The organism is Burkholderia plantarii (assembly GCF_001411805.1).
Taxonomy (GTDB): domain Bacteria; phylum Pseudomonadota; class Gammaproteobacteria; order Burkholderiales; family Burkholderiaceae; genus Burkholderia; species Burkholderia plantarii.
This window is the reverse complement of the sequence record NZ_CP007212.1, coordinates 2970182-3196778: the sequence shown is the minus strand read 5'-3', so window position 1 is coordinate 3196778 and position 226597 is coordinate 2970182. Positions and strand designations below refer to the sequence as shown.

199 protein-coding genes, 6 tRNA genes, 3 rRNA genes and 2 pseudogenes (2 of these 210 cut by a window edge) are annotated in these 226597 nt (G+C 67.2%); 131 read left to right on the top strand and 79 right to left on the bottom strand.

Annotated elements, in window-relative coordinates; all coding sequences use genetic code 11:
* The 26 genes from pnp to bpln_RS13520 all read left to right on the top strand — a co-directional run.
* A protein-coding gene (gene pnp, locus bpln_RS13645; RefSeq protein WP_042625604.1) for a polyribonucleotide nucleotidyltransferase crosses the window boundary here: on the top strand, nt 1–290 show its 3' end. The gene continues 1840 nt to the left of window position 1, outside the view; only the last 290 of its 2130 coding nucleotides appear in the window; its start codon lies beyond the left edge, outside the window; its stop codon occupies nt 288–290.
* A gap of 108 nt (nt 291–398) precedes the next feature.
* Complete coding sequence (locus tag bpln_RS13640; RefSeq protein WP_055139060.1) at nt 399–1418, top strand: NAD(P)H-quinone oxidoreductase; 1020 nt, start codon at nt 399–401, stop codon at nt 1416–1418.
* Between the two features lie 136 nt (nt 1419–1554).
* Entirely contained in the window at nt 1555–2310 is a 756-nt protein-coding gene (gene tpiA, locus bpln_RS13635; protein WP_055139059.1) for a triose-phosphate isomerase, read from the top strand.
* A gap of 81 nt (nt 2311–2391) precedes the next feature.
* Nucleotides 2392–2772, top strand: a complete 381-nt coding sequence (gene secG, locus bpln_RS13630) for a preprotein translocase subunit SecG (RefSeq protein ID WP_042625601.1) — start codon at nt 2392–2394, stop codon at nt 2770–2772.
* A 109-nt stretch (nt 2773–2881) separates the two neighbouring features.
* Nucleotides 2882–2966 (top strand) — tRNA-Leu (locus tag bpln_RS13625).
* Nucleotides 2967–3122: 156 nt separating this feature from the next.
* Nucleotides 3123–3482 carry an NADH-quinone oxidoreductase subunit A gene (locus tag bpln_RS13620; RefSeq protein ID WP_015876539.1) on the top strand — a complete coding sequence of 120 codons (360 nt, stop codon included), beginning with the start codon at nt 3123–3125 and terminating at the stop codon, nt 3480–3482.
* A 66-nt stretch (nt 3483–3548) separates the two neighbouring features.
* The gene (locus tag bpln_RS13615) at nt 3549–4028 is read left to right on the top strand and encodes a NuoB/complex I 20 kDa subunit family protein (RefSeq protein WP_015876538.1); all 480 of its coding nucleotides are present in this window, start codon (nt 3549–3551) and stop codon (nt 4026–4028) included.
* Nucleotides 4029–4047: 19 nt separating this feature from the next.
* The gene (locus bpln_RS13610) at nt 4048–4650 is read left to right on the top strand and encodes an NADH-quinone oxidoreductase subunit C (protein WP_042625600.1); all 603 of its coding nucleotides are present in this window, start codon (nt 4048–4050) and stop codon (nt 4648–4650) included.
* 9 nt (nt 4651–4659) lie between these two features.
* Nucleotides 4660–5913 carry an NADH-quinone oxidoreductase subunit D gene (locus bpln_RS13605; protein WP_055139058.1) on the top strand — a complete coding sequence of 418 codons (1254 nt, stop codon included), beginning with the start codon at nt 4660–4662 and terminating at the stop codon, nt 5911–5913.
* 162 nt (nt 5914–6075) lie between these two features.
* The gene (gene nuoE, locus bpln_RS13600) at nt 6076–6561 is read left to right on the top strand and encodes an NADH-quinone oxidoreductase subunit NuoE (RefSeq protein WP_042625598.1); all 486 of its coding nucleotides are present in this window, start codon (nt 6076–6078) and stop codon (nt 6559–6561) included.
* Nucleotides 6558–7874, top strand: a complete 1317-nt coding sequence (gene nuoF, locus bpln_RS13595) for an NADH-quinone oxidoreductase subunit NuoF (protein WP_042625597.1) — start codon at nt 6558–6560, stop codon at nt 7872–7874. Before nuoE ends, nuoF begins: the two co-directional genes overlap by 4 nt.
* Before the next feature lie 100 nt (nt 7875–7974).
* Nucleotides 7975–10305 carry an NADH-quinone oxidoreductase subunit NuoG gene (gene nuoG / locus bpln_RS13590; protein ID WP_042625596.1) on the top strand — a complete coding sequence of 777 codons (2331 nt, stop codon included), beginning with the start codon at nt 7975–7977 and terminating at the stop codon, nt 10303–10305.
* The gene (nuoH, locus tag bpln_RS13585; RefSeq protein WP_042625595.1) at nt 10306–11370 is read left to right on the top strand and encodes an NADH-quinone oxidoreductase subunit NuoH; all 1065 of its coding nucleotides are present in this window, start codon (nt 10306–10308) and stop codon (nt 11368–11370) included. It abuts the gene before it with no gap.
* 16 nt (nt 11371–11386) lie between these two features.
* Complete coding sequence (gene nuoI, locus bpln_RS13580; RefSeq protein WP_015876531.1) at nt 11387–11875, top strand: NADH-quinone oxidoreductase subunit NuoI; 489 nt, start codon at nt 11387–11389, stop codon at nt 11873–11875.
* A 115-nt stretch (nt 11876–11990) separates the two neighbouring features.
* Nucleotides 11991–12653, top strand: coding sequence for an NADH-quinone oxidoreductase subunit J (locus bpln_RS13575; protein WP_015876530.1), 663 nt, complete (start codon nt 11991–11993; stop codon nt 12651–12653).
* A 17-nt stretch (nt 12654–12670) separates the two neighbouring features.
* A complete protein-coding gene (gene nuoK / locus bpln_RS13570; RefSeq protein WP_013698856.1) occupies nt 12671–12982 on the top strand; it encodes an NADH-quinone oxidoreductase subunit NuoK in 312 nt (103 codons plus the stop codon).
* Between the two features lie 17 nt (nt 12983–12999).
* Nucleotides 13000–15048: an NADH-quinone oxidoreductase subunit L gene (gene nuoL, locus bpln_RS13565; protein WP_055139057.1), complete on the top strand. Its 2049-nt coding sequence runs from the start codon at nt 13000–13002 to the stop codon at nt 15046–15048.
* A 20-nt stretch (nt 15049–15068) separates the two neighbouring features.
* Nucleotides 15069–16562: an NADH-quinone oxidoreductase subunit M gene (locus bpln_RS13560; RefSeq protein WP_042625593.1), complete on the top strand. Its 1494-nt coding sequence runs from the start codon at nt 15069–15071 to the stop codon at nt 16560–16562.
* Nucleotides 16563–16601: 39 nt separating this feature from the next.
* Nucleotides 16602–18059, top strand: coding sequence for an NADH-quinone oxidoreductase subunit NuoN (nuoN, locus tag bpln_RS13555; protein ID WP_042625592.1), 1458 nt, complete (start codon nt 16602–16604; stop codon nt 18057–18059).
* Entirely contained in the window at nt 18059–18361 is a 303-nt protein-coding gene (locus bpln_RS13550) for a DUF2818 family protein (RefSeq protein ID WP_055139056.1), read from the top strand. The genes nuoN and bpln_RS13550 overlap by 1 nt, the downstream gene beginning before the upstream one ends.
* A gap of 36 nt (nt 18362–18397) precedes the next feature.
* Nucleotides 18398–18988, top strand: a complete 591-nt coding sequence (locus tag bpln_RS13545; protein ID WP_055139055.1) for an NUDIX domain-containing protein — start codon at nt 18398–18400, stop codon at nt 18986–18988.
* Nucleotides 18989–19200: 212 nt separating this feature from the next.
* Nucleotides 19201–19635 carry a DUF1178 family protein gene (locus bpln_RS13540; RefSeq protein WP_042625589.1) on the top strand — a complete coding sequence of 145 codons (435 nt, stop codon included), beginning with the start codon at nt 19201–19203 and terminating at the stop codon, nt 19633–19635.
* A gap of 64 nt (nt 19636–19699) precedes the next feature.
* A complete protein-coding gene (locus bpln_RS13535; RefSeq protein WP_055139532.1) occupies nt 19700–20896 on the top strand; it encodes an acyl-CoA dehydrogenase family protein in 1197 nt (398 codons plus the stop codon).
* Between the two features lie 10 nt (nt 20897–20906).
* The gene (locus bpln_RS13530) at nt 20907–22040 is read left to right on the top strand and encodes an acyl-CoA dehydrogenase family protein (RefSeq protein ID WP_055139054.1); all 1134 of its coding nucleotides are present in this window, start codon (nt 20907–20909) and stop codon (nt 22038–22040) included.
* A gap of 49 nt (nt 22041–22089) precedes the next feature.
* Nucleotides 22090–22548 (top strand): MaoC family dehydratase, encoded by a 459-nt coding sequence (locus bpln_RS13525; protein WP_042625587.1) that lies wholly within the window; start codon nt 22090–22092, stop codon nt 22546–22548.
* Complete coding sequence (locus bpln_RS13520; protein ID WP_055139053.1) at nt 22545–23039, top strand: MaoC family dehydratase; 495 nt, start codon at nt 22545–22547, stop codon at nt 23037–23039. Before bpln_RS13525 ends, bpln_RS13520 begins: the two co-directional genes overlap by 4 nt.
* A gap of 71 nt (nt 23040–23110) precedes the next feature.
* Here bpln_RS13520 and bpln_RS13515 read toward each other — a convergent pair whose 3' ends face one another.
* The 4 genes from bpln_RS13515 to bpln_RS13500 form a co-directional block, all read right to left on the bottom strand.
* The gene (locus tag bpln_RS13515) at nt 23111–24346 is read right to left on the bottom strand and encodes an acyl-CoA dehydrogenase family protein (protein WP_055139052.1); all 1236 of its coding nucleotides are present in this window, start codon (nt 24344–24346) and stop codon (nt 23111–23113) included.
* Nucleotides 24347–24498: 152 nt separating this feature from the next.
* The gene (locus bpln_RS13510) at nt 24499–25608 is read right to left on the bottom strand and encodes a phosphotransferase (protein WP_055139051.1); all 1110 of its coding nucleotides are present in this window, start codon (nt 25606–25608) and stop codon (nt 24499–24501) included.
* Between the two features lie 24 nt (nt 25609–25632).
* Complete coding sequence (locus tag bpln_RS13505) at nt 25633–26352, bottom strand: histidine phosphatase family protein (RefSeq protein ID WP_055139050.1); 720 nt, start codon at nt 26350–26352, stop codon at nt 25633–25635.
* 36 nt (nt 26353–26388) lie between these two features.
* Complete coding sequence (locus tag bpln_RS13500) at nt 26389–27180, bottom strand: oxepin-CoA hydrolase, alternative type (protein ID WP_042626703.1); 792 nt, start codon at nt 27178–27180, stop codon at nt 26389–26391.
* 213 nt (nt 27181–27393) lie between these two features.
* On the opposite strand from bpln_RS13500, the gene bpln_RS13495 reads away from it, so the two are divergent.
* Complete coding sequence (locus bpln_RS13495) at nt 27394–28047, top strand: glutathione S-transferase family protein (protein WP_042625582.1); 654 nt, start codon at nt 27394–27396, stop codon at nt 28045–28047.
* Nucleotides 28048–28078: 31 nt separating this feature from the next.
* Here bpln_RS13495 and bpln_RS13490 read toward each other — a convergent pair whose 3' ends face one another.
* Both bpln_RS13490 and bpln_RS13485 read right to left on the bottom strand, forming a co-directional pair.
* The gene (locus bpln_RS13490; protein ID WP_042625581.1) at nt 28079–29263 is read right to left on the bottom strand and encodes a pyridoxal phosphate-dependent aminotransferase; all 1185 of its coding nucleotides are present in this window, start codon (nt 29261–29263) and stop codon (nt 28079–28081) included.
* 61 nt (nt 29264–29324) lie between these two features.
* The gene (locus bpln_RS13485) at nt 29325–29816 is read right to left on the bottom strand and encodes a putative toxin-antitoxin system toxin component, PIN family (protein ID WP_042625580.1); all 492 of its coding nucleotides are present in this window, start codon (nt 29814–29816) and stop codon (nt 29325–29327) included.
* Between the two features lie 57 nt (nt 29817–29873).
* Here bpln_RS13485 and yaaA point away from each other — a divergent pair, with 57 nt between their 5' ends.
* Together yaaA and bpln_RS13475 are read left to right on the top strand one after the other, a co-directional pair.
* Entirely contained in the window at nt 29874–30656 is a 783-nt protein-coding gene (gene yaaA, locus bpln_RS13480) for a peroxide stress protein YaaA (protein WP_042625579.1), read from the top strand.
* 120 nt (nt 30657–30776) lie between these two features.
* Entirely contained in the window at nt 30777–31925 is a 1149-nt protein-coding gene (locus tag bpln_RS13475) for a M14 family metallopeptidase (protein WP_055139049.1), read from the top strand.
* Nucleotides 31926–32029: 104 nt separating this feature from the next.
* Here bpln_RS13475 and bpln_RS13470 read toward each other — a convergent pair whose 3' ends face one another.
* From bpln_RS13470 to bpln_RS13455, 4 genes are all read right to left on the bottom strand, one after another.
* Entirely contained in the window at nt 32030–32647 is a 618-nt protein-coding gene (locus bpln_RS13470; RefSeq protein ID WP_055139048.1) for a BspC domain-containing protein, read from the bottom strand.
* A 180-nt stretch (nt 32648–32827) separates the two neighbouring features.
* Nucleotides 32828–33502: an energy-coupling factor ABC transporter permease gene (locus bpln_RS13465; RefSeq protein ID WP_042625576.1), complete on the bottom strand. Its 675-nt coding sequence runs from the start codon at nt 33500–33502 to the stop codon at nt 32828–32830.
* A gap of 60 nt (nt 33503–33562) precedes the next feature.
* Nucleotides 33563–34393 carry a LuxR C-terminal-related transcriptional regulator gene (locus bpln_RS13460; RefSeq protein WP_042625575.1) on the bottom strand — a complete coding sequence of 277 codons (831 nt, stop codon included), beginning with the start codon at nt 34391–34393 and terminating at the stop codon, nt 33563–33565.
* Nucleotides 34394–34577: 184 nt separating this feature from the next.
* Complete coding sequence (locus bpln_RS13455; protein WP_042625574.1) at nt 34578–35795, bottom strand: DUF2863 family protein; 1218 nt, start codon at nt 35793–35795, stop codon at nt 34578–34580.
* A 635-nt stretch (nt 35796–36430) separates the two neighbouring features.
* Between bpln_RS13455 and bpln_RS13450 the strand changes: the two genes are divergently transcribed.
* The 8 genes from bpln_RS13450 (at nt 36431) to bpln_RS13420 (ending at nt 42997) form a co-directional block, all read left to right on the top strand.
* A 16S ribosomal RNA gene (locus bpln_RS13450) occupies nt 36431–37963 on the top strand.
* Between the two features lie 64 nt (nt 37964–38027).
* Nucleotides 38028–38104: transfer RNA gene (locus bpln_RS13445), tRNA-Ile, on the top strand.
* A gap of 37 nt (nt 38105–38141) precedes the next feature.
* A tRNA-Ala gene (locus tag bpln_RS13440) sits at nt 38142–38217 on the top strand.
* 292 nt (nt 38218–38509) lie between these two features.
* Nucleotides 38510–41389 (top strand): 23S ribosomal RNA (locus tag bpln_RS13435).
* A 138-nt stretch (nt 41390–41527) separates the two neighbouring features.
* Nucleotides 41528–41641, top strand: a 5S ribosomal RNA gene (rrf, locus tag bpln_RS13430).
* The 16S, 23S and 5S rRNA genes sit together here with 2 tRNA genes alongside, the layout of an rRNA operon.
* A 134-nt stretch (nt 41642–41775) precedes the next feature.
* Entirely contained in the window at nt 41776–42165 is a 390-nt protein-coding gene (gene cueR, locus bpln_RS13425; RefSeq protein WP_055139047.1) for a Cu(I)-responsive transcriptional regulator, read from the top strand.
* Between the two features lie 230 nt (nt 42166–42395).
* Nucleotides 42396–42542: a DUF3563 family protein gene (locus tag bpln_RS34025; RefSeq protein ID WP_080937219.1), complete on the top strand. Its 147-nt coding sequence runs from the start codon at nt 42396–42398 to the stop codon at nt 42540–42542.
* Between the two features lie 149 nt (nt 42543–42691).
* Nucleotides 42692–42997: a hypothetical protein gene (locus bpln_RS13420; protein WP_042626702.1), complete on the top strand. Its 306-nt coding sequence runs from the start codon at nt 42692–42694 to the stop codon at nt 42995–42997.
* Nucleotides 42998–43035: 38 nt separating this feature from the next.
* Here bpln_RS13420 and bpln_RS13415 read toward each other — a convergent pair whose 3' ends face one another.
* The gene (locus bpln_RS13415) at nt 43036–43881 is read right to left on the bottom strand and encodes a 23S rRNA (adenine(2030)-N(6))-methyltransferase RlmJ (RefSeq protein WP_042625572.1); all 846 of its coding nucleotides are present in this window, start codon (nt 43879–43881) and stop codon (nt 43036–43038) included.
* Nucleotides 43882–43992: 111 nt separating this feature from the next.
* Nucleotides 43993–44964, bottom strand: coding sequence for a potassium channel beta subunit family protein (locus bpln_RS13410; RefSeq protein WP_042625571.1), 972 nt, complete (start codon nt 44962–44964; stop codon nt 43993–43995).
* Between the two features lie 174 nt (nt 44965–45138).
* Between bpln_RS13410 and bpln_RS13405 the strand changes: the two genes are divergently transcribed.
* Nucleotides 45139–45927, top strand: a complete 789-nt coding sequence (locus bpln_RS13405; RefSeq protein ID WP_055139046.1) for a 3-hydroxybutyrate dehydrogenase — start codon at nt 45139–45141, stop codon at nt 45925–45927.
* 205 nt (nt 45928–46132) lie between these two features.
* Here the strand turns inward: bpln_RS13405 and bpln_RS13400 are convergent, their stop codons facing one another.
* The gene (locus bpln_RS13400) at nt 46133–47332 is read right to left on the bottom strand and encodes an amino acid aminotransferase (protein ID WP_055139045.1); all 1200 of its coding nucleotides are present in this window, start codon (nt 47330–47332) and stop codon (nt 46133–46135) included.
* A gap of 259 nt (nt 47333–47591) precedes the next feature.
* On the opposite strand from bpln_RS13400, the gene uvrB reads away from it, so the two are divergent.
* The 5 genes from uvrB to bpln_RS13375 all read left to right on the top strand — a co-directional run bounded on the left by uvrB (nt 47592) and on the right by bpln_RS13375 (nt 53201).
* Nucleotides 47592–49682 (top strand): excinuclease ABC subunit UvrB, encoded by a 2091-nt coding sequence (gene uvrB / locus bpln_RS13395; protein ID WP_055139044.1) that lies wholly within the window; start codon nt 47592–47594, stop codon nt 49680–49682.
* 244 nt (nt 49683–49926) lie between these two features.
* Nucleotides 49927–50478, top strand: a complete 552-nt coding sequence (locus bpln_RS13390) for an iron transporter (protein WP_055139043.1) — start codon at nt 49927–49929, stop codon at nt 50476–50478.
* A gap of 76 nt (nt 50479–50554) precedes the next feature.
* The gene (locus tag bpln_RS13385; protein WP_055139042.1) at nt 50555–50896 is read left to right on the top strand and encodes a cupredoxin domain-containing protein; all 342 of its coding nucleotides are present in this window, start codon (nt 50555–50557) and stop codon (nt 50894–50896) included.
* 59 nt (nt 50897–50955) lie between these two features.
* Nucleotides 50956–51798 (top strand): FTR1 family iron permease, encoded by an 843-nt coding sequence (locus bpln_RS13380; RefSeq protein WP_055139041.1) that lies wholly within the window; start codon nt 50956–50958, stop codon nt 51796–51798.
* Nucleotides 51795–53201, top strand: a complete 1407-nt coding sequence (locus tag bpln_RS13375) for a 4Fe-4S binding protein (protein ID WP_055139040.1) — start codon at nt 51795–51797, stop codon at nt 53199–53201. The genes bpln_RS13380 and bpln_RS13375 overlap by 4 nt, the downstream gene beginning before the upstream one ends.
* A 256-nt stretch (nt 53202–53457) precedes the next feature.
* Here bpln_RS13375 and hemP read toward each other — a convergent pair whose 3' ends face one another.
* The 3 genes from hemP to bpln_RS13360 form a co-directional block, all read right to left on the bottom strand.
* A complete protein-coding gene (gene hemP, locus bpln_RS13370; RefSeq protein WP_042625563.1) occupies nt 53458–53700 on the bottom strand; it encodes a hemin uptake protein HemP in 243 nt (80 codons plus the stop codon).
* Nucleotides 53701–53855: 155 nt separating this feature from the next.
* Nucleotides 53856–54341 (bottom strand): SRPBCC family protein, encoded by a 486-nt coding sequence (locus tag bpln_RS13365; protein ID WP_042625562.1) that lies wholly within the window; start codon nt 54339–54341, stop codon nt 53856–53858.
* Nucleotides 54342–54427: 86 nt separating this feature from the next.
* Entirely contained in the window at nt 54428–55300 is an 873-nt protein-coding gene (locus tag bpln_RS13360; protein WP_055139039.1) for a pirin family protein, read from the bottom strand.
* 112 nt (nt 55301–55412) lie between these two features.
* Between bpln_RS13360 and bpln_RS13355 the strand changes: the two genes are divergently transcribed.
* Complete coding sequence (locus bpln_RS13355) at nt 55413–56384, top strand: LysR family transcriptional regulator (protein ID WP_055139531.1); 972 nt, start codon at nt 55413–55415, stop codon at nt 56382–56384.
* A gap of 354 nt (nt 56385–56738) precedes the next feature.
* Here bpln_RS13355 and bpln_RS13350 read toward each other — a convergent pair whose 3' ends face one another.
* The 9 genes from bpln_RS13350 to bpln_RS13310 form a co-directional block, all read right to left on the bottom strand.
* The gene (locus bpln_RS13350; protein WP_042625560.1) at nt 56739–57161 is read right to left on the bottom strand and encodes an ExbD/TolR family protein; all 423 of its coding nucleotides are present in this window, start codon (nt 57159–57161) and stop codon (nt 56739–56741) included.
* A 12-nt stretch (nt 57162–57173) separates the two neighbouring features.
* Nucleotides 57174–57914: a MotA/TolQ/ExbB proton channel family protein gene (locus tag bpln_RS13345; protein WP_042625559.1), complete on the bottom strand. Its 741-nt coding sequence runs from the start codon at nt 57912–57914 to the stop codon at nt 57174–57176.
* 54 nt (nt 57915–57968) lie between these two features.
* The gene (locus tag bpln_RS13340; protein WP_042625558.1) at nt 57969–58691 is read right to left on the bottom strand and encodes an energy transducer TonB; all 723 of its coding nucleotides are present in this window, start codon (nt 58689–58691) and stop codon (nt 57969–57971) included.
* Between the two features lie 219 nt (nt 58692–58910).
* Nucleotides 58911–59144, bottom strand: coding sequence for a (2Fe-2S)-binding protein (locus bpln_RS13335; protein ID WP_055139038.1), 234 nt, complete (start codon nt 59142–59144; stop codon nt 58911–58913).
* A gap of 186 nt (nt 59145–59330) precedes the next feature.
* The gene (murI, locus tag bpln_RS13330) at nt 59331–60203 is read right to left on the bottom strand and encodes a glutamate racemase (RefSeq protein WP_055139037.1); all 873 of its coding nucleotides are present in this window, start codon (nt 60201–60203) and stop codon (nt 59331–59333) included.
* Between the two features lie 47 nt (nt 60204–60250).
* The gene (gene bfr / locus bpln_RS13325) at nt 60251–60727 is read right to left on the bottom strand and encodes a bacterioferritin (RefSeq protein ID WP_042625555.1); all 477 of its coding nucleotides are present in this window, start codon (nt 60725–60727) and stop codon (nt 60251–60253) included.
* A gap of 209 nt (nt 60728–60936) precedes the next feature.
* Nucleotides 60937–62460: a fumarate hydratase gene (locus bpln_RS13320; protein WP_042625554.1), complete on the bottom strand. Its 1524-nt coding sequence runs from the start codon at nt 62458–62460 to the stop codon at nt 60937–60939.
* Between the two features lie 73 nt (nt 62461–62533).
* Nucleotides 62534–63121 (bottom strand): TIGR00645 family protein, encoded by a 588-nt coding sequence (locus bpln_RS13315; RefSeq protein WP_042625553.1) that lies wholly within the window; start codon nt 63119–63121, stop codon nt 62534–62536.
* Nucleotides 63122–63364: 243 nt separating this feature from the next.
* Nucleotides 63365–64264, bottom strand: a complete 900-nt coding sequence (locus tag bpln_RS13310) for a DMT family transporter (RefSeq protein ID WP_042625552.1) — start codon at nt 64262–64264, stop codon at nt 63365–63367.
* A gap of 372 nt (nt 64265–64636) precedes the next feature.
* On the opposite strand from bpln_RS13310, the gene acs reads away from it, so the two are divergent.
* The 10 genes from acs to bpln_RS13260 all read left to right on the top strand — a co-directional run bounded on the left by acs (nt 64637) and on the right by bpln_RS13260 (nt 83298).
* Nucleotides 64637–66619: an acetate--CoA ligase gene (acs, locus tag bpln_RS13305; RefSeq protein ID WP_042625551.1), complete on the top strand. Its 1983-nt coding sequence runs from the start codon at nt 64637–64639 to the stop codon at nt 66617–66619.
* A 151-nt stretch (nt 66620–66770) separates the two neighbouring features.
* Nucleotides 66771–67187, top strand: coding sequence for a DUF4212 domain-containing protein (locus bpln_RS13300; protein WP_080937218.1), 417 nt, complete (start codon nt 66771–66773; stop codon nt 67185–67187).
* Complete coding sequence (locus bpln_RS13295; RefSeq protein ID WP_055139036.1) at nt 67184–69196, top strand: sodium:solute symporter family protein; 2013 nt, start codon at nt 67184–67186, stop codon at nt 69194–69196. The genes bpln_RS13300 and bpln_RS13295 overlap by 4 nt, the downstream gene beginning before the upstream one ends.
* 472 nt (nt 69197–69668) lie before the next feature.
* Nucleotides 69669–71606: a sensor histidine kinase gene (locus tag bpln_RS13290; protein ID WP_055139035.1), complete on the top strand. Its 1938-nt coding sequence runs from the start codon at nt 69669–69671 to the stop codon at nt 71604–71606.
* A 284-nt stretch (nt 71607–71890) separates the two neighbouring features.
* Nucleotides 71891–75061 (top strand): type VI secretion system Vgr family protein, encoded by a 3171-nt coding sequence (locus bpln_RS13285; RefSeq protein ID WP_055139034.1) that lies wholly within the window; start codon nt 71891–71893, stop codon nt 75059–75061.
* Between the two features lie 85 nt (nt 75062–75146).
* Complete coding sequence (locus tag bpln_RS13280) at nt 75147–79955, top strand: RHS repeat-associated core domain-containing protein (RefSeq protein ID WP_055139033.1); 4809 nt, start codon at nt 75147–75149, stop codon at nt 79953–79955.
* Nucleotides 79952–80386 carry a hypothetical protein gene (locus bpln_RS13275; protein ID WP_055139032.1) on the top strand — a complete coding sequence of 145 codons (435 nt, stop codon included), beginning with the start codon at nt 79952–79954 and terminating at the stop codon, nt 80384–80386. The genes bpln_RS13280 and bpln_RS13275 overlap by 4 nt, the downstream gene beginning before the upstream one ends.
* Nucleotides 80387–80448: 62 nt before the next feature.
* Nucleotides 80449–80712: a PAAR domain-containing protein gene (locus bpln_RS13270; protein ID WP_042625545.1), complete on the top strand. Its 264-nt coding sequence runs from the start codon at nt 80449–80451 to the stop codon at nt 80710–80712.
* 85 nt (nt 80713–80797) lie between these two features.
* On the top strand, nt 80798–81070 hold the full coding sequence (locus tag bpln_RS13265; RefSeq protein ID WP_042625544.1) for a DUF3761 domain-containing protein: 273 nt from the start codon (nt 80798–80800) through the stop codon (nt 81068–81070).
* A 266-nt stretch (nt 81071–81336) separates the two neighbouring features.
* On the top strand, nt 81337–83298 hold the full coding sequence (locus bpln_RS13260) for a methyl-accepting chemotaxis protein (RefSeq protein WP_055139031.1): 1962 nt from the start codon (nt 81337–81339) through the stop codon (nt 83296–83298).
* A 159-nt stretch (nt 83299–83457) separates the two neighbouring features.
* Here bpln_RS13260 and bpln_RS13255 read toward each other — a convergent pair whose 3' ends face one another.
* The 3 genes from bpln_RS13255 to bpln_RS13245 all read right to left on the bottom strand — a co-directional run bounded on the left by bpln_RS13255 (nt 83458) and on the right by bpln_RS13245 (nt 87677).
* Nucleotides 83458–84576: an alpha-hydroxy acid oxidase gene (locus tag bpln_RS13255; protein ID WP_055139030.1), complete on the bottom strand. Its 1119-nt coding sequence runs from the start codon at nt 84574–84576 to the stop codon at nt 83458–83460.
* Nucleotides 84573–85259, bottom strand: coding sequence for a Fe2+-dependent dioxygenase (locus bpln_RS13250; protein WP_055139029.1), 687 nt, complete (start codon nt 85257–85259; stop codon nt 84573–84575). The genes bpln_RS13255 and bpln_RS13250 overlap by 4 nt, the downstream gene beginning before the upstream one ends.
* Before the next feature lie 126 nt (nt 85260–85385).
* Nucleotides 85386–87677 carry a TonB-dependent receptor gene (locus bpln_RS13245; protein WP_244131960.1) on the bottom strand — a complete coding sequence of 764 codons (2292 nt, stop codon included), beginning with the start codon at nt 87675–87677 and terminating at the stop codon, nt 85386–85388.
* Between the two features lie 206 nt (nt 87678–87883).
* On the opposite strand from bpln_RS13245, the gene bpln_RS36700 reads away from it, so the two are divergent.
* Nucleotides 87884–88060 (top strand): hypothetical protein, encoded by a 177-nt coding sequence (locus tag bpln_RS36700; RefSeq protein WP_158512034.1) that lies wholly within the window; start codon nt 87884–87886, stop codon nt 88058–88060.
* A gap of 394 nt (nt 88061–88454) precedes the next feature.
* Here bpln_RS36700 and bpln_RS36695 read toward each other — a convergent pair whose 3' ends face one another.
* On the bottom strand, nt 88455–88601 hold the full coding sequence (locus bpln_RS36695) for a hypothetical protein (RefSeq protein ID WP_158512033.1): 147 nt from the start codon (nt 88599–88601) through the stop codon (nt 88455–88457).
* A 508-nt stretch (nt 88602–89109) separates the two neighbouring features.
* Nucleotides 89110–89343 (bottom strand): hypothetical protein, encoded by a 234-nt coding sequence (locus tag bpln_RS35565; protein ID WP_148654025.1) that lies wholly within the window; start codon nt 89341–89343, stop codon nt 89110–89112.
* Between the two features lie 455 nt (nt 89344–89798).
* Between bpln_RS35565 and bpln_RS13235 the strand changes: the two genes are divergently transcribed.
* Nucleotides 89799–90317: a hypothetical protein gene (locus bpln_RS13235; RefSeq protein ID WP_244131961.1), complete on the top strand. Its 519-nt coding sequence runs from the start codon at nt 89799–89801 to the stop codon at nt 90315–90317.
* The gene (locus bpln_RS13230; protein WP_055139027.1) at nt 90314–90523 is read left to right on the top strand and encodes a hypothetical protein; all 210 of its coding nucleotides are present in this window, start codon (nt 90314–90316) and stop codon (nt 90521–90523) included. The genes bpln_RS13235 and bpln_RS13230 overlap by 4 nt, the downstream gene beginning before the upstream one ends.
* 116 nt (nt 90524–90639) lie before the next feature.
* On the opposite strand, the gene bpln_RS35560 is transcribed toward bpln_RS13230, so the two are convergent.
* The 4 genes from bpln_RS35560 to bpln_RS13210 all read right to left on the bottom strand — a co-directional run bounded on the left by bpln_RS35560 (nt 90640) and on the right by bpln_RS13210 (nt 93606).
* On the bottom strand, nt 90640–91272 hold the full coding sequence (locus tag bpln_RS35560) for a hypothetical protein (RefSeq protein WP_148654024.1): 633 nt from the start codon (nt 91270–91272) through the stop codon (nt 90640–90642).
* A gap of 166 nt (nt 91273–91438) precedes the next feature.
* The gene (locus bpln_RS13220) at nt 91439–92221 is read right to left on the bottom strand and encodes a S49 family peptidase (protein ID WP_244131962.1); all 783 of its coding nucleotides are present in this window, start codon (nt 92219–92221) and stop codon (nt 91439–91441) included.
* The gene (locus bpln_RS13215) at nt 92214–92909 is read right to left on the bottom strand and encodes a hypothetical protein (RefSeq protein ID WP_148654023.1); all 696 of its coding nucleotides are present in this window, start codon (nt 92907–92909) and stop codon (nt 92214–92216) included. Before bpln_RS13215 ends, bpln_RS13220 begins: the two co-directional genes overlap by 8 nt.
* Nucleotides 92910–93174: 265 nt before the next feature.
* Nucleotides 93175–93606 carry a type II toxin-antitoxin system HicB family antitoxin gene (locus bpln_RS13210; protein WP_055139528.1) on the bottom strand — a complete coding sequence of 144 codons (432 nt, stop codon included), beginning with the start codon at nt 93604–93606 and terminating at the stop codon, nt 93175–93177.
* 448 nt (nt 93607–94054) lie between these two features.
* Between bpln_RS13210 and bpln_RS36690 the strand changes: the two genes are divergently transcribed.
* The 3 genes from bpln_RS36690 (at nt 94055) to bpln_RS13200 (ending at nt 95281) form a co-directional block, all read left to right on the top strand.
* Nucleotides 94055–94213: a hypothetical protein gene (locus tag bpln_RS36690; protein ID WP_158512032.1), complete on the top strand. Its 159-nt coding sequence runs from the start codon at nt 94055–94057 to the stop codon at nt 94211–94213.
* 127 nt (nt 94214–94340) lie between these two features.
* On the top strand, nt 94341–94928 hold the full coding sequence (locus bpln_RS13205; protein ID WP_055139023.1) for a recombinase family protein: 588 nt from the start codon (nt 94341–94343) through the stop codon (nt 94926–94928).
* Nucleotides 94929–94972: 44 nt separating this feature from the next.
* On the top strand, nt 94973–95281 hold the full coding sequence (locus bpln_RS13200) for a hypothetical protein (protein ID WP_055139022.1): 309 nt from the start codon (nt 94973–94975) through the stop codon (nt 95279–95281).
* A 198-nt stretch (nt 95282–95479) separates the two neighbouring features.
* Here bpln_RS13200 and bpln_RS35555 read toward each other — a convergent pair whose 3' ends face one another.
* From bpln_RS35555 to bpln_RS13190, 4 genes are all read right to left on the bottom strand, one after another.
* A complete protein-coding gene (locus tag bpln_RS35555; protein ID WP_148654022.1) occupies nt 95480–96385 on the bottom strand; it encodes a hypothetical protein in 906 nt (301 codons plus the stop codon).
* 433 nt (nt 96386–96818) lie between these two features.
* Entirely contained in the window at nt 96819–97988 is a 1170-nt protein-coding gene (locus bpln_RS34020) for a TIGR02391 family protein (protein WP_082465287.1), read from the bottom strand.
* Between the two features lie 573 nt (nt 97989–98561).
* Entirely contained in the window at nt 98562–100094 is a 1533-nt protein-coding gene (locus bpln_RS35550) for a DUF6538 domain-containing protein (RefSeq protein ID WP_148654021.1), read from the bottom strand.
* A 55-nt stretch (nt 100095–100149) separates the two neighbouring features.
* Nucleotides 100150–100239, bottom strand: a tRNA-Ser gene (locus tag bpln_RS13190).
* A gap of 207 nt (nt 100240–100446) precedes the next feature.
* On the opposite strand from bpln_RS13190, the gene bpln_RS13185 reads away from it, so the two are divergent.
* Together bpln_RS13185 and bpln_RS13180 are read left to right on the top strand one after the other, a co-directional pair.
* A complete protein-coding gene (locus tag bpln_RS13185; protein ID WP_055139020.1) occupies nt 100447–101283 on the top strand; it encodes a lytic transglycosylase domain-containing protein in 837 nt (278 codons plus the stop codon).
* Nucleotides 101284–101500: 217 nt separating this feature from the next.
* The gene (locus tag bpln_RS13180) at nt 101501–102475 is read left to right on the top strand and encodes an AraC family transcriptional regulator (RefSeq protein ID WP_055139019.1); all 975 of its coding nucleotides are present in this window, start codon (nt 101501–101503) and stop codon (nt 102473–102475) included.
* 422 nt (nt 102476–102897) lie between these two features.
* Here bpln_RS13180 and bpln_RS38385 read toward each other — a convergent pair.
* From bpln_RS38385 to bpln_RS37760, 5 genes and pseudogenes are all read right to left on the bottom strand, one after another.
* Nucleotides 102898–103270, bottom strand: a pseudogene (locus bpln_RS38385) (type II toxin-antitoxin system VapC family toxin); the annotation flags it as partial.
* Complete coding sequence (locus tag bpln_RS13175) at nt 103270–103506, bottom strand: type II toxin-antitoxin system Phd/YefM family antitoxin (RefSeq protein WP_055139018.1); 237 nt, start codon at nt 103504–103506, stop codon at nt 103270–103272. The gene bpln_RS13175 and the pseudogene bpln_RS38385, both read right to left, overlap by 1 nt.
* A gap of 211 nt (nt 103507–103717) precedes the next feature.
* Nucleotides 103718–103849 (bottom strand): hypothetical protein, encoded by a 132-nt coding sequence (locus bpln_RS38180; RefSeq protein WP_275472432.1) that lies wholly within the window; start codon nt 103847–103849, stop codon nt 103718–103720.
* The gene (locus bpln_RS37765; protein WP_055139017.1) at nt 103822–104070 is read right to left on the bottom strand and encodes an FAD-dependent oxidoreductase; all 249 of its coding nucleotides are present in this window, start codon (nt 104068–104070) and stop codon (nt 103822–103824) included. The genes bpln_RS38180 and bpln_RS37765 overlap by 28 nt, the downstream gene beginning before the upstream one ends.
* Nucleotides 104067–104207 (bottom strand): hypothetical protein, encoded by a 141-nt coding sequence (locus bpln_RS37760; protein WP_244131963.1) that lies wholly within the window; start codon nt 104205–104207, stop codon nt 104067–104069. Before bpln_RS37760 ends, bpln_RS37765 begins: the two co-directional genes overlap by 4 nt.
* A gap of 483 nt (nt 104208–104690) precedes the next feature.
* Between bpln_RS37760 and bpln_RS13165 the strand changes: the two genes are divergently transcribed.
* Entirely contained in the window at nt 104691–106136 is a 1446-nt protein-coding gene (locus bpln_RS13165; protein ID WP_055139016.1) for an NAD-dependent succinate-semialdehyde dehydrogenase, read from the top strand.
* 305 nt (nt 106137–106441) lie between these two features.
* On the opposite strand, the gene bpln_RS13160 is transcribed toward bpln_RS13165, so the two are convergent.
* On the bottom strand, nt 106442–107608 hold the full coding sequence (locus bpln_RS13160; protein ID WP_055139015.1) for an alkane 1-monooxygenase: 1167 nt from the start codon (nt 107606–107608) through the stop codon (nt 106442–106444).
* A 619-nt stretch (nt 107609–108227) separates the two neighbouring features.
* Here bpln_RS13160 and bpln_RS13155 point away from each other — a divergent pair.
* The 10 genes from bpln_RS13155 (at nt 108228) to hutG (ending at nt 120335) form a co-directional block, all read left to right on the top strand.
* Complete coding sequence (locus bpln_RS13155) at nt 108228–109691, top strand: cryptochrome/photolyase family protein (protein ID WP_055139014.1); 1464 nt, start codon at nt 108228–108230, stop codon at nt 109689–109691.
* Between the two features lie 187 nt (nt 109692–109878).
* Nucleotides 109879–110871 (top strand): alpha/beta hydrolase family protein, encoded by a 993-nt coding sequence (locus bpln_RS13150; RefSeq protein WP_042625533.1) that lies wholly within the window; start codon nt 109879–109881, stop codon nt 110869–110871.
* 46 nt (nt 110872–110917) lie between these two features.
* Nucleotides 110918–111727: a 4'-phosphopantetheinyl transferase family protein gene (locus bpln_RS13145; protein ID WP_055139013.1), complete on the top strand. Its 810-nt coding sequence runs from the start codon at nt 110918–110920 to the stop codon at nt 111725–111727.
* Nucleotides 111728–112177: 450 nt separating this feature from the next.
* Nucleotides 112178–113701 carry a histidine ammonia-lyase gene (gene hutH, locus bpln_RS13140; RefSeq protein ID WP_055139527.1) on the top strand — a complete coding sequence of 508 codons (1524 nt, stop codon included), beginning with the start codon at nt 112178–112180 and terminating at the stop codon, nt 113699–113701.
* Nucleotides 113702–113705: 4 nt separating this feature from the next.
* Nucleotides 113706–114401, top strand: coding sequence for a histidine utilization repressor (hutC, locus tag bpln_RS13135; protein WP_042625531.1), 696 nt, complete (start codon nt 113706–113708; stop codon nt 114399–114401).
* Nucleotides 114402–114489: 88 nt separating this feature from the next.
* A complete protein-coding gene (gene hutU, locus bpln_RS13130) occupies nt 114490–116187 on the top strand; it encodes a urocanate hydratase (protein ID WP_055139012.1) in 1698 nt (565 codons plus the stop codon).
* Nucleotides 116184–116813: a HutD/Ves family protein gene (locus bpln_RS13125; RefSeq protein WP_055139011.1), complete on the top strand. Its 630-nt coding sequence runs from the start codon at nt 116184–116186 to the stop codon at nt 116811–116813. Before hutU ends, bpln_RS13125 begins: the two co-directional genes overlap by 4 nt.
* A gap of 4 nt (nt 116814–116817) precedes the next feature.
* Nucleotides 116818–118041: an imidazolonepropionase gene (gene hutI, locus bpln_RS13120; RefSeq protein WP_055139010.1), complete on the top strand. Its 1224-nt coding sequence runs from the start codon at nt 116818–116820 to the stop codon at nt 118039–118041.
* 52 nt (nt 118042–118093) lie between these two features.
* Nucleotides 118094–119470, top strand: coding sequence for a formimidoylglutamate deiminase (locus bpln_RS13115; RefSeq protein WP_055139009.1), 1377 nt, complete (start codon nt 118094–118096; stop codon nt 119468–119470).
* Nucleotides 119471–119531: 61 nt separating this feature from the next.
* Nucleotides 119532–120335 carry an N-formylglutamate deformylase gene (hutG, locus tag bpln_RS13110; RefSeq protein WP_055139008.1) on the top strand — a complete coding sequence of 268 codons (804 nt, stop codon included), beginning with the start codon at nt 119532–119534 and terminating at the stop codon, nt 120333–120335.
* Nucleotides 120336–120373: 38 nt separating this feature from the next.
* Here hutG and bpln_RS13105 read toward each other — a convergent pair whose 3' ends face one another.
* Nucleotides 120374–121861, bottom strand: a complete 1488-nt coding sequence (locus bpln_RS13105) for an aldehyde dehydrogenase (RefSeq protein ID WP_055139007.1) — start codon at nt 121859–121861, stop codon at nt 120374–120376.
* 79 nt (nt 121862–121940) lie between these two features.
* On the bottom strand, nt 121941–122492 hold the full coding sequence (locus tag bpln_RS13100) for a cupin domain-containing protein (protein ID WP_042625524.1): 552 nt from the start codon (nt 122490–122492) through the stop codon (nt 121941–121943).
* A gap of 199 nt (nt 122493–122691) precedes the next feature.
* Here bpln_RS13100 and bpln_RS37755 point away from each other — a divergent pair, with 199 nt between their 5' ends.
* The 5 genes from bpln_RS37755 (at nt 122692) to bpln_RS13075 (ending at nt 127711) form a co-directional block, all read left to right on the top strand.
* Nucleotides 122692–123072, top strand: a complete 381-nt coding sequence (locus tag bpln_RS37755) for a hypothetical protein (protein ID WP_226993562.1) — start codon at nt 122692–122694, stop codon at nt 123070–123072.
* Nucleotides 123073–123297: 225 nt separating this feature from the next.
* Nucleotides 123298–124128 (top strand): gamma-glutamyl-gamma-aminobutyrate hydrolase family protein, encoded by an 831-nt coding sequence (locus bpln_RS13090; protein ID WP_042625523.1) that lies wholly within the window; start codon nt 123298–123300, stop codon nt 124126–124128.
* A 1-nt stretch (nt 124129) separates the two neighbouring features.
* Complete coding sequence (locus bpln_RS13085; protein ID WP_055139006.1) at nt 124130–125464, top strand: glutamine synthetase family protein; 1335 nt, start codon at nt 124130–124132, stop codon at nt 125462–125464.
* Between the two features lie 47 nt (nt 125465–125511).
* Nucleotides 125512–126939 (top strand): aspartate aminotransferase family protein, encoded by a 1428-nt coding sequence (locus tag bpln_RS13080; protein WP_055139005.1) that lies wholly within the window; start codon nt 125512–125514, stop codon nt 126937–126939.
* Between the two features lie 280 nt (nt 126940–127219).
* Entirely contained in the window at nt 127220–127711 is a 492-nt protein-coding gene (locus tag bpln_RS13075; protein WP_055139004.1) for a DUF2846 domain-containing protein, read from the top strand.
* On the opposite strand, the gene bpln_RS35530 is transcribed toward bpln_RS13075, so the two are convergent.
* From bpln_RS35530 to argA, 4 genes are all read right to left on the bottom strand, one after another.
* Nucleotides 127660–128268: a hypothetical protein gene (locus bpln_RS35530; RefSeq protein WP_148654017.1), complete on the bottom strand. Its 609-nt coding sequence runs from the start codon at nt 128266–128268 to the stop codon at nt 127660–127662. The two genes, bpln_RS13075 and bpln_RS35530, sit on opposite strands and share 52 nt — an antisense overlap.
* 41 nt (nt 128269–128309) lie before the next feature.
* Nucleotides 128310–128384 (bottom strand) — tRNA-Val (locus bpln_RS13065).
* Nucleotides 128385–128727: 343 nt separating this feature from the next.
* A complete protein-coding gene (locus bpln_RS13060; protein WP_042625519.1) occupies nt 128728–129003 on the bottom strand; it encodes an oxidative damage protection protein in 276 nt (91 codons plus the stop codon).
* Between the two features lie 50 nt (nt 129004–129053).
* Complete coding sequence (argA, locus tag bpln_RS13055) at nt 129054–130421, bottom strand: amino-acid N-acetyltransferase (RefSeq protein WP_042625518.1); 1368 nt, start codon at nt 130419–130421, stop codon at nt 129054–129056.
* A 23-nt stretch (nt 130422–130444) separates the two neighbouring features.
* On the opposite strand from argA, the gene hrpA reads away from it, so the two are divergent.
* From hrpA to bpln_RS13030, 5 genes are all read left to right on the top strand, one after another.
* Nucleotides 130445–134749, top strand: coding sequence for an ATP-dependent RNA helicase HrpA (gene hrpA / locus bpln_RS13050; protein ID WP_055139002.1), 4305 nt, complete (start codon nt 130445–130447; stop codon nt 134747–134749).
* Between the two features lie 100 nt (nt 134750–134849).
* On the top strand, nt 134850–135848 hold the full coding sequence (locus tag bpln_RS13045) for a YVTN family beta-propeller repeat protein (RefSeq protein WP_042625516.1): 999 nt from the start codon (nt 134850–134852) through the stop codon (nt 135846–135848).
* Nucleotides 135849–135864: 16 nt separating this feature from the next.
* A complete protein-coding gene (locus bpln_RS13040) occupies nt 135865–136857 on the top strand; it encodes a sterol desaturase family protein (RefSeq protein ID WP_055139001.1) in 993 nt (330 codons plus the stop codon).
* A gap of 377 nt (nt 136858–137234) precedes the next feature.
* Nucleotides 137235–138065 (top strand): EI24 domain-containing protein, encoded by an 831-nt coding sequence (locus bpln_RS13035; RefSeq protein WP_042625514.1) that lies wholly within the window; start codon nt 137235–137237, stop codon nt 138063–138065.
* A complete protein-coding gene (locus tag bpln_RS13030; protein WP_055139000.1) occupies nt 138062–138877 on the top strand; it encodes a competence/damage-inducible protein A in 816 nt (271 codons plus the stop codon). Before bpln_RS13035 ends, bpln_RS13030 begins: the two co-directional genes overlap by 4 nt.
* A 213-nt stretch (nt 138878–139090) precedes the next feature.
* Here the strand turns inward: bpln_RS13030 and bpln_RS13025 are convergent, their stop codons facing one another.
* A complete protein-coding gene (locus tag bpln_RS13025) occupies nt 139091–139555 on the bottom strand; it encodes a rhodanese-like domain-containing protein (protein ID WP_042626694.1) in 465 nt (154 codons plus the stop codon).
* Between the two features lie 414 nt (nt 139556–139969).
* Between bpln_RS13025 and glnA the strand changes: the two genes are divergently transcribed.
* The 4 genes from glnA (at nt 139970) to bpln_RS13005 (ending at nt 146501) form a co-directional block, all read left to right on the top strand.
* Nucleotides 139970–141385: a type I glutamate--ammonia ligase gene (gene glnA / locus bpln_RS13020; protein ID WP_042625512.1), complete on the top strand. Its 1416-nt coding sequence runs from the start codon at nt 139970–139972 to the stop codon at nt 141383–141385.
* Between the two features lie 164 nt (nt 141386–141549).
* A complete protein-coding gene (glnL, locus tag bpln_RS13015) occupies nt 141550–142692 on the top strand; it encodes a nitrogen regulation protein NR(II) (RefSeq protein WP_055138999.1) in 1143 nt (380 codons plus the stop codon).
* 39 nt (nt 142693–142731) lie between these two features.
* A complete protein-coding gene (gene ntrC, locus bpln_RS13010) occupies nt 142732–144240 on the top strand; it encodes a nitrogen regulation protein NR(I) (protein ID WP_042625510.1) in 1509 nt (502 codons plus the stop codon).
* A gap of 152 nt (nt 144241–144392) precedes the next feature.
* Nucleotides 144393–146501, top strand: a complete 2109-nt coding sequence (locus bpln_RS13005) for a prolyl oligopeptidase family serine peptidase (protein ID WP_055138998.1) — start codon at nt 144393–144395, stop codon at nt 146499–146501.
* 71 nt (nt 146502–146572) lie between these two features.
* Here the strand turns inward: bpln_RS13005 and xth are convergent, their stop codons facing one another.
* Nucleotides 146573–147349 (bottom strand): exodeoxyribonuclease III, encoded by a 777-nt coding sequence (xth, locus tag bpln_RS13000; RefSeq protein WP_042625508.1) that lies wholly within the window; start codon nt 147347–147349, stop codon nt 146573–146575.
* A gap of 172 nt (nt 147350–147521) precedes the next feature.
* On the opposite strand from xth, the gene bpln_RS12995 reads away from it, so the two are divergent.
* Nucleotides 147522–147598: transfer RNA gene (locus bpln_RS12995), tRNA-Met, on the top strand.
* 187 nt (nt 147599–147785) lie between these two features.
* On the opposite strand, the gene bpln_RS12990 is transcribed toward bpln_RS12995, so the two are convergent.
* Complete coding sequence (locus tag bpln_RS12990; protein ID WP_042625507.1) at nt 147786–148271, bottom strand: RidA family protein; 486 nt, start codon at nt 148269–148271, stop codon at nt 147786–147788.
* A 154-nt stretch (nt 148272–148425) separates the two neighbouring features.
* On the opposite strand from bpln_RS12990, the gene bpln_RS12985 reads away from it, so the two are divergent.
* Nucleotides 148426–149070, top strand: a complete 645-nt coding sequence (locus tag bpln_RS12985; RefSeq protein WP_055138997.1) for a TetR/AcrR family transcriptional regulator — start codon at nt 148426–148428, stop codon at nt 149068–149070.
* A gap of 42 nt (nt 149071–149112) precedes the next feature.
* Here the strand turns inward: bpln_RS12985 and bpln_RS12980 are convergent, their stop codons facing one another.
* Both bpln_RS12980 and bpln_RS12975 read right to left on the bottom strand, forming a co-directional pair.
* Nucleotides 149113–149754, bottom strand: a complete 642-nt coding sequence (locus bpln_RS12980) for a DUF1109 domain-containing protein (protein ID WP_055138996.1) — start codon at nt 149752–149754, stop codon at nt 149113–149115.
* Complete coding sequence (locus tag bpln_RS12975) at nt 149751–150299, bottom strand: sigma-70 family RNA polymerase sigma factor (protein WP_042625504.1); 549 nt, start codon at nt 150297–150299, stop codon at nt 149751–149753. Before bpln_RS12975 ends, bpln_RS12980 begins: the two co-directional genes overlap by 4 nt.
* Nucleotides 150300–150705: 406 nt before the next feature.
* Between bpln_RS12975 and bpln_RS12970 the strand changes: the two genes are divergently transcribed.
* From bpln_RS12970 to bpln_RS12955, 4 genes are all read left to right on the top strand, one after another.
* Nucleotides 150706–151353 (top strand): cytochrome b/b6 domain-containing protein, encoded by a 648-nt coding sequence (locus tag bpln_RS12970; protein WP_042625503.1) that lies wholly within the window; start codon nt 150706–150708, stop codon nt 151351–151353.
* Nucleotides 151354–151432: 79 nt separating this feature from the next.
* Nucleotides 151433–152209: a molybdopterin-dependent oxidoreductase gene (locus bpln_RS12965; protein WP_042625502.1), complete on the top strand. Its 777-nt coding sequence runs from the start codon at nt 151433–151435 to the stop codon at nt 152207–152209.
* 73 nt (nt 152210–152282) lie between these two features.
* The gene (locus bpln_RS12960; RefSeq protein WP_042625501.1) at nt 152283–152531 is read left to right on the top strand and encodes a hypothetical protein; all 249 of its coding nucleotides are present in this window, start codon (nt 152283–152285) and stop codon (nt 152529–152531) included.
* A 270-nt stretch (nt 152532–152801) separates the two neighbouring features.
* Nucleotides 152802–154040, top strand: a complete 1239-nt coding sequence (locus bpln_RS12955) for a lactonase family protein (RefSeq protein ID WP_042625500.1) — start codon at nt 152802–152804, stop codon at nt 154038–154040.
* Nucleotides 154041–154093: 53 nt separating this feature from the next.
* Here bpln_RS12955 and bpln_RS12950 read toward each other — a convergent pair whose 3' ends face one another.
* The 7 genes and pseudogenes from bpln_RS12950 to bpln_RS37745 all read right to left on the bottom strand — a co-directional run bounded on the left by bpln_RS12950 (nt 154094) and on the right by bpln_RS37745 (nt 162919).
* Nucleotides 154094–154786, bottom strand: a complete 693-nt coding sequence (locus tag bpln_RS12950; protein ID WP_042625499.1) for an aspartate/glutamate racemase family protein — start codon at nt 154784–154786, stop codon at nt 154094–154096.
* A gap of 246 nt (nt 154787–155032) precedes the next feature.
* Nucleotides 155033–155545 (bottom strand): adenylyl-sulfate kinase, encoded by a 513-nt coding sequence (gene cysC / locus bpln_RS12945; protein WP_042626693.1) that lies wholly within the window; start codon nt 155543–155545, stop codon nt 155033–155035.
* 153 nt (nt 155546–155698) lie between these two features.
* A pseudogene (locus tag bpln_RS37750) lies at nt 155699–156238 on the bottom strand (sulfotransferase-like domain-containing protein); the annotation flags it as partial.
* Nucleotides 156239–156333: 95 nt separating this feature from the next.
* Nucleotides 156334–157323 (bottom strand): aldo/keto reductase, encoded by a 990-nt coding sequence (locus tag bpln_RS12940; RefSeq protein ID WP_208459450.1) that lies wholly within the window; start codon nt 157321–157323, stop codon nt 156334–156336.
* 43 nt (nt 157324–157366) lie between these two features.
* Complete coding sequence (locus bpln_RS12935) at nt 157367–160342, bottom strand: amino acid adenylation domain-containing protein (RefSeq protein WP_055138995.1); 2976 nt, start codon at nt 160340–160342, stop codon at nt 157367–157369.
* Nucleotides 160343–160558: 216 nt separating this feature from the next.
* A complete protein-coding gene (locus bpln_RS12930; RefSeq protein WP_158512031.1) occupies nt 160559–161698 on the bottom strand; it encodes an argininosuccinate synthase domain-containing protein in 1140 nt (379 codons plus the stop codon).
* Between the two features lie 213 nt (nt 161699–161911).
* Complete coding sequence (locus bpln_RS37745) at nt 161912–162919, bottom strand: LysE family translocator (protein ID WP_244131919.1); 1008 nt, start codon at nt 162917–162919, stop codon at nt 161912–161914.
* Between the two features lie 201 nt (nt 162920–163120).
* Between bpln_RS37745 and dinB the strand changes: the two genes are divergently transcribed.
* Nucleotides 163121–164368: a DNA polymerase IV gene (gene dinB / locus bpln_RS12920; RefSeq protein ID WP_148654016.1), complete on the top strand. Its 1248-nt coding sequence runs from the start codon at nt 163121–163123 to the stop codon at nt 164366–164368.
* Between the two features lie 104 nt (nt 164369–164472).
* Here dinB and bpln_RS12915 read toward each other — a convergent pair whose 3' ends face one another.
* The 4 genes from bpln_RS12915 to fixL form a co-directional block, all read right to left on the bottom strand.
* Nucleotides 164473–166560, bottom strand: coding sequence for a M3 family metallopeptidase (locus tag bpln_RS12915; protein WP_055138994.1), 2088 nt, complete (start codon nt 166558–166560; stop codon nt 164473–164475).
* 429 nt (nt 166561–166989) lie between these two features.
* Nucleotides 166990–167850, bottom strand: coding sequence for a bifunctional methylenetetrahydrofolate dehydrogenase/methenyltetrahydrofolate cyclohydrolase FolD (folD, locus tag bpln_RS12910; RefSeq protein ID WP_042625495.1), 861 nt, complete (start codon nt 167848–167850; stop codon nt 166990–166992).
* Nucleotides 167851–168142: 292 nt separating this feature from the next.
* Nucleotides 168143–168781 (bottom strand): oxygen response regulator transcription factor FixJ, encoded by a 639-nt coding sequence (gene fixJ, locus bpln_RS12905; RefSeq protein ID WP_042625494.1) that lies wholly within the window; start codon nt 168779–168781, stop codon nt 168143–168145.
* Nucleotides 168778–171282: an oxygen sensor histidine kinase FixL gene (gene fixL, locus bpln_RS12900; protein ID WP_055138993.1), complete on the bottom strand. Its 2505-nt coding sequence runs from the start codon at nt 171280–171282 to the stop codon at nt 168778–168780. Before fixL ends, fixJ begins: the two co-directional genes overlap by 4 nt.
* Before the next feature lie 263 nt (nt 171283–171545).
* Here fixL and aceE point away from each other — a divergent pair, with 263 nt between their 5' ends.
* From aceE to lpdA, 3 genes are all read left to right on the top strand, one after another.
* Nucleotides 171546–174242: a pyruvate dehydrogenase (acetyl-transferring), homodimeric type gene (gene aceE / locus bpln_RS12895; RefSeq protein ID WP_042625492.1), complete on the top strand. Its 2697-nt coding sequence runs from the start codon at nt 171546–171548 to the stop codon at nt 174240–174242.
* A 67-nt stretch (nt 174243–174309) separates the two neighbouring features.
* Entirely contained in the window at nt 174310–175947 is a 1638-nt protein-coding gene (gene aceF / locus bpln_RS12890) for a dihydrolipoyllysine-residue acetyltransferase (protein ID WP_055138992.1), read from the top strand.
* A gap of 157 nt (nt 175948–176104) precedes the next feature.
* The gene (gene lpdA / locus bpln_RS12885; protein ID WP_055138991.1) at nt 176105–177883 is read left to right on the top strand and encodes a dihydrolipoyl dehydrogenase; all 1779 of its coding nucleotides are present in this window, start codon (nt 176105–176107) and stop codon (nt 177881–177883) included.
* Between the two features lie 270 nt (nt 177884–178153).
* On the opposite strand, the gene bpln_RS12880 is transcribed toward lpdA, so the two are convergent.
* Nucleotides 178154–178732 carry a phasin family protein gene (locus tag bpln_RS12880; protein WP_055138990.1) on the bottom strand — a complete coding sequence of 193 codons (579 nt, stop codon included), beginning with the start codon at nt 178730–178732 and terminating at the stop codon, nt 178154–178156.
* A gap of 691 nt (nt 178733–179423) precedes the next feature.
* On the opposite strand from bpln_RS12880, the gene pbpG reads away from it, so the two are divergent.
* Entirely contained in the window at nt 179424–180566 is a 1143-nt protein-coding gene (gene pbpG / locus bpln_RS12875) for a D-alanyl-D-alanine endopeptidase (protein ID WP_042625488.1), read from the top strand.
* A gap of 100 nt (nt 180567–180666) precedes the next feature.
* Here pbpG and bpln_RS12870 read toward each other — a convergent pair whose 3' ends face one another.
* Complete coding sequence (locus bpln_RS12870; RefSeq protein ID WP_042625487.1) at nt 180667–181476, bottom strand: IclR family transcriptional regulator; 810 nt, start codon at nt 181474–181476, stop codon at nt 180667–180669.
* A gap of 189 nt (nt 181477–181665) precedes the next feature.
* Between bpln_RS12870 and bpln_RS12865 the strand changes: the two genes are divergently transcribed.
* From bpln_RS12865 to iscX, 12 genes are all read left to right on the top strand, one after another.
* Nucleotides 181666–182388, top strand: coding sequence for a (Fe-S)-binding protein (locus bpln_RS12865; protein ID WP_042625486.1), 723 nt, complete (start codon nt 181666–181668; stop codon nt 182386–182388).
* Nucleotides 182389–182441: 53 nt separating this feature from the next.
* Nucleotides 182442–183863 carry a lactate utilization protein B gene (locus tag bpln_RS12860; RefSeq protein ID WP_055138989.1) on the top strand — a complete coding sequence of 474 codons (1422 nt, stop codon included), beginning with the start codon at nt 182442–182444 and terminating at the stop codon, nt 183861–183863.
* Between the two features lie 205 nt (nt 183864–184068).
* Nucleotides 184069–184284: a hypothetical protein gene (locus bpln_RS12855; RefSeq protein WP_042625484.1), complete on the top strand. Its 216-nt coding sequence runs from the start codon at nt 184069–184071 to the stop codon at nt 184282–184284.
* A 91-nt stretch (nt 184285–184375) separates the two neighbouring features.
* Nucleotides 184376–184858, top strand: coding sequence for a low molecular weight protein-tyrosine-phosphatase (locus bpln_RS12850; RefSeq protein WP_042625483.1), 483 nt, complete (start codon nt 184376–184378; stop codon nt 184856–184858).
* A 123-nt stretch (nt 184859–184981) separates the two neighbouring features.
* A complete protein-coding gene (gene iscR, locus bpln_RS12845; RefSeq protein WP_042625482.1) occupies nt 184982–185518 on the top strand; it encodes a Fe-S cluster assembly transcriptional regulator IscR in 537 nt (178 codons plus the stop codon).
* 78 nt (nt 185519–185596) lie between these two features.
* Nucleotides 185597–186820, top strand: coding sequence for an IscS subfamily cysteine desulfurase (locus bpln_RS12840; protein WP_042625481.1), 1224 nt, complete (start codon nt 185597–185599; stop codon nt 186818–186820).
* Nucleotides 186821–186872: 52 nt separating this feature from the next.
* Nucleotides 186873–187280, top strand: coding sequence for a Fe-S cluster assembly scaffold IscU (gene iscU / locus bpln_RS12835; protein ID WP_042625480.1), 408 nt, complete (start codon nt 186873–186875; stop codon nt 187278–187280).
* Between the two features lie 94 nt (nt 187281–187374).
* Nucleotides 187375–187698, top strand: a complete 324-nt coding sequence (iscA, locus tag bpln_RS12830) for an iron-sulfur cluster assembly protein IscA (protein WP_042625479.1) — start codon at nt 187375–187377, stop codon at nt 187696–187698.
* A gap of 106 nt (nt 187699–187804) precedes the next feature.
* Nucleotides 187805–188332 (top strand): Fe-S protein assembly co-chaperone HscB, encoded by a 528-nt coding sequence (hscB, locus tag bpln_RS12825; protein WP_042625478.1) that lies wholly within the window; start codon nt 187805–187807, stop codon nt 188330–188332.
* Nucleotides 188333–188403: 71 nt separating this feature from the next.
* Complete coding sequence (gene hscA, locus bpln_RS12820; protein WP_055138988.1) at nt 188404–190272, top strand: Fe-S protein assembly chaperone HscA; 1869 nt, start codon at nt 188404–188406, stop codon at nt 190270–190272.
* 67 nt (nt 190273–190339) lie between these two features.
* Entirely contained in the window at nt 190340–190681 is a 342-nt protein-coding gene (fdx, locus tag bpln_RS12815; RefSeq protein WP_042626689.1) for an ISC system 2Fe-2S type ferredoxin, read from the top strand.
* A gap of 26 nt (nt 190682–190707) precedes the next feature.
* Nucleotides 190708–190914, top strand: coding sequence for a Fe-S cluster assembly protein IscX (gene iscX / locus bpln_RS12810; protein ID WP_042625476.1), 207 nt, complete (start codon nt 190708–190710; stop codon nt 190912–190914).
* A 121-nt stretch (nt 190915–191035) separates the two neighbouring features.
* Here the strand turns inward: iscX and bpln_RS12805 are convergent, their stop codons facing one another.
* From bpln_RS12805 to bpln_RS12785, 5 genes are all read right to left on the bottom strand, one after another.
* A complete protein-coding gene (locus tag bpln_RS12805) occupies nt 191036–191743 on the bottom strand; it encodes a glycine zipper 2TM domain-containing protein (RefSeq protein WP_055138987.1) in 708 nt (235 codons plus the stop codon).
* A gap of 313 nt (nt 191744–192056) precedes the next feature.
* On the bottom strand, nt 192057–193583 hold the full coding sequence (gene lysS, locus bpln_RS12800) for a lysine--tRNA ligase (protein WP_042625474.1): 1527 nt from the start codon (nt 193581–193583) through the stop codon (nt 192057–192059).
* A 184-nt stretch (nt 193584–193767) separates the two neighbouring features.
* Nucleotides 193768–194872 (bottom strand): peptide chain release factor 2 gene (gene prfB / locus bpln_RS12795; protein ID WP_123863546.1). Its coding sequence is split into 2 segments (ribosomal slippage): nt 193768–194790 and nt 194792–194872, totalling 1104 coding nucleotides; the frame shifts between segments, so codons are not numbered across the junction.
* Between the two features lie 262 nt (nt 194873–195134).
* Complete coding sequence (gene recJ, locus bpln_RS12790; RefSeq protein WP_042625473.1) at nt 195135–196829, bottom strand: single-stranded-DNA-specific exonuclease RecJ; 1695 nt, start codon at nt 196827–196829, stop codon at nt 195135–195137.
* A gap of 9 nt (nt 196830–196838) precedes the next feature.
* Nucleotides 196839–197945, bottom strand: coding sequence for a hypothetical protein (locus bpln_RS12785; protein ID WP_055138986.1), 1107 nt, complete (start codon nt 197943–197945; stop codon nt 196839–196841).
* 335 nt (nt 197946–198280) lie between these two features.
* On the opposite strand from bpln_RS12785, the gene bpln_RS12780 reads away from it, so the two are divergent.
* The 9 genes from bpln_RS12780 to ftsB all read left to right on the top strand — a co-directional run bounded on the left by bpln_RS12780 (nt 198281) and on the right by ftsB (nt 209705).
* A complete protein-coding gene (locus bpln_RS12780) occupies nt 198281–199534 on the top strand; it encodes a lipoprotein-releasing ABC transporter permease subunit (protein WP_042625471.1) in 1254 nt (417 codons plus the stop codon).
* The gene (lolD, locus tag bpln_RS12775; RefSeq protein WP_042625470.1) at nt 199527–200276 is read left to right on the top strand and encodes a lipoprotein-releasing ABC transporter ATP-binding protein LolD; all 750 of its coding nucleotides are present in this window, start codon (nt 199527–199529) and stop codon (nt 200274–200276) included. The genes bpln_RS12780 and lolD overlap by 8 nt, the downstream gene beginning before the upstream one ends.
* Before the next feature lie 4 nt (nt 200277–200280).
* Nucleotides 200281–201069 carry a TatD family hydrolase gene (locus bpln_RS12770; protein WP_042625469.1) on the top strand — a complete coding sequence of 263 codons (789 nt, stop codon included), beginning with the start codon at nt 200281–200283 and terminating at the stop codon, nt 201067–201069.
* A 245-nt stretch (nt 201070–201314) separates the two neighbouring features.
* Nucleotides 201315–203954, top strand: a complete 2640-nt coding sequence (locus tag bpln_RS12765) for a DNA internalization-related competence protein ComEC/Rec2 (protein ID WP_055138985.1) — start codon at nt 201315–201317, stop codon at nt 203952–203954.
* Between the two features lie 233 nt (nt 203955–204187).
* Nucleotides 204188–205000 carry an alpha/beta fold hydrolase gene (locus bpln_RS12760; protein WP_042625467.1) on the top strand — a complete coding sequence of 271 codons (813 nt, stop codon included), beginning with the start codon at nt 204188–204190 and terminating at the stop codon, nt 204998–205000.
* Between the two features lie 308 nt (nt 205001–205308).
* On the top strand, nt 205309–206970 hold the full coding sequence (locus tag bpln_RS12755; RefSeq protein ID WP_055138984.1) for a CTP synthase: 1662 nt from the start codon (nt 205309–205311) through the stop codon (nt 206968–206970).
* Nucleotides 206967–207821, top strand: coding sequence for a 3-deoxy-8-phosphooctulonate synthase (kdsA, locus tag bpln_RS12750; protein WP_055138983.1), 855 nt, complete (start codon nt 206967–206969; stop codon nt 207819–207821). The genes bpln_RS12755 and kdsA overlap by 4 nt, the downstream gene beginning before the upstream one ends.
* Before the next feature lie 98 nt (nt 207822–207919).
* Complete coding sequence (gene eno, locus bpln_RS12745) at nt 207920–209203, top strand: phosphopyruvate hydratase (protein ID WP_042625464.1); 1284 nt, start codon at nt 207920–207922, stop codon at nt 209201–209203.
* Between the two features lie 82 nt (nt 209204–209285).
* Nucleotides 209286–209705: a cell division protein FtsB gene (ftsB, locus tag bpln_RS12740; RefSeq protein WP_042625463.1), complete on the top strand. Its 420-nt coding sequence runs from the start codon at nt 209286–209288 to the stop codon at nt 209703–209705.
* A 94-nt stretch (nt 209706–209799) separates the two neighbouring features.
* Here the strand turns inward: ftsB and bpln_RS12735 are convergent, their stop codons facing one another.
* The 3 genes from bpln_RS12735 to bpln_RS12725 all read right to left on the bottom strand — a co-directional run bounded on the left by bpln_RS12735 (nt 209800) and on the right by bpln_RS12725 (nt 211731).
* On the bottom strand, nt 209800–210138 hold the full coding sequence (locus bpln_RS12735; RefSeq protein ID WP_162487026.1) for a hypothetical protein: 339 nt from the start codon (nt 210136–210138) through the stop codon (nt 209800–209802).
* Between the two features lie 79 nt (nt 210139–210217).
* Nucleotides 210218–211168, bottom strand: coding sequence for an Hsp33 family molecular chaperone HslO (hslO, locus tag bpln_RS12730; RefSeq protein WP_042625462.1), 951 nt, complete (start codon nt 211166–211168; stop codon nt 210218–210220).
* Nucleotides 211169–211206: 38 nt separating this feature from the next.
* On the bottom strand, nt 211207–211731 hold the full coding sequence (locus bpln_RS12725) for a gamma carbonic anhydrase family protein (RefSeq protein ID WP_042625461.1): 525 nt from the start codon (nt 211729–211731) through the stop codon (nt 211207–211209).
* A 181-nt stretch (nt 211732–211912) separates the two neighbouring features.
* On the opposite strand from bpln_RS12725, the gene bpln_RS12720 reads away from it, so the two are divergent.
* The 11 genes from bpln_RS12720 to bpln_RS37055 all read left to right on the top strand — a co-directional run bounded on the left by bpln_RS12720 (nt 211913) and on the right by bpln_RS37055 (nt 221429).
* Nucleotides 211913–212770, top strand: coding sequence for a ferritin-like domain-containing protein (locus tag bpln_RS12720; RefSeq protein WP_055138982.1), 858 nt, complete (start codon nt 211913–211915; stop codon nt 212768–212770).
* Nucleotides 212771–212908: 138 nt separating this feature from the next.
* Nucleotides 212909–213805, top strand: coding sequence for an alpha/beta fold hydrolase (locus tag bpln_RS12715; protein ID WP_055139526.1), 897 nt, complete (start codon nt 212909–212911; stop codon nt 213803–213805).
* 91 nt (nt 213806–213896) lie between these two features.
* Nucleotides 213897–214727 carry a 3',5'-nucleoside bisphosphate phosphatase gene (locus bpln_RS12710; protein WP_055139525.1) on the top strand — a complete coding sequence of 277 codons (831 nt, stop codon included), beginning with the start codon at nt 213897–213899 and terminating at the stop codon, nt 214725–214727.
* Between the two features lie 86 nt (nt 214728–214813).
* Nucleotides 214814–215449, top strand: coding sequence for an L-threonylcarbamoyladenylate synthase (locus bpln_RS12705; protein WP_042625459.1), 636 nt, complete (start codon nt 214814–214816; stop codon nt 215447–215449).
* Between the two features lie 94 nt (nt 215450–215543).
* Complete coding sequence (locus bpln_RS12700) at nt 215544–216206, top strand: site-2 protease family protein (RefSeq protein ID WP_042625458.1); 663 nt, start codon at nt 215544–215546, stop codon at nt 216204–216206.
* Nucleotides 216207–216215: 9 nt separating this feature from the next.
* On the top strand, nt 216216–217418 hold the full coding sequence (locus bpln_RS12695; protein ID WP_042625457.1) for a tryptophan--tRNA ligase: 1203 nt from the start codon (nt 216216–216218) through the stop codon (nt 217416–217418).
* Between the two features lie 17 nt (nt 217419–217435).
* On the top strand, nt 217436–218047 hold the full coding sequence (locus bpln_RS12690) for a class I SAM-dependent methyltransferase (RefSeq protein ID WP_148654015.1): 612 nt from the start codon (nt 217436–217438) through the stop codon (nt 218045–218047).
* Nucleotides 218048–218091: 44 nt separating this feature from the next.
* Nucleotides 218092–218994, top strand: coding sequence for a 4-hydroxy-tetrahydrodipicolinate synthase (dapA, locus tag bpln_RS12685; RefSeq protein WP_042625455.1), 903 nt, complete (start codon nt 218092–218094; stop codon nt 218992–218994).
* A gap of 102 nt (nt 218995–219096) precedes the next feature.
* Nucleotides 219097–220242, top strand: coding sequence for an outer membrane protein assembly factor BamC (gene bamC, locus bpln_RS12680; RefSeq protein ID WP_055138981.1), 1146 nt, complete (start codon nt 219097–219099; stop codon nt 220240–220242).
* Nucleotides 220243–220246: 4 nt separating this feature from the next.
* Entirely contained in the window at nt 220247–221020 is a 774-nt protein-coding gene (locus bpln_RS12675) for an MBL fold metallo-hydrolase (RefSeq protein ID WP_042625453.1), read from the top strand.
* A 112-nt stretch (nt 221021–221132) separates the two neighbouring features.
* The gene (locus bpln_RS37055; RefSeq protein ID WP_162487020.1) at nt 221133–221429 is read left to right on the top strand and encodes a hypothetical protein; all 297 of its coding nucleotides are present in this window, start codon (nt 221133–221135) and stop codon (nt 221427–221429) included.
* A gap of 207 nt (nt 221430–221636) precedes the next feature.
* Here the strand turns inward: bpln_RS37055 and bpln_RS12670 are convergent, their stop codons facing one another.
* A complete protein-coding gene (locus tag bpln_RS12670; RefSeq protein WP_055138980.1) occupies nt 221637–222860 on the bottom strand; it encodes a cupin domain-containing protein in 1224 nt (407 codons plus the stop codon).
* A 32-nt stretch (nt 222861–222892) separates the two neighbouring features.
* Here bpln_RS12670 and bpln_RS12665 point away from each other — a divergent pair, with 32 nt between their 5' ends.
* The gene (locus bpln_RS12665; RefSeq protein ID WP_042625451.1) at nt 222893–223444 is read left to right on the top strand and encodes an FKBP-type peptidyl-prolyl cis-trans isomerase; all 552 of its coding nucleotides are present in this window, start codon (nt 222893–222895) and stop codon (nt 223442–223444) included.
* A 49-nt stretch (nt 223445–223493) separates the two neighbouring features.
* On the opposite strand, the gene bpln_RS12660 is transcribed toward bpln_RS12665, so the two are convergent.
* Together bpln_RS12660 and mutS are read right to left on the bottom strand one after the other, a co-directional pair.
* Nucleotides 223494–224831 (bottom strand): hypothetical protein, encoded by a 1338-nt coding sequence (locus bpln_RS12660; protein ID WP_082465334.1) that lies wholly within the window; start codon nt 224829–224831, stop codon nt 223494–223496.
* A protein-coding gene (gene mutS, locus bpln_RS12655; protein WP_055138978.1) for a DNA mismatch repair protein MutS crosses the window boundary here: on the bottom strand, nt 224815–226597 show its 3' portion. 908 nt of this gene lie beyond the right edge of the window; 1783 of the gene's 2691 nt are visible here — the last part of the coding sequence; its start codon lies off the right edge, out of view; the stop codon is at nt 224815–224817. Before mutS ends, bpln_RS12660 begins: the two co-directional genes overlap by 17 nt.

Genomic DNA, 226597 nt, shown 5'->3' with positions numbered 1-226597 from the left:
AGGCGAAGAAGCGCATCGAGCAGATCACGGCCGAGATCGAAGTCGGCCAGGTCTACGAAGGCGCGGTGCTGAAGCTCCTCGACTTCGGCGCGATCGTGAACCTGCTGCCGGGCAAGGATGGCCTGCTGCACATCTCGGAGATCGTCAACGAGCGTGTGAAGGACATCAACGACTACCTGAAGGAAGGCCAGGTCGTGAAGGTCAAGGTGATCCAGGTCGACGAGAAGGGTCGCGTGCGCCTGTCGGCGAAGGCGCTCCTGAACGAGCAGAACGACGCACCGCAGCAGTAAGCGCAACGAAAGCGGCCGGCCCCTCAACGGGCCGGCCGTTTTTCATGCAGGATGGACGGGCTTGCGCCGATTCCGGCCCAAGCCCGTCCCTATCTTGGAGCGACGCAAATGAAAGCGATCGAAATCACCGAATTCGGCGCCCCCGACGTCCTGAAGCTCGTCGAGCGGCCCCGGCCCGATCCGAAGCGCGGCGAAGTGCTCATCAAGGTGGCGGCCTTCGGCATCAACCGGCCCGACGTGTTCCAGCGCAAGGGCGCCTACGCGCCGCCGCCCGGGGCCTCGGACCTGCCCGGGCTCGAGGTGGCGGGCGAGATTGTCGACGGCGAGCTCGGCGAGGGCGCGGCGAATCCGTTCGGCCTGAAGATCGGCGATCGCGTCTGCGCGCTGCTCGCGGGCGGCGGTTACGCCGAATACGCGACTGCGCCGCTCGCGCAGTGCCTGCCGGTGCCAGCCGGACTCTCCGACGTCGAGGCGGCGTCGCTGCCGGAGACGTTCTTCACGGTCTGGAGCAACGTGTTCGATCGCGCGCAGCTCGGCCGCGGTGAAGGCCGCGACGAGGAAACGCTGCTCGTGCAGGGCGGCTCGAGCGGGATCGGCGTGACGGCGATCCAGATCGCGCACGCGCTCGGCTATCGCGTGCTCGCAACCGCCGGCACTGACGAGAAGTGCCGCGCCTGCGAGGCGCTCGGCGCGGAGCGCGCGATCAACTACAAGACCGAGGATTTCGTCGACGTCGTCAAGTCGCTGACCAACGACCGTGGCGTCGACGTGATCCTCGACATGGTGGCCGGCCCCTACGTGCCGCGCGAACTGAGCGCGCTCGCGGACGGCGGGCGGCTCGTCGTGATCGCGCTGCTCGGCGGCGCGAAGGCCGAGGTCAGCCTCAACGAGATCCTGCGCCGCCGGCTCACGATCACCGGTTCGACGCTGCGCCCGCGCCCGGTCGAGTTCAAGGCGAAGATCGCCGCGAACCTGAAGGAAACGGTCTGGCCGCTGATCGAGAACGGCTCGGTGCGCCCGGTGATCTACCGCGTGCTGCCGGCCGTCGAGGCCGCCGCCGCGCATGCGCTGATGGAAAGCAGCGAGCACGTCGGCAAGATCGTGCTCGAATGGGGCGCGAGCGCTTGACATTCGTGGTTTGACCGGTTCTCGTGCGTCGAAGTAAAATCGCGGGTTTGCTTCGTCGGATCAAGGCCCTGGCGTGCGTGCGAGGGGCCGATTGCGGGGCGGTCGCGACGAGATTCAGTTCGAGATACGAGAGACGATGTCGACACAACGAGTGAAGCGGGTAATCGGTAACTGGAAGATGCACGGCCGTCTCGACGGTAATCGCGAACTGCTGGGCGAACTGCTCGAGGGCGCGCACGCCGTGCCGGCCGCCGTCGGGATCGGCGTGTGCGTGCCGTTTCCGTATCTGGCGCAGGTGGGCGAACTGCTCGCCGGCAGCCGCGTCGCGAGCGGCGCGCAGGACGTGTCGGCGCACGAGCAGGGCGCGTACACGGGCGAAGTCGCCGGTGCGATGATCGCCGAGTTCGGCGCGCAGTACGTGCTGGTCGGTCACTCCGAGCGCCGCACCTATCACGGCGAGTCGAGCGATCTGGTCGCGGTGAAGGCGCAGCGCGCGCTGGCCGCGGGGCTGACCCCGGTGGTCTGCGTCGGCGAAACGCTCGCCGAGCGCGAGTCGGACGCGACCGAGGCGGTCGTCGGCGCGCAGCTCGACGCGGTGCTCGCGCTGCTGTCGGATGACGAAGCGGCGCGCATCGTCGTCGCCTACGAGCCGGTGTGGGCGATCGGCACCGGCAAGAGCGCGAACTCGGAGCAGGCACAGCAGGTGCATGCGTTCCTGCGTTCGCGTCTCGCGGCGAAGGGTGTCGCGCAGGTCTCCGTGCTGTACGGCGGCAGCGTGAAGCCGGACAATGCGGGCGAGCTGTTCGGCCAGCCGGACATCGACGGCGGCCTGATCGGCGGCGCGTCGTTGAAGAGCGGCGATTTCCTGGCGATCTGCCGCGCGGCGCAATAAGCGCCGCGGCGGAAGCCGGCGGTTTTTTGAATCCGGGGCGGCGCGCGGGGCGCGCGGTTTCCCACTATTCGGGTGAGTGAGATGTCTGTTCTGAAAGTCTTGATTATCGTGGTGCAGATCCTGTCCGCGCTCGGCGTGATCGGCCTCGTGCTGCTCCAGCACGGCAAGGGTGCCGACATGGGTGCCGCGTTCGGCAGCGGCGCGTCGGGCAGCCTGTTCGGCGCGACCGGTTCGGCGAATTTTCTGTCGCGTACCACCGCGGTCCTCGCAACGATATTCTTCATCGCCACGCTCGCGCTGACCTACCTCGGCTCGTACAAATCGTCGCCGTCGATCGGCCTGCTCGGCACGCCGGGCGCGCCCGCATCCGCGCCAGCGGCGGCAGGCTCGCAGCCCGCGGCGGCTTCGGCACCGGCCGCGAGCTCGGCCGCCTCGGCCCCGGGTCAGGACGTCCCGAAATAAAAGGCAAAAAAAGCGCGAAGAATAGTTGATCAGTTTTGAAACCCGGGTTAGAATTTATTTCTTGAAGCGATTCGCAGGAAACAAGAAGGTCTTCCCGGGTCGCAGTAGTGCCGACGTGGTGAAATTGGTAGACACGCTATCTTGAGGGGGTAGTGGCGAAAGCTGTGCGAGTTCGAGTCTCGCCGTCGGCACCAAGAATACGCAATGCCAGCCAGCTTTCTCTGGCTGGCATTTTTCATTTCAGGCCCCCGTCCTTGTGATATCCGGGGATGGCATGCAGTCCGAAATGACCCTTTCTCCGGAAGGTGATATGCTCCGGAACGATCAGAACTAACCGATAGAGGATTGCCTTGAACCTCGCTGCCTATTACCCCGTCTTGTTGTTCCTCATCGTGGGTGTTGGATTGGGTGTGGCGTTGGTCGGCATCGGCAAGATTCTCGGTCCCAGCAAGCCCAACAACGAAAAGAACTCACCATACGAGTGCGGTTTCGAGGCCTTCGAGGATGCGCGCATGAAGTTCGACGTGCGCTACTACCTGGTTGCTATCCTGTTCATCATTTTCGATCTCGAGACCGCTTTCCTGTTTCCGTGGGGTGTCGCCCTCCGTGACATCGGCTGGCCTGGCTTCATGGCCATGATGATTTTCCTGCTCGAATTCCTGTTGGGCTTCGCCTACATCTGGCGAAAGGGCGGCCTCGACTGGGAGTAATGGGCGGATCAATCACCGGTTTGCGTGAGGCGGCCACTCTCCGCCGCCTGTCAGGAGTGGAAAGCAATGAGTATCGAAGGGGTCTTGAAGGAAGGGTTTGTCACCACGACGGCTGACAAGCTGATCAACTGGACGCGCACCGGGTCACTGTGGCCCGTCACGTTCGGTCTCGCGTGCTGCGCGGTCGAGATGATGCATGCGGGCGCGGCCCGCTACGATCTCGACCGGTTCGGCGTGGTGTTCCGTCCGAGTCCGCGCCAGTCCGACGTGATGATCGTCGCCGGCACGCTCTGCAACAAGATGGCGCCCGCCCTGCGGCGCGTCTACGACCAGATGGCCGAGCCGCGCTGGGTGATCTCGATGGGATCGTGCGCGAACGGCGGCGGCTATTACCACTATTCCTACTCCGTCGTGCGCGGCTGCGACCGCATCGTGCCCGTCGACGTCTACGTGCCAGGGTGTCCGCCGACTGCCGAGGCGCTTGTCTACGGCGTGATCCAGCTGCAAGCGAAGATCCGCCGGACCAGCACCATCGCCCGTCAATAAAAGTCCGAGCACCCACAATATGGCAAGCAAAATCGAGACCCTCAAAGCCAACCTCGAGGCGGCGCTCGGCGAGCGCGTGGTCAGCCTGACCGAGGCGGTGGGCGAACTCACGCTGGTGGTGCGCGCGCGCGACTATGTCGACGTCGCCACGCTGCTGCGCGACGATCGCAAGCTCGGCTTCGAGCAGTTGATCGACCTCTGCGGCGTCGATTACCAGACCTACGGCGACGGCGCCTACGATGGCCCCCGCTTCGCGGCGGTGCTGCAGCTGCTGTCGATCACCAACAACTGGCGTTTGCGCCTGCGCGTGTTCGCGCCCGACGACGATCTGCCGATCGTCGCGTCGATGGTCGACGTCTGGAGCTCGGCGAACTGGTACGAGCGCGAGGCGTTCGACCTCTACGGCATCGTGTTCGAAGGCCATCCGGACCTGCGCCGCATCCTGACCGACTACGGCTTCATCGGCCATCCGTTCCGCAAGGATTTCCCGCTGTCCGGCTACGTCGAAATGCGTTATGACCCGGAAGAGAAGCGCGTCGTCTACCAGCCCGTGACGATCGAACCCCGCGAGATCACGCCGCGCGTGATCCGCGAGGATCGATACGGCGGTCTGAAACATTGAGAGGACGACATGGCTGACATCAAGAACTACACGCTCAACTTCGGCCCGCAGCACCCGGCCGCGCACGGCGTGCTGCGCCTCGTGCTCGAACTCGACGGCGAAGTAATCCAGCGCGCCGATCCGCACATCGGCCTGCTGCACCGCGCGACCGAAAAGCTCGCCGAGAACAAGACCTTCATCCAGTCCGTGCCGTACATGGACCGTCTCGACTACGTGTCGATGATGGTGAACGAACACGGCTACGTGCTCGCGATCGAGAAGCTGCTCGGCATCGACGTGCCGGAGCGCGCGCAGTACATCCGCGTGCTGTTCGACGAGATCACGCGCGTGCTGAACCACCTGATGTGGATCGGCTCGCATGGCCTCGACGTCGGCGCGATGGCGGTGTTCCTCTACGCGTTCCGCGAGCGCGAGGACCTGATGGACGTCTACGAGGCGGTGTCGGGTGCGCGCATGCATGCGGCCTACTACCGTCCGGGTGGGGTTTATCGGGATTTGCCCGATGTCATGCCGCAATACAAGGCGTCGAAGATTCGCAACGAGAAGGCGCTGTCGAAGATGAACGAGGCGCGCCAGGGTTCGGTGCTCGACTTCATCGACGATTTCTTCACGCGCTTCCCGAAGTGCGTCGACGAATACGAAACGCTGCTGACCGACAACCGGATCTGGAAGCAGCGTCTCGTCGGGATCGGCGTGGTGAGCCCCGAGCGCGCGTTGCAGCTCGGCCTGACGGGCGCGATGCTGCGCGGCTCGGGGGTCGAGTGGGACCTGCGCAAGAAGCAGCCCTACGAAGTCTACGATCGCCTCGATTTCGACATTCCGGTCGGCGTGAACGGCGATTGTTACGACCGTTATCTGGTCCGTATCGAAGAGATGCGGCAGTCGTGCCGCATCGCGAAACAGTGTATTGAGTGGCTGCGGAAGAATCCGGGCCCGGTGATGACGGACAATCACAAGATTGCGCCGCCCAAACGTGTCGACATGAAGTCGAACATGGAAGATCTGATTCACCACTTCAAGCTGTTCACCGAAGGTTTCCACGTGCCGGAAGGCGAAACCTACGCGGCGGTCGAGCACCCGAAGGGCGAATTCGGTATCTATCTCGTGTCCGACGGCGCGAACAAGCCGTACCGGCTGAAGATTCGCGCACCCGGCTACGCGCACCTCTCCGCGCTCAACGAAATGGCGCATGGCCACATGATTGCCGACGCGGTCACGATCATCGGTACGCAGGACATCGTGTTCGGCGAGATCGACCGTTGATCGCCACGCCGTTCGCGTCGAGCGGGCGGCGAGCAGCAAGGCTTCGCGATGCGCGCAGTGCCGGCGCGCCGCGGGCAGTCAACAGTGAGCGCCAGGTCTGCCGTTGCGCATCCCCGCGGCAGGTTGTTCGTTCGGTAGGAATTGAATGAGTCGTGTCTGAAAATGATCTCAGCTGAAGGCCTGAAAGAAATCGATCGCGTGGTGGCCAAGTATCCCGCCGATCAGAAACAGTCCGCCGTGATGTCGGCGCTGGCCGTGGCTCAGGAAGAGCACGGCTGGCTGTCGCCCGAACTGATGCAGTTCGTGGCGGACTATCTCGGCATGCCGGCCGTCGCCGTGCAGGAAGTGGCGACCTTCTACACGATGTACGAGCTCAAGCCGGTCGGCAAGCACAAGATCACGCTCTGCACGAATCTCCCGTGCCAGCTCGGCCCGCATGGCGGTGCCGAGGCGACGGCCGATTATCTGAAGCAGAAGCTCGGTATCGACTTCGGTGAAACCACGCCCGACGGCAGGTTCTCGCTGAAGGAAGGCGAATGTTTCGGCGCCTGCGGCGACGCGCCGGTATTGCTGCTCAACAATCACAAGATGTGCAGCTTCATGAGCCGCGAGAAGATCGACCAGCTGCTTGAGGAGCTCTCGAAATGACGTCTTTGCACGATCGTCACATCAAACCGCTGATTCTCGCGAACCTGAACGGCGAGAACTGGCGTCTCGAAGACTACGTCGCGCGCGGCGGCTACCAGCAGCTGCGTCGCATCGTGGAAGAAAAGATCCCGCCCGAGCAGGTGATCGCCGACGTCAAGGCGTCGGGCCTGCGCGGCCGCGGCGGTGCGGGTTTCCCGACCGGCCTGAAGTGGAGCTTCATGCCGCGCCAGTTCCCGGGCCAGAAGTATCTGGTCTGCAACTCGGACGAAGGCGAGCCGGGCACGTTCAAGGATCGCGACATCCTGCGCTGGAACCCGCATGCCGTGATCGAAGGCATGACGATCGGCGCCTACGCGATGGGCATCACGGCCGGCTACAACTACATCCACGGCGAGATCTTCGAAGTGTATCGACGCTTCGAGGCCGCGCTCGAGGAAGCACGCGCAGCCGGGTATCTCGGCGCGAACATCCTCGGCTCGGAGTTTTCGTTCCAGCTCAACGCGCACCATGGCTACGGCGCGTATATCTGCGGCGAGGAAACGGCGCTGCTCGAATCGCTCGAAGGCAAGAAGGGCCAGCCGCGCTTCAAGCCGCCGTTCCCGGCGAGCTTCGGCGTGTACGGCAAGCCGACCACCATCAACAACACCGAGACCTTCGCGGCCGTGCCGTTCCTGCTCGCGGTCGGCCCGCAGAATTACCTCGAGCTCGGCAAGCCGAACAACGGCGGCACCAAGATCTTCTCGGTGTCGGGCGACGTCGAGCGTCCCGGCAACTATGAAGTGCCGCTCGGCACGCCGTTCTCGGCGCTGCTCGAACTGGCGGGCGGCATGCGCGGCGGCCGCAAGCTGAAGGCGGTGATCCCGGGAGGGTCGTCGGCGCCGGTGATCCCGGGCGACACGATGATGCAGATCGACATGGACTACGACTCGATCGCGAAGGCCGGCTCGATGCTCGGTTCGGGCGCGGTGATCGTGATGGACGAGACGCGCTGCATGGTGCGGGCGCTGCTGCGCCTGTCGTACTTCTACCACGAGGAGTCGTGCGGCCAGTGTACGCCGTGCCGCGAAGGCACCGGCTGGCTGTACCGCGTGGTGAAGCGGATCGAGAACGGCGAAGGCCGCAAGGAAGATCTGGACCTGCTGAACTCGGTGGCCGAGAACATCATGGGCCGTACCATCTGCGCGCTCGGCGACGCGGCGGCGATGCCGGTGCGCGGCATGCTCAAGCACTACTGGGACGAATTCGCGTACCACATCGAGCACAAGCACTGCATGGTCGGGACTCATTCGCACGCGCCGGCCGTCGCGGCCTGACGTGAAAGCCGGCGCAGTCCGGCCAACCCGATTGCGGAACATCAGCGCCCGGCGGGCGAGGGCGCGAGCGAGCGTAAAAGGTTAAGGACCATACATCATCATGGTTGAACTTGAGATAGACGGGAAGAAGGTCGAGGTGCCCGAAGGCAGCATGGTGATCCAGGCTGCGCACAAGGCAGACAAGTATATTCCGCACTTCTGCTACCACAAAAAGCTGTCGGTTGCGGCTAACTGCCGCATGTGTCTCGTTGACGTCGAGAAGATGCCGAAGGCCGTGCCGGCCTGCGCGACGCCGGTGTCCGCCGGGATGATCGTACGCACGCACTCGGAAAAGGCAGTGAAGGCGCAGCAGGCGGTGATGGAATTCCTGCTGATCAACCATCCGCTCGACTGCCCGATCTGCGATCAGGGCGGCGAGTGCCAGCTGCAGGATCTGGCGGTCGGTTACGGCAAGTCGTCGTCGCGCTATCGCGAGGAAAAGCGCGTCGTGTTCCACAAGAACGTCGGCCCGCTGATCTCGATGGAAGAGATGTCGCGCTGTATCCACTGTACGCGCTGCGTGCGCTTCGGCGAGGAAGTGGCCGGCGTGATGGAGTTCGGCATGCTGGGCCGCGGCGAGCATTCGGAGATCACCACGTTCGTCGGCAAGACCGTCGATTCCGAGTTGTCGGGCAACATGATCGATCTGTGCCCGGTGGGCGCGCTGACGAGCAAGCCGTTCCGCTTCAGCGCCCGCACCTGGGAATTGTCGCGCCGCAAGTCGGTGAGCCCGCACGATTCGGTCGGCGCGAACCTGGTGGTGCAGGTCAAGAACAACCGCGTGATGCGCGTGCTGCCGCTCGAGAACGAAGCCGTCAACGAATGCTGGATCTCGGACAAGGACCGCTTCTCGTATGAAGGACTGAACAGCGAGGATCGTCTCACCAAGCCGATGCTGAAGCAGGGCGGCGAGTGGATCGAGACCGACTGGCAGACCGCGCTCGAATATGTCGCGAAGGGCCTGAAGGGCATCGCGGCCGATCATGGCGCGAACGCGCTGGCCGCGCTCGCGAGCCCGCACGCCACGCTCGAGGAACTGTTCCTCGTCAAGCAGCTCGCCCGCGAGCTGAAGGTGCCGAACGTCGACTTCCGCCTGCGCCAGACCGATTTCTCGGCGCCGGTATCGGGCGCGCCGTGGCTCGGCATGCCGATCGCCGACCTGTCGAACCTCGATTCGGCGTTCGTGATCGGCTCGATCCTGCGCCGCGACCATCCGCTGTTCGCCGCGCGCCTGCGCCAGACCGCCAAGGCCGGCGCGCAGATCCACCTCCTCAACGCGAGTGGCGACGACGCGCTGATCCCGTCGGCCAAGCGCATTGTCGCGGCGCCGTCGGGCTGGCTCGAGGCGCTGGCCGGCATCGCCGCGGCGGTCGCCAAGGCGAGCGGCGGCGCGCTGCCGGACGCGATCGCGGGCGTCGAGGCCTCGGCCGAGGCCGAGCGTGTCGCGCAGTCGCTCGCGAGCGGCGAACGTCGCGCGGTGCTGCTCGGCAACGGCGCGGTGCGCCATCCGCAGTTCGCGCAACTGCATGCGCTCGCGCAGTGGATCGCCGAGCACACGGGCGCGACGCTCGGCTTCCTGACGGAAGCGGCCAACACGGTTGGCGCGCATCTCGCCGGCGTGCTGCCGGGCGAGGGCGGCCTGAACGCGAGCGAGATGTTCGCGCAGCCGCGCAAGGGCTACCTGCTCGTCAACGTCGAGCCCGAATTCGACACGGCTGATCCGATCGCCGCGCGCGCGGCGCTCGACCAGGCCGAGATGGTGGTCGTGATGTCGCCGTTCAAGTACGGCACCGACTACGCCGACGTGCTGCTGCCGATCGCGCCGTTCACCGAGACGGCCGGCACCTTCGTCAACGCCGAAGGCCGCGCGCAGTCGTTTAACGGCGTGGTGCGCCCGCTCGGCGACACGCGCCCGGGCTGGAAGGTGCTGCGCGTGCTCGGCAGCCTGCTCGGCCTGCCGAACTTCGAATACGAGACGTCCGATGAAGTGCGGCTCGCCGCGCTCGGCGACGGCGACATCGCCGCGCGCCTGTCGAACGCGACCTCGGTCGTGCCGGCACGCGCCGCCGCGCAGCCGGCCGCCGGCGCGCTCGAGCGCCTGTCCGACGTGCCGATCTACCATGCCGATCCGCTCGCGCGCCGTGCCGGCGCGCTGCACCTGACGGTGGCGGCGAAGGCCGCGCATGCGGTGGGCCTGCCCGCCGCGCTGTTCGACAAGCTCGGCCTCGCCAACGGCGACGCGGTTCGCGTGAGCCAGGGCGGCCGCTCGGTGCAGCTGCCGGCGGTGCGCGATGCGAATCTGGCCGAGACGGTGGTTCGCGTGTCGGCCGCCACGCCCGCCGGTGCGGTACTCGGCGGCCAGTCCGGTGAACTCGTGGTGGAGAAGGCGTAAATGAGCTTGTTCGATACGATCAACTCGGGTGGTACCGCGCTGCTCGGCGTGGCATGGCCGACCGTATGGGCGCTCGTGCGCATCCTCGTGGTCGCCGTGGTGATCCTGCTCTGCGTCGCGTACCTGATCCTCTGGGAGCGCAAGCTGATCGGCTGGATGCACGTGCGGCTCGGCCCGAACCGCGTGGGCCCCGGCGGCCTGCTGCAGCCGATCGCCGACGTGCTGAAGCTGCTGCTGAAGGAAGTGATCCAGCCGACCGCCGCGAGTCGCTGGCTGTACCTGATCGCGCCGGTGATGACGGTGGTGCCGGCGTTCGCGGTCTGGGCGGTGATTCCATTCCAGGCCGGCGCGGTGCTCGCCAACATCAACGCGGGCCTGCTCTACGCGATGGCGATCTCGTCGATCGGCGTGTACGCGGTGATCCTCGCCGGCTGGGCGTCGAATTCGAAGTACGCGTTCCTCGGCGCGATGCGCGCGGCCGCGCAGATGGTGTCGTATGAAATCTCGATGGGCTTCGCGCTGGTGCTGGTGCTGATGACGGCCGGCAGCCTGAATTTCTCCGAGATCGTCGCCTCGCAGCAGCACGGCTACTTCGCGCACCACGGCATCAACTTCATGTCGTGGAACTGGCTGCCGCTGCTGCCGGTGTTCGTCATCTACTTCATCTCGGGCATCGCGGAAACGAACCGCCACCCGTTCGACGTGGTGGAAGGCGAATCGGAAATCGTGGCCGGTCACATGATCGACTACTCGGGGATGGGCTTCGCGCTGTTCTTCCTCGCCGAGTACATCAACATGATCGTGATCTCGGCGCTGGCCGCCACGCTGTTCCTCGGCGGCTGGGACTCGCCGTTCAGCTTCCTGTCGTTCATCCCGGGCATCTTCTGGCTCGTGGCGAAAGTCTTCTTCCTGCTGTCGGTGTTCATCTGGGCCCGCGCGACGTTCCCGCGCTTCCGTTACGACCAGATCATGCGTCTCGGCTGGAAGATCTTCCTGCCGATCTGCGTGATCTGGGTGGTGGTGGTCGGCTTCTGGATGATGTCGCCGCTGAATATCTGGAATTGAGAGGGCGGATCCCATCATGACGGCTATCCAACATTTCTTTAAGACCTTCTTCCTGACCGAGTTGCTCAAGGGGCTCGCGCTGACCGGACGCTACACGTTCAAGCGCAAGTTCACGGTGCAGTTCCCGGAAGAGAAGACCCCGATCTCGCCGCGCTTTCGCGGGCTGCATGCGCTGCGCCGCTACGAGAATGGCGAGGAGCGCTGCATCGCCTGCAAGCTCTGCGAGGCCGTGTGCCCCGCGATGGCGATCACGATCGAGTCGCAAACGCGTGCCGACAACACGCGCCGCACCACGCGCTACGACATCGACCTGACCAAGTGCATCTTCTGCGGCTTCTGCGAGGAGAGCTGCCCGGTCGATTCGATCGTCGAGACGCAGATCCTCGAGTATCACGGCGAAAAGCGCGGCGACCTGTATTTCACGAAGGAAATGCTGCTCGCGGTCGGTGATCGCTACGAGAAGGACATCGCGGCCGCCAAGGCCGCCGACGCGCCGTATCGATGAGCTGGACGGGCCGGCCCGGGAAGGGCAGGCCCGGGAGCGCCGCGGCAACGGTGCGCGGCACGTTGCAGTGCCCGAGAACCGTGCCTGACCAAGGCCTAACGATGAACCGGTAACCATGGACTTCACGACCGTACTCTTCTACATCTTCTCGCTGCTGCTGGTGATCTCGGCACTGAAGGTGATCACCGCGCGCAACCCCGTGGCTTCCGCGCTTTTCCTCGTGCTGGCGTTCTTCAACGCGGCCGCGATCTGGATGCTGCTCGAGGCCGAATTCCTCGCGATCCTGCTGGTGCTGGTCTACGTCGGCGCGGTGATGGTGCTGTTCCTGTTCGTCGTGATGATGCTCGACATCAACGTCGACGTGCTGCGCCGCGACTTCCGCCGCTTCGTGCCGATGGCCACCGTGGTGGGCGCGATCATCGTGGTCGAGACCGCGCTGATCCTCTGGCGCGGCTACGGCGCGACCGCCTCGCCGGTGCGCGACGTGGCCTCGGGTGCGCTCGCCAACATGTCGAACACGCGCCTGATCGGCAAGGTGATCTACACCGATTACATCTTCGCGTTCGAAATCGCGGGCCTGGTGCTGCTGGTGGCGATCATCGCGGCGGTCTCGCTGACGGCGGGCAAGGGCAAGTACCGCAAGCGCCAGAACGTGTCCGAGCAGATCCGCGTGCGCCGCGAGGACCGCGTGCGCCTCGTGAAGATGGCGGCCGAGAAGCCGCAGCCGCCGGAGGCCGCCCCGGCCGAAGCCGATCCCGCCGCGGCGACCAAAGGCTGAGCGAGGAGAATCGAACCATGTTGAACCTGACCCTGGCCCACTATCTCGTGCTCGGCGCGATCCTGTTCGCGATCAGCATCGTCGGCATCTTCCTGAACCGCCGCAACATCATCGTGATCCTGATGGCGATCGAGTTGATGCTGCTCGCGGTCAATACGAACTTCGTCGCGTTCTCGCACTATCTCGGTGACGTGCATGGACAGATTTTCGTGTTCTTCGTGCTCACGGTGGCGGCGGCGGAGGCAGCGATCGGCCTGGCAATCCTGGTCACGCTGTTCCGCAAACTCGACACCATCAATGTCGAGGATCTCGACCAGCTCAAGGGCTAATCTCAGGCGAGTCTGCTATGTCGACCACACTCAATGAAAATCTGCTGCTGGCGATTGCGCTCGCGCCGCTCGCCGGCTCGATCATCGCCGGCCTGTTCGGCAACACGGTCGGGCGCAAGGGCGCGCACCGCGTGGCGATCCTCGGCGTGACGATCTCGTTCGTCCTGTCGGTGATGGTGTTCCTGCAGGTGCTGGACGGGGCGAGCTTCAACGCGACCGTCTATGAATGGATGCACGTCGGGCCGCTCAAGCTCGAAGTCGGCTTCCTCGTCGATTCGCTGACGGCGATGATGATGATCGTCGTGACCTTCGTGTCGCTGATGGTCCACATCTACACGATCGGCTACATGCAGGAAGAGGACGGCTATCAGCGCTTCTTCTCCTACATCTCGCTGTTCACGTTCTCGATGCTGATGCTCGTGATGAGCAACAACTTCCTGCAGCTGTTCTTCGGCTGGGAAGCAGTCGGCCTCGTGTCCTACCTGCTGATCGGCTTCTACTTCACGCGGGAAAGCGCGATCTACGCGAACATGAAGGCGTTCATCGTCAACCGCGTCGGCGACTTCGGCTTCCTGCTCGGCATCGGCCTGTTGCTTGCCTACGCCGGCTCGATGAACTACGGCGAAGTGTTCGCCAAGAGCAGCGCGCTCGCCGCGATGCACTTCCCGGGCACCAACTGGGGCCTGCTGACGGTGGCCTGCATCTGCCTGTTCATTGGCGCGATGGGCAAGTCGGCGCAATTCCCGCTGCATGTCTGGCTGCCCGATTCGATGGAAGGCCCGACGCCGATCTCGGCGCTGATCCACGCGGCCACTATGGTGACGGCCGGCGTGTTCATGGTCACGCGCATGTCGCCCCTCTTCGAGCTGTCCGATACCGCGCTGTCGTTCATCACCGTGATTGGCGCGATCACGGCGCTGTTCATGGGCTTCCTCGGCGTGATCCAGAACGACATCAAGCGCGTGGTCGCGTACTCCACGCTTTCGCAGCTCGGCTACATGACGGTCGCGCTCGGCGTGTCGGCCTATCCGGTCGCCGTGTTCCACCTGATGACGCACGCGTTCTTCAAGGCGCTGCTGTTCCTCGCGGCAGGCTCGGTGATCATCGGCATGCACCACGACCAGGACATCCGCAACATGGGCGGCCTGCGCAAGTACATGCCGATCACCTGGATCACTTCGCTGATCGGTTCGCTCGCGCTGATCGGCACGCCGTTCTTCTCGGGTTTCTATTCGAAGGATTCGATCATCGATGCGGTGAAACTGTCGCATCTGCCGGGCTCCGGTTTCGCGTATTTTTCTGTGGTCGCCAGTGTCTTCGTGACCGCCCTCTATTCGTTCCGCATGTATTTCCTCGTGTTCCATGGTGAAGAGCGCTTCCGCAAGCCGAAGCATCCCGATTCGCCGATGGGCAAGGCCGCCGCGCAAGGGCACGACGCGCACGGCCATCACGATGGCCACCATGTCCACGAACCGCATGAAACCACGTGGGTTGTCTGGGTGCCGCTCGTGTTGCTCGCGATTCCGTCGGTGGTGATCGGCGCGTTCGCGGTCGGCCCGATGCTGTTCGGCGATTTCTTCCAGCACGGCGTCGCGTTCGACAAGGTGATCTTCATCGGCCAGAACCACCCGGCGGTTGCCGAGATGGCCGATGAATTCCACGGCTGGGCCGCGATGGGCCTGCAGTCGGTGACGGGCCTGCCGGTCTGGCTCGCACTGGCGGGTGTCGTCGTTGCCTGGTTCCTGTATCTGAAGCGCCCGGACCTGTCGACGGCGATTCGTCGCGCGGCCGGCCCGATCTATACGCTGCTCGATAACAAATACTACATGGACAAGATCAACGAGGTCGTGTTCGCCAGGGGTTCGGTTGCAGTCGGCCGGGGCCTGTGGAAAGAGGGCGACGTCGTCGTGATCGATGGGCTCGTCAACGGGAGCGCGCGGTTCGTCAGCTGGTTCGCCGGCGTGATCCGCTTCCTGCAGTCGGGCTACATCTATCACTACGCGTTCGCGATGATCATTGGCATGTTGGGTCTCCTTACCCTGTTTGTTACGCTCGGCGGCAAATAAGAAAGGAGAGGAACCCACTCATGCCCGCATTTCCGATTCTCAGTACCGCCATCTGGCTTCCAATCGTGTTCGGCCTCGTGATTCTGGCCATCGGCACGGACCGGAAGCCCGGCGTGATCCGTTGGGTCGCGCTGCTCGGTTCGCTGCTCGGGTTTGCTGTCACGATTCCGCTCGTCACCGGTTTCGATCCGAGCACCGCGGCTCTCCAGTTCCAGGAGAACGTGAGCTGGATCGAACGGTTCAATGTTTCGTATCACCTCGGCGTCGACGGGATCTCGATGTGGTTCGTCGTGCTGACGGCGCTGATCACTGTCATCGTCGTCGTCGCCGCATGGGAAGTCATCACCGAGAACGTCTCGCAGTATCTGGCGGCGTTCCTGATCCTGTCCGGCATCATGATCGGGGTGTTCTCGGCGGCCGACGGCCTGCTGTTTTACGTGTTCTTCGAGGCCACGCTGATTCCGATGTACATCATCATCGGCGTCTGGGGCGGCCCGAACCGCGTCTACGCGGCGTTCAAGTTCTTCCTCTACACGCTGGCCGGCTCGCTGCTGATGCTGGTCGCGCTGATCTACCTGTACCGCGAGACGCACACGTTCGACCTGGCCGCATGGCAGAGCGCGAAGCTCGCGATGACGCCGCAGTTGTTGCTGTTCGCCGCGTTCTTCCTCGCGTTCGCGGTGAAGGTGCCGATGTGGCCCGTCCACACCTGGCTGCCCGACGCGCACGTCGAGGCGCCCACCGGCGGCTCGGTGGTGCTGGCTGCGATCATGCTGAAGCTCGGCGCCTACGGCTTCCTGCGCTTCTCGCTGCCGGTCACGCCCGACGCCTCGCATTACCTCGCGCCGGTGGTGATCGCGCTGTCGCTTGTCGCCGTCATCTACATCGGCCTCGTGGCGATGGTGCAGACCGACATGAAGAAGCTGGTCGCGTATTCATCGATCGCGCACATGGGTTTCGTCACGCTCGGCTTTTTCATCTTCAGCCAGCTGGGCGTCGAGGGCGCGATCGTGCAGATGATTTCGCACGGTTTCGTCTCCGGGGCGATGTTCCTTTGTATCGGCGTGTTGTACGATCGCCTCCATACGCGCAATATCGCCGAGTACGGCGGGGTCGTGAATGTCATGCCGAAGTTCGCGACGTTCGCGTTGCTGTTCGCGATGGCGAACTGCGGGCTGCCCGGCACCTCCGGGTTCGTCGGCGAGTTCATGGTGATCCTCGCGTCCGTGAAGTTCAATTTCTGGATCGCGTTCGGCGCGGGCTTCACGCTGATTCTCGGCGCGGGCTACACGCTGTGGATGTACAAACGCGTCTATTTCGGCAAGGTGGTCAACGAGAAGGTAACGCGGCTGAAGGACATCGGCGCTCGTGAATTCTCGATGCTCGCCGTGCTGGCCGCGTTCACGCTGCTGATGGGCCTGTATCCGAAGCCCTTCACCGACGTGATGCACGTTTCCGTAGAAAACCTCCTCTCTCACGTTGCGCAATCCAAGCTGCCGCTGTCCCCGCAGTAAGTGTGGGCGGAGGAAACCAAGACCATGCAAAACGCACCTATGAATGCCTTGTTGCCCGACGCGCTCGTGATGTTCGCCATCATCGTGGCGTGGCTGAACGACACCCTGGCCGGTGAATCCGGCCGTCGTCTCACGTTCCTGATCGCGGTCGTCTCGTCGATCGCCGCCGGCGTGTGGTTTGCGGTCCAGGCCTTCGATCCGCACCAGTACTACTTCTTCTCGCGCATGATCGTGGTCGATTCGTTCGCGAGCGTGATGAAGTCGGTGGTCTCGTTCGGCTACGGCGTCTCGCTGATCTACTCGCGCCGCTACCTCGCCGATCGCGACCTGTTCCGCGGCGACGTGTTCCTGCTCGGGATGTTCTCGCTGCTCGGCCAGCTCGTGATGATCTCGGGCAACAACTTCCTGACGCTGTATCTCGGCCTCGAGCTGATGTCGCTGTCGCTGTATGCGCTGATCGCGCTGCGCCGCGACGGCGCGCAATCGAGCGAAGCGGCAATGAAGTACTACGTGCTCGGCGCGCTGGCCTCCGGCTTCGTGCTGTATGGCATCTCGATGCTGTACGGCGCGTCCGGCTCGCTCGAACTGCACGACGTGCTGAACGCGATCGCCTCGGGCCGCATCAACGACGCGGTGCTGCTGTTCGGCGTGATCTTCGTGGTGGCCGGCGTGGCGTTCAAGCTCGGCGCGGTGCCGTTCCACATGTGGGTGCCCGACGTCTACCAGGGCGCGCCGACGGCGATGTCGCTGTTCACGGGCGGCGGCCCGAAGGTGGCCGCGTTCGCCTGGGGCCTGCGCTTCCTCGTGATGGGCCTGCTGCCGCTCGCGGCCGACTGGCAGCAGATGCTGGTGATCCTCGCGGCGTTGTCGCTGATCGTCGGCAACATCACCGGTATCGTCCAGCGTAACGTCAAGCGGATGCTGGCCTACTCGGCGATCTCGAACATGGGCTTCGTGCTGCTGGGCCTGCTGTCGGGCGTCGTGAAGGGCAGCCCGACTTTCGCGGCCACCGCCTACAGCTCGGCGATGTTCTACTCGATCGTCTACCTGATCACCACGCTCGGCGCGTTCGGTATCGTGATGCTGCTCGCACGCCGCGATTTCGAGGCTGAAACGCTCGACGACTTCAAGGGCCTCAACAAGCGCAGCCCGGTGTTCGCGTTCGTGATGATGGTGATGATGTTCTCGCTGGCCGGCATTCCGCCGACGGTCGGGTTCTACGCGAAGCTCGCGGTGCTCGAGGCCACCATCAACGCCGGCCTGACGTGGCTCGCGATCCTCGGTGTCATCTCCTCGTTGTTCGGCGCGTTCTATTATCTGCGTATCGTGAAGCTGATGTACTTCGATGCGCCGCAGGACAGCAACCCGATCATGAGCGACTCGCTGAACCGCGGCGTGCTGCTGCTCAACGGCGCCGCCGTGGTAGTGCTCGGCGTGGCGCCCAGCAGGCTGATCGAAATCTGCCTGCAGGCGATCACCCACACGCTGCCGCTCTGATGTCCGCGGCCGGCTGGTTCATCGTGCTGCTGGCGCTCGCGGGCGCCAACCTGCCGTTTGTGAATCAACGCCTGTTCGCGTGCCTGCCGGCCCGTGCCGGCGCGGCGCGCAAGAGCGCGTGGCTGCGGATCGGCGAAATGATCGTGCTGTATTTCGCGGTCGGCGTGCTCGGCTTCTGGCTCGAATCGCGCGCCGGCAACCGCTTCGAACAGGGCTGGCAGTTCTACGCGATCACCTTCAGTCTGTTCGTGGTGTTCGCGTTCCCGGGCTTCACGTTTCAGTATCTCGTCAAACGACGCTGACGGTCCCGGCCGTCGCGTCCAACCCTGGAGCCGACGATGGCCGAATTACCGAATCACGACGCACAGCTGGCCGAAGTCTGCGTCGAAAGCGAATCCATTCTCGACGGCCACTTTCTCAAGGTGACGCGCGACACCGTGCGGCTGCCCGACGGCAAGCACGCGGTGCGCGAATACATTCGCCATCCCGGCGCGGTGATGGTGATCCCGCTGTTCGACGACGGCCGCGTGCTGATGGAAAACCAGTTCCGCTATCCGATCGGCAAGGTGATGGCCGAATATCCGGCCGGCAAGCTTGATCCGCAGGAAGGACCGCTCGCCTGCGCGATCCGCGAACTGCGCGAGGAAACCGGCTACACCGCGCGCGAGTACATCTATCTGACGCGGATCCACCCGATCATTTCGTACTCCACCGAATTCATCGACATCTATCTGGCGAAGGGGCTCGTGGCCGGCGAACGCCAGCTCGACGAGGGCGAATTCCTCGAAACCTTCACGGCCACGCTGCCGGATCTGCTTGAATGGATCCGCACCGGCCAGATCACCGACGTGAAGACGATCATCGGCACGATGTGGCTCGAAAAAGTGCTGGCCGGCACCTGGCCGCTCGGCGCGGCCGAGCGGGGCTGAGCACAGCCCGCCGCGAGCGCGGCCGCCGGCGCCGCCTCGCTTCGCGTCTTTCCTGCCTTCTCCCGGTTTTTGGCCCGCTCCGGCGGGGAATCCGCCGCGCGCTACAATCTCGCGGACCCGGGCCGCTGCCCGGACGGTCTCGATCGTGATTTAGCACGACCGTTCTTAAATCTTCTATTTGGGCGTACACTCGCAAGACGCCCCGAGTCCGCATGAAGGTCCTCGATTTACAGTGCTCGCACGGCCATCGCTTCGAAGGCTGGTTCGCGTCCGCCGACGAATTCGAATCGCAGCTTGCCCGCAAGCTCGTCGAATGCCCGGTCTGCGCGGCCACCGAGATCAGCCGGATGCCGTCGGCGCCGCGCCTGAACCTGTCCGGCGCGGCGCAGGCCAGGCCGCCGGCCGGCCAGGCCGATCCGCGCCAGCTGCAGGCGCAGTTGATGCGTGCGCTGCGCGAGGTGCTGGACAAGACGGAGAACGTGGGCGAGCGCTTCGCCGAGGAAGCGCGACGCATCCATTACGACGAAGCGCCCGCACGCAGCATCCGCGGCGTGACTTCGCCCGAGGATGCGCGCGCCCTCGCCGAGGAAGGCATCGACGTGATGCCGCTGCCGCTGCCGGCCGCCCTGAAAGAGCCACTGCAATGATCGAATCCTGATCGGCGCGTGTCTCCCGGACGGCCGTCGCGGCCCGTGGCCAGGAGACATGCGCATGGATCTGGATTATTCCCCCGCCGACGACGCGTTCCGCGCCGACATCCGGGCGTGGCTCGAGGCTAACCTGCCTCGTTCGCTGCGCGACAAGGTTCTCAACCACAAGCGTCTCGACCGCGACGACTATCTCGGCTGGCATCGCACGCTCGCCGCGCGCGGCTGGTCCGCGCCGGGCTGGCCAGTCGAATACGGGGGCCCGGGCTGGGACGCGACGCGCCGCTACATCTGGGACGAGGAATGCGCACGCGCCGGCACGCCGCCGCCGCTGACGTTCGGCGTCTCGATGGTGGGCCCGGTGCTGATCAAATACGGCAACGAGGCGCAGCGGCGCCACTGGCTGCCGCGCATCCTCGACGGCACCGACTGGTGGTGCCAGGGCTATTCCGAACCGGGTTCGGGCTCCGATCTCGCCTCGCTGCGCACGCGCGCCGAACGGCGCGGCGATCACTACGTCGTGAACGGCCAGAAGACCTGGACCACGCTCGGCCAGCACGCCGACATGATGTTCTGCCTGGTGCGCACCGATCCCGCCGCGAAGAAGCAGGAGGGCATCTCGTTCCTGCTGATCGACATGACCTCGCCCGGCGTCACGGTCCGGCCGATCATCACGCTCGATGAGGAACACGAAGTCAACGAGGTGTTTTTCGAGGACGTGAAGGTGCCGGCGGAGAATCTCGTCGGCGAGGAGCACCGCGGCTGGACCTACGCGAAATACCTGCTCGGCCACGAACGCACCAGCATCGCGCGCGTCGGCAACTCGAAGCGCGAGCTGAGGTTCCTGAAGCGCCTCGCGGCCGGCCAGCGCCGGCGCGGCCGCCCGCTGCTCGAAGACCCGGTGTTCGCCGCGCGCGTGGCCTCGCTCGAGATCGACCTGATGGCGCTCGAAGTGACCGCGCTGCGCGTGATCGGCCAGGAGGGCCGCGGGCGCGGCCCCGGCCCCGAGGCGTCGATGCTGAAGATCAAGGGCTCCGAGATTCAGCAGGCGCTGTCCGAGCTGATGGTCGAGGCGATCGGGCCGCTCGCCGCGCCGTTCGATCCCGTGTTCCTTGACGGCGAACGCGAGCATGCGAGCGCCGGCAGCGACGACGCGGCGCCGCTCGCCGCCCAGTACTTCAACTTCCGCAAGATGTCGATCTACGGCGGCTCGAACGAAATCCAGAAGAACATCATCGCGCAGATGATTCTCGGCCTCTGAGGAGCGACGCATGGACTTCACTTTCAGCGAAGAGCAACAGCAGTTCGCCGACGCGCTGCGTCGTTACCTGGGCGAGCGTTACGGGTTCGACGCACGGCAGGCGATCGTCGGCTCCGCGGCTGGCGTCTCGGCCGGGCAGTGGCGCGCGTTCGCCGAGCTGGGCCTGACCGCGCTGCCGGTGCCCGAGGCGTTCGGCGGCCTCGGCGGCGGCGCGGTCGAGATGCTGGTCGCCATGCAGGCGCTCGGCGCCGCGCTGGTGGTCGAGCCGTACTGGGCGACGGCGGTCGGCATCGAGGCCCTGCGGATCGCCGCGAGCGATTGCGCCGCCGACGCCGCGCTGCTCGAACGCGCGGCCGCCGGCGACGCCGTGCTGGCCGTCGCGTTCGACGAACCGGGCGCGCGCTATGAGCTGGCCGCGATCGACACGCGCGCCGAGCCCGACGGCGACGGCTTCCGGCTTGACGGCACCAAGGCGGTAGTCCGCCACGGCGCGCAGGCGCACGCGTGGATCGTGCCGGCAAGGCAGCCCGACGGCGCGATCGCGCTGTTCGTCGTCGAGCGCGGCGCGGCCGGCGCCACCGCCGACGACTATCGGACCATCGACGGCCAGCGCGCGGCCACGCTGCGCTTCGCGGCCACGCCGGCGCGCCGGATCGTGGGCGGCGAACAGGGCGCCGTCGCGCTGGAGCGGATCGCCGACTACGGCATCGTGCTGCTGTGCGCCGAGGCGCTCGGCGCGCTCGACGCGCTGAATCGCGCCACGCTCGACTACACGAAGACGCGCGAGCAGTTCGGCGCGCCGATCGCGCGCTTCCAGGTGCTGCAGCATCGCATGGTCGACATGCTGATCCATACCGAGCAGGCCCGCTCGCTGACCTATCTGGCCGCGGTGCGCTACGCGGACGACGATGCCGACGTCCGGCGGCGCGCCGTGTCGGCCGCGAAGGCGCGCATCGGCCAGGCCGCGCGCTTCGTCGGCCAGCAGGCGATCCAGTTGCACGGCGGCATGGGCATGACGCAGGAAGTCGCGGCCGCGCATTTGTTCAAGCGCCTCGCGATCATCGAGACGACGCTCGGCGACGTCGATCATCACCTCGCCCGGTTTGCCGCCCTGCCGTCCTTTTTCGAATACGATGCGGTCTGAGGTGCCCATTTCGTCAAAACCCAACAGGATTCCAACAGGAGAGAGAAGCATGACGATCGGTTACGAAGATCTGGAGGTCGGCGCACTGACCGAGATCGGCAAGCACACGTTCACGCCGGAGGACATCGTCGAGTTCGCGCAGCGCTATGATCCGCAACCGTTCCATCTCGACGAGGCGGGCGGCAAGGCCTCGCCGTTCGGCGGCCTGGTGGCGAGCGGCTGGCATACCTGTTCGGTGTTCATGGGCATGCTGGTGCGCAACGTGCTGAGCGACTCGACCAGCATGGGCTCGCCCGGCATCGACGAGATCCGCTGGCTGAAGCCGGTGCGCGCCGGCGCGACCATCACGATGTTCCAGAACATCGTCGACAAGCGGCTGTCCGCGAGCCGCCCCGATCGCGGCATCGTGACGACCGAGTGGATCGGCAAGAACGAGGACGGCGACACCGTGATCACGGTGAAATCGAAGGTGATCTTCGGGCTGCGCAATCCGCAGGCGAACGCATGAACGGGGATGCCGCGGGCGAGCGCGCCGGGCGGCCGCGCATCGCGTCGGTGCGGGCCCTGCGCGATCTGGTCGGCGCCGACGGTTTCGCGAGCCGCTGGATCACGATCGAGCAGGCGCGCGTGGACCGCTTCGCCGACGCGACCGACGACCACCAGTGGATCCACGTCGATCCCGAGCGGGCCGCGCGCGAGTCGCCGTTCGGCGCGCCGATCGCGCACGGCTTCCTGACGCTGTCGCTGATCCCGTCGCTGATGGTCGACGCGATCGAGTTCGAGCAAAAGATGGGCGTCAACTACGGGCTGAACCGCGTGCGCTTCCTGCGGCCGGTGCCGGTCGGCGCGAAGGTGCGCGGTCTGTTCTCGGTGAAGACCGCCACCGACGGCAAGCAGGGCGGCCTGCAATGCTCGTGGTCGGTCGCGGTGCAGGTCGATTCGACCGGCGAGCCGGCGCTGGCCTGCGCGGCCGAGTTCATCACGCTGCATCTGTTCTGACGGGCGGCGGGGCGATGGCCCCGCCATGCCTTGTCTTCCACTGGTTTCCTGATTTGCCGGCTCGTGTGCCCTCAGCCGGTCCGGCCAGCCGCCGCCGCGTGGCGCGCCAGTTCGAGCTTGGCGATCGCGTTGCGATGCACCTCGTCCGGCCCGTCGGCGAAACGCAGCGTGCGGGCCGAGGCATAGGCGTAGGCGAGCGGGAAATCGTCGCTGACGCCGCCGCCGCCATGCGCCTGGATCGCCCAGTCGATCACCTGGCAGGCCATGTTCGGCGCCACCACCTTGATCATCGCGATCTCGCCGCGCGCGCCCTTGTTGCCGACCTTGTCCATCGTGTAGGCGGCCTTCAGCGTGAGCAGCCGCGCCTGGTCGATCAGGCAGCGCGCCTCGGCGATGCGCTCCTGCGTTACCGTCTGCTCGGCGATCGGTTTGCCGAACGCGACGCGCTGCAGCGCGCGCCGGCACATCAGTTCGAGCGCGCGCTCGGCGAGCCCGATCAGACGCATGCAGTGGTGGATCCGGCCCGGCCCGAGCCGGCCCTGCGCGATCTCGAAGCCGCGGCCCTCGCCGAGCAGCAGGTTCGCGGCCGGCACGCGGACCTTGTCGAGCATGATCTCCATGTGACCGTGCGGCGCGTCGTCGTAGCCGAACACGCTGAGCGGACGCCGGACCGTGACGCCGGGCGCGTCCGACGGCACCAGGATCATCGACTGCTGCGCGTGGCGCGGTGCCTCCGGATCGGTCTTGCCCATCACGATGTAAAGCTTGCAGCGCGGGTCGCCCGCGCCCGACGACCACCATTTGTGGCCGTTGATCAGGTACTCGTCGCCGTCGCGTTCGATCCGGGTGCGGATGTTGGTCGCGTCCGAGGAGGCCACCTCGGGCTCGGTCATCAGGAACGCCGAGCGGATCGTGCCGTCGAGCAGCGGTTCGAGCCAGGTCCGCTTCTGCTCGTCGTCGCCATAGCGTTCGAGCGTTTCCATGTTGCCGGTGTCGGGCGCGCTGCAGTTGAACACCTCGGGCGCCCACGGCACGCGCCCCATGATTTCGCAGAGCGGCGCGTAGTCGAGATTGGAGAGGCCCGCGCCGCGGTCGGAGGCCGGCAGGAACAGGTTCCAGAGGCCGGCGGCGCGGGCTTCGCGCTTGAGCGTCTCGAGCAGGCCGACGGGGCGCCACGCGTTGCCGTCGCGGCGGTTGCGCGCGATCTCGTCGTGGAAGGCGCGCTCGTTCGGGTAGATGTGCTCGTCGAAGAACGCGAGCAGCCGTTCGCGCATCACGTCGACCCTCGGGGAGTAATCGAAATCCATCGCAACCTCGCTGGAAGTGAATCGTTGATCGAAAGCGGAGCGGCGGGCGGATCGCCGGGATGGCGTGAGGCAGCCGCGCGGGCCGGGATGGCGAGCCCCGTGGTGGCCGGAGCGTAGATTCGCCGGCCGCCGGATCGCCGGCCGCCGGATCGTCAGGCCACGCGCAGCGCGTAGCGCCACGCGAGTTCGGCCATCGGGCGCGCCTGCCGGCCGGCATCGAGCGCGCGCGCGCTCGACGCGGTGCCGTCGGCCACGCGCTTCATGATGCCCTGCAGGATCGCCGCGATCCGGAACATGTTGTAGGCGAGATAGAAGTGCCAGTCGCCCTCGATCGCGAAGCCCGTGCGTTCGCGATAGCGCGCGATGTAGCTCGCCTCGTCGGGAATCCCGAGCGCGGCCCAGTCGAGGCCGGCCACGCCGCGAAAGCGCCCCGGCTCGACGTGCCAGGTCATGCAGTGATACGAGAAATCGGCGAGCGGATCGCCGAGCGTCGACAACTCCCAGTCGAGCACGGCCAGCACGCGCGGCGCGTCGGGCGCGAAGATCAGGTTGTCGAGGCGGAAGTCGCCATGCACGATCGACGTGCGTTCGTGGCCTGTGTCGCCGGGCGGCAGGTGTTGCGGCAGCCACTCGATCAGCCGGTGCATCGCGTCGATCGGCTCGGTCTCCGAGGCCAGATACTGCTTGCTCCAGCGTCCGATCTGGCGTGCGAAATAGCTGCCGGGCTTGCCGTAGTCGGCAAGGCCGAGCGCCTGCGGATCGAGCGTATGCAACGCGGCGATCACGCGATTCATCTCGTCGTAGTGCGCGGCGCGCTCGGCGCGCGTCATGCCGGGCAGCGACGGGTCCCAGAGTACGCGTCCCTCCACGCAGCTCATCACGTAGAACGCGCGGCCGATCACGGTCTCGTCCTCGCAGAGCGCGAGCATGCGCGGCACCGGCACCGCGGTGCCGTCGAGCGCGGCCATCACGCGGTATTCGCGCTCGATCGCGTGCGCGGACGGCAGCAGCTTCGCCGCCGGTGCCGGCTTCGCGCGCAGCACGTAGTGCCGTGCCGGCGTGACGAGCTTGAAGGTCGGATTGGACTGGCCGCCGCGGAACTGCTCGATCGAGAGCGGCCCGGCATAACCGTCGACGTGGCCGGTGAGCCAGGCGTCGAGCGCGGGCACGTCGATGCGCTGCGCGGCGCTCACGGGCGCGGTGCCCTCGAACGCGGTGGTGTCGATCGGGTTAGCTGCCGATTGCTGCGGCGCTTGCGTCATCGTTGCCTCCGGTTGCGCGCGGGCTCAGCGGCCCGCATTCGCCTCGATGAACTGCTGGTAGAGCACTTCCATCACGGTGTTGCGCGCGTCGCGGTGCAGCGCGTCGGGCGGCGTGTAGTTGATCTGCCGGATCACCCAGTCGTGCGCGGGTTCGCCGACGTCGAGCACGTTGATGCAGCCGGTCGACTGCGCGAGCCGGCCGATGAACAGGCGCTGCTCGGGCAGCGTCGCGTGCGAGAGCAGCGCGCAGTTCACGCCGCCGTGCAGCACCAGCAGCACGGTATCCCAGTTCGTATCGGCGCGCAGCGCGGCGAGCGGCGGCAGTACCCGGTCGATCAGCTCGCCGATGGTCTCGCCGCCGAGAAACGGCACGTGGTCGGGCACGATGCCGTCGAGCGCGCCGAGGAACGCGGCCTCGACGTTCTCGGGCGGCAGGTCGGCCAGATGGCCGCCGCGGATCTCGCGCCAGGCCGGCTCGATCTCGAGGTCGAGCGACTGGCCGGTTTCCGCGAGCACCAATGCGGCCGTCTCGACGGCGCGGTTCAAGCCGCTCGTGATGACGCGGTCGAAGCGGATCGACTGCGAGGCGAACGCGCGGCCCGCGGCGCGTGCCTGGGCGCGGCCGCGTTCGTTGAGCGGCACGGTATCGGGATCGATCGACTGGCGGGCGGCGTCGAAATAGGTCACGTCGCCGTGGCGCATCAGGTAGACGCGGCGGCGCTTGGGCAGGGTGTAGGCGGTCATGTCGGAATCGGCTGGCATGGGCGGATCGGCGGGCGATCAGCGGGTGTAGGAGGGCGGGCGTTTCTCGAGAAACGCGGTGATGCCCTCGAGCCCATCCGCATGGTGCAGCGAGGCCACGAAGTGATTGCGTTCGGCGGCCAGGTGGGCGGCCAGCGAATGCTCGGGGGCTTGCGCGATCAGCGCCTTCACGCGCGCGACGGCGTTCGGCGAGACGCGGCCGAGTTCATCGGCCCAGGCCAGCGCGTCGCCGAGCGCGCTGCCGGGGCGCGCGAGGCGGTTGACGACGCCGAGATCATGCAGGCGCTTCGCGGCGGCCGGCTTGCCCTCGATCAAGATTTCGGTCGCGAGCGCCCTTGGCAGGGCACGCGAGAGGAACCACGAGCCGCCGCCGTCCGGCGTGAGCCCGACGCGCGCGTAGGACATCACGAACTTCGCGTCGTCGGCGGCGACGATCAGGTCGCAGGCGAGCGCGAGCGAGAAGCCGGCACCGGCCGCCGCGCCCTCGACCGCCGCGATCACCGGCTTCGTCGCGCCGTGGATCGCGGTGATCCACTCGCCGAGCAGGTCGATGCTCGCGGCCTGCGCGGCGGGGGCTTTGGCGCGGTTCTCGAGCAGGCGGTTCAGGTTGCCGCCCGCGCAAAAGAAGCGATCGGCGCCGGTCAGCACCACCGCGCCGATCGAGGCGTCGCGTTCGGCGGTGTTCATGGCCTCGATGCCGGCCGCATACATGTCGGGATGCAGCGCGTTGCGCGCGCCGGGGTTGGACAGCGTCAGGACGAGGGTCGACTCGCTGTCGACGGGGCGGGACGCGAGCAGTTCGGCGCTCATGCGGTATGTCTCCTGGTGGGCCGTCTCGTGGACGGCGGCCGAGGGCGTGCGGCGCGATGCCGGCGCGTTCCGGTACATTTCAGCGTGGCGCATCCGGTCGCGGCGGCGACGAAGTGCTTTAGACTAGCACGAACGTGCTATTCGGCACGGCGCGACGGGCCGCCGGCACCGTGAAGATGGCTCACGCTTCGATTCACCGTCAGGAGAGAGACGATGCTGCAACTCTGTGGTTACCCGCTTTCGAACTATTACAACAAGGTCAAGCTCGTGCTGCTCGAATACGAGATTCCGTTCGAGGAGCAACCGCTGCCGCTGCCGTTGCGCGACGCCGATGCGCTGGCTGCCTCGCCGTTCGGCAAGGTGCCGTTCCTGCGCACCGAACAGGGCGCGCTGTCGGAGTCGCAGGCGATCGTCGAGTATCTGGCGGCGCGTTATCCGGACAAGGCGCTGTTTCCGGCTGATCCGTTCGAAGCGGCCAAGGCCCGCGAGATCACGATCTTCATCGAACTCTATCTCGAATGGGTGGCGCGCGACCTGTACGGGCAGGCATTCTTCGGCGGCGCGGCCAGCGACGAGACACGCGAGCGCGTCGAACGGCAGCTCGTGAGCGCGCTGGCCGCGTTCCGCCAGCTCGCCCGCTTCGAGCCGTTCGTGCTCGGCGACGCCTACGGCATCGCCGACGCGGCCGCCTACATCCACCTGCCGCTCGTCGGGCTCGCGACGAAGGCCGTCTACGGCCGCGACCTGGTGCTCGAAGCCGGGATCGACTGGAAGGCGTATTCGAAGCGAGTGGGCGAGCGGCCCGCCGCGCAGCGCGTGACGGCCGATCGCAAGGCGCACATCGAGGCCAACGGCGCGAAGCGCTGACGCGCGGCCGTGCCTGGACGGCGGCGCTCGCCTACAGCCGCGCCAGCCGTTCGAGCGCGGTGGCGAGCGTCGCCTCGCGCTTCGCGAAGCAGAAGCGCACCACGCCCGATTCGTGCGGCTCGTGATAGAACGCCGAGACGGGGATCGCCGCGACGCCGATCTCGGTCGTCAGCCACTTCGCGAACTCGGCTTCGGGCAGGTCGCTGATCGCCGAATAGTCCACGCACTGGAAGTAGGTGCCCGCGCACGGCAGCAGCTTGAAGCGCGTCGCGGCGAGCCCGTCGCGGAACAGGTCGCGCTTCTTCTGGTAGAACGCGGGCAGCGTCAGATACGGCTGCGGATCGCGCAAATAGTTCGCGAGCCCGACCTGCATCGGCGTGTTGACGGTGAACACGTTGAACTGATGGACCTTGCGGAACTCGGCCGTCAGCGAGGCGGGCGCGGCCACGTAGCCGACCTTCCAGCCCGTCACGTGATAGGTCTTGCCGAAGCTCGACACGATGAAGCTGCGCGCCGCGAGTTCCGGATAGCGTGCCACGCTTTCGTGCCGCTCGCCGTCGTACACCATGTGCTCGTAGACTTCATCGGAGAGGATCAGCACGTTGGTGCCGCGCACGATCTCTTCCAGCCGGCGCATGTCGGCCTCGCGCCAGACCGTGCCGGTCGGGTTGTGCGGCGTGTTGATCAGCAGCAGGCGCGTCCGGGGCGTGATCGCGGCCGCGAGCCGGTCGAACGGGATCGTGTAATCGGGTGCCTCCAGCGTGACGAACACGGGCTTGCCGCCCGCCAGTTCGATCGATGGCAGGTAGCTGTCGTAGGTGGGCTCGACCACGATTACCTCGTCGCCCGGATGCACGGTGCAGAGGATCGCCGTCAGGAGCGCCTGGGTCGCGCCGGCCGTGACCGTGATCTCGCTGGCCGCGTCGTAGCGGCGCCCGTAAATCCGCTCGATCTTCTCCGCGATCGCCTCGCGCAGCGGCGCGGCGCCCGTCATCGGCGGGTACTGGTTGTGCCCCTCGCGCATTGCGCCGGCGACGGCATCAATGATCGCCGGATCGCAGTCGAAATCGGGAAAGCCCTGGCCCAGATTCACCGCGCCCTTTTCGGCGGCGAGCGCGCTCATCACCGTGAAGATCGTGGTGCCGACCTGCGGCAGGCGGGAAACGACGGCGGGCGTGACGGGCTGGGAGGCTGGCATGGCGGACGGTGCGTTCATCGTGTCTCGGCGGTGGAGTTAGGGCCGCCGTCGCGTGGCGGCGCGGCTTGTCACGTGCGGTTCAAGCCGGCGCCGGTTCGGCCGGCGCGAGCCCGCAGGCGGCCACGAACGGCGCCGGCTGCATGATCCGGAACAGGAAATCGCGCTCGGTGCGGCGCGACAGCTTCAATAACGCGCGATCCTTCGAGACGAGCCAGTCGGCCTCGATGGCGCGCGCGAGCTCGAGAAACTTCTGGTCGTCGCGGTCACGGCATTTCGGCAGCGGCCGCGCCTCGTCGGGATCGGGTTCGGCAGTTTCGACGAGCCGCGTCAGGCGCGCGACGGTGGCGAGCGCGGCGGCCTTGTCGATCTGGCGTGGCGCGAATTGCGGATAGTCGAGCACGCGTTCGAGTTCGTGCAGGCAGCGCGTATCGATCAGCGCGACCAGCGCGCCGTGTTCGAGCGCGGCGCGGATCGGACGCGTGGCGGGATCGTCGAACACGAGGATGTCGATCCAGACGTTCGAGTCGAGCACCACGCGGCGGCCGTCTCGTGGAGCGTGGGAGCTGGGCATTCGTTACAATCGGTGGTTTTCGTCTGACGGCACCGCATCGCGTGCCGGCGAACCTCTATGATAATCGTTCTCTCTCCCGCGAAATCGCTCGATTACGAGACCGCGCCCCACATTTCCGCGCACACGCTGCCCGATTTCGTCGACGATGCGGCAGAATTGATCGATGGATTGCGGAAACTGTCGCCACAGCAGATCTCGACGCTGATGGACATCTCGGACCCGCTCGCGCGGCTGAACCATGGGCGTTACGCGGACTGGTCGCGCACCTTCACCACCGCGAACGCGAAGCAGGCGGTGCTCGCGTTCAACGGCGACGTGTACGAAGGGTTCGACGCCCGCACGCTGTCGGCCGCCGACCTCGATTATGCGCAGCGGCACGTGCGCGTGCTCTCGGGGCTCTACGGGCTGCTGCGTCCGCTCGACCTGCTGCAGCCGTACCGGCTCGAAATGGGCACGCGCTTCGAGAACGCGCGCGGCAAGGATCTGTACGCGTTCTGGGGCGAGCGCATCACGCGCGCGCTCGACGCGCAGCTCGCCTCGCACGACGGCGACGCGCGCGTGCTCGTGAACTGCGCCTCGAACGAGTACTTCAAGTCGGTCAAGCCGAAGCTGCTGGCGGCGCCGGTGATCACGCCGGTGTTCGAGGACTGGAAGGGCGGGCGCTACAAGATCATCAGCTTCCATGCGAAGCGGGCGCGCGGCCTGATGGCGCGTTACGCGGTCACGAATCGCATCGCGTCGGCCGCCCAGCTCAAGGATTTCGCCGAAGAGGGTTATGCATTCGATGCGCAGGCATCGAACGATTCGACCTACGTGTTCCGCCGCCGGCTCGACGCATGATGGGCGTGGCAGGCCATGAACCCGGCCTGCCCATGATCGTTGCGCGCTGGCTTCGGCGCTTCGGTCCTGGCCCTGGCCTTTACCCGGCGCCTCACGGGAGCGCTGTTTTCTGGAGATGAGATGAGCCTTTCGATCACGAGCCAATTCGATGCCGGCGCGATCGACGTCGTGGCCTGCGAGCGCCCGGACGCGATCCGGCTGCGCATTCGCGGGGACAACCAGTCCGAATTCGCGCAATGGTTCTACTTTCGCCTGTCCGGCGCGCGTGGCGAGCGCTGCGTGATCGCGTTCGAGAACGCGCACGCCTGCGCCTATCCGTCCGGCTGGCGCGACTATCGCGCGGTGGCGAGCTACGACCGCGTGAACTGGTTCCGCGTGCCGACCGAATTCGACGGGACCGTGATGACGATCGATCACACGCCGGAATTCGACACCATCCATTACGCCTACTTCGAGCCGTACAGCGAGGAGCGCCGCTCGGAGTTCCTCGGCGCGGTCCAGCAGATGCCGCAGGCAAACGTGGTCGAGCTCGGGCGCAGCGTTCAGGGGCGGCCGATGTCGCTGCTCGTGCTCGGCACGCCCGACGAGGCCGGCACGAAGAAGAAGGTGTGGGTGATCGCGCGCCAGCATCCCGGCGAATCGATGGCCGAATGGTTCGTCGAGGGGCTCGTGAAACGGCTCGCGGGCTGGGGCGATTGGGCCGGCGACGCGGTGGCGCGCAAGCTCTACGACCACGCGACGTTCTACATCGTGCCGAACATGAACCCGGACGGCAGCGCGCTCGGCAACCTGCGGACCAATGCCGTGGGCGCGAACCTGAACCGCGAATGGATGGAGCCCGACGCCGCGCGCAGTCCCGAGGTGTACGTCGTGCGCGACGCGCTTCATGCGATCGGCTGCGACATGTTCTTCGACGTCCACGGCGACGAGGATCTGCCTTATGTGTTCGTGGCGGGCTCCGAGATGCTGCCCGGCTTCACCGACCGCCAGCGCGAGGAGCAGGAGGCGTTCATCGCCGCGTTCAAGCAGGCGAGCCCCGATTTCCAGGACCGCTACGGTTATCCGGCCGCCAAGTATCGCGAGGATGCGCTGAAGCTCGCGTCGAAATACGTCGGCAACGCGTTTGGCTGCCTGTCGCTGACGCTCGAGATGCCGTTCAAGGACAATGCCAACCTGCCGGACGAGCGCGTGGGCTGGAACGGTGAGCGCAGCGCGGCGCTCGGCGCGGCGATGCTGCTGCCGATCCTGAATCAGGTCTCGCGCGGTTAGCATGACGTGAGGCGTGGCGGCGGCAAGCTGCTATCGTCGGGCGCTCAAGACAAAAGGCCGGGATGCTGACGCATTCCGGCCTTTGGCTTTTGCCCGTCTCAGGACTATTTCGAGGCCGACTTCTTCTTCACGGCCTTCTTCGCCGTGCCGTTCGACTTCCTGGCTGTCGATTTGCGGGAGGACTTGCCGCCCGATTTCGCTTTCGCCTTGCCGCGCACGGCGTGACCATGCACGTGATGCTTCGACGACGAGGAACGCTCGACGCGCGGCTTCGCGGGCGGCACCGGATCGTTCCAGCTGAACGCGAGCATCTGGCTGCCGACGTAGCCGCAGCGGAACTTCAGGCTCGACGGATCGCCACCGTTTTGCGGAATGCCGAGGCCCTCGACCGTCACGATGTTTTCGACCTTCACACGCTGCTTGCCTTCGTCGAACGAGTCGTTCCAGGGCGTGATCGTCGAGTTGCCGCTGTCGAACGCGCTGGGCGGGAATTCGACGTGATCGAACGCGCTCGAGGTGCTCGCGATGAAGTTGCCGTGCGCCGCGCAGTCGGCGACGAGCGGGTCGGCATGCATCTCGGAGACGTATTTGTTGATCAGTTCGGAGCGCTGATCGAGCAGATCGGCGAAGGCCGGGGCGGAAAGCGCAAGCGACAGGCCTGCGACACAGGCTGCCAGCTTGCCGAACACGCCGAAAAGACGTTGGGCGGGGAAGCTGTCCATCAGGATTCGAAAGTGCGGAATGGAGACACCGGGCAGGTAAGATGCCCGGCGAAGATCAGGAGTTCAATCTTAGCGCAATTTTATTGACCTGCCTTCCGGGATGATGGCGAAAGCTGCGGGAACGGCACCGGCGTCGTGCGAAACGGGACGAGCCGATGCATCGGGAAATCCGTGCGCGGATCAGGCGGGCGGGCCGCCCAGGCGGTAGCGGCGAACGTCGAAGGTGGTGACCCAGGCCGGTTTGTAGATGGCGATCAGCGCGGTCGCCATGCCGGTGAACCAGGCTTCGCCCAGCGCGAGCAACAGCGTGTTGAGCCCGTAGCTGGCCGGGATGACGATCGTCGAGCCGTCCGCGAGCCCGAGTTGCACGCCGGCGGCGGCTGTGGCGACCACGCCGATCGTGATCGCCGGCGCAGCGAAGCCCTGCCCGACGATGAACGCGAACAGGTTGTGCGGCAGCCAGGCAACCGTTGCGCGTTGCAGCAGCGTCGATACGGCCACCGGCAGTGCGCCGTAGACGAGATAGGTCAGCCCGACGCCCAGCCAGGTCGCGTCGAACACGATCGCGGCGATGCCGGTGACGGCGCCCATCGCGATCAGGGCGAGCGTCCAGTCGAACAGCGTGGCGATCAGCGTCGCGCCGAGCAGATGCATGACGAGCCCGTCGTCGAGCCATGCATTCGACGCCCACAGCACGGTGATGGTGGCGATCAGCGCGCACCAAACATGCTGCAGCGTCGGGTCCTGGAGGCGTTTGAACGGACGTCCCCATGACGCGAGCGCGAGCACGACCACGGCAGCGACCCAGCCACCGACGGCGACCCAGAGCGGAAGCGGCGTGTAGAGGAAACCCATGCGTTTAATCTTACTCGTTGACGCCAAAAAATGGGAATCGAATCGACGCCGGGCATGGGGCTAGGTGTTGCGTTTCAGCGTCGCCGGTTCCGGCTCGGCTGCCATCGGCAGATCAGGACCGTCGAACGTGATCGGCCGGTACTTGCCGCGAGAACTGGCGGCGCGCAGCGGGATCGGGCAGGGTGCGCCGAGAGTTGGCCGCGACTGCGCCCGGCGCTCGGCGATCAACACCTCCAGGTGCGGCGGCAGCCAGCCATTGTAGATGGCGACGGCGGCGGCGCGATTGGCGGCGCCCAGTTGCTGGAAGATGCTGGCGAGATGGATCTTGACGGTCCCTTCGCTGATGCCGAGCGTGCGCGCGATCATTTTGTTCGTATTGCCCATGTGGACGAAGCGCATGATCTGGGCTTGACGTGGCGAGAGCGTGCCGATTGTGGGCTGGCGCCGCAGCGGGATGCTTCCCAGGCGGCGCGTGGCGCGCTGCTCGGCCGCGTCGGCGTCGAGCAGGTTAAGCGCACCCGGCGGGACGTAGTAGCCGCCGAGCAGGACCAGCTCGAACGCACGGATCACGAGATGGGCGCCCATCCCGCGTGGCACGACGCCCTGCACGCCGGTCGAGAACTGGTCCGGCGCGATGGCAGGCGAGGTGGTATCGACCAGCATCGCCACCGGCGTGGGGGCGCAGGCCTCGCACAAGGCACGCAGATCGCCGAGCCGCATGGTCGGACGGAAATCGACGACGATCAGGTCGAAGCTTTGTTGCCGGACGAGGCGCATGGCCTGCCGCCAGTCCTTGGCATCGTTGTAGCCGCTATGCCGGTCGATCTGCCTGAGCAGGGCCCTCAGGCCATCGCGGCGCTCCGCGTCGGAACTCAACACCATGAATCGCATTTTTGCCTCGCTAATCGTTGCGTTTGTCGGTGATGACGTGAAATGCTGAAGTCATGATGACAAAGTGCTTACGCGGTGTCGGCCTGGCCAAACGACATAAGCGGAAATGTCAGTATGCGAAAAAAAAGAGCCGCCCCTCGGGCGGCTCTTTGTCACTGACGGTGGAGGCGGGCGACGCTGCGGCTCAATGAAAATGCGGCTGAGCGGGCGACGCGTCCTCAGGCATTTCCGCATGGACAATTTCACCCAGCGGGTCGGCATACAGCGGAACGCCACAATCGTCGCAGTACTCCGGTTCGAAACGGCCGGCGTGGCGACGGATGTCGGTGACGCCGGTGTCCTTCAGCAGCGAGACGATTTCCTCGACCGGGCCGTCGATCGGCGTCTCGCCTTCGAGCATGGTTTCCTCGGCGGCGATGTCGCCGTTTTCGCGGCCATAGAGCGGCCATACGACGCCGTAGATCACATCGTTGCTGCCGCGGCGGGTGAAGCCGATCCGGTATTCGTCGATGCGGCGTTCACCGAAGCCGGCGACCACCGCCCGCAGTTCCTTCGGCGCGGCGCCGATCGTGTCGAACAGATAGCGGATCGCGGTGCGTACCGTGTGCGGGCGCACGCGCTCGTCGGCGTCGCGGCAGGCCGAGTAGTAGGCGTCCGGCAGCAGGCACTCGAACTCACAGCCGGGCAGCGCGTTCGACAGGTTGCCGCCGCCCTGACTCGTCCATTGCTCGAGGCACTGGCTGCGTTCGATGCGCGCGCCCTGGTCTTCCTCCTGCCAGCGAAACATCGGCGAGCCGGCGGGCGTGGCGACCACGGCCAGCAGGAAGCGCGGATCGGCAAGGATCGGTGAGGTCTCGGGCAGGTCGCCGAAATTGATGCGCGGAGTCTGTCCACCGAGCGCGGCCTGCGCCAATTGCTGCGTGAGGCGATACGCCTCGACATGATGGCGCGGCAGCTGGTCGATGCTGTAGAGGAACGGCGCGAGTGCTACGTGCGCATGCTCGGCGAGCACGTGCGCCTGCAGATGCGTGCGAAGCACGTCGGCGATTTCCGCCTTGAGCGGGCCCGACGGGATCATGTAGCGCGTCCAGGCGAGGATCGGCACGGCCACCAGCAAGGCCTCGTGCGTCTTTTCGTCATGCTCCACCAGTAGCGATTCGCTGTGGGTTTCCGCCATGTCGGCGAGCGCGCCATAAGCGTCGGGGTGATTCTGTTGCAGATGGTCGAGCGCGGCGTCGAGCGTCGTCTGGTTGCCGTTGCGGATCACCTTGGTGAGCAGCGCATCGAGCTTCGCTTCCCAGAACCGGTCCTCGACACGGCTGCCGGACGCGAACAGCGCGAGCGACAGGCCGACCAGTTTGTCGGCATCGGGGGGAAGGCGTTTGGCGGTTCGCTGGCGCATATATCTGAATGGATTAGGTGGGTGCGTTGAACCAGTCATTTTAGTCCGATCCGGAAGTATGCAGCGGATCGCCGGGAAGTCCCGATGAATTCATGGTCGGCGGCGGCCGATGTCGGTGGTTGAGGCGGTTGAAATACGCAGGCTGGGGCACACCGGGAAAATTGTTCGATTTCCCTCTTGCGCGATGGCGAAAGCGTGCTTAGAATCACGCCTCTTTCGCGCTAACGGAAACGCGGCGCGGAAGGGGAAGTGAGGCAGGACGAACGCAGCGCCGAATGTTGGCCGCGTGTTGGTGTTGCCGGACGTAAATGATCAACGAAGCAAGTTGATCGCAGCGTGAAAAAAGTAGTTGACGCGCTGCGAAACGTTGATCATAATCTCGCTTCTCTGCTGCTGACAACGCAGCGCTGCTGGGAAGGCCAGAAAGTCCGGTCGGTTCAGCGGAAATGCTCTTTAAAAATTAACAGCCGATAAGTGTGGACGCTTGATCGACGCGGTCCTGATCTTTGGATCAGGTCAGCAAAAGTATCAAGAGTCTCACACAAAAGTAAGTCAGGTTTGTGAAGCAATTCATAACCTGTCAGCTTTGAGTGAGCGACCGGTTCTTAACGGAACCGAAAACAGTAACAGGAATTGAACTGAAGAGTTTGATCCTGGCTCAGATTGAACGCTGGCGGCATGCCTTACACATGCAAGTCGAACGGCAGCACGGGTGCTTGCACCTGGTGGCGAGTGGCGAACGGGTGAGTAATACATCGGAACATGTCCTGTAGTGGGGGATAGCCCGGCGAAAGCCGGATTAATACCGCATACGATCTACGGATGAAAGCGGGGGATCTTTGGACCTCGCGCTATAGGGTTGGCCGATGGCTGATTAGCTAGTTGGTGGGGTAAAGGCCTACCAAGGCGACGATCAGTAGCTGGTCTGAGAGGACGACCAGCCACACTGGGACTGAGACACGGCCCAGACTCCTACGGGAGGCAGCAGTGGGGAATTTTGGACAATGGGCGAAAGCCTGATCCAGCAATGCCGCGTGTGTGAAGAAGGCCTTCGGGTTGTAAAGCACTTTTGTCCGGAAAGAAATCCTGAGGGCTAATATCCTTCGGGGATGACGGTACCGGAAGAATAAGCACCGGCTAACTACGTGCCAGCAGCCGCGGTAATACGTAGGGTGCGAGCGTTAATCGGAATTACTGGGCGTAAAGCGTGCGCAGGCGGTTTGTTAAGACCGATGTGAAATCCCCGGGCTCAACCTGGGAACTGCATTGGTGACTGGCAAGCTAGAGTATGGCAGAGGGGGGTAGAATTCCACGTGTAGCAGTGAAATGCGTAGAGATGTGGAGGAATACCGATGGCGAAGGCAGCCCCCTGGGCCAATACTGACGCTCATGCACGAAAGCGTGGGGAGCAAACAGGATTAGATACCCTGGTAGTCCACGCCCTAAACGATGTCAACTAGTTGTTGGGGATTCATTTCCTTAGTAACGTAGCTAACGCGTGAAGTTGACCGCCTGGGGAGTACGGTCGCAAGATTAAAACTCAAAGGAATTGACGGGGACCCGCACAAGCGGTGGATGATGTGGATTAATTCGATGCAACGCGAAAAACCTTACCTACCCTTGACATGGTCGGAATCCCGAAGAGATTTGGGAGTGCTCGAAAGAGAACCGATACACAGGTGCTGCATGGCTGTCGTCAGCTCGTGTCGTGAGATGTTGGGTTAAGTCCCGCAACGAGCGCAACCCTTGTCCTTAGTTGCTACGCAAGAGCACTCTAAGGAGACTGCCGGTGACAAACCGGAGGAAGGTGGGGATGACGTCAAGTCCTCATGGCCCTTATGGGTAGGGCTTCACACGTCATACAATGGTCGGAACAGAGGGTCGCCAACCCGCGAGGGGGAGCTAATCCCAGAAAACCGATCGTAGTCCGGATTGCACTCTGCAACTCGAGTGCATGAAGCTGGAATCGCTAGTAATCGCGGATCAGCATGCCGCGGTGAATACGTTCCCGGGTCTTGTACACACCGCCCGTCACACCATGGGAGTGGGTTTTACCAGAAGTGGCTAGTCTAACCGCAAGGAGGACGGTCACCACGGTAGGATTCATGACTGGGGTGAAGTCGTAACAAGGTAGCCGTATCGGAAGGTGCGGCTGGATCACCTCCTTTCTCGAGCTAATACCGCATACATTGAGCGTTCACGCTTATCGGCTGTTGATCAAGACAGACTCAGGGGTCTGTAGCTCAGTCGGTTAGAGCACCGTCTTGATAAGGCGGGGGTCGTTGGTTCGAATCCAACCAGACCCACCAATTGTCTGACACGGAAACCTGAGACGTCTCTGTACATGGGGGCATAGCTCAGCTGGGAGAGCACCTGCTTTGCAAGCAGGGGGTCGTCGGTTCGATCCCGTCTGCCTCCACCAATCTTCAATGACAAACGTTCAGTCATACTGAGTTTTTGTCATTGGCGATTGAGCCAGTCAGAGGATAAGTCAGAAGTTGCACTTATCGGCTGTCGTTCTTTAACAATCTAGAAGAAGTAGTAATTTGGATAGCGGAAGCGCTTATTTGAGATGGGCGTGGAAACTATCCGGGTTGTGATTGTATCGATGTATCTCAAGAAGATTCGAACTTAAATGTTCGGCTCAATTGGAATACGGCACAAATGCGAGAACTCAACCTGTAACGGCTGTCGAGAAGACAGACCCGTTATAGGGTCAAGCGAACAAGTGCATGTGGTGGATGCCTTGGCGATCACAGGCGATGAAGGACGCGGTAGCCTGCGAAAAGCTACGGGGAGCTGGCAAACGAGCTTTGATCCGTAGATGTCCGAATGGGGAAACCCACTCCTTTTGGAGTATCCATGACTGAATACATAGGTCATGTGAAGCGAACGCGGTGAACTGAAACATCTAAGTAACCGCAGGAAAAGAAATCAACCGAGATTCCCAAAGTAGTGGCGAGCGAAATGGGAAGAGCCTGTACTCTTTATTTGTATTGTTAGCCGAACGCTCTGGAAAGTGCGGCCATAGCAGGTGATAGCCCTGTAGGCGAAAACAGTATGAAAGAACTAGGTGTACGACAAGTAGGGCGGGACACGTGAAATCCTGTCTGAAGATGGGGGGACCATCCTCCAAGGCTAAATACTCGTGATCGACCGATAGTGAACCAGTACCGTGAGGGAAAGGTGAAAAGAACCCCGGGAGGGGAGTGAAATAGATCCTGAAACCGCATGCATACAAACAGTCGGAGCCTCGTAAGGGGTGACGGCGTACCTTTTGTATAATGGGTCAGCGACTTACGTTCAGTAGCAAGCTTAACCGAATAGGGCAGGCGTAGCGAAAGCGAGTCCGAATAGGGCGTTCAGTTGCTGGGCGTAGACCCGAAACCAAGTGATCTATCCATGGCCAGGATGAAGGTGCGGTAACACGTACTGGAGGTCCGAACCCACTAACGTTGAAAAGTTAGGGGATGAGCTGTGGATAGGGGTGAAAGGCTAAACAAACTTGGAAATAGCTGGTTCTCTCCGAAAACTATTTAGGTAGTGCCTCGTGTCTCACCTTCGGGGGTAGAGCACTGTCATGGTTGGGGGGTCTATTGCAGATTACCCCGCCATAGCAAACTCCGAATACCGAAGAGTGCAATCACGGGAGACAGACATCGGGTGCTAACGTCCGGTGTCAAGAGGGAAACAACCCAGACCGCCAGCTAAGGTCCCCAAATATAGCTAAGTGGGAAACGAAGTGGGAAGGCTAAAACAGTCAGGAGGTTGGCTTAGAAGCAGCCACCCTTTAAAGAAAGCGTAATAGCTCACTGATCGAGTCGTCCTGCGCGGAAGATGTAACGGGGCTAAGCTATATACCGAAGCTGCGGATGCACATTTATGTGCATGGTAGGAGAGCGTTCCGTAAGCCTGCGAAGGTGCATTGTAAAGTGTGCTGGAGGTATCGGAAGTGCGAATGCTGACATGAGTAGCGATAAAGGGGGTGAAAGGCCCCCTCGCCGTAAGCCCAAGGTTTCCTACGCAACGTTCATCGGCGTAGGGTGAGTCGGCCCCTAAGGCGAGGCAGAAATGCGTAGCTGATGGGAAGCAGGTCAATATTCCTGCACCATTGTTAAATGCGATGGGGGGACGGATCGCGGAAGGTTGTCCGGGTGTTGGAAGTCCCGGTCGCTGCATTGGAGAAGGCGCTTAGGCAAATCCGGGCGCGGAATTCAAGGATGTGGCGCGAGCTTCTTCGGAAGCGAAGCAATCGGAAGTGGTTCCAAGAAAAGCCTCTAAGCTTCAGTTTAACAGTGACCGTACCGCAAACCGACACAGGTGGGCGAGATGAGTATTCTAAGGCGCTTGAGAGAACTCGGGAGAAGGAACTCGGCAAATTGGTACCGTAACTTCGGGATAAGGTACGCCCCTGTAGCTTGACTGGCCTGCGCCAGAAGGGTGAAGGGGTTGCAATAAACTGGTGGCTGCGACTGTTTAATAAAAACACAGCACTCTGCAAACACGAAAGTGGACGTATAGGGTGTGACGCCTGCCCGGTGCCGGAAGATTAAATGATGGGGTGCAAGCTCTTGATTGAAGTCCCGGTAAACGGCGGCCGTAACTATAACGGTCCTAAGGTAGCGAAATTCCTTGTCGGGTAAGTTCCGACCTGCACGAATGGCGTAACGATGGCCACACTGTCTCCTCCCGAGACTCAGCGAAGTTGAAGTGTTTGTGATGATGCAATCTCCCCGCGGCTAGACGGAAAGACCCCATGAACCTTTACTGTAGCTTTGCATTGGACTTTGAACCGATCTGTGTAGGATAGGTGGGAGGCTATGAAACCGGAACGCTAGTTTCGGTGGAGCCGTCCTTGAAATACCACCCTGGTTTGTTTGAGGTTCTAACCTTGGCCCGTGATCCGGGTCGGGGACAGTGCATGGTAGGCAGTTTGACTGGGGCGGTCTCCTCCCAAAGTGTAACGGAGGAGTACGAAGGTACGCTAGGTACGGTCGGAAATCGTGCTGATAGTGCAATGGCATAAGCGTGCTTAACTGCGAGACCGACAAGTCGAGCAGGTGCGAAAGCAGGTCATAGTGATCCGGTGGTTCTGTATGGAAGGGCCATCGCTCAACGGATAAAAGGTACTCTGGGGATAACAGGCTGATACCGCCCAAGAGTTCATATCGACGGCGGTGTTTGGCACCTCGATGTCGGCTCATCTCATCCTGGGGCTGTAGCCGGTCCCAAGGGTATGGCTGTTCGCCATTTAAAGAGGTACGTGAGCTGGGTTTAAAACGTCGTGAGACAGTTTGGTCCCTATCTGCCGTGGGCGTTGGATATTTGAAGGGGGCTGCTCCTAGTACGAGAGGACCGGAGTGGACGAACCTCTGGTGTACCGGTTGTCACGCCAGTGGCATCGCCGGGTAGCTATGTTCGGAAGAGATAACCGCTGAAAGCATCTAAGCGGGAAACTCGCCTTAAGATGAGATATCCCCGGGGACTTGATCCCCTTGAAGGGTCGTTCGAGACCAGGACGTTGATAGGTCAGGTGTGTAAGCGCAGTAATGCGTTCAGCTAACTGATACTAATTGCCCGTAAGGCTTGATCCTATAACCGGTCTGTTTTGCACCAGTCTTGCTGGTGCGCAGCGGTTGGATTCTTGACATGCCGTGCCGTACAAGCACAACCCAAACTACTTCTTCCAGATTGGTCGTGGCGCGACACACGCGACGCGACAACCCTCTTAGCCTGATGACCATAGCGAGTCGGTCCCACCCCTTCCCATCCCGAACAGGACCGTGAAACGACTCTACGCCGATGATAGTGCGGATTGCCCGTGTGAAAGTAGGTAATCGTCAGGCTTCCTCCTTCGAAACCCCCGCTGCCCGCGCAGTGGGGGTTTTGTCTTTTCCAGGCTCGGAAATCGCGCGGATAGCCTCGCACGTACCTGACGACATCGCGCTAAGATCATTTGATATTGCCTTGGGAGAATCGTGTGAATATCGGTGAAGCCGCCCGCGCTTCGGGCGTCAGTGCGAAGATGATCCGCTACTACGAAAGCGTAGGCCTGATCGAGCCGGCGCAGCGAACCGATGCCGGCTACCGCACATATGGCAACAACGAAATCCATTTGTTGACGTTCATTCGACAGGCGCGCCGACTCGGCTTCCTGGTCGACGACGTGCGCAAGCTTCTCGCACTCTGGCAGGATCGTGGTCGCGCGAGTGCAGAGGTCAAATCGATCGCGCTCGAGCACGTCTCCGAACTTGACCGGCGCATTGCCGAATTGACCGACATGCGCAATACGCTGGCCAGGCTCGCGGCCCACTGCCATGGAGACGATCGGCCGGAGTGCCCGATTCTCGAGCGTCTCGCTGACGCTTGATTGCACTTTCGTGGTGCATTCGCGATCACTCCAAAATCACCTTTTGCCTGTTAATTTCATATAAATCAAGGCATTGATTGGCTCGATAACATTTCATTCCGAATTGGAATGCATTTCATTCGTGCATTTCATTAGCTTCTTGGTGCGCTCTCGCTATAATTCGGGATAACCCTATACGGGATATCCCTGAAGTGATTCACGGGGGATCTCAAACTTCCTTGGAGAGCATCATGGTTGCGTACATCGTCGAAAAACTGAGCTACTGGTTCGAATCCGCGGAGCGTGAGCGTCGCGAAGCCTATCTGGCGGAATCGAGCGACATCGTTCAACTTGAGCAGCGTATTCGCGCCCTCGAAACGAACGGCTATTCGCTGTAAGATTTGGCTGGATGCAGGCATGCGTTGAGCATGCAAAGTAGAACAAGCCCCGAAATTGTCGGGGCTTTTGTTTTTTGCGGAGCGATCGATCACATACCGCACTGTCCGCGCTATCGTGTCGCTGACGATCTCAACCAAGGATGGATGGTATGTGCCTCGACGACTCTCGAACGCGTGGCTCCGGCATTCGCAAGCTTGTCGTGCCTGGACTGATCTGCATGGCCGCGAGCCACGGCGCGATTGCCGCGCAGGACCGGCCGCCCGTTGTGCTCGACACGCAAACCGGTATTCATGACGGACGTTCCGGTGTCGTGCTGCAGACGGCGCCGCTCAATCCGGCGCCGATAGTCACGCCTGCCGAGATTCGGCAGCCGGCGGGGCAGCAACAAAACAACCAGGTGCCGATGGTGGTAGCTCCCTATATCAAGGTGCCGACGCCTTCCTATCGGCAATAGGTGTCGCGCGGGGCGTCGTTCCGACGTACCGAGACAGGTCACGCGCTGCGTGATTCGATCCCGAACTTGGCACCGCTGTCCTGCCCAAGCGCGTCGGCGAGATACGGCAGGGCACTGCGCATCGATTCCACCAGCGTATACGGCGGGTTCAGGATGAACATCCCGCTGCCGTAGAGCCCGAAGCCATCCGACGGCGGGTGGCTGACGGTCAACGTCAGATGCAGCCAGTTGCCCGGCTGCAGGCGTTTCAGATGGTCGGGGAAGCGTTCGGATTCCGGACGCTTGACCTGTGGATACCAGATCGCGTAGCAGCCGGTCGCGAAGCGCTTCAGCCCCTCCTCGACACAGGTCAGCGTTCGCGCGTAATCGCGCTTGTCCTCATATGACGGATCGATCAGCACCATGGCCCGGCGTGGCGGCGGAGGCAGCAATGCCTTGAGCCCCTCGAAGCCGTCGGCCGCATAGATCATGGCGCGGCGCCCGGCGTCGCGGAAGTTGTGCCGCAGCACGCCGATTTCGGTGCTGTGCATCTCGAACAGGCGCATTCGGTCCTGCTCGCGCAGCAGGCGCCACGCCAGATAGGGCGAGCCCGGGTAATAGCGCAGCTGACCGGCGTCGTTGCAGGCGCGGATCTCGGCGACATATGCTTCCAATGCTTCGGGCAGCTTGTCCGCGCTCCACAGTTTCGCGATGCCGGTTTCGTACTCGGCGGTCTTGGTGGCGAACCCTTCGTCCAGCGCGTAGATCCCCGCGCCCGCATGCGTGTCGACGTACCAGTACGACTTGTCTTTCTTGTTGAAATAGCTGAGCAACTGGACGACAACGGCGTGCTTGAGCACATCCGCATGGTTGCCGGCATGAAACGCGTGGCGATAACTGAACATGGCGGGGGATGAGACGAATGAAATCGAAATCGGCCGCGGACCCGACGCCGGCGCCGCAGGGGCGGCGCGACACCTGATCCTCGCGCGGCCGACTATTGTACGCGACGGCGCTTACTGCGCCTGATCGCCGACGATCTCTTCGATACGCTGCTTCAGTTCGGGCGAAATCCGCGCCGCCACCTCGACCGCCTTCATGTTCTCGCCAATCTGCTCCACGCGCGAGGCGCCGGTGATCACGGTGCTGACGTTCGGATTCTTCAGCACCCAGGCGATCGCGAGCTGGGCGACGGTGCAGCCGAGTTCGTCAGCGATACCGGCAAGCTTGGCGACCGCTTCGTTTTTCGCGGGATGCGTGAGCTGGTCGCGTAGCCAGTCGTAACCCTGCACTGCGGCCCGGCTCCCTTCGGGTACGCCATTGCGATACTTGCCGGTCAGCAGGCCCGATGCGAGCGGGCTCCAGGTCGTCAGGCCGAGGCCGATGTCCTCGTAGAGACGCCGGTATTCGCGCTCGACACGGCGTCGGTGGAACAGGTTGTATTGCGGCTGCTCCATGACCGGCTTGTGCAGGTGATGCCGCTCGGCGATGCCGTAGGCCGCCCGGATCTCGTCGGCGCTCCACTCCGACGTGCCCCAGTACTGCGCCTTGCCGCGCGTAATCATGTCGCTCATCGCCCAGACCGTTTCCTCGATCGGCGTGTTCGGATCGGGGCGATGGCAGAACACGAGATCGACGTAGTCGAGCTTCAGTCGCCGCAGCGATCCGTCGATCGCATCCATCAGGTATTTACGGTTCAGCGTGTGGTACTGGTTCGGGGCCTCGTTCAAGCCCCAGAAGAATTTTGTCGAGACGACGTAGCTGACGCGCGACCAGCCGAGCGCCTTCAGCGCTTCGCCCATGATTTCTTCGGATTGGCCGTGCGCATAGACCTCGGCGTTGTCGAAGAAATTGATGCCGGCATCGCGTGCCGCCGCCAGCGATTCGCGCGCGGCGTGCTGGTCGACCTGATTGCCGTATGTCACCCACGAGCCGATCGACAATTCGCTGACCTGCAGCCCCGACCGACCCAAACGCCTGTAATTCATGTGACCTCCTCGAATTGGGACAGCGGCTAGCTTAGCCCGTTTGACGGCTGCATGCAGTCCGCTTCATGCACAATAGCAGCGCCGCGCGCGCGGCGGCATTGGCCGAACGGCCGGCTTGCGGCGCGGGTGCGGCAATGTTTTCATGGATCGAACTGGATTTGGGGAGACGTCGGTATGGTTTTGAAATTGAACAGCAAAGTCGCCGTGGTCACGGGCGCCGCGAGCGGCATCGGCAAGGAAATCGCCTTGGAACTCGCGAAAGCAGGCGCGGCCGTGGCGATCGCCGACCTGAATCAGGAAGGCGCGGACGCGGTGGCCGAGCAGATCAGGCAGGCGGGCGGCAAGGCACTTGGCGTGGCGATGGACGTCACGAGTGAAGACGCGGTGAACGAGGGCATCGACAAGGTCGCGCAGGCGTTCGGCTCGATCGACATCCTGGTGTCGAACGCCGGCATTCAGATCGTCAATCCGATCGAGAACTACTCGTTCGCCGACTGGAAGAAGATGCAGGCGATCCACGTGGACGGCGCGTTCCTGACCACCAAGGCCGCGCTCAAGCACATGTACAAGGACGACCGCGGCGGCGTGGTGATCTACATGGGCTCGGTGCATTCGCACGAGGCCTCGCCGCTGAAGTCGGCCTACGTGACCGCCAAGCATGGCCTGCTCGGCCTCGCGCGCGTGCTGGCCAAGGAAGGCGCGAAGCACAACGTGCGTTCGCACGTGGTCTGCCCGGGCTTCGTGCGTACGCCGCTGGTCGACAAGCAGATCCCCGAGCAGGCCAGGGAGCTTGGCATCAGCGAGGAGGAGGTCATCAAGAAGGTGATGCTTGGCAATACGGTGGACGGTGTGTTCACGACGGTGGAGGACGTGGCGCAGACGGTGCTGTTCCTGTCGGCATTCCCGAGCGCGGCGCTCACGGGCCAGTCGTTCGTCGTCAGCCACGGCTGGTTCATGCAGTGACACCGGCGAGCGCGCCGCAGCCAACGGCAGCGTTGTGCCGCGCAGGCGGCCATCTGACGCTAGCCGGCAGCCAGGCACGACGTGCCGCGCGGCGTCCGTGGCTGGTTGATACCGGTTGGCACCGATCAGCGCCGGAATAAAAAAACGCGCTCTCGGGAGCGCGTTTTCGGTCGGCCGCAGCGCGAGGTCCGCGCCGAGATGCCGTTTACTTCAGCACTGCCGCGATCGCGTTCGCGACCGCGTCGAGGTTGCGCGTGTTCAGCGCGGCCACGCAGATGCGGCCGGTGCTGACGGCGTAGATGCCGAACTCTTCGCGCAGGCGATCGACCTGGGCGGCCGTCAGGCCCGAGTACGAGAACATGCCGCGTTGCGCATTGATGAAGCTGAAGTCGCGATCGACGCCGCTTGCCTTCAGGCGCTCGACGAGGCCGTTGCGCATCGCGCGGATGCGGTCGCGCATTTCGCCGAGTTCCTCGACCCAGGCGGCATACAGTTCCGGCGAGGCCAGCACCGCCGAGACGAGCGCACCGCCATGCGTCGGCGGGTTCGAGTAATTGGTGCGGATCACGCGCTTGAGCTGCGACAGCACGCGCGTGGCTTCGTCCTTGCTCTCGGTGATGATCGACAGCGCGCCGATGCGCTCGCCGTACAGCGAGAACGACTTCGAGAACGACGACGACACGAACACGTTCAGGTCCGCAGCGGCGAACAGGCGCACGGCGGCCGAATCGGCTTCGAGGCTTTCGCCGAAGCCCTGGTAGGCCATGTCGAGGAACGGTACGAGCTGGCGCGCCTTGACCACTTCGACCACCCGGCCCCATTGCGCGTCCGTCAGGTCGACGCCGGTCGGGTTGTGGCAGCAGGCGTGCAGCACGACGATCGTGCCGGCCGCGTAGCCGTTCAGCGCGTCGAGCATGGCGTCGAAGTTCACGCCGTTCGTGGCCGCGTCGTAGTACGGATAGACGTCGACCGGAAAGCCGGCCATCTCGAACAGCGCGCGGTGGTTTTCCCAGCTCGGATTGCTGATCGCGACGCGGGCGTTCGGGTTCAGCATGCGCAGGAAGTCGGCGCCGATCTTCAGCGCGCCCGTGCCGCCGATTGCCTGCGCGGTCACGACGCGGCCCGCCGCGATCAGCGGGGAGTCGTTGCCGAGCACCTGCTTCTGCACGGCCGCGTCATAGGCGGCGATACCGTCGATCGGCAGGTAGCCGCGCGGCAGGCCGGCCTCGACCCGCGCCTTTTCCGCGTCGCGCACCGCGCGCAGCAGCGGGATCTTGCCTTCCTCGTTGGTATACACGCCGACCCCGAGATTCACCTTGGTCGGGCGCGTATCGGCGTTGAATGCTTCGTTGAGGCCCAGGATCGGATCGCGGGGCGCGAGTTCGACAGCGGAGAAGAGCGACATGGTGATTTCGCAGCAGTGAGTAGTGGAATGAAATCGGGGTCCGGATCCCGTGCGAGCGAAGACGGGAGGCCGCGCAGTCTGACGCCGCCGCGGTCGCCGGAGCGAATCTTTCTATTGTAGCGAATTGCGTCGCGATTTCGGCCAAAGCCGGGAGCGGCGTCGCAGGTATCGGGGCGCGAACCGGGCGGCGTCGGGCGCTCAGCCCGCCCGACGCCGAAGCGCTAGAATGCTTGTTTGCACGCGGCCCGGCTCTCGACCCATGTCCGAACATTCCCCCGAAGTTGCCGTCGAACTCGACGAATCGAAATTCGTCGAGTTCGACGGCTCCCCGTTCCAGCTCTACCAGCCGTATCCGCCGGCGGGCGACCAGCCCACCGCGATCGATACGCTCGTCGAGGGCGTCGAGGACGGCCTGTCGTTCCAGACGCTGCTCGGCGTGACGGGTTCCGGCAAGACCTTCACGATGGCGAACACGATCGCGCGGCTCGGCCGCCCGGCCATCGTGTTCGCGCCGAACAAGACGCTCGCCGCCCAGCTCTATTCGGAGTTCCGTGAGTTCTTCCCGCGCAACGCAGTCGAGTACTTCGTCTCGTACTACGACTATTACCAGCCGGAAGCCTATGTGCCGCAGCGCGACCTGTTCATCGAAAAGGACTCGTCGATCAACGAGCACATCGAGCAGATGCGGCTGTCGGCGACCAAGAGCTTGATGGAGCGGCGCGACGTCGTGATCGTCGCGACCGTGTCGGCGATCTACGGTATCGGCAATCCGTCCGAGTACCACCAGATGATCCTGACGCTGCGCAACGGCGACCGGATCGGCCAGCGCGACGTGATCGCGCGGCTGATCGCGATGCAGTACACGCGCAACGAGCAGGATTTCCAGCGCGGCACGTTTCGCGTGCGCGGCGACACGATCGACATCTTTCCGGCCGAGCATGCCGAGATGGCGGTGCGCGTCGAACTGTTCGACGACGAAGTCGAGACGCTGCAGCTGTTCGATCCGCTGACGGGCCGGGTGCGCCAGAAGATTGCGCGCTTCACCGTCTACCCGTCGTCGCACTACGTGACGCCGCGCGACACCGTGATGCGCGCGGTCGAGACAATCAAGGATGAATTGCGCGAACGGCTCGAGTTTTTTTATGGCGACAACCGTCTCGTCGAGGCGCAGCGGCTCGAGCAGCGCACGAGGTTCGATCTCGAGATGCTGCAGGAACTCGGCTTCTGCAAGGGCATCGAGAACTATTCGCGGCACTTCTCGGGCGCGGCGCCCGGCGAGCCGCCGCCGACGCTGGTCGACTACCTGCCGTCCGATGCACTGATGCTGCTCGACGAATCGCATGTGCTGATCGGCCAGCTGAACGGCATGTACAACGGCGATCGCGCGCGCAAGGAGAATCTCGTCAACTACGGATTCCGCCTGCCGTCCGCGCTCGACAACCGCCCGCTGAAGTTTCCCGAGTTCGAACGCAAGATGCGGCAGGTCGTATTCGTGTCGGCGACGCCGGCCGACTACGAGCAGCGCGTGTCAGGGCAGGTGGCCGAACAGGTGGTGCGGCCGACGGGGCTCGTCGATCCCGAGATCGAGGTGCGTCCCGCGAGTTCGCAGGTCGACGACGCGCTGGCCGAAATCAACGAGCGCGTGAAGGCCGGCGAACGCGTGCTGATCACGGTGCTGACCAAGCGCATGGCCGAACAGCTCACCGAGTTCCTGGCCGATCACGGCGTCAAGGTTCGCTATCTGCACAGCGACATCGACACCGTGGAGCGCGTTGAAATCATCCGCGACCTGCGGCTCGGCACGTTCGACGTGCTGGTCGGGATCAACCTGCTGCGCGAGGGGCTCGACATCCCGGAGGTGTCGCTCGTCGCAATCCTCGACGCCGACAAGGAAGGCTTCCTGCGCGCCGAGCGCTCGCTGATCCAGACGATCGGCCGCGCGGCACGCAACGTGAACGGCAAGGCGATTCTCTACGCCGACAACATGACCGATTCGATGCGCCGCGCGATCGACGAGACCGAGCGACGCCGTGCCAAGCAGATCGCGCACAACGAGAAGCTCGGTATCACGCCGCGCGGCGTGGTGAAGCGGATCAAGGACATCATCGACGGTGTCTACAACGTCGACGAGGCGCGCGCCGAACTGAAGGAAGCGCAACAGCGCGCGAAATTCGAGGACATGTCGGAGAAGCAACTGGCGAAGGAAATCAAACGGCTCGAAAAACAGATGGCCGACTACGCCAGGAACCTCGAATTCGAGAAGGCGGCCCAGACCCGAGACCAGCTCGCGCTGCTGCGCGAGCGCGTGTTCGGCGCCAACGTCGGCGACCATGTCGGCGGGGCCCGCTGAGCGCTCCGATTCCGCCGTGCCGGCCGGCGGCGCTCCTCGTGAAACTTCCGAAATCCTTTCTACATCAAGGGCTTGAATTTCTTTCCGCGTTGTCCGCCACGGGGTTCGGTGCTAAACTCGCAAATTATTGAGAATGGTTCGCATTAACGTTCGTAGTTACCCGCATTGCCGATCGGCTCAGGTGCTTTCGTGGGCGTTCGCGAGGCGGTTTCAATTCATCCGACGATAACAACTAGGAGTTTCAATGTTCGCTTCATCCCTCACCCGTAGCGGGATTGCAGTCGCGGCGGCGCTGGTCGCGATGTCGGCATCGGCGGCCGAGTATCCGATCGGCAAGCAGCAGATCCAGGGTGGCATGGAAGTCGGCGTCGTATATCTGCAGCCGATCACGATGGAACCGGAAGGCATGATGCGCAAGGCATCGGATTCCGACATCCATCTCGAGACGGACATCCATGCGGTGAAGAACAACCCGACCGGCTTCGCCGAGGGCGACTGGATGCCGTATCTGCAGGTCGAGTACAAACTGACCAAGCAGGGTGACGCGAAATGGAAGGCGGAGGGTGACCTGATGGGCATGGTCGCGAACGACGGCCCGCACTATGGCGACAACGTCAAGCTCGACGGCCCGGGCAAGTATCACCTGTCGATGACGGTGAAGCCGCCGATGCAGATGGGCCACATGGCGTTCGGCCGCCACGTCGACAAGGAAACGGGCGTGGGCCCGTGGTTCAAGCCGTTCACGCTCGAATACGATTTCCCGTTCGCGGGCATCGGCAAGAAGGGTGGTTACTGATCGCGTCGCGTATCGCGTCGCGCCGTCCGGTACGGCCGGGCGGCGCCGCACGGTGCCGCCCTCAACGAGAAACACAATGAGATTCCCCAGGATTTTCGCCGCCTCGCTCCTCGCCTTCGTCACCGCCACGGTCGCCATTGCTGCTCATGCGGCCGATCTGCCGACCTTCAAGCTCGAGATGGCGGATGGCAAGCTCAGCCCGGCGCGCATCGAGGTGCCGGCCGGCCAGCGCTTCAAGATCGAGGTCCGTAATACCGGCAAGGGCGCGGTTGAGTTCGAGAGCGTCCAGTTGCGCAAGGAGAAGGTGCTCGCGCCCGGTGCCGAGTCTTTCGTCGTGATCGCACCGCAGTCGCCGGGCGAGTACAAGTTCTTCGACGATTTCCACCAGCAGGCGCAGGGCGTCATCGTCGCGAAGTAGTCCCGATTTATCGTGCGGCCGCGGAGGCCCCGCCGCGGCCGGGGTACACGGAGGTTTCAATGGGTCAAATCATCTTCATCGTCTGGCGCGAGAGCGTCGAGGCGCTGCTCGTCGTGGGCATTCTCTATGCGTGGCTCAGGAACGGCGACGCCCAGGCGCGTCGCGGGCTGCCGTATCTGTGGGTCGGCGTCGCGGCCGGCCTGCTGCTGGCGATCGGTCTTGGCGCCGCGCTGGTCGGGTTCACCGAAGTGCTGTCCGGCGATGCGCAGGACTATTTCCAGACCGCGATGGTGCTGGTTGCCTGCGTGCTGATCGTGCAGATGGTGATCTGGATGAAGCGACACGGACGCACGCTCAAGCGCGAGATGGAGCAGTCGCTGCAGGAAACGACAAAAACCGCAAACTGGTGGGGCGTGGCCGTGCTGGTCGCGCTCGCGATCGCGCGTGAGGGCAGCGAGACGGTGATCTTCCTCTACGGCCTCGGGTTCGGGCAGACGGGCCACGTTGGCGGCGCACAGGTGTTCGCGGTGCTGATCGGCTTCGCGCTTGCGCTGTTGACGTTCTACGTGCTGCAGTTGGGCGGCAAGGTGTTCTCGTGGCGGCTGTTCTTCCGCGTCACGGAAATCATGCTGCTGTTCCTCGGCGCGGGCCTGTTCGAAGCCGGCGTCGACAAACTGATCGACAAGGAAATCCTGCCGCTCGGCATCTCGCAGCTGTGGGACACCTCGGCCATCCTCGACGATTCGAGCACGTTCGGCTCGCTGGTTGCGACGCTGACCGGCTATCGCGCGCATCCGGCGCTGATGAATCTGGTTGCCTACGTGGCGTATTGGGTGGTCGTCTACGCGCTGCTGAAGTTCACGGCGCGCCGCCCGGTGGCCGCGACGGGGCGGGCTGCATGAGCACGGCCGTGCGCGGCGTGCGCTGGAACTGGAGCCGGCTGTCCGAGGCCGGTCAATGGATGCAGCGCCATGGCGGCTTGATTCGCGGGATCCAGTGGGTCGTGGTCGCCGTCTACGCGTTCCTGATCCTGGTGCCGGCATTCACGCCGCTGCCCGACGATACGGCGCACCTGTGGAGCAATCTGACGCTGGCCGCGCAGTTCGTGTTCTGGGGCATCTGGTGGCCGTTCGTGCTGCTGTCGATGGTGATGCTCGGGCGTGTCTGGTGCGGCGTGCTGTGCCCTGAAGGCGCGCTGGCCGAGTTCGCCAGCAAGTTCGGCCGCGGCCGCGCGATCCCGCGCTGGATGCGCTGGGGCGGCTGGCCGTTCGTCGCGTTCGGCATCACCACGATCTACGGGCAGATGGTCAGCGTCTACCAGTATCCGCGCGCGGTGCTGCTGGTGCTGGGCGGCTCGACCTTCGCCGCGATGGTGATCGGCCTGCTGTACGGCCGCGAGAAGCGCGTCTGGTGCAAATACCTGTGCCCCGTCAACGGCGTGTTCGCGCTGCTCGCGCGCCTCGCGCCGCTGCGTTTCAAGGTCGACGAGGACGCCTGGCGCCGCTCGTACACGCAGGGCGAGCATGGCCATCGCGTGATTCCGATCAACTGCGCGCCGCTCGTCCCGCTACGCAACATGAAGGGCGCGGCCGCCTGCCATATGTGCGGCCGATGCAGCGGCCACCGCGATGCGATTGCACTGACGCTGCGTTCACCGGCCGAGGAAGTCGTCGAGCTCGGCGACAAACAGGCGAGCGCCTGGGACACCGCGCTGATCCTGTATGGCCTGCTCGGCATCGCGATCGGCGCGTTCCACTGGACCGCGAGCCCGTGGTTCGTGGCGATCAAGCAATGGCTCGCGGGCTGGCTGATCGATCACGACATCACCTGGCCGCTCGAGACGAACGCGCCGTGGTTCCTGCTCACGCACTATCCCGAGCAGAACGACGTGTTCTCGTGGCTCGACGGTGGCCTCGTGGTCGGCTATATCGTCGGCACCGGCCTGATCTACGGCACTGCGCTGCTGATCGTGCTGACAGCCTCGGCTGCGATGCTCGGCCGCTTCGAGCGCGTGCGGCTGCACCATCTGGCGCAGGCGCTGATTCCGCTCGCGGGGGCCGGCGTGTTCCTCGGCCTGTCGGCGACCACCTTGTCGCTGCTGCGCGCCGAGCATGTGCCGCTCGATTGGGCATCGCCGGTGCGAATCGCGATTCTCGTTATCTCGAATATGTGGAGCGCGTGGCTGGCCTGGCGCGTGACCGGCCGCTATGCGGGCTTGCCGCGTCGTCTCGCCGCGACAGCCGGCTTCGTGCTGGCGCTCGCGATTGTCGATAGCGCCTGGTGGTTGATGTTCTGGCATTTCTGACGCCCGGTTGCCATTGCTGCGTGTTGAACGGAAAGCGCTTCGTCCCATGCGTGCCGCTCAAGGCATAAAAAAAGCGACGTGCCCGTCAGGCACGTCGCTTTTGTCCGTCTGCATGAGAACCAAAAAAATGGCTTGGCTTGCTGTAACGACTGCTTGAGTGTGGTTGCACGAAGGGGTCTAGATCTCGCGTGCAAGCCGTTACGGCTGGCTAGTGCCCAACACCTCTCAAGGAGGTGGTCCCCACAATACTCGGTACTTACTTCGTCAAAATCAGTTTGCCCAGGCGAGTGGCGCGCAACTGGTAAGTTTCGCCGTTATGCATGATCGAAACATGCGTGCGACCCTGCAGCAGCGTATCGCTGGCGACGACACGCTGATTCGAATCCGGCTTGGCCGTGGATTCCGTTTTCGTGACAGCCGCTACTTTCGTGCGGCCACCGGGTACGACACCGCTGGTGCGGCGCAGGGTCAGCGTGGAGGAGCGCATGAGTTCGGTCATCAGGACGTTTAATCAGTTGCGAGTCGATGGAATGAATTCTAAATGATAATTATTCCCATTTACAAACGATGTTTTTTCATCGAAGCACAGATGCCGATAGTTTTTTGTAAAGTCCGCGCCGGCGGCTCCCGAAGGGGCGCCGGCGCGCGGCGCATTCAGTGCAGCGGATCGGGATCCCGGCGTCCCTGGGCGTATTCGCGAATCAAGCGGACCGTGTCGATGTCGGAGGTGCGGTAGGCCTCCTTGACGATGCCCTGCGTCTGCCTCGCGTCTTCGGTGTCGGCCGTGTCGGGTAGCGTGGTGCGGTATTCGAAGCGCAGGAACAACTCGGCGTCGGCGCGCTCCTCGATCGTCATCGTCAGCGAGCCGCCGATCTCGCCATTGGCGGCGTGAACGTCATAGCGGACTTGATGGTTCGTCGTGAACGTCACGCGATCGCGGATCGTCGCCTGACCGAAATGCAACTCGCGTTCGAGCGTGGTCTCCGTGCGCTCGCGGATCTCGCAGTGATCAAGACCGATCACGAACAGCTGCGGCTGTTCGGCGCGCAGCACGAGCCCTTCCCAGAGTTGGTCGCGGGTGAGCGTCGGCAACGTCGGGTTGTCCGGCGCATTGATCTGGATCAGGTGTTCAAAATTCAAGGGTACGGGTTCCTTCTGTCGATGTGGCGGCGGGCCGCAATATGGAACCATTGTGACGCAATTCGCTAACCTCGTCCGGCTCCGGATCAGGCCTCGATCGCGCCCATCCTGCCGGCCTGGTAATCGGCCACCGCGTCGCGAATCTCCTGTTCGGTATTCATCACGAACGGCCCGTAGCGGACGATAGGCTCGGCGATCGGACGGCCGCCGAGCAGCAGCACGTCGAGCGGCGCGTCGCCGGCTTCGAGATCGACGGTGTCGCCGTCGTCGTCGAACACGATCATCTGCCGCGGCCCGCTGACCTGCCGGCTCGCGCCGTAATGGCCGGCGCCGGCGATCGGGTAGGCGAACACGCGGTGATCGCGCGGCACGGGCAGGCTGATGCGCGCGTGAGACTGCAGCGTCAGGTGCAGGACCAGCAGCGGCGTTTGCGTGTCGATCGCCGCGCGCACGCCCAGCGCCTCGCCGGCGATCACCTTCACGCTGGTGCCGCCGTCGGCCGAGGTCGCGCATGGAATGTCGGCCGACGCGAGGTCTTGATAGCGCGGCGCGAGCCGCTTGTCGCCGCGGCGCAGGTTCACCCAAAGCTGGAAGCCGTGGATACGTCCGCCCGCGGCCGCGAACGCCGGGTCGGGCATCTCGCTGTGGATCAGCCCCGCCCCGGCCGTCATCCACTGCACGCCGCCCGCGCGTAGCTCGCCCGTGTGTCCCGCCGAATCACGATGGCGGAAATGGCCGTCGAGCAGGTAGGTGACGGTTTCGAAGCCGCGATGCGGGTGATCGGGCGCGCCCTTCGCCGTGCCGGGCGCGTAATCGACCGGCCCCATCTCGTCGAGCAGCAGGAACGGATCGAAATCGGCGAGCAGGCGCGTGGGGAACGGGCGGTGGACCTGGAAACCGGCGCCTTCCGTGGCCCGGAGGGACGGATAGACGCGCTGGATCGAGCGCGGTGCTGGCATCGGATATTGTCCTGAAATGATCGGGCTGGCTGGTCGAAGCTATTATATGGACCAGCCAGCGCTTGAAATCGGCGCGATCCGCAATGGATCGTTCTGGAATTGGAACGATGAAATGAATATCGATGCACACAACCTGAACGACCTGATGTACTTCTCGCAGGTCGTCGAACATGGCGGCTTCTCGGCCGCGGAACGCGTCCTCGGCATCTCGAAGTCGCGGCTGTCGCGGCGCTTGACGGAGCTCGAGGCGACGCTCGGCGTGCGTCTGCTGCAGCGCTCGACGCGCAAGCTCGCGCTGACGGAGGCCGGGCAGCTGTTCTACCAGCACTGTCAGGCGATGCTGGCCGAGGCGCAAGCGGCGATGAACGCGGTCCAGCAGTTGCGGGCCTCGCCGCGCGGGACTGTGCGCGTCAGCGTGCCGGTCACGCTGTCGCAGACGATGATGTCGCGGCTGCTGCCCGAGTTCCTGCATCGCTTCCCCGAGGTGCGCGTGCAGGTGCGCGTGACGAACCAGGTGATCGACCTGTTCGAGGATTCGATCGACGTGGCCTTGCGCGTGCGCTCCGAGCCGCCCGAGAACGCCAATATCGTGGTGCGTCCGCTGTGGCGCACCGAGCAGATGCTGGTCGGCTCGCCGAGTCTGCTGAGCCAGAACGCGCCGCCGCTCGCGCCGGGTGACCTGGGACGCTTCGAGACGCTCGACACGCCGTCCGGCGACGGCCGCCACGTGTTCACGCTGATCGCGCCGAACGGTACGCGCCATCAGCACGAGCACGAGCCGCGGCTCGTGACGGCTGATCTGATGACGATCCGTGAGGCGGTGCTCGACGGGGTCGGAATCGCCGCGCTGCCGGAGATGATGTACGGCAACGCGCTGCGCGCGGGGCAGCTGTCTCCGGTGATGCCGGGCTGGACGCTGCCGGTGCCGCAGCTCTATGCGGTATTCGTGTCGCGCCAGGGCATGCCGCCCGCGGTGCGTTCGTTCGTCGATTTCCTCGTCGAGAAGCTCGACAACGATTACCGCGAGCCTTCCTGTCCCGAGCGCGAGCAGAAGCCGGCCGAGCAGAGCGTCGCGGCGGCATGAAGCCGTTTTGTCATCGAAGTGCCGCGCGCCATCGCGAGATTCAATCGGGGCACGCTTGAATGCCCGCGCGGCGCGGCCTATATTGGAATCCCAATCGCAAAGGGATGTTCCTAGCGAATCCGGTGGCCGCATATATTGCGAGCCAGATAGGGCAGAACGCGCCAGTCCGTGCAGACCACGGCGTGCCGCATTGCGTTGCTCCAGGCGCCTGACGCCGCCGAAGAGCCCGCCGCCCGAAGGCGCCCGCGTGCGCATAAAAAAGGCCTTCATCTGTCGATGAAGGCCTTTTCCTTTGCGGCGCCGAGATAGTCGGTGAATTGATTCGGACTGCTGGCGGACGCGTCGCGCCGGTCGTTATTTCGATTTCGGATCGGTCACGAAACCGAGCTTCGTGAGGCCGCCCGATTGCGCGGCCGACATCACGTCGGCGACGCGCTCGTAGGCGATCTTGCGATCGGCGCGCAGATGCAGTTCCGGCTGCGGATCGACCTTCGCGGCCTCGGCGATCTTCGCCTGCAGCTCGGCATCGCTGACGGGCTGGTCGTTCCACATCACCGTGCCGTCGGCCTGGATCGCGACGTCGATCGTCTTCGGCTTGATGTCGACCTTCTGGCTGCTCGCGTGCGGCAGGTCGATCTTCACCGCGTGATGGATCGCCGGCAGCGTGACGAGGAAAATGATCAGCAGCACGAGCATGACGTCGACGAGCGGCGTCATGTTGATCTCGTTCATCAGGTCGTCGTCGTCGTCATCGCCGAAGGAGGAGTTCATTGCCATGCCGGACTCCGCTCAGTGGGTGTGCGCGCGCGTGGACGCGAGACGGATCGAATCGCGGCGCTTCGTCGAGGCGAGGCGCGTACCCGTCACGAAATAGGCGTGCAGGCCGTGCGCGAAGCGGCGCAGTTTCGTGACGACGCCCTTGTTGGCGCGCGTCAGCGCGTTGTAGCCGAGCACCGCCGGGATCGCGACGAACAGGCCGAACGCGGTCATGATCAGCGACTCGCCGACCGGGCCGGCGACCTGGTCGATCGAGGTCTGGCCGGTCGCGCCGATCGTCAGCAGCGCATGATAGATGCCCCACACCGTGCCGAACAGGCCGACGAACGGCGCCGTGCTGCCGATCGAGGCGAGCACCGCGAGGCCGCTCTGCATGCGCGCGACGCTGCCGTCCATGGTGTCCTTCAGGCAGCGCGTGATCCACTCCGACACGTCCATGCGGTCATGCAGGTGCGGCTGCGTCTGCTGGTGGTGCTCGGCCGCTTCCTGGCCTGCCAGCGCGAGCGCGAGCAGCGGGTTGTCCTGCAGGCTCGACGACGCGTCGCGCAGCTTCTGCAAGCCCTTGTCGAACTCGTCGGAATGCCAGAACGCCTGATCGGCGTTCTTCATCAGGCGGCCGAGCCGAATCACGTTCCAGCCCTTGATGACGATGACGAGCCAGGACATCACCGACATGACGAGCAGCACGATCGCGATGGTGCGCGTCACGAAATCACCTTGCGCCCAGACGTGCGCGATACCGTAGCTTTGCATTTCCTTTCCTTTGTTTGAATCCGGCGAGGCTGAATCAGTTATCGATCGGTTCGATCAGTCGTCGTTCAGGTTGAACTTGAACGGCTGCGTGTAGGCGGCGCGCACCGGCTGGCCGTTTTCCATGTACGGCTTGCACGGCGTTGCCCGGATCGCGTCGGCCGCGGCGTCGTCCAGGCGCTGGAAGCCGCTGCTCTGCACGACCTTCACGCTTTCGATCTGGCCGCTCAGGCCGACCACGAAGCGCACGGTGGCCGTGCCGGTCTCGCCGCGCCGCTTGGACAGCGTCGGGTAATCGGGCTCGCGCACCTGGCATACCAGCTTCGGACCTTCCTTCGGCGCAACGATTTCCATCGTCGGGCGCGCCGGCGGCGGCGGGGCAGGAGGCGCGGGCGGTGCGGCCGGGGCTGGCGGCGCGGGTGGCGTCGGATCGGGGGCCTGCACGACGTTGCTCGACGGCTCGCGCGATACCGGTAGCGGCGTCGGCGTGGGCCTGACGATCGGCTTCGGCACCACCTTCGGCTTCGGCACCGGCTTGGGTGGCGGTGGAGTCGGCTTCGATTCGAGCGAAACGGGCTGGGCGACCGGGGCCGACAGCAATTGCACCGTCATCGTCGATTCGAGCTTGGGCTGCGGCAATTCATCGCGTGGCATCAACAACGCGCCGCCGATCAGCGCGGCATGTCCGAGAAGGACGATGGCGCTCGCGACGGCGATGCGACGATTGAAACGGGGAGCGACCTGCATGGAACCGGTCGGGACGGGAGTCGAAGCCTGCATGTCTGCCAGTCTAGGTGGCGGCGCGCCGGGCGCCGGCCGCGTGATCATGCATCACTTGCGGAAAATCAGCAGCGAAATGCACAAGGTGGTTACGAATCCGATCAGCAATTCCATCACAGCTCCCAGGCGGTTGGCCGTTGGCTAGCGATTGCAGGCTCGCTGACGGAATGGTCAAACGAAAACGCGGCAGTCAGCCGCGTGTGATAGCGATGTTGCCGATCAGGCCGCCTTGCGTTCGAAGAACGTGACAGGGACTGCCTGCGGGTGCGAGACGCCGCACTGGCTCTCGCAGACGCCATGCTCGGCCATCAGCTCGCGCACCGACTCCTCGCACTTGCCGCAGCAGGTAGAGACGCCGAGCTCGAACTGCAACTCGTCGAAAGACGCGACGCCCTCGGTGAGCGAGGCGCGAATCTTTCGGTCGGACACGGACTTGCACACGCAGACGATCATGATGAGCGCGATAGCTAACGTTAATGCGAATTATTATCATTATATTCGGGCGGCTTGGCAAGCCTGTCTCGCGGTTTTTTGTAACTAATCCAGGTGCTTAGCAGGGGATGGCAGGAACGTCATCGAGCCGCGGCGGACCGCCCGGCGGGAGCCGCGGCCCTGCCGGGCGCCGGGTTTGGGGCGCTTTCAGGCAGGAAGGGCGGTGGCGGTGGCGGTGGCGGCGGCGCGCGGCGACGGAATCGAAATCGTTTCGGCGGCGGCGTCGAGGCCGAGCAGCAGGGCGGCCAGCGCCTGCAGGCGGGCGCCGTCGTCGGTGGAATAGAGATGCGTCGGCTGCCGCTCGGTGCCGGCCGGCGAGCGCAGGCCGCGCTCGTCGAGCACGCGCGCGAGCTGGCGCGCGATCGCCTCGCCGGTATCAATGAGGGTCAGACGATTTTGCGTCAACTCGCGGATCGTGGCGTCGAGAAACGGGTAGTGGGTGCAGCCGAGCACCAGCGTATCGGCGCCGGCGGCGAGCATCGGCTCCAGATAGCCGGCCAGCAGCGCGCGCAGCTCGGCGGAGCCGGTGTCGCCACGCTCGATGGCCTGCACGAGCCCGTGGCCCGGCTGGCGCAGGAAGCGGCAGTCGCCGGCGTGGCGCGCGATCAGCGCCTCGAAGCGGGCGCTGCGCAGCGTCGCGGCGGTGGCCAGCACGCCGGCCACGCGGCTTTGCGAGACGAGCGTGGCCGGCTTGATGCCGGGCTCGACGCCGATCAGCGGAATCGCCAGCGCCTCGCGCACCGCGGCGATCGATTGCGCGGTGGCGGTGTTGCAGGCGACCACGAGCGCCTTCGCGCCGCGTGCGGCGAGCCATTCGCCGATCGCGAGCGTGCGCTCGATGATGAACGCGTCGTCGCGCTCGCCATACGGGGCGTAGCGCGAATCGGCCACGTAGATGAAGCCCTCGCCGGGCAAATGCGCGCGCGCGGCACGCAGGACCGACAGGCCGCCCAGCCCGGAATCGAAGATGCCGACCGGTGCGGCGGCGGAGGCTGGCGCGAAAGCGGACAGGCTGGGCATGGAGGGTGAAGCGGCGGATGGCGATCCGCCATATTACGACGCCGAACTCAGGACGGCGAGCCCATCATGGTCTGCTGGTAGTTCTGGATGCCGATCTTGCCGACCAGGTCGATCTGCGTTTCGAGCCAGTCGATGTGCTCTTCGGTGTCGTCGAGGATCTTCTGGAAGATCTCGCGCGAGACGTAGTCACGCACGGATTCGCAGTAGGCGATCGCGTCCTTGCAGGTGCCCTGCGCGATGTACTCGAGCTTCAGGTCGCACTTCAGGATTTCCTCGGTTTCCTCGCCGATCAGCAGCTTGTGCAGATCCTGCAGGTTGGGCAGGCCGTCGAGCATGAAAATGCGTTCGATCAGCCAGTCCGCATGCTTCATTTCGCCGATCGACTCGTCGTACTCGTGCTTGCCGAGTTTCTCGAGACCCCAGTGGCGATACATGCGAGCATGCAGGAAATACTGATTAATCGCGGTGAGTTCATTCTTCAACTGCGCGTTGAGAAATTCGATAACTTTCTTGTCGCCTTGCATGACCGTTCCGTCCTTGTATCGTGGTGTTCCGGACACGAAAGATAAACGCTCGAACCGCAAAAGCCAAGCCAAAATTATTGGAAAATCAAAGATTTCCGCGTTAATGAGAATGATTAAGAGTAAAACAGGCCGGATCGAAATCCGGCCTGAAAATCATTCTTATTCAGCTGGCAATGATATTGGCGATAATGTCTCGCTCGGCGTCTGGCTCACGCGGTGGCGACCGGAATCTTGCCGATCCTGGCCTGCCATTCCTTCGGGCCGGTCTGATGCACCGAGGTGCCCGACGAATCGACCGCGACCGTCACCGGCATGTCGACCACGTCGAACTCGTAGATCGCTTCCATGCCGAGATCCTCGAACGCCAGCACCTTGGCGCTGCGGATCGCCTTCGACACCAGGTAGGCGGCGCCGCCGACGGCCATCAGGTAGGCCGCCTTGTGCTTCTTGATCGCCTCGATCGCCACGGGGCCGCGCTCGGCCTTGCCGACCATCGAGATCAGGCCGGTCTGCGCCAGCATGGTCTCGGTGAACTTGTCCATGCGGGTGGCCGTGGTCGGGCCGGCGGGGCCGACTGCCTCGTCGCGTACCGGATCGACCGGGCCGACGTAGTAGATCACGCGGTTCGTGAAGTCGACCGGCAGCGACTCGCCCTTGGCGAGCATGTCGGCGATGCGCTTGTGCGCGGCGTCGCGGCCCGTGAGCATCTTGCCCGACAGCAGCAGCGTCTGGCCCGGCGCCCAGCTCGCCACTTCCTGCGGCGTCAGCGTGTTCAGGTCGACGCGCTTGCTGGTCTCGGTGTTCGGCTCCCACTGCACCTTCGGCCAGGCGTCGAGCGGCGGCGGGTCGAGGCGCGCCACGCCCGAGCCGTCGAGCGTGAAGTGCGCATGGCGGGTGGCCGCGCAGTTCGGGATCATTGCGACGGGCTTCGAGGCCGCGTGCGTCGGGGCGGCCAGGATCTTGACGTCGAGCACGGTGGCGAGGCCGCCCAGGCCCTGCGCGCCGATGCCGAGCGCGTTGACCTTTTCATACAGCTCGACGCGCAGTTCCTCGGCCCAATCCTTCGGGCCGCGCTTGATGACGTCCTGGATGTCGATCGCGTCCATCAGCGATTCCTTGGCCATCAGCATCGCCTTCTCGGCGGTGCCGCCGATGCCGATCCCGAGCATGCCCGGCGGGCACCAGCCGGCGCCCATCGTCGGCACGGTCTTGAGCACCCAGTCGACGATCGAGTCGGACGGGTTCAGCATCACGAACTTCGACTTGTTCTCGGAGCCGCCGCCCTTGGCCGCGACCTGCACGTCGACCTTGTCGCCCGGCACGATCTCATAGTGGATCACGGCCGGCGTGTTGTCCCTGGTGTTCTTGCGGGCGCCTTCGGGCGGGTTGACGATCGAGGCGCGCAGCACGTTGTCGGGATGCGTATAGCCGCGGCGCACGCCCTCGTTGATCATGTCGGTCACGCTCATCGTCGCGCCGTCCCAGCGCACGTCCATGCCGACCTTCACGAAGATCGTCACGATCCCGGTGTCCTGGCAGATCGGCCGGCGGCCTTCGGCGCACATCCGGCTGTTGGTCAGGATCTGCGCGATCGCGTCCTTCGCGGCCGGGCTCTGTTCGGCCTCGTAGGCGCGGCCGAGCGCCTCGATGTAGTCGAGCGGATGGTAATAGCTGATGTACTGGAGCGAATCCGCGACGCTCTGGATCAGGTCTTCCTGTTTGATGACGGTCATGGCTGTGACTCAGTGGGGACTGTTCATGTAAAAAATCATCGGGCCGGTCTGGTGCCAGCCCTTGCCGGCGTTTTCAGGCCGGCTCGCGAGGCGCGTGCGGCACCTCGTCGAAATGCTTCGGATGGGTATGCGTCGTGAGGCGGTCGACCCACGCCATCACGAGCGCCGACACCAGGAACGACAGGTGGATCAGCACCTGCCACATGATGGCGTGCTGCGAATGCTGGTCCGGGTCGATGAAGGTTTTCAGCAGATGAATCGACGAAATGCTGATCAGCGCCATCGACAGTTTCACTTTCAGCACGCCGGCGTTCACGTGGTCGAGCCACTCGGGCTCGTCGGGGTGGCCCTCCACGCCGAGGCGCGAGACGAAGGTTTCGTAGCCGCCCACGATCACCATGATCAGCAGGTTCGAGATCATCACCACGTCGATCAGCCCCAGCACGGCCAGCATCACGTTGGTCTCGTCGAGCGAGGTCGCGTGCGAGAGCAGGTGCCAGACTTCCTTCAGGAACAGGTAGACGTAGATGCCCTGCGCGACGATCAGGCCCAGATAGAGCGGCACCTGCAGCCAGCGGCTCATGAAAATGAGGGACGGGAGCGGCCTCATCTTGCGGCGGCGAACGGGCGAGGCATGCGGATCGGTCTGCGGAGCGGACATGGTCGGGCGGCTTGGAGCGCTTGTGTCTGGGGGGACGTGCCGGAAAGGCGCGCTATTGTAACGTGCCCGCCGGGCGGACGGCATCGGCGCGCCCGGCCGGCTGCGGGCGGCGCCTGGTGTGGCATTGGCGGATGCGCGGCCGATGTCGGTCGCGGCGGCGCGCGTGGCCGCTGCGTGAGCGAGGGTGAGGGCGGGCGGTGACGAAGCGCGTGGCCGGCGCTTGCCTGGCCGCGGGCCGCGCGTTCAGGACAGCGGGTTCGGCGTGCGGCGCGGCTTCAGGCTCGCGAGCAGGATGCCGGTGACGACGCAGGCCAGCGCGAAGCCGTGCGCGAGCGTCGGACGCTCGCCCAGGAAGGCGATTCCGTAGATCGCGGCCGAGATCGGCAGTACCGCGCTGAACACGCCGGCGAGGCTGCCCGGTACATGCCGGATGCCGATCATCCACAGCGTGAACGAAAAGATGCTGGCGGCGAGCGCGTACCAGACGACGAGCGCCCAGGTGCCGGCCGGCACCGCCGCGTAGTCGAAATGCGGCAGTGCCAGCAACCCGAGCGGCAGCATCAGCAGCATGCCGAACAGGTGCGTGTAGGCGCAGATGTCGAGCGCGCGCAGCGTCCTGGTGAGCCGGCGCGACAGGATCACGTAGAACGATTCGCAGCACACCGCGCCGAGGATCAGCAGGTTGCCGGCGAGCGAGCCGGGCGTCGCGCCGGCCGGCTGGCCCTGGCCGTGGACCACGTTGATGGTGACCACGCCGACGATGGCGAGCGCGATCGAGAGCAGCGCGCGACCGTCGGGGCGCTCGCGCAGGAACAGCCACGCGAACAGCGCGACCACGGCGGGGATGGTGCTGGTGATCACGCCGGCCGCCACCGCGCTGGTGCGCTGCACGCCGTTGAGCATCAGCAGCGTGAACAGGAACGTGCCGAACAGCGCCTGCAGGAACAGGTTCAGCCATTCGGCGCGGCTCACGGCGCGCATCTTCGAGGGCCGCCAGAGCGGCCAGAGCACCGCGTTGGCGATCACGAAGCGCAGCGTGGCGAGAATGGCGACGGGCATCGCCACGACAATGGACTTGCCGACACCGACGTTGCTGCCGACGAGCAGCATCGACAGAATCAGAAAGAGAGCGTAGCGATTCAAGCTGGAATCCGGGCGTTGAGTTCAGTTAGCATTGTAGCGACCCGCGCGGCGCCGGCCCCCCGGCGCGGCGGGCGTGCCGGCCGGTGTGCTCGAGGATGCGTAAGTGACGGGTAAGTTGCGCAGCTTATCGTGTCTGACGCGCCCGCGGATGCCGCTTCATGTGGCGTCGCAGCATGGCGGCGGGCGCTTGCCAGGCGCGGAGCCCGCCGCGCGGCACGCAACAGAAAGAGACAGCAGCACAAGATGCGCCGCCCGCCGCGATGCCGGCCGCGGCGCTTTCAGGAGGCACGGCGCACGCTTCATCGCGCCGTGTGCGGTGCGCGATCCGCGCGCCGTCATGCAGTGAGTTTCACCTTCATCAAGGGGTAGTCGATGTCTGCGATTGAATCGGTTCTGCACGAACGCCGTCAGTTTGCTCCGCCCGCCAGCGTCGAACAGGCGGCCAACATTTCCGGCATGGACGCGTACCGCGCGCTGGTCGACGAGGCCGGCCGCGATTACGAAGGCTTCTGGGCGCGTCTCGCGCGCGAGTCGCTCGACTGGCACAAGCCGTTCTCGACCGTGCTCGACGAGTCGAACGCGCCGTTCTACAAGTGGTTCGAGGACGGCGAACTGAACGCCTCCTACAACTGTCTCGACCGCCACGTGGCAGCCGGCCGCGGCGAGCGCGTCGCCGTGATCTTCGAGGCCGACGACGGCGCTGTCACGCGCGTCACCTACACCGAACTGCTGGCGCGCGTGTGCCGCCTCGCCAACGCGCTGAAGGCGCGCGGCATCGGCCGCGGCGACCGCGTGATCATCTACATCCCGATGTCGATCGAGGGCATCGTCGCGATGCAGGCCTGCGCGCGGATCGGCGCGACGCACTCGGTGGTGTTCGGCGGCTTCTCGGCGAAGTCGCTCAACGAGCGGCTGGTGGACGTGGGCGCCTGCGCGCTGATCACGGCCGACGAGCAGCTGCGCGGCGGCAAGACGCTGCCGATCAAGAGCATCGCCGACGACGCGATCGCGCTGGGCGGCTGCGAGGCCGTGAAGAGCGTGATCGTGTATCGCCGCACGGGCGGCGAGGTCGCCTGGCACGAAGGCCGCGACCTGTGGATGGACGAGATCACCGCGGACCAGCCCGACACCTGCGAGCCGGAATGGGTCGGCGCCGAGCATCCGCTGTTCATCCTCTACACCTCGGGCTCGACCGGCAAGCCGAAGGGCCTGCAGCACAGCACCGGCGGCTACCTGCTGTGGGCCGCGCTGACGATGGACTGGACCTTCGACCGCAAGCCGGACGACGTGTTCTGGTGTACCGCCGACATCGGCTGGATCACCGGTCACACCTACATCACCTACGGGCCGCTCGCGACCTGCTCGACGCAGGTGGTGTTCGAGGGCGTGCCGACCTATCCGAACGCGGGCCGCTTCTGGAAGATGGTGGCCGACCACAAGGTCACCGTGTTCTACACGGCACCCACCGCGATCCGCTCGCTGATCAAGGCCTCGGGCGCCGACGAGGCGGCCCATCCGTCGCGCTACGACCTGTCGAGCCTGCGCATCATCGGCACGGTCGGCGAGCCGATCAATCCCGAATCGTGGATGTGGTATCACAAGAACGTCGGCGGCGAGCGCTGCCCGATCGTCGACACCTGGTTCCAGACCGAAACCGGGGGCCACATGATCACGCCGCTGCCGGGCGCCACGCCGACCGTGCCAGGTTCCTGCACGCTGGGGCTGCCGGGCATCATGGCGGCGGTGGTCGACGAGACCGGCCAGGACGTGCCGAACGGGCAGGGCGGGATCCTCGTGATCAAGCGGCCGTGGCCCGCGATGGCGCGCACCATTTGGGGCGACCCCGACCGGTTCCGCAAGAGCTACTTCCCCGACGAACTGGGCGGGCGGCTCTATCTGGCCGGCGACGGCACGGTGCGCGACCGGGACACCGGCTACTTCACCATCATGGGCCGCATCGACGACGTGCTGAACGTGTCGGGGCACCGGCTCGGCACGATGGAGATCGAATCGGCGCTGGTCTCGCACGAACTGGTGGCCGAGGCGGCCGTGGTGGGCCGCCCCGACGACATGACGGGCGAGGCGGTGGTCGCGTTCGTGGTGCTCAAGCGCACGCGTCCGGAAGGCGAGGAGGCGCAGCAGATCGCGAAGACGCTGCGCGACTGGGTGGGCAAGGAGATCGGCCCGATCGCGAAGCCCAAGGACATCCGCTTCGGCGACAACCTGCCCAAGACGCGCTCCGGCAAGATCATGCGGCGCCTGCTGCGCTCGCTGGCCAAGGGCGAGGCGGTCACGCAGGACACCTCGACGCTGGAGAACCCGGCGATCCTCGAGCAGCTCGCCGAAGTGCGCTGAGCGGGCCGGTGCCGCGCTCAGCGGGCGTGGCACCGCTCGCCCGGCGGCGCGCCCCTGCGCGGCAATCCCGATTGCCCGCGCGGGGGCTTTTTTGTTAGATAAGCGGATGCCCGCTCCCACTCGCTCCCGCCCGGCGTCGACGGCCGCCTCGATGCCGACCTCGACCTCCTCGCACCGCATCGCGCCGCCGCCCGTGCCGGACGAGCTGGCGCGCGCGCACGCGCGCTACTGGCGCTTCAATCTCGCGCTGATCGCGGTGCTGATGACGATCGGCTTCGCGGTGTCGTTCCTCGTGCCGTTCTTCGCGCCGGCGCTCGCCGTGCTGCGCTTCGCCGGCTTCAGCCTGCCGTTCTACCTCGGCGCGCAGGGCGCGATCCTCGTCTACCTGTTGCTGATCGCCGTCTACGTGGTGCTGATGCAGCGCGCCGACCGCGCGCTGCGCCGCGCCTATGCGGCCTACGCCGCGCATGCTTCGCCCGCTGCCGGGCGCGGCGGCGAGCCCCGCGGTGCGCCCGGCAACGCAGCCGACGGCGTACCCGGCAGCGGCCCGACGGGCGGCGGCCGATGACGCACCGGCTGATTCGCGCCTACGCCTGCTACACGTTCGGCTTCCTCGCCTTCGTGCTGCTGCTCTGGCGCATTGAGCGCACCACCGGCCCCGGCGTCTGGATCGGCTATGTGTTCCTGTTCGTGCCGATCGCCGTCTACGCGGTGATCGGGCTGCTTTCGCGCACCTCGGACCTGGTCGAATACTACGTGGCCGGGCGGCGCGTGCCGTCGGCGTTCAACGGCATGGCGACCGCCGCGGACTGGCTGTCGGCCGCCTCGTTCATCGGTCTCGCGGGCTCGCTCTACGCCACCGGCTACGACGCGCTGGCCTACCTGATGGGCTGGACCGGCGGCTTCTGCCTGGTCGCGTTCCTGCTGGCCCCCTACGTGCGCAAGCTCGCGCGCTACACGATTCCCGATTTCCTCGGCACACGCTATTCGAGCACGCTGGTGCGCGCGCTCGCGGCGGGTGCGGCGATCCTCTGCTCGTTCGTCTATCTGGTCGCGCAGATCCAGGGCATCGGGCTGATCGCGACGCGCTTCATCGGCGTCGATTTCGCGATCGGGATCTTCTGCGGGCTCGCGGGGATCCTGGTCTGCTCGTTCCTGGGCGGGATGCGCGCGGTGACCTGGACCCAGGTCGCGCAGTACGTGATCCTGATCAGCGCGTTCCTGATCCCGGTGTCGATGATCGCGTGGAAGAACGGGCTCGGGCCGCTGCCGCAGGCCAGCTACGGGCACCTGATGGCGCGCGTCGAGGCGCTCGAGGCGAAGGTCCGCGCCTCGCCCGACGAGCGCGCGGTGCGCGAGGCGTTCCGGCACCGCGCGGCGGCGCTGCAGGCTCGCATCGACGGGCTGCCGGCCTCGTATGCCGAGGCGCGCGCGCATCTCGCCGACGAGCTGAACGCGCTGCGCCGCCGCAACGGCCCGCTGCGCGAGATCAGCCAGCGCGAGCGCGAGCTGGCGGCGTTCCCGCGCGACCCGGCGGCCGCGCGCGTGATGTGGGAGCAGGCGCGCGACGAGCTGCTCGCGCGCGCGGCCGAACCGCTGCCGATGCACGTGCCGTTCCCCGCCGCGAGCGACGACGAGCAGCGCCCGCGCGAACGCAACTTCCTCGCGCTGCTGCTGTGCCTGTCGCTCGGCACGGCGAGCCTGCCGCACATCCTCACGCGCTACAACACCACCACCTCGGTGGCCTCCGCGCGGCGCTCGGTCGGCTGGACGCTGTTCTTCATCGCGCTGTTCTACCTGACCGTGCCGGTGCTCGCGGTGCTGATCAAGTTCGAGATTCTCGCGCATCTGGTGGGCCAGCCGTTCGCGGCGCTGCCGCCGTGGGTCACGCAGTGGCAGCATTCCGAGCCGGGCCTGATCGGCGTGGTGGACGTGATCCGCGATGGCGTGGTCCACTGGTCCGACATCCAGATGCAGCCCGACATCGTGGTGCTGGCCGCGCCCGAGATCGCCGGGCTGCCCTACGTGATGTCGGGGCTGGTGGCGGCGGGCGCGCTGGCCGCCGCGCTGTCGACGGCCGACGGGCTGCTGCTGACGATCGCCAACGCGCTCTCGCACGACGTCTACTATCACATGGTGGCGCCCGACGCGACGGCCCAGCGCCGCGTGACGATCTCGAAGGTGCTGCTGCTCGGCGTCGCGCTGCTCGCGTCCTACGTCGCGTCGCTGAACACCGGCAAGATCCTGTTCCTGGTCGGCGCGGCGTTCTCGCTGGCCGCCTCGAGCTTCTTTCCGGTGCTGGTGCTCGCGGTGTTCTGGAAACGCACCACCACGCGCGGCGCGGTGGCCGGCATGGTCGCCGGGCTCGGCGTGTGCGTCTACTACATCCTCTCGACCTATCCGCTGTTCACGCAGCTGACCGGTTTCGCCGGGCCGACCTGGTTCGGCATCGAGCCGATCAGCTCGGGCGTGTTCGGCGTGCCGGCCGGTTTCGCGGCCGCGATCGGCGTGAGCCTGCTGGACCGGCGGCCCGACGCCTACACCCGCGCGCTGGTCGACTACATCCGGCATCCATGACGGGTGGCGCGCTGGTCCCCCGGGCGGGCCGTGATTGCCAAACGAACCCCGGCGCGGCAGGATGGATGACACCCCGGCGGGGCAGGCCGCGGTGGCGGCGTCGGGCCGAACCGGGCCGCGCCGGCTGCATCGGGCCGCGCACCGGTCCGGGTTCGGGCGCCGATGCCGGTGCGGCCGTGATGGCGAGCCCGGCTCGGGTCGCATCGAGCCGCCGGTTGGTGCCTGCCCAGCCGGTCGATCCGCAATTCGCCGAGCGCTTCATGAACGAGCTGACCGAAAACGACAGGAAGGTGCCGCCGCGGCGCCGCCGCGTGGCGCGCGGACGGCGTGCCGGCGCCGCACGGGTTGGCGTGCCGGTCGGCGTGATGACCGGCGCGCGGCGCGCGCGCCCGGGCCTTCCGGCGCCTGGCGCTCGCGGCCGTCGCCGCTGCGCGACCGGCCCGGCCCGCCCGGTTCGTCGGGGGACGGCGTCATGCCCGGCTCGCGGCTGCTGAAGTGGTCCCGGACGAAGGCGATACGGCGCCTCGGCACCTACCAGAAGATCCGCATCGGATTCCTGATCGTCGCGGCGATCATCGCGCTGCTGTGCGCCACGATCATCGCCGGCAACGTCGACCGGTTCCGCAAGAGCAGCGGCGACCTGCAGGGCTTCGAGCTGGCGCGCAGCGCGATGGTGGCGGCCAGCATCGTGTCGAGCGAGCGCGGGCCGATGAACAACCTGCTGGTCAACCTGCTGCCCGACGACGCGCGCGAGCGCTACGAACTGGCGGTGGCGCGAGCCGCCTCCGACCAGGCACTGGCGCGCTTTCGCACGCTCGCCGCGCAGCAGGGCGCGCGCGGCGACGAGCAGGCGGCACGCGCGCCGGCGATCATCGACGCGGTCGGCCTGCGGCTCGCGCGGGCGCGCCGCGAGGTCGACGCGCTGGCCGCGCGCGCGCCCGCGCAACGCGAGGCGGCGCAACTGCGGCACCTGCAGACCGAAATGTTCGCCGTCGTCGATGCGCTGATGCCGCTGACCGACGATCTGCTGATCCGCCTCACGCGCAACAATCCCGGCGTGGCGGGGGCGGTGATCCTGGCGCGCCAGGCCGGCGATCTGCGCGAATATTCCGGGCGGCTCGGCTCGAAGCTGGTCGCCGCGCTGTTCGCGCGGCAGCCGCTCGCCGATCAGCCGTTGCTGGAGATCGCGCACCTCAGCGGCCAGATCGACGAACTGCGCGCGATGATCATCAGCACCGTCAAGCCCTATCTCGACGATGCCCCGCTCGCGCGCGACTTCCGCGAGCTGCGCGGCTCGATCGGCGGCGGGCTGATGCCGCTCGCCGCTTCGATCGTCGCACGGGGCCGCGACGGCATCTACGGGATGAGCGCGGCCGACTTCTCGCGGCAGGCGGTGCTGTATTTGCGTGCCTCCGAGCTGCTGCGCGACCGCGCGATGGCGATCGCCAGCCGCGAGGCGGTGGCGTCACGCGACCTCGCGCGGGCCAGGGTGGTGGTGTCGGTGGCCATGACGCTGCTGAGCTTCGTGATCCTGCTGGTGTTCGCGCGCGACGCGCGCAACGCGCTGCTCAAGCCGCTCGACGTGCTCGGCAAGCGCATCGCCGCGCTCGGCGACGGCGACAGCGTCTCGGTGATCCGCCCGCCCGCCGCGGCCGGCCCCGAACTCGTGCGCGTGTACCGCGCGTTCGAGATGCTGCGCGAGGCCCAGGCGCGCCGCGAAGTGCTGGAGCGCCAGCGTAGCGACATGCTGATGCTGTTCTCGCACGACATGCGCGCGCCGCTGACCTCGCTGATCATGCTCGCCGGCACGACCGGGTCCGCGACCGGGGACGACGCACGGCAGCGGCTGGAGAAAGTGGAAAAGCTCGCGCGCCACACGCTCGCGATGGCCGACGGCTTCGTGCAGGTGTCGCGCGCGGAGGCCAGCGAATTCGAATCGATCCCGGTCAATCTCAGCGATCTGCTCAACGAGGCGCGCGACACGATCTGGCCGGTCGCGCGCGATAAGCAGATCGAAATCGACGACGTGCCGCGCCGCGACGACGCGATGGTCCACGGCGACCCCGCATTGCTGTCGCGGGCCCTGATCAACCTGTTGAGCAATGCGGTGAAATACACCACGCCGCATACCCGCGTCGAATGCGCGGTGGAAATCATCGACAATCGCGCGGCGGTGCGCTGCACGATTCGCGATCACGGTTATGGCATCGACGCTGAAGCGCAGCGGCATTTGTTCGAGCGTTATCGGCGCTTTCGCCTGGAAGGCCAGCCGGAAACCAGCGGCGTCGGACTCGGGCTGGCCTTCGTGAAGGCGGTAATCACGCGCCACCGCGGCGAGATCTGGGTGCAAAGCGCCGCGTGGCAGGGCACCACCGTCACGATCACGCTGCCGGCGGCTCGCGAGGCCTGACCGGGCGCCGCCGCGCCGAGGTTTGCGGCTCGCGGCGCCGGTATTAAATGCCGAACAACGGTAACTCGATTGAAAATGTTTCCGATTTTCCAATTAGCAACGGGAAAATCGAGGCCTTCCTCGGTTTCAATCGAAAGCAAACTCGTTAAATTTTGCGAGGATTACCGGCGCATTGCCATTCTGTTGTAAATTTCATGTTTTGTAATAATCCGCAGGGCGCCGGAGCCGTTCGATTGCCGCGCGGATCGTCGCGCATACGAAGAGAAAGACCACGTGATCCGCGTATGAATCTCGACCAATTGACTCAGGCCATTCAGGGGGGGCTGATTCAGCAAGATCGATTGCTGAAGGCCGATATCCCGGCGTTACCCGACAACACGCTGATTCCGCGCCGCGCGCTCACGCACGCCGAGCTCGGCCGCGACTATTCGGTCACGCTCGATCTCGTCTCGAGCGCGGGCGACGTCGAGCTGAAGACGCTGATCGCGCAGCCGGTCACGCTGTGGATCCGCCAGGCCGACCAGTCCTACCTGCCGACCCACGGCTACATCCATACCGCGCGCCGGCTCGGCGCCGACGGCAGCCTCAGCACCTACCAGGTGACGTTCGCGTCGTGGATGCACTTCCTGCGCTTTCGCAGCGACATGCGGATCTGGCAGGACCAGCCGGCCGACCAGATCGTCACCGACGTGTTCAACGCCCATCCGCAGGCGCAGGGGCAGTTCCTGTTCCAGCTGTCGAAGCCGCTGCCGCCGCGCTCGTACTGCCGGCAGAGCGAGACGGACTGGCAATTCGTGCATCGGCTGCTCGAATCGGAGGGGCTGTTCGGCTTCTGGCGCTTCGCGCAGGACGGCAAATCGCACACGCTGGTGATCACCGACGATCTCCATTCGCTCGACAAGCTGGTGCCGGACACGCTCACGTTCTGGCGCGCGGGCGCCGCCAGCGAGGCGAACGCGCTGACCCAGTGGTCGGGCTCGCGCACGCTGCAAAGCGTCACGCACACCACGCGCACGTTCGACTACAAGGCGCCCGCGCCGGCCGCGAACCCGAAGGGCACGACGCTGCCCACGCGCGCCGACCAGGGCGACCTGCCTTCGCAGCTCGAGGTCTATCACTACACGGGCGCCTACACCTACCTCGACCAGGATCGCGGCGATCACCTCTCGCAGCTGAAGCTCGAGGAGTGGGAATCGCGCGCCAAGCGCTTCCACGGCGCGGGCGGCGTGTACGGGATCGACGCGGGGCGGCGCTTCACGCTCGCCGACCATCCGGTTCACGATCGCGACGCGGCCGGCGAGCGCGAGTTCGCGACGATCCGCGTCACGCGCTACATCGAGAACAATCTGCCGCTGTCGGACCACGAGACCAGCTTCCCGCACAGCCTGAAAGCGCGCATCGACGCCGCGAAGGCGGCCAACCGCGGCGCCGCGAACACGGTCGGCCATGCCGACGGCAGCGAGGGCTTCTTCGTCGCCGAGCTCGAGGCGCAGCGCATGACGGTGCCGTACCGCAGCCCGTTCGAGCACGACAAGCCCGAGATGCATCTGGAGACGGCGATCGTGGTCGGGCCGTCGGGCGAGGAGGTCTATACCGACGAGCTCAACCGCGTGAAGGTGCGCTTCGTCTGGGACCGCCTCAACGACGGTGACGAGCGCGCCTCGTGCTGGATGCGCGTGGCGCAGTCCGACACGGGCGGCGGCTACGGCGGCGTTCACATGCCGCGCGTGGGCGAGGAAGTGATCGTCGGCCATGTGGGCGGCGACTGCGACCGGCCGATCGTGCTGCACCGCGTTTATAACGGCGCGGTCAAGCCGCAGTGGCACAGCAACGGCATCCTGTCCGGCCATCGCTCGAAGGAATACGGCGGCAGCGGCTACAACCAGATGGTGATGGACGACGCGACCGGCCAGAACCGCGTCCAGCTGATGAGCAGCAGCGCCAACAGCCTGCTGCATCTGGGCTACCTGATCGACCAGAGCGGCAATTCGCGCGGCGCCTACCTCGGCAGCGGCTTCGACCTGCGCACCGACGACTACGGCGCGGTGCGCGCGAGCCAGGGCCTGTACGTGACGACCTATCCGAAGGCCGCCGGCAGCCAGCCGCTCGACGTGAAGGAGACCCAGCAGCAGCTGGTGAACGCCGAGAGCGTGGTCGAGGCGATGTCGGAGGCGAGCGTCCAGCACCAGGCCGAAAGCCTGCAGGACGCGCACGACGCGATGCGCGCGCTGACCGACGCGACGCAGAACACCGTGACGGGCGCCGCCGCCTCGGGCGGCAACACCGCGGGCGGCGGCACCGGCAGCGCCAACGCGTTCCAGCAGCCGGTGATGGTGTTCGGCAGTCCGGCCGCGATCGGGCTGTCGTCGCAGCAGTCGATCCACGTGTCGGCCTCGCAGCACGTGAACCTGGTGAGCGGCGAGAGCACCCACATCGCGGCCGGCAAGTCGCTGCTGGCGAGCGTCGGCGAGAAGCTGAGCCTGTTCGTGCAGAACGCGGGCATGAAGCTGTTCGCGGCCAAGGGCAAGGTCGAGATCCAGGCGCAGTCGGACAACATCGAGATGACCGCGCAGAAGGGCGTGAAGATCGTGTCCTCGACCGAGCGGATCGAAATCGCGGCCGATCAGGGCATCCTGCTGACGAGCGGCGGCGCCTATATCCGCATCGCCGGCGGCAACATCGAGATCCACGCGCCGGGCAGGATCGACGTGAAGGGCGCCTCGCACGTGTTCGCCGGGCCGGCCAGCATGGGCTATCCGCTGCCGTCGCCGCGTCCCGACCAGCCGGGCCAGCTCGAGCTGCTGCACCGGTACGCGAACGGCGAGGCCGTGAAGGGCGGGCAGTTCTCGGTACTCGACGCGAACGGCGGCGTGCTGCGCCAGGGCGCGCTCGACGCGAGCGGCAAGACCGTGGTGAGCGGCCTGCCGGCCGGCGCCGCGCAGGTGCAGTTCGGCGAGGATCCGCGCAACCAGTACGACCCGGCGAGCGTGTTCAAGTCCGCCGCGTGGCCCGCGAAGCCCGCGCAGGGCGGCGATGCGGCGGCCACCGCGATGTCGCAGCTCGGCGGGCTGCTGCCGGGCGCGACGGCGGGCGGCGCGGCCGGTGCCGGCGGTGTTGGCGGTGCCGCGAGCGGCCTGGGCGGCCTGGGCGGTGCCGCGTCGGGGCTGGCCGGCGCGGCCGGCGGTTCGTCGCTGGCCTCGGGCGCGATGTCGGCCGTCTCGGGCGCCTCGAAGCTCGCGGGTCTGGCCGGGCAGGTGGCGAACGGCGGCGCGGCGCAGGCGCTGTCGGGCCAGGCGCTCGGGCTCGCGCAGGGCGCCGCCATGAAGGCGCTGCCGGCCGGCGCCGGCGGCGCGCTCGCCCAGGCGAGCCAGCTCGGCGCGGCCGCCAGGCAGGTCAGCACGCTCGCGCAGGGCGCGCGCGGCGCCGTCGGCACACTGGGCTCGCTCAAGGCGTAGCGGGCGCAGCCCGCTTTCTCGCATTCGTCGTCAACGCCGGCCGGGGCGAATCCCGGGCGGCTTCTTCTTTCGAACCGGAACCGTCATGGCTGATTCCGCGGGCGTGCTGATGCCCAAACCGACCGACGTCTACGTCGGCCCGCTGCTGCAGATCGAAACCGTCGACGTGTCCGCCGGCATCAAGGCCTGCGATCGGTGGCTGCGCAGCATCAGCCACGACATCATCACGATCGAGCGGCTCGAGATGGTGGCCAACGCGCTGCCGGTGGTCGCGAACATCATGTCGGCCGTCGATCTGGTGCTCGACATCAAGGACCTGATCGAGCATCACCAGCAGGGCCAGGAGCCGGACCTGTTCGACTGGATCAACCTCGGCCTCGACCTGATCGGCATCATCCCGATCCCGCCCGCCACCTCCGAGTTCCGGATGGGCGCGCGGCCGGTGCTGAAGCTGGTGCGCCAGAAGATCCTCGAAAGCGGCAAGGCGATCGGCGAGGCGACCATCCAGGTGATGCAGACCGCGCTGCTGCAGGCCGTGATCGACAGCCTCAGCGAGCAGTTCGCGGGCAGGATCCAGAGCTTCGTGGACGGCATGAAGAGCCAGCTCGACGGCATCCTCAAGACCTGCGCCGACTACATCGAGAAGTTCCTGAACGGCTTCGCCGACCTGTTCGCCGAGGTGGCGGGCGAGAAGGCGCTGAGCACCGCGCACAACTACCGCGCCGCCGACCAGCACGCGAGCCAGATCGCCGACGGCTTCTCGGCGCACGACGCGCGCAAGACCTTCAGCGGGCTCGGCCATTTGATCGTCGACTTCGTGAAGATCGAGGCGAAGGGCGTGATCAACAGCGGCACGCAGGTCGCCAAGGCACTCGACCTGCCGTACCGCGAAGCGCTGATGAAGATGGCGAACCTGCTGCGCGGCATGATCCCGACCGTCAAGCAGCGCATCATCGCGCTCGGCGGCGTCGATGCCGGCACCATCGGCTGGCTCATCAACCTGATCCAGCTCGCCATCGAGAAGAAGCGCGACATCATCGAGAGCAAGCGCCGCCACGCCACCGGCGTGAAGGAGAGCGGCACCACCAGGGTCCATCACGAGGAAGGCGAGGGCCGGCAGGAAACGATCCGCCACACCGAGGATGCCGAGCATCCCGGGCCGAACCAGTGCAAGCTCGGCTGCCCGGTATCGTCGGCCAAGTCGGCCACGCGCCACTCGGTCGGCTACGCGCTCGGCGACGAGCGGCTCGACCATCCCGACTTCGCGCTGCCCGGCACCATGCCGGTGGTCTGGAGCCGCACCTACCGCTCGTTCTTCGACGCCAACGACGAGACCGGCGAGACCGGCGCGCGCTGGATCACGCCGTACACGACGCGCATCGACATCCACGCCGCGAACTTCGTCTATCACGACGCCACCGGCCGCAGCGTGAAGTGCCCGCGGCTCGCGCCGGGCGAGGCGCACGACGATCGAGGCGAGGGCTTCACGCTGCTGCGGCTCGACGAGACGTGGCTCACGCTCACGCGCGCGCACGATACGCTTGAAGCCTACGAGAAGCACGGCGACGCGTTCCGGCTCGCGTTCATCAAGGACCGCGCCGGCAACCAGATCACGCTGGACTACGACCAGCGCCGGCGGCTCGCGCGGCTGATCGCGCCGCAGGCGATCGTGGCGTTCCTGCACGACGACGCGGGCCGCATCGTCGAGGCCGTGCATCACGATCGCGAAGGCGTGCGCGTCGGCACGCTCGCGCGCTACGCCTACGACCGCGACGGCGATCTGGTGACCGCGTTCGACGAGTACGACAACCGCCGCGAATACCGCTACCACCATCACCTGCTCACGCATTACACGGACCGCACCGGCCGCGGCATGCACCTCGAATGGAACGGTACCGGCGCCCGGGCGAAGTGCGTGCGCGAGTATGCCGACGACGGCAGCTTCGATACGCGCTTCGCCTGGCATCCGGACTTCCGGATGGTCAGCGTCACCGACGCGCACGGCAGCGTCACGCGCCATTACTACGACCGCCACGGCTACACGTTCCGCATCATCCATCCGGACGGCGGCGAGGAGTGGATGTATCGCGACGCGAACCACAACCTCGTGCAGCACACCTATGCCGACGGCGGCGTCGAGCGGATGCGGTACGACGCGCGCGACAACCTGGTGCGCCACCAGCGCGTGGACGGCAGCGTGCTCGAGATGCACTACGACGCGAAGGACCAGATGGTCCGGCTGGTCGATCCGCAGGGCCATGCGTGGCAGCGCGAGTACGACGAGCAGGGCAACGTGTCGACCGACATCGACCCGCTCGGCCACAAGACGCGCTATGTCTACGACGGCGCCGGGCGCCCCGTCGAGGTGACCGACGCGAAGGGCGGCACCAGGGTGATGGCCTACGACGACGCAGGCCAGCTCGCGTCGTACACCGACTGCTCCGGCAAGACCAGCACCTGGACCTACGACGCCGGGGGGCGGCTGCTCGCGGCCACCGACGCGGCCGGCGGCACCACCGCGTATCGCTACGCGGCCAACGGCACGCTCGAGGAAGTGAGCGGCGCGGCCGGCGTCGAGCGCTTCCAGTACGACGCCGAAGGCCGGCTGCTGGCGCGCACCGACGCGCTGCAGCGCGTCACGCGCTTCGCCTACGACGCGGCCGGGCGGATCGGCACGCGCATCGACGCGGCCGGCCATGCGCTCAGCTACGGCTACGACCGGATCGGCCGGCTGGTGCGCCTGACCGACGCGAATCACGCCAGCTTCCAGTTCCGCTACGACGCGCTCGGCCGCCTGCTCGAGACGGTCGGCTTCGACGGCAAGCTCACGCGTTACGAGTACGACGCCGACAGCGGCCAGCTCGCCTCGATCGACGACGCGGGGCGCCTCACGCAGGTCGAATACGATCGCGGCGGGCGCCTCGTGCGCCGCGTCAGCGGCGAGGTCGACGAGCGGTTCGCCTACGACGCGCTCGGCCGGCTGATCGACGCGCGCAACGCCCACAGCCGGGTGCAGCACTTCTACGACCCGGTCGGCAACCTGGTGCGCGAGCATCATGCGAGCGCGCTGTTCGGCGAGGCGCGCAGCGTGGTCTGGCATCACGCCTACGACGAAATCGGCGCGCGCGTGCGCACCGTGCGGCCCGACGGCCACCGCGTGGACTGGCTCACCTACGGCTCGGGCTACGTTCACGGCATGGTGCTCGACGGCGACGAGCGCGTGCAGTTCGAGCGCGACGACCTGCATCGCGAGGTGCGCCGCGCGCTGCCGGGCAAGCTGATTCGCGAGACCACGCGTGATCCGGCCGGGCGGCTCGCGAAGCAGACCGTGCAGCGCGAGGACGCGCCCTCGGCGCTCGCCTCGCGCCACTATCGCTACGACGCGGCGAGCCAGCTCACGCAGGTGGACGACAGCCGCGCCGGCCCGACCGGCTACCGCTACGACCCGGTCGGCCGCCTGATCGAGGCGGTCACGCCGAACCTCGGCGAGCGTTTCGCGTTCGATCCGGCCGGCAACTTCGTCGACGCGGCGGCACCGGGCATGCCCGCGGCCGGCAGCATCGCCGGCGCGGTCGGCTACGTGCCGCCCGGCACCACGCCGGCGGCGCCGCTGCCGCGCGTGCTCGGCAACCTGCTGCGCGACTACGCGGGGACCCATTTCGAGTACGACGCACAGGGCAACGTGACCGAAAAGCGCTCGCCCGGGCGCGTGCAGCGCTTCGAGTGGGACAGCTTCAACCGGCTGGTCGGCGTGCGGTCCGAGACCGCCGCGGCGCGCACCGAGGCGCGCTACTTCTACGACGCGTTCGGGCGGCGCATCGCGCGCGTGGTGGACGGGCAGGCGACCGTGTTCGGGTGGGACGGCGACACGCTCGCCTACGAAAGCGGCCCCGAGTACAGCCGGCACTATCTCTACGAGGCCGGCACCTTCGTGCCGCTCGCGCAATACACGGGTGCGCCCGTGGCCGGCATGCCGACCCCCGTGCCGCGCGAGCACGAGCGCTATACGCCCGAGGACGACCCGTTGCTGCGGGTGCCCGAGCGCGGCGCCGAGGCACGGCTCGTGTTCTATCACTGCGACCAGATCGGCACGCCGCGCATGATCACCGACGAGCTCGGCGAGATCGTCTGGGAGGCGCGCTACAAGGCGTGGGGCGAGGCGCTCGACTTGATCGAGCGGGTCTCGAAGGCGACCGGGGAGCTGGTGCGCAATCCGCTGCGCTTCCAGGGCCAGCACTTCGACGACGAAAGCGGGCTGGCCTACAATCGTCACCGCTATTACGCGGCCGACGTCGGGCGCTACGTCTCGAAGGATCCGGCCGAGCTGCTCGGCGGCCTGAACGAGCTGGCCTACGTGCCGAACCCGGTGCAGTGGATCGATCCGCTCGGTCTCGCCGGGACGCCGGCCGGCGGGGCGGGCAGTGCCGGCGGCGCGGGCGGCAAGCCGGCCCGCTGCCCGAAGTGCAATCCGTGCGAGGGGCGCAATCCGACCGCCACGGCGCGCAGCTGGCAGGGCAGCGACCCGTACAGCGGCGTCGATTCGTACCAGAACGTGGTGGTCAAGCGCGGCACCGTGCTCTACACGCTGTATCCGCACGGCCCCGCGCCCGGCAACTATTTCGTGACCAGCAGCAGCGTGCTGGCCTCGTCCACCGCGCGCGAGTACAACGATTCGGTGCAGGTCGCGCACAAGGACAACTGGGACAGCCCGCGCGCGTTCCCGATGCGTACCCAGCTGCATGCCTACATCGTCGCCAAGGACACCTGCGTGGCCAAGGGCAAGACCGGCGCGAACCCGCATCTGGGCGGCGGCGGCGGCACCCAGTACTTCGTCGAGAACCAGGACAAGGGCAACCTGATCGACACCGGAAAAATCATCGGTTATTCGAAATGACACTCGCATTGCAGATCGACTGGGCCACCGGCGCGGTCCACCTTGAACAGGTTCGCATCGACGTCGATGCCGGCGGCGCGCTGGCGGCCGACGTGCAGGCGCTGTGCGGCGCGCCCGAGACCACGCGCAGCGGCGCGCTGCGCTACCGCGTGACCAAGAAGGTCGCGCTCTGTGGCTACGCGGCCGCCTGCGTGATCGACGTGGCCGGCGGGCGAGTGCGGAGCGTGGCCGTGCTGTTCGAGCTGATCCGCTTCTTCGACGCCAGCATCACCGAGTCGAAGATCGTGCAGGCCGTGGCGGCGGCCTCCGGGCTGCGGGTGGCGAGCCCGCATCCGACCAAGGCCATGCTCGAGCCGTGTCCGTGGGGCAAGGCGGAATTCGCCTTCGATCCGCGCCAGGGCGACCTGACGCTCGAGTTGCAGTACGCCTGAGCGCATCGAGGCGCGCGCCCGTGGCGCGCGTTCAACGTACCGGGAAGACGGGAAGGGATCTGATGAAGAACGTGATTCGCGTCGGCGATCCGACGAGCCACGGCGGTGTGGTGCAGACCGGCGATTCGAGCCTGCTGGTGGACGGCAAGCCCGTCGCGCGCGTCGGCGACCTCTGCGTGTGTCCGATCGCCGGCCACCAGGCCTGCGTGATCGTCGAGGGCAATCCGGAGTTCACCGTGGGCGGCCGCGCGGTGGCGTTCGACGGCCACAAGACGAGCTGCGGCGCGACGCTGCAATCGACGCTGACCACGTTCGGCAGCGAATGAGCCGGCGGCCGGCCCGGCCTGTGCGGCGGTCGCCGGTTGTCGTCCGCCAACCCGATCGACCGGCCGCGGCCGGACGGAGTGCGTGATGCGCGTGATGCTCGCCGCGGCGTTCGCGGCCTGCCTGCTGGCCGCCTCGTCGGCCGAGGCCTATCAGCCCGCGCCGCCCGACGAGGCGCAGCTTCAGGAACACGGCCACTACCGCAACCGCGACGGCGACGAGGTCCACTCGCCCGCGCATACGAAGGACGGGCGCGTGCCCGACGGCGCCTCGGCGAAATGCCGCGACGGCAGCTACAGCTTCAGCCGCCACCGCTCCGGCACCTGTTCGCACCACGGCGGCGTGGCCGAATGGGAGTGAGCACGGTGCCGCAGGCCGATTGGGTCGGCGCTCGCAGCCGCCCTTCAATCCCGCCCGATTTTTACGTTTTGCAGGCTGACTGCAATATGTTTGAAATCTTCATATAAAGATCGATACCGGGGTGCCGATAAGAACTCATCCTGTCATCCAGTCGTTCGCGGGTGGCGGCTCGCGCGAACCTGTCCGCGTTCCGCCGTCCGGCCGTGCGCGAATACCGTCGCGCGGTGCCGGGCAAGCCCGACGGTTTTTCGAGTACACGTACCCCTATGGACTTTTCTCCCTTGCGTCGCGCCGGCATCGGTGTGCGACTCGCCGTTCTTTCCTGTCTGCTGTTCGCGCTGAGCCTGGCCGTGTTCGCCCTGGCGCTGACGCGCTCGGCGGGCCAGCAGGTCACCGGGCAGGTGCTGATGCGCATCGACGAGAAGGACAAGTCGATCGCCGAGACCATCGCGCTGCTCGACAAGGCGCTGACCGCCGAGGTCGGCCGTTCGATGACGCAGTTCCAGAGCCTGCTGTCGGCCAGCGTGGCGCTCGACGAGACGCAGAAGGTGGACATCCAGGGCACCCCGGCGCCGACGCTGAAGGCCGGCGACCGCGTGCTCGACATGGATTTCTCGATCCCCGACGAGTTTCTCGCGCGCACCGGCGCGATCGCCACCGTGTTCGCGCGCAGCGGCGACGACTTCGTGCGCGTGACCACCTCGCTGAAGAAGGGCGACGGCTCGCGCGCGATCGGCACGCTGCTCGACCGCAAGGGTCCGGCCTACCAACCGGTGCTGGCCGGGCGCACCTACACGGGCCTGGCCGCGCTGTTCGGCAAACGTTACATCACGCAGTACAAGCCGCTTGCCGACGCGAGCGGGCGCGTGATCGGCGCGCTGTTCGTCGGGGTCGACGTGGGCGCCGAGATCGGCGCGATCGAGGCCGACATCCGGCAACTGAAGATCGGCGAGCACGGCTATTTCTTCGCGATGGACGCGTCGGACGGCCCGGGCCGAGGCAGTTTCATCGTGCATCCGGTGAGCGTCGGCAAGCCGGCCGACGAGGCGAGCGCGCCCTACGGCCGGATGCTGGAGATGAAGCAGGGCAGGCTCGAGTACCGCTCGGTCGATGCGGCGCTCGGCGAGAGCGCGGCCAGCGACAAGTACGTGTCGTTCAGCTACGTGCCCGAGTGGCACTGGCTGGTGGGCGGCGTGGCGCCGCGCGACGAGGTGATGGCCGACGTGAAGGCCACGCGCGACCGCTTCCTGCTGGTCGGGATGGCGCTGGTGGTGGCGTTCGGCGTGTTGTTCGTGCTGGCGGTGCGGCGGCTCGTGAGCCGCCCGCTCGACGAGGCCGCGAAGGCCTCCGAACGGCTGGCCGCGGGTGACCTGAGCGTGCGTATCGGTGCCGGCAAGCCGGCGCGCGACGACGAGATCGGCCGCCTGATCCGCGCCGTCGACGGCATCGGCGACGGGCTCGCGCGGATCGTCGCGCAGGTGCGCGAAGGGGCCGCCGCGATGTCCGAGCGCACCGGCCAGATCGCCAGCGACAGCGGCGACATCGCCACGCGCATCGCGAGCCAGGCCGGCAACCTCGAACGTACGGCCGCGAGCATGGAACAGCTCACCTCGAACGTGCAGCAGAACGCCGACAACGCGATCCAGGCCAACCAGCTCGTGTCCGGCGCCTCGGAGGCCGCGCTCGAAGGCGGCCGCGCGGTGCAGCGCGTGGTCTCGACGATGGACGAGATCGGCCGCTCCGCGCGCCGCATCGCCGACATCACCAGCGTGATCGAGAGCATCGCGTTCCAGACCAACATCCTCGCGCTGAACGCGGCCGTGGAAGCGGCGCGTGCCGGCGAGCAGGGCCGCGGCTTCGCGGTGGTGGCGAGCGAGGTGCGCGCGCTCGCCCAGCGCAGCGCCGCCTCGGTCAAGGAGATCGAGGCGCTGGTGGCCGAATCGACGGGCACCGTCGAGGGCGGCGCGCGGATCGCCGGCGAGGCGAGCGCGACGATGCAGGGGATCGTCGAACGCGTGGGCCAGGTGCGCGACATCATGGGCGAGATCAGTCAGGCCTCGCGCGAGCAGTCGCAGGCCATCGAGCAGGTCAATCAGGCGGTGACGCAGATCGGCGAGGTGACGCAGCAGAACGCGCAGGTGGTGGACGAGGCGCAGCGCCAGGCGGTGACGCTGCGCGACGAGGCGGGCAGGCTGGCCGACGCGGTGCGGGTATTCCGGCTGCGGTGAGGGGATCGCGCCGGGCGCGTTGGCCTTGCCGCCGTCGTCCCGGGCGCCTGGTGAAGCGCGGTGTGCCGGTCGTTGCGAAGGTCGGCGCATGTTTGCCGCGCATCGCGTCTTCGCGTTGGGCATCCGCGGTGGGCGTGACCTGCCGTGCGGTTCGACCGTTCAACGCGTCCAGATCAGCGAGGGATCGATGTCGCGAATCCGCGGGCGGCCAGCCAGCGCCATGGCGGCTTCGAGTTCGGTTTGCAACAGTGTCAGCATGTGTGCGACGCCGGGCATTCCGCCGACCGCGAGCGCATGCAGCACCGGCTGGCCGATCAGCACGGCCGACGCGCCGAGCGCGAGCGCCTTCACGACGTCGGTGCCGCGGCGGATTCCGCCGTCGAGCAGCACCGGCACGCGCCCGGCGCCCGCACGCGCGACGGCCGGCAACGCATCGAGCGCGGCCGGAAGCGTATCGAGTGTGCGGCCGCCGTGATTCGACACGATCAGCCCGGCCGCGCCGGCCTCCAGGGCGGGCCGCACATCGGCCGGGTTCAGCAGGCCCTTCAACACGATCGGCAGCGCGGTGCGCTCGCTCAGCCATGCCATGTCGGACCAGCCTGGCGCGCCGTGCAGCATCTGCCTGAACACCGGGCTGCCGGTGCGCGCGACGGCGTGCGCCGGCAGCTCGAAATCGGCGAGGTTGGCGGCCGATATGCCGGGCGGCAGGCGAAAGCCCGCGCGTTGCTCGGCGTTGCGCGCGCCGCTCACGAGCGCATCGAGCGTGACGACGATCGCGCGGCAGCCGGCCTGCTCGGCGCGGCGGACCAGCGTCAGCGTATCGTCGCGGCGCGGCAGCCAATAGAGCTGGAACCACAGCGGCGAGCTCGCGCGCCGCGCGATCGCTTCGAGCGGCACGCTTGCCTGCGCGCTGACGGTCATCCAGGTGCGCGTCAGCGACGCCGCCTCGACCGTGGCGAGTTCGCCGTCGGGATGCACGAGACGGTGATAGGCGGTGGGCGCGAGCAGGATCGGATAGGCGAGCGGCGCGCCGAACAGCTCGCTGGCGGCGCTCGCGCCCGACAGGTCGGCCAGCGCGCGCGGCAGCAGCTTGATGCGCGCGAACGCGTCGAGATTGTCGCGCTGGGTGATGCCGTCGGCCGCCGCGCCGCCGATGTAGGCGGCGATCGCCGGATCGCAGAGGCGCGAGAAGTGTCGCGCGTAATCCGCGAGCGAGACGGTGTCGGCGGGGATGGTGCGCGGCGCGCCGCCGGCAGCGTGTAGCGGCGTCTGCATCATAGTTCCGCCCATCGCCGCAGCAGGTTGTGGTAGTGATTCACGAGGCTCAGCACCGCGTGATCGCCGTCACCGAGCTTGCGCCGAATAGCCATGATCGCGAGATCGAGATCGTGCAGCATCATGCGCTGCCCGTCGTCCTTGACCAATGACTGCGCCCAGAAGAAGGCGGCTTCGCGCGTGCCGCGCGTGACCGGTTCCACGCGGTGCAGCGTGGATGCGGGATACACGACTTGATGGCCGGCCGGCAGCTTGACCGCCTGCACGCCCGCACCGGTCTCGATCACGAGTTCGCCGCCCTCGTAAGCGTCGGGGTCCGACAGGAACAGCGTGCTCGACACGTCGCCGCGAATCCGCGCGCCGCCGCTGCCGGGAATGGTCTGGATCGCGTTGTCGACATGCGTGCCGTAGGTCATGCCGGGGCCGTAGCGGTTGAAACGCGGCGGCAGCACGCGCAACGGCAGCGCGGCCGAGTGATAGGCGCTGTTGCGGCCGAGCGCGGCGAGCACGATCTCGCCGAGCTCGCGGGCCGCCGCGCTATCGGCAGGAATCTGCAGGTTGTGCTTAGTCTGAACGGCCTGGTCGCCGGCCGTCAGGCTGCCCTCCTGCCAGGGCGCGTCGGCCAGCAGGCGCCGGCACACGGCGAGTTCGCCGGCGGTCAGCACGTCCGGGATATGAATGAGCATGATGGCATCCGTTCGGTTGAACTGAGGCCCGCGCGGCAAGCCGCGGGCGAGGGGAGGTCGCGCCGATCCATCGCGGGCGACGCCGTGAAGCGCGCCCGCGATGGAACATCATGCGCGCCGCAGCCGTCAGAGCATGACGCCGAAGTTCAGCGTGACCGTGCGGCCCGACACCGGTACCGCGCGTGCGGAACTGAACGCCGACTGGTAGTTCAGATGATCGGTCAGGTTGTAGCCGTTCAGCGAGAGGCTGTAGCGGCCGTACTGATAGGCGATCATCGCGTCGAGCGCGAACGTATGCGGCATGTGCCCCGGGTTGGCGGTCTTGGCCCCGTTCGCGAGATACGACGACGCATACTGCAGGCCACCGCCGAGGACGAGCTTACCGGGGATCGGCAGCGCCACCTGCGGCACGTCGTAGCTGGTCCACAGCGTCAGGTTGTTGTGCGGTACGTCCGGTGCGTTTTCGCCGGTTCTGAACGGAATGCTTGAATACGTGACCTTGCCGTCGAGGTAGGCATAAGCGAGATTCGCCGACCAGTGACGTGTGATCTTGCCGGACAGTCCGACCTCGAAGCCTCGCACACGCAGCCCGTCGCCGTCCTCCTTGAAGCCGGCCAGAATGTCGCCCGTCTCTGGATCGACCGAATACGCGTGGGTCTTCTTCGTCTGAAACAACGCGCCCGTCAGCCCGAGCCGGCCGTTCATCAGATCCAGCTTCGAACCGATTTCCACCGTGTCCGACCGTTCGGGTTCGCTCGCCGGTCCGCTGCTCGGCACTTCGGCTTGCTTGCCGCCCACCGCGTAGGCGATGTCGGTGCCGATCGGCCGGTAGGTGCGCGAGAACGCGGCATAGAACATCGTGGCCTTGGTCGGCTCCCAGATCGCGCTGATCGACGGACTCAGCTTGTTCGTGTTCGAGGTGCCGCCGATCGATGAGGCATTGGTCGCGAACGAACTGCGGAAATAGTCCCAACGCAGTGCGCCCAGCAGCGAAACCTGATCGTTGAGCCAGAAGCGATCGCTTGCGAATACACCGATGTCGGTCGCGTCCGCCGAGCGCGTGGTCGCGCCATAGGCGATCGAGTGATCGCCCGGCATCACGTGGGACGGATCGATCACGGTCTGGTTGTTGATGCGCCCGGTCCATTTGCCGAGGTCGCGGTGGTCGCGCTCGTAGATCGTATCGAGGCCGAGCATGGCCTGATTGCGGAACTGGCCGAGGTGAAAATCGAATTTGCCGCTCAGCACGTTCTGCACGGCCCAGCCGCTCTGGCGATAGGCGACGCCGCCGCCCGCGCCGTAGCGCAGAGGAATGTTCGTGCCGTCGAGCAGGGTGTGCAGGTTCGCGTTGGTCAGCGTGTTGGGTGTCGTCGCCGAGAAATCGCGTTCGTAGACGGTCGCACGCGTGTCGTTCTCGATGGTGATGCCGTTGCCAAGCGCTTTTTTGAACAGCGAAGTGATGAGGTGCGTATCGGTGCTGTCGCGATCGGTGTCGCGCACATAGGATGTGGAGGGCGAGAGCCCCGGCACGCCGTATTCGGTCAGTGGCCGGTAGATGCCGTCGTCGCCCTGCGCCATCGAGATGCCGTAGTCCGGCACGCCCCTGCGATGCAGATACTCGTAGTTCAGATGCCATTCGGTGCTGGTGCCGATCCCGGTGCCGAAATCGATCGCGACGCCGCGCCGGTCGTCGCGGACATGGTCGCGGTCCGGCACGTTGCCGTCCTGGAACATCCCGTTGACGCGCACGGCCGTCGTGTCGCCGAGCTTGACGTTGCTGTCCACCGTGGTGCGGAACGTCGACGCCGAGCCGATGCTCTGGTTGACGCTCGTGGCCGTGTCGAGCACCGCGCGCTTGGTCGTCTGGTTGATGATACCGGCCACGTTGCCGACACCGAATGCGGCGCCCGACGGACCCTTGACGACCTCGATGCTCTCGGTGTCGAAGCTGTCGCGCTTGTAGGCGCCGAAGTCGCGCAGCCCGTCCACGTAGATGTCGCCCTTCGCCGACATGCCGCGAATGCTGAACTGGTCGCCGTTCTGGCCGCCGTTGCCTTCGCCTGTCGACATCGTGATGCCGGGGACATTTTTCAGTGCCTGTTCCAGCGATGTCACGTGTTGCTGCTCGATCAGCCGGTGCGAGATGACGTTGATCGTCTTGGGCGTGTCCTGCACGGTGTCGCCGAGCCGCGAGATGCCTACCGGGGAGTGGTTGGTGTTGCTGATCGACCTGCCGCGGATGTCGATGCGCGGCAGCGCGGTGCTTTCCTGGATCGCGCCGGGCGTCGTGCCGTTGGCGGTGGCGCCGGACTGGGCATGGGCGGCGAGCGGTGTCAGCGAAGCGCCCATCGCCAGGCTGGCGGTGGTGGCGCTGGACGCGAGCACACGTAGTGCCGAGCGGCTGTTGATGAATGACATGATTTGGATACTTTCCCCGTTAGCGGTGGTGTGACGAAGCACCATCGCGCCTCCCGGCTGGCGGCTACGTGGTTGATGCGGGACGTGGCGGCACATCGACAGGCATGCGGAATGACGGACTGGACGGTCGTTTCTTGAGTTCGCCAGAGACTGACGATTAGTTCGGATGCCAAATCAATGGGCGCACAAGCGGGCGGCGAAATGATGTGAGCGAGAATGTAAATCATTTCTATTTTCAGGCGATGCGTTTGCTTGAGGTATGTGACGTGGATCAACAGGAGGGATTGCCTGTTTCGACGAAGGGGCAGGAATGGGGAGCTAAAGATCGAGAAAAATCAAAATTTTTCGGCTTATTTTTATTGGAGTTTTATGAGTTGAATTGACTGACCGAAATCGTCGGCCGGGAAATGCCGCGTCGGGCCGGAACGGTGACGATCGAGCATGCCTGATGAACCACCGAGACTGGTGTGCGCGAGTGAGGATGCCCGTCGGGCCGGATGACGGTGCATGAGACCGGGTTCGATGCACGAGGGGAGCGTTGTGCCGGAGCGCGACGGAGTGCAGGGCGATGCTGGCCGATTGATCGATCGTGCCGCGCGTGTCCTCGGCGATGCCGATGTTTCTCGTCGATGCGATGGGCCGAGCGGGACAGCCGTTCCGGTAACGCTCGTTGCATGCGTCCCGGGCGGGATGGCCTGAACCTTCGGCGATCAACGCTGGTGGTATTGCCTCGCGCGTGCTGTCCAGCACGGCCATGTCCTGGCACCGTTGACGAAGTCAAAGAACACGGATCGGTCGGCGTGCTTTCGTCGGATCTGCGTTGATCGCTTCAAGTCCCGTTCCGCGGGCACCCTTGCCGCCAGTCACGATCGAGAAGCGCTCCTTCGATGTCGCGAGGGTTGCGGCCTTCAGGGCTTTCTTCATTGTCTTTTTCTCGGGCACGGTCGCCGTCACCTGCCTTGGGCGCGATGCGATACAAGCCCGTCGACAACTTTCATTTCGCCTTTTTGATTGAAGTGGGAACGACGGTAGTGGTGTCTATGCTTTTCCGCATGCAGCGTCTGGTACTCGTCGATGTCAGCGCGTGCTCTACGGTTCGCGCATCGTCTGCAATACGCCCGGGCAGTCACATGAAGCTCGGCATCTCGGCCTGCCGGTGGCAGACATGCGATTTTTGATTAAGTGGGCTGATTGGCGGTTAGAAACGAAAAACGGGCCGTGAGGCCCGTTTTTGCGCGATCGTCTGGCGGAGAGAGGGGGATTCCAAAAATGTCAATAAAATCAATGGCACTTTTCTTTTCCACTGCAACGTGTGTGCTCTAGGTGGACAAGTAAGTGCGGATGACGATTGTTAAAAAATCTAGGGCGAGCGGGGCAGCGCGACCCGCTCGGAGCCGGGTAACTGACCGCTACGCTTCCGGGTACTGCGTAGCTATGATGGGCGGACGATTGTGCCGTCCTCGGACAATACCGCGATGCTATTAGCGTGGTCCTCGGCCCGCTCCTTCGTTTCGTAACCGTCCTCATCTTGAGGCTTCAAAAGGACGCGGACGCCTCGTTCCTTGGATACGGACACGACTCGCCACAGAGGGCCGGGGATTTCCTCGATGATGAAAACCCGGCCACCGTTATCGACATGGGCTTGCTCGTGATCTGTGAGCTTCATTCTGTGATCCTCTGGAATCTCTTGTGGATACTGTAAGTCCCTGGCAAGAGCATACCGTGCAAACGAGATCGAGTGCTGCTAGGAAACGAGCCTCGTCCTGCTCAACCTGTGAATTACATTTCTCTCTGATGAGAAGCTGTTTGCGCAGGCTGGCGAGGGAAGATGCCCCAGGCAGATGGAAGATAGACGCATGTTCCAGTCGAAGTCGGTGTTACGTTTCTATTGCTGATGCTGCGTAAGCCTTGTCGGCGTGGGGGCAACCAGTTCCGGGGGCAACCAAATTTGAAATTTTTATAGCTAGGGGAAGCGCACGCGCGCGCAAGGCCCACGGGCAAGAAGGGCGGCGGAGGACCCGTCGAAAGCCCCCTCTCCGTCCTGTTCCGGGGCGGATTGCATTCGTTGCCGCTCGCCGGGGACGGTCGGCGGCACGCGAACCCGGCAACTCTGAGAGTTGAATGACGCTTGCTCACCTGATAGCGTTGCGGCACCAAGACAAAAGAGAGGGCCGATTCATGGCATCGTGCGTCAGTTTTTCGAAGGCATTTCAGGACAATATGGCGGCTTTACGACTGCCCGTGCCAACCACCTTGTTTGCGACCCTGCAGACCTCGCTGGCATCTACATCCGCGGCATTGGGCGTGCTCAAGACCCTTGGGCCGGGCGCGACGGTGGCCGAGTTGATCGGTGCGACCACGGGCCTTGAGGCGCTGTCGGTCGTTGGCAGCATGCTGGGCGTGTTCTACCTCGGCGCAGTGGTCGGTAGCTTGATGGTGGCGACCGACGCCGTGGCCGAATGCAAAGACCCGAGGGGCCTGCGCTCGTCGGTGGCGATCGCCACGTGGGGTGCAAGCATGGGCCTGGCTATCCCGACCGTCGTTATGGCCCATATGATCCGGCATCCCGAGGTGTTCGCTCCGACGACGTACAACAACTACGGCGTGCGCGCGAAGCTCGTCACGCGAGGCAAACAATGAAGTGGATCGCCGACCGACTGCTGCTGATCGTCACCGGCGCCGTGTGCGCGTTCGCGTGCTGGCTTGTCATTCACGTGACGGGCGAGTGGTTCTCTACGCTCATGCTCGTGATTTCGTACATCGTCCTGTTCGCGGAGAACTCGCGGCTACGCAAGCTGCTTGAGAAGAACGGCATCAGCTCAAGGCGTGAGCGGCCGCGGCAATAGCGCGTTCTGAGTCCCGTCACGGAATCGGAAAAACCTGGTCGAGAAAGCCAAGTTTTCTGAACCAGAATCCTTATGTGGCAGGGCTCTCAGCCGTGTTGCTTGTAGTTAATACACCTCTACGCGGGGATGCCTGGTGAGAAGCCATTCTTGCCGCGGAATACGCCAGGCCATCCGCACCAGGTCGCCGCCTCTTCGAGCACCTTCCTCGGTGAGCGATCCCCGTGTTTCTGGAACTTTGAGCCGAGAGTCTGCATGTTGGCCAGAATCCCGGCCCGCGCTATCTCGCCTATCCACTCCGCGTGTGTCTTTCTTGCTCGGGTGAGTCGATCGACTGTCCCGTTGCGGTGGATGTAGCTGTCCACCAGGTCCTGCAACTGCATCACGAACCCACCTCGGCCGTTTCGCATGCGTAGCAGGAACACGCAAAGGTCACGTGGGTACTTCCCAAGCGAGTTCACCACGCCGAGCTGCTCGACCAGGTGCAGCCCGGTGTTCCGAGGAACCGGCAATCGACGCTGAAACATCTCGCGTTTCTTGACGATTTCCCCGGTTTCCAAGTCCACGTAGGAGCCGGCGGAGACTCTGTACACGGGTCGCTGTACCTGTTGCCACCCCGCCGCTCGCAGTACGTGTTGCGGGACTACGGAGAGCTTTGCGTCTGGCTCCCACTCGACGTACCGAGGTGGTGGATGTAGCTCGACGCGCTGCGAGATGTCCTCGTGTGATACTTCTTCGGAAGGATCAACCACGGCCCCTCCGCGATAGTGTGGTTGCTCTCGCATCGATTGGGAAGGGATAGGGGGACGTGATACGGGCGGGGTACGGCTGGTGCCGCGGCTTCCGCATAGAGCGGGCCGCGACACGGCCGACCCTACCGACGTTCCGGTAAGGCCGTTCCATGTATTGCATACCGAGTTACGCGGCCTGCAGCTGGCCAGCGAGAGCCAGGAACGCGTCATCCGGGGCCATGACGGCATCGGCGAATCCCACGTCTACCGCCCTGCTACCCATGAACGTGCTGGCCTGAGTCGAACCTACGACATCGGCCGACATGCCACGATTGCGGGCCACGGTAGCCACGAACAGCCGGCCCATGGCATCAACATCAGCCTGAAGCCGTGTACGAGCTTCATTGGAGAGGGGCTGTACCTGGTTGCCGTCGGCCTTGCGGTCGCCGGCGGTAATGAGCGTGACCTTTACCCCTGCCTTGTCGAGCTTCACGGACTCGTCAACGTGGCCCGTGATGACGCCTACGGAACCGACGATACCGGTACGCGGCACCGTGACCTGTTCGCATGCCGAGGCGATCGCGTAGGCGGCCGAGCAGGCCGACTCAGAGCAGATGGCTAACAGCGGCTTTACCGTCCGGGCTGTGTAGATCGCATCCACGAGGTCGAACAGGCCAGCCACGTCTCCACCAGGGCTGTCGATCACGAGAGCGATAGCGTGTGCGGAGCTGTCGGCCAGAGCCCGATAAAACTCGGCCGCGATGAGGTCATAGCCGAGCATCGTGTCGGTCGTGCGCTGTGCCAGCTCGCCAGCAATAGGCAGGATGGCAACACCGGCCGTCACCGTGTACCGGAAGTCCAGCGGGGAGTCGTTTGCGGCCTGCTGGCTACGCTGTGCTGTGTAGGCTGTCAGCCTTTCCGGGCGGATCGCGAGCACCTGGTAGGTGGGAACGTGCAGGGCCTTAAGCATGCGCGCTCCCGGCATGGCGCTTGGAGCGCACGAGCTGGCGGGCTTTCCGCATCGTCTCAAGGGCAGGACGGATCGCCTTCACTGCTGCCGAGTTCTCGTGACCAGGTTCGGCCAGGAGGTTCGGCGCGTGGTCGTACTTGCCGCCACCTGGTGCTCTCAGGGACATGGCCTTACGGGGATCGGAGACGTGCGCGAGGTCGAGCCAATCGGAGGGCATCCCATTGGCCACCGTGAAGGCGTCGTAAGCGGCGTACAGGTCGGCTAGCTCACGTGCTTTCAGCATGATCTTCTCGGCCAGGTCGTCACGAATTGCGGTCGAGAGCTGCCCGAGTTCGTCGGCCACGATCGCACGGCGCGATTCCAGCTCGGCCGCCTTCTGGTCGATCTGCCGGGCGATACCGGCGCGCTGGCCACGCACGCGGTTAGCCGCGATCGTGCTTGCTGCTGCGGCCGCTTCGAGGGCTGCAATCTCGGGGGGTACTTCGGCTGACGGGTCGAAAGCCAGCGTTTCAGCGATCTTGTCGTCCAGTGTCTGACGGGCCTTCGCCTCGATAGCTTCAGCTTCCATCAGCTTCCCTGGCATCTCTCGAACTACCGCCTCAAGGCGGGTGAGTTCAGCGGCCACCGATTCCATCTCTGTGATTGCCGTCGTGAGGGATTCCGATGCCAGGTTTTTTTGGTTCTTCAAATGTAGGTGTTTCCTAGTAGATAGATCAGAGTGAATGAACCGGCGGCGCCCCCGATCAATGGGCGGAGCTGGTAGAGGTAGTGCGTTGCCGCACCACGCTTTGCGAAACAGCCGGATACCAGCGGCTTTGCGGAGCGGGGTGGGGATATGAGTTAGAGGCCCTGTCTTTGGAGATGTCCGGTGCTCCCTCCAAGGCTGCGTCGCGTTTCACATCGTGCAAATACAGAGGTGTGGTCGCTGAGTAGGGAGGCATCTCCAGGTTGAACTATCGCAGCCGGACGCTGATATCGAGCCGCTTTCCGAGCACCTTGAATGCGTCCGCGAGCGTGTCGATTTTCGTCGAATGCTTCAACGTCATGATGCGGTTGACGGTCTGCGGAGACGTGTTCATGCGCCTAGCCAACTCGGAGGGCGTGACGTGCTGGGCCAGCATTTCGTTCAGCAATAGCACCTTCACCGACACGCTTACCGGAAGCTCGATCATCACCTCACCGTCCAGCGGCTCCGATGGCATAGCAACTGGCCGATTCCCCTCAAAGTAAAAATCCATACTCGTCAGCAGGGCATCGGCGGCCATCTCACGGGCCTCCGCCTCGTCATCGCCTTGGGTAATCGCCTCCGGGATGTCGCGGAACGTGATGACGTAGCCACCTTCAATTGCCTCTGCAGGTTCGAAACGGGCTGGGTATTTCAGCAAGGGGCACTCCGGTAGTTGAGCCTCAATCATAAACATAAATGTGTATTCCGGGGCGATTTAGTCGGGAACCCGACACCCGGGCGGTGCAAAACTTGGCTCGAGCCAAGATCGTCACAGGGAGGGAAACGTGGTCTCGGCTACCGGCAGACGGCCACTGTGGCCACGCAATCTCAGAAGCGAGACACTGCGCCCGCAGGCACGAAGAACCCACGGGAGGAATCGACCAGCGGCCAGCTCGACAATACAGCTACGCCAAGCGAAGAACCCACAAGAGGAAAAGTGGATCGCTGGAAGACAGAATGTTGTGCATTGGCCGGCGAGCGGAAAAGTTGTGATGTTCGCGGCATTCGCTAGGAAAACCGAATGGATGCCGGCCGTAGTCGGGCGGCCAGGATGAAGTCATGCCGAGACGCCACGGTGGCGAGACGGTTCAACTATTTGAGAACTTATGGAACGGAAAGAACAAGCAGTGACGCTGCTGGCAGCGATGACGATGGCTAACACTCTTTGCCAGACGTTCGCCACCCACCCGGTGCAGGCAGTGCTCGTGGTCGCGGTTATCGGCCTGATCGTGTTCGACGACTGGCGTAGCGCGCGCCGGACGTGACCCGGATCAACAGGGTATACCGATGCGAGCCATACGAGCCGGGTCGAAAAAGTGGATCAATAGGATTGACTGTGTATGATCCACATCTTAATATTGATCCACAAACACTAATGATCCATGGTGACCCATGCGCAAGCTGTACTACGGGCGGATTAGTACGACGGACGGCCAGTCCTCCGCCAGCCAGGTCGAGGACGCGAAGGCCCACGGCGTCACCGGCAAGGACACGTTCATCGATGAGGGCGTGAGCGGCTACCACGTCGCCCCGCTCGATCGGCCGGAATGGGCAAAGGTTGAGCACGACCTGCGGCACGGCGGGACGTTGGTAGTTCGCTGGCTCGATCGCATTAGCCGCCGTTATGACGAGCTGCACGCAACCATGCGCCGCCTCATGGACGCCGGCGTGCGGGTCGAATGCACGCTGAACGGAATGGTGTTCGACGGCAACGAGACGGATGCAATCCAGAAGGCATCACGCGATGCCGTGCTGGCCTTTATGGCCGCCCAGGGCGAGGCCGACTACAAGAATCGGGCGGAGATGCAGCGCCGCGGTATCGCGATCGCAAAGGACGCCGGCAAGTACACCGGCCGGAAGCGGGCCAGCGACTACGCGGAAATCAAGGCGTGGCGTGCCGAGCACGGGGCCTCGATCAAGGACACGGCCGAGCATTTCGGCATCGGTACGGCCACCGTGAAGCGCGCGTGTGCCGAGTAACCCCCGGCGGTCGAGGGGCCGCCAAACAAGAGAGGTGGTGAGCAATGAGCAGCAAATACGATGAGCTGGTGCAGGCGATGATCGACTCCACGGGGTCGGTGCCGGCACTCCCCGACAACATCGAGCGGACATCAGGCGCCCCGGAGGCGTATTTCGATGAAGTGGCGCAGGATGCCGTCGAATATGCCAAGCGGAACATGGCTTACTTGGCCACGGCGCTGGCCAATGGCGAATCAATCGCCGCGGTGGCCGACTGCGGTATGGAGGCGCTGCAGGAGGCCATCGACGCCCTCAAGGACGCTACATGGGGGCGCGATCTGCTTGCGGAGGCCCGGCGCTACGGAATGACATAATCTGCGTAGGTCAAGACCTGATCTTTCAGTCGGCGTCGGATCAGGTCTGAGATTACTTCGCAGTCACTTCATCGAGGATCGTTATTAATTCGTGGTTGACTTTCTGTCTGCTTGCCTGCACGTTCGCTATCCCATCGGAAGCCGTCAGTCGATGCCCTGGAGTGGGCTGCCGAAAAGTCTCCTGTAGCACTATGTCTATCAGATTTTGTCTAGTGGCCGCCCCGCAAATTCCATCGATTGATCCCACGCCTTAGTGGGTGTCCCATCCGTAGGGTGCCGATACCATGCCTGTCCGTAAACACGGTTTGGCTCCCATTCCCACGAGAGCTGTTCACCAATCTTGTAGCTGCGGTTCGTGGACGGAAATACACGATCGAATTTATTACCGGTGCTGGGCTCCTCCGATTCAAGCATTAAGCCGAACACTTGTCGCCCAGTGGCCTCCGGAAATGGAATGGTACAATTAGCATCGGCGAATAGCGGAAAATTTGCATGCTTGACGGTATGTTTTTCGGAAGGGACTGCTTTGAGGGCTTTGAGCAACTTCAACCCTGAGTCAATTGCTCGAAAGATTTCGCTCTCTGTAACTATCGCTTGACCATGAACAATGGCGTTACGGACGGAGCGAAACTGGCTTAGCAACTCAAGCACATCTGAGAGCCCGAAACTCACGAGACCACTTATCTCCTGCATTGCCGTCGCCAAGGGAACTGCAGTCCGTCCGCGAAGCTGTCCGGTTCGTGCGAGTACGATCGTAGCCTCACGTTCTACGTCTGCGGACAGCAACATAAAGGCCGCACGGGGCGATCGGGCTGCCTCCACTAGGTAATCAAATTGTGCCGAAGCAAGATTGGCGTAGACGGTGTCTTGCTCGGGCGGAATAGCCGCTACCTTTTCTACCACAGCCACCGCTGACCCTTCTAAGCGATCAAGCTTGTCCTCCATTTCCACTTCTTGGCCAAATAGCTTGCCTTTCTTGAAATCCGCGACTCTGCGAAGAATCAAACCGATCTCGTCATGAAAGCGCCACACAAGGAAAAATCCTAAAATGGGCCATGCGGCTTTCGTCAACGCTTCAATGAGCGTGGAAATATCCTTAATCATTCGGTCTGCCTCTCGGTAACGGACGCACGATTTTACTTGATCCGGGACTCTATTCCAGGGAAGTTGTGAGCTGCCGGGGTGCAGTCAATTGTCGTCCCTAAGTCGTCACGGTGAAATGCTGTTTCTGGCCGGTCTGCAACGGTCGCGCATCGTAGGGTTGAATCCGCAGCCCATCTTGGCCGTTCGACTGCAGTTTATGCTACGTCTCGTCCTGAAAGAATAGCCGCCACTCGCCAGCTTGCCTCGGGAGCCTATCGTTGGCTTTGTAAGTCGTGGGCCGTACGTTCGAATCGTGTAGTTCGGGCCAGAATTCTTCGCTTATACAATCGTTTGCAATTTCACCTCAACCGCTTGGCTCGAATAAAATACAGAATCTGCTGCACCCCCACAGTGGCGAAGGTGCAGAGATATTTTGCCGCTGCTGCTGCCACTACTAGAACGCGATGTCGTTTTCATTCGCCGGTGACGATAAGAAAGGCGTGCCGTCATCCAGTAGAACCCCCGGATTGTCGGGATCCGTTTCACTCTCTAGCGCCTCGGCGAATCGTTTCTGCCAGTCCGCGTTTAGCAAGGTCACGGCACTTATGAGTTTGCTGCGCACCGATTCTTCTCCGTTCTTGACCGCGTTTGAGACTGCGCGCACCGCTCTAGAAATGAAAGTAGGTTCGAGCAATACCTCATCAAGCTGAGCAAAGAAGAACTTGACTACGTAGAGTCTCGCATTCGGGTTTGATTCCTCTAAGCGAGAAACAAGCGCTCGCGCTGCCTCTTGCCGCAAAGAGAAGTGGCCCAGGAAAGTGTTCGACCACGTAGCCAGTGACGAGCTGGTTTTGCCTGACTGCAGCACTTCGCCAGACTTGATGCCAGCGATCAGTTTGTTCTCGATCCGTAGCCGGGGGAGTTCCTGCAAATTCTGCCAGAGTTCGGGCTTTAGCAACCGTAGTGCCGTTCTGATTGCAGCATCCTCAGTGGCAATGCGCAATTCGTCAGAAACAACGGCGAGATAATTGTTTGTCTGCGTAGGCGAAAGAGCGTCAAGCAACGCCCGCGTTAAAAATCGCAATTTACCAAGATCGAGTGTCAGCCGCTCCTTAAACAATGCAGTGATGGCTTCAGTGAGGCGCAAAGTGGGGATTTCTGCGACTAGAAGATTAGCGTAACGCTGCGACTCAACAAATTCAGGGTCCCGAACCTTGCCCATGAAGGAGGCAACCGTGAAAACATCCTTCGATGCGCTTAGCACATCAACAAGATGTCCAAGGAAGAAGATAATAGAATTGGCTGTTTCCTGCGTGTCTTGCGTTGGCTCGTGACTACGAGGATTTCGAATGCCGATGTAAATTCCTCGCAAAATTTGCTCGTAGCCTTTTTGCACATTTCGGTCTGATTCCGTTTGCAATGCATTCAATCGGAGCTTCGGGTTCTCACCTCCGAGCGCCTGCCCGATCAATGCCGATCCGTCACCGTCTACGCCAGCACGCTCGCGCAGCAAATTGCTAATAAAGTGCGTTGCGTCAAGTATCGAATGGGAATAATTCTCCGCTTCGTAAGCCACGCGGATCGCGTCCCATAGCGCTTCGGGAATATGGGTTTGCAGGTTCATGAATGAACAGTGACTGGGTTATATGTGCTGGCATCGTAGCAGACCCGGACCTAGTTGTGCTGCATCTATTTGCGGCCGCTTACGCCACTCGCCCGCCCGCGTACGCTGCATGCGCGGGATGGGCGCATTTATCCAGCGGGAATTGGTGAACCAGACTCCTTCTGCGACAATGCCCGGTTGCCCAATATCTGCGCGTCCTGCGATGCAAGGCTTGCCTGCGCGTCCACCATTGCCCGGCTGCTCGGGTTGAGACGGGGCAAGCTTATCCCTGCGGCGGGTGCCACCTCCGTCCTTGCCATTGAGGCTCGAAGATCAATTCTCGGATGTACTCGCCCCGCGTGTTCAACAAACGACCGCACATTGCACAGCGAATAAACACTCGCGTGCTATTGGGGAAGCGTCATTCAAGCGCCCGCTGACACCGGCTGTCGACTGTCGCAAACTTGCCGAACGAAGTCAGGCGATCTGATGCTTCTGTTTAGGCTAGTCCAGCCTCATACACGTAGTGGCATTGGAACGGCATGTGCCGTCCCCGGGCCGACCAAGCAAGATGTATGTCGTTGCAGCTAGGCTTTATTGCACAGGAGGTAACGTCAGTCCCCTGATTTGATATGTCGTAATCGCCTGGACGAGTGGTCGCAATGGATAAAATTCCCCCCCGTACTCTGACGAGCTATCGCCGTCGTCGTGCCCCTGCATTGCGTCCGCTAGTTCCTTGCTAATACCGCATTCGCGGCATACGTCTTTGAATGTGTGCCTATACGAGTGAAAGACGCGCTTCGGATCAGTTATGCCGCATGTGCCGCGCAGAAACTTCCCGTATACCTTTGAAAAATCCTGCCCAAACTCTCCCGCCTTATTAGGCTCAAGATCGAAAATGCGGAGCTTGCCAAAGCGAGATTTGGCAAGATCAATAAACCCCTGCTCGATCAGGACCGGATGGATAGGAATACGACGGACGCTGCTAGCAGTCTTAACGCGCTTACCGTCGCTGTCGTTATTGATGTAGATGCACCATGCGCGGCGCTCCCCGTCCGCGTCGAAATACGTTTCCTCTCGCACATCAGAGGGCGTAAGTTGGCATAGTTCGGCTAAACGTGCGCCGGTATAGAGGCCGAGCAGCGGTAGCCAGAACCCCTCACGATCGTCTCGCGGGCGCGGTAGGTTTGCACAGATGATGCGGAGTTGGTCAAGTGTGTACGGGAGTCGCTTGGCCTTGCTAGACCGATTGTCAATCAGCTTGACTCCACGGGCCACGTTCGACTGCACTAAGTCATTGGTCAGGCCAAAATTGAATAGCGTGCCCAAGCAATCAAGCGTGTGATTCGTTTGGGGAATGCTGACTCCCGTCTCAACCAACCTATCTTTAAATTCGACAACGTGACGGCGTGTGATGTGTTCGATAGGAACACGGCCCACGAGCAAATAGAAGCGCTCAACCGCCTTATTGTATTTGGCAACCGAGCGTGCGGCGGGTTTTCGCTCCGTCGCCCATCGGTCGCAGAGATCAGCGAGGCTGACTGTATCTAGCAGCGACGGCGGCGGTGTTCCCGTGTGCGTCGGGGAGATCGATGCAGGAATGCCCGGCGAAGAAACGGGCGCATTTATCAATCGTCGCGCCTTCCGAGCCTTGTCGAGCGACGGCATGTTGTCGGCATCAAAGCCGCCAAACGCGTTCAGGTGGTCGAGTTGTTGGGGCGTAGGGAGGCCCATGGAGCTAAGTAGCGTGTCCATGGATTCGCGCGCTTGCTTGCGCCCCTCGGCCGCAGCGTCATGCCACCCCGGATTTGCGGAAAGGTCTGCCTCCCATTCGGCGTCACCTTCTACCTCGTGCTGGACCACATCCGCCATACCTTCATCAAGGTGCTGAGGTGCGGCCAGTGCCGCAGCGAGCGCGGCCCATTCCGCGTCTGTGATAACGGTCTGCACAGCCGCAAGGCGTTTCGCTTCGGAGTAGTCAGAGGTCCCAAGCGCACGGACGATTTCCTGCTTGCCGTAGTGGGCATGGAGCGCTTTGGGAATTTTGCGGCGGAAGTAGTAGCGAGCGCCACGACGCGTGAGGTGGTTTGTCATTTGTCCCGGTGTACCACCCACCTTGTCCACCATGCTTAAACCCTTGATTTTGCTTGGAAAGCCTTATTCTACAAGGGTTTGGGAATCCTGGCGGAGAGAGGGGGATTCGAACCCCCGATAGGCGTAAACCTATACACGCTTTCCAGGCGTGCGACTTAAACCACTCATCCATCTCTCCAGCAAGAGCGAGAGTATAGCAAACTCCGCGCGCGCCCCGCCAGCCCCCTCGGCCGTCCGGCGCGTCGGCTTGCCGACGACATGATGCTCGCCCCGCGCCCCCTGCTTTCGCATCCCCGTCGCGGCCTTCGCGCCGCCCGGCCGCCGTTCGCGCGGCAGGCCTAGAGTTCCGGAATATCCGTCACGCCGTCCTCAGAGGGAGACGTCCATGTCGTTGTCCGTGAGTTCGGTCGGTTCGAGCAGTTTCGACCCGACGCAAAATTCCGCCGTCAGCCAGGCGCTGCAGCAACTCCAGCAGATCGAGCAATTGATTCGCGCACTGATTGCCGCGCTGCAGATGACCGCCAGCCTGAACAACAACCCGTCGCCGTCGGTCGGCGGCGTGGGTGGCGGAGGGGGCGGCGGCGGTGGCATGCCGTCGTTCGGCGGCGGCGGGCTGGGCAGTGGGGGTGTCGGCGCGCCGTCCACTCTCGCGGCAGCCGCCCCCGCCGCCACGCCGGCAACTGGCGCCGCATCGGGTGCAATCCCGAGCGCTGACGCAGCCACGTCGACCACCCCAACCACTGACGCCACGACCACGCCGCAGCCCGCCTCCGCCTCGGCCGTGCAATCGCCGCCGGCCACCTCCGGCGGCGACATGACTCCGCAGCAGGTTGCCAGCAAGTACAACAGCGAGATCATGTCGGCCTCGCAGGCCACGGGCGTGCCGCCCGGCATTCTGGCCGGCCAGATCTGGCAGGAGTCGAAGGGCGTCGCCGACACGCCGGGCGGCGGGCTGATGCAGCTCGGCCCGGACGAGTTCCAGAAGTACGGTGGTGGCGATATCTCGAACCCGGCCGACAACATCCGTGCCGGCGCGAACTACATGAAGGATCTCGCCACGCAGTTTGGCGGCAACATGGACGCAGCGCTGCGCGCCTACAACTCCGGCCCGAACGGCGTCGACCTCGGCAACCTGAACTCGACGCCGGCCGGCACGGGCGACCCGACCTACGTGCAGAAGGTCACGCAGGCCGCGCAGGAGTCGGGTCTGGCCACCACCTGAACGCACGCGTCCCGGCACATTTTCCCGGCGCCCTGCCGCTCGCGCATCGCGTGAGCGGCAGGGCGCTGTCGTTTCACGGCCCGGAAATCGGCATCACGATGAATGAATTGAGTCAATCGATCATATTATTCGTATTTTCGATGCTTTATTATCTCAACCTGTCGAGCATCGCCAACACTTTTCTGTGCCACCCCGACGACCCGACCCGGAGCCCCCGATGGACCTGCTGAGCCGCCTGCTGGCCTTGATGCCCGTGACGGGCGAACTGGAAGCACGCTGCCAGTTCGGCGCGCCGTGGCGCATCCAGAGTGCGGCGGCGGCCGAGCACGAGATTCACTATCACGTGCTGCTGAGCGGCGAGGCGCTGTTCGAGGACGGCAACGGCCCGCCGCTGGCGATGCGGGCCGGCGACATCGTGATGCTGCCGTCGGGCGCGTTGCACGCGCTGCACGACGGCAGCGGCAGGAAGCCGGCGGGATCGACGACGCAGTTCGTCGATGGCCTGGAAGTGGTGACGAACCAGGGGCGCGGCGCGCCGGCCGACGTCTTGTGCGGGCGTTTCCTGTTGCCGGCGATGCCGCAGCAGTTGCTGCGCGACCATCTGCCGGGCCGTCTGCTGGTCAGGACCTCGGCACCGGCAAGCGACGAGGCCGGCGGCGAGGCGCCGGGCACGAACCGCCTGACGCGGCTCGTCGAGCTGATGCGCGAGGAGTCGGCCGAACTCGGCGCGGGCAGCATGGCGCTCGTCAACCATCTGTCGGGCGCGCTGTTCGCGCTGGCGATGCGTTTCGCGAGCGAGTCGGGCGAGCCGCCGCGCGGCCTGCTCGCGCTGGCCGCGCGCCCGCGCCTGCAGCCGGCGCTCATGGCGATGTTCGATGCGCCCGAGCGGCCGTGGACGCTGCCCGAACTGGCCGAGCTGTGCCACATGTCGCGCGCGACCTTCGCGCGGCACTTCGACGAGGCGCTCGGTCGCTCGGCCAGCGATCTGCTCACGGAGATCCGCATGACGGTGGCTGGCAAGCTGCTCGGCGAGGGCACGCTGTCGGTCGCGGAGATCGGCGAGCGCGTCGGCTACCAGTCCGATGCCGCGTTCCAGCGCGTGTTCAAGCGGCAGGTGGGCGTGACGCCGGCGCAATGGCGCGCGCGCAGCCGCGACCGCGGGCGTCGCGCGATGCAGGACGAAGCGGCGTGAGGCGTGGCAGCCCACGCACCGCGAAGGCATGGCGCTCGCGATGCCGCGCGATCCAGTGGCCGTGGCTGGTGTTTTTCAATCGCGCGCGCGCCGTCACGGCTGCGTTTCGCTCGCACTTCTCTTTCGCCTCTTTTCCGATCGTCGCAGAGATTCACCAAGTTTCGCAGACCGCGTACTCGGTATCCTCCGGCGCCCCACCGAAGCACCATACGCCGCTTGTCCAAAGCTTCTCGTTCCGTGCCCGCGTCCTTGATGCCGCCCGGACGTGCCCCGCTCTTGATCTCGCGAAAGATAGCCGGACCGCCGATCGCCCCGACCGCCCGGTTTTTTGCACGACCATGATTCCGCGGCTCTGCCCGGACTTCGTAACCGCCGCTATCGACGACGCGTCGGGAAATATGCTCTGCAACCGTCGCGATCTTTATCGTGATAACGAGGTCCGTGTATTTCGAAAGGTGGCCATCGCAGGTCACCAGCCGTAGCGGCTCACATGGAGACTGCGCCACCAAAAGGTGGTCGAATGGGGCGCGGTGAGTCTCAGGCAAATCACGAACCATGGCAGCGTGAACGGCACGCACCGGAAGCTCTACAAACCCGCTTGCATGAATCTCGGCCACCAGCAGGTTCACATCGACATCGAGTTTGCCAAGCCCCGCTTTGATCGACGCCTCCCAGATAGCGGCGCGACTCACGAATACGTCCTCGGCATCCCGTATCAACTGCCGCGCTTTCGCGCTCAGCCTGGGGCGTTCGCGACCGACCAGAGAAAAATGTGGTATCGAGCAACAGGCGCATCAACGTCCCTCGAATTCCGCGAGCACGTCGCCGGGAAGCGGCGCGTCGAAATCGTCAGTGATGCGAATCTTGCCTTTCAAGCCACCAAACCGCCGCGCCACCTTGACCTGCGCCATCGGCACCAGACGCGCGGCTGGCTTACCCGCCTTCGCAATCACGATTTCCTCCCCGCCGGCCGCAGCGTCGACCAAGCGCGCAAACTGAGTCTTCGCTTCATGAATGTTGACGGTTTGCATGATTGCTCCTGGTGGACTAGGTCCAAGTTAGTCCAGTCCGCGATACTCGTTAATGTACGCATCGAACGAAGATGACGGCGGCCGTCGCGGACAGAAAGCGGTTCGCCTGCAGGGTGAGGTTTTCTATTGACTGTCGCCGTCGCGACCGCAACCAGCGGCGCCGAGGTGGACGAACTGCGGCGGCCTGCCTGCAGGCTCGGGACCCTGGCTGTCACCAGGAAATTTTGCCGTCGCCCGAGCGCGGCGGCGCCGGGACATTCTTTGCGCGTAGCGTCGCGGGCGCGATGGCCGCCGCGAGCAGGTCCGGCACGCGGGTCAGCGGCGCGACGAGCGCTTCGTCCACGCCGTAGTCACGCGTCCGACGCCGCCCGCGGCGAGGCCGATGCCGCGCGTGAGCGGCGTGCGCCCGGTGGCCACCAGCAAGTGGCTGCCGGTCATGCTGCCGCCGTCGTCGAGGCGCAGCGTCACCGCCCGGCCCGAGGTGCCGCTCACCTCGGCGGCACGCGCGCCCTTGCGGATCGCGATGCCCTCGGCGGCGAACGCGGCCTCGATCGCGGCGCTCACGTCCTCGTCCTCGCGCCGCGCGCGCCGTCATGCACCACGGTCACGTGCCGGCCGGCGCGCGCCAGTTCCATCGCGAGCGTCTTGCCGCCCTTGCCGCCACCGAGAAACACGTATTCGAAACTTTCGACGTGTGACATGGGGCCTTCCGATCAAGGAAAGAGAGAAAAAAGCGCGCCGGGGAAAGCGTGCCGTCGATATCCGCCATCTTCGCGCCGCGCACGGGCGGCAGACACGCCGGCCCGTCCCGGTTTCATGCCCGAACGTCTCGTCGTGAGCGGGCGCCGGCCCGGCCGCCCGGCCGAGGGGCTGTCAGGCGGACCTGTCAGGCGGTTACGCGGACCTGTCACGCAGACTTTTCCCGGACGCGGTACGCTTACGTCTTTGCGCGGACGGCAGGCGCCGCGCGGGACCGGGCCGCGCGCCGGCCCGGCGGTGCCGCCAGGCCGGCCGCGCCCCGGGACGACACGGCACCGGTCCGGCCCGCCATGTCGTCGACGGCGCCCGTCGCCGAACCGGACGCCGCGGGCCGCGCGCGCCGCCCACGCCCGAGCCTCGGGCGTCCGGGCCGGCGCCGGCCCCCGGCCCTGGCCGCTCATTTTCCCGATCAGGTGGATATCCAGATGACGAATACGAACTACACCGACACGCAGCTCCTCATCAACGGCGAGTGGTGCGATGCCGCCAGCGGCAAGACCATCGACGTCGCGAATCCGGCGACGGGCCAGGTGATCGGCAAGGTCGCGCACGCGGGCATCGCCGATCTCGACCGCGCGCTCGACGCGGCGCAGCGCGGCTTCGAAGCATGGCGCAAGGTCAGCGCCTACGAGCGCGCGGTGCTGATGCGCAAGGCCGCGGCGCTGGTGCGCGAGCGCGCGGATTCGATCGCGCAGCTGATGACGCTGGAGCAGGGCAAGCCGCTCGCCGAGGCGAAGATCGAAGTGATGTCGGCCGCCGACATCATCGAATGGTTCGCCGACGAGGGCCGCCGCGTCTACGGCCGGATCGTGCCGCCGCGCAACCTGGCGGTGCAGCAGACGGTGGTCAAGGAGCCGGTCGGCCCGGTGGCGGCGTTCACGCCGTGGAACTTCCCGGTCAACCAGGTGGTGCGCAAGCTCAGCGCGGCGCTCGCCACCGGCTGCTCGTTCCTCGTCAAGGCACCGGAGGAAACCCCGGCGTCGCCGGCCCAGCTGCTGCGCGCGTTCGTGGACGCGGGCGTGCCGGCCGGCGTGGTGGGCCTCGTCTACGGCGACCCGGCCGAGATCTCGAACTACCTGATCCCGCATCCGGTGATCCGCAAGGTCACGTTCACGGGCTCGACGCCGGTGGGCAAGCAGCTCGCCGCGCTGGCGGGCCAGCACATGAAGCGCGCGACGATGGAGCTGGGCGGCCACGCGCCGGTGATCGTCGCCGAGGACGCCGACCTCGAACTCGCGGTCAAGGCTTCCGGCGGCGCGAAGTTCCGCAACGCGGGCCAGGTCTGCATCTCGCCGACGCGTTTCCTGGTCCACAACAGCGTGCGCGAGGAATTCGTGAAGGCGCTGGTCAAGCACGCCGAAGGGCTGAAGGTGGGCGATGGCCTCGCGGCCGGCACGAGCCTCGGGCCGCTCGCGAACCCGCGCCGCCTGACGGCGATGGAGAAGGTGGTGGCCGACGCACGCAAGGCGGGCGCGACGGTGGCCACGGGCGGCGAGCGGATCGGCTCGGCCGGCAACTTCTTCGCGCCGACCGTGCTGGCCGACGTGCCGCTCGACGCCGACGTGTTCAACAACGAGCCGTTCGGTCCGGTCGCGGCGGTGCGCGGCTTCGACTCGCTCGACGATGCGATCACCGAAGCGAACCGCCTGCCTTACGGCCTGGCCGGCTACGCGTTCACGCGTTCGTTCAAGAACGTCCACCTGCTGACCCAGCGCGTGGAAGTGGGGATGCTGTGGATCAACCAGCCGGCCACGCCCTGGCCGGAAATGCCGTTCGGCGGCGTGAAGGATTCGGGCTACGGCTCGGAGGGCGGCCCGGAAGCGCTCGAGCCGTACCTCGTCACGAAGTCGGTGACGGTCGCGGCGGTCTGATGCCGGCGGCGCGCCGCCCGGTCTGAACCGCTGCATGCGACGCGCGCCCGCGAGGGCCGCGTCGCAATCCCCGCAATCCCCGCAATCCCCGCAATCCCCGCAATCCCCGCAATCCCCGCAATCCCCGCAATCCCCGCAATCCCCGCCGATCGCGTCGCTCTGAAGCCGCGCTGACGATGAAGGCCCGGCCGCGTCGCACCAGCTTCGCGCCATGCGCGTGCCGCCACCGCAAACCCTCGCCACGATACGCTCCTATACGCCCCGATACGCCCCGATACGCCCCGATACGCCCCGATACGCTCCGCTCAGCCCGGCGCTTGCGCCGCGTAGCGCGCGATCACGCGCTCGCGGATCGACGGCTTGATGTTCAAGCGGCGCATGTCGCCGCCGTAGTGGGCGGCCACGCGCGGGTTCATCACGCGGAACCACAGCGGCGGCAGATAGGCGAGCAGGATCATCGTCGCGTAGCCGGACGGCAGTTGCGGTGAGTGATCGAAGTGGCGCAGCGCCTGGTACGGGCGCGTCGGGTGCGCGTGGTGATCGGCGTGGCGCTGGAGCTGGTAGAGGAACAGGTTCGTCACGACATGGTTGCTGTTCCATGAGTGCTCGGGCGAGCATCGCTCGTAGCGTCCGTTCGGCAACTGCCGGCGCCCGAGCCCGTAGTGCTCGACGTAGTTGACCACTTCCAGCAGCGACGCGCCGTAGACGGCCTGGATCAACAGGAACGGGATCACGCGCGGCCCGCACCAGGCGAGCGCGGCGCCCCACAGCACGGCGGTCATCGCCCAGGCGTGCAGCACCTCGTTGCGCGGCGACCAGACGGACCGCCCGTCCTGTTCGAGCCGGCGCGCCTCGAGCCGCCAGGCCGAGGCGATGCTGCCCGCGAACGTGCGCGGCAGGAACGCCCAGAACGATTCGCCGAAGCGCGCGCTGGCCGGGTCGGGCGGCGTCGCCACGCGCACGTGGTGGCCGCGATTGTGCTCGACGAAGAAGTGGCCGTAGGCGACCGGCGCGAGCGTGAGCTTGGCGAGCCAGCGTTCGCCGCGATGCGTCTTGTGACCGAGTTCGTGCGCGGTGTTGATCGACACGCCGGTGGCCGCGCCGAGCGACATCGCGAAGCCCGCGTAGTCGTAGCCGGTGAGCGGCACGTGGCGCAGCACCCACAGCGCGACGCCGAACGACAGGTAGACGACTGCCGTGGCCAAATACACGACGTAGCGGTAGTAGCGGTCGTTTTCGAGCATGGTCACGGATGCCTCGGGCGGGTTGCCGGCGTCGTCGCCGATCAGCCAGTCGAGTAGCGGGATCACGCCGAACGCGAACAGCGGGCCGAACCACCAGAACAGATGCCAGCCCGTACTCAGCGCGAGCTGCGCCGAGACGATCGGCAGCGTGATCGTCAGCGCGCCGAGCAGCCACCAGTAACGCTTGCCGTCGGTCCAGCCGGCCTCTGCCGGATGCGGATTCGCCATCGTCTGCCTCCTGTTCCCGTCGGGCCGCCGCGCGGGGCGGGCAGGCCTGCTGCACCGCGCGAGGGGCGGTGCCTCGCTGAGTTATAAGGCGTGGCCGCGCGCTTCGCCAGCCCGTCGGGTAGGTGGCGGACTTCAAACGGGTGGCCGGTGCGGGCGGGGCCAGCCGGCGCGCGCGGCCGGCGATTGAAACGCGCGTCATGGCGCGGTGGCGCTGCGGCGCGCGAGGCGGCGTGGCCGCGGCGCGGATCTTGCTGGGCCCGGGGCGAAACCTGGCCGGCGCGTGGCAGCTCGGGCGAGGTGCTGATCGAGGCGGCATCGTCGACGGGACGGCGTGGACGGGCCGCGACCGCAGCCCGGAGACGCGAAACGCGCCGGTTCCGCGGCCTCGCGGAACCGGGCGCTCGCGCCTCGGTGGTGCCCCAGGCCGGCGTGACGCCGGTGGACGATGGTCGCGCATGGTTTAATGGCGCGCATTCCGCCCGATGCGGGCGCTCGTCGCGAGCCCGACAGGCTTCATGGCGCACGGCCGGTATCCTCGCGGTCCGCCGCTGCCGCCGCGCCATGCATCGCGCCAGCCCGCATCCTGGCATCAACCCGTTTCCACCGGAGCTTTTCGCCCTTGTCCGCCGATTCCCAAGCCCAGCCCGCGATCGTCTGGTTCCGTGACGATCTGCGCGTGACCGACAACCCGGCGCTCGCGCGCGCGGCCGAGTCGGGCCGCCCGCTCGTGTGCGTCTACGTGTTCGAGCGCGACGGCACGCGTCCGCTCGGGGGCGCCGCGCTGTGGTGGCTCGACGGCGCGCTGCGTTCGCTCGACGCGCAACTCGCCGCGGATGGCGGCGGCCTCGTCGTGCTCGAAGGCGGCGAGCGCGAGACGATCGACGCGCTGGCCGGTGAACTCGGCGCCGGCGCGGTCTACTGGAACCGCCGCTACGACGGGCTCGCGCGCGAAACCGACGCCGCGCTGAAGCGTTCGCTGAAGGACGCCGGGATCGAGGTGGAGAGCTTCAACGGCGCGCTGCTGCACGAGCCGTGGGAGATCCGCACCGGCAGCGGCGGCGCGTTCCAGGTGTTCACGGCCTACTGGCGCGCGGCGCGCGCGGCGGGCGACCTGCCGCCGCCGCTCGCGGAGCCCGCGACGTGGCGCTTTCACCGGCTGCCCGAGACGCTCGCGCGGCGCGCCACGCGCATCGACGCGCTCGGCCTGCTGCCGACCCGTCCCGACTGGGCGGGCGGCCTGCGCGAGGCGTGGGAGCCGTCGGAGGCGGGCGGCCTCGCGCTGCTCGAGACGTTCCTCGACAAGAAGATCCGCGGCTACGGCGACGCGCGCGACCGGCCCGACCGCCCGGCCACCAGCCGGCTCTCGCCGTATCTGCGCTTCGGCCAGCTGTCGGCGCGGCAGGTCTGGCACGCGGCGCTGGCCGTCCAGCGCGAGGGCGGCGCGGCGGTGGCGGCCGACATCGAGAAATTCCTCAGCGAGCTGGGCTGGCGCGAGTTCAACACGAGCCTGCTCTACCACTTCCCCGAGCTGCCGATGCGCAACTATCGCGACCGCTTCGACGCGATGCCGTGGCGCAGCGACGAGGCGGCGTTCGCGGCGTGGTGCCGGGGCCGCACCGGCTACCCGCTGGTCGACGCGGGGATGCGCGAGCTGTGGGCAACGGGCTGGATGCACAACCGCGTGCGGATGGTGACGGCCTCGTTCCTGATCAAGCATCTGCTGCTCGACTGGCGCGCGGGCGAGCGCTGGTTCTGGGACACGCTGGTGGACGCCGACATCGCCAACAACTCGGCGAACTGGCAGTGGGTGGCCGGCAGCGGCGCCGACGCGTCGCCGTACTTCCGGATCTTCAATCCGGTCATGCAGGGCCGCAAGTTCGATCCGGACGGCGACTACGTGCGCCGCTGGGTGCCCGAACTCGCGGGCCTGCCGGCCGACGCGATCCACGAGCCGTGGCGTGCCAAGCCGATGGTGCTGGAGGCGGCCGGCGTCGTGCCGGGCCGCACTTATCCGGAGCCGATCGTCGATCACGACGCCGCGCGCAAGCGCGCGCTCGGCGCGCTCGAAGCGACCAAACGCTAGGCGAGCCGCACCGCGCGCGCCTCGCCGGGCTCGACGAAATGTTCCAGATGGTCCATCCGGCGCGGCATGCGCGGCGCCGCGCGCTGTGGCACAGTGGCCGCATTCGTGGCCGCCCGCGACCCGCCGGCCCGCAACCGACGCCTGCCGCGCGCCGCCATCCGGCGCCGTCGCCCCCGGAGGAGACACGATGACGAGCGCCCCGACGCCGAGCCTGCCGCCCGAGCCGTTCACCGCCCCGGCGGCGGACGGCTTTGCGCTGAACGGATTCGCATGGCGCCATCGCGCGCCCGACCCGAACCGCGCGGTGGTGGTGATCCAGTGCGCGACGGCGGTGCGCTGCCGCTACTACTTCCGTTTCGCGGCCTGGCTGTTCGCGCAGGGCTTCGACGCGCTCGTCTACGACTATCGCGGCATCGGCGAATCGCGGCCGGCCTCGCTGCGGGCGCTGCGCGCGAACTGGCTCGACTGGGGCCGGCTCGACAGCGAGGCGGTGCTGCAATACGCGGCGCGCGCGTTCCCGGGCCAGCCAGTGGACGTGGTGGCGCACAGCGTCGGCGGCTTCGCGTTCGGGCTCGCGGCCTCGAACGCGCGGGTGCGCCGCGCGGTGATGGTCGGCTCGCAGACGGCGCACTGGCGCGACTACGCGCCGTGGGCGCGCCGGCGCATGTTCTGGAAATGGCACGTCGCGATGCCGCTGCTCGCGCATCTGCTCGGCTACCTGCCGGCGCGGCGGCTCGGCTGGATGGAGGACGTGCCGAAGGGCGTCGCGCTGTCGTGGAGCCGCAGCCGGCCGCGTTTCGAGGATACCTACCGGCGCGCGCCGATCGCCGAGACGCCGGACGAGCGGCGCGCGATGGTGGCGCGCTTCGCGAACCTCACGGCGCCGCTGCTCGCGATCAGCGTCAGCGACGATCCGTTCGGCACGATCGCGGCCACCGAGCGGCTGCTCGGCTACTACGTCCACAGCCCCGTCACGCATCTGCGCATCGCGCCCGAGCGGATCGGTGTGAGCGAGATCGGGCATTTCGCGTTTTTCCACAGCCGCTTCGAGTCGGCGCTGTGGCCGCTCGTGCCGGGCTGGCTGCGCGAGGCGGCGCTGCCGGCCGACGCGCCGGGCGAGATCCTGCGCCGGCCTGCGCCGGCCGCAGAGGCGCCGCTGTCATCCGACGCGATCCGGTAAGATCGGCGCTCCCCGTTCGCGATCCGGCCGCGCGCCGCCCCCGCCCATGGCTTCCGTCTTCGAGACCGCTTCGTCCGTTCCTTTTGCCGCCGCGCTCGCGCCGCACCGGCTGGTGCCGCTCGCGGTGCCCGAGGCAGCCGCGCGGGCCGGCGTGCAGCTGCTGCGCGTCGATTTCGCGTTCGGCACTCCGCTCGACGCGCCGGCCCACGCCGCGCTCGATGCGGCCGAGCGCGCGCGGGCCGCGCGCTTCCTGCGCGCCGAGGATGCGATCCGCCACGCGGCCACGCGCGCCGCGCTGCGCCATCTGCTCGGCTTCACGCTGCAATTGCAGGCCGCGTCGCTGCGCTTCGTGACGGACGAGGCGGGGCGGCCCGAACTGGCGCCGGACGACGCGGCGGCGGTGGATGCCGGTGCCGATGGCGATGTCGGCACCGCGCGGCTCGACTTCAACGTCTCGCATTCGGGCGACCACGCGCTGATCGCCTGGAGTGCGGCGACGCGCGTCGGCGTCGACATCGAGGCGGCGCGCAGCAGCCTCGACTGGGCGTCGCTGGGGCCGTCGGTGTTCGCGCCGGCCGACGAGGCCGCCGTCCACGGCCATGCGCCGCAGGCAAGGCGCGACGCGTTCTTCCGCGTCTGGACCGCCAAGGAGGCGCTGCTGAAGGTGCTTGGCGTCGGCATCACGGGCGGCCTGACCGCGTTCTCGGTGCTCGATCCGCGCGCGCCCGGCACGCTTGCGCCGGCGGTGGTCGATCCGCTCGCGCCAGCAAGCGGCGTGGCGGCCTATACGGCGGCCTGGGTCGACGCCGCGCCCGGTTATGCGGCCTGCCTCGCCTGGCGGCCGGTCGGCGGTTGAGCCGTCGGCCGGGCCGGCGGCGGTCGCGACCCCGGCCGGTTTTTAGGGCGATCCACGCCACGGCGTGCCGGCGCCATGCCGCCACCCACGGTCCCGCCGCCGGCTCCGGGCCGCACATGAGCCGCATGTGAGCCACGCTCGAGCCGCACCCACTCCGCCGTGATCAATCGCCGCGCGGTGCGGCTCGACTCCCCGCATGCGGGCCCGCCGCGCACCGCCTCCCTTCATCGCGCACCGCTTCACGCCGTGCCTGCCAGGCCTGGATCCAGCCTCGTTTCCCCGCGCCCGACCGCCCCGCCAGCGCGCTTCCGGCACCGTTTCCGGCCGGCTGCACAGGCGCTCGGGCCGCTAGGGAAATCCCTGACAGGCAAATATTGAAAACGAATTGTCTATACAAGTCTGCGCATCTACACTGATGCGCATCTCACTTGTATAGACAGGATGCCTTTCATGATCACGTTGACCCCCGGCCATCTGACGCTCGCCCAGCTCCGCTCGATCGCTCGCGAGGACGCGCGCATCGAGCTCGACCCCGCCAGCTTCGCGGCGATCGATCGCGGCGCGCAGGCGGTGGCGGACATCGCGGCGAAGGGCGAGCCGGCCTACGGCATCAACACCGGCTTCGGCCGCCTCGCCAGCACCCACATCCCGCACGACCAGCTCGAACTGCTGCAGAAGAACCTGGTGCTGTCGCACGCGGTGGGCGTGGGCGAGCCGATGAAGCCGGCGGTGGTGCGCCTCCTGATCGCGCTGAAGCTGTCGAGCCTCGGCCGCGGCCACTCGGGCATCCGCCGCGAGGTAATGAACGCGCTCGTCACGCTGTTCAACGCCGACGTGCTGCCGCTGATCCCGGTGAAGGGCTCGGTCGGCGCGTCGGGCGATCTGGCGCCGCTCGCGCACATGTCGGCCACGCTGCTCGGCATCGGCGAAGTGTTCGTCCGCGGCGAGCGCGCGAGCGCGGCCGACGGGCTGCGCTCGGTCGGCCTCGCGCCGCTCACGCTGCAGGCCAAGGAAGGGCTCGCGCTGTTGAACGGCACGCAGGCATCCACGGCGCTCGCGCTCGACAACCTGTTCGCGATCGAGGATCTGTACCGCAGCGCGCTGGTGGCGGGCGCCCTGTCGGTGGACGCGGCGGCCGGTTCGGTCAAGCCATTCGATGCGCGCATCCACGAATTGCGCGGCCATCGCGGCCAGATCGACGCGGCCGCGGCCTATCGCGCGCTGCTCGACGGCTCGAAGATCAACCTCTCGCACCAGGATTGCGAGAAGGTACAGGACCCGTACAGCCTGCGCTGCCAGCCGCAGGTGATGGGCGCCTGCCTGGACCAGATGCGCCACGCGGCCGAGGTGCTGCTGATCGAGGCGAACGCCGTGTCCGACAACCCGCTGATCTTCCCCGACACGCTCGAAGTGCTGTCGGGCGGCAACTTCCACGCCGAGCCGGTGGCGTTCGCGGCCGACAACCTCGCGCTGGCCGCCTCCGAAATCGGCGCGCTCGCCGAGCGCCGCATCGCGCTCCTGATCGACGCCACGCTGTCGGGCCTGCCGCCGTTCCTCGTCAAGGATGGCGGCGTCAATTCGGGCTTCATGATCGCGCACGTCACGGCCGCGGCGCTGGCTTCCGAGAACAAGACGCTCGCGCATCCGGCCTCGGTCGATTCGCTGCCCACCTCGGCGAACCAGGAGGACCACGTGTCGATGGCGACCTTCGCGGCGCGCAAGCTCGGCGACATCGCCGAGAACGTCGCCGCGATCATCGCGATCGAGCTGCTGGCCGCCGCGCAGGGCGTGGACCTGCGCCAGCCGCACGAGACCAGCCCGGCGCTCGCCAAGGCGATGCGGGTGATCCGCGAGCAGGTGCCGCACTACGATCTCGACCGCTACTTCGCACCCGACATCGCGTCGATCACGCAGCTGGTGCGGGCCGGCGCGTTCGCGGCGCTGAGCCCGCTGTCGTTCGCCTCGGAGCAGTAAGGCGATGAGCACGCCCGCCTATCAGGAGATCAAGGATTTCATCCTTGGCCGGATTCACGCGGGCGAGTGGGCCGAGGGCGATCAGGTGCCGTCCGAGAACGAGCTCGCGCGCGACTTCAAGGTCGCGCGCATGACGGTCAACCGCGCGCTGCGCGAGCTGACCGCCGAGCAGGTGCTCACGCGCGTGCAGGGCGCCGGCACGTTCGTGGCGCGCACGAAGTACGAATCGACGCTGGTCGCGATCCGCAGCATCTCGGACGAGATCACCGCGCGCGGCCATCGCCACGACGCGAAGGTGCTCGACCTCGCGGCGATCGAGGCCGACGACGCGCTTGCGGGCGAGATGCAGCTGGCCGTCGGCGCGCGCGTGTTCCGCTCGACGATGCTGCACTACGAGAACGACGAGCCGGTGCAGCTCGAGGAGCGCTGGGTCAACCCGGCCGTGGCGGCCAGTTACATCGAGCAGGATTTCACGGCCGTCACGCCGAACCAGTACCTGATGCGCGTCGCGCCGCTGCAGCGCGTGGAGTACCGGATCGAGGCGGCCTTGCCCGACCGCTCGATGCGCGAGCGGCTCGCGATGGGCGACGCCGAACCGTGCCTCGTGCTGCACCGGCGTACCTGGTCGCAGGGCATCGTTGCCTCGATCGCGAACCTGTGGCACCCGAGCGGCCGCTATCGTTTCACCGGCCATTTTTGAACCGACATCACCCGTCCGGCCGCCCGCGCGGCACGCCGGTCGAGCCAGCCGTCACGTATCCCTATATTCCGTTGGAGCGCCGTCGACCATGAACCATCCGAACCACATCGATCCGCGTCTCGATCCGACGCGCGTGATCCGCGCGCCGCGCGGCGCCGAGAAGACCTGCAAGACCTGGCTCGCCGAGGCGGCGTACCGGATGCTGCAGAACAACCTCGACGCCGAGGTGGCCGAGCATCCGCATGCGCTGGTGGTGTACGGCGGCATCGGCCGCGCCGCGCGCGACTGGGCGTGCTTCGACCAGATCCTCGCCTCGCTGAAGGACCTCGAGGACAACGAAACGCTGCTGATCCAGTCGGGCAAGCCGGTCGGCGTGTTCCGCACCCACGCCGACGCGCCGCGCGTGCTGCTGGCGAACTCGAACCTGGTGCCGCACTGGGCCAACTGGGACCACTTCAATGAACTCGACCGCCAGGGCCTGATGATGTACGGCCAGATGACGGCCGGCAGCTGGATCTACATCGGCAGCCAAGGCATCGTCCAGGGCACCTACGAGACGTTCTTCTCGGTGGCGAACCAGCACTTCAACGGCGATCCGTCGGGCCGCTGGATCCTGACCGGGGGCCTGGGCGGGATGGGCGGCGCGCAGCCGCTCGCGGCCACCATGGCCGGCTTCTCGATGATCGCGGTGGAATGCGACGAGTCGCGCATCGATTTCCGCCTGAAGACGCGCTACGTCGACAGGAAGGCGACCAGCCTCGACGAGGCGCTCGCGCTGCTCGACGAGGCCAGGCGCGACGGCCGGCCGGTGTCGATCGGCCTGCTCGGCAACGCGGCCGACGTGTTCGCCGAGGTGGTCGCGCGCGGCATCACGCCGGACTGCGTGACGGACCAGACCAGCGCGCACGATCCGGTGAACGGCTACCTGCCGCAGGGCTGGAGCGTGGCGCAGTGGCAGCAGGCGCGCAAGGTCGATCCGCAGAGCATCGTCACGCCGGCCAAGCAGTCGATGGCCAGGCAGGTGCAGGCGATGCTGACGCTGCAGCAGCGCGGCGCGGCCACGCTCGACTACGGCAACAACATCCGCCAGATGGCGCTGGAGACGGGCGTGCAGAACGCGTTCGACTTCCCGGGCTTCGTGCCGGCCTACATCCGGCCGCTGTTCTGCGAGGGCAAGGGGCCGTTCCGCTGGGTGGCGCTGTCGGGCGATCCGGAGGACATCTACAAGACCGACGCGAAGGTCAAGGAGCTGATCCCCGACGACGCGCACCTGCACAACTGGCTCGACATGGCGCGCGAGCGGATCGCGTTCCAGGGGCTGCCGGCGCGGATCTGCTGGGTGGGCGTGAAGGATCGCTACCGGCTGGGCCAGGCGTTCAACGAGATGGTGAAGAATGGCGAACTGAAGGCGCCGGTCGTGATCGGCCGCGACCACCTGGACACGGGCTCGGTGGCGAGCCCGAACCGCGAGACCGAAGCGATGAAGGACGGCTCGGACGCGGTCAGCGACTGGCCGCTGCTGAACGCGCTGCTGAACACGGCGGGCGGGGCGACCTGGGTGTCGCTGCACCATGGCGGCGGGGTGGGGATGGGCTTCTCGCAGCACGCGGGGGTGGTGATCGTGGCGGACGGCAGCGCGGCGGCGCACGAGCGGCTGGGGCGCGTGCTGTTCAACGATCCGGCCACGGGCGTGATGCGCCACGCCGATGCCGGTTATGAACTCGCGCAGCAGACCGCGCGCGAGGTCGGGCTCAAGCTGCCGATGCTGGGGCGTCGGGCGTCATGACGATGGCATCCGAACCGCGCCTGACGCTGATCCGCGCGGATCAACTCGTCGCCGCGCCGTGGAAGAACGGCGGCGGCGTGACGCGCGAGATCGCGGCCGAGCCGCCCGGGGCCTCGCTCGACACGTTTGCCTGGCGCGTCAGCGTGGCCGACGTGGCGCAGCCCGGGCCGTTCTCGCGGTTTCCCGGCGTCGATCGCACGCTGGTGCTGCTGTCGGGCGCCGGCATGACGCTGGTGGACGGGAATGGCGCGCGGCAGGTGCTGGCCGCGTCGCTCGACCGCCTCGCGTTCGCCGGCGAGACGCCGCTCGCGGCCGATCTGGCCGACGGCCCGACGCGCGACTTCAACCTGATGACGCGCCGCGCCGTGATGAGCGGCCGCGTTTCGGTGCTCGGCGACGGCGGCGCGATCGCCTCGCACGCGTCCACGCTGCTGCTGTTCTGCGCCAGCGGGGCGCCGGGCGTCGCGATCGATGGTGCCGAGGCCGTCACGCTCGGCGCGCTCGACACGCTGCGGATCGACGCGAGCGCAGGCGTGGGCGCGGGCGGTATCACCGGCACGGTCCACGGCGAGGGCGCGCTGCTCTGTATCGAACTGACTCCGAAGACGGCCGCGGCGGCCGCATGAACCGATGACTCCTACCGTCTGGCATCACCTGAATCTCTGCGCCGCGGGCGACCCGCGCGAGACGCTCGCCGACGCGGCGCTCGCCGTGGACGACAGCGGCACGATCGTCTGGCTCGGCGCGCGGGCCGAACTGCCGGCCACCTACGCAGGCTGGTCGCGCGAAAGCCTCGGCGGCGCCTGGGTCACGCCGGGCCTGGTGGATTGCCACACCCACCTCGTCTACGGCGGCCAGCGCGCCGACGAATTCGCGCTGCGGCTGGCCGGCGCCAGCTACGAGGAAGTGGCGCGCGCGGGCGGCGGGATCGTCTCGACGGTGCGCGCCACGCGCGAGGCCGACGAGGCCGCGCTGTTCGAGCAGGCGGCCGCGCGGCTGCGGCCGCTGCTGGCCGAAGGCGTGACCGCGATCGAGATCAAGTCCGGCTACGGGCTCGACCTCGACGCCGAGCGCAAGATGCTGCGCGTCGCGCGCCGGCTCGGCGAGGCGTTCCCGGTCGACGTCTGCACCACCTTCCTCGGCGCGCACGCGCTGCCGCCCGAATACGCGGGCCGCGCCGACGACTACATCACGTTGGTCTGCGACACCATGTTGCCGGCGCTCGCGGCCGAGGGGCTCGTCGATGCCGTCGACGTATTCTGCGAGCGGATCGGCTTCTCGCTCGAACAGAGCCGGCGCGTGTTCGACGCGGCGCTGGCGCATGGGCTGCCGGTGAAGATGCATGCCGAGCAGCTGTCGAACGCGGGCGGCAGCGCGCTGGCCGCGAGCTACCGCGCGCTGTCGGCCGATCACCTCGAATATCTCGACGAGGCCGGCGTGATCGCGATGAAGGCGGCCGGCACGGTGGCCGTGCTGCTGCCGGGCGCCTACTACTTCATCCGCGAGACGCAGCTGCCGCCGCTCGAACTGCTGCGCCGGCACGAGGTGCCGATCGCGATCGCGACCGACCACAACCCCGGCACCTCGCCGCTCACCTCGCTGCTGCTGACCATGAACCTGGGCTGCACGCTGTTCCGCATGACGGTGCCCGAGGTGCTGCTCGGCGTGACGCGGCACGCGGCGGCCGCGCTCGGCCGCGCCGATCGCCATGGGCTGCTCGCGGCCGGCCGCGCCGCCGATTTCGCGGTCTGGCCGGTGGCCTCGCTCGCCGAACTCGCCTACTGGTTCGGCCGGCCGCTCTGCGCGCGCGTGGTCAGGCGCGGCGCCACGGTGTATCGCCGCGAGGCCGCCTGACGGGCGCGGCGAGCGTGCCCTCAGCCATTCATTTCGAACGGAATCCGACACGATGAAACAGGCCATGCTGTTTGCCGACCATGCGTTCCTGCCGGAGGGCTGGCAGCGCGACGTGCTGCTGAGCTGGGACGAACACGGCGTGCTGAGCGAGGTGCGCGCCGGCGCCGACTGCCCGCCCGGCGTCGCGCGCGCGCGCGGCCCGCTCGCGCCGGGCATGCCGAACCTGCATTCGCACGCGTTCCAGCGCGCGATGGCGGGGCTCACCGAGTACCGCGCCAACCCGTCCGACAGCTTCTGGAGCTGGCGCGACCTGATGTACCGCTTCGCGCTGAAGATCACCCCCGAGTCGCTGGCCGCGATCGCGCGCTGGCTCTACGTCGAGATGCTGAAGTGCGGCTACACCTCGGTCTGCGAATTTCATTACGTGCATCACGCGCAGGACGGCGCGCGCTATCCGCGCCATGAGGAACTGGCACGGCGCGTCGTCGATGCGGCCGGCGAGGCCGGGATCGGCATCACGATGCTGCCGGTCGCCTATCAGTACAGCGGCTTCGGCGAGACGCCGCCGCGCGACGACCAGCGCCGCTTCATCCACTCGGCCGACGGCCTGCTCGCGCTGCTCGACGCGCTGCGCTCGACGGCGCCCGAGCACGCCGGCCTGCGCTACGGGATCGCGCCGCATTCGCTGCGCGCGGTGTCCGAGCCCGGCCTGCGTGAGCTGCTCGCGGGCCTGCCCGCCGACGCGCCGGTCCATATCCACGTGGCCGAGCAGACCGCCGAGGTGGACGACTGCGTGCGCAGCACGGGGCTGCGGCCGGTGCAGCTGCTGCTCGATCGCTTCGCGGTGGACGCGCGCTGGTGCCTTGTCCACGCCACCCACGTCGACGCGGCCGAAACCGCCGCGCTGGCAGCGAGCGGCGCCGTGGCGGGGCTGTGCCTGACCACCGAGGCGAATCTCGGCGACGGCCTGTTCCCGGCCGTCGATTACCTCGCGCGCGGCGGTGCGATCGGGATCGGCTCGGACAGCCACGCGAGCGTGGACTGGCGCGCCGAGCTGCGCCTGCTCGAATACGGCCAGCGGCTCGCGCGCCGCGAGCGCAACGTGCTGGCCGGCGCGAGCGAGCCGCGCGTGGCCGACCGGCTGTTCGCGGCCTCGCTCGCCGGCGGCGCGCGCGCGAGCGGCCGCGCGGTCGGCGCGCTGCGCGCCGGCTGCCGCGCCGACTGGATCGTGTTCGATCCGGACCATCCGTCGCTTGCCGAGCGCGGCAGCGGACACTGGCTGTCCGGCGCGGTGTTCGCCGAGCACGGCGAGACGCCGGTGCTCGACGTCTACACCGGTGGCGAGCAGGTGGTCGAGGCGCGCCGCCATCGCGACGAGGCGGCGGCCTACGCGGGCTACCGCCGCGCGCTCGCGGCGCTGCTGCGCTGAGCGCGCGCTTCCCGGGCTTCCCCCAACCGGCACTCTCGACTCCTCGAAAGGACTTCGAACGATGAACTCCGCGGACCAACCGGCCGTCTTTACCCTGCATCGCGGCAGCGTGCCGCTCGTCGTGTCGATTCCGCACGCGGGCACCCACCTGCCCGACGACATCGCACGCACCATGACGCCCGTCGCGCGCCACGTCGACGATTGCGACTGGCATCTCGAACGGCTCTACGGCTTCGTGCGCGCGCTTGGCGGCTCGGTGCTGGTGCCTTCGCACGCGCGCTACGTGGTGGACCTGAACCGGCCGCCCGACAACGCGAACCTCTATCCGGGGCAGGACACCACCGGGCTCGTGCCGGTCGATACGTTCGACAAGGCGCCGCTGTATCCGGAAGGCGGCATGCCCGACGCGGCCGAGATCGCGCGGCGCCGCGACCTTTACTGGCACCCGTACCACCACGCGTTGCAGGGCGAGATCGCGCGGCTGGCCGCCGGGCACGGCCGCGTGCTGCTATGGGAAGCGCATTCGATCCGCTCGCAGGTGCCGCGTTTCTTCGACGGGCGTCTGCCCGACTTCAATTTCGGCACCGCGAACGGCGCGAGCGCGGCGCCCGGCCTCGGCGAGGCGCTGGCCGAGGTCGTGACGAGACACGGCGGCTACACCGCGGTGGCGAACGGCCGCTTCAAGGGCGGCTACATCACGCGCCAGTACGGCGCGCCGGACGCGAACGTCGATGCGGTCCAGCTCGAACTCGCGCAGATCGCCTACATGGAGGAAACGCGGCCCTACGCCTACGACGAGCGAAAGGCCGAGGTGGTCGGCCCGCTGCTCGAAACGCTCGTGAAGACGGCGCTCGCTTATCGTTGAATGGCGGGTGATCGATTGGGTACGCGGCGGCGCCTTCCTCAGCGCAGCCGGATCAGCGTCGATTTCAGCTCGGTGTATTTCTCGAGCGCATGCAGCGACTTGTCCCGGCCGTTGCCGGACTGCCGGTAGCCGCCGAACGGGAAATTCATGTCGCCGCCCTCGTCGTAGCAATTGATCCAGACCGTGCCCGCGCGCAGCCGCCGCGATACCTCGTGCGCGGTCGTCAGGCTGCCGGTCCAGACGGCCGCGGCGAGCCCGTAGTCGCTGTCGTTGGCGATCCGGATCGCCTCGTCGAGCGTGTCGAACACGATCACCGACAGCACCGGCCCGAAGATTTCCTCACGCGCGATCCGCGCGCCGGCGGTGGTCTCGAACACGGTCGGCTCGAGGTAGAGGCCGCCCGGATGCGCCTCCACGCGCTGGCCGCCCGCCAGCAGCCTGGCCTCGCCGCGGCCGGTCTCGATGTAGCCGAGCACGCGGTCGAGCTGCTTCGCGTCGATGATCGCGCCCATCGAGGTGGCCGGATCGAGCGGATTGCCGGGGCGGTAGCCTTTGGCCGCGTCGAGCAGCTTCGCCACGAACGCGTCGCGGATCTCGCGATGCACGAGCAGGCGCGAGCCGGCCGTACACATCTCGCCCATGTTGTAGAAGATCGCGCCGGCCGCCGCCGCGGCCGCGCGGTCGAGGTCGGGGCAGTCGGGCAGCACGATGTTCGGCGATTTGCCGCCGAGTTCGAGCCAGACGCGCTTGAGGTTCGACTGCCCCGCGCACTGCATGATCTGCTTGCCCACCGCGGTCGAGCCCGTGAACGCCACGCAATCGACGTCGCGATGCAGCGCGAGCAGCCGGCCCGGCTCGCCGGCGCCCGGCACCACGTTGAACACGCCGGCCGGGATGCCGGCCTCGAACGCGAGCCGCGCGACGCGCAGCGCCGTGAGCGGCGACTTCTCGGAGGGTTTCAGCACCACGCTGTTGCCGGCCGCGAGCGCGGGCGCGAACTTCCAGGCGGCCATCAACAGCGGGAAATTCCACGGCACGATCGCGGCCACCACGCCCACCGGCTCGCGCGTGACGAGGCCCACCAGCTTCGGATCGACCGGCGCGACCTCGCCGCCGACCTTGTCGATCGCCTCGGCGAACCATTCGACGCAGTAGGCGGCGCCGGGGATGTCGACCGAGCTGGTGTCGGCGATCGGCTTGCCGGCGTCGAGCGTTTCCAGCACCGCGAGTTCGTCGGCGTGCTCGCGCAGCGCCGCCGCGAAGCGCAGCAGCACGGCGCGGCGCTCGCGCGGCGCGAGGCCGGCCCAGCCGCCGCCGTCGAACGCGCGGCGCGCGGCGGCCACGGCGGCGTCGACGTCCTCGGCGCCACAGTCGGCCACCTGCGCGAGCAACCGTGCGTCGATCGGGCTCGCGCAGTCGAAGCGGCGACCGTGCGCGGCATCGCGATACGCGCCGTCGATGAACGCGCGGCCTTCGATCGACAGCGACGCGGCGAGATCCTGCCAGTAGGCGAGAGTGGACTTCATCGGAAGCTCCTGTCGGACAGGCGCGCCGGAACGCTCCGGATGCGCGCGGGGTGGTTCGTGCGCCGGCGCGCGGTGGCGTTCATTCGGCCGGCGGCGTGCTGGCCGAGACGAATTCGCAGGGCTCGTCGGCGCTCGGGTTGCGGAAGCGGTGGGGCAGGCGGGCCTCGAAATAATAGCTGTCGCCGGGATCGAGCTGCCAGGTGCGGCCGGCCACGGTCAGCTCCAGCCGCCCCGCGATGACGATGCCGCCGGCCTGGCCCGCGTGCCGCAGCGGCTCGGCGCCGGAGCCCGCGAGCGGCGCGTAGACGCGGCGCAGCAGCGTGATCGCGCGGTTGCGCACCGCCGCGCCGGCGAGGAAGCACGGCGCGGCGTCGTCGCCGAGATTCGGCATCTCGTCGCGGCGCGCGACCACCGGCGCGTCGTCCTCGAATTCGAACGTGAAGAACTCGGCGAGGCTCATCGGGATGCATTCGAGCAGCTTCTTCAGCGAGCCGACCGACGGGCTCACGCGGTTCTGTTCGATCAGCGAGATCGTGCCGTTGGTCACGCCGGCGCGCTTGGCCAGCTCGCGCTGCGAGAGGCCGTGCTTCTTGCGGACGAACTGCAGGCGGGTGGCGACTTCGACGGACATCGGGCGGCTCCGGCCCGCGCTCGGCGGGCGGCAGGACAGGGCGGATTCCGGTCGGCGGCGGGCCGCGCGGCCGCCGGATCTGTCGAATATTTTAAGCGGCGCGGGCGCCGCGAACCTCAGGGTAAACACCGGATCGGGAATTTTGAAACCCGATTGACGCTATCTTGAAATCCGTTAAGCTGGTTGACAGCAAGTCGTCATGCCGATCACTCTGGCCCGAATGACGCCAGCTCGCGCGATGCGCGCTCCTTCCGATCGGACCCGACGGCCAGCCGGCGTGTCGAGCGATCGTGCCAGTTTTGTCACCACGGCGCCCGACGCGTTCAATACTTTAAACAGTCAGTCGAGTGTGATCGTGAGAGTCCGAGGCCCCCTGGTCAAACGGGATCGAACGCGCGACGCGGCCCTGCCGCGCGCCGTCGAGTTCCCTGAAACCGGCAGCGGCGAGTATCGCGCCAGCCCTAGCCTGCCTAATTCCTCGCCCGCCATGTCCCGGCGCGGCGTGCGCCGCTTCAACGTCGGCGCGGCCCGCGCGCACAGCGCGCTGCGGCCGTACCACGCCGCTTCGCTGTTGCCCTAGCGCCTGCCTCGCGCGTGCCGGCCGCGCGGCGGCGAGCCCGCCCGCGGCTCGTGTCGCGACGGCGTGTGCTGCATGCCGGCGCGTTTTCCTGTGCGGTTGCCGCGCCCGTCGTCGTTTTTCGATCCGTTACCCGATCCGCTGCCGCCGGCCCGCGCGGGCCGGTGCGTTTGCGCGTGTCCTGTCGTGCGTGGCGCGAGGCGGCATGCCTGTCGAACCGGAGCCAGCATGAACCGATCCCGAACCGTCCGCCCCGTGGTGGCCGTCAGCGCCGATCGCGGCATGGCGGGGCCGCATCCGAGCCATTCGGCCGGTGAGAAATACCTCGACGCCGTGGTCGACGGCGCCGGTGCGCTCGCGTTCGTGCTGCCGGCGCTCGGCGAGCGGCAGCCGGTCCCCGATCTGCTTGCCGCGATCGACGGGCTGCTGCTGACCGGCAGCTATTCGAACCTCGAGCCGCGGCGCTACCACGGCCCCGCCAGCGCGCCCGGCACGCTGCACGATCCGGCCCGCGACGCCACCACGCTGCCGCTCGCGCGCGCGGCGATCGCGGCCGGCGTTCCGGTACTCGCGCTCTGCCGCGGCCTGCAGGAACTCAACGTGATGTTCGGCGGCACGCTGCACCAGCGCCTGCACGACGTCCCGGGCCTCGCCGATCACCGCGAGGACAAGGCCGCGCCGCTCGACGCGCAGTACGGCCCCGCGCATCCGGTGCGGCTGGTGCCGGGCGGGCTGCTCGCGCGGCTGGCCGGCGGCGCGGCCGAGGTCCGGGTGAATTCGTTGCACGCGCAAGGGATCGACCGGCTCGGCGACGGGCTCGTGGCCGAGGCGGTCGCGCCCGACGGGCTGATCGAGGCCGTGAGCGTGCGCGACGCGCCGGGCTTCGTGCTCGGCGTGCAGTGGCATCCGGAATGGCAATTCGCGAAGCATCCGCTGTCGCGGGCGATCTTCGCGGCGTTCGGCGACGCCTGCCGGGCCCGCGTGCGCGGCGTGGCCGAGGCGGCCGCGGGCGCGACGCCGCGCGCTGGAACACGCCGGCAATCATCTCAACGAGGCTGACATGCAAGACCTTGACGATTTCATGAAGCAGCACCGGATCACCGAAGTCGAAGCGATCATTCCCGACATGGCCGGCATCGCGCGCGGCAAGATCATTCCGCGCAACAAGTTCGAAACCGGTGAATCGATGCGGCTGCCGCAGGCAGTGATGGTGCAGACCGTCACCGGCGACTATCCCGAGGACGGCTCGCTGTCGGGCGTGACCGATCCCGACATGGTCTGCGTGCCCGATCCGTCCACCATCTGCCTGATCCCGTGGGCCGTCGATCCGACCGCGCAGGTGATCCACGACTGCGTCCACTTCGATGGCTCGCCGGTGGCGATCTCGCCGCGCTACGTGCTGCGCCGCGTGCTGGAGCTGTACCGCCAGCAGGGCTGGCGGCCGGTGGTGGCGCCCGAGCTCGAGTTCTACCTGGTGGAAATGAACAAGGACCCGGACCTGCCGCTGCGCCCGCCGGTGGGCCGCACCGGGCGCGCCGAGACGGGCCGCCAGTCGTACTCGATCGAGGCCGTCAACGAATTCGACCCGCTGTTCGAGGACATCTACGAATACTGCGACATGCAGGGGCTCGACATCGACACGCTGATCCACGAGGTCGGCGCCGCGCAGATGGAGATCAATTTCCAGCACGGCGACGCGCTCGCGCTGGCCGACCAGGTGTTCCTGTTCAAGCGCACCGTGCGCGAGGCCGCGCTGCGCCACAACATGTACGCGACCTTCATGGCCAAGCCGATGGAGAACGAGCCCGGCTCGGCGATGCACATCCACCAGAGCATCGTCGACGTGGAGAGCGGGCGCAACCTGTTCGTCGACGCCCAGGGCGAATCGACCGACATGTTCCGCAGCTACCTGGCCGGCCTGCAAAAATACACGCCGGCGCTGATGCCGATCTTCGCGCCGTACATCAACTCGTACCGGCGGCTGTCGCGCTTCATGGCCGCGCCGATCAACGTGCAGTGGGGCTACGACAACCGCACGGTCGGCTTCCGGATTCCGCACGCGGCGCCGGCCGCGCGGCGCATCGAGAACCGCATCCCGGGCGTGGACTGCAACCCGTATCTGGCGCTGGCCGGCACGCTCGCGGCCGGCTATCTCGGCATCACCCAGGGCCTGAGTCCGACCGCGCCGCTCGCGGCCGACGGCTACAGCCTGCCGTACCAGCTGCCGCGCAACCTCGAGGAAGGGCTCACGCTGATGGCCGCCTCCACGCCGCTCGCCGAGATCCTCGGCGAGAAGTTCGTGAAGGCGTATCTGGCGCTGAAGGAAACCGAATACGAGGCGTTCTTCCGCGTGATCAGTTCGTGGGAGCGGCGCCATCTGCTGCTGCACGTGTGACGAAACCCGAATCCGCGGCGTTCGCGCCGCCCAACGGAGGATCCATCATGACGCAACGAATCGGCGAATCGGCCTACGTCCAGGCCGAGCGCGCGCCGGCCGCGGCCGGGGCGCGCTCGACGGCCGAGTATCGCGCGCTCGACGCCGCGCACCACCTGCACCCGTTCTCGGACATGGGCGCGCTCAATCGCGCCGGCAGCCGCGTGATCACCGGCGCGCACGGCGTCCACCTGCGCGATTCCGACGGCAACCGCATCATCGACGGGATGGCCGGGCTCTGGTGCGTGAACGTCGGCTACGGCCGCGAGGAACTGATCGAGGCCGGCGCACGGCAACTGCGCGAGCTGCCGTTCTACAACACCTTCTTCAAGACCACGCATCCGCCCGTGATCGAGCTGTCGGCGCTGCTCGCCGAGATCGCGCCGCCCGCGTTCAACCGTTTCTTCTACTGCAACAGCGGCTCGGAAGGCAACGACACGGTGCTGCGCGTCGTGTACCAGTACTGGCTCACGCAGGGGCAGCCCGAGCGCAAATACGTGATCTCGCGGCGCAACGGCTATCACGGCTCGACCATCGCGGGCGGCACGCTCGGCGGCATGGACTACATGCACGAGCAGATGCCGTCGAAGGTCGAGCACGTCGTGCATATCGACCAGCCGTATTTCTTCGGCGAGGCGCGCGCCGACCAGACGCCCGAGGCGTTCGCGCTCGAGCGCGCGCGGCAGCTGGAGGCGAAGATCCTCGAACTCGGCGCCGACAACGTGGCCGCGTTCATCGGCGAGCCGTTCCAGGGCGCGGGTGGCGTGATCTTTCCCGACGCGGCCTACTGGCCCGAGATCGAACGGATCTGCCGCAAGTACGACGTGCTGCTGGTGGCCGACGAGGTGATCGGCGGCTTCGGGCGCACCGGCGAGTGGTTCTCGCATCAGCACTTCGGCTTCACGCCCGACCTGATGACGCTGGCCAAGGGGCTGACGAGCGGCTACGTGCCGATGGGCGCCGTGGCGCTGTCCGATCGCATCGCCGACGCGCTGGTCGCACATGGCGAGTTCAATCACGGCATGACCTACTCCGGGCATCCGGTGGCGGCGGCCGTCGCGGTGGCGAACCTGCGCGTGCTGCGCGAGGGCGGCGTGGTCGAGCGCGTGAAGACCGAGATCGGGCCGTATTTCCAGCGGCGCCTGCGCGAGGCGCTGGCGGGCAGCCCGATCGTGGGCGAGGTGGCCGGCGCCGGGCTCGTGGCCGGCATCCAGCTCGCGCGGGACCCGGCCGCGCGGCGCCGCTTCGCCGACGGCGGCGAGGTCGGCGCGATCTGCCGCGACTACTGCTTCAACGGCAATCTGATCATGCGCGCGACCGGCGATCGCATGCTGCTGTCGCCGCCGCTCGTCGTGACGACGCAGGACGTCGACGAGATCGTCGGCAAGGCGGCGCAGGCGATCGCCTCGACGGCGCGGCAGATCGGCGCCGCGTGAGAGGCGAAGGGGCGGCACGGCGCGGCTTCGATCGCGGGGTCGGTCGCGTGCCGCGCGGCACGGCCATCAGGCCTGGCCATGCGGTCAGCCACGCGGTTGGTCGCGAATCGTCACGGCAAGTTTGCGGCGTGCCGCGGGAATGTTTCGGATTGTCAAAGCGGCGTCGCGTATCGGCGACGATGGTCGCGACGGCGAGTCGAATCGTCTATGCTGGACTGACGGGAGGCCGGCCGCGTGCCGGTTTCGTCGCGACAAGCGTCACGATCCGGAGGACACGACGATGAGGTGGAACTGGCGCACGGGCGCTGCGTTGACGGTACTGGCGACGACGATCGCGTTCGCGGGATGCGCGTCCCGGCCGCAAAAGCCGATCTACCGGGACATGTGGGCCTCGGTGCCGGCACCGGCCGCGGGGCAGGGGCGCATCGTGTTCTTCCGCAGCCAGGCGAAGCTCGGCCTGGCGAGCGGCGACCACGTCAAGGTCAACGACCGGCCCGCCGGCGAGATACCGGGCGGCGGCTTCTTCTATCTCGACGAGCCGGCCGGGCAGTACACCGTCACCACCTCGAGCGCGCCCGACCGGCCGCTCACGTTCTATCTCACGCAGGGCGAGACGAAGTACGTGCGCATGGTGGTGCCGTTCGCGCTGGTGGCGGGGCCGCTCACGCCGTCGCTCGAAAGCGATCCGGGCAAGGTGCGCGAGGAACTGTCGATGCTGCGCTACGTGGGCGGCGGCAACGGCGCGGGGCACGTAGCGGCGAAGGCGCAGTGAGGCGGGTTGATGGACGGCGTCGTCATGACGGCCTGGATCGCGGGATTCGGGCCGTTTTTCATTGGCGGGCGCGGGTATGCGTAGGAAGGGCTTCGCGTGAACGGCCCGGCTTGCGGCGAAGCGCGGTCCCGCTCATGCTCGTGCAACACCGATTCCGTCAGTGCCGTGGAACGGTCGCGGCCGAGATGGCGTATCCAGTAGGTCTGCTCGGGATCGTCGTAGCGATGGGTCCGGTGGCGGCCGAAGTGGAGCGGAGCGCCGCGATACCTGAGGCGACCGACGTGCCGCGGCAGTTCGCCGGCCTCGATCGGAAACGACGGTAACGCGATCCTCCCGCGCGGCCCGGCTCGATGCAGGCCAAGCACGTTGCGCACGGCGTCGACGATGTGGTCGAGCGAATAGGCCCCACCGCCTCGGCGGGCGAGTGGTCGCCCACCGCGTCCAGCGGTCCGGACGGCGCGCGATGCCGCGCCCGGTTGTCGGATGCGCCGGCGCGGCAGGAAAGCGATCGCGATGGAAATGCGTTGAAAAGCAAAAAGCCCCATGACTTTCATCATGGGGCTTTTTGCTGCGATGCCGTGAGGCACCGTGAATTCTTTGGTGGGCGGTACTGGGATCGAACCAGTGACCCCTGCCGTGTGAAGGCAGTGCTCTACCGCTGAGCTAACCGCCCAAAGAGCCTTGAATTATGACGGGGCTTTGTTACTGCGTCAAGCCTTTTTTCCATCTCATTCCGTCCGGCGGGACGCGATCCATGCCTTGGCGCGAATCGAGGCGTTATCATAGCGGCATCGCGCACTTTTATCCAGCGTTATTTTTGCGCGGACGCTGAAATTGTTCGACGTCGTCGCGGGATGGGGCGCTGCAGGGCGGGGCAGGACGAAACCGGCGAGAAGCGAGGGAAGCCGCGGAAGAGAAGGCGGGGCGGGAGGGGGGCCGTCACGTGCCGCGCGTCATCCACGCGGCACTGACGATGTCGTGCAACGCGAGCGCGCCGCACGGCGGAGGCGAAGCGCTCAGCCCTCGGTCGGCGGCACGAAGCCCGTCGCCTGGTCGGCGCCTTCGCCGAAGAAATACTTCTCGGTCTGCTTGACGAGATACTGGCGCGCGCGCGGGTCCGCCATGTTCAGGCGGTTCTCGTTGATCAGCATGGTCTGCTGCTTGAGCCAGCCCTGCCACGCTTCCTTCGACACGTTTTCATAGATCCGCTTGCCGAGTTCGCCCGGCAGTGGCGGGAAATCGAGGCCTTCGGCTTCGTGGCCGAGCTTTGCGCATTGAACCATACGGGACATCGTTGACTTCTCCTGTAATCGACTGGGGAGGGCGCGCGCTTGGGCGCCGCTCAGAGCTGCTTCATCAGCACGAGCGACTTGCGCTGCCAGTTATAGAGTTTGCGGCGGTCTTCGGGCAGGTCGTCGACGTTGACCTTGACGAAGCCACGCTTGAGGAACCAGTGCTCGGTGCGCGTCGTCAGCACGAAGATGCGCGTGAGGCCGCGAGCCCGCGCGCGCTGCTCGATGCGCTTGAGCAGGCGCTCGCCGTCGCCGGAACCCTGCGCCTCGGGCGCGACGGTCAGGCAGGCCATCTCGCCGATCTTCTCCTGCGTATACGGATACAGCGCCGCGCAGCCGAACAGCACGCCGTCGTGCTCGATCACCGAGAAGTGGTCGATGTCGCGCTCGATCTGGTGGCGGCCTCGCCGCACCAGCGTGCCGTCGCTCTCGAGCGGCTCGATCAGCGTGAGGATGCCACCGACGTCGTCCGGCGTCGCCTCGCGCAGGCTTTCCAGGTTCTCGTAGGAGATCATGGTGCCGACGCCGTCGTGCAGGAACAGTTCGAGCAGCACGCCGCCGTCGAGCGAGTAGGGCAGCAGGTGGCCCCGCGCCACGCCGCCCCGGCAGCCGCGGATCGCATGCTTGAGGTGGAACGCCTGATCGCCCTGCAGGTTGCCGGAGTCGAGCAGCTCGGCGGCCGCGTCGAGCGACATTTCACCGATCAGCTCGCCTTCCTCGTCGACGAGGCCGGGCGCGTCGGTCAGGAAGATCAGCTTGTCGGCGCGCAGCGCGATCGCGGCGGCCGAGGCAACGTCCTCCATCGACAGGTTGAACGCCTCGCCCGTCGGCGAGAAGCCGAGCGGCGAGAGCAGCACGAGCTTGCGGCTCGCGAGCGAATGGCGGATCGATTCGGCATCGATCTTGCGGACCACGCCGGTGTGCTGGAAATCGACGCCGTCGAGGATACCGACCGGTCGCGCCGTCACGAAGTTGCCCGACACCACGCTGATGTGCGCGTGCGCCATCGGCGAGTTCGGCAAGCCCTGGCTGACCGCCGCCTCGATGTCCAGACGCACTTCGCCGGCCGCTTCCTTCGACGATTCGAGCGCGCGCGCGTCGGTGACGCGCAGCCCGTGCGAGAACTCGGACTCGACGCCGTGCAGGCTCAACTGCTCTTCCAGCTGCGGGCGCGAGCCGTGGACCAGCACGATCTGGATGCCCATCGCCTGCAGCAGCGCGATGTCGGCGACCAGCGCGTTCAGCAGGCCCTGCTGCACGACCTCGCCGCCGAAGCCGATCACGAACGTGCTGTTGCGGAACTTGTGAATATAGGGCGCGACGGAGCGCATCCAGTCGACGAACTGCGCGTGGCTGATCGCGGTCGCATCGATGGGCGCCGGGGTCGGGACGGCGGGGAGGTCGGTTTGGGAATTCATGGGCGGGATTATAATGCGCCCCCATGTCGAATGTACCCAAAAGCTCCGCACCGAAGCGCTCGGATGCACCGGCGGATCAAGGTGCGCAGCCGGCGGCGCGCCCGGAGCCGCGTCAGGCGCCGCCAGCGGCCCGTCCCACCGAATCGTCGAACCCGAAGCGCGAGCCGCGCGCCGTGCAGCCGGAGCGCACGCCGCGTGCCGAGCGCACGCCGCGCGAAGGCGGCGAAAGCCGTGAAGGTCGTGAAAGCCGGCCGCCGCGCGAGCCGCGCGAAGCCCGTCCCGATCGCGAGCCGCGCGAGGGCCGCCCGCCGCGTGAACCCCGCGAGCCGCGCGCCGCCCGCCCGCCCGTCACGCCGAACCCGATCCCGCCGATCACGTTCCCCGAGAGCCTGCCCGTGTCCGGCAAGCGCGAGGAGATCGCGCGCGCGATCGCCGGGAACCAGGTGGTGATCGTCTGCGGCGAGACCGGCTCGGGCAAGACCACCCAGCTGCCGAAGATCTGTCTCGCGCTCGGCCGCGGGCTCGGCGCGGGCGGCCGCGGCCTGATCGGCCATACCCAGCCGCGCCGGCTGGCCGCGTCGTCCACCGGCCGCCGGATCGCCGAGGAACTCGGTACGCCGTTCGGCGAGGTGGTCGGCTACAAGGTACGTTTTACCGACAATCTCGCGCCGGGCGCCTCGGTCAAGCTGATGACCGACGGCATCCTGCTGGCCGAGACGCAGACCGATCCGCTGTTGCGGGCGTATGACACGCTGATCATCGACGAGGCGCACGAACGCAGCCTCAACATCGATTTCCTGCTCGGCTACCTGCGCCAGATCCTGCCGAAGCGGCCGGACCTGAAGCTGATCGTGACCTCGGCGACCATCGACGCGGACCGCTTCGCGCGCCACTTCGGCAGCGAGACGCAGCCGGCGCCGGTGATCGAGGTGAGCGGCCGGCTCTATCCGGTCGAGATCCGCTACCGGCCGATCGCCGACGAGCGCTCGGCGGCGGTGCGCAACGCCGAGGGCGCCGCGAGCGGGCGCGACCGCCAGAAGACGGCGCGCGAGGCCGAGCGCGATCTGATGGACGGCATCGTCGACGCGGTGGACGAGCTGTGCCGCGAGGGCCCCGGCGACGTGCTGGTGTTCCTGCCGGGCGAGCGAGAGATCCGCGACGCGGCCGAGGCGCTGCGCAAGCACCATCCGCCGCACACCGAGATCCTGCCGCTGTTCGCGCGGCTGTCGGCGGCCGACCAGGAGCGCGTGTTCAAGGGGTCGAACGCGCGCCGCATCGTGCTGGCCACCAACGTCGCCGAGACCTCGCTGACGGTGCCGGGCATCCGCTACGTGGTCGATACCGGCCTCGCGCGCGTGAAGCGCTATTCGTACCGCAACAAGGTCGAGCAGCTGCAGGTCGAGTCGATCTCGCAGGCCGCCGCGAACCAGCGCGCGGGGCGCTGCGGGCGCGTGGCCGACGGCATCTGCATCCGCCTCTACGAGGACGCCGACTACGCCGGCCGCGCGCGCTTCACCGATCCCGAGATCCTGCGCTCGTCGCTGGCCGCGGTGATCCTGCGCATGAAGTCGCTGCACCTCAGTTCGATCGAGTCGTTCCCGTTCATCGAGCCGCCGCCGGGCCGCGCGATCGCCGACGGCTACCAGCTGCTCAACGAACTCGGCGCGGTGGACGACGACAACGCGCTCACGCCGCTCGGCCGCGAACTGGCGCGCCTGCCGCTCGACCCGCGGGTCGGCCGCATGATCCTGGCCGCGCGCGACCAGCAGGCGCTGCGCGAGGTGCTGATCATCGCCAGCGCGCTGTCGGTGCAGGACCCGCGCGACCGGCCGATCGAGGCGCAGGAGCAGGCCGACCAGGCGCATCGCCGGTTCGCCGACGAGCGTTCCGAATTCCTGCAATGGCTGAAGATCTGGGCCTGGTTCGAGGAGGCGGTCGCGCACAAGAAGTCGAACCGGCAACTGGTGGATGCGTGCCGCGCGAACTTCCTCTCGCACCTGCGGCTGCGCGAATGGCGCGACGTCCACTCGCAGCTGCTGACGGTGGTGCGCGAACTGGGCTGGCGCCTGAACGAGGTCGATGCGACCTTCGAGCAGATCCACCTGTCGCTGCTCACCGGCCTGCTCGGCAACATCGGCATGAAGGCCGACGACGAGCCGCACTACCTCGGCGCGCGCACCATCAAGTTCCATCTGTGGCCCGGCTCGGCGCTCGTCAAGAAGGCCGGGCGCTGGGTGATGGCCGCCGAACTGGTCGAGACCAGCCGGCTCTACGCACGCTGCATCGCGAAGATCGAGCCCGAGTGGATCGAGAAGGTGGGCGCGCACCTGCTGAAGACGGCGCTGTCCGAGCCGCACTGGGAGAAGCGTCCGGCGCAGGTCAGCGCGTTCGAGCGCGGCACGCTCTATGGTCTGACGATCTACCACCGCCGGCGCGTGGCGTTCGGCAGGCAGGATCCGGCGCGCGCGCGCGAGCTGTTCATCCGCGGCGCGCTGGTGGAGGGCGAGTTCGACACCAGACTCGCGTTCTTCGCGCACAACCGCAAGCTGCTGGCCGACATCGAGCAGCTGGAGCATAAATCGCGCCGCCAGGACGTGCTGGTGGACGACGAGCTGATTTACGGCTTCTACGACCAGGCGATCCCGGCCGGCATCCATACCGGCGCCGCGTTCGAGCGCTGGTATCGCGACGAGCTGAAGGCGAGCGGCCAGCCCGAGGACAAGCTGCGGCTGCTGTACCTGTCGCGCGACGACCTGATGCGCCACGAGGCGGCGGGCGTGACCACCGACCTGTTCCCGAAGCGGCTGACGATGGCCGGCGTCGAGATGGCGCTGTCCTACCACTTCGAGCCGGGCTCGCCGCGCGACGGCGTCACGCTGCAGGTGCCGCTGTTCGCGCTGAACCAGGTGGACGCGCGCCGCGCCGAGTGGCTGGTGCCGGGCATGCTGAAGGAGAAGGTGCAACTGCTCCTGAAGTCGCTGCCACAGAAGCTGCGCCGCCACTGCGTGCCGCTGCCCGACTACGCGGCCGGCTTCGTCGGGCGCGCCGGCGCCGAGCGCTTCGGCGCCGGCGCACTGGTGGACGTGCTGATCACCGACGTGCGCGGTCAGACCCAGATCGCGATGAAGGCCTCGGACTTCAAGCTCGAAACGCTGCCCGCGCACCTGTTCATGAACTTCAAGGTGATCGACGAGCACGGCCGCCAGCTCGCGATGGGGCGCAACCTCGCGCAACTGCGCGGCGAACTGGGCGCGCAGGCGCAGCAGCACTTCCAGAAGATCGCCGCGGCGGCCACGCTCGCGCCGGCGGGCGAGGCGGCCGACGGTGCGCCGCTGCAGGCCGGCGCGGCGGGCGGCCAGCGCGGCCCGGGCGGCGTGGGCGGGCCGGGTGGCCGCTCGGCGCCGCCGCGCACCGCGCCGGCCGCGGGCGCGGGTGCGGGCACCGCGGGCGAAGCGGGTGGTAGCGGCGCGACCGCGCTCTACGAGAACCTGACCACCTGGAATTTCGGCAAGCTGCCCGAGCTGCTCGAGATCCGCCGGCGCGGCCAGACGCTGTACGGCTACCCGGCGCTCGTCGATCGCGGCACGCATTGCGACGTCGAGGTGTTCGATTCGCCCGAGGAAGCGGCGCGCATCCACCGCGCCGGGCTGCGCCGGCTGTTCGCGCTGCAGCTGAAGGAGCCGATCAAGTACCTGGAGAAGAACCTGCCGGGGCTGCGCGAGATGGCGATGCATTACATGACGCTCGGCTCGCAGGACGAGCTGCGCGACCAACTGATCGACACCGCGCTCGACCGCGCCTGCCTGCAGGACCCGCTGCCCGACGACGACGCGAGCTTTCATACCCGCCGCGACGAGGGCCGCAGCCGCCTGAACCTGCTCGCGCAGGAGATCGCGCGGCTGGTCGGGCAGATCCTGGCCGAATACGTCGGGCTGGCCAGGAAGCTGGCGCAGGCGAAATCGTTCGGCGCCGCCCACGCGGACATGGTCGCGCAACTGAACGCGCTGGTCGGCAAGCGCTTCGTGATCGACACGCCGTACCCGCAGCTCGCGCATTTCCCGCGCTACCTGAAGGGCATCGCGCTGCGCATCGACAAGCTCAAGGCCGACCCGGCCCGCGACGCGCGCCAGCTCGCCGAGCTCGCGCCGCTCGCGCAGCACTACCAGCGGGCGGTGTCGCAGCGCGGCGGCGCGGCCGACGGGCGGCTCACCGAGTTCCGCTGGCTGCTGGAGGAGTTGCGCATTTCGCTGTTCGCGCAGGAACTCCGCACGCCGATGCCGGTCTCCGTCAAGCGGCTGCACAAGGTCTGGGAGTCGTTGCAGCGCTAGCGCGGCCGCCGCCGTCCCGACGAACGGGGGGCGGCCGCCGGTCAACCGGACGGCCGCCCGAACGTTCTACAATGACGGTTGTCACTCGACGTGGGTCTTCATGCGCAATTTCCTGTCTTTCGGTCGTGCCGCCCTGCTGGTCGGCGCCCTGGCCGCCACGGCCGCTCCGGCCGCCTTCGCCAACAACGTGATCGTGCTGAATTCGGCCGAGGCGACGCTCTCGCTGATCGACGAGAATTCGCACCAGGTGGTCGGCACCATGCCGACCGGCAAGGAGCCGCATCACCTGATGGCGACGCCCGACAATTCCTCGCTGATCGTCGCGAATTCGGTTTCGAACAGCCTGATGTTCCTCGATCCGCGCACGGGCGCCCTGCAGCGCACCGTCGAGGGAATCGACGATCCTTACCAGCTCGGCTTCTCGCCGGACCGCAAGTGGTTCGTGGCGGCCGGCCTGCGGCTCGACCGCGTCGACATCTACAGCTATGACGGCCACAACGTGAAACTGGCCAGGCGCGTGCCGCTGGCGGTGATGCCGAGCCACCTCGCGTTCACCAACGACAGCCGCACCGTGCTGGTGTCGCTTCAGGTGTCGGGCGAACTGGCCGCGATCGACCTGCCGACCCAGACGGTGAAGTGGAAGATGAAGGTCGGCAAGGTGCCGGCCGGCCTCTGGATGACGCCCGGCAACAAGTACGTGCTGGTCGGCATGACGGGCGCCGACTACGTGGCGGTGGTGGACTGGCGCGACCAGAAGGTCGTCAAGACGATCCCGACCGGCAAGGGCGCGCACAACTTCCGCTCGCTCGCCGACGGCACCCATGTGGCCGTCACGAACCGCGTCGCGAACACCATCAGCATCATCGACGAGAACACGCTCACCAACGTCGGCGACATCACCGGCCTGCTGCCCGGCCCCGACGACATGGAACTGTCGGCCGACCGCAAGACGCTGTGGGTGACGTTCCGCTTCGCCAAGAAGGTCGGCGTGATCGACCTGGCGAGCCGGCGCCTGATCCAGACGATCCCGGTCGGCCGCTCGCCGCACGGCATCTATTTCTACGACCGCGCGCCGGTGACGGCGCCGAACGGCGCCTGACGGCCGGAGTTCGCCCATGCTTCACGCGCTCGCCTCGATGCTCGACACCTTCGTGTCGAACCTGCAGACCTGGCTCTACGTCGACGTGGTCCAGCCGGCGTTATTCAAGTTCGACCTGATGGACTACGACGAGGACACCTACGACGCGCTCTACTGGGTGATCGTGGGCGCGCTGCAGGTGCTGGTGATGTACGTGCTGCTGCGCCCGCTCGAGGCGCTGCGCCCGGCCGAGCCCTGGACGAACCGCCGTGAGACGCGCGTGGACGTGATCTACACGCTGATCGCCAAGCTCGGCATCTTCACGCTGTTCTTCTTCTTCGTGATGCAGCCGTTCTTCGACGGCTTCCAGTCGTGGCTGCGCGTGAAGGGCGTCGCCAACCTCAATCTCGACACGCTGTGGCCCGGCGTGACCTCGCAGCCGCTCGTCGCGTTCGCGATCTACCTCGTCGTGCTCGATTTCGCCGGCTACTGGTACCACCGCTGGCAGCACCGCTTCGGCGTCTGGTGGGAGCTGCACGCCGTGCATCACAGCCAGCGCCAGATGTCGCTGTGGACCGACGACCGCAACCACCTGCTGGACGACCTGATCCAGGGCTGCTTCTTCGCCGCGATCGCGCTCGTGATCGGCGTGCCGCCGTCGCAGTTCGTGGTGCTGACCGCCGTGTCGAACTTCCTGCAGAGCATCCAGCACACCAACGCCGTGCTGCCGTTCGGCCGGCTCGGCGAGCGCCTGCTGGTGAGCCCGGCGTTCCACCGGCGCCACCACGCGGTCGGCTACGGCCACGAGGGTACCGCCTACGGCTGCAACTTCGGCGTGCTGTTCCCGTGGTGGGACATGCTGTTCCGCACCGCCTCGTGGAACCGCACGCTCGAGCCCACCGGCATCCGCGAGCAATACCAGGGCGTCTCGTATGGCGAGGGCTTCTGGTCCCAGCACTGGCTCGCCATGGTGCGCATCACGAGGCGCCTCGCGCGCCGCAAGCCGCGCGTGTCGGCCGAGACGGCCTGAAGTAGCCGCGGGGCGGTCGGCCCGCGAGCCAGTCAGGCAGGGCGGCGGCGCGTTTGCTCCGCGTTGCCTTTTTACCTGCCGGGGGCGCTTTTCGTGCTCCCGCGTTGGTTTTCCCTCCCCATCACGGTTTCATCGGCCAAGGCAGGGGCGCATCGGCTCGCCGCCCGGCCGTGTATCCGGCCCGCGCCGACAGCGCTCCGGCTGCGCGCATCGCCTGACGGCGCGCGCCCGCTCCGCCTGACGCCCACCGCCCACCGCCGTTCCGCCCGCCGCTGTTTCCCCAGCCTTCCAGCCCGGCCCGTTCACCGTTTTGGCGCGCGGGCGCCGCCTGGTTTATCCTTGCTGCGCGTTCCCGATTTCTCCTCGACCAGGCCCGCATGACCGATCTGCTGCGCTCCTTCGGCCGGGCATTCGCAAGCGCGCTGCACCCGCGGATGCTCTGGCTCACGTTCATGCCGTTTTTCGTCGCCGCGCTCGGCTGGGGCGTCGTGCTCTGGTTCGCGTGGCAGCCGCTCGTCGGCTTCACGCGCGTGGCGCTCGACGGCTTCGCGCTGACCGCTTGGCTCTACCATTTCTTCGGCGCGATCGGCGTGCCGCAACTGCACGCGGTGGTGGCGCCGTTCGTGGTGGTGGCGGTGGCGATTCCGCTGATCGTGCTGACCGTGCTGCTGCTGATCGCCGGCATCTCGATGCCGGTCGTGGTCGGCCACCTGTCGCGGCGCCCGTTCGCGCAGCTCGAGGCGAAGCGCGGCGGCAGCTGGTACGGCAGCGTGTTCAATTCGCTGTGGGCGGCGCTCGTCAGCATCGTGCTGCTGGTGCTCACGCTGCCGCTGTGGCTGATCCCGCCGTTCTTCGCGCTGCTGCCGCCGCTGATCTGGGGCTGGCTCACCTACCGCGTGATGACCTACGACGCGCTCGCGCTGCATGCGAGCGCCGACGAGCGGCGCGCGCTGGTGCGCCGCCACCGCTGGCCGCTGATCGGAATCGGCATCGCGAGCGGGCTGCTCGGCACGGTGCCGACGTTCGTCTGGGTATCGTCGATCTGGATGATGGTGCTGTTCCCGTTCGTCGCGGCGGCGATGATCTGGGTCTATGCGTTCATCCTCGTGTTTTCGGCGCTGTGGTTCGGTTTCTATTGCCTGCACGCGCTGCAGGACCTGCGCGCGGCCGCCGCCGCGCATCCCCAAGTTCCGACGAGGCACGAATGAGTATCGGCATCATCATCATCGGCGACGAAATTTTGTCCGGTCGCCGCCAGGACAAGCATCTCGCCAAGTTCATCGAACTGCTCGGCGCGCGTGGCCTCGCGCTCGACTGGGCCGAGTACGTCGGCGATTCGCGCGAGCGCATCACGGCCACGCTCAAACGCGCGTTCGCGGCCGGCGACATCGTGTTCTCGACGGGCGGCATCGGCGCCACCCCGGACGACCACACGCGCCAGTGCGCGGCGGCGGCGCTCGGCGTGCCGCTCGAACTGCATCCGGAGGCGAAGCAACTGATCTCGGAGCGGATCCGCGAGATGCATGGCGATGCCTCGGCGCCGGTCGATTTCGAGTCGCCCGAGAATCGCCACCGCTTCGAGATGGGCACGTTCCCGGCCGGCGCGAGCATCATCCCGAACGGCTACAACAAGATTCCCGGCTTCTCGTGCGGCGACATCCATTTCGTGCCGGGCTTCCCGGTGATGGCCTGGCCGATGATGGAATGGGTGCTCGACACGAAGTACGCCCACCTGCATCACGCCACGCCGTTCGCCGAGCGTTCGGTGCTGGTGTTCGAGCTGCCTGAATCGACGCTGACGCCGCTGATGGAGCAGATCGAGCGCGATTTCCCGGGCGTGCGCGTGTTCAGCCTGCCGAGCGTCGGCGACGCCGAGCGCGGTGGCGTCTATGCGCGGCGCCACATCGACCTCGGCGTGAAGGGCGAGCCGGAGGCCGTGGCCGCCGCGTTCGTGAAGCTGCGCGAGGGCGTCCACCACCTCGGTGGCGACATCGTCGAACCCGACGCGGCGCCGCGCTGAGCGGGCGCGGGCCGAACCCGGCCGGGCTTGCCTGCCGCTCCGACGGCGGGGCAACGCCAGCCCGGGCGAGGCCGTGCCGGGTCAGCCCGCTCCTCGGCCGCTTCCCCAGTGGCCTGGTCGATCAGCCGGCCGACGCGCCCGGAAACGACACGGGCCGCTCGCGCGGCCCGTCATCGGTGTGTCATCGCCCGGCCGGACGATGGCAGGCAACGTTCAAGCGCCGATCCAGGGCAGCTTGTGATGGCACCAGCCCTCGACCGTCTTGCGATGCCCCTGTCCGTCCTTGGTCCCCTCGAAGCCTTCCAGGATGTCGAACGCCTTCGTGAAGCCGGCCTGCGCGGCCGCCACGGCGGCCAGCTTCGAGCGCGCCGCGCTGCGGCACAGGAACACGATCGGGGTGCCGGCGAGCGCCTGCGTCTTCAGTTGCGCGATGAAATCGGGATTCGGCACGCCGCCCGGGTAGCGCGTCCATTCGACGTGGACGTACTGGCTGTCGCCCACCAACGGACGGCCGACCCAGTCGAGCTCGGCGCGCGTGCGCACGTCCACCAGCCGCGCGGCCGGGTCCAGCTGCAGCAGTTCGAAGGCTTCGGCGGGCAGCAGCGCGCCGGCATAGGCGAGCCGGCCTTCGGCACGGCGTTGATCGGCTTGCGCGTAGAGCTGGTCGAGCGTGGTCATGTCGGGCATTCCGTGTGCGAATCAAACCGGCATTCTAGCCTGCGGGGCCAGGGTGCGCGGGCTTCGCGCTACGACCGGGCGCGGGCCGGCGGCACGCGTTTCACCAAAACAGTGCAGAATCGCCTTTCGTCATGCGATTGGCATTAATTTGGTGCGGTTTTCCTGGTTTTGCCTATATTTGGTGCGTGAGGCGTGCCTGCACGTGCGCGCGAAGCCCCGAAAGCGCGCGCGGCGTCCCCGTCGCGGCGCGGGTTATGGCGCGTCGCGCCGAACTGGCGCACCGGTGGCATGGAAGCTGCTTTAGATGTCACGGTCATGTCGGCCACCGCTGCGCTCAGGCGCGGAAGCCGGCGCAATCCGCTTAACGGAGGCGGTCCCAGTCCGCCGGAATTGTTCAATCCAGGAGAAGAGGTTATGAGTAAAACCGTCGCCGACGTCATGCAGCTCGTGAAGGACGAGGACGTCAAGTTTGTCGATTTCCGCTTCACCGATACGCGCGGCAAGGAACAGCACGTCTCGGTGCCGGTGTCGGCCTTCGACGAAGACAAGTTCGAGAGCGGCCACGCATTCGACGGCTCGTCGATCGCGGGCTGGAAGGGGATCGAAGCGTCGGACATGCTGCTCATGCCGGATCCGGCGGCGGCGTTCGTCGACCCGTTCTACGAGGAAGCGACGCTGGTGCTGACCTGCGACGTGGTCGAGCCGGCCGACGGCAAGGGCTACGAGCGCGACCCGCGTTCGCTCGCCAAGCGCGCGGAAGCCTACCTGAAGAGCACGGGCATCGGCGACACGGCGTTCTTCGGTCCGGAGCCGGAATTCTTCATTTTCGACTCGGTCCAGTGGAACACGGACATGTCGGGCACCTTCGTGAAGATCAATTCCGAGGAAGCCCCGTGGTCGTCGGGCAAGGAATTCGAAGGCGGCAACACGGGCCACCGTCCGGGCACCAAGGGCGGCTACTTCCCGGTCGCGCCGGTCGACACGTTCCAGGACATGCGTTCGGAAATGTGCCTGCTGCTCGAACAGATCGGCATCCCGGTCGAAGTGCATCACCATGAAGTGGCGGGCCAGGGCCAGAACGAAATCGGCACGAAGTTCTCGACGCTGGTCGAGCGCGCCGACTGGACGCAATGGCTGAAGTACATCGTCCACAACGTCGCGCACTCGTATGGCAAGACGGCCACGTTCATGCCGAAGCCGGTGGTGGGCGACAACGGTTCGGGCATGCACGTTCACCAGTCGATCTGGAAGGACGGCCAGAACCTGTTCGCGGGCAACGGCTACGCCGGCCTGTCGGAAACGGCGCTGTTCTACATCGGCGGCATCATCAAGCACGCCCGTGCGCTGAACGCGATCACGAACCCGACCACGAACTCGTACAAGCGCCTGGTTCCGCACTTCGAGGCACCGGTCAAGCTGGCCTACTCGGCACGCAACCGCTCGGCGTCGATCCGCATTCCGCACGTGTCGAACCCGAAGGGCCGCCGCATCGAAACGCGCTTCCCGGATCCGATGGCGAACCCGTACCTGTGCTTCTCGGCGCTGCTGATGGCCGGCCTGGACGGGATCCAGAACAAGATCCATCCGGGCGAGGCCGCCGACAAGAACCTGTACGACCTGCCGCCGGAAGAGGATGCGAAGATCCCGACCGTCTGCGCCGGCCTCGACCAGGCGATCGAAGCGCTCGACAAGGACCGCGAATTCCTGACGCGCGGCGGCGTGTTCACCGATGCGATGATCGACGCGTACCTGGGCCTGAAGGAACAGGAACTCGCGAAGTTCCGCATGACCACGCACCCGGTCGAGTTCGAGATGTACTACTCGCTGTAAGCGGCGATGGCGCTTCGTCACGTCATCGAGCGAAGCGCCGCCCCGCCGTCCGGCGCACGGGAGCAACGAGCTGCCGTGCGCCGTGAACACACGAAGGGGACGGCCTCCGGCCGTCCCTTTTTCGTTGCAGGGTTTTTCCAGCAAGGAACGGGTTCCCAAGCAAGATGGTTCTGAAGAATCTGATCAAGGCCAGGGCAGGGCAGCCGGAACGGCTGTCGGACGACGAGCGGCTGATGCGCTCGGGGCTGCTCGCGGGGCTCGAGGCGCTGCCCACGGTCGTGCTGGTGCTCGACCGCCGCACGCTGCGCATCGCGTTCGCCAATCCGTCGGCGGAGTCGATGCTCGACATCTCGCGCCGCCAGCTCGCGCAGATGCCGTGGAGCGACCTGTTCCCGAATTCCACCGAACTCGCCACCACCATCACAGCGATCGGCGAGGGGCGCTTCCAGGCGACCCATCTCGACACCGTGCTCGAGCGGCCGGGCCGCGAGGCGCTGCACGTCCACGCGATCGTCGGCTTCCTGGAGGACGCGCCCGACTACGTGCTGGTCGAGCTGTTCGAGAACGAACGGCAGTCGCGCACCGACCGCGAGGAGCGGATCCACGATCTGACCGCGGTCAACAAGCACCTGATCCGCAATCTCGCGCACGAGATCAAGAACCCGCTGGGCGGGATCCGCGGTGCCGCGCAACTGCTCGAATTCGAGCTCGGCGAGCGCGAGCGCGGCGAGCTGCGCGAATACACGCAGGTGATCATCAAGGAGTCGGACCGGCTGCAGACGCTGGTCGACCGGCTGCTCGAACCGCACCGGCATCCGCACATCGTCGGCGACGTGAACGTCCACGAGGTGTGCGAGCGCGTGCGCGCCGTGATGCTCGCGGAATTCCCTCGCGGGCTCACGATCGAGCGCGACTACGACGTCAGCGTGCCCGACCTGCGCGGCGACAAGGAGCAGCTGATCCAGGCGCTGCTCAACATCGTGCGCAACGCGGCACAGGCCTTGCGCGAGCGGATCGCGCAGGGCGACGCGCGCATCGAGCTGCGCACCCGCGTGGCGCGCAAGATCACGATCGGCAAGAAACTGTTCAAGCTGGCACTGGACTTGCACGTGATCGACAACGGCCCCGGCATTCCCGAGGACATCCGCGACCGGATCTTCTACCCGCTCGTGTCGGGGCGCGAGGACGGCAGCGGCCTGGGCCTCACGCTCGCGCAGACCTTCGTGCAGCAGCACGACGGCACGATCGAGGTGGAAAGCCGCCCGGGCCGCACCGAATTTCAGATTTTGCTGCCGCTCGATCATTGAGCGACGGCGCCGCGACTCACTGAGACATCTGACCGACCTATGAAGCCGATCTGGATAGTAGACGACGACCAATCGATCCGCTGGGTGCTCGAAAAGGCGCTCGCACGCGACAGCTTCGCGACCCGCAGCTTTTCGAACGTGCGCGACGCGCTGGCCGCGCTCGATCATGAATCGCCGCAGGTGCTGGTGTCCGACATCCGCATGCCGGGCGGCTCGGGGCTCGAACTGCTGCAGGCCATGCACGAGCGCATGCCGGGGCTGCCGGTCATCATCATGACCGCGTTTTCCGACCTCGACAGCGCGGTGGCCGCGTTCCAGGGCGGCGCGTTCGAATACCTGGCCAAGCCGTTCGACGTCGACAAGGCCGTGGAGCTGATCCGGCGCGCGGTCGAGGAAAGCCTGCGCGGCGGCGTGCCCGACGACGACAAGCTCGCCGAGGCGCCCGAGATGCTCGGCCAGGCGCCCGCCATGCAGGACATGTTCCGCGCCATCGGCCGGCTCTCGCACTCGGCCGCGACCGTGCTGATCACCGGTGAATCGGGCACCGGCAAGGAGCTCGTCGCGCGCGCGCTGCACCGCCACAGCCCACGCGCGAACGGGCCGTTCATCGCGCTGAACACGGCGGCGATCCCGAAGGATCTGCTCGAATCGGAACTGTTCGGCCACGAGCGCGGCGCGTTCACCGGCGCGCAGACCACGCGCCAGGGCCGCTTCGAGCAGGCCGAGAACGGCACGCTGTTCCTCGACGAAATCGGCGACATGCCGTTCGACCTGCAGACGCGCCTGCTGCGCGTGCTGTCGGACGGGCAGTTCTACCGCGTGGGCGGCCACAATCCGCTGCGCGCCAACGTGCGCGTGATCGCGGCGACCCACCAGAACCTCGAATCGCGCGTGCGCCAGGGCCTGTTCCGCGAGGACCTGTATCACCGGCTCAACGTGATCCGGCTGCGGCTGCCGCCGCTGCGCGAGCGCAGCGAGGACATCCCGCTGCTGACGAAGCACTTCCTGCAGAAGAGCGCGCGCGATCTCGGCGTCGAGCCCAAGCGCGTGTCCGACGACGCGCTCGCCTACCTGAGCGCGCTGCCGTTCCCCGGCAACGTTCGCCAGCTCGAGAACCTGGCGAACTGGCTGACCGTGATGGCGCCGGCGCAGACCGTCGAGATCAAGGATCTGCCGCCCGACCTCGGCCCTGCCCAGGCGGCGCCCGGCGAGGGCGTGACGCCGGCGGCGGTGGCCGCCAGCACCGACGCGCTGCCCAACAGCGCGACGGCCGCGGTGCCGATGCCCGCCGCGCCGGCCGCGAATGGCGCGGCCCCGGCCGCGTCGAGCAACCCGGTCTGGGAGCAGGGCTTGCGCAGCGAGGTGGCGCGCCTCTTGCGCGAGAACTCGGCCGACGTGATGGACGAACTCGCGCGGCGCTTCGAAGCCGCCGTGATCCGCGAGGCGCTCGACTTCACGCGCGGGCGCAAGGTCGAGGCGGCCGAGCGGCTCGGCATCGGCCGCAACACGATCACGCGCAAGATCCAGGAACTGCATCTGGAGCCCTGAGCGGCGCGCGCCGGCCGTTACCGGCCGGCGCGTCGTTCGAGCGTCGACGCGACCGCCCATCCGGCAGCGGCCGGGCGGCGACCTGCTCCGCGCTTTCGCCGGCAGCCGCACGATCGGACATAATCGGGGTTTGCCTTCCCGCCGAACCCGAGATGTCCGATTCGCTTCACTGGCCCGCCGGGCCCGACCCGTTCAAGTTCCTCGAATCGCTCGACAGCCGGCGCGCGCGCGCCTGGGTCGACGAGCAGAACGCGCGCACGCACGCGGCGCTGCGCGACGACGAGGCCTACCGCGCGCTGGTCGCGCGCCTCGCGCAGGCCTATCTGCCGCGCGAACGCCCGGTGATCCCGGCGCGCTGGCGCGAGTGGGCCTACGATCTCTGGCAGGACGACCGGCACCCCAAGGGCCTCTGGCGCCGCGCGCGCTGGGACGACTGGCGCGCCGGCCGGCCGCACTGGGACGTGCTGCTCGACGTCGACGCGCTCGGCGCGCACGAGCGCGAATCCTGGGTGTTCGAGCACGACGCGATCCTCTATCCGGACGGCGACCGCGCGCTGCTGTCGCTGTCGCCGGGCGGCGCCGACGCGGTCGTGATCCGCGAGTTCGACCTGACGCGGCGCTGCTTCGTGGCGGACGGCTTCACGATCGACGAGCCCGGCAACCACACCATCGACTGGATCGACCGCGATACCGTCTACGTCAGCTGGGAGCGCGACGAGGCGTCCGTCACCGAGGCCGGCTATCCCTACGAAGTGCGGCGCTGGAAGCGCGGCACGGCGCTCGCCGACGCGCCCGTCGTGTTCCGCGGTGAGCCCGACGACATCAGCGCCGGCGCCGGCTACGACCCGATCGACGATCGCCACACCGCGTGGCGCAGCGTCGATTTCTTCGACGTCCATACCTACCGGCTCGCCGCCGACGGCGGCTGGGCGCGCTACGACGTGCCGGCGCACGTGGTGGTCGGCTTCTGGCGCGGCTGGCTGGTGCTGGAGCCGCGCCTCGACTGGGATTGCGACGGCGTGCTGCATACCGGCGGCTCGCTGCTGGCGATTCGCGAGGACGCTTTCCTGGCCGGCGCGCGCGCGTTCACGACGCTGTTCGCGCCGGGGCCGTCCACCTCGGCCTGCACCTGGACCCACACGCAGGGCCTGCTGATCGCGAGCTGGCTCGACGACGTGCGCAACCGCACGCTGCTCTGGCAACCGGTGCAGCAGGACGACGGCGGCTGGCGCTGGGAGTCGCGGCCGTTCGCGTGGCCGAACGAGGCCGAGATCGATCTCGAGCCGGTCGAGTCGACGCTCGGCGACGAGGTGTTCGTCGATGCCGACACGTTCCTCGATCCGCCCGAATGCTGGCTCGCCGATCTCGCGGACCGCGCCGACGATGCCGCCGCGCGCCGTGCGCTGCTCGACCGGCCGCCGGTGCAGTTCGACGCGGCCGGGCTGGTGGTGCGGCGTGCCACGGCGCGCTCGCGCGACGGCACCGCGGTGCCCTACACGCTGATCGGCCCGCGCGATGCGCTCGAACCGGCCGCGGGGGCGACGCGCACGGCGCGGCCGTGCCTGCTGTCGGGCTACGGCGGCTTCGCGATTCCGAACCTGCCCGCCTACAGCGACGCGCTCGGCATCGCCTGGCTCGAACGCGGCGGCGTGGCCGCGTTCGCGCACATCCGCGGCGGCGGCGAGTTCGGCTCGCGCTGGCATACCGACGCGCAGCGCGAGCACCGGCAGCGCTCGTTCGACGATTTCATCGCGGTGGCCGAGGACCTGGTCGCGAGCGGCGTGACCACCGCCGCGCAGCTCGGCATCGAGGGCGGCAGCAACGGCGGGCTGCTGGTGGCCGCCTGCATGGTGCAGCGGCCCGAGCTGTTCGGCGCGGTGCTCTGCCAGGTGCCGCTGCTCGACATGCGGCGCTATCCGAAGCTGCATGCGGGCGCGGCCTGGATCGACGAGTATGGCGACCCCGACGATCCGCGGCAGGGCGCGGCGCTGGCCGCCTATTCGCCGTACCAGCGCGTGCGCGAGGACGTGATGTATCCGCCGCTGCTGCTGACCACCTCGACGCGCGACGATCGCGTCCACCCGGCACACGCGCGCAAGATGGCCGCGCGCATGCAGTCGCTCGGTCATGAACAGGTCTGGTACTGGGAGAACACCGACGGCGGCCACGGCAGCGCGGACGATCTCGAACGCGCCGAATCGGACGCGGCCGAGTTCGGCTTCCTCTGGACCCATCTCGGGCCGGCGCCGGAGAAGGGGTGATGCGCCGCGCGGTCGGGTTGATGCGTTGAGACGTTGAAGCGCCGACGCGCGCGTTCAACGCGCAGGCAGGCTCACTCGACGAGCGCGAACACGGGGGTGTGATCGGACGGCTGTTCCCAGCCGCGCGGCTCGCGGTCCACCTCGCAGGCGCTCAGCGTCGCGGCCAGCGCCGGCGACAGCAGGATGTGGTCGATCCGCAGCCCCGCGTTGCGGCGGAAGCCGAGCATCCGGTAATCCCACCACGTGAAGCTCTTCTCGGGCTGCTCGAAGCGGCGGAACGCGTCGACGAAACCCATCCCGAGCAGCGCCGCGAAATGCGCGCGCTCCTGCGGCGACACCAGGTTCTGGCCTTCCCACTTGGCCGGGTCGTGGACGTCGCGATCCTCGGGCGCGATGTTGTAGTCGCCGAGCAGCGCGAGCTTCGGATGGCGCGCGAGTTCGTCCTTGAGCCAGGCCTGCAGCGCGTCGAGCCACTGCAGCTTGTAGGCGAACTTGTCGGTGCCGGGCGCCTGGCCGTTCGGGAAATACGCGGAGACGATCCGCACGCCGTTGACGGTCGCCGCGATCACGCGCTGCTGCGCGTCCTCGAAGCCGGGGATGTTCTTCACCACGTCGGTCTCGTCGACGCCGAGCGTGTCGCGTACCAGGATCGCCACGCCGTTGTAGGTCTTCTGGCCCGTGAACCAGCTGCGATAGCCGGCCGCTTCGAGATCGGCCTTGGGGAATTTTTCGTCGGGGAGCTTCAGCTCCTGCAGGCACAGCACGTCGGTCTGGCTCGAGGCGAGCCAGTCGAGCACGTGCTGCTTGCGCACGTTCAGGGAGTTGACGTTCCAGGTGGCGATTTTCATCGGGGCGGCGGGTCCGTGGTGATCTGAGGCGAGGCCGGCGGCGAGGGCCGCGCGGCACGACGGGAGTGTACCAGCGGAGAAGATTTGCTCCGCCCGCGGCGTGCCCGTGAAATTTTTTTCGCGATTGTGTTTGACACAAACGCTTAACACCCATATACTTGCATTTCTCTGACGCGGGGTGGAGCAGTCTGGCAGCTCGTCGGGCTCATAACCCGAAGGTCGTAGGTTCAAATCCTACCCCCGCAACCAAACACAACGAACGTGTGCCGCGCCCAGACCTTGCGCGATTCGTTCGACGAAAACCCGGCTCGATGCCGGGTTTTTTGTTTTCCGGCGCCGTCGCGATCGAGTCGATCGCACATCGCACATCGCACGCCGCGTATCGCCTCCATCTCGTCGCCGCTATCGGCCACGCGCCGCGTGGCCCGGCTTCCTCCTATTTCAGGTTGCCCATGTCGAGTTCGAAGATGCTGTCGATCTCGACCGGAATCCCCATCGGCAGCGTAGGCACGCCGAGCGCGCTGCGCGCCGGCAGATTGTCCTCGCCGAACAGGTCGCGCAGCAGGTCGCTCGCGCCGTTGGCGACCTGCGGATGCGCGGTGAATGACGCCTCGGCGCGCACGTAGACCGTCAGCCGCGTGCAGCGCAGCACGCGGTCGAGTCCGCAGGCCTCGTCGAGGCAGGCGAGGATCATCTCCATGGTCAGCCGTGCGGCGTGCCGCGCGCGCTCCGGCGACAGGTCGGCGCCGACCAGGCCGACCACCGGCTTGCCGTGCTCGAACGGGCCGAGCCCCGACACGTAGGCCTGATTGCCGACGATCGAGACGGTGCGATACGAGCCGAGCGGGCGCAGCGGGGCGGGCAGGGTGACGCCGAGGGCGGCGAGGCGTTGCAGCGGGGATGAGGTGGTGGACAAGGTCATCGGGAAGCACTCCGGATCGAGAGGGGCCGCGAAGGACCGCGGCGCACGGTAACGTTAACGCGCGACGCGGCCTGGGTATTCCAGAACGATTGCACTAAAATGCGGTGTCCGGCGCATGCTTGCCGCCGGGACGAATCCACGGAGGAATCAAGCGATGGCCCGTCCACGCGAATTCGACGAGGAAGCCGTGCTCGACGCCGCGATCGCGCAGTTCTGGTCGCACGGCTACGAATCCACTTCGGTGCGCGACCTGGCCGCGATGATGGGCATGACGGGCGCGAGCGTCTACAACGCGTTCGGCGACAAGCGAGCGCTCTACGAGCGGGCCTTCGAGCGCTACGTCGCCCGCGGTTTTCGCGAGCGCGAGCATCGCTTCGAGACGCAATTGCCGCCGCGCGACGCGATCGCCGCGTTCTTCGACGAGATCATCCGGCTGACGGTGCATGACCCGCAGCGGCGCGGCTGCCTGATCGTCAATGCGTCGATGGAACTGGCGCCGCACGACGACGGGTTTCACGACGTGCTCGAAACCCTCCTGAAGGACATCGAGGCGTTCTTCCTGCGCTGCGTGAAGGCCGGTCAGGCCGACGGCACGATTCCGGCCGCGCTGGTGGCCGGCGATGTGGCGAAGATGTTGTTCACGATGCTGATGGGGCTGCGCGTGCTGGCGCGCGTGCGGCCGCAGCGTGCGCTGCTGGAAGGCGCCGTGCGCCCCGCGCTGGCCATCATCGGCGCCGCGCTGCCGACGGCGAAGCCGCGCACGCGCCGCGCGGCCCGAGCGGCTTCGATGCGTTGTTAAGGCGCTCCGCGCCTTCTTCCACGACTCCATGCCGCCGTGCCGCTACCAGCGCAGCAGACGCGGCCCCAGCAGCGCCCCGACCGCCGCGGGCAGCAGCATCCCGAGCACGTACCAGATCCCCCAGAACACCGGGCTCATTTCCGGACAATGCAGGCAGTAGGCCACCGTCGCGAGCGCGCTCGCGAGCAGGCCCGCGACGGCGCCGGCCAGGCGCGGACGGGTCGCGGCGAGGCTGCGCATGGCCCAGAACACGGCGGCGAAGCTCGGCACCGACAGCATCAGGATGTTGAGCGCGCAGACCTTCCACGAGATGCCGAGCGCGAGCGGCAGGCGCGCGTCGGGCGCGGCCGCGGCGAGCAGCACGGCGCCGGTGGCCCACAGCGCGGCGAACGGCAGCGCGAGCGCGGCCCATCGATGGCCGCCGCGTAGCCCGGGCCGGCCGAGCCGGTCGGCCAGCCGCCAGGCGAGCATGGCGACCGCGAGCGGAAACGCCAGCTTGATCCAGAACAGCGCCGTGTGCGCGGCCGGCAGCATGTCGGGCCGCAGCCCGAACAGCCCCCAGGTCAGCAGCAACGAGCCGGCGAAGCCGAGCGGCAGCGCGGCGCCGAAGCGGCGCGCGACGATACCGCGATCGACGCGCGGCGTTCCGGCGGCGAGCAGGCCGATCAGTTCCTCGGTTCTCATCGCTCGCCCCGGATGCGCGCGGCCAGCGCCTTCAGCCCGCGATGCACGCCGACCTTCACGGCCGATTCCGACAGCCCGGTGAGCGCGGCCGTCTCCGTCACCGACAGCCCTTGCAGCTTCACGTGCAGGATCGGCAGCCGCTGCTTGTCGGGCAGGTGCTCGAGCAGCTTGCCAATGTCGTGGCGCGCCCGCGCGGGCTCGTCGTCGGGGGCCGCGAACAGGGTTTCGTGATCGTCGTCGAGCGGCACGTTGAGCGCCTCGCGACGGAACCGCGAGCGGAAGAAATCCATCAGCTTGTAGCGCGCGATCGCATGGACCCAGGCGGTCAGCGGCTCGTCGGTGCGATAGGTGTGGCGCGCGTGGTGGACCGCGAGCAGGATCTCCTGGACGAGATCCTCGACGTCGTCCTGCATCTGCGGAATGCGCTTGCGCAGGTAGCCGCGCAAGTGGCGGGTCAGCTCCTGCAGAAAGCCGTGATAGGCGTTGGCGTTGCCATCGAGTCCGCTGACGAACAGCGTTTTCAGGCGGTCTTCCGCTGCGTACAAGGTGCATCCTGTGATGGCGGTGCACCGGCGGCGCAACGAGCGGCTTCGCCGGGCTGGCATCGACCTTGGGCGGCACGGACCGCGCGCCTGGGTACGACGACTCGAGTTTTCGAACAAGCGTTTTAGAACAAGTGTTTTAGAATAACCGAACGCATTTTCCGTCGCAAGCGTGCCACCGGCTCGCGTCGGGCCGATGTCGTTTTCTTCGCGCGGCCCGCGTACCTGACATTACAAATTCCCTTCGATATTTATTTGCCCGCCGCTGTAACCGGCGCGGCCGCGCCGTCGAATTCATGGTCGTGACCGGCGGCGGCGAAGCATGCCGCCCGGCACCCGGTGCGGCGCGGTTTCGTCCGGCGCGCTCCGGCAATGCATGGTGGTGAATCGATTTCGCGTGGTATCCGACATGGCACTTTCCTCGATCCGGCCGGCCGCGGCTCCCGCATCGGCACCGACACCGGCACCGGCGGGACCGGTCCACCCGGTCTGGCTGCGTGTCTCGCACTGGCTCAACGCGCTGGCGGCGCTGCTGATGATGTTGTCCGGCTGGCGCATTTACGACGCCTCGCCGGTGTTCCCGGGGCTGACGTTCCCGCCGTCGTGGACGCTCGGCGGCTGGCTCGGCGGCGCGCTGCAATGGCACTTCGCCGCGATGTGGCTGCTGATGCTCAACGGCGCCGTCTATCTGGCGGCGAATCTCGCGAGCCGACGCTTTCCGGCGCGCTTCCTGCCGCTGTCGCCGCGCGCCGTGCTGCGCGACCTGCTGGCGGCGCTGCGCGGCCGGCTTTCGCACGACGATCCGCGCCACTACAACGCGGTGCAGAAGTTTGCGTACCTGGCGGTCGTGCTCGACCTGATCGTGCTCGTGCTGTCGGGCCTGGCGATCTGGAAGTCGGTGCAGTTCCCGCTGCTGCGCGATCTGTTCGGCGGCTACGACAACGCCCGCGTCGTGCATTTCTGCGCGATGGCCGTGATGGCCGCGTTCGTGGTGGTCCATGTCGCGATGGTCGCGCTGGTGCCGCGCTCGCTGCTCACGATGTTGCGCGGCCGCTGAGCCACTGAGCTACCGAGCTACTGAGCCGCCGGGCCGCCGGATCGAACCGGCGGCCGCGCTGAAGAATCAAGGATTGCAGATGAAGAAACCGACTCAACCGCTGATCACCGCCGACCGCGACACGGTACTGGCCGACGCGCGCCGCGAACTCGCGATGCCGTCGCGCCGGCTGTTCGGCAAGCGCCTGCTGACGCTCGGCGGCCTGTCGATGCTGACCGGGTGCACGCTGACCGACGACGCCTCGGTCGATGGCTTCCTCACCGCCGTGTCGCGCCTGAACGACCGCGTGCAGGCCGCGCTGTTCGATCCGCATGCGCTCGCGCCCACCTACAGCGAGGCGCAGATCACGCGGCCGTTCCCGTTCAACGCGTTCTACGGCATCGACGAGGTGCCCGAGGTCAACGGCGCGGATTTCCGGCTCAAGCTCGGCGGCCTCGTGACGGGCCAGCGCGTCTGGACCCTGCCCGAACTCTACGCGCTGCCGCATGCCGAGCAGATCACTCGGCACATCTGCGTGGAAGGCTGGAGCGCGATCGGCCGCTGGGGCGGCACCCCGTTCGCCGATTTCCTGCGGCGCGCGGGCGCCGACACAAGCGCGAAATACGTGGGCTTCCGCTGCGCGGACGACTATTACGAGAGCATCGACATGGCCACCGCGCTGCATCCGCAGACGCTGCTCGCGTTCGACTACGACGGCCAGCGGCTGCCGGCGCGGTACGGCTATCCGATGAAGCTGCGGATCCCCACCAAGCTCGGCTACAAGAACCCGAAACACATCGTCGAAATCTTCGTGACGAATGTCTACCCCGGCGGCTATTGGGTCGACCAGGGCTACAACTGGTTCGGCGGAGCCTGACGGCTGCGCGATACGAACCGCGAACCGGTCCGGTTCCACCGGATCCATTTTTTACCCGGTAAGGAGAAATCTCATGAAACAACTGATCACGGCAGTCATGGTGGCAACGCTCGGTCTCGGCGCGTCGGCGGCGTTCGCGCAGGCGAGCGGCGCGATGGGCAACGATGCGATGTCGCACGACGCGATGAGCAAGGGTGGCATGTCGCACGATGCGATGGGCAACGGCGCGATGAAGCACGACGCGATGGGCAAGGGCGGCAAGATGAAGAAGCACGACGCGATGGGCATGTCGCATTCGGCCTCGGACGCGATGGCCAAGTAAGCAGCGCGCCATCGAAGTCGCGGCGCGAGCGTCGCGCCGCGCACCGTATCATCGCCATGCCCGTGGTCTCGCGAGGGACCACGGGCATGGTCTTTTCGCAGTCCGATGGAAATTTTCGGCAAGAAACTGTAACCGACGCCGCGGCGGCGCCGAATTGAGTGGCGCGCGATCGATGCGAGGCCATCGCGATCGCGTCTGAACCGCCCGCTGTCCGTGCCATCGCGCCGGCGTGCAAGCGGCCATTCGAATACTGACGAAGAGGTGAAACGGATGAAGCTCAAACTGGTGACGGCACTGACGATGACGGCGATTCTGGCGGCCTGCGGCGGCGGCGACGACGCGCCGGCCCCCACCACGCCGACCGCGCCGACCACGCCCACCGCGCCGGTCACGCCGCCCGCGGCCACCAAGACCGCGCAGCTGTTCGCGCAGACCAACGACACGCAGAACGCGGTGCTGCATTTCATTCGGAATGCAGACGGTACGCTGACGGCGAAGCCGAGCGTCGCGACGGGCGGCCATGGCACCAACGGCGTGAACTACTTCATGGGCAACATCGTCGCGGCCGACGCGCTGACCAGCAACAACAGCGTGATCGTCTCGCCCGACGGCACGCGCCTGTTCGTCGCCAATGCCGGCGACAACACGGTCAGCGTGTTCTCGATCTCGGGCGCGGGCGACCTGACGCTGCTCGCGGTGTCGCCGACGGGCGGCATCCGCCCGACCTCGCTCGCGATCTCGGCCACCGGCGTGCTCTACGTCACGCACCAGCAGGGCGCGCAGGAACTCGGCGCGTTCCGGGTCGGCGCCAACGGCCAGCTGACCTCGATCGGCCAGTATCCGGTGGTGGTGCAGGACGCGCTGCCGGCCCAGGTGACGCTGAGCCCGGACGGCAAGTTCGTGATCGTCAACGGCTTCCTGAAGACGGTCTCGCCGACGGCGCCGCTCAACATGCTGCTGGCGTTTCCGGTGCAGGCGGACGGCACGCTCGGCACGCCGGTGGACAGCACCTCGGCCGGTACCGGCCCGTTCGGCGGCCGCTTCGGCACCGGCGCGCTCGCCGCCACCTACGTCGTGACGGACGCGCCGGGCGGCACGGTCGAGTCGTTCAACTTCTCGGCGACGGCCGGCACGTTCACCTCGCTCGGCGCGCCGAGCACCGTGACGGGGCAGGCCGCGCCGTGCTGGATCACGCTTTCGCCGGACAACCGCTTCGCCTATATCGGCAACGGCAGCGGCGCCGTCTCGCTGTTCTCGATCGACGGCACCGGCAAGCTCACGCTGGTGAACGCGGTGGCGGCGACCGAGACGCCGGTGGCGGGCCAGACCTCGGCGTTCGCGAACGACGCGTGGGTCAGCCCGGACGGCAAGTTCTTCTACCAGGACTATGCCGGCGACGACAAGATCGTCGCCTACCAGATCGGCTCCGACGGCTCGCTGACGAAGCTCGGCGAACAGCCGGCGAACACGCAGTCGAAGATCAGCCTGCAGGGGCTGACGGGGCTCTGAGCGTCACCTCCGGCACACGGCACGGGCCGCACCCGTGGCGTGTGCGGCGGGTTTCAGGCGGCCGCGAGTTCGACGGCCGCGCGCGCATGCAGCGCGGTCGTGTCGTACACCGGCAGCGGCGAGTCGTGCTCGCCGATCAGCAGCGTGATCTCGGTGCAGCCGAGGATCACGGCCTCGGCGCCGCGCGCCGCGAGCGCCGCGATGATGGCCACGTAGGCGTCGCGCGAGGCCGGCTCGATGCTGCCGTGACAGAGTTCGTCGTAGATGATGCGGTGGACGGTGCCGCGCCCGGCGTCGTCGGGCGTCAGCGTCTCGATGCCGAAGCGCGCGGCGAGCCGCTCGGCGTAGAACGGCAGCTCCATCGTGTAGCGCGTGCCGAGCAGCGCGACGCGCTTCACGCCGGCCGCGCGCAGCGCCGCGCCGGTCGGGTCCGCGATGTGCAGGAACGGCAGCGTCACGGCTGCCTCGATCGAGGCCGCCACGCGGTGCATGGTGTTGGTGGTGAGCACCACGAAATCGGCGCCTGCCGCCTCCAGCCGGCGCGCCGCGTCGGCCATGCAGGCGCCGAGCGCGGGCCAGTCGTGCGCGCTTTGCAGCGCCTCGATCTCGGCGAAGTCGACCGTCACCAGCACGCTCTTCGCGTTGTGGTGGCCGCCGTGCAGCGCCTTCGAATGCCGGTTGATCAGCCGGTAGTATTCCGCCGACGATTCCCAGCTCATCCCGCCGATCAGGCCGATCGTCTTCATCCGTGCTCCTCGCGCGATGGGGTGTCGGGCCGCCGAGTATAGGCCCGCGCACGCGTGCGGCGGCGGTACGGTTGCGGCCCGGAGCGACCGGTACGGACGCCGGGGAAGGACCATGACGGTGCCGGCTCGCGGCCCGGGCGCCTGCGTGGATCCGGGCCGGCAGCGAGAAGGTGAGGGCGCGGCCGGGTACGAGAGCCGGCCCGGCCGCGAGCGGCGCCGCGCCGTGACGCGGCGCGGCGCTCCCGGTCAGACGGCCGTGGTCCGACGCTGCCGGCGCAGCTGTCCGGCGATGCGCTCGACCGAGGCGGCCACGTCCTCGTGCGAGGTGTCGACCGTGACGTCGGCCGCGACGGGCTGCTCGTAGGTGTCGGACACGCCCGTGAACTGCGCGAGCTTGCCCTGCATCGCCTTCGCGTACATGCCCTTGGGATCGCGCTCGCGGCAGATGTCGAGCGGCGTGGCGATGAAGGTCTCGACGAAGCCGTCGCCGACGATGCCGCGCGCGAGATCGCGGTGCGCCTGCATCGGCGAGATCGTCGCCACGATCACTACGTAGCCCTCCTGGCGGAACAGCGCCGCCACGTGCGCGAAGCGGCGGATGTTCTCGTTGCGGTCGGCGGCGCTGAAACCGAGGTCGGAGCAGAGCCCGCCGCGCAGCGTGTCGCCGTCGAGGATGATGGTGCGCACGCCGCGCGCCTTCAGCGCCTCGTGCAGTGCCTTCGCGATGGTGCTCTTGCCGGCGCCGGGCAGGCCGGTCATCCAGATCACCGGATGCGCCTGCGCGAGGAACGCGAGGTCGTCGCCGCCGGCGTCGCGATGCAGCCGCTGGATCGCCGCGTAGTCGTCATGCACGGCGGCCAGGAATTCGGCCGGCACCGCCTCGTCGCGCGTCGGCGCGGCGGCGACGAAGCCGGTGCTCTCGGCGGCCGCGCCGTGCCAGTTGCGCGTGCGCCGCCATTCCTGGCGATCCTCGGGCTCCCAGCTCAGCATCGTGTCGCGCCACGGCAGCCCGGCCGCGGCGCAGTAGCGTTCGAGCGTGGCGCGCGGGTCGGCCACCAGCTGCTCGGCGCTGAACGACTGGAACGCGTGGCCCGCCTCGCGCATCGCTTCCATCAGCGCGCGCAGGTGGGCGAAGCCGAAATCGTCGACGCCGGCCGCGGGGCGCATGCGCAGGTGCGAGGCGATCACGGCGCCCGGCTCGCGGATCAGGAAGCTCACGTCGGTGGCGTCGCGCACGAGCGGCGTGTGCACCAGGTCGGCCAGCCGGTTGTCGGAGGTCTCCTTGAGGAACACGCGCGCATGGCGGGCGAGCGCGGCGATGTGCTCGACGATCGCCGGCCGGCTGTCCAGCTCGACGCTGCCGCCGGTGCGGGTCGGCAGCGTGGCGCGGCCGGTGTCGGCGAGGCTGCAGAACGGCTCGTGGATGCAGATGAACTCGCCGCGCGCCGTCATCGCGCGAAAGAACGCGGTCGAGCGTGAGCGCGGCAGCGCGAACAGAATCCACAGGCCGGCGTCCGGCAGGGCCGATTCGGCCGGGGCGGGTTGGCTTATTGCGACCATTCGGTAGGCTCCCTGTCCCAGCGATGGGCTCTGAGGTTGGTGACGAGTTCCGGCGGCAGGGGCCCGGCGGCGGAGGCCGCCAGATTGGCGCTGACGTGCCGCTCCTGGCGCATGCCGGGAATCACCACGGCCACGTCCGGATGGCTCAGGATGAAGCGCAGCGCGAGCCCGGCCATGGTTTCGCCGGCGGGGATCAGCGGGCGCAGCGCGTCGGCGCGATCGACGCTCGCGCGCAGATTCTCCGGCACGAAGTAGCTGTTGCGCCAGTCCCCGTCGGGCCAGCGGCTGTCGTAGGTGAGCGTGCCGGTCAGCGAACCCTCATCGAACGGCACGCGCGCGATCACGGCCACGTCATGCTCGCGGCAGGCGGGGAACAGCTCGTCCTCGGGCGCCTGGTCGAAGATGTTGTGGATCACCTGGACCGCGTCGATCAGGCCCGAGCGCACGGCGCGCAGGCCGTTCCACGGCTCCCAGCGGTTCAGGCTCAGGCCGATCCCCTCCACCAGATCGCGGCCGCGCCATTCGTCGACGATCGCGCGGAACGCGGGATCGTCGGTCCAGCTATCCTCCCAGACGTGGAACTGCATCAGGTCGATGCGATCGACGTTCAGGTTGCGGCGGCTCTGGTCCATCGCCTCGCGCAGGTAGGGCGTCGGGTAGATGTCGTCGAACCGGTCGCCGCGGCGGCTCGGCCAGTTGCGATTGGCCGGCGCGATCTTGGTGGCCACCTTGAAGCCCGCGCCCGGGTGGGCCGCCACGTGTTTCGCCACCATCCGCTCGCTGTGGCCGCGGCCGTAGATCCAGGCGGTGTCGTAGAAGTTGCAGCCGCGGCTCGCGGCCAGCGCGAGACACTGCATCCCGCTCGCGTCGTCGGCGCCGGTCCAGCCGCCTTCCCCGCCCGCGATGCCCCACATGCCGTAACCGACCTCTCCCACCTGCCAACCCAGGCGGCCGAAGCGCCGCTGTCTCATCGTCATGAAATGCTCCCTGGCATAAGTCGTGAATCGTCGTGCGCCGCGCTCATGGCGCGATGACGCTGCTGCGGAATACCCCGAACATCGTGTCCAGCTCGTGCGGCGTGAGCGCGGTCCAGCCCGGCTCGCCGTCGCGCGTCGCGGGCGCGGTGGGGCGCGGTTCGGCGCGCGCCGGCGTGAAGCCGCGCTGCGTCGGCTCGTCGGGCTGGCCGCCGGACGAGAAGATCATCAGGCAGCGCGCGAGATCGGGATGCTGGCTGTCGGCATAGTGCCGCCCGACCGTGTCGAGAAAGCGCGACAGCGAGACCTGCGGAATCTTGCCGAGCACGGCGGCCAGCATGTCGTTGACGCGCAGCTGGGTCGGATGCGCGAGCATGGTGGGGCGTGCCGTGCCGGCGGCCCGGCCGCTGTCGGCGAGCGCGCGGCGCACGACCCAGTCGGCCACCAGCCCGGTGGGCGTGCAGTTCGAGGTGTCCTCGAGTTCGGGCGCGACGCCGGCCAACTGCGCGACGCGGCAGAGGATGCTGAAGCTGGCGAGCGGATTGGCGACCGGGTGCAGCGCGTCGGGCATCATCTCGCCGAGGCGGTGGACCTGCGCGTCGAGCCCGTGCGCGCGCAAGCCGGCGACGATCTGCTCCGAGACCCACTTGGTGCGGCTGTAGCCGTTGCGCAGCGCGGCGAGCATGGCCTCGATCTCGGCGCGGCCCGGCGCGCCGTCCGGCACGACCTCGCGGCCGGTGGCGGCGGCGATGCTCGACAGGTAGACGAAGCGCGCGCCGGCCGCGAGCGCGTAGGCGCCGAGTGCGGCCGTGACGGCCACGTTCGGCTCGTGCAGCTGCCGGTACGACTTCGAGAAGTTCACGTCGGCGGCGGCGTGCAGCACGAGGCGCGGCGCCGGCGGCAGGCGCCGCGACGCATCGGGCGCGCAGAGGTCGAGCGCCACCGCCGTGACGCGGCCGGCCGGCAGGTCCGGCACGAGCGCGGCGAGGCGGGCCGCGGCGGCGCGGTCGTCGGCGGCGCGCACCGGACAGACGATCGGCCCGGCGCCGTGGCGCAGCAGCGCGGCGAGCAGCGCGCGGCCGACGTAGCCGGTCGCGCCGGTCAGCACGATGGCCGTGCCGGACGGCGGCGCGGACCCCGCCGCGCGCGGGCTCGCCGGCCGGCCGAGTCGGGCGATGTCGTGTTCGATGGCGCGCGCCGTATCGGCGTCGTCGCCGGCCTGCGCATCATGCGAGAGCAGCGTGGCGAGCGTGGGCGCCGTGAGGAACGCGGCCAGCGCGAGGCGCCTGCCGGTCAGGCGCTCGGCCTCGAGCAGCAGCTTCAGCGCGCCCAGCGAATCGAGGCCGGCCAGCACCAGGTCGTCGTCGGGGCCGGGCTGCTGGCCGGGCAGGATGCGTCGCAGCGCGGCCTGCAGCGCCTGCCGCATGTCGCTGGACTGGCCAGCCTGGCCTTCTCCGGCTGCGGGCGGGTCGAACGTGCAGTGCGCGGCGATCAGCGCCTTGCCGTCGATCTTCCCCGACACGGTCAGCGGGAACGCATCGAGCTGCCGCAGCAGCGCCGGCACGCTGCTCTTGCCGAGCTTGCGTTCGAGGTGCGCGCGCAACTCCGCCGGCGGCACCTCGGCGCTGGCCGTGTAGAAGCCGGCGAGCCAGGTGCCGTCGTCGCTCCGGACGGGCAGCACCTTGGCCTTGCTGACGTGCGGGAAATCGTACAGGTGATGCTCGATCTCGCCGAGTTCGATCCGCACTCCGGCGATCTTGATCTGGTCGTCGATGCGTCCGTCGAAGTAGAGCAGGCCATCGGCTTCCACGCGCCCGAGATCGCCGGTCCGGTAGACCACCTCCGAGCCGAGCGGCAATCCGGTGTCGCGCCGGAACACGGCCTGCGTGCGCTCGGGCTCGCCGAGGTAGCCGAGGCCCATGCAGGCGCCGCCGATCACGATCTCGCCGATCTGGCCGCGCGGCACCGGGCGCAGCTGTTCGTCCACCACCGCGAGCGCGGTGTTGTCGATCGGCAGGCCGAGCGGCACGGCGGCCTCGCCGCCGCTGAAGGCATGGAACACCATGCCGATCGACGCTTCGGTCGGGCCGTAGGTGTTGACGATGCGCGCCGCCGGCAGCAGCTTCAGCAGATCGCGCAGCAGGTGCGGATCGAGCTTCTCGCCGCCCACCAGGATGTAGCGCAGGCTCGCGAGCTTGTCGAGCTGCTCGCGCGAATTGCGCAGCAGCTGGATCAGCTGTTCGAGGATCGACGGCACGAAGTCGGTCATCACCACGCGCCGCGCCGCGATGGTGTCGAGCGTCGCGTCGAAATCGAGGATGCCGAAGCGTTCGGGGATCGCCACCTCGGCGCCGATCGACAGCGGCCAGAAGATCTGCCAGAGCGAGCTGTCGAACACGTGGCTGGAGTTCTGCAGCACCGCCTCGCCGGGCCGCAGGTCGAAGCGGCGGCTCATGGTGGCGGCGCGGTTGGCGAGGCCGGAATGGATGTTGAGGCAGCACTTGGGCACGCCGGTGCTGCCCGAGGTGAAGAAGCCGTAGGCCAGCGAGCCGCCGTGGCAGGGCTCGGCGTCCGCGATCGAGACGGTCGGCGCGGTGGCCCGCAGCGTCTCGGCGATCGGCACGCAGCGCCAGCCGTCGAGCGCGTCGCCGGCTTCGTCCACCACCAGGATGCCGGTGTCAATGCGCCCGAGCGCGAGGTCGCGGCGCGCCTCGGGGCCGTCCATCGCGAGCGGCGCGAAGGCCCCGCCCGCGGCCCAGATTCCGATCATCGCGGCGATCATGCCGGGGCCGCCGCGCGTGAGCACCGGCACCAGCTGGCCGGGCGCGAGGCCGGCGGCGAGCAGCGCGTCGCGGATCAGGCCGCTTTGCCGGTCGAGCTGCGCGTAGGAGATCCGGCGTTCGCCATACGAGATCGCCACGGCGTCGCGGCGCACGCGGCATTGTGCGGCGATGCTCGGGTAGAGCGAATCGGGGCCGGCATTCTCGATGCGCGGCCCGATCAGGATGCTGTCTTCGTGCATAAGCCCTCTCTCGATTGGATTTGGCGTTCTTATGGGTGCAGGTGTCGGGCGCCCTCGGTCGCGGCGCGGCCTGGCGTGTCGCCGGTGCCGTGGCGCGCGCGCGTGGTCGGCCCGGCTCCCGAGGCCGGCCGCGCAAGTGATGCGCCAGGCCGTGCGGACGCGACCGGTTCGTTCGGCCCGCGCGGCCGGCTCATGGCGCCGCGCCGCCGCGCCGCGTCACTCGCTCCACTGCGTGCCGCCGCCGGCGAAGCGGCGCTCGATGCCGGTATGCGTGGTGCCGGCGTCGATCCGGCGCACGAAGCCGAAACCGCCGCGCAGCGCCACCGTCACCGCGCCCGACAGCGCGCCGCACACCTGCCCGAACTCCGCGCGCCGCGCCACGGCGGACGCGCCGTACCAGAGGCCGGCGTAGGCATCGGCGCAGAGCTGGCGCGACAGCGCGTCGATCCGCTCCAGCTCGGCATTGGTCAGCGCCAGCTCCTGCAGCGCCGCCCAGGCGAGGCCGACCAGCGTGAGCCCGGGCGCCTCGTACACGCCGCGGCACTTGGTGCCCTTCAGGCGCGTTTCCATCACGCCGATCCGGCCGAGGCCGTGCGCGCCCGCGCGCGCGTTGGCCTGCGCGAGCAGCGCGTGCGCGTCGCCGCGCACTTCGCCCACCTGCACGAGATGGCCGTGCTCGAAGTGCAGCGTGAGATCCTCGGCCTGCGCGTCGTCGAACGGCGCGCGCGTCATGACGAACGGCGCGGTGGTCCAGTCGCTGTCGTGGCGCTCGATCGCGGTGCCCTCGTGCGAGATGCCGAGCAGCGAGCCGTCCGACGACCACGCCACCTTGTCCTCGAGCGCGGCGGGCCGCTCGCCGGTCCAGCGCGCGATCGCGTCCACCATGAAGCGGCGCGTGGGGGCTTCCTGGCCGCTGTTCCATTGCGCGAGGCTGGCCTGCACCGACACGGCGGGGCGCAGCTCGGCGAACAGGTTCTGGAAGCGCCGCTGGTCGTTGCCGAACGCCACGCAGCCGTGCGCGACCGCGGCGGCGTCGGGGCGGGCTTCAGCGAGCCAGCGCGAGCAGCCCGAGATCAGGCCGGCCCGCAGCAGCCCGGTGGTATTCCAGTAGCCGGTGCGGTGGCGGGCCTGCGCGCGCGCCGCCTCGAGCCCGATTTCGGCCAGCTCGGCACGAATGTCCTGCCGCGCGAACGGGATCCGGTTTTGCTCGAGATAACGCACGAACGGCTCGGCCAGGGCTTCGTCGCACTGATCCGCGTCCGCGAACCACACCTCGACGGGCTGATCGAGTTCGATCAACCGTCCCGTCACATACCAGCTCGATAAACCACCGCCTGCCAATACGATCGTCGTCATCGAAATTGCCTTGAAGAATCGCGGCGCGCGATGAAATTCATCTGCGCCACGTAATGTCGGGGAGCGTTGCCGGTAAAGCCGAAGCGCCATGCCGCGGGCGTGCGTCATCATTTGCCGCAATGCGGCATGCGTGATCGGGTGGTTTGATTATGTTTTTATTTTGAAGCGGGGCGGCGTGAATCGAAATTGGCCGCCCGATTCAATGGTCACGAATTACTGCCTGAATACCGCCAGTTTGGTGGCGAGCCCGAGAAAGAAAACACCGAGCGTGCGATCGATCCAAGTCGCGGCCTTTTGATTGGCGCGAATCCGGGCGGCCAGCCGGTCGCCGAGCAGGATCAGCGGCGGCTCCACCAGCGCCGCCACCGCGATGATCAGGATGCCGTGGACGGCGAGCTGCAGCGGCACCGGGCCGGCGCCGTCCACCACGAACTGCGGCAGCAGCGCGAGGAAGAAGATCGCGACCTTCGGGTTGAGGATGTCGATGAAGGCGCCCTGGAAAAACACTTCCGAGATGGTGCGCGGCTTGGCCGGTTCGTTGATGTGGAACGCGCCCGCCTTCGACAGCAGCGCCTGGATGCCGAGCCAGGTCAGGTAGGCCACGCCCACCCACTTGACGATCAGGAACATGGTGGCCGACGTGTAGAGGATCGCCGACAGCCCGATCGCCGCGCACGACACGTGGAACAACGCGCCCACCCAGATCCCCAGCATCGCGGCGAAGCCGTGGCGCCGGCCGCTCTTCAGCGTATTGCCGAGGATGAATGCGATATCCGGGCCGGGAGAGATATTGAGCAGAATCGCCATCGTCAAAAAAGCGATCCAGTGAGCGAAATCGTAATTCAGCATGAATTCATCCGTATCCGGTCGAATCTCGATGCGGCAGCGCGTGATGCGCGCCCGCCGGTAAATCCGAAACATTCGACGCGCAATCTCTGCGGACTGCGGCGTGAGCGGCGGCTCGTGGCAGCCCGACAGAGAATAAGCAACCATTTCGGGCGGAGCAACCCTTTCCTTGAAAAATTTCTTCGATTGCTTACCTTTCGTCCTGATCCGTCGATTGTGAAATGAGGCTGTCCCGGCAAATCGGGACAATCGAGTAAATAATGCATGGATAAATGCATTGCCAGACGCCGAATCTGCAATATTGGACGAATTGAATAAGGGTTCGGTATTGAATGCGAATTTGAATGCGAATTCCGGGTAAATCCCGATCGCCATTTTGGTTCGGTCGATTGGCGTCGCCGGTTGGTCTGCCTGATCGAGGCTGCAATCCGAGGCTGCAATTCGTTCGCGCCGCAGGCGTCGGGAAAATTTCGCGTCTGCAACCTTCGGTCCGGCCCGCGCGCGCTTTCACGCGATAATGCCGTTTTGCCCCGCACCGCCACCGTGAGTTCCCCCGCGCCCGCTCCGGATTCCGCCGTGCCGACCGTTTCCGCGGCCGGCACGGGCGCGTTCGTGCGCAAGATCATCCATCTCGACTGCGACTGCTTTTACGCGTCGGTCGAGATGCGCGACGATCCCTCGCTGCTCGGCCGTCCGCTCGCGGTGGGCGGACGGCCCGACCGGCGCGGCGTGATCGCCACCTGCAACTACGACGCGCGGCGCTACGGCGTGCATTCGGCGATGTCGTCGGCGCTGGCGATGCGCAAGTGCCCGGACCTGCTGATCCTGCCGCCGTCGATGGACAAATACCGGATCGCCTCGCGCGCGATCATGGAGATCTATCGCGACTACACGCCCGAGGTCGAACCGCTCTCGCTCGACGAGGCCTATCTCGACGTGAGCCGCACCGGGCGCTGCCACGGCAGCGCGACGCTGATCGCGCGCGAGATCCGCGCGCGCGTGCGCGACACGGTGGGCGTGACGGTGTCGGCCGGGGTCGCGCCGAACAAGTTCGTCGCCAAGATCGCCTCCGACTGGAACAAGCCAGACGGCCTGTTCGTGGTGCGGCCGCACGAGGTGGACGCGTTCGTGGCGGCGCTGCCGGTGCGCAAGCTGTTCGGCGTCGGCCGCGTCACCGCGGGGCGGCTCGAGCGGCTCGGCATCGAGACCTGCGCGCAGCTGCGCGAATGGTCGCTGTTCGACCTGCACCGCGAGTTCGGCGCGTTCGGCCGACGCCTGCACGAGCTGTCCCACGGCATCGACGAGCGCCGCGTGCGCGCCGACCGCGAGCGCAAGTCGGTCAGCGTCGAGACCACCTACGTCCACGATCTCGCCACGCTCGAACAGTGCGCCGCGGAAATGCGCCGGCTGGTGCCGCAGCTCGACGCGCGCATCGAGCGGGCCGGCGCGCGCCGGCTGGTCCGCAAGCTCTACGTGAAGATCCGCTTCGCCGATTTCCAGCGCACCACGGTGGAATGCGTGGCCGACGCGACCGACGTGGAGACCGCCATCGCGCTGCTGGCCAGGGGGCTCATGCGGCGGCCGCAGGCGGTGCGGCTGCTCGGTGTGGGCGTGCGCGTGGACGAGGACACGGCCGAGCGCCACGGCCAGATCGCGTTGTTCGATGACGAGGCGGGCGCGGGCGAGGCAGCGGCGGATGTCAGTGACGACGTGGTCGACACGGCTGACGAGAGCGACGTGACCGACGACGGCAACCAGGGCGAAGCGCCGGCGGACATTGTGGACACGGGCGACCAAGCTCGCGAGAACGACGGCTCCGCATGAAAAAACGGCGCCCGTGTAGCCGGGCGCCGTTCGATAGCGCGGACCATGATAGGCCAGCGGCCCGCGCCGCCCGTCGAACGCGGCGGCGCGGCGCTGGCGTCGCGTCAGTGCGCGGCGGCCGTCATGCCGTTGTGGCGCAGCAGCGCGTCGATTTCCGGCTCGCGGCCGCGGAACGCCTTGAACGAGTCCATCGCGGGCCGGCTGCCGCCGACCTCGAGGATCTCGCGGCGGTAGCGCGTGCCGGTGGCGGCGTCGAGCACCGTGCCGCCAGCCCTGGCCGCTTCCTCGAAGGCCGCGTAGGCGTCGGCCGACAGCACCTCGGCCCACTTGTAGCTGTAGTAGCCGGCCGCGTAGCCGCCCGCGAAGATGTGGCTGAACGTGTTCGGCCAGCGCGAGAACGGCGCCTGCGGGATCACGTGGAAGCGCTCGTTGATCTCGCGCGCGAACTCGACCGCGTTCTGCGCGCCGGCCGGATCGAAATCGACGTGCAGCAGCATGTCGTACATCGAGAACACGATCTGGCGCAGCGTGCCGAGCCCGCTCTGGAAGTTCTTCGCGGCCAGCATCTTGTCGAACAGCTCGCGCGGCAGCGAGGCGCCGGTCTCGACGTGCGACGACATCGACGGCAGCACGTCCCACTCCCAGCAGAAGTTCTCCATGAACTGCGACGGCAGCTCCACGGCGTCCCACTCCACGCCGTTGATCCCCGACACGCCGAGTTCCTCGACGCGCGTGAGCATGTGGTGCAGGCCGTGGCCGAACTCGTGGAACAGCGTGATCACTTCATCGTGCGTGAAGCAGGCGGGCTTGCCGCCGACCGGCGCGGAGAAGTTGCAGGTCAGGTAGGCCACCGGCGTCTGCACCTGCGCGCCGCGCTTCGCGCGCGAGCGCGCGTCGTCCATCCAGGCGCCGCCGCGCTTGCCCTCGCGCGCGTAAAGGTCGAGGTAGAACTGCGCGACCAGCGTGCCGTCCGGGTTCTCGACGCGGAAGAAGCGCACGTCCTGATGCCAGACCGGCGCCTCGTCGCGGCGGATCTTCACGCCGAACAGCGTTTCCGTGACGGTGAACAGGCCCTTCAGCACGGCCGGCTCCGGGAAGTACTGCTTGACCTCGTTCTCCGAGAACGCGTAGCGCTGCTGGCGCAGCTTCTCGGCCGCGTAGGCCACGTCCCACGGCGCCAGCTCGCGCAGCCCGAGCGTGTCGGCCGCGAACGCGCGCAGCTCGTCCCAGTCGCGCTCGGCGTGCGGACGCGCGCGCACCGCGAGATCCTCGAGGAAGGCCGTGACCTGGGCCGGCGATTCGGCCATCTTCGGCGCGAGCGAAACTTCGGCGAAGTTCGCGTAGCCGAGCATCCGGGCCTCCTCGCGGCGCAGCGCGAGCGTGTCGGCGACGATCTTCGTGTTGTCCCATTCGGCCTTGCCGCCGCCGTATTGCGGGCCGAGTTCGGAGGCGCGCGTCACGTAGGCGCGGTACAGCGTCTCGCGCATCGCGCGGTTCTCGGCGTATTGCAGCACCGGGAAGTAGGACGGGAAATGCAGCGTGAACTTCCAGCCGGGCTTGTCCTCGCGCTGCGCGGCTTCGCGCGCGGCCGCGATCGCGTCGTCGGGCAGGCCGCGCAGTTCGTCCTCGGCCTGCGCGTAGTACGCGTAGCCGTTGGTGGCGTCGAGCACGTGGTCCGAGAACGCCTTCGACAGCGCGGCCTGCTGCTCCTGCAGCTCGGCGAAGCGCGGCTTGCGGTCTTCCGGCAGCTCGGCGCCCGACAGGCGGAAGTCGCGCAGCGAGTTGTCGAGGATCTTGCGGCGCTCGGCCGAGAGCGTCGCGTATTCGGCGCCGGCCGCGATCGCCTTGTACTTCTCGTAGAGCGCGAGGTTCTGGCCCACGCTCGACCAGAACTCGGTCACGCGCGGCAGGTTCTCGCCGTAGGCGGCGCGCAGCTCGGGCGTGTCGGCCACCGCGTTCAGGTGGCCGATCACGCCCCAGGCGCGGCCGAGCGGCTCGGTCACGCGCTCGACCGTCTCGACCACGTCGGCCCAGGTGGCCGGCGTGGCCGGATCGGCGGCGCGCGCGACGGCGTCCTCGGCCTGTTCGAGCAGCGTATCGAGGGCGGGTGTCACGTGTGCGGGACGGATCTCCGCGAAGCGGGGCAGGCCGGAGAAATCGAGAAGCGGATTGGCGTTGGCGCTGACGGACATGAGGCTCCCTGCGAGGTCGGATTGCGATGAACGGACGCGGCGGCGATACCGCCGCATGTCGACATTATTGGGGCGGCCCGGCCGGTTTCCAATCGGAAGTTTCTAACGACGCGATTGGCACGGCGCGGGAAGCACGGTGGAGGCGCGAAAAACGGTGGCGGGGCGAGGGGCCGGCGCGCGGCAGGCGCGCATGATGCGGTGGGGCAGGAGCGTGCCGCGATCGAGCCGGCGGGAATCGAAGGCGGCCCGCGGTGCCGGTTGCTCGCCGCGCAAACCACTCCGCGGCCCGGCACGGCGCAGCCGCGCTGCCGCCGCGCGTCACGGATGCCGGACGGGGCCGTCCACGCGTGTCGCGTGGGGCTACTTGAGCGGACCGCACGGCCGCTTGCCTTGCCACCCGCTCGTACGCGCCCGCGCGGCGCGGCGCACTCAGGCCGCCGCGCCGGCCGCGCGTTCGGCGGCCTCGATCGTGTTGATCAGCAGCATCGTGATCGTCATCGGGCCGACGCCGCCCGGCACCGGCGTGACGAAGCCGGCCACCTCGCGGATCGCGTCGAAATCGATGTCGCCGCACAGCTTGCCCGCGTCGTTGCGGTTCATGCCGACGTCGATCACCGTCGCGCCCGGCTTCACCATCTCGGCCGTCAGCACGTTGCGCTTGCCGACCGCGGCCACCACCACGTCGGCGTTGCGCGTGTGGGCGGCCAGGTCGCGCGTCCTGCTGTGGCAGATCGTGACCGTCGCGCCGGCCTCCAGCAGCAGCATCGCCATCGGCTTGCCGACGATATTCGAGCGGCCGATCACCACCGCGTTCGCGCCGGCCAGCTCGATGCCGTGCGCCTCGAACATCTTCATCACGCCGTAGGGCGTGCAGGGGCGGAACAGCGGCTTGCCCGTCATCAGCGCGCCGGCGTTCGCGACGTGGAAGCCGTCCACGTCCTTCTCGGGCGCGATCGCCTCGATCACCTTGTGGCTGTCGATGTGCGGCGGCAGCGGCAGCTGCACGAGGATGCCGTGGATTCGCGGGTCGCGGTTCAGCTCGCCGATACGCGCGAGCAGGTCGGCCTCCGACAGCGTCGCCGGGAACACGTCCTTGTGCGAGAAGAAGCCGTTGTCCTCGCAGGCCTTGATCTTGTTGCGGACGTAGACCTCGCTGGCCGGATTGTCGCCGACCAGCACGACCGCGAGGCCGGGACGATGGCCGCGCGCGGTGAGCGCCGCGGCGCGTTCGGCGGCTTGCGCGCGCAGGGTCTTCGAAAGGGCGTTGCCGTCGATCAGGGTGGCTGTCATGGTGGGATTCGATCCGAATAGGGGAAACCGGCGCGGGCGGTGGGCGGAACACCGCCGCAGCAAAGCACGGAATTATACCCATCGCCTGTCGGCATCCGACATCGATGCCGTGCCGTGCGCCACGGCGGCGTCGGGCGGCTGGTGAGACGAGAGGAGGGGCGAGACAGCGAAAATGGGACCGGTTCCAACGTCGCGCTTGACGCGAGGCGCGACGCCGCGAGCCGGCACCACGCGCGCCGGAAAGCCCGGCGTCGCGCGGTGCGGCCCGATGGAGCGGTTTGGAGGAGGCCGCTTACGCCGGCTTCTTGGACAGCGCCAGACGCAGCAGGTCGGCGACCGTGTTGACGTTGAGCTTTTCCATGATGTTCGCGCGGTGTGCCTCGACGGTCTTGATGCTGATGCCGAGGTCGTCGGCGATCTGCTTGTTGAGGCGGCCGGCGATGATCCGTTCGAGCACCTGCTGTTCGCGCGCGGTCAGCTTCGAGAGCCGCTCGCTCGCGGCGCGCTGCTCCTGCACGCTCTTGCTTTCGTTGCGCGCCTTGTTGAGCATGCGCTCGACCAGGCTGCGCAATTCGGCTTCGTCGAACGGCTTCTCGATGAAGTCCATGGCGCCCTTCTTCATCGTCGAGACCGCCATCGGCACGTCGCCGTGGCCCGTCACGAAGATGATCGGCAGCGCGGCGTTGTCGGCGATCAGGCGCTCCTGCAGTTCGAGCCCGCTCATCCCCGACATCCGCACGTCGAGGATCAGGCACGCGATCTGGCCGACCTGCTGGGCCGGCTGGTACGCGTCGAGAAACTGTTCCGCGCTCGAGAAGCATTGCACGCGATAGCCGTTCGCCTCCAGCAGCCAGCGCAGCGAATCGCGCACGGCCTCGTCATCGTCGACGACAAAGACGGTTTCCTGAGGGGTGGTGACAGGGCTATTCATATCTCTCCCGTAACAGTATGTGATGCCACGCCGCCGCGGCCGTGGTTTTCGGGTGCCCCGATGGGCAGGCTGCAATGGAACGTCGCGCCGGAGACGCGGCCGTCCGCCTCGATGTTGTTGACGACCCAGAGCCGCCCGCGGTGCGACTCGATGATCGATCGACAGATGTTGAGCCCCATGCCCATGCCGTCGGACTTGGTGCTGTAGAACGGTTCGAACAGACGCTCGGCGGTGGCTTCGTCGACACCGGGGCCCTGGTCGATCACGCGGATGTCGACGAAGCCTGCCTCGATGTCGGCCACCACGCGGATCAGGCCGTCGGCCTGCGGATCCTTCACGTCGCCCATCGCCTCGGCGGCGTTCTTCATCAGGTTCATCAGGACCTGCTCGATCAGCACCGGGTCAACATAGATAATAGGCATTCTGGCGCGGATCTCGGTAACGATCCGGATGCGCCGCTTGCGGGCCTCGATTTCGGCGAGCCCGACCGCGTCGGCGACGATGTCGGCCACGCGCGCGGCCTGCCGCTTGGGCTCGCTGCGCTTCACGAACTCGCGGATCCGCTTGACGATCATGCCGGCGCGCAGCGCCTGCTGGGCGGTTTTCTCGAGCGCCGGCAGCAGCGTCTCGGCGGTGCCGCGCCCGCTCTTGACGAGCGCCACGGTGCCCGAGCAGTAGTTGTTGATCGCCGCGAGCGGCTGGTTCAGCTCGTGCGCGATCGACGAGGCCATCTCGCCCATCGTCATCAGCCGGCTCGTGAACTGCAGCTTCTCTTCCTGCTGGTGCGCGAGCTCCTGGGCCTTCTTGCGGGTCGTGATGTCGGTGGCGATCTGCATCTGCGCGAGATGGCCGTCGACCCACTGGATGTATTGACGGCGCACCTCGAACCACTTCTGGATGCTCTCGACGTAGACTTCCTGCGCGTCGGCCGTGCTCTCGGTCAGCGCGGTGGCGGGCAGCCCGGCGAACGCGTCGACCATGTCGATCGAATCCGACGAGGCCTGGGTCGAGTCGAAGCCGCCGCCCGACAGCTCCAGATGGCCGTCGGGGCGGATCCCGAACAGGTGGCGGTAGTAGCGGTTGGCGAACAGCAGCTCGGCCTCGTCGGCGGCCAGCACCGAGACGGCCGCGTCGAGGCTCTCCAGCACCGTGGTGAAGCGCTCGTGCGCGGCGGCCAGTTCCTCGCGCGCGCGTTTCGGCTCGGTGATGTCGGTCATCGACGACATCCACCCGGTCTGGCGGCCCGAGCTGTCGATCAGCGGCGAGACGTAGAGCCGCGCATGGAACATCGAGGCGTCCTTGCGGCGCACCCGCAGCTCGAAGCCCGAGGACGGCGCCTTGCCGCGCAGCGTCATGTCGAGCTGGCGCTGCATTTCCGGATACGCGTCGCGCGGCCAGTACGGGAACGGCGCGACCTTGCCGACCAGGTCGTCCTCGTCCCAGCCCGTCATGCGGCAGAACGCCGGGTTCACGTGGGTGATGCGGCCGTGCATGTCGAGCACGCGCATGCCGATCAGCACCGAATTCTCCATCGCGCGGCGGAAGAACGCCTCCGCGTACAGCGCCTGCTGCGCCTCGAAGCGCTGCCGCGTGTGCTTCCAGAGGCTCCACAGGCTCCAGAGCACGAAGCAGGACAGGCCCGCGACGAGCCAGACGAGCGTGTTGTTCGTCAGGTTCGTCATCTGCGGATACGAATAGACGCGCACCGTCAGGCCCTGGCCGGGCGGGTCGAGCGGCAGGTCGTAGTGGGCGTCGCGCGGCAGCCGCGGGCGCGAGGAGGTGGAGGCCAGCTCGCGGTTGTTGACGTCGGTGATCGAGATCTTGTACTTCGCCGACAGCTCGGGCGGGATGTCGTGCTTGAGGATGCCTTCGACCGAGAACACCGCGGCGATCGAGCCCAGGTACTCGCGGTCGCGCGTGACGGGCGTCTGCAGCGTCACGAAGCCGTTGCCGAAATCGTCGTAGGCTATGGCCGAGTAGGCCTGCCGGCGCGATTCGTGCGCGTCGCGCCAGGCGCCGCGCACGATCTCGGCCATCTGGGCGTCGTTGGGCCGCGCGAGCCGCTGGCCCAGCGCCGGCAGCTGCATGTCGGGCCAGCGCGCCGTGCCGGGCGCGACGTACCAGTTCAGATAGAGGATTTCCGGATGCGCCTGCATCACGTCGCCGACCGCGGACTGGAAGCCGCGCTCGTCGATGCGGCCCAGCGCGAGGTCGCGCGCGAACGCCTGCAGCTGCTCCTGGGCGCTTGTCATCGACAGGCGGATCTGCTGCTGCGCCCAGGCGACGTTGCGATAGAGGGTGTCTTCCTGCTGCTGCTGCTCGCGGCGGTTGAGGCTCCACAAAATGAGGCTCATCACCACCAGGAACACGAGGATCGACAGCAGCGGCGTCAACAGATAGGAATTGGACCACCACGGGCCGTGGTGCCAGCGGGACGGCTGCGAGTCCGCCGAGGCACCGGAGGCTCGCGCCGAGCGTGCGAATAGCCGATCGGTCAACATGGCACGCATTGTAGCTCAGGGCATTGCAGGCCAAACGCGGTGTCGCAATATTGAACCGAAAGCGAAATTTGCCGCACGAAGGCCTTGTAAATAGAGTGCAGCGCAGCATTATTTCGTATTGTGAGAAACAATCTCACAACCCGAAAATTTAGTTGCGTCGGTCCGGCGAGCCTCTTTACAATCCGCCGGGAGCTTGCCGCAGCCGCCGGAATCAGGTCGTCTGCACGCAGCGCGATCTCACCCTCAGGACCCAGGAGACGAGCATGTCCGCTGTACCCAACGAAGTGATGAAGTACGTCGCCGCCGAGCAGGACGACGATTCGCAAGAAACCGTCGAATGGCTGGAGGCGCTGGACGGCGTGATCTCGTCCGTCGGTCCGGGCCGTGCGCATTACCTCATCGAAAAGCAGATCGAGTTCGCCCGCATGCACGGCGAGCATCTGCCGTTTTCCGCGAACACCCCCTATATCAACACCATCCCGGTCGAGCGTCAGGCGAAGATCCCGGGCGATCAGGACATCGAACACCGGATCCGCTCGTACACGCGCTGGAACGCGATCGCGATGGTGCTGCGCGCCGGCAAGGACACCAACGTCGGCGGCCACATCGCCTCGTTCGCGTCGGCCGCGACGCTCTACGACGTCGGCTTCAACCATTTCTGGCACGCACCGTCCGCCGAGCACGGCGGTGACCTCGTGTTCGTGCAGGGCCACTCGTCGCCGGGCGTCTACTCGCGCGCGTTCCTGCTCGGCCGCCTGAGCGAAGATCAACTCAACAACTTCCGCCAGGAAGTCGGCGGCAACGGCATCTCGTCTTACCCGCACCCGTGGCTGATGCCGGATTTCTGGCAGTTCCCGACGGTGTCGATGGGCCTCGGCCCGATCATGTCGATCTACCAGGCGCGCTTCATGAAGTACCTGGAAGCACGCGGCATCGCCAAGACCGCGGGCCGCAAGGTCTGGGCCTTCCTCGGCGACGGCGAGACCGACGAGCCGGAATCGCTCGGCGCGATCGGCATGGCGAGCCGCGAGCGGCTCGACAACCTCGTGTTCGTGATCAACTGCAACCTGCAGCGCCTGGACGGTCCGGTGCGCGGCAACGGCAAGATCATCCAGGAACTCGAATCGGAATTCCGCGGCGCCGGCTGGAACGTCATCAAGGTGATCTGGGGCAGCCGCTGGGATTCGCTGCTGGCCCGCGACAAGTCGGGCGCGCTGATGCGCCGGATGATGGAAGTCGTCGACGGCGAGTACCAGACCTACAAATCGGAGTCGGGCGCGTTCGTGCGCGAGCACTTCTTCAACACGCCGGAACTGAAGGCGATGGTTGCCGACTGGTCCGACGACGACATCTGGAACCTGAACCGCGGCGGCCATGATCCGCACAAGATCTACGCGGCGTTCCACGAGGCGAGCAACACCAAGGGCGCGCCGACCGTGATCCTCGCGAAGACGATCAAGGGCTACGGGATGGGCGAAGCCGGCCAGGCGATGAACATCACGCACCAGCAGAAGAAGCTGCCGGTGGAGCAGCTCAAGCGCTTCCGCGACCAGTTCCGTCTGCCGATCGCCGACGACGTGATCGGCGACATCCCCTACCTGAAGTTCGAGGAAGGCTCGAAGGAACTCGAGTACATGCGCGCGCACCGCCAGGAGCTCGGCGGCTACCTGCCGCAGCGCCGCCAGAAGGCGGAATCGCTGCCGGTGCCGATGCTCGACGCGTTCGAGCCGCTGCTCAAGGGCACGGGCGAAGGCCGCGAGATCTCGACGACGATGGCGTTCGTGCGGATCCTGAACATCCTGCTGAAGGACAAGACGCTCGGCAAGCGCGTCGTGCCGATCGTGCCGGACGAGTCGCGTACCTTCGGCATGGAGGGCCTGTTCCGCCAGATCGGCATCTGGAACCAGCAGGGCCAGAAGTACGTGCCGGAAGATTCCGACCAGCTGATGTTCTACAAGGAATCGGAAACCGGCCAGATCCTGCAGGAAGGCATCAACGAAGCGGGCGGCATGTGCGACTGGATCGCGGCGGCGACGTCGTACTCGACGCACGGCGAGATCATGGTGCCGTTCTACATCTTCTATTCGATGTTCGGCTTCCAGCGCATCGGCGACCTGGCCTGGGCGGCGGGCGACATGCGTTCGCGCGGCTTCCTGCTGGGCGGCACCGCCGGCCGTACCACGCTGAACGGCGAAGGCCTGCAGCACGAAGACGGCCACTCGCTGCTGTGGGCGGCATCGGTGCCGAATTGCGTGAGCTACGACCCGACCTTCGGCTACGAACTCGCCGTGATCATCCAGAACGGCCTGCAGCGCATGGTGGCCGACCAGGAAGACGTGTACTACTACGTCACGGTGATGAACGAGAACTACGAGCACCCGGCGATTCCGCAGGGCGAGCACGTGGCGGCCGACATCATCAAGGGAATGTACGCGTTCCGCAAGGCCGAGGCCGACCAGAAGGCACCGCGCGTGCAGCTGCTCGGCGCCGGCACGATCTTCAACGAAGTGATCGCCGCGGCCGAACTGCTGAAGAACGACTGGGGCGTTGCCGCCGACCTCTGGAGCGTGCCGAGCTTCACCGAACTGGCCCGCGAAGGCCACGAGGTCGAGCGCTGGAACCTGCTGAACCCGACCGAGGAACGCCGCCTGTCGCACGTCCAGACGCTGCTGAAGGACGCGCAGGGCCCGGTGATCGCGTCGACCGACTACGTGCGCGCGCTGGCCGACCAGATCCGCGGCCAGATCGATCGCCGCTACGTGGTGCTCGGCACCGACGGCTACGGCCGCTCGGACACGCGCAAGGCGCTGCGCCACTTCTTCGAGGTGGACCGCCACTGGGTGACCGTCGCCGCGCTGAACGCGCTGGCCGACGAAGGCACGATCGACCGCAAGGTGGTCGCCGAGGCGATCAGGAAGTACGACCTCGATCCGTCGAAACCCAATCCGATGACGGTTTAAACGCACACGTGCCATGTCACGCCGCGCCGCCCGACCAGGGCGCGCGCGGCCCAGGAGACTTTTACAGATGAGTCAAGCGATCGAAGTCAAGGTGCCGGATATCGGCGATTACAAGGACATTCCCGTCATCGAGGTGCTGGTGAAGGCGGGCGACACGGTCGAGGCCGAGCAGTCGCTCGTCACGCTCGAGTCCGACAAGGCGACGATGGACGTGCCGAGCCCGTCGGCCGGTACGGTCAAGGAAGTGAAGGTCAAGGCGGGCGATACCGTGTCGGAAGGCACGCTGATCGTCGTGTTCGAGGGCTCGGGCGAAGCCAAGGCGGAAGCGCCGAAGGCCGAGGCGCCCAAGGCGGAAGCCGCGCCGGCCAAGGCCGAGGCGCCGAAGGCCGGCGCCCCGGCGGCGGGCGGCGGCACGGTCGACGTCAAGGTGCCGGATATCGGCGACTACAAGGACATCCCGGTCATCGAGATCGGCGTGAAGGTCGGCGACAAGGTCGAGAAGGAGCAATCGCTCGTCACGCTCGAATCGGACAAGGCGACGATGGACGTGCCGAGCCCGGCCGCCGGCACCGTCAAGGAAATCAAGGTCAAGGTCGGCGACACGGTCTCCGAGGGCGCGCTGATCGTGGTGCTGGAGAGCGGCGATGCCGCGCCGGCCGCCGCGGCCCCGAAGGCGGAAGCGCCGAAGGCCGAGGCGCCCAAGGCGGCGCCGGCCCAGGCCGAGCAGAAGGCCGCACCGGCCGCGCAGGCTTCGGCACCGGCACCGGCGCCGGCCGCGTCGGGCCGGGCGAGTCACGCTTCGCCGTCGGTGCGCAAGTTCGCGCGCGAGCTGGGCGTCGACGTCGGCCGCGTGGCCGGTTCGGGTCCGAAGGGCCGTATCACGAAGGAAGACGTGACCGCGTTCGTGAAGGGCGTGATGACGGGCCAGACCGCGGCTCCGGCCGGCGCTGCCGCGCCGGCGGGCGGCGGCGAGCTGAACCTGCTGCCGTGGCCGAAGATCGACTTCACGAAGTTCGGTCCGGTCGAGGCGCAGCCGCTGTCGCGCATCAAGAAGATCTCGGGCGCGAACCTGCATCGCAACTGGGTCATGATCCCGCACGTCACGAACAACGACGAGGCGGACATCACCGAGCTCGAGGCGCTGCGCGTCCAGCTGAACAAGGAAAACGAGAAGTCGGGCGTGAAGTTCACGATGCTCGCCTTCGTGATCAAGGCCGTGGTCGCGGCGCTGAAGAAGTTCCCGACCTTCAACGCGAGCCTCGACGGCGACAACCTGATCCTCAAGCAGTACTTCCACATCGGTTTCGCCGCCGACACGCCGAACGGGCTGGTCGTGCCGGTGATCCGCGACGCGGACAAGAAGGGCCTCGTCGACATCGCCAAGGAAATGGCCGATCTGTCGAAGGCGGCGCGCGACGGCAAGCTCAAGCCCGACCAGATGCAGGGCGGCTGCTTCTCGATCTCGTCGCTGGGCGGCATCGGCGGCACGCATTTCACGCCGATCGTCAACGCACCGGAAGTCGCGATCCTCGGCCTGTCGCGCAGCGCGATGAAGCCGGTCTGGGACGGCAAGCAGTTCGTGCCGCGCCTGACGCTGCCGATGTCGCTGTCTTACGATCACCGCGTGATCGACGGCGCCGCGGCCGCGCGCTTCAACGCGTACCTGGCGTCGATCCTCGGCGATTTCCGCCGCGTGATTCTTTGATGCATGACGGCATCCGCCGTCCGGCCGCGCGCTGCGTCAGATGCGCATCGCGCGGCCGGCGCGGCGCGCGCGGGAGCCGCCCCGGCGGCGGCCTCGTGCGTACCGGCGCGGATGCGTCGTTCGATCGGCGGTAGTCCATACAAGTAGGGGACAGTTCATGAGTCTCATCGAAGTCAAAGTGCCGGACATCGGCGATTTCAACGATATTCCCGTCATCGAGGTGCTGGTGAAGGCGGGCGACACGGTCGAGAAGGAGCAGTCGCTCGTCACGCTCGAATCGGACAAGGCGACGATGGACGTGCCGAGTCCGGAAGCCGGCGTCGTCAAGGAAGTGAAGGTCAAGGTCGGCGATCCGGTCTCGCAGGGCACGCTGATCGTCGTGCTCGAGGGCAGCGCCGAGGCGGCCAAGCCCGCCGAAAAGGCGCCCGAGGCGCCGGCCGCCAAAACCGAGAAGCCGGCTGAGAAGCCCGCCGAGAAGGCCGCGCCGGCCGCCGCGCCGCAGGCCGGCAGCTACTCGGGCAAGGCCGACGTCGAATGCGACATGGTGGTGCTCGGTTCGGGCCCCGGCGGTTATTCGGCGGCGTTCCGGTCGGCCGATCTCGGCATGAAGACGGTGCTGGTCGAGCGTTACGCGACGCTCGGCGGCGTATGTCTGAACGTCGGTTGCATCCCGTCGAAGGCGCTGCTGCATACGGCGCTGGTGATCGACGAGGCAGCCGCGCTGGCTGATCACGGCATCACGTTCGGCAAGCCCGAAGTCAATCTCGACAAGCTGCGCGACTTCAAGTCGAGCGTCGTCAAGCAGCTCACGGTCGGCCTCGCCGGCATGGCCAAGGCGCGCAAGGTCCAGGTGGTGTCGGGCGTCGGCGGCTTCCTCGATCCGTACCATCTCGAAGTCGTGGGCGAGAGCGGCAAGACCGTCGTCAAGTTCAAGCAGGCGATCATCGCGGCCGGCTCGCAGGCGGTGAAGCTGCCGTTCATGCCGGAAGATCCGCGCGTGATCGATTCGACCGGCGCGCTCGAACTGCGCCAGCTGCCCAAGCGCATGCTCGTGATCGGCGGCGGCATCATCGGCCTCGAAATGGCCACCGTTTACTCGACGCTCGGCGCCGAGATCGACGTGGTCGAAATGATGGACGGCCTGATGATGGGCGCCGACCGCGATCTCGTGAAGGTCTGGGAGAAGTACAACGCGAAGCGCTTCGGCAACGTGATGCTGAAGACCAAGACGGTGGGTGCCGAGGCGAAGGAAGACGGCATCTACGTGAAGTTCGAGGGCGAGAAGGCGCCGGCGGAAGCGCAGCGTTACGACCTCGTGCTGGTGGCCGTCGGCCGCAGCCCGAATGGCAAGAAGATCGGTGCCGACAAGGCTGGCGTCGCGGTCACGGATCGCGGCTTCATCGAAGTCGACAAGCAGATGCGCACCAACGTGCCGCACATCTTCGCGATCGGCGATCTCGTCGGCCAGCCGATGCTCGCGCACAAGGCCGTCCATGAAGGCCACGTCGCAGCCGAGGCCGCGCACGGCGAGAAGGCCTATTTCGACGCGCTGCAGATCCCGTCGGTGGCCTACACCGATCCGGAAGTGGCCTGGGCGGGCAAGACCGAGGACCAGCTGAAGGCGGAAGGCGTCAAGTACGGCAAGGCGGTGTTCCCGTGGGTCGCTTCGGGCCGCGCGATCGCCAACGGCCGCGACGAGGGCTTCACGAAGCTGCTGTTCGACGAGGAAACGCATCGCGTGATCGGCGGCGGGATCGTCGGCCTGAATGCGGGCGACCTGATCAGCGAAGTGTGCCTGGCGGTCGAGATGGGCGCCGACGCCGAGGACATCGGCAAGACGATCCATCCGCACCCGACGCTCGGCGAATCGATCGGGATGGCCGCCGAGCTGTACGAAGGCGTCTGTACCGACCTGCCGCCGCAGCGGAAGAAGTAAAACGTCGTCAGGCCGGCGCGCGGGTGGCGTCGGCCGGGATGATGTTCGACGGCCCCGCCGGACCGAAAAAGGTCCGGCGGGGCCGTTTTCATTGGCGCTGAGCGCGCGGGCAGGGGGGGCGGGTTCGGCTCCGTCGTTCGGCGCCTTGCCCGGCGCTTCATTCGCGTCGAACCGTTCGGCCAAGAAAAAAGCCGCGCAGCGGCGCGGCTTTTCGGGCGCGGCGCGCCTGACTGCGGCGCGCGACCGGTTCGATGGGGCGGATGCCCTCGCTTAGACGGCCTTCGGTGCGGCGGCCGTGCGACGCGATGCAGCGGCGGCCGAGTTGGCGGCCTTGGTCGCGACGGCGGCGGCGGCGTTGAAGTTCGATTCGGCGATCTCGACGGCCTGCTTGGTGGCCTTCTGCACCGTTTCGTAGGTCGTGTTCGCGGCGTTGATCGCCGACTTCAGTGCGGCGACAGCCGTTTCCGAACCGGCCGGGGCGTTCTTCGCGACGTTGTCGACGAGCGCCTGGACCTTCAGGTTCTGCTCCTGGTACTGGGCTTCGGCGACCTTGGCGAATTCGGCCTGCGTCGTCGAGGCGATGTCGTACAGGTGGCGGCCATAGGCCAGGACCTTCTCGGCGATCGGCTGGGCGAAGCTGGCCTGCAGCGCGATCAGTTCCTGCGCGTCCTTCACCGACAGCGCGCGCTGCGCGTTTTCCTGGCTTTCCGCGAGCGTCGACTTCACGACCTGCACGTTCAGCTCGATCAGCTTCTCGACGCTTTCGAACGCCTTCGTCGTCAGGCCGAACAGGCTTTCGAGGTTGGCCTTCTGGGCGGCGGCGATTTGCTCGGGGGTCAACAGGGACATGGTTTTGGCTCCTGATTGACGATCACCGGCTTCGCGGCGATCGCTTGAGTTAAGGGGCACGACTTGAGGGGCACGACGGTGTTCCGCATCTGCGCAATGGCTTGGTGCATTGCAACAACGGTTCCCATTCTAGGGCGTTCGGAACGGATGTCAAGCGCTTTTGGTGCGCTGCACAATGGCACTATTTTCCCGGAAAAACAATGGTTTGTATCGTTCCGGATGGAATCGGTTTCGGTGCCGCCGGCATTGCGCCGGGCGGTTCGATGCGGGGCGTTCCCGCACGATTTGCGATCTTGGCGAATCACGGGTTTACGACGGCCAATCGAGGTAAACCGATCGGCGGGATGGAACGTTTGAGATGAATGCCGGTCGAAAAGCGCCGTCGATTGTGTGCCGTTCGACCGCGGCCCACGACCCGCCGGTACGACTCGCCCGCGTGTGTCGAGGCCGTTGATGCCGGTCCCCGCTGCAATTCGCCGCCGCGGCGCCGTTATACCGGATATCCGGTGGATGCCGGGCCGCGGGCATGCGTTGTCATCGTATTTTTCGATGGAAAACGGGAGGGTGATCGCGCGTGGGCGATCGTCTCTTACAATCCGGTTTAACGAAAGCCGGTAAGTGCCTAAAATTGCTTATTTTTTCAGGTTTTACTACACTTGCGGAAACCTCCCGCCGCTCTGTCCAGACCCCAATGAAAGCCTCACTGTTCTCGCCGTTGAAGATGATGCACGGTGCGGCCCTCGGCACCGCAGTGTCGGTGGCTGTCTCGATGCTCGTCGCATCGGTCGCCGTCGCGCCCGCGGATGCCGTTGCCGCGCCCGCCAAATCCACCAAATCCGCGAAAGCGGCCGCGTCCGCCAAGGGCAAGAAGCGGACCGTCGCCGCCGAGAAGAAAGCCGCCCACGTGGCCGCCGCCGAAGCGCCGCACCGCGGCCGCCGGCACGTCACGCTCGCGGCCGGCCCGGGCCACCATCACGGTGCCGTGCGCCGCGTCGCGTTCCAGCCGCGCCAGCAGTCGGTCGGTCAGGCGTTCGGCCTGCATGACACGCCCGACGCGCTCGCGCTGCGTTCGAGCGTGGCCTACGTCGTCGATCAGGCCACCTCCGAGCCGCTGCTCGACAAGAATTCGCATGCCGTCGTGCCGATCGCCTCGATCTCGAAGCTGATGACTGCGATGGTCGTGCTCGATTCGAAGGCGCCGCTCGAGGAGCAGATCGCGGTCACCGACGAGGATCGCGACTACGAGAAGGGCACCGGTTCGCGCCTGTCGGTGGGCTCGGTGCTGTCGCGCGAGGACATGCTCCACATCGCGCTGATGGCCTCCGAGAACCGCGCCGCGGCCGCCCTGTCGCGCTACTACCCGGGTGGCCGTCCGGCGTTCATCGCGGCGATGAACGCGAAGGCGAAGTCGCTTGGCATGACCGACACGCATTTCGAGAACTCGACGGGTCTGACGAGTCTCAACGTGTCGAGCGCGCGCGACCTCGTCAAGATGATCGACGCCGCGTACCAGTACCCGCTGATCCGCCGCTTCTCGACCGACCGCACCTATACGGTGTTCACCGGCAAGCGCTCGCTCGTCTACAACAGCACGAACGCGCTAGTGCGCAATCCGTCGTGGGACATCGGGCTGCAGAAGACCGGCTTCATCAACGAGGCCGGCGAGTGCCTCGTGATGCAGACGACGATCCACGGCAAGCCGATCGTGATGGTGCTGCTCGATTCGTTCGGCAAGTACTCGCGCACCGCCGATGCCTCGCGCGTGCGCAACTGGCTCGACGCCGGCGGCGGCGAGCGTCTGACGGCGGCGAACACGGGCGCCGGCGGCACCTGATCGTCGCGTCGTACCGGATCATTCGAGCAGAAAAAACCCCGCGATCGCGGGGTTTTTCAATTGGCGCACCGGAATTCGCGGGGCCGGCCGGCTGCTCGCGTCAGAGCGACTTGGCGAGCGCCTCGCCCGGGACCTCGCGCGGCGGCCGATAGCCGAGCGCCTCGGAGATGGTCAGCGCGGTATGGCTGATCTGACCGAGCCAGGCGTCCTGCAGCCGGTCGGCCGGGGCCGACAGTGACAGCCCGGCCACCAGCTTGCCAGAGTCGTCGTAGATGCCGGCCGCGATGCAGCGCACGCCGAGCTCGAGTTCCTCGTTGTCGCGCGCGCAGGCCTGCTGGCGCACCAGCGTCAGTTCGCGCTCGAGCTTCATCAAGTCGGTGATGCTGTTCTGGGTATGACCAGCCAGGCCGGTGCGCGTCGCGTAGGCGCGCACGCGCGTGGTTTCGTCAGCGGCCAGGAACAGCTTGCCGACCGAGGTCAGGTGCAGCGGCGCGCGTCCGCCGATCGCGCGCACGACCTGCATGCCCGAGCGCTCCGAATAAGCGCGCTCGATGTAGACGATCTCGTCGCCCTGGCGCACCGACAGGTTCACGGTCTGCCCCGTCAGCCGGTGCAGTTCGCGCATCGGCATCAGCGCCGCGTCGCGCACCGACAGCCGTGCCTTGACGAGGTTGCCGAGCTCCAGCAGCCGCATGCCGAGGCGATAGGTGCCGGGGTCCGAACGGTCGACGAGGCGACAGGTCACCATGTCGTTGAGAATCCGGTGCGCGGTGGAGGGATGCAGCTCCGTGCGCCGGGCGAGCTCCTTCAGGCTGACCGGGTCGGTGTGGTCGGCGAGCGCATCGAGCAGTCGCATCATGCGTTCGATCACCTGGATCGACGTCTTCGGGTCAGGATTCTGAGTGCTCATCGTGAAAATCAGTTGACCTGTCAAACGGTGAGGAGCCGATTGTATATCGTAATGTGAAAAAAGCGAACGCCGTTCGAGGAGACCTTCTGATCGAATCGGGGAATTCCCTTTCGCCTTTTGCGGCGCTGCGGCGTTGGTCCGGCGCGGCAAAGGGCGGATAATGAGCGGCGTTTTCTCCAGGGAGCCGTCATGCGAGTCGGATTGTTCGTCACCTGCCTCATAGATCTGATGCGACCCGAAATCGGTTTTTCCGCGCTGAAGCTGATTCGCGAGGCCGGTTTCGAGGTGGGCGTGCCGCCCGCGCAGACCTGCTGCGGGCAGCCCGCCTACAACTCGGGCGACCGGCGCCTCGCGCGCGATCTCGCCGAGAAGACGCTGCGCGAATTCGAGCCGTTCGACTACGTCGTGGTGCCGTCGGGCTCGTGCGGCGGCATGATCCGCGCGCATTACGGCGACCTGTTCCGCGACGATCCCGAGCTGATGGCGCGATTCGGGCGCCTGCGCGAGCGTGTCTACGAGCTGACCGAGTTCCTCGTCCACGTCGCGAAGGTGCAGCTGCCGCCGGGCGAATTCAGCGGGCCGGTGGCCTATCACGATTCCTGCTCGGGCCTGCGCGAGCTCGGCGTGAAGGCACAGCCGCGCGCGCTGCTGGCCCAGCGCGGTGTCGAGATCACCGAGATGAAGGATTGCGAACACTGCTGCGGCTTCGGCGGCACGTTCGCGGTCAAGTACGGCGCCATTTCCACCGCGATCGTCGACGAGAAGTGCGCGAACGTGCAGGCGAGCGGCGCGCGCGCCGTGGTGCTCGGCGATCTCGGCTGCATCCTCAACATCGAGGGCCGGCTGCGCCGCCTGGGCGACACCGAAACGCGCGTGCTGCACGTCGCGCAGGTGCTCGCCGGCGATCTCTGAGCGGCTCGCGCCGCGTTCCCTATTCCGATTGCCGCCAGCCGAGTCAGCCAGCCATGCAAGTCCAATCGATGCAGTTCAAGGCGCGCGCGGGGCAGAAGCTTGCCGACCAGCGCCTGCAGCAGAACCTCAAGAAGCTGTCGACGAATTTCGTGTCGGTGCGCACCGATGCGATGGCGCAGATCGACTTCCCGGCCACGCGCGCCGCGCTGAAGGCGCGCCGCAACCGCGCGCTGGAGCATCTCGACATCTGGCTCGAGGCGTTCGAGCGCGAGGCGGCGCGGCGCGGCACGACGGTGCTGTTCGCGGAATCGATGGCCGACGCGGCCGAGCTCGTGGCCGACATCGCGAAGCGCCATGACGTGAGGAAAGTGATCAAGACCAAGTCGATGGTATCGGAGGAGATGCGCATCAACGCGGTGCTCGCGGAGATCGGCGTGGAATCGGTGGAGACCGATCTGGGCGAGTACATCCTGCAGATCAACGGCAACGAGGCGCCGAGCCACATCATTGCGCCGGTGCTCCACAAGGACAAGGACGAGATCGCCGACCTGTTCGCCGCCACGCACAAGCGCGCGCGGCTCACCGAGATTCCCGACATGACGCGCGAGGCGCGCGAGATGCTGCGCTCGCACTTCCTGGGCGCCGATATGGGCCTGACGGGCGGCAACTTCGTGGTGGCCGAGACCGGCTCGGTGGTGCTCGTGACCAACGAGGGCAACGAGGGCATGTGTACCGTGATGCCGCGCGTCCACGTGGCCGTGACCGGCATCGAAAAGGTGCTGCCGACGCTCGAGGATCTCGCCACCGCGATGCGGCTGCTGCCGCGTTCGGCGACCGGGCAGAAGGTCTCGAACTATTTCTCTCTGCTGACGGGGCCGCGCGGCCCCGGTGACGAGGACGGCCCGGAGCACAACTACGTGGTGCTCGTCGACGGCGGCCGCACCGGCCTGCTCGGCGGCGAATTCCAGGAGATGCTGCGCTGCATCCGCTGCGGCGCCTGCATGAACCATTGTCCCGTCTACCAGAAGATTGGCGGCCACGCCTATGGCTGGGTCTATCCGGGGCCGATGGGCTCGGTGCTGACGCCGAGCTACGTGGGGATCGATCGCTCGCTCGACCTGCCGCAGGCGGCCACGCTCTGCGGCGAATGCGACAGCGTCTGTCCGGTCGGTATCCCGCTGTCGGGCCTGCTGCGCAGCCTGCGCGAGAAGCAGGTCGAGCGGCGCCTGCGGCCGTGGCGCGAGCGGGCGGCGCTGGCCGTCTGGGGCTTCATGGCGCGCCGGCCGATGCTGTACGGTCTCGTCACCAAGCTGGGCGTGCGCATTCTCGAGCGCGTCGGCGGCGCGCGCGATTCGGGGCGCGGCATCCGGCGCCTGCCGCTCGCGGCTGGCTGGACCGACACGCGCGATCTACCGACGCCCACCGGTCGCACGTTTCGCGAACTCTACGCGGCCTCGCAGACCCACCTGGGATAAGGGTGGGAAGTCCGCCAGCGAGGGCATGCGCATCGATTTGATGTTGATTTGCCGCAGTGGCGCCGCTACGAATTTGGCGACTGTTCGCCGCACGACAACACTGCGTTCGCTATTTGATGGTTTTTCTTAATAGGTGCGATCTATAGAATGGCGTCTGTCAGCATCGGTCATTGGTTCCGATGCGCAGTCACCAAGAGGTCGCATCATGAAAAAGACAATATCGATGTACTGGCCGCTCGCGATCGTCGTCCCGCTTGCCGCAGCTGCCTATCTGCACGCCTCGGCCGCCGCGCGCCCGAGCGAGCCGCTGGCGATCCGGCAGGCCTCGGCGGAACTGGCTCGCACGGTGTCGTTCGGGCTCGTCGGCGAATCGCCCGACGCCGCCTCGGCCACGCCGATCGTCGCCACCAAGGCGCTTTGATGTCGTGCCGGCCGGCCGCGATAAATGGGGCGCGCCTGTATAATCAGGCGCTTGCCTTTTTCGCGGCCATCGGCCGCCACCCGGCCGCACGATGAAACGCGCCTCCGTCTGCTTCGTCTGTCTCGGCAACATCTGCCGGTCGCCGACCGCGGAGGGCGTGATGCGCGCCCAAGTCGACGCGGCCGGGCTCGCGCATGCGATCGAAATCGATTCGGCCGGCACCGGCGACTGGCATGTCGGCGCGCCGCCCGATCCGCGCGCCCAGCAGGCGGCGCGTTCGCGCGGCTACGATCTCTCGGCGCTGCGCGCGCGTCAGGTCGAGGCGGCCGATTTCGTGCGCTTCGACCTGCTGCTCGCGATGGACGACGCGAATCTGGCTGAACTGCGCCGCCGCGCGCCCGCCGAACATCGCCACAAATTGCGCCTGCTGATGGAATTCGCCGGCCCCAGCGCCGCGCGTGAAGTGGCCGATCCCTATTTCGGCGGCGCGCAAGGTTTCGAGCAGGTGCTCGACCAGTGCGAGGCCGCCTGCGCAGGCTTGCTCGCCTCGTTGCGGGCATCCGGCACCGACTGATCCGGGCCGCTGCGGGGCAATGCAGCGTTCGCTGAATCCCCTTTTACGGACAGGGATACTTGACTAAAAACGTCAGATATTTATACTTGACCAAAATCGTCAAGATTGCTGTCCCCTACGACTATGAGACTCACCACGAAAGGCCGTTTCGCCGTCACGGCGATGATTGACTTGGCACTGCGCCAGGAGCAGGGGCCGGTGACGCTTGCAGGCATCAGCCAGCGCCAGCGCATCTCGCTCTCGTATCTGGAGCAGTTGTTTGGAAAGCTGCGCCGGCACGAGATCGTCGAATCGGTCCGCGGTCCGGGGGGCGGCTACAATCTCGCGCGCCGCGCCACCGACGTGACGGTGGCAGACATCATCATCGCGGTCGACGAGCCGCTCGACGCGACGCAATGCGGTGGCAAGGGGACCTGTGAAGGGACCAAGCAACCCGACGGACATTGCATGACGCACGAGCTCTGGTCGACGCTCAACCAGAAGATGGTCGAATACCTCGACTCGGTGTCGCTGCAGGATCTCGTCGATCAGCAGCGTGCCAAAGAGGGTGCGCCCGCCGTGCTGCGCGATCGCCGCGCGCCGGAGCCGGCCACCCCCGTGGAGCCTGTGCGGGCGATGCCGCTCGGGCCGAACTCGGTGTTCAACATCGCGAGTTCGTGACGCGCGGCAGGCCGCGCGCATCGGTTGTCTACACAAAAAAGAATCGTCCCTGCATTGAATGAATACCCGGAGCGACAGATGAACAACGATATTCCTCACCTGCCCATCTATATGGACTACAGCGCGACGACCCCGGTCGATCCGCGCGTCGTCGACAAGATGGTGCCGTATCTGCGCGAGCAGTTCGGCAACCCGGCATCGCGCAGCCACGCTTACGGCTGGGATGCGGAGCGCGCGGTCGAAGAGGCGCGCGAGCAGGTGGCGGCACTCGTGAACGCGGACCCGCGCGAGATCATCTGGACGTCCGGCGCGACCGAATCGGACAATCTCGCGATCAAGGGCGCGGCGCATTTCTACCAGGGCAAGGGCAAGCACATCATCACGGTGAAGACCGAGCACAAGGCCGTGCTTGATACCTGCCGCGAGCTCGAGCGCGAAGGCTTCGAGGTTACCTACCTCGACGTGAAGGACGACGGCCTGATCGATCTCGAGGTGTTCAAGGCCGCGCTGCGCCCCGACACGATTCTGGTCTCGGTGATGCACGTGAACAACGAGATCGGCGTGATCCAGGATATCGAGACGATCGGCGAGATCTGCCGCGAGAAGGGCATCGTGTTCCACGTCGATGCGGCGCAATCGACCGGCAAGGCGCCGATCGATCTCGCGAAGCTGAAGGTCGACCTGATGTCGTTCTCGGCGCACAAGACCTACGGCCCGAAGGGCATCGGCGCGCTCTACGTACGCCGCAAGCCGCGCGTGCGGATCGAGGCGCAGATGCATGGCGGCGGCCACGAGCGCGGCATGCGTTCGGGCACGCTGGCGACGCACCAGATCGTCGGCATGGGCGAGGCGTTCCGCCTCGCGCGCGAGGAAATGGCGGTCGAGAACGAACGCGTGCGCGCGTTGCGCGACAAGCTGCTGCGCGGCCTCTCGCAGATCGAGGAAACCTATGTAAACGGCGACATGGAGCATCGTGTCCCGCACAACCTGAACATCAGCTTCAATTTCGTCGAAGGCGAGTCGCTGATCATGGCGATCAAGGACGTCGCGGTGTCGTCCGGCTCGGCCTGCACCTCGGCGTCGCTGGAACCGTCCTACGTGCTGCGCGCGCTCGGCCGCAACGACGAACTCGCCCACAGCTCGATCCGCTTCACGGTCGGCCGCTTCACGACCGAGCAGGACGTCGACTACGTGATCAACCTGCTGCAGGGCAAGATCGCGAAGCTGCGCGATCTGTCGCCGCTTTGGGAAATGCACAAGGACGGCATCGACCTCTCGACGATCGAGTGGGCCGCACACTGAATGAAGTTCGCGCGGCCCGGCGCCGCGTACACGTAACGCACAGGAGTCGAACATGTCTTACAGCAACAAGGTTCTGGACCACTACGAAAACCCGCGCAACGTCGGTTCGTTCTCGAAGGATGACGACGCGGTCGGTACCGGCATGGTCGGTGCGCCGGCCTGCGGCGACGTGATGAAGCTGCAGATTCGCGTCGGCACCGACGGCGTGATTGAAGACGCGAAGTTCAAGACTTACGGCTGCGGTTCGGCCATCGCCTCGAGCTCGCTCGTCACCGAATGGGTGAAGGGCAAGACGCTCGATCAGGCGCTGGCCATCAAGAACACCCAGATCGCCGAGGAACTCGCGCTGCCGCCGGTGAAGATCCACTGCTCGATCCTTGCCGAGGACGCCATCAAGGCGGCCGTGGCCGACTATCGCAAGCGCCACGACGTGACGGCGGAAGACGGCCAGGCGGCCTGAACGCCGGCAGCAGGTGCGGTGCGCCGCCGGCACGGCCGGTGGCGAGGTTTATCGAGGAAGACGCACGCGCGCGATGCGTGCGACCAGGAACATCATGGCAATCACACTGACCGAAAAAGCAGCGCAACACGTACAGAAGTACCTGACGCGACGCGGCAAGGGGCTGGGCCTGCGGCTTGGCGTGCGCACGACCGGTTGCTCGGGGCTCGCCTACAAGCTCGAGTATGTCGACGACGTCGCGACCGAGGATCAGGTGTTCGAGAGCCATGGCGTGAAGGTCGTGGTCGATCCGAAGAGCCTCGCCTACATCGACGGCACCGAGCTCGATTTCGCGCGCGAAGGGTTGAATGAAGGCTTCAGGTTCAACAATCCGAACGTGAAGGACGAGTGCGGCTGCGGCGAGTCGTTCCGCGTCTGAGGGCGAACCGCGCGATGCGGGCGACAGGCGGCACTGGCCGCCTTTTTCTTGTGCGGCACGCGCCGCGCCCGTGCATTCCCTCCTGCCCTTGATTGGACGCCACGCGATGAATTCGCTGAAAGACAGCTATTTCGAACTCTTTCATCTGCCGACGCGGTTCGCGCTCGATGCCGGCGCGCTCGACACGGCCTATCGCGCCGTGCAGTCGCAAGTGCATCCGGACCGCTTCGCCGCGGCCGGCGACGCGCAGAAGCGCATCGCGATGCAGTGGGCGACGCGCGCCAACGAGGCGTACCAGACGCTGCGTGATCCGCTCAAGCGCGCGATCTATCTGTTGTCGCTGCGCGGCGTGGACGTCGGCGCGGAAAACAACACCGCGATGGAACCGGCGTTCCTGATGCAGCAGATGGAATGGCGCGAGGCGATCGAGGATGCGGCAGGCGCGAAGAATGTGCCGGCGCTCGACGCGCTGCTCGCCGAACTGCGCGACGAGAAGCGCGCGCGTCTCGACAAGCTCGCGGCGCTGCTCGACAGCGGTTCGGATCAGGGCGCGGCCGAGGCCGTGCGGCAGCTGATGTTCATCGAGCGCGTGGCCGCCGAAGTGGCCACGCAGATCGAACGTCTCGAAGATTAACCGCGCTTCGCCGTGTCCCGCACACGGCGCGCGATGCAAGCGGGGCCGCAGGCCCCTCACCGAAGATACCGATGGCTTTACTGCAAATCTCCGAACCCGGCATGGCGCCCGCGCCGCATCAGCGGCGCCTCGCCGTCGGCATCGATCTCGGCACGACGAATTCGCTCGTCGCGTCGGTGCGCAACAGCGTGCCCGAAGTGCTGCCCGACGACGAAGGCCGCGCGCTGCTGCCGTCCGTGGTCCGCTACCTCGAGAAGGGCGGCCGCCGGATCGGCCACGCCGCCAAGGACGCGGCGGCCAGCGACCCGCGCAACACGATCGTGTCGGTCAAGCGCTTCATGGGCCGCGGCAAGGCCGAGGTCGAACACGCGGCGAATGCGCCCTACGACTTCGTCGACGCGCCCGGCATGGTGCAGATCCGCACCGTCGACGGCGTGAAGAGCCCGGTCGAGGTGTCGGCCGAGATCCTCGCGACGCTGCGCCAGCGCGCAGAGGACACGCTCGGCGACGATCTGGTCGGCGCGGTGATCACCGTGCCGGCCTATTTCGACGACGCGCAGCGCCAGGCGACCAAGGACGCCGCGCGGCTCGCCGGCCTGAACGTGCTGCGCCTGCTGAACGAGCCGACCGCGGCCGCGATCGCCTATGGCCTCGACAACGGCGCGGAAGGGCTCTACGCCGTCTACGATCTCGGCGGCGGCACCTTCGACCTGTCGATCCTGAAGCTGACCAAGGGCGTGTTCGAGGTGCTCGCGGCGGGCGGCGATTCGGCGCTCGGCGGCGACGACTTCGATCACGCGCTGTTCGCGCAGGTGCTCGCGACAGCCGGCATCGAGGCGCCCGCGCTGTCGGCCGAGGACGTGCGCGCGCTGCTCGACCGCGCGCGCACGGTCAAGGAAGCGCTCACCGATCAACCGCAGGTGGCATTCGAACTGACGCTGTCGAACGGCGTGGCGATCGCGCAGACCCTCACGGCCGAGGCGTTTGCCGAGCTTGTCCAGCCGCTGGTGGCGCGCACGCTGGCGCCGACGCGCAAGGCGCTGCGCGACGCGCAGGTGACCACGGCCGATATCAAGGGCGTGGTGCTGGTGGGCGGCGCGACGCGCATGCCGGTGATCCGCGCGGCGGTCGAGCGTTTCTTCGGCCAGCCGCCGCTCGTCAATCTCGATCCGGACCAGGTCGTCGCGCTTGGCGCGGCGGTGCAGGCCGACCTGCTGGCCGGCAACCGCGCGAACGGCGACGACTGGCTGCTGCTCGACGTGATCCCGCTGTCGCTCGGCGTCGAAACCATGGGCGGCCTGGTCGAGAAGATCATCCCGCGCAACTCGACGATCCCGGTCGCGCGCGCGCAGGAATTCACGACCTTCAAGGACGGCCAGACCGCGATGGCAATCCATGTCGTGCAGGGTGAGCGCGAACTGGTGGCCGACTGCCGTTCGCTCGCGCGCTTCGAGCTGCGCGGCATCCCGCCGATGTCGGCCGGCGCGGCGCGGATTCGCGTGACCTATCAGGTGGACGCGGACGGGCTGCTGTCGGTGTTCGCGCGCGAGCAGCATTCGGGCGTCGAGGCGTCGGTGGTGGTGAAGCCGTCCTACGGCCTCGCCGATGACGACATCGCGAAGATGCTCGAGGACAGCTTCAAGACCGCCGAGGTCGACATGCGCGCACGCGCGCTGCGCGAAGCGCAGGTCGAGGCGCAGCGTATTGTCGAAGCGACCGACGCGGCGCTTGCGATCGATGCGGACCTGCTCGACGCGGAGGAACGCGCGGTGGTGGACGCGCTGATCGTGAAGGTGCGCGCGCTCGCGGGCGGCGACGACGCCGACGCGATCGAGGCGGCCACCAAGGCACTCGCCGAGGGCACCGACGAGTTCGCGGCGCGGCGCATGAACAAGAACATCCGGCGCGCGCTCGCGGGGCGCAAGCTCGACGAAATCTGAAACCGGCATCGCGCGCGGGCGCGATGCGATGTGGCGCGGTGCGCCATCGATGAATCACGGAACCAACATGCCTCAACTCGTAGTGCTGCCCCACGTGGAACTCTGTCCGGACGGCGCGGTGATCGACGCGACGCCTGGCAAGAGCATCTGCGACAACCTGCTCGACAACGGCATCGAGATCGAACATGCGTGCGAAAAGTCGTGCGCCTGCACGACCTGCCACGTGATCGTGCGCGAAGGCTTCAACTCGCTCGATCCGTCCGACGACGACGAGGACGATCTGCTCGATCGCGCCTGGGGGCTCGAGCCGCAGTCGCGCCTGTCGTGCCAGGCGATCGTGAAGGACGATTCGGACCTCGTCGTCGAGATTCCGAAGTACACGATCAACCACGCGAAAGAAAACCACTGATCCCCAACCCGTCACGAGGTGCGACGATGAAATGGACCGATTCGCGCGAGATCGCGATTGCGCTCGCCGACAAGTATCCCGACGTGGATCCGAGGACGATCCGCTTCACGGACCTCCATCAATGGGTGCTCGGACTCGACGGTTTCGACGACGCGCCGGACCGGTCGGGCGAGAAGATCCTGGAGGCGATCCAGTTGCTCTGGATCGACGAGGCCGACTACGACGACGCCTGATCCCGATTTGCCGCGAGGCCCGCCCGGGCGTCCCGCGCCATCGCCTTCCCATGCAAAAACGCCTCGCGATCCGGTGATCGCGAGGCGTTTCGTTTTGGCTTCCGGTGTTGCCGCGACGGTGTCAGCCCGCCACCAGCGTGCCGCGCTCGATGTGAACGCGCTGGCCCTGGCCGAACGGCGGCGGGTTGCGATAGGTGAACGTGCGGGTCGCGCCGTTCTCCATGCGCACGCGCACGTGATAGTCGGTTTCGCTGCGCAGATGCTTCTCGACGGAGTTGCCGGCGAGGCCGCCGCCGAGCGCGCCGATGATCGTCATCGCGGTACGGCCGCCGCCGCGCCCGAACTGGTTGCCGACCAGCCCGCCCGCGGCCGCGCCGCCGACCGCGCCGAGCCCGGTGCCATGGCCCTCGGTGCGCGTCTCGGTGATGGCCACCACGGTGCCGCAGGTATGGCAGACCGAGGCTTGCGGCTCGGCCGGCTGCTGCGCGTATTGCGGCGGTTGCGGCGTGGCGGGCGGCGCGCTTTGCGTCGGCGCGCGGGCGATGACGGGCGCAGGCGCGGCGGCCTGCATCGGGGCCGGCTGCTGCGGCTGTTGCGCCTGCAACGTTGCCGGGCTCGCCGTGCCGTTGGCCGGCGCGGCCGTATCGACGGTGGCGGGCGGCGTGTCGGCGGCCGGGGTGCCGCCAGCCTTCGGCAATACTCCGGTGATCGCGGCGGTGGCCGCGAGGCTCGCGACGATCACGGCGCCGGCGGCCGTGGCCACGAGCGGATGAAGGCGCTTGCGCGGCGCGGATGCGGTGGAATTCGTAGCGTTGTCCGGGCTGTCCATGTCGACTCTCCTGCGCACTCGATGTGCGTTTTTTCTATTGGGAAGTGTCGATCAACCGGGCGGAGGGCGCGGTATCAAGTTGTAACGATTGACGCGCCCCGGAGCGGCGCAAACGGGGTGGGAACGCGGGAGGAGGGCGGCGAGGCCGGCTTGGCGCGGAGGGTGCCACCGCAACTCCCGTGCCCCGGCAGCGGGAGATTTTACGCGCCGTTACAAAGCTGTCGGACGGGCCGCCGGCAAAAGCCCGGCGGCCGAACCCGCCGGGCCGTTCGCGCGAATGGATGAGCCGCGCGAACCACACGGCATTCGGGCATCAGTCCTCGCGGCGCAGGTGCGGGAACAGCAGCACGTCGCGGATGGTCGGGCTGTCGGTCAGCAGCATCACGAGGCGGTCGATGCCGATCCCGCAGCCGCCCGTCGGGGGCATGCCGTATTCGAGCGCGCGGATGTAGTCGGCGTCGAAGAACATCGCTTCCTCGTCGCCGGCGTCCTTCTGCTCGACCTGCTTCCTGAAGCGCGCGGCCTGGTCTTCCGGATCGTTGAGCTCCGAGAAGCCGTTGGCGATCTCGCGGCCCGTCATGAACAGCTCGAAGCGCTCGGTGATGCCGGGCACGGTGTCGGAGGCGCGCGCGAGCGGCGACACCTCGACCGGGTAGTCGATGATGTAGGTCGGCTCCCACAGCTGCGACTCGGCGGTCTCCTCGAACAGCGCGAGCTGCAGCGCACCGAGGCCGGCGTTCAGGAACGCGGGCTGGTTCACGTCCACGCCGAAGCGCTTCAACTCGGTGCGCAGGAACGCCGGATCGGCGAGCTGCGCGTCGCTGTAGTCGGGCGCGTGCTTCTGGATTGCCTGCGTGATCGTGAGGCGGTGGAACGGCTTGGCGAGGTCGAGCTCGCGACCCTGGTACTGGATCGTCGCGGTGCCGAGCGCGTCGATCGCGGCCTGGCGGATCAGCTGTTCGGTGAAGTCCATCAGCCAGCGGTAGTCGGTGTACGCGGCGTAGAACTCCATCATCGTGAATTCCGGATTGTGGCGCGGCGAGACGCCCTCGTTACGGAAATTCCGGTTGATCTCGAACACGCGCTCGAAGCCGCCGACGATCAGGCGCTTCAGGTACAGCTCCGGCGCGATGCGCAGGAACATCTGCATGTCGAGCGCGTTGTGGTGCGTGACGAACGGCTTGGCCGCCGCGCCGCCCGGGATCGGGTGCAGCATCGGTGTCTCGACTTCCATGAACTCGGCGTCGCTCATGAACTTGCGGATCGACGAGATCGCCTTGGTGCGCGCGCGGAACGTGTTGCGCGTCTCGGGCGTGACGATCAGGTCGACGTAGCGCTGGCGATAGCGCATCTCCTGATCGGCGAGGCCGTGGAACTTGTCCGGCAGCGGACGCAGCGCCTTCGACAGCAGCCGCAGCTCGCTGCACTTGACCGACAGCTCGCCCTTGTTGGTGCGGAACAGCACGCCGCGCGCGGCGACGATGTCGCCGAGATCCCACTTCTTGAACGCGTCGTAGGTCTCGGCGCCGACGTCGGCCGGCGTCACGAAGAACTGGATCTGGCCCGAGCCGTCCTGCACGGTCGCGAAGCTCGCCTTGCCCATCACGCGCTTGAGCATCATCCGGCCGGCGAGCCGGACCTCGAGTGCCTGCGCCTCGAGCGCGTCCTTGTCGGCATCCGCATAGGTCGACTGCAGGTCGGCCGCGTGATGCGTGGGCTGGAAGTCGTTCGGGTACGCGATGCCTTGCTCGCGCAGCGCGCGCAGCTTCTCGCGGCGCTCGGCGATGATCTGGTTTTCGTCGGTCGCGGGCGCGGCTTGCGGTTGGGTCGGTTCGGTCATGATGGTCGGAATTCGATGGGTAACTCGGGTGCGGCCGGCAACGAGGGTGGCGGCCCGGGCCGTTGCCACGCGTGCCGCGCGGGTCGCGCCCGCGGCGCCGGCTCGATGCCCGCGGCGCCCGCGCGAGGCGCGGTGCCGCCGCGGCGGACTTGGCGGATCGAGCGGCGCGCGGCGCCGCCCGCGCTCAGACGCCCTGTTTCAGGCTCGCGCCGATGAAGTCGTCGAGATCGCCGTCGAGCACGGCTTTGGTGTTGCTCATTTCGACGTTGGTGCGCAGATCTTTCACGCGGCTCTGGTCGAGCACGTAGGAGCGGATCTGGTGGCCCCAGCCCACGTCCGTCTTGCTCGATTCGAGCTTGTCCTGCTCGGCCTGGCGCTTGCGCATCTCGGCCTCGTAGAGGCGCGACTTCAGCATTGCCATTGCTTCGGCGCGGTTGCGGTGCTGCGAGCGGTCGTTCTGGCACTGCACCACGATGCCGGTCGGCATGTGCGTGATCCGCACCGCCGAGTCGGTCTTGTTGATGTGCTGGCCGCCCGCGCCCGAGGCGCGATAGGTGTCGATGCGCAGGTCGGCCGGGTTCACCTCCACCTCGATCGAATCGTCGATCTCCGGATAGACGAACACCGACGAGAACGACGTGTGGCGGCCGCCCGACGAGTCGAACGGCGACTTGCGCACGAGGCGGTGGATGCCGGTCTCGGTGCGCAGGAAGCCGTAGGCGTAGTCGCCGCTGACCTTGATCGTCGCGTTCTTGATGCCGGCCACGTCGCCGTCGGATTCTTCGAGCACCTCGGCCTTGAAGCCCTTGCGCTCGCAGTAGCGCAGGTACTGGCGCAGCAGCATCGACGCCCAGTCGCAGGCCTCGGTGCCGCCCGCGCCGGCCTGGATGTCGATGAAGCAGTTGTTCGGATCGGCCGGGTTCGAGAACATCCGGCGGAACTCGATGTCGGCCACGCGCTTTTCCAGCGCGGCGGCATCGCTCTCGCTCGCGACGAGCGTGTCCTCGTCGTTCTCTTCACGCGCCAGGTCGAACAGATCGCGCGCGTCGCGCAGATCGTCGTCGAGCGCGCTCAGCGTCAGCACGACGCCTTCGAGCGATTTCTTCTCGCGGCCGAGTGCCTGGGCGTTCTTCGAATCGTTCCAGACGTTCGGGTCTTCGAGTTCCTTGTTGACTTCGGCTAGACGCGCGGACTTGGCGTCGTAGTCAAAGATACCCCCGTAGCTCGCCCGCGCGCCGGCGCAGGTCCGAGAGAGAGCTTTCGATCGCGTTGAGGCGTTCCGCTTCCATGGTGTTGATCGCTTTTCCGGCTTCGTGAAAAGGCGAAATTATAGCCGATCGGGGGCCCCGGCCGGTGCCCCCGACCGGGCGGGCGCGCTGCGCGGCGGTGCCGGCGTGGTGGAAAATCGGGTATGAACAGCGGCGGCGGGCCCTTATCGGGGCCGGGCGCGTGCGTTCCAGCCCGTGCGTGGGGAGAGCGGATCGTCCCCTCGGCCGAAGCGCCGTTTCGCCCGCCGCGCTTCGCCGGCGCTCCCGCCTCTTTCGCGTCTGCTCAGGCCGCGTGTTCGACGATCAGCTGCACGCGCGTGACGCCGTTCCAGGTGTCGGCCGAGAGCCGGTAGGCGACCGTCGCGCGCGCCGGCAGCGGCTCGGTGTGGTTGAACCAGATCGCGCCGAAGCGCTGGCGGCCGCGCGTCAGCTGCAGCTTCAGGTGCTTGTCCTTGACGAGCGCCTGCGAGGCGACCTCGAACTCGCCCGAGAACAGCGGGGCCGGAAAGCCCTGCCCCCAGACGGCCGCGTCGATCAGCTCGACGAACTGCGGCGTGAAATAGGCGTCCTCGAGGTCGCCGTCGGTTTCGACCACGCGCGCGAGCGCGTCGGCGGACAGCCATTCGCGCGCCACCGCCTCGAACGCGGCCGCGAAGCGCGGCACCTTGTGCGTTTCGAGCGTGACGCCGGCCGCCATCGCGTGGCCGCCGAACGTGACGAGCAGGTCCGGCTCGCGCTTCGAGACGAGGTCGAGCGCGTCGCGCAGATGGAAGCCCGGGATCGAGCGGCCCGAGCCCTTCACGCGCGCGCCGCTGTCGTCGGCGTGCGCGAACGTGAACGACGGCCGGTGGAACTTCTCCTTGAGCCGACCCGCTACGATGCCGATCACGCCCTGGTGCCAGTCGGGATTGAACAGCGTGATGGTGGCCGCCTCGGCCGGATCGACGCCGGCCAGGTCGGCCAGCGCCTGCTGCTGCATGCCGGCCTCGATCTCGCGGCGCTCGCGGTTCATGGTGTCGAGTTGCTGCGCCAGATCCCAGGCGCGGCCGGCGTCGTCGGTGGTCAGGCATTCGATGCCGAGCGACATGTCCGAGAGCCGGCCCGCCGCGTTCAGGCGCGGCCCGAGGCCGAAGCCGAGGTCGAACCCCGAGGCGGTGCGCGCCTCGCGCGCGGCGGCGCGGAACAGCGCGGCGATGCCGGGCTGCATGCGGCCGTTGCGGATCCGCTGCAGGCCCTGCGCGACCAGCACGCGGTTGTTGCCGTCGAGGCGCACCACGTCGGCCACGGTGCCGAGCGCGACCAGGTCGAGCAGGCCGTCGAGGCGCGGCTCGGGGCGTGAGGCGTCGAACGCGTTGCGGCGGCGCAGCTCGGCGCGCAGCGCGAGCAGCACGTAGAACATCACGCCGACGCCGGCGATGTGCTTGCTCGGGAACGTGCAGCCGGGCTGGTTCGGGTTGACGATCGCGCGTGCGGCCGGCAGCGTGCTGCCGGGCAGGTGGTGGTCGGTCACCAGCACGTCGATGCCGAGCGCGTTGGCGGCGGCCACGCCGTCGACGCTGGCGATGCCGTTGTCGACCGTGATCAGCAGTTCGGGCTTGCGCGCCGCGGCGAGCTTGACGATCTCGGGCGTGAGGCCGTAGCCGTACTCGAAGCGGTTCGGCACCAGATAGTCGATCGTCGCGCCGAGCATGCGCAGCCCGCGCACCGCTACCGCGCAGGCGGTCGCGCCGTCGCAGTCGTAGTCGGCCACCACCAGCATCCGCTTGCCGGCGGCGAGCGCGTCGGCCAGCAGCGCGGCGGCGTCGTCGCAACCCTTCAGGCCGCCGGGCGGCACGAGCCGCGCGAGCGTGGTCTCGATGTCCTCGGGGCAGGTGACGCCGCGCGCCGCGTAGAGGCGGGCGAGCACGGGATGCAGGCCGTGGCGCGCGAGCGCTTCGGCGTCGGCGGGAGAGGCGCGGCGGGTGACGATTCGGGTCATGCGATGTGGTTATTCGAACAGGGAGGCGAGCGCGCGGCGCCGCCAGAATTTGCGGAGCTCGCCGCGCGTCACGACGAGCGTGGTCGAGCCGGTGTCGCCGCAGAGCGTGAGCGAGAGTTCGCGCAGTTCGCCCGTGCGCAGCGCGTCGAGCGCGGGCGCGAACCAGTCGCGCTCGAGCGCGTCGAGCGCCGCGCGCCAGCCGTACCAGTCCTGCTGGATGAACGGCACGGTGAGCGGGTCGAGCTCGATCAGCGTGGCGCGTTCGTCGTCGCCGGCGGTGCCGGACGCATCGAGCGCGCCGAACGCGGCCGGCGGCGCGGCGGCCGGCACGCGCGCCGCGAGCGCGAGCCCGCGCGTCGCGCAGGCGCTCGACAGCACGCGCGCGAACGGGCTCGTGACGGGCCGCAGCGTGCCCTGCCCGTGGAACCAGATCGAGTTCGCGCTGAACTGGCCGCGCGCTTCGCGGGCCTCGTTGACGGGGTGTCCGAACCAGGCCATCTGCACCTCGTTCTGCAGTTTCATCCAGAGCCGCGAGCGTTCGCCCGTCTTCGCCTCATGCGGCAGCCAGATCTCGATGTTGCGGCCGCTCGCGCGCAGCGGCGCGGCGCCGGCCAGCGCCGCGAGCGCCTCGCTCGACAGATACCAGCGGCGCGGGTCCGGCGCCTGCAGCCGTACCCCGAGTTCCTCGACGAGCGGGCGCGCGATCGCGAGCAGCGTCGCCGCCTCGGCCTCGGGCAGTTCCAGCGAGGTCGGGTCTATCAGCACCAGATGGTCGGTCGCGATCTGCACGTGGACCGGCTGCACGCAGGCCCACGGCGTGTCGCCGGGCGTGCCGCCGTCGGCGAGCAGCATGTAGGGAGCGAGCGGCGCCTCGTCGGCCGCGTGGCCGTCGATCGCGCCGAAGCGCGCCGCGAGCCAGCGCTCGTGCGGCAGCGTGCGCTGGAAATCCTCGCCCGGCATCCGCTCGACGAGGCGCGCGCGGGCCAACAGCGCGGCCAGCGCGGGGCTCGCCAGATCGCGCAGCGAGGTGGCCGCGTCGGCGGCGGACGGCAGGGCGAACGGCAGCAGGAAATGGAGGCGACGGGGGGGAGGGTGGGCACGCATGATGGTGCGCATTGTAGGCCAAACGGCTGGTTCGGGCGGCTCCGATCGCGCGCCGCGCATCCACGGCGCGGCACCGGAGGACAGGCGGGAACGGCCGCCGGTCGCGGCGCGGCGGCGCGCTGCCCGGCCCGACATCCGGCCTGACGTCCGGTCTTCTGTCCGGCGTATCGGCGCGCGTCCGATGCGCCTCGCCGACCCGGCGCTTTTTCAGGGATGGTTAAGCAATGTGTGGCAAACTTCGCGCGTGATCGGTGATGCCGCGTGCCGGTGCCGCCCCGGCGCATCGCCGCGTGCCGGAACGCGCCGCCGGCCTTCCGCGGCCGCCGCAACCAGTGAAAAGGACCCGCTTGAAACTCCCGTATGAATGGCAGATCGGCTGGCGCTATACGCGTGCCGGCAAACGCACGACCGGCAACGGTTTCATCTCGTTCATCGCGGCCGTGTCGATGCTCGGCATCGCGCTCGGCGTCGCGGCGCTGATCGTCGTGCTGTCGGTGATGAACGGCTTCCAGACCCAGGTGCGCGACCGCATGCTGTCGGTGCTCGCGCACGTCGAGATCTTCTCGCCGACCGGCTCGATGCCGGACTGGCAGCTGACCGCCAGCGAAGCGCGCCGCAATCCCGAGGTGATCGGCAGCGCGCCCTACGTCGAGGCACAGGCGTTGCTGACGCGCCAGGACGCCGTGAGTGGCGTGCTGCTGCGCGGCGTCGAGCCCACGCTCGAACCGCAGGTGTCGGACGTCGGCAAGGACATGCGGGCCGGTTCGCTCGCGGCGCTGCAGCCGGGCGGCTTCGGCATCGTGCTCGGCACCGCGCTCGCCAGCAATCTCGGCGTGACGGTCGGCGACAAGGTCACGCTGGTCGCGCCCGAAGGCACCATCACGCCGGCCGGCATGCTGCCGCGCCTGAAGCAGTTCACGGTGGTGGGCATATTCGAGTCGGGGCATTACGAATACGACAGCACGCTCGCGATGATCGACATCCAGGACGCGCAGACGCTGTTCCGCCTGCCCGCGCCGACCGGTGTGCGGCTGCGCCTGAAGGACATGCAGCGCGCGCCGCAGGTGGCGGTGGAGCTCTCGCATTCGCTGTCGGGCGAGCTCTACATCCGCGACTGGACCCAGCAGAACAAGACCTGGTTCTCGGCCGTGAAGATCGAGAAGCGCATGATGTTCATCATCCTGACGCTGATCATCGCGGTGGCCGCGTTCAATCTCGTCTCGTCGCTGGTGATGACGGTCACCAACAAGCAGGCCGACATCGCGATCCTGCGCACGCTCGGCGCGCAGCCGGGTTCGATCATGAAGATCTTCGTGGTGCAGGGCGTGACGGTGGGCTTCATCGGCACGCTCTCGGGCGTCGCGCTCGGCAGCCTGATCGCCTGGAGCATCCCGTGGCTGATCCCGATGGTCGAGCATGCGTTCGGCGTGCAGTTCCTGCCGCCGTCGGTCTACTTCATCAGCGAGCTGCCGTCGGAACTCGTCGCGGGCGACGTGATCCGGATCGGCGTGATCGCGTTCGCGCTGTCGGCCGTGGCCACGCTCTATCCGAGCTGGCGCGCCGCGAAGGTGCGTCCGGCCGAGGCGCTGCGCTATGAATGACCGAATCGTGGAACAGGCAATGAACCAGAACAACCATCGGCCCGGCGCGCGCGAAGTCGTGCTCGAGGCAAGCGGCATCACCAAGTCGTTCGGCCAGGGCGGGCTCGACGTGCGCGTGCTGGCGAGCGCCTCGGTCACCGTGCATCGCGGCGAGAAGCTCGCGATCGTGGGCGCCTCGGGCTCCGGCAAGAGCACGCTGCTGCACGTGCTGGGCGGGCTCGACGAGCCGGGCACGGGCGAGGTGTCGCTGCTCGGCAAGCCGTTCACGCGACTCGCCGAGCGCGAGCGCAACGAGCTGCGCAATCGCGCGCTCGGCTTCGTCTATCAGTTCCATCATCTGCTGCCGGAATTCTCGGCGCTCGACAACGTCGCGATGCCGTTGCGGATCCGCCGGTTGACCACGGCCGAGGCGCGTCATCACGCGCAGGACATGCTCGAGCGCGTGGGCCTCGGCCATCGCGCGAAGCATCGTCCCGGTGAACTGTCTGGCGGCGAGCGGCAGCGCGTGGCGGTGGCGCGCGCGCTCGTCACGAAGCCGGCCTGCGTGCTGGCCGACGAGCCGACCGGCAACCTCGACGGCAGCACCGCCGATCACGTGTTCAACCTGATGCTCGAACTGTCGCGCACGCTCGACACGAGCTTCGTGATCGTCACGCACGATCCGGAGCTGGCGGCGCGCTGCGACCGCATCCTGCGGCTGCGCGACGGCGTGCTGCACGAGGAGCCGGCCGTGCCGGCCTGAGGCCATGTGGATCGATACGCACTGCCATCTCGACGCCGGTGAATTCGACGCCGACCGCGACGCGGTGGCGGGCGCGGCGCGGGCGGCGGGCGTGTCGGGCATCGTGATCCCGAGCGTCGGGCGCGGCAATTTCGAGGTGGTGCGCGAACTCGCGCATCGCACCGCTGGCGGCAGCTACGCGCTCGGCATCCATCCGCTGTTCACGCCCGCCGCGCGCGACGAGGATCTCGACCGGCTGCGTATGGAGATCGAGGCGAGCCTCGACGATCCGCGCTTCGTCGCGATCGGCGAGATCGGCCTCGATTACTTCGTCGACGGGCTCGACAATCCGCGCCAGGAACATTTCTATTACGAGCAGCTGAAGCTCGCGCGCGAGTTCGACCTGCCGGTGCTCTGCCATGTGCGCAAGTCGCAGGACCGCGTGCTGGCCGGGCTGCGCCGCTTCGGCGTGCAGCGCGGCATCGCGCACGCGTTCAACGGCAGCTTCCAGCAGGCCGAGGCGTTCATCGCGCACGGGCTGCATCTCGGCTTCGGCGGCAACGTGACGTTCGAGCGCGCGCGGCAGATCCGGCGGCTCGCGGAACAGCTGCCGCTGGAGGCGCTGGTGATGGAGACCGATGCGCCCGACATCGCTCCCGAGTGGCGCTACAAGCAGCGCAACACGCCCGATCAGGTGCCGCGCATCGGCGAGACGATCGCCGCGCTGCGCGGCAGCGAGGCCGAGGCGATCGCGCGCGCGACCTCGGCGAACGCGCATGCGGCGCTGCCGCGTCTGGGCGGCGTGCCGGACTGAGTGCGGCGCGCGGTGTAGGGCGCTTGCCGGGCTGTTCCTGCTTTCTTCCTCCTCCTCCCTGATTCTTCCTGTTTCGCGCGTTGCGTCGTTGCACGCTTGCGCGATGCGGCGGCGCCGCCGCACTACGCTGTCGATCGCTATCCCGTTCGGCTAGCGCGTGGGCGATGCCGGCCCTGCGCGTTCGATCGTCTGCATAATGGTTCGCACGATGCGTCGCCGTCGCGGCGCGCGGGACGGGAGGCGCGATGCGGGAAGGCTGGTTCGCGTTCGCGCTCGGCGTCGTGCTGTTGCAGCGGCAGGCCGTGCTGCCGGATGCGTTCGGGATGACGGCCGTGGCGGCGGCCTGCGCGGTGCTGGCCGCCGCGTCGTGGCGCTGGCGGCGCGCCGCAGGCCGGCGCACGATGCGGTGGGCCGCAGGTGCGGCGATGCTGGTGCTCGCGGTGCTGGTCGGGTTCACGTATGCCGCCGTGCGCGCGCACTGGCGGCTCGCCGATTCGCTGCCGCTCGAATGGGAGCGGCGCGACATCGTCGTGACCGGCGTCGTGCATGGCCTGCCGGCGCGCGATGAAACGGGCCTGCGCTTCCTGCTTGACGTCGACGGCAACGATGCCGGGCTCGCGCGGTTTCCGGCGCGGCTGCGCCTGTCGTGGATCGCGCGCGGCCGGCAGCCGGCGCCGCCCGTGATGCGGCCCGGCGAGCGCTGGCGCCTGACGGTGCGGCTGAAGCGTCCGCACGGCTACGCAAACCAGGGCGGGCGCGACGCGGAGGCGGGCTGGCTCGCGAACGGCATCCGTGCGCTCGGCTATGTGTCGGCGCCTCGTCTCGCGACGCGCCTCGATACACGGTTGCATATGGGGCTACATACGCCGCGCGCGGCCGTCGACCGGCTGCGCTTCGCGCTGCGCGAGCGGATCCGCGCGGTGCTCGGCGGCGCGCCGCATGCGGGGATCGTCATCGCGCTCGCGATCGGCGCGCAGGACGACATCCCCGACGCCGACTGGCAAGTGCTGCGCGCCACCGGCACGAGCCATCTGGTCGCGATCTCGGGGCTGCACATCAGCCTCGTCGGCGGGCTCGCGGGCTGGTTCGCGGCGGCGCTGTGGCGGCGCGCCTCGTTGCGCGGCCGCGCGTTGCCGCTGGTGTTGCCGGCGCAGTACGCGGGGGCCTGCGTGGCCGTCTGCGCGGCGGGAGCCTATGCCGCGCTCGCCGGGTTCAACGTGCCGGCGCAGCGCGCGTGGTGGATGCTGACGGCGGCCTGCGTCGCCTATTTGAGCGGACGGACCATCGCGCCGTCCACCACGCTCGCGTTCGCGCTAGGCTGCGTGCTGATCGCGGACCCGTGGGCCGTCCTCGCGCCGGGCCTCTGGCTGTCGTTCGGCGCGGTGGGGGTGATCCTGTTCGCGGTGTCGGGGCGGCGGGTGCGACGGGCACGCCGCGGCGAGTCCGATCTCGACGACATCGGCGAAGCGTCGCTGCACGCAAGGGCGGCCAAGGGTGCAAGGCGTGCTGCGAGGGCGGCTGGAACGGCGAATGTGGCGACGCGGCCGGCAGCACCGACACCGGCCGCGTCGCGCGCCCGTCCGGCGTCGGCCACTGCCATGCGGGCCGGGACGCGCGCGCTGTTCGAACGCCTGCGCCGCGCCGGCCATCGCCTCGTCGAGGGCGCGCGCGTCCAGTATGCGGTGACGCTCGGGCTCGCGCCGTTGACGGTCGTCTGGTTCGGCCAGATTCCGCTCGGCGGCGCGCCGGCGAACGCCATCGCGATCCCCTGGGTGAGTTCGCTCGTCACGCCGCTGGTGCTGATCGGCATGATCCTGCCGGCGCCGCTCGACGCGTTGGCGTTCCATGCCGCGCGGGCGCTGCTCGCCGTGCTGTTCGCCGGTTTTGACGCGGCCGGCATGGACGGGCGCACGATGCTGTGGATGCCGGCGCCGGGCTGGCCCGCGCTCGCGGCGGCCTGCGTCGGCGCGGGCTGGGCGCTGATGCCGCGCGGCTGGCCGCTGCGCTGCGCGGCGCCGCTGGCCTGTTTGCCGTTCGTGCTGCCGCCGTCGCAGGCGCCGCCGCCCGGCGCGTTCCGGCTGACCCTGCTCGACGTCGGGCAGGGCCTGTCCGCGGTGGTCGAGACCGCGCGTCACGTACTCGTGTTCGATGCCGGCCCCGGCGCCGAGTCGACGCACGCGGGCGAGCGCGTGGTCGTGCCATACCTGCGCTCGCGCGGCATCCGCATGCTCGATACGCTGATGATCAGCCATCCGGACGCCGATCACGCCGGCGGCGCGGTCGCCGTGCTCGAGGCGCTGCGGGTGCGCCAGCTGACCGGCGGCCTGCCGCGCGACAACGGCCTGTGGCGGCTCGCGCGCGAACGCGGCGTGCGCGACCGTCTGGTCTGCGCGGCCGGGCAGCGCTGGCGCTGGGACGGCGTCACGTTCGCGGTGCTGTGGCCGCGCGGCGGCCCGCGGTCGGGGCCGTCGAACGCGCAGTCCTGCGTGTTGCGCGTCTCGGCCGGCGGCCAGGCGGCGCTCTTGACCGGCGACATCGAGCGCGGCGCCGAGCGGGCGCTGCTGGCCGGCGCTCGCGCGAATCTCTCGGCCGACGTGCTGGTGGTGCCGCACCACGGCAGCCGGACCTCGTCGTCGGAGCCGTTCGTCGACGCGGTCGCGCCCCGCAGCGCGTGGTTCCCGCTCGGCTACGCGAACCCGTTCGGGCATCCGCATCCGACCGTCTGGGCGCGCTTCGTCGCGCGCGGCATCCCGCTCGCGCGCAGCGACCGCGACGGCGAGGTCAGCACGATGCTCGGCGAGACCGGCATGGAGGGGAAGGCAGGCGGCGAACTGCGCATCGAGCGCTATCGAACCACGCATCGCCGTTACTGGATGGAACGCTGACGCGCCGCGCGGGCCGCGACGGCACCCGAGTAGAGGGAACCGTCGAAGCGTCCGCCGCGGCGGCGAAGCGATATAAATCAATCGCTTATCCGGTCGTTTCGAAAACCGGGCATGGGATCCGGCGCGAATCGGCGGCCCATGCGGCGACCGGGCCGCCGGGACGCGCTATGCTCGCTGGCAACGGCGCGTGCGGCCCCACGCGCACGGCCACGGAAACAGGAGACCCCGCCGTCTTGAAGGACATCCTCCATTTCTCGCACGCGAACGGCTTTCCCGCGTCGACCTACCGGACGCTGTTCGCCGAACTCGCCGATCACTACGAGATCCGCCATCTCGAACGGATCGGCCATGACCGCCGCTATCCGGTGACGCGCGACTGGCCGCATCTGGTCGAGGAACTGCTCGCCGAGGTCGGCCGCCAGTACACGCGTCCGGTCTGGCTGGTCGGCCATTCGCTCGGCGGTTACCTGTCGCTGATGGCGGCGCTGAAGAAGCCGCAGTGGGTGAAGGGCGTGGTGATGCTCGATTCGCCGGTGATCGCGGGCTGGCGCAGCAGCCTGCTGCGCGTGAGCCAGTGGACGGGGCTCGACGAACGGCTTTCGCCGGCCGCCGCCACGCGCACGCGGCGCACCCACTGGCCGAGCCGCGACGCCGCCTGGAAGCACTTCCACGAGAAGCCGGCCTTCGCGCGCTGGGACGAACGCATGCTGGCCGACTACATCGACTACGGCATTCCGCAGGTCGATCCGTCGGGCGAGCGGCGCCTCGCGTTCGAGCGCGACATCGAATACATGATCTACCGGACCCTGCCGCATACGCTCGGCGCGCGGCTCGCCCACGGCGCGCCGGTGCCGGTCGGATTCCTGGCCGGCACGCGGTCGCGCGAAGTACGGCAGGTCGGCCTCGACGCCACGCGCCGCGTCACGCACGGCCGCATCGAATGGCTCGAAGGCTCGCATCTGTTCCCGATGGAGCGGCCGATCGAGACGGTCCGCGCCCTGCAGCGGATGCTGAATACGCTGCGCACGGCCCAAGGCGGCGCGTGAGCCGCGCGCGGTGACGCGGACCTGGCGCGTGGAGGTGCATGGAGGCGGCCGGCATCGACCGGCCGCGCCTCGACTCCCGCGAGGCGCCTGGGCAGTGTCTGCCCGGACACGGCCGAGCCGGCAAGATACCGGCGCGGCGCGCGGCAGATCGGTGCCGCCACCACCGCGCCGGCAGGCCGCCCGGCGCCCCGCGCGACGCATTCGGCGCCGCGCCGGCGGTGCGTGTGGATAGGGTGGGATCGACCTACAATTGATGAGGGATGGGCGGCCTTTACGGTATAATCCGTTTTTCCCGCGAGCATCCAGCGATGACCAAATATGTTTTCGTCACCGGCGGCGTAGTGTCTTCACTCGGCAAGGGTATTGCCGCCGCTTCTCTCGCCGCGATCCTCGAATCGCGCGGTCTCAAAGTCACCCTCCTCAAGCTCGATCCGTACATCAATGTCGACCCCGGCACGATGAGCCCGTTCCAGCACGGCGAAGTGTTCGTGACGGAAGACGGCGCGGAGACGGACCTCGACCTCGGCCACTATGAGCGCTTCATCAGCACGAAGATGCGCAAGGCCAACAACTTCACGACCGGTCAGATCTACGAGTCGGTGATCCGCAAGGAGCGCCGTGGCGACTACCTGGGCAAGACGGTCCAGGTGATTCCGCACATCACGAACGAGATCCAGGCGTTCATCGAGCGCGGCGCCGCGTCGGCGACCTGCGGCGAGCCCGACGTGGCGATCGTCGAGATCGGCGGCACGGTCGGCGACATCGAATCGCTGCCGTTCCTCGAGGCCGCGCGCCAGATGAGCCTGCGCATGGGCCGCAACAGCGCCTGCTTCGTACACCTGACGCTGGTGCCGTACATCGCCACCGCCGGCGAACTGAAGACCAAGCCGACCCAGCACAGCGTGCAGAAGCTGCGCGAGATCGGCATCCTGCCGCACGTGCTGCTGTGCCGTGCGGACCGCCGCATCCCCGACGACGAATCGAAGAAGATCTCGCTGTTCTCGAACGTGCCCGAAGACGCCGTGATCTCGGTGTGGGACGTCGACAGCATCTACAAGATTCCGCAGATGCTGCACGACCAGGGCCTCGACAAGATCATCTGCGAAGAGCTGAAGCTCTCGCCGAAGGACGCCGACCTGAGCATGTGGGCGGGCCTCGTCGACAAGCTCGAGAATCCGCGCCACGAAGTGACGATTGGCATGGTCGGCAAGTACGTCGAGCTGACCGAATCGTACAAGTCGCTGATCGAAGCCCTGCGCCACGCGTCGATCCACACCTCGACGAAGGTCAACATCCAGTATCTCGACTCCGAGGAGATCGAGGCGAACGGCGTCGACAGCCTCAAGCATCTCGACGCGGTGCTGGTGCCGGGCGGCTTCGGCCGGCGCGGCACGGAAGGCAAGATCGCGGCGATCCGCCATGCGCGCGAGGCGAAGGTGCCGTACCTCGGCATCTGCCTCGGCATGCAGCTCGCGGTGATCGAATTCGCGCGCGACGTGGTCGGCCTGGCCGACGCGAACAGCACCGAGTTCGATCCGAACACGCCGAACCGCGTGGTCGCGCTGATCACCGAGTGGTACGACCGCGAAGGCAAGGTCGAGAAGCGCACCGAGGAGTCGGACCTGGGCGGCACCATGCGGCTCGGTTCGCAGCGCTGCCCGATCAAGGCCGGCACCCTCGCGCAGGAAATCTACGGCACCGACGTCAACGAGCGTCACCGCCACCGCTACGAAGTGAACAACCGCTTCGTGCCGCAGCTGGAAGCGGGCGGCCTCGTGATCAGCGCGCGCACGCCGAGCGAGGATCTGCCGGAAATGATGGAACTGCCGCGCTCGATGCACCCGTGGTTCGTCGGCGTGCAGTTCCACCCGGAATTCACGTCCACGCCGCGTGACGGCCATCCCCTCTTCAAGTCGTTCGTCGAAGCCGCGCTGGCTGGCCAGCAGGCGCGTGCCGGAGTGAAAGCATGAAACTGGGCGATTTCGAAGTCGGCCTCGACCGGCCGTTCTTCCTGATCGCCGGCACCTGCGTGGTCGAATCGGAGCAGATGACGATCGACACGGCGGGCCGGCTCAAGGAAATCTGCGCGAAGCTGAACGTGCCGTTCATCTACAAGTCGTCCTACGACAAGGCGAACCGCAGCTCCGGCAAGTCGTTCCGCGGGCTCGGCATGGACGAGGGGCTGCGCATCCTGTCCGAGGTCAAGCGCCAGCTCGGCCTGCCGGTGCTGACCGACGTCCACGCGATCGAGGAGATCGACGCGGTCGCGTCGGTCGTCGACGTGCTGCAGACGCCGGCCTTCCTGTGCCGCCAGACCGATTTCATCCAGGCCTGCGCGCGCTCGGGCAAGCCCGTCAACATCAAGAAGGGCCAGTTCCTCGCGCCGCACGACATGAAGAACGTGATCGACAAGGCCCGTGACGCGGCGCGCGAAGCGGGGCTCTCGGAAGACCGCTTCTTCGCCTGCGAGCGCGGCGTTTCGTTCGGCTACAACAATCTCGTGTCGGACATGCGGTCGCTCGCGATCATGCGCGAGACGGGCGCGCCGGTGGTGTTCGACGCAACCCATTCGGTGCAGCTGCCGGGCGGGCAGGGCACCAGCTCGGGCGGCCAGCGCGAATTCGTGCCGGTGCTTGCGCGCGCGGCGGTGGCCACGGGCGTGGCCGGGCTGTTCATGGAGACCCACCCGAATCCGGCCGAAGCGAAGTCCGACGGCCCGAACGCGGTGCCGCTCAATCGCATGGCCGCGCTGCTCGAGACGCTCGTCACGCTCGACGCGGCCGTCAAGCGCACGCCGTTCCTGGAAAACGATTTCAACTAATGCATGAACTTGGCGGCGAGTGCGGGCGTCTGTAGCAAGGGTCCGCTTCGCCGTCACAGCCATCAAGACGGAATCCATCGTCATCCTCAGAGGAAATCATGAGTGCAATCGTAGATATCATCGGCCGCGAGATTCTGGATTCGCGCGGTAATCCCACTGTCGAGTGCGACGTGCTGCTGGAATCGGGCACGATGGGCCGCGCGGCGGTCCCGTCGGGCGCCTCGACGGGTTCGCGCGAAGCGATCGAGCTGCGCGACGGCGAAGCCGGCCGCTACAACGGCAAGGGCGTGCTGAAGGCGGTCGAGCATATCAATACGGAAATTTCCGAAGCGATCATGGGCCTCGACGCCTCGGAACAGGCATTCCTCGACAAGACGCTGCTCGAACTCGACGGCACCGACAACAAGTCGCGTCTCGGCGCGAACGCGATGCTGGCCGTCTCGATGGCCGTCGCGAAGGCCGCCGCCGAAGAGGCGGGCCTGCCGCTGTATCGCTACTTCGGCGGGTCGGGCGCGATGCAGCTGCCGGTGCCGATGATGAACATCGTCAATGGCGGCGCGCACGCCAACAACAGCCTGGACATCCAGGAATTCATGATCGTCCCGGTCAGCCAGCCGAGCTTCCGCGAAGCGCTGCGCTGCGGCGCCGAGGTGTTCCATGCGCTGAAGAAGATCCTGTCGGATCGCGGCATGAGCACGGCGGTCGGTGACGAAGGCGGTTTCGCGCCGAACTTCGGCAGCAACGACGAGTGCCTGTCCACCATCCTGCAGGCGATCGAGAAGGCCGGCTACCGTGCCGGCGAAGATGTGCTGCTCGCGCTCGACTGCGCGGCCTCCGAGTTCTACCACGACGGCAAGTACCAGCTCGCGGGCGAGGGCCTGCAACTGTCGTCGTCCGAATTCGCCGACTACCTCGCCGCGCTGGCCGACAAGTTCCCGATCGTCTCGATCGAGGACGGCATGCACGAAAGCGACTGGGACGGCTGGAAGATCCTGACCGAGCGTCTCGGCAAGAAGGTGCAACTGGTCGGCGACGATCTGTTCGTCACCAACACGCGGATCCTCAAGGAAGGCATCGAGAAGGGCATCGCGAACTCGATCCTCATCAAGATCAACCAGATCGGCACGCTGACGGAAACCTTCGCGGCGATCGAGATGGCCAAGCGCGCCGGCTACACGGCCGTGATCTCGCACCGCTCGGGCGAAACGGAAGATTCGACGATCGCCGACATCGCCGTGGGCCTGAATGCCGGCCAGATCAAGACCGGCTCGCTGTCGCGCAGCGACCGCATCTCGAAGTACAACCAGCTGCTGCGCATCGAGGAAGACCTCGGTGACATCGCCAGCTACCCGGGCAAGTCGGCGTTCTACAACCTGCGCTAACGCGCTACTATCCGGACTTGTCATCCTTGTCGCCGCTTCGCGTGTGTCGTGAAGCGGCGCTTCTTATATCTGCGGCTTGTAAATGCGGCTTGTCACTGTCGTCCTGATCGCCTTGCTGGTGTTGATTCAGTACCCACTGTGGTGGGGGCATGGCGGCTGGCTGCGTGTTCACGAATTGCGCCAGCAGCTGCTGGACCAGACGCAGAAGAACGCCGACGAGAAGCTGCGCAACGAGCGGATCGCAGGCGAGGTGCAGGACCTGCAGAACGGCACGGCGGCCATCGAGGAGCGCGCGCGCTACGAAATGGGGATGGTCAAGGACGGCGAGGTGTTCGTGCAGTTCGTCTCGCCGAATTCGCCTGCGTCCGCGACGCCGGCCGACAATTCCACGGCCTCGCTGACGAACCACGGAGATACCACCGGCTCGCCGGTGCGGGTCGTGCCGAATCCCGTCTCGCGGGCGAAGCCGGAGCGACACCACGGCCACGGCGCCGCGCACTGAGCGCCAGCCGGCAGGATCAAAAAAACGCGACCCACGGGTCGCGTTTTTCATGCGTGAATCGATGCCTGAAGCCCGCGCCGCCGGGCCGCGCGCCTCACCAGCCCCAACCCCAGCCGGGATAACCGTAGCCGGCGCCCCAGCCCGAATTCCAGCCGCCGTAATAACCACCGTAGTAGACGGGCGTGGGCGCGTAGTAATAGGTGCGTGCGAGCGCATCGGCCGCGATCGCTTCGTTCTGCTCGCGCAGCACCTGCTTGTCGATCGCGTCGTAGCGCTTGCGTTCGGCGGGCGTGAGCACCGTGCCCGGCGCGGCCGCCGCGCCGGGCTGGCCCTCGGGCAGCCGGCTCAGCACCGTCGAGGTGGGCGGCACCACGCAGCCGGCGAGCGTCACGGCGAGCGCGACGGCGGCCAGCGACGGCCGGACCATGCCCATGGCGCGCACGGCGCCATGGCGGACAAAGCGGATCTTGGACTTCATGCTGGCTTCTCCTTCGGCGCGCGCCGCATGCTGCTCAGTGGCGCTGTTCGCTCGCCGGCGCGACGCCGGCGCCGAGTTCCGGCGTCACGAACAGCTGTTCGACGTCGACCGGATCGAACTCGTAGCGCTGGTTGCAGAACTCGCAGTGGATTTCGACGTGGCCGCGCTCCTCGATCACGCTGTCCACTTCCTCGCGGCCCAGCATGCGCAGCATCCCGCCGACCTTCTCGCGCGAGCAGGTGCATTGGAAACGCGTGCCGGCCGGCTCGAAGTGGCTCACGTTCTCCTGCCAGAACAGACGCCGGAACACCGTCTCCGGTTCCACCTCGAGCAGCTCTTTCGACGACAGCGTGCTGCCGAGCGTGCAGACGCGTTCCCAGGTGTCGGCGTCGGGTGCGTCGGCGCGCGGCACGATGCCGCCGTCGCCGGGCAGCTTCTGCAGCAGCATGCCGACCGCGCGCTCGCCGTTGGCCGCGAGCCAGAGCCGCGTGTCGAGCTGCTCCGAGTGGTGCATGTAGTGTTCGAGCACGCGCGCGACCGATTCGAGCGGGCCGTCGTGGTCGCTGAGTGGCACGATGCCCTGGTAGGGCTGCTGGCCCGGCTGCTTGTCGGCCGGGTCGAGCGTGATCACGCAGCGGCCGTGGCCGCTCGCGTTGACGAGTTCGGCGAACGGCATCTCGTCGCCGAGCGTCTGCTCGGCGCCTTCGGAAAGCTTCGCGGTGGCGCGGATCGACAGGTCCGAGCCGCACTGCACGACCAGCATCTTCACCGGACCGTCGCCGTAGATCTGCATGATGAGCGTGCCGTTGAACTTCAGGTTCGCGGACAGCAGCGCGCAGGCGGCCATCATCTCGCCGAGCACGTTGCGCACGGGCGCCGGATAGGCACGGCGCGTCAGGACTTCCTGCCAGGTGTTGCGCAGCGAGACGATCTCGCCGCGCACCGGCGCCGTGTTGAACATGAATTTCTGTAACTGGTCGCTCACTTCGGTTCCTCGATTGTCGGACAGCGGCGGCGCGGCGATCAGCCGATCCGCACGAGCTGTTCCTTGAAATACACGCGTCGCTGCGCGTAGTTTTGCGTATTGGTGCGCATCCGCGCGATGTCCTCGTCGGTCAGCGTGCGAACCACCTTGGCGGGCGCCCCCAGAATCAGCGAATTGTCCGGAAAGGTTTTGCCCTCGGTCACCACCGCGCCCGCGCCGACCAGACAGTTGCGGCCGATCACTGCGCGATTCAAGACCACCGCCTGGATTCCGATCAGCGAACCCTCGCCGATCGTGCAGCCGTGCAGCATCGCCTGATGGCCGATCGTCACGTCGCGCGCGACCGTCAGCGGGCAGCCCGGATCGGTGTGCAGCACCGCGCCTTCCTGCACGTTGCTGCCCTGGCCGATCACGATCGGCTCGTTGTCGCCGCGGATCGTCGCGCCGAACCAGACGCTCGCGTTCTCCTCGAGCACGACCTTGCCGATGATCGCCGCGGTATCCGCGACGAACACGCTTTCATGAATGGTCGGGGCGTCGTCGCCGAGCTTGTAGATGGTCACGTTGTCTCCTGGGTTCGCGGCCGGGCCGGTATTGCGCGCCGGTACAATATGCGTGGCGCGCCGGGTTGCCGCCGGGCCGCCACCGTGTTGCGAGGGGTCATGCGCGGGTTGCGCACGCCGTGATCCGCCATTGTAAATGCTTGCGTGGTTTGGCCGCGCACGCTGTTCCGGCGCTGTTTTCATGTCCGACCCGAATTCCCTGTCCGAACCCGCTTCGTGTGCCCGCGCCACCGCGCTGGCCGCGCTGCTGGAAACCGATCCGGCCGCCAAGGCCGGGCAGGCGCGCGCGCTGCATGCGGCGTTGCTCGCCGGGCACGTCCGGCTCGACGCCGCGCGCCGTTTCGAGCCGCCGGCGGCGCTGCCGGGGCGCCCGGCGCGGCCCGAGCTGGTCGAGGCGCGCCTGCTGCGGCGCCGCTCGATGCGCTCGCCGGAAGGGCGTGCCACGCTGCTGCACGCGCTCGCCCATATCGAATTCAACGCGATCAACCTCGCGCTCGACGCGGTCTGGCGCTTCGCCGGCATGCCCGAAGCGTTCTACGCGGACTGGCTCAAGGTGGCGGCCGAGGAGGCCTGTCACTACTTGCTGCTGGTCGGGCGCCTGCGCGACTACGGCCACGTCTACGGCGACTTCCCGGCCCACGACGGCCTCTGGGAGATGTGTGAGCGGACCGCCGGCGACGTGCTGGCGCGCATGGCGCTCGTGCCGCGCACGCTCGAGGCGCGCGGGCTCGACGCGTCGCCACCGATCCGCGCGCGGCTCGCGCAGGCGGGCGACGACGCCTCCGCGGCGATTCTCGACGTGATCCTGCGCGACGAGATCGGCCACGTCGCGATCGGCAACCGCTGGTTCCGCCATCTCTGCGCGCAGGCAGGGCTCGACGCGCATCCAACCTACCTGCGGCTTGCCGCGCAATACCACGCGCCACGCCTGCGCGGTCCGTTCAACTTCGACGCGCGCCGCGACGCCGGTTTCGACGAGACCGAACTGGCCGCGCTGGTCGCCCAGGACCGCGACGCGTCGCCACCGGCCACGGCGTGAGCGTGCGCTCCGACGCCGGGCCGGCGCGCCTCGCCGGCTAGAGAAGTGCCTCGACACGCGCGCGCCCTGTGCCTGCCGGGGCGCATCGTCGGGCCGTCGTCGATATAATCGAACGATCATTCTTTTTTGGCGGCCGCGATGATCCGAACCCAATCCGATTCCGTTTCCGAATTCGTGACCGTGCGCGGCGTGCGGCTGCACGTGCGCCGCTGGGGCCGCCCCGATGCCCCGACGCTCTACATGCTGCACGGCTGGATGGACGTGGCGGCCTCGTTTCAGTTCGTGGTCGACGCGCTGGCCGGCGACTGGCAGGTGATCGCTCCGGACGCGCGCGGCTTCGGGCTGTCGGACTGGCCGGTGGCCGCGCAGGGCGGCGGACACTACTGGTCCAGTGACTATCTCGGCGATCTCGACGCGTTGATCGACCACTACACGCCGGCCGGCGAGGCCAACCTGGTGGGCCACAGCATGGGGGCGAACGTGGTGTGCCTGTACGCGGGCGCGCGGCCTGAGCGCGTGCGCCGCGTGGTCGATCTGGAGGGCTTCGGGCTCGCGCCGCCGCCGGCCTCGCTCGCGCCGGTGAGGCTGCGCGGCTGGCTCGACGACCTGCGCGAACCGCCGCGGCTGATGAGCTATGCCTCGCTCGCCGAGGTGGCCGGGCGCCTGATCAAGACCAATCCGCGGCTCGCGCCGGAGCGCGCCGCGTTCCTCGCCCACCACTGGTCGCGCCGCGAGGCGGACGGCCGCTACCATCTGCTCGCCGATCCGGCGCACAAGCAGATCGGCCCGTTGCTGTACCGGCTCGACGAGGTGATGGCTATCTGGTCGCAGGTGAGCGCGCGCGTGCTGCATGTCGAAGCCGTCGATTCGCCGATGCTGCGGCGTCTGGCCGGCGACATTCCGCTCGACGAATTCAGGGCACGCTTCGCCGCGTTTCCCGACTGGCGCGAGAAACACGTCGAGGATGCCGGCCATATGGTCCACCACGACCAGCCGGAGCAGATCGCCGCCCTGATCGAGGCGTTCTGCGCCTGACGCCAGACCGGCCGACGAGAAGCCGGCGGCGGGGCGCCGCGGCGATCGCGCGACCTTGCAGTAGAATGACCGGATGCGCCCGACACCGACCATGAACGCCGATCTGCACTGCCATTCCAACGTTTCCGACGGCCATTTCGCGCCCGCCGAGGTTGCCCGGCGCGCCCATGCGGCGGGCGTGACGCTCTGGGCGCTGACCGATCACGACGAGATCGGCGGCCAGGCGGCCGCGCGCGAGGCGGCCCAGGCGCTCGGCATGCGTTATCTGAGCGGCGTCGAGGTGTCGGTGACCTGGGCCTCGCGGACCGTGCATGTGGTCGGCCTGAATATCGATCCGCTCAATCCGGCGCTCGTCGACGGCCTCTACCAGACTCGCAACGGCCGCGCCGGGCGCGCGAAGGAGATTGCCGAGCAGCTCGCGGCGATCGGCATTCCCGGCGCCTATGAGGGCGCGCTGCGCCACGTATCGAATCCGGACCTGATTTCCCGTACCCATTTCGCGCGGTTCCTCGTCGAGGCCGGTTACGCGGCCTCGACCTCGGAGGTGTTCGCGCGCTATCTCGGCGACGGCAAGCCCGGCTTCGTGCCGCACCGCTGGGCCACGCTCGCCGACGCGGTCGGCTGGATCCGCGCGGCGGGCGGCGAGGCCGTGATCGCGCACCCGGGCCGCTATCCGTACACGCCGGTCGAGTTTGGCGCGCTGTTCGGCGAGTTCATCGACCTGGGCGGCCGCGCGATCGAAGTCGTCACGGGCAGCCACACGCCCGATCAATACCGGGAATACGCGGATGTGGCGCGGCGTTACGGCTTCGAGGCGTCGCGCGGTTCCGATTTCCATGCGCCCGGCGAGAGTGTCGTCGAGCTCGGCAGCCTGCCGCCGCTGCCGCCGGACCTGACACCGGTCTGGGAGCGCTGGCTCTGACCCGATCCAAGACCGCGCCACGTTCAGCGCGGCGCGTCCCCGGCGCATGAGGCGCACGGGCGGCGCTCCTCCTCAGCAAAGTCCCCATGTCCCAGTTCTTCAGGATTCATCCGGAAAACCCGCAGTCGCGGCTGGTACGCCAGGCGGTCGAGATCGTGAAGCAGGGCGGCGTGATCGCCATGCCGACCGATTCGAGCTACGCGCTCGCCTGCCAGCTCGATGACCGCGCGGCCGTCGAACGCGTGCGCCGCATCCGAGGCCTCGACGACAAACAACTGCTGTCGCTGCTGGTGCGCGACCTGTCCGAGCTCGCGAATTTCGCGATGGTCGACAACCACCAGTACCGGCTGATCAAGTCGGTCACGCCCGGCCCCTATGTGTTCGTGCTGCAGGCCACCAAGGAGGTGCCGCGCCGGCTCTCGCATCCGTCGCGCAAGACGATCGGGCTGCGCGTGCCGGATCACGCCATCACGCTGGCGGTGCTGGAGGCGCTCGGCGAGCCGCTGCTCGGCACCACGCTGATCCTGCCGCCCGATACCGATCCGCTCAACGATCCCGAGGAGATTCGCGAACGCCTCGAGAAACAGGTCGATCTCGTGATCGACGGCGGCGCGTGCCCGCGCGAGCCGTCCACGATCGTCGACCTGACGGGCACCGAGCCGGTGCTGGTGCGAGCCGGGCGCGGCCCGCTCGAGCCGTTCGGACTTAGCGCGGACGCCTGAGCGCGCGCCTTCTCACACGCCGTAACGCGAGCCCCGGTATTTCGGTGTCCGCGTTTCGGCGTTCGACTTTTCCTGCTTGTTACAATACCGCGCTATGGACAACCTGATTCAGACGATTGCCGTCTACGCATTGCCCGTGATCTTCGCGATCACGCTGCATGAGGCCGCGCACGGCTATGCCGCGCGCCTGCTCGGCGACAACACCGCCTACGCGCTCGGCCGCGTGTCCTTCAATCCGATGCGCCACATCGATCCGATCGGCACGATCGCGATGCCGCTGGTGCTGTATTTCCTGACGAGCGGCGCGTTCCTGTTCGGCTACGCGAAACCGGTGCCGGTGGCGTTCCGCAACCTGCGCAACCCGCGCTGGGGCAGCCTGCTGGTGGCGGCCGCCGGCCCCGCCTGCAATCTGGTGCAGGCACTGCTGTGGGGTTTCGTGGCCGTCGGCCTCGCGGTCACGCAGATCGACGAACCGTTTTTCACGCGGATGGCCGCGGCCGGCATCGGCACCAATCTCGTGCTTGCCGCGCTGAACCTGTTTCCGCTGCCGCCGCTCGACGGCGGGCGCGTGCTCGCGGCGCTGCTGCCGCCGCGCCAGTCGATCGCGCTCTCGAAGCTCGAGCCCTACGGCTTCTTCATCGTGCTGATCCTCGTCTCGACGGGCCTGCTGACGAAGATCTGGCTGCGTCCGCTGGTCGACCTTGGCCAAACCGCGCTGGCGGCCATCCTGAATCCCCTTGCTTCGCTTTTCTTCTAAAACATAATCATGTTCCCCGATCGTATCTTTTCCGGCATGCGTCCCACCGGGTCGCTCCACCTCGGCCATTACCACGGTGTGTTGAAGAACTGGGCGAAGCTGCAGTCCGAGTATCCGTGCTTCTTCTGCGTGGTCGACTGGCATGCGCTGACCACGCACTATGAAACGCCCGAGGTGATCGAGAAGAACGTCTGGGAAGTGCTGATCGACTGGATCGCGTCCGGCATCGACCCGACCCAGGCCACGCTGTTCATCCAGAGCAAGGTGCCGGAGCACGCCGAACTGGCGTTGCTGCTCGGCATGAGCACGCCGCTCGGCTGGCTCGAACGCGTGCCGACCTACAAGGAGCAGATCGAGAAGCTGCGCGACAAGGATCTGTCCACCTACGGTTTCCTCGGTTATCCGGTGCTGATGGCGGCCGACATCCTGCTCTATCGCGGCTCGCTGGTGCCGGTCGGCGAGGATCAGGTGCCGCACGTCGAGATGACGCGCGAGATCGCGCGCCGCTTCAACTACCTGTACGGCCGCGAGAAGGGCTTCGAGGAGAAGGCGCTCGAGGCTGCGAAGAAGCTCGGCGGCAAGCGCGCCAAGCTCTATCACGAACTGCGCAACGCGTATCAGCAGGAGGGCGACGACGAGGCGCTCGAACAGGCGCGCGCGATGTTGCAGGAGTCGCAGAGCCTGTCGATGAGCGACCGCGAGCGGCTGTTCGGCTATCTCGAGGGCGCGCGCAAGATCATCCTGGTCGAGCCGCAGGCGCTGCTGACCGAGGCGTCGCGGATGCCGGGGCTCGACGGCGGCAAGATGTCGAAGTCCTACGGCAACACGATCGGGCTGCGCGAGGACGCCGAGACCATCACGAAGAAGGTCCGCACCATGCCGACCGATCCGGCCCGCGTGCGCCGCACCGATCCGGGTGACCCCGAGAAGTGCCCGGTCTGGCAGTTCCACCTCGTCTACTCGGACGACACCACGCGCGAGTGGGTGACGCAGGGCTGCAAGTCGGCCGGCATCGGCTGCCTCGACTGCAAGCAGCCCGTCGTCGAAGGCATCCTGCGCGAACAGCAGCCGATGCTCGAACGCGCGCAGAAATACATGGACGATCCGTCGCTGCTGCGCGCGATCGTGGCCGACGGCTGCGACAAGGCACGCAAGCACGCGGTCGAAACGATGCGCGACGTGCGCGACGCGATGGGCCTGTCCTACAACTGAGCGGGCGGGACGTTCCGATGACGATGTCCGTTCCCGGCGACACCGCGGCTTCGCAGGCCGTGGCTGACGCCGCAGCCGCGCCGTCGCGCTGGATCGCCGCGTGGTCGCATCTGGTCGCGCCGGGCGGCGCGGTGCTCGACGTCGCAGCCGGCCAGGGCCGGCATGCGCGCTGGTTCGCCTCGCGCGGCCATCCGGTGCGGGCGCTCGATCGCGATCCGGCCGCACTCGCGACGCTGGCCGCGCTCGACGGTGTCGAGGCCCACGCGGCCGACCTCGAAGGCGCGCCGTGGCCGCTGCCGGCCGGGGTGCGGTTTTCCGCCGTAGTGGTCACGAACTACCTGCATCGCCCGCTGCTGCCGCGGCTCGTCGAAGCGGTCGCGCCGGGCGGCGTGCTGCTCTACGAAACCTTCGCGCGCGGCAACGAAACGCTCGGCAAACCGTCCAACCCGGCGTTCCTGCTCACACCCGGCGAACTGATCGACGCGGTGCGCGGCGAGTTGCGCACGATCGCGTTCGAGGACGGTTACGTCGATCGTCCGCGGCCGGCGTTCGTGCAACGAATCTGCGCGGTGCGGGAGCACGCCGCGCAACAAGGGGCGGGATTTCCGCGTTACGGACTGCTCGGGTAATCCGCTACAATCGACGTTTATTGAGTTTACTTTCATTGCGTTTCATGGCTAACGGCACTCAAGACGGTATTCAATTCCGCGGCAGCATTCCCGCGATCGTGACCCCGATGCTCGAAGACGGCAGCCTCGATCTGCCGGCCTTTCGCAAGCTGATCGACTGGCACATCGAGGAGGGGACCAACGGGCTCGTCGTGGTGGGCACGAGCGGCGAATCGGCGACGCTGTCGGTCGACGAGCACGTGCTGACGATCAAGACGGCGGTGGAGCACACGGCCAGGCGGATCCCGATCATCGCGGGCGCGGGCGGCAATTCGACCTCGGAAGCGATCGAGCTGGCGCGCCACGCGAAGTCGGTCGGCGCCGACGCCACGCTGCAGGTCGTGCCGTATTACAACAAGCCGACGCAGGAAGGCATGTTCCGCCACTTCCAGGCGATCGCCGAGGCGGTCGACCTGCCGGTCATCCTCTACAACGTGCCGGGCCGTACCGTGGCCGACATGGCCAACGAGACGATCCTGCGCCTCGCCGAGGTGCCGGGCATCGTCGGCGTGAAGGACGCGACCGGCAACATCGATCGTGCCGCGCAACTGATCAAGGCGGCGCCGGCCGGCTTCGGCATCTACAGCGGCGACGATCCGACCGCGATCGCGCTGATGCTGCTGGGCGGCCACGGCAACATCTCGGTCACGGCCAATGTCGCGCCGCGCGCGATGAGCGAGCTGTGCCGCGCGGCGATCGCCGCCGACGCGAAAACGGCCCGCGAGATCCATCTGAAGCTGCTGTCGCTGCACAGGCACCTGTTCGCCGAGGCGAACCCGATTCCGGTGAAGTGGGCGCTGCAGGAAATGGGCAAGATCCGCGGCGGCATCCGCCTGCCGCTGACGCCGCTCGACGAGCGCTATCACGATGTCGTGCGCGGTGCGCTGCGCGAAGCCGGCATCGTTTAACCGATCCGGGCGGCCGCGCCGCCCGGACTTTCGATCCACTCCGACTCCTGTCCGGCCCGCCGGCATCGCGCGTCACATGCCTTTAGCAAGACGAAGGATTTCATGAAACATTTCGCCTTTTCCTCTCGCGCCCTCCAGGCGTCCGTGATGGTGCTCGCGCTCGGCGCGCTGGCCGGCTGCGATACGCTGAACGACTACCTCGCGCCGGACCGGGTCAACTACAAGGCGACCGGCTCGGCGCCGCCGCTGGAGGTGCCGAAGGATCTGACCTCGGTGCCGGTCAACCCGTCCTACATCGCGCCGCCGACCAACGCCGGTCTCGGCTCGCTGCCGCAGCGCGCGGTCACCGCGGCCGGCAACGCGACGGAAGGGCAGCCGAGTGCGCAGGATCCGTTCGGCATGCACGTCGAGCGTGACGGCGACCGCCGCTGGCTCGTCGTCGACGGCCGCACGCCGGAGCAGCTCTGGCCGCAGCTGAAGGACTTCTGGGCCGACAACGGCTTCGCACTGAAGACCGACGCGCCGCAGACGGGCATCATGGCGACCGACTGGGCCGAGAACCGCGCGAACATCCCCGACGACTGGTTCCGCCGCACGATCGGCCGCGTGATCGATTTCGCGTATTCGTCGGGCACGCGCGACAGCTTCCGCACGCTCGTCACGCGCGCATCGGACGGCTCGACCGACATCTCGATCACGCACAGCGCGATGGAGGAAGTGCTGACCGGGCCGCAGGGCGGTGATGCCTCGCGCTGGGTCGAGCGGCCGCGCAATCCGGTGCTCGAGGCCGTGTTCCTCGCCAAGCTGATGGAGAAGTTCGGGCTGACCGACGCGCAGGCCAAGCAACTGCTGACCGACGCGCGCCCGGCCACGGCGCCGGCGAAGGTGGTCGATACGAGCTCCGGCGCGACCACGCTCGATCTGGCCGAATCGTTCGAGCGGGCCTGGCTGCGCGTGGGCCTCGCGCTCGACCGCACCAACTTCGCCGTCGACAACCGCGACCGCGCCAAGGGCGTCTACATGGTCCGCTACGCGAATTCGGCCGAGGAACTGAAGCGCGAAGGCGTGTTCGGCAAGCTGTTCTTCGGCGGCCCGAGCGCGGCCAAGCCGGGCAAGGAGTTCTTCGTCAGCGTGCGCGCCAACGGCGACGCGCAAACGCAGGTCGCCGTGGTGGACGAGAACGGCCAGGTCGACAATTCGGCCGATGCGCAGCGCATCATCAAGCTGCTGCACGCGCAACTGAACTGAGCGCGTGAGATTCACGAGCCTCGGCAGCGGCAGCGAGGGCAACGCGCTCGTCGTCGAGGCCACGTCGGGCACCACGACCACGCGCGTGCTGCTCGACTGCGGTTTCTCCGCCAAGGAAATCGACCGGCGCCTGACGCGCGTCGGGCTCGCCTCCGACGAACTCGACGCGATCCTGATCACGCATGAGCACAGCGATCACATCGGCAGCGCGCTGACGCTGGCCCGACGTTTCGGACTCCCGTTGTTCATGAGCTGGGGCACCGCGCGTGCGGTGGGCGCTGATGCGGCCGACGTCGACCTGCACGTGATGTGGGGCGACGAAACGACGCCGATCGGCGATCTGGAAATTCATCCGTATACGGTGCCGCACGACGCGCGCGAGCCGCTCCAGTTCGTGTTCTCGGATGGCGCGGCGCGGCTCGGCGTGCTGACCGACGCGGGCATGTCCACGCCGCATCTGTGCACCGTGCTGAGCGGCTGCGACGCGCTCGTGCTGGAGGCCAATCACGACGTCGCGATGCTGGCCGGCAGCCGTTATCCGGCCTCGCTGAAGGCGCGCATCGGCGGTTCGCACGGACACCTTAGCAATGACGCCGCGGCCGCGATCCTCGCCTCGCTCGACCGGGCTCGCCTGCGGCACCTGGTGGCCGCGCACCTGAGCCAGCAGAACAATCTGCCCGAGCTCGCGCAGGCGGCCCTGGCGGCGGCGCTGGGCGGCGCGCCAGGCGACGTCACGGTGGCCTCGCAGGACGACGGCTTCGGCTGGCTGAGCCTCTGATCGGCCCGCCTGCGGCCGTGCCGCGTTCCCGCTTCAAAACTTCAAAACTTCAAAACGTCTGAATGAAAAAAAACCGGCCCAGGAGGCCGGTTTTTCGTATCAGCGTGAGCTGATGAGCGCTTACTGGCTCGCGCCCGAAGCCGGAGCTGCAGCCGATGCGCCAGCGTCCGATGCCGGAGCAGCAGCAGCGGATGCCGAAGCGGCGTCGCTCGCAGCAGCGGCCGTGCTCGACGCTGCGTCCGAAGCAGCCGTAGCCGCCGACGAAGCAGCCGAAGCTGCTGCCGATGCGTCGCTAGCAGCCGACGAAGCGGCTTGGTCCGAGCTCTTGTTGCACGCAGCGAGTGCAACGGCGGCCAACAGGGAAGCTACGAGGAGGGATTTCTTCATGATCACGTCCTTTTATGGTTAAAGGTAAGCAACAGCGCGAAACGATACCGGTAATGTGCTCCAACACCGACCTGGGCCGCTGGTGGAGATGCACTGCCAGAGCGTGAATCTTCCCTACGGCTTGGGCGGAAATTATATGCACTTTCGTATCGACCGTCGACAAATGCGGGGTCAATACGTTGTCTTTCCCATACAAGTTTGACTGGTATGGGCTCCTGCGAAGGCAACCTTACGACAGGTCGCCCAGCCTGATCCAGCCCGCACAATACCACTCGTGCAGCAAGGCTGTCATGAGGGGGTGGCGGGAGTGTGTTACAAAGCGTTTCGCCCCCAGATGACGTTGATCGGCCAATTCCGGCAGCCATTTCGCGTTGCCGGCGAGCGGATTTTCTTCGCCATTGATGAAGTACGATCGCGCGTTATACAGCAATGCCGCTTTTCTGTCGAGGCGCACGCCACGGCGGCGGGCCTCGGCGATGAACGCGGCCTCGCCAAGCGGTTTGTCCGGGGCGTCGAACACCACGTTCGACTTCGGTTCGCTGAGGTAGCTGCCGAGGAAATTCTCGACGTCGCGCGTGGTCCAGCGGATCCCCTTCAGAATCGTCTCGACGCGCTCGACCAGCGCGGCCGGCAGTCGCGCCGGATCGGTGACGGGCGGCTGCGCGGGATCACGATAGAGTTCGCCGGCGCGCGCGCTTTGCCGCAGCGCACCACGTTCCGCGAGGTAATAGAGGAACTGCCCCGTCAATTCCCCCGCGGACGGGGCGCGAAAGCCGATCGAGCAGGTCATGCATTCGCCCTCCGCGATGCCGTCATGGGCGATGTGCGGCGGCAGGTACAGCATGTCGCCGGGCTCGAGCACCCACTCGTCGGTCGGCTCGAAACGTTCGAGCACCTTCAGCGGCAGATCCTCGCGCAGCGTCAGGTCCTCCTGCGCGCCGATGCGCCAGCGTCGCCGGCCATGCACCTGCAGCAGGAACACGTCGTAGGAATCGAAGTGCGGGCCCACGCCGCCGCCGTCGGTCGCGTAGGAGATCATCAGGTCGTCGAGGCGCGCGTCGGGGATGAAGCGAAACCGTTCGAGCAGCGCGCGCGCGGCATCGTCGTGCAGGTCCGCGCCTTGCACCAGCAGCGTCCATTCGCGCTTCTTCACGGACGGCAGCGCATCGGGCTCGAACGGTCCCTGCGCCAGTTGCCATCTGTTACGAAAATGGGTGATGAGTCGCGATTCGGCGTCGTAATCGGCGGCCAGCTCGAACAGCGCGTCGCGCGAGAGCGGCGGGACGACGCCCGGGATCGCCTGGCGGATCAGCAGCGGTTTTTTCTGCCAGTAGCGGCGCATGAATTGCGACGGCGTGAGGTTGCCGAGCAGCGGCGTGGCGGTATCGGGCTGGGGCGCGCCGGAGGCGGCTCGGGCAGCGCCTGTCGGTTCGGTTTCGGACCGTTGGGACATCGTATAATGCGGCTGGTAATTGGGAGATTTGGATGAAAATCGCAAAAAACACCGTCGTGTCGGTTGCATACAAGCTGTCTGACACTCAAGGCAACCTGATCGAAGAGAGCGACGAGCCGATGGTCTATCTGCACGGCGGCTATGATGGCACGTTCCCCAAGATCGAGGAACAACTCGACGGGCAGGAAGCGGGCTTCGAGACGCAGGTTCAGCTGGAGCCGCAGGATGCGTTCGGCGATTACGATCCGGAGCTCGTGAAGATCGAGTCGCGCGACCGTTTCCCCGAGCCGCTCGAAGTCGGCATGCAGTTTGAAGGCACACCTGAGGACGGCGACGAGGAAGTCGATTCGCTGATCTACACCGTCACCGACATCGCCGAGGACAAGGTCGTGCTCGACGGCAACCACCCGCTCGCCGGCATGGCGCTGCGTTTCGCGCTGTCGGTCAAGGACGTGCGTGCGGCCACCGAGGACGAGATCGAACACGAGCACGCGCATGGCGCGGAAGGTCTTGAGATCGTCGATGAAGATGAAGAGGATGACGACGAGGACGACGCGTCGGCGCAAGGCCGCACGCTTCACTGAGTCGCGGGCCGCGCTGGTCACGGATTGACCGGCGCGCGCCAATAACGATTCAACGCGGGGCGGCCGGGCGGGAAGTTCGCCAGTCGTCGCGTTCCGGCAGGGCCGGCATCGATGCCGGCAGGCTGCCCGGCACGGAGACGGGGAGGTTGCCCGATCCGGTCGATACGCCGGACGACGCACCGGATGAGGCGCCGCTCGAGGCCGTTTGCGGCGGCAACGTGCCGCTCGCGGCCGAGTCCGGAATCTCGGGCAGCGCGGGGATTTCCGGCATCGGCGGCAACGGCGTGTCGTCGTGCGGCGTCAGCGGCAACGCGGGCGGCACCGGCAGGTTGCTCGGTACCTCCTGCACGCTCACTCCGAACATCGGCCGCCGCGCCGGATTCACCGTGATCCTGATCCATTGCACGAGCCGCTCGCGCGGCGCGATCGCGATGCGCGTCAGGTTATTGATGCGGTCTCCTTTTTCGTCGTGCAAGGGCTGGTCGATGCGAAAGCCGCCGCGCAGCGGCTCGTCGTTCGCGTGGATTACCAGGATCGTGCCGTGGAACGCCGCGGCCGCCTTCACCAGCGCGCGCTTGAACTCCAGAAAGCCGTCACGGCGCGTGTGCCCGAATCGCAGCCACGCGAACCGCTCGCGCTCGTAGTGTTCGAACTGCGGATCGCCCTCGATCAGGATCACCAGCGCGCGCGCATTGCGGCGCCTGGCGAACTCGGCCGAATGATCGATCCAGAACGCGTTGGCGATCGCGCGATCCTCGAATTCCCCGTTGCGCCCGCCCGCCGTCAGGTAACGATTGTTCGGCGAGGGCGCGTTCATCGCGACGAACACCGTGTCGCCCTGCGTCCAGCGGATGTTCTCGCGGAACGGGCGAAAGCGCGCGACTTCGCTCTCGCGCGTCAGCGGCTGCGGCGTCACGCCGAACGATTCGGAATCCGGCAGGAATGTCTGGCGCAGGTAGTCGAGCCGCTCCACCGCGTCGTAGCCGCCGTTCTCGCGCGCCGCGCAGGCGGCCCAGTCGGCCTGCCCGGGAACGTAGAACACCGGCACGCGCGATGCCTTCAGGATCGCGAAGCGCGCGTCGTAGACCGCATCGCGGCAGACTTCGCGCGGGCCTTTCAGGTTGCCGTCGTAGACGACGAAGGCCACGCCGCGGTCGCGCGAGATCGCGTCGAGCACGCGCTGCGCGCCCGGTTCGTCGGCCGGGCCGACCAGCACGCCGGACAGCACCGCGAACGCATAGCCGGGCTCGACGCGATCGCGCGCGACCGCGGCCGGCGCCGCTCTTGCGGTGACCGCGGCCGTGGCCAGCGCCGCCGCAAGCAGCACCGCGGCCACGGCGGGCGTGGCGCGCGGGCGGCGTGGAGGCGCGTCAGTGCGCCGTCTCATCGTCGGCGCGCCTGCCGGCGAGCGCGTGCAGTTCATAGAGCAGGTCGAGCGCCTCGCGCGGCTTCAGATCGTCGGGATCGATGCCGCGCAGGCGCGTCAGCGCCGGATGCGGTTCGGCCGGCGGCGCCTCGTGGATCTCGGCGGCGGGGCGGCCGTAGTCGGGTTCGTCGTCGTAGACGGGCGGCGGCGCCGCGAACAGGTCGAGCTGCGGCGTGGGCTGGCCCGCCGACTGCTGTTCGAGATGGGCGAGGTGCTTGCGCGCCGCGCGGATCACGGCGGGCGGCACGCCCGCGAGCTGCGCCACCTGCAGGCCGTAGCTCTGGTTCGCTGGCCCTTCGTTGACCGCGTGCAGGAACACGATGCCGTGGCCGTGCTCGACCGCCGACAGGTGGACGTTGGCCGCATGCGGAAATTCGGCCGGCAGCTGCGTGAGTTCGAAGTAGTGCGTCGCGAACAGCGTGTAGCAGCCGTTGTGCGAAAGCAGGTGGCGCGCGATCGCCCAGGCCAGCGCGAGGCCGTCGAAGGTCGAGGTGCCGCGGCCGATCTCGTCCATCAGCACGAGGCTATGCGGCGTGGCGTCGTTGAGGATCGCCGCGGCCTCGGTCATTTCCACCATGAACGTCGAGCGGCCGCCCGCCAGATCGTCGGCCGCGCCGATGCGCGTGAAGATCCGGTCGATCGGGCCGAACGTGGCCGACTTGGCCGGCACGTAGCTGCCGACGTAAGCCATCATCGCGATCAGCGCCGTCTGCCGCATGAAGGTCGACTTGCCGCCCATGTTCGGGCCGGTGATCAGCAGCAGCTTGCGATCGTTGCCGAGCCGGCAGTCGTTCGCGATGAACTGCTCGACCTGGGCCTCGACCACCGGATGGCGGCCCTGCTCGATGTCGATGCCGATCTCGTCGGAGAAGCGCGGCGCGACCCAGTCGAGCTCGCGCGCGCGTTCGGCGAACGCGCCCAGCACGTCGAGCTCGGCCAGCGCGCCGGCCACCCGCTGGCAGTCCTCGATGAACGGCAGCAGCGATTGCAGCAGCGCGTCGTAGAGCGCCTTTTCGCGCGACAGCGCGCGTTCCTGCGCCGACAGCGCCTTGTCCTCGAAGGTCTTCAGCTCGGGCGTGATGTAGCGCTCGGCGTTCTTCAGCGTCTGGCGGCGGCGATAGTCGTCGGGCACCTTGTCGGTCTGGCCGCGCGTGACCTCGATGTAGAAGCCGTGGACGCGGTTGAACTCGACGCGCAGGTTCGGTATGCCGGTGCGCGCGCGCTCGCGCGCTTCGAGATCGATCAGGAACTGGCCGCAGTTCTCGGAGATGTCGCGCAACTCGTCGAGTTCGGCGTCGTAGCCGCGCGCGATCACGCCGCCGTCGCGCACCATCGCGGCCGGCTCCGGCGCGATCGCGCGCGCGAGCAGGTCCGCACAGCCGGCGGGCGGCTCCAGCGCCGCTTCGAGGCGCGCGAGCGTGGCGGCGTGCTGCGTGATCGGGGCGACCAGCTCGCGAAGCGCCGGCAGCGCGGCGAACGTGTCGCGCAGGCTCGACAGGTCGCGTGGGCGCGCCGACAGCAGCGCGAGGCGGCCCGTGATGCGTTCGACGTCGGCAATCTGGCGCAGCGCGCGGCGCAGGTTGTCGAGGCTCGCTTCGCCGGCTGCTTCGAGCAGCGCGCCGATCGCCTGCTGGCGGCCCTGCGCTGCCACCGAGGCGCGCGGCGGATGGTGCAGCCAGTGGCGCAGCAGGCGGCTGCCCATCATCGAGCAGCAGGTGTCGAGCAGC

What these genes read in the sequence shown, in the direction of transcription:
- bpln_RS13640 (WP_055139060.1), top strand. Translation starts at nt 399, where the DNA reads ATGAAAGCGATCGAAATCACCGAATTCGGCGCCCCCGACGTCCTGAAG.
- tpiA (WP_055139059.1), top strand. Translation starts at nt 1,555, where the DNA reads ATGTCGACACAACGAGTGAAGCGGGTAATCGGTAACTGGAAGATGCAC.
- secG (WP_042625601.1), top strand. Translation starts at nt 2,392, where the DNA reads ATGTCTGTTCTGAAAGTCTTGATTATCGTGGTGCAGATCCTGTCCGCG.
- bpln_RS13615 (WP_015876538.1), top strand. Translation starts at nt 3,549, where the DNA reads ATGAGTATCGAAGGGGTCTTGAAGGAAGGGTTTGTCACCACGACGGCT.
- bpln_RS13610 (WP_042625600.1), top strand. Translation starts at nt 4,048, where the DNA reads ATGGCAAGCAAAATCGAGACCCTCAAAGCCAACCTCGAGGCGGCGCTC.
- bpln_RS13605 (WP_055139058.1), top strand. Translation starts at nt 4,660, where the DNA reads ATGGCTGACATCAAGAACTACACGCTCAACTTCGGCCCGCAGCACCCG.
- nuoE (WP_042625598.1), top strand. Translation starts at nt 6,076, where the DNA reads ATGATCTCAGCTGAAGGCCTGAAAGAAATCGATCGCGTGGTGGCCAAG.
- nuoF (WP_042625597.1), top strand. Translation starts at nt 6,558, where the DNA reads ATGACGTCTTTGCACGATCGTCACATCAAACCGCTGATTCTCGCGAAC.
- nuoG (WP_042625596.1), top strand. Translation starts at nt 7,975, where the DNA reads ATGGTTGAACTTGAGATAGACGGGAAGAAGGTCGAGGTGCCCGAAGGC.
- nuoH (WP_042625595.1), top strand. Translation starts at nt 10,306, where the DNA reads ATGAGCTTGTTCGATACGATCAACTCGGGTGGTACCGCGCTGCTCGGC.
- nuoI (WP_015876531.1), top strand. Translation starts at nt 11,387, where the DNA reads ATGACGGCTATCCAACATTTCTTTAAGACCTTCTTCCTGACCGAGTTG.
- bpln_RS13575 (WP_015876530.1), top strand. Translation starts at nt 11,991, where the DNA reads ATGGACTTCACGACCGTACTCTTCTACATCTTCTCGCTGCTGCTGGTG.
- nuoK (WP_013698856.1), top strand. Translation starts at nt 12,671, where the DNA reads ATGTTGAACCTGACCCTGGCCCACTATCTCGTGCTCGGCGCGATCCTG.
- nuoL (WP_055139057.1), top strand. Translation starts at nt 13,000, where the DNA reads ATGTCGACCACACTCAATGAAAATCTGCTGCTGGCGATTGCGCTCGCG.
- bpln_RS13560 (WP_042625593.1), top strand. Translation starts at nt 15,069, where the DNA reads ATGCCCGCATTTCCGATTCTCAGTACCGCCATCTGGCTTCCAATCGTG.
- nuoN (WP_042625592.1), top strand. Translation starts at nt 16,602, where the DNA reads ATGAATGCCTTGTTGCCCGACGCGCTCGTGATGTTCGCCATCATCGTG.
- bpln_RS13550 (WP_055139056.1), top strand. Translation starts at nt 18,059, where the DNA reads ATGTCCGCGGCCGGCTGGTTCATCGTGCTGCTGGCGCTCGCGGGCGCC.
- bpln_RS13545 (WP_055139055.1), top strand. Translation starts at nt 18,398, where the DNA reads ATGGCCGAATTACCGAATCACGACGCACAGCTGGCCGAAGTCTGCGTC.
- bpln_RS13540 (WP_042625589.1), top strand. Translation starts at nt 19,201, where the DNA reads ATGAAGGTCCTCGATTTACAGTGCTCGCACGGCCATCGCTTCGAAGGC.
- bpln_RS13535 (WP_055139532.1), top strand. Translation starts at nt 19,700, where the DNA reads ATGGATCTGGATTATTCCCCCGCCGACGACGCGTTCCGCGCCGACATC.
- bpln_RS13530 (WP_055139054.1), top strand. Translation starts at nt 20,907, where the DNA reads ATGGACTTCACTTTCAGCGAAGAGCAACAGCAGTTCGCCGACGCGCTG.
- bpln_RS13525 (WP_042625587.1), top strand. Translation starts at nt 22,090, where the DNA reads ATGACGATCGGTTACGAAGATCTGGAGGTCGGCGCACTGACCGAGATC.
- bpln_RS13520 (WP_055139053.1), top strand. Translation starts at nt 22,545, where the DNA reads ATGAACGGGGATGCCGCGGGCGAGCGCGCCGGGCGGCCGCGCATCGCG.
- bpln_RS13515 (WP_055139052.1), bottom strand. Translation starts at nt 24,346, where the DNA reads ATGGATTTCGATTACTCCCCGAGGGTCGACGTGATGCGCGAACGGCTG.
- bpln_RS13510 (WP_055139051.1), bottom strand. Translation starts at nt 25,608, where the DNA reads ATGACGCAAGCGCCGCAGCAATCGGCAGCTAACCCGATCGACACCACC.
- bpln_RS13505 (WP_055139050.1), bottom strand. Translation starts at nt 26,352, where the DNA reads ATGACCGCCTACACCCTGCCCAAGCGCCGCCGCGTCTACCTGATGCGC.
- bpln_RS13500 (WP_042626703.1), bottom strand. Translation starts at nt 27,180, where the DNA reads ATGAGCGCCGAACTGCTCGCGTCCCGCCCCGTCGACAGCGAGTCGACC.
- bpln_RS13495 (WP_042625582.1), top strand. Translation starts at nt 27,394, where the DNA reads ATGCTGCAACTCTGTGGTTACCCGCTTTCGAACTATTACAACAAGGTC.
- bpln_RS13490 (WP_042625581.1), bottom strand. Translation starts at nt 29,263, where the DNA reads ATGAACGCACCGTCCGCCATGCCAGCCTCCCAGCCCGTCACGCCCGCC.
- bpln_RS13485 (WP_042625580.1), bottom strand. Translation starts at nt 29,816, where the DNA reads ATGCCCAGCTCCCACGCTCCACGAGACGGCCGCCGCGTGGTGCTCGAC.
- yaaA (WP_042625579.1), top strand. Translation starts at nt 29,874, where the DNA reads ATGATAATCGTTCTCTCTCCCGCGAAATCGCTCGATTACGAGACCGCG.
- bpln_RS13475 (WP_055139049.1), top strand. Translation starts at nt 30,777, where the DNA reads ATGAGCCTTTCGATCACGAGCCAATTCGATGCCGGCGCGATCGACGTC.
- bpln_RS13470 (WP_055139048.1), bottom strand. Translation starts at nt 32,647, where the DNA reads ATGGACAGCTTCCCCGCCCAACGTCTTTTCGGCGTGTTCGGCAAGCTG.
- bpln_RS13465 (WP_042625576.1), bottom strand. Translation starts at nt 33,502, where the DNA reads ATGGGTTTCCTCTACACGCCGCTTCCGCTCTGGGTCGCCGTCGGTGGC.
- bpln_RS13460 (WP_042625575.1), bottom strand. Translation starts at nt 34,393, where the DNA reads ATGCGATTCATGGTGTTGAGTTCCGACGCGGAGCGCCGCGATGGCCTG.
- bpln_RS13455 (WP_042625574.1), bottom strand. Translation starts at nt 35,795, where the DNA reads ATGCGCCAGCGAACCGCCAAACGCCTTCCCCCCGATGCCGACAAACTG.
- bpln_RS34025 (WP_080937219.1), top strand. Translation starts at nt 42,396, where the DNA reads ATGGTTGCGTACATCGTCGAAAAACTGAGCTACTGGTTCGAATCCGCG.
- bpln_RS13420 (WP_042626702.1), top strand. Translation starts at nt 42,692, where the DNA reads ATGTGCCTCGACGACTCTCGAACGCGTGGCTCCGGCATTCGCAAGCTT.
- bpln_RS13415 (WP_042625572.1), bottom strand. Translation starts at nt 43,881, where the DNA reads ATGTTCAGTTATCGCCACGCGTTTCATGCCGGCAACCATGCGGATGTG.
- bpln_RS13410 (WP_042625571.1), bottom strand. Translation starts at nt 44,964, where the DNA reads ATGAATTACAGGCGTTTGGGTCGGTCGGGGCTGCAGGTCAGCGAATTG.
- bpln_RS13405 (WP_055139046.1), top strand. Translation starts at nt 45,139, where the DNA reads ATGGTTTTGAAATTGAACAGCAAAGTCGCCGTGGTCACGGGCGCCGCG.
- bpln_RS13400 (WP_055139045.1), bottom strand. Translation starts at nt 47,332, where the DNA reads ATGTCGCTCTTCTCCGCTGTCGAACTCGCGCCCCGCGATCCGATCCTG.
- uvrB (WP_055139044.1), top strand. Translation starts at nt 47,592, where the DNA reads ATGTCCGAACATTCCCCCGAAGTTGCCGTCGAACTCGACGAATCGAAA.
- bpln_RS13390 (WP_055139043.1), top strand. Translation starts at nt 49,927, where the DNA reads ATGTTCGCTTCATCCCTCACCCGTAGCGGGATTGCAGTCGCGGCGGCG.
- bpln_RS13385 (WP_055139042.1), top strand. Translation starts at nt 50,555, where the DNA reads ATGAGATTCCCCAGGATTTTCGCCGCCTCGCTCCTCGCCTTCGTCACC.
- bpln_RS13380 (WP_055139041.1), top strand. Translation starts at nt 50,956, where the DNA reads ATGGGTCAAATCATCTTCATCGTCTGGCGCGAGAGCGTCGAGGCGCTG.
- bpln_RS13375 (WP_055139040.1), top strand. Translation starts at nt 51,795, where the DNA reads ATGAGCACGGCCGTGCGCGGCGTGCGCTGGAACTGGAGCCGGCTGTCC.
- hemP (WP_042625563.1), bottom strand. Translation starts at nt 53,700, where the DNA reads ATGACCGAACTCATGCGCTCCTCCACGCTGACCCTGCGCCGCACCAGC.
- bpln_RS13360 (WP_055139039.1), bottom strand. Translation starts at nt 55,300, where the DNA reads ATGCCAGCACCGCGCTCGATCCAGCGCGTCTATCCGTCCCTCCGGGCC.
- bpln_RS13355 (WP_055139531.1), top strand. Translation starts at nt 55,413, where the DNA reads ATGAATATCGATGCACACAACCTGAACGACCTGATGTACTTCTCGCAG.
- bpln_RS13350 (WP_042625560.1), bottom strand. Translation starts at nt 57,161, where the DNA reads ATGGCAATGAACTCCTCCTTCGGCGATGACGACGACGACGACCTGATG.
- bpln_RS13345 (WP_042625559.1), bottom strand. Translation starts at nt 57,914, where the DNA reads ATGCAAAGCTACGGTATCGCGCACGTCTGGGCGCAAGGTGATTTCGTG.
- bpln_RS13340 (WP_042625558.1), bottom strand. Translation starts at nt 58,691, where the DNA reads ATGCAGGCTTCGACTCCCGTCCCGACCGGTTCCATGCAGGTCGCTCCC.
- bpln_RS13335 (WP_055139038.1), bottom strand. Translation starts at nt 59,144, where the DNA reads ATGATCGTCTGCGTGTGCAAGTCCGTGTCCGACCGAAAGATTCGCGCC.
- murI (WP_055139037.1), bottom strand. Translation starts at nt 60,203, where the DNA reads ATGCCCAGCCTGTCCGCTTTCGCGCCAGCCTCCGCCGCCGCACCGGTC.
- bfr (WP_042625555.1), bottom strand. Translation starts at nt 60,727, where the DNA reads ATGCAAGGCGACAAGAAAGTTATCGAATTTCTCAACGCGCAGTTGAAG.
- bpln_RS13320 (WP_042625554.1), bottom strand. Translation starts at nt 62,460, where the DNA reads ATGACCGTCATCAAACAGGAAGACCTGATCCAGAGCGTCGCGGATTCG.
- bpln_RS13315 (WP_042625553.1), bottom strand. Translation starts at nt 63,121, where the DNA reads ATGTCCGCTCCGCAGACCGATCCGCATGCCTCGCCCGTTCGCCGCCGC.
- acs (WP_042625551.1), top strand. Translation starts at nt 64,637, where the DNA reads ATGTCTGCGATTGAATCGGTTCTGCACGAACGCCGTCAGTTTGCTCCG.
- bpln_RS13300 (WP_080937218.1), top strand. Translation starts at nt 66,771, where the DNA reads ATGCCGACCTCGACCTCCTCGCACCGCATCGCGCCGCCGCCCGTGCCG.
- bpln_RS13295 (WP_055139036.1), top strand. Translation starts at nt 67,184, where the DNA reads ATGACGCACCGGCTGATTCGCGCCTACGCCTGCTACACGTTCGGCTTC.
- bpln_RS13290 (WP_055139035.1), top strand. Translation starts at nt 69,669, where the DNA reads ATGCCCGGCTCGCGGCTGCTGAAGTGGTCCCGGACGAAGGCGATACGG.
- bpln_RS13285 (WP_055139034.1), top strand. Translation starts at nt 71,891, where the DNA reads ATGAATCTCGACCAATTGACTCAGGCCATTCAGGGGGGGCTGATTCAG.
- bpln_RS13280 (WP_055139033.1), top strand. Translation starts at nt 75,147, where the DNA reads ATGGCTGATTCCGCGGGCGTGCTGATGCCCAAACCGACCGACGTCTAC.
- bpln_RS13275 (WP_055139032.1), top strand. Translation starts at nt 79,952, where the DNA reads ATGACACTCGCATTGCAGATCGACTGGGCCACCGGCGCGGTCCACCTT.
- bpln_RS13270 (WP_042625545.1), top strand. Translation starts at nt 80,449, where the DNA reads ATGAAGAACGTGATTCGCGTCGGCGATCCGACGAGCCACGGCGGTGTG.
- bpln_RS13265 (WP_042625544.1), top strand. Translation starts at nt 80,798, where the DNA reads ATGCGCGTGATGCTCGCCGCGGCGTTCGCGGCCTGCCTGCTGGCCGCC.
- bpln_RS13260 (WP_055139031.1), top strand. Translation starts at nt 81,337, where the DNA reads ATGGACTTTTCTCCCTTGCGTCGCGCCGGCATCGGTGTGCGACTCGCC.
- bpln_RS13255 (WP_055139030.1), bottom strand. Translation starts at nt 84,576, where the DNA reads ATGATGCAGACGCCGCTACACGCTGCCGGCGGCGCGCCGCGCACCATC.
- bpln_RS13250 (WP_055139029.1), bottom strand. Translation starts at nt 85,259, where the DNA reads ATGCTCATTCATATCCCGGACGTGCTGACCGCCGGCGAACTCGCCGTG.
- bpln_RS13245 (WP_244131960.1), bottom strand. Translation starts at nt 87,677, where the DNA reads ATGTCATTCATCAACAGCCGCTCGGCACTACGTGTGCTCGCGTCCAGC.
- bpln_RS36695 (WP_158512033.1), bottom strand. Translation starts at nt 88,601, where the DNA reads ATGAAGAAAGCCCTGAAGGCCGCAACCCTCGCGACATCGAAGGAGCGC.
- bpln_RS35565 (WP_148654025.1), bottom strand. Translation starts at nt 89,343, where the DNA reads ATGAAGCTCACAGATCACGAGCAAGCCCATGTCGATAACGGTGGCCGG.
- bpln_RS13235 (WP_244131961.1), top strand. Translation starts at nt 89,799, where the DNA reads ATGACGCTTGCTCACCTGATAGCGTTGCGGCACCAAGACAAAAGAGAG.
- bpln_RS13230 (WP_055139027.1), top strand. Translation starts at nt 90,314, where the DNA reads ATGAAGTGGATCGCCGACCGACTGCTGCTGATCGTCACCGGCGCCGTG.
- bpln_RS13220 (WP_244131962.1), bottom strand. Translation starts at nt 92,221, where the DNA reads ATGCTTAAGGCCCTGCACGTTCCCACCTACCAGGTGCTCGCGATCCGC.
- bpln_RS36690 (WP_158512032.1), top strand. Translation starts at nt 94,055, where the DNA reads ATGGAACGGAAAGAACAAGCAGTGACGCTGCTGGCAGCGATGACGATG.
- bpln_RS13205 (WP_055139023.1), top strand. Translation starts at nt 94,341, where the DNA reads ATGCGCAAGCTGTACTACGGGCGGATTAGTACGACGGACGGCCAGTCC.
- bpln_RS13200 (WP_055139022.1), top strand. Translation starts at nt 94,973, where the DNA reads ATGAGCAGCAAATACGATGAGCTGGTGCAGGCGATGATCGACTCCACG.
- bpln_RS35555 (WP_148654022.1), bottom strand. Translation starts at nt 96,385, where the DNA reads ATGATTAAGGATATTTCCACGCTCATTGAAGCGTTGACGAAAGCCGCA.
- bpln_RS34020 (WP_082465287.1), bottom strand. Translation starts at nt 97,988, where the DNA reads ATGAACCTGCAAACCCATATTCCCGAAGCGCTATGGGACGCGATCCGC.
- bpln_RS35550 (WP_148654021.1), bottom strand. Translation starts at nt 100,094, where the DNA reads ATGGTGGACAAGGTGGGTGGTACACCGGGACAAATGACAAACCACCTC.
- bpln_RS13185 (WP_055139020.1), top strand. Translation starts at nt 100,447, where the DNA reads ATGTCGTTGTCCGTGAGTTCGGTCGGTTCGAGCAGTTTCGACCCGACG.
- bpln_RS13180 (WP_055139019.1), top strand. Translation starts at nt 101,501, where the DNA reads ATGGACCTGCTGAGCCGCCTGCTGGCCTTGATGCCCGTGACGGGCGAA.
- bpln_RS13175 (WP_055139018.1), bottom strand. Translation starts at nt 103,506, where the DNA reads ATGCAAACCGTCAACATTCATGAAGCGAAGACTCAGTTTGCGCGCTTG.
- bpln_RS37760 (WP_244131963.1), bottom strand. Translation starts at nt 104,207, where the DNA reads ATGTCACACGTCGAAAGTTTCGAATACGTGTTTCTCGGTGGCGGCAAG.
- bpln_RS13165 (WP_055139016.1), top strand. Translation starts at nt 104,691, where the DNA reads ATGACGAATACGAACTACACCGACACGCAGCTCCTCATCAACGGCGAG.
- bpln_RS13160 (WP_055139015.1), bottom strand. Translation starts at nt 107,608, where the DNA reads ATGGCGAATCCGCATCCGGCAGAGGCCGGCTGGACCGACGGCAAGCGT.
- bpln_RS13150 (WP_042625533.1), top strand. Translation starts at nt 109,879, where the DNA reads ATGACGAGCGCCCCGACGCCGAGCCTGCCGCCCGAGCCGTTCACCGCC.
- bpln_RS13145 (WP_055139013.1), top strand. Translation starts at nt 110,918, where the DNA reads ATGGCTTCCGTCTTCGAGACCGCTTCGTCCGTTCCTTTTGCCGCCGCG.
- hutH (WP_055139527.1), top strand. Translation starts at nt 112,178, where the DNA reads ATGATCACGTTGACCCCCGGCCATCTGACGCTCGCCCAGCTCCGCTCG.
- hutC (WP_042625531.1), top strand. Translation starts at nt 113,706, where the DNA reads ATGAGCACGCCCGCCTATCAGGAGATCAAGGATTTCATCCTTGGCCGG.
- hutU (WP_055139012.1), top strand. Translation starts at nt 114,490, where the DNA reads ATGAACCATCCGAACCACATCGATCCGCGTCTCGATCCGACGCGCGTG.
- bpln_RS13125 (WP_055139011.1), top strand. Translation starts at nt 116,184, where the DNA reads ATGACGATGGCATCCGAACCGCGCCTGACGCTGATCCGCGCGGATCAA.
- hutI (WP_055139010.1), top strand. Translation starts at nt 116,818, where the DNA reads ATGACTCCTACCGTCTGGCATCACCTGAATCTCTGCGCCGCGGGCGAC.
- bpln_RS13115 (WP_055139009.1), top strand. Translation starts at nt 118,094, where the DNA reads ATGAAACAGGCCATGCTGTTTGCCGACCATGCGTTCCTGCCGGAGGGC.
- hutG (WP_055139008.1), top strand. Translation starts at nt 119,532, where the DNA reads ATGAACTCCGCGGACCAACCGGCCGTCTTTACCCTGCATCGCGGCAGC.
- bpln_RS13105 (WP_055139007.1), bottom strand. Translation starts at nt 121,861, where the DNA reads ATGAAGTCCACTCTCGCCTACTGGCAGGATCTCGCCGCGTCGCTGTCG.
- bpln_RS13100 (WP_042625524.1), bottom strand. Translation starts at nt 122,492, where the DNA reads ATGTCCGTCGAAGTCGCCACCCGCCTGCAGTTCGTCCGCAAGAAGCAC.
- bpln_RS37755 (WP_226993562.1), top strand. Translation starts at nt 122,692, where the DNA reads ATGCCGATCACTCTGGCCCGAATGACGCCAGCTCGCGCGATGCGCGCT.
- bpln_RS13090 (WP_042625523.1), top strand. Translation starts at nt 123,298, where the DNA reads ATGAACCGATCCCGAACCGTCCGCCCCGTGGTGGCCGTCAGCGCCGAT.
- bpln_RS13085 (WP_055139006.1), top strand. Translation starts at nt 124,130, where the DNA reads ATGCAAGACCTTGACGATTTCATGAAGCAGCACCGGATCACCGAAGTC.
- bpln_RS13080 (WP_055139005.1), top strand. Translation starts at nt 125,512, where the DNA reads ATGACGCAACGAATCGGCGAATCGGCCTACGTCCAGGCCGAGCGCGCG.
- bpln_RS13075 (WP_055139004.1), top strand. Translation starts at nt 127,220, where the DNA reads ATGAGGTGGAACTGGCGCACGGGCGCTGCGTTGACGGTACTGGCGACG.
- bpln_RS35530 (WP_148654017.1), bottom strand. Translation starts at nt 128,268, where the DNA reads ATGATGAAAGTCATGGGGCTTTTTGCTTTTCAACGCATTTCCATCGCG.
- bpln_RS13060 (WP_042625519.1), bottom strand. Translation starts at nt 129,003, where the DNA reads ATGTCCCGTATGGTTCAATGCGCAAAGCTCGGCCACGAAGCCGAAGGC.
- argA (WP_042625518.1), bottom strand. Translation starts at nt 130,421, where the DNA reads ATGAATTCCCAAACCGACCTCCCCGCCGTCCCGACCCCGGCGCCCATC.
- hrpA (WP_055139002.1), top strand. Translation starts at nt 130,445, where the DNA reads ATGTCGAATGTACCCAAAAGCTCCGCACCGAAGCGCTCGGATGCACCG.
- bpln_RS13045 (WP_042625516.1), top strand. Translation starts at nt 134,850, where the DNA reads ATGCGCAATTTCCTGTCTTTCGGTCGTGCCGCCCTGCTGGTCGGCGCC.
- bpln_RS13040 (WP_055139001.1), top strand. Translation starts at nt 135,865, where the DNA reads ATGCTTCACGCGCTCGCCTCGATGCTCGACACCTTCGTGTCGAACCTG.
- bpln_RS13035 (WP_042625514.1), top strand. Translation starts at nt 137,235, where the DNA reads ATGACCGATCTGCTGCGCTCCTTCGGCCGGGCATTCGCAAGCGCGCTG.
- bpln_RS13030 (WP_055139000.1), top strand. Translation starts at nt 138,062, where the DNA reads ATGAGTATCGGCATCATCATCATCGGCGACGAAATTTTGTCCGGTCGC.
- bpln_RS13025 (WP_042626694.1), bottom strand. Translation starts at nt 139,555, where the DNA reads ATGACCACGCTCGACCAGCTCTACGCGCAAGCCGATCAACGCCGTGCC.
- glnA (WP_042625512.1), top strand. Translation starts at nt 139,970, where the DNA reads ATGAGTAAAACCGTCGCCGACGTCATGCAGCTCGTGAAGGACGAGGAC.
- glnL (WP_055138999.1), top strand. Translation starts at nt 141,550, where the DNA reads ATGGTTCTGAAGAATCTGATCAAGGCCAGGGCAGGGCAGCCGGAACGG.
- ntrC (WP_042625510.1), top strand. Translation starts at nt 142,732, where the DNA reads ATGAAGCCGATCTGGATAGTAGACGACGACCAATCGATCCGCTGGGTG.
- bpln_RS13005 (WP_055138998.1), top strand. Translation starts at nt 144,393, where the DNA reads ATGTCCGATTCGCTTCACTGGCCCGCCGGGCCCGACCCGTTCAAGTTC.
- xth (WP_042625508.1), bottom strand. Translation starts at nt 147,349, where the DNA reads ATGAAAATCGCCACCTGGAACGTCAACTCCCTGAACGTGCGCAAGCAG.
- bpln_RS12990 (WP_042625507.1), bottom strand. Translation starts at nt 148,271, where the DNA reads ATGACCTTGTCCACCACCTCATCCCCGCTGCAACGCCTCGCCGCCCTC.
- bpln_RS12985 (WP_055138997.1), top strand. Translation starts at nt 148,426, where the DNA reads ATGGCCCGTCCACGCGAATTCGACGAGGAAGCCGTGCTCGACGCCGCG.
- bpln_RS12980 (WP_055138996.1), bottom strand. Translation starts at nt 149,754, where the DNA reads ATGAGAACCGAGGAACTGATCGGCCTGCTCGCCGCCGGAACGCCGCGC.
- bpln_RS12970 (WP_042625503.1), top strand. Translation starts at nt 150,706, where the DNA reads ATGGCACTTTCCTCGATCCGGCCGGCCGCGGCTCCCGCATCGGCACCG.
- bpln_RS12965 (WP_042625502.1), top strand. Translation starts at nt 151,433, where the DNA reads ATGAAGAAACCGACTCAACCGCTGATCACCGCCGACCGCGACACGGTA.
- bpln_RS12960 (WP_042625501.1), top strand. Translation starts at nt 152,283, where the DNA reads ATGAAACAACTGATCACGGCAGTCATGGTGGCAACGCTCGGTCTCGGC.
- bpln_RS12955 (WP_042625500.1), top strand. Translation starts at nt 152,802, where the DNA reads ATGAAGCTCAAACTGGTGACGGCACTGACGATGACGGCGATTCTGGCG.
- bpln_RS12950 (WP_042625499.1), bottom strand. Translation starts at nt 154,786, where the DNA reads ATGAAGACGATCGGCCTGATCGGCGGGATGAGCTGGGAATCGTCGGCG.
- cysC (WP_042626693.1), bottom strand. Translation starts at nt 155,545, where the DNA reads ATGACCGGCCTGCCCGGCGCCGGCAAGAGCACCATCGCGAAGGCACTG.
- bpln_RS12940 (WP_208459450.1), bottom strand. Translation starts at nt 157,323, where the DNA reads ATGACGATGAGACAGCGGCGCTTCGGCCGCCTGGGTTGGCAGGTGGGA.
- bpln_RS12935 (WP_055138995.1), bottom strand. Translation starts at nt 160,342, where the DNA reads ATGCACGAAGACAGCATCCTGATCGGGCCGCGCATCGAGAATGCCGGC.
- bpln_RS12930 (WP_158512031.1), bottom strand. Translation starts at nt 161,698, where the DNA reads ATGACGACGATCGTATTGGCAGGCGGTGGTTTATCGAGCTGGTATGTG.
- bpln_RS37745 (WP_244131919.1), bottom strand. Translation starts at nt 162,919, where the DNA reads ATGGCGATCGGGATTTACCCGGAATTCGCATTCAAATTCGCATTCAAT.
- bpln_RS12915 (WP_055138994.1), bottom strand. Translation starts at nt 166,560, where the DNA reads ATGTCCGTCAGCGCCAACGCCAATCCGCTTCTCGATTTCTCCGGCCTG.
- folD (WP_042625495.1), bottom strand. Translation starts at nt 167,850, where the DNA reads ATGACAGCCACCCTGATCGACGGCAACGCCCTTTCGAAGACCCTGCGC.
- fixJ (WP_042625494.1), bottom strand. Translation starts at nt 168,781, where the DNA reads ATGAATAGCCCTGTCACCACCCCTCAGGAAACCGTCTTTGTCGTCGAC.
- fixL (WP_055138993.1), bottom strand. Translation starts at nt 171,282, where the DNA reads ATGTTGACCGATCGGCTATTCGCACGCTCGGCGCGAGCCTCCGGTGCC.
- aceE (WP_042625492.1), top strand. Translation starts at nt 171,546, where the DNA reads ATGTCCGCTGTACCCAACGAAGTGATGAAGTACGTCGCCGCCGAGCAG.
- aceF (WP_055138992.1), top strand. Translation starts at nt 174,310, where the DNA reads ATGAGTCAAGCGATCGAAGTCAAGGTGCCGGATATCGGCGATTACAAG.
- lpdA (WP_055138991.1), top strand. Translation starts at nt 176,105, where the DNA reads ATGAGTCTCATCGAAGTCAAAGTGCCGGACATCGGCGATTTCAACGAT.
- bpln_RS12880 (WP_055138990.1), bottom strand. Translation starts at nt 178,732, where the DNA reads ATGTCCCTGTTGACCCCCGAGCAAATCGCCGCCGCCCAGAAGGCCAAC.
- pbpG (WP_042625488.1), top strand. Translation starts at nt 179,424, where the DNA reads ATGAAAGCCTCACTGTTCTCGCCGTTGAAGATGATGCACGGTGCGGCC.
- bpln_RS12870 (WP_042625487.1), bottom strand. Translation starts at nt 181,476, where the DNA reads ATGAGCACTCAGAATCCTGACCCGAAGACGTCGATCCAGGTGATCGAA.
- bpln_RS12865 (WP_042625486.1), top strand. Translation starts at nt 181,666, where the DNA reads ATGCGAGTCGGATTGTTCGTCACCTGCCTCATAGATCTGATGCGACCC.
- bpln_RS12860 (WP_055138989.1), top strand. Translation starts at nt 182,442, where the DNA reads ATGCAAGTCCAATCGATGCAGTTCAAGGCGCGCGCGGGGCAGAAGCTT.
- bpln_RS12855 (WP_042625484.1), top strand. Translation starts at nt 184,069, where the DNA reads ATGAAAAAGACAATATCGATGTACTGGCCGCTCGCGATCGTCGTCCCG.
- bpln_RS12850 (WP_042625483.1), top strand. Translation starts at nt 184,376, where the DNA reads ATGAAACGCGCCTCCGTCTGCTTCGTCTGTCTCGGCAACATCTGCCGG.
- iscR (WP_042625482.1), top strand. Translation starts at nt 184,982, where the DNA reads ATGAGACTCACCACGAAAGGCCGTTTCGCCGTCACGGCGATGATTGAC.
- bpln_RS12840 (WP_042625481.1), top strand. Translation starts at nt 185,597, where the DNA reads ATGAACAACGATATTCCTCACCTGCCCATCTATATGGACTACAGCGCG.
- iscU (WP_042625480.1), top strand. Translation starts at nt 186,873, where the DNA reads ATGTCTTACAGCAACAAGGTTCTGGACCACTACGAAAACCCGCGCAAC.
- iscA (WP_042625479.1), top strand. Translation starts at nt 187,375, where the DNA reads ATGGCAATCACACTGACCGAAAAAGCAGCGCAACACGTACAGAAGTAC.
- hscB (WP_042625478.1), top strand. Translation starts at nt 187,805, where the DNA reads ATGAATTCGCTGAAAGACAGCTATTTCGAACTCTTTCATCTGCCGACG.
- hscA (WP_055138988.1), top strand. Translation starts at nt 188,404, where the DNA reads ATGGCTTTACTGCAAATCTCCGAACCCGGCATGGCGCCCGCGCCGCAT.
- fdx (WP_042626689.1), top strand. Translation starts at nt 190,340, where the DNA reads ATGCCTCAACTCGTAGTGCTGCCCCACGTGGAACTCTGTCCGGACGGC.
- iscX (WP_042625476.1), top strand. Translation starts at nt 190,708, where the DNA reads ATGAAATGGACCGATTCGCGCGAGATCGCGATTGCGCTCGCCGACAAG.
- bpln_RS12805 (WP_055138987.1), bottom strand. Translation starts at nt 191,743, where the DNA reads ATGGACAGCCCGGACAACGCTACGAATTCCACCGCATCCGCGCCGCGC.
- lysS (WP_042625474.1), bottom strand. Translation starts at nt 193,583, where the DNA reads ATGACCGAACCGACCCAACCGCAAGCCGCGCCCGCGACCGACGAAAAC.
- recJ (WP_042625473.1), bottom strand. Translation starts at nt 196,829, where the DNA reads ATGACCCGAATCGTCACCCGCCGCGCCTCTCCCGCCGACGCCGAAGCG.
- bpln_RS12785 (WP_055138986.1), bottom strand. Translation starts at nt 197,945, where the DNA reads ATGCGCACCATCATGCGTGCCCACCCTCCCCCCCGTCGCCTCCATTTC.
- lolD (WP_042625470.1), top strand. Translation starts at nt 199,527, where the DNA reads ATGAATGACCGAATCGTGGAACAGGCAATGAACCAGAACAACCATCGG.
- bpln_RS12770 (WP_042625469.1), top strand. Translation starts at nt 200,281, where the DNA reads ATGTGGATCGATACGCACTGCCATCTCGACGCCGGTGAATTCGACGCC.
- bpln_RS12765 (WP_055138985.1), top strand. Translation starts at nt 201,315, where the DNA reads ATGCGGGAAGGCTGGTTCGCGTTCGCGCTCGGCGTCGTGCTGTTGCAG.
- bpln_RS12755 (WP_055138984.1), top strand. Translation starts at nt 205,309, where the DNA reads ATGACCAAATATGTTTTCGTCACCGGCGGCGTAGTGTCTTCACTCGGC.
- kdsA (WP_055138983.1), top strand. Translation starts at nt 206,967, where the DNA reads ATGAAACTGGGCGATTTCGAAGTCGGCCTCGACCGGCCGTTCTTCCTG.
- eno (WP_042625464.1), top strand. Translation starts at nt 207,920, where the DNA reads ATGAGTGCAATCGTAGATATCATCGGCCGCGAGATTCTGGATTCGCGC.
- ftsB (WP_042625463.1), top strand. Translation starts at nt 209,286, where the DNA reads ATGCGGCTTGTCACTGTCGTCCTGATCGCCTTGCTGGTGTTGATTCAG.
- bpln_RS12735 (WP_162487026.1), bottom strand. Translation starts at nt 210,138, where the DNA reads ATGGGCATGGTCCGGCCGTCGCTGGCCGCCGTCGCGCTCGCCGTGACG.
- bpln_RS12720 (WP_055138982.1), top strand. Translation starts at nt 211,913, where the DNA reads ATGTCCGACCCGAATTCCCTGTCCGAACCCGCTTCGTGTGCCCGCGCC.
- bpln_RS12715 (WP_055139526.1), top strand. Translation starts at nt 212,909, where the DNA reads ATGATCCGAACCCAATCCGATTCCGTTTCCGAATTCGTGACCGTGCGC.
- bpln_RS12710 (WP_055139525.1), top strand. Translation starts at nt 213,897, where the DNA reads ATGAACGCCGATCTGCACTGCCATTCCAACGTTTCCGACGGCCATTTC.
- bpln_RS12705 (WP_042625459.1), top strand. Translation starts at nt 214,814, where the DNA reads ATGTCCCAGTTCTTCAGGATTCATCCGGAAAACCCGCAGTCGCGGCTG.
- bpln_RS12700 (WP_042625458.1), top strand. Translation starts at nt 215,544, where the DNA reads ATGGACAACCTGATTCAGACGATTGCCGTCTACGCATTGCCCGTGATC.
- bpln_RS12695 (WP_042625457.1), top strand. Translation starts at nt 216,216, where the DNA reads ATGTTCCCCGATCGTATCTTTTCCGGCATGCGTCCCACCGGGTCGCTC.
- bpln_RS12690 (WP_148654015.1), top strand. Translation starts at nt 217,436, where the DNA reads ATGACGATGTCCGTTCCCGGCGACACCGCGGCTTCGCAGGCCGTGGCT.
- dapA (WP_042625455.1), top strand. Translation starts at nt 218,092, where the DNA reads ATGGCTAACGGCACTCAAGACGGTATTCAATTCCGCGGCAGCATTCCC.
- bamC (WP_055138981.1), top strand. Translation starts at nt 219,097, where the DNA reads ATGAAACATTTCGCCTTTTCCTCTCGCGCCCTCCAGGCGTCCGTGATG.
- bpln_RS37055 (WP_162487020.1), top strand. Translation starts at nt 221,133, where the DNA reads ATGAGCGCTTACTGGCTCGCGCCCGAAGCCGGAGCTGCAGCCGATGCG.
- bpln_RS12670 (WP_055138980.1), bottom strand. Translation starts at nt 222,860, where the DNA reads ATGTCCCAACGGTCCGAAACCGAACCGACAGGCGCTGCCCGAGCCGCC.
- bpln_RS12665 (WP_042625451.1), top strand. Translation starts at nt 222,893, where the DNA reads ATGAAAATCGCAAAAAACACCGTCGTGTCGGTTGCATACAAGCTGTCT.
- bpln_RS12660 (WP_082465334.1), bottom strand. Translation starts at nt 224,831, where the DNA reads ATGAGACGGCGCACTGACGCGCCTCCACGCCGCCCGCGCGCCACGCCC.